The organism is Pseudomonas sp. BNK-44-b (genome assembly GCF_047456245.1).
Classification (GTDB): domain Bacteria; phylum Pseudomonadota; class Gammaproteobacteria; order Pseudomonadales; family Pseudomonadaceae; genus Aquipseudomonas; species Aquipseudomonas machongensis.
This window is the reverse complement of sequence record NZ_CP179908.1, coordinates 1,480,897-1,711,582: the sequence shown is the minus strand read 5'-3', so window position 1 is coordinate 1,711,582 and position 230,686 is coordinate 1,480,897. Positions and strand designations below refer to the sequence as shown.

The window sequence follows — 230,686 nt, the reverse complement described above, 5'->3', positions numbered from 1 at the left end:
GGTAATGAATTTCACTAGGTGGAAAACTGACCAAAGGCTCAGATAGCCCATGGCGCAGCCCCAAAGTGCCTCGTGCAGCGTCGTGAAAACTCCAAAAGAGTTGAGCACGAGACCGATCCATAGCATGGGTATCACTAGCGCATCCGGCAGCATATGGTGCTCACTGTCGATCAAGCTCAAAGCCAGAAGAGACCAAGTGAACAGCAGGGCAGAGAATGCCTGCATGGTTGGCCCAAAATGCACCGTCACCACGAACGACAAGACAGCGCAGCCGATTTGCGCGGCCCAGGTTCCACGTACCGTAGATCCGGTCGTTTGAAGCTTGCAAGGCTCATCGAGATCCAACCCGAGTAATTCCCGAGCATCCCGCTGGCATTGTTGCTCGAGGATTGCAGGCAGCCAGCAGGCAACCCAAGTACTCAGGCGACCGGCCAGAATACCCAAAACGATGGAGCCAAGCCCTAGGGTGATATCACGCCCCATCCAATCACTCATCGGTGGAATCCTCGCGACGACGTGGGTCAAGCAGGGCTTGGAGCGAAGTAAGAGCGGAGTTCGCTGTCTGCATCGCGGTCGCTGTCGGTGCCGGCTTCTGGGCAGGGGGCTGGGCAGCGCGGGCAACCGTCCGTGCCGGTGGAGGCGTTTGCGGCGGAGTTGTATCGGGCGCTGAAGGGCTCCACTCGGCGTTGAAGTCGCCCCGGATGGCCTTGCCAGCAAGGGTAGTCAGGTATGCAAGCGGCTTGGCTACCCCCATCAGCCATTCTTCCCATCGAGCTTCCCCATGAGCTTTTCACTTGCCACTGGCTGGTCAACTGCAAAGGGATCAATTGTGATCTCGTTCCGCTGGCTCAGGTCAAGCAGCAAAACCTCCGCCTTGATGTACCGAAAGCCCTCTCTGGAAACCCGCTCTACCCCCTCCTGCACAGCCTTTGTCAGCAAACTTGTCCCATCCATGGTATACGGCAATATCATCAGAATTCGATCAGGTAACTAAGGATCAACCGATTTTCATCCGCTGCGTCGGCAAAGTTTGAGCGCATGCTTGCATTGCGCCAACGTAGGGATAAATTTCTCAAGGCTCCTGACTGCACCACATATGTGATATCTGTGGTGCGTTCCCATTCCTCACCCTCCCCACCGCGCGCCTTGAGCGCCCTGCCCTTGGCTGTGGCAATGCGCTGCGGATCAACCTGGTTACCCTTCACATAACGCACGTTGAATGTCAGCCCAGGGATGCCGAGGGCGGCAAAGTTGTAGTCATATCGCAACATCCAGGCTCGCTCGTTGGCCAGGGCGAAGGTGCTGACCTGCTGTTCGCTGAACAGATAGGTATCAGTACCGCCCACATAGGCGTAGGCGGTGGCGCCGCTGACCTTCTGGTAGCCGCCGCTGAAGGTGTGGCCGTGCAGGCTGTAGCCGAAGTTGGTGCTCAAGGTGCGGTTGTCAACCTTCCCCAGCAACGCCCCGCCCTGTTCCTTGGCGTTGAACCAGCGCCACTCGGTGAACGCCTCACCCGGCCCCAGGGCGATGCGGTACTTGAAACCAGCAAAATTGCGGCGGAACAGGTCTTCGAGTTCACTGCTGTGCAGGCTCAAGGTCAGGTTCTTCAAGGGTTGGTAATCGGCCCCGGCGTAATACAACCGGTCACTGCTCACTGTCGCCGTATAGGCGCCTTGTTGCGCCATCGCCGCCAGGTCTTCGAAATCGGTGGAATCGCGCAGCTTGGTCGCATCCACCTGCAACAGGGTGAAGGTGAAATCATCCAGATCCTTGCTGACCAATTGCGCCCCGTTAAACCACTGGGGGAATAGACGACTGTAGTTCGATGCTAGCAGCGGCAGTTGCGGGCTTAGCCCACCGACCAGCAGTTCGGTCTGCGACCGCTTCGCCTTGAACGTGGCAATTGCCTTCCCGTAGTTGTCCGCTGCACGCGTGTCGCTGCCACGCGGCAAAAGGCCGGTGCCACTCCGGTCGGGCGAAGAGTCGAGCTTGATACCCAGCATACCGGCTGCATCCAGGCCAAAGCCGACAACTCCATCGGAATAACCAGATTGCCACTTGAGCATGAAGCCCTGGGCCCACTCGGCGCGTCGCGACTGGCTGGCAGTATCACCATGGAAATCGCGGTCGAAGTAGAGGTTGCGCAGCTCCAGGCTGCCCTTGCCGTCGTCGACAAAGCCTGCCTGAGCCTCTTGGCACGCACAGCCAAGCGCCGCGAGCATCAGCGATGCCCGCCAGGAGGAGGATACATTCATAGTTACGCCTTGTTGTTCTTGTTGGAAAGCGCTGTTGTTCAAGCCTTGGGATTTCTGACGCAGCGCATCACGACCAGGCAAGCGATCAAGATCAGCGGTGCAATCGACAGCATGCCCATGAAGCTGCTGCCGGTAAGGTCATTGATTTTACCAACCATCACCGGCGCGACGATGCCGCTCAGTTGGCCGACCGAGTTTATCGCCGCAGTGCCCGTTGCGATGGCCAGCCCTGAGAAAGTCGATTGGGGAATTGTCCAGAAGATCGGGATGGCGATGAATGTGCCAGCGGTGGCCAGCACCAGCGCAGCCATAATGGCCACCGACGAGTCGGAGTACAGGCAAGCCAGCAGATAACCGCAAGCAGCGGCCAGAAGGCAGTACACCAAGTAGCGCTTGCGCTCACCCGTACGGTCGGATCGGCGGGTCAACCACACCATGCCAATGCAGGCCACTGCATACGGCAATGCCGACAGCACGCCGACCCACAGCATGTCCTGCACGCCGGACGACTTGATCAGATGTGGCATCCAGAAGTTCAGGCCGTAGGAAGCAGTTTTCACCACATAGTAAATGAACGCCATGATCGCCACTTCGCGGGTCAGCAGCACCTGCCAGATCGACCCCAGCATTGGTTTCTGCACGCGCCTGTCCTGAGCCAAGTTCTCCGACAGCAGGTCTTTCTCCTGTCGGCTAAGCCATCTGGCCGACTCGATGTCGCGGTCAAGCTTCCTTAGCACCAGTAGCCCCAGAAGCACGCATGGCAAACCCGACATCAGAAACAGCCAGTGCCAGCCCGCCAGACCCAAGACACCATCCATGGTTCCCAGCAGGAAGCCCGCAGCCGGCCCGCCCACCGCCCCAGCCAAGGGCACGGCAAGGAACCACAGGCCGTTCATTTTGGCCAAGTGTTTCTTAGGGAACCAGCAGGCCAAGTAGAACAGGATCGCCGGGCCGAAACCGGCCTCCATCACACCGATCAGGAAGCGTAGGAAATACAGGGTGTACTGGGTGTAGGCAAATACCAGCGCCGCCGTGGCCAGGCCCCAAGACACCATGATCCGGCAGATCCAGGCTGGCGCCCCGTAGCGTTTGAGGCCCAGGCTGCTCGGCACTTCGAACAGCACGTAGCCGATGAAGAACATGCTCGCGGCCAGTCCGTAGGCGGCGTCGCTCAGGCCCAGTTCAGCCTGCATCTGGGTCTTGGCGAAACTGATGTTGATGCGGTCGAAGTAGGAGAACAAAAAGCAGATGATGGCCAGCGGCATGATGCGCCAGGCCACGCGGCGGTACAGCAGCAGTTCATCGATGTGGCTGTCGGCGCGCTCGCGCGCCACTTCGCCGGTCAAGGCAACCATGGTGGATCTCCATTCTTGTAATTATTGGAGAGCGACGGCGCCCGTTGTAGGCGCCGCGTACAACGTGTCAGCCAATGCGCACGAGCTTGCCCTTGAACGCCTGGCCCTTGCGCACGTACTCGGCAGCATTGGCGTGCAGGCCGGCGATCGCTTCAGGGCTCAGTTCACGTACCACCTTGGCCGGCGCGCCGAGGATCAGCGAATTGTCGGGGAACACCTTGCCTTCGGTGACGATGGCGCCGGCGCCGACCAGGCAGTTGCGGCCGATCACCGCGCCATTGAGCACCACCGCCTGGATCCCGACCAGCGCGCCATCGCCGATGCTGCAACCGTGCAGCATGGCCTGATGGCCGATGCTGACGTTACGCCCCACGGTCAGGGCAAAACCCGGGTCGGCATGCAGCACCGCGCCTTCCTGCACATTGCTGTGCTGGCCGATGCGGATCGGCGCGTTGTCACCGCGCAGCACTGCTTGCGGCCATACGCTCACGCCCTGCTCCAGGGTGACATCGCCGATGACCGTGGCTTCCTCGGCGATGAAGCTTTCCGGGTGAAGGGTCGGGGTCAGTGTGTCGTATCGATAGATGGCCATTCAGCGCACTCCCTGGGCCGGGTGGTCGGTTTTCAGCACCCCCGCCGCACACAGCTCGGCGATGCGTTCATCGCTATAGCCCAGCTCGCGCATGACCTTGTGCGTGTGTTCGCCAATCCGCGGAATCGGCCGGCGCGGCTGCAGGCGCTGGCCGTCCAGCGACAGCGGCAGCAAGGGCATCGGCGTGCTGCTGCCATCTTCCAGCAGCTGGTCAGCCAGGCCACCGCTCTGGATCAGGTGCGGGTCGTCGAACAGTTCTTCTGGGCGGCGGATCGGCGCGAACGGAATACTGTTCGCCTCCAGTTCCGTAGCCAATTGCTGGGCATCGAGATTGGCGAACACCTCGGCCAGATGTGCCAGCAGCCGCGGCCGCTGCAATACCCGGTCATTGTTGGTTGCCAAGGTCGGGTCGTCGAGCAAAGCGGTCTGGCCCAGCAATTGGCACAGTGCCTGCCACTGGCCTTCACCTGTGGCAGCGACGAACATCTGCTCGCCGCCCGCGAAGGTGAACACATCGTAGATCGCCCAGGCACTGATCCGGTTGGGCATCGGCGCCGCGGCCTGGCCGGTCACCACGTACTGCTGCATGTGCTGGGCCGCGAGCAACACGCAGTTTTCATACAGTGCGCTCTGTACCTCGCGGCCGACACCCGTGGTGTTGCGCTCATTGAGCGCGGCCAGCACGCCAATGGCGCCGAACATGCCGCCCATAATGTCGTTCACCGAACTGCCGGCGCGCAGGGGGCGGCCCACCGGCCCGGTCATGTAGGCCAGGCCGGCCATCATCTGCACCACTTCGTCCAGGGCCAGGCGGTTGTCGTACGGGCCACTGAGGAAGCCCTTGTGCGAGGCATAGATCAACCGGGGGTTACGCTGGCGCAGCGTGGCGCAGTCGAAGCCCAGTGTGTGCATGCGCCCGGGTTTAAAGTTCTCGATGAATACGTCGGCGCTGTCGATAAGGGTCAGCACCGCCTCGCGGCCCTCGCGCGTGTCGAGGTCGACGGCAATGCATTGCTTGTTGCGGTTGAAGGTGCGGAAGAACCCCGCCCCTGCCCCGAGCAAACGGCGAGTACCGTCCCCGCGCGTGGGTTCGATCTTGATCACTTCGGCACCCAGGTCACCAAGGATCATGCCGCAGGTGGGGCCCATGACCATGTGCGAAATCTCGACGACACGAATGCCGTCCAAAGGGAGTCTGGACATCAGGCGATTCCTGGGTAGTTGAGCGGCAGGCCGGCGCTGGCGATGGCGCCGTAGAGGGGTTCATCCGGCAATGCCTCACGCAGCAGCTGGCGCGAGGCGATCAGCGCTGGCAGGTCGATGCCGGTGTCGAAGCCCATGCTTTGCAGCATGAACACCAGGTCTTCGGTCACCGTGTTGCCCGATGCTCCCGGGGCAAACGGGCAGCCGCCAAGGCCGGCAAGTGAGGCATCGAGCTCGCGGATGCCCTGCTGCACCGCCACCAGGCTGTTGGCCAAGGCCAGGCCACGTGTGTCGTGGAAGTGCGCAGCACGCAGGCGCTCGCCAGCAATGGCGCGCACGGCCTGGATCACCGTCGCCACTTGGCCGGGGTTGGCATAGCCGGTGGTGTCGCCCAGCGAAACCAGGTCGCAGCCCGCCTCGATCACCTGGCGGGTCAGTTCGCACAGGTCGCCCAGGGGCACCTCACCCTGGCGGGTGCAGCCAAACGCCACCGACATGCCGGCGATCATCTGCACCTCATGGCGCCCCAGTTCATTGCGCAGCTGGCACATGCGCCCCAGCTCCTCGACCATCTCCCGTGGCGTGCGGCGCACGTTGGCCAGGCTGTGGGCGGTGCTGACCGAAACCGGCGCGACGATCCGCTGGGCGCCGGACTCCAGCGCATCCTGCGCACCGCGCAGGTTGGGCGCCAGCACCGTCACCAACAGATCCGGATAAGTCAAGGCGTGGGCCACCACCTGTCTGGCATCGGCCATCTGCGGCAGCAGCCGGGCCGGCACGAACGAGGCGACTTCCATATGGCGCACGCCAGCGGCATAGGCGCTGTCGATCCAGCGCAACTTGGCGGCAGTCGGCATCACCGTGTGCAGGCTTTGCAGGCCATCGCGCATGCCGACTTCATTGATGGTTATTGTTGTCATCGCGGTCTCTCTGTCTGGAGCGTGGGGCCAGACTAAGAGCAGCACGGCAGGCAGAAAAGACGTGTTTCACGGGCTGATCCATCGTCAGCCGCGATGGATCAATCCCGTGTTTGCCAGGCCGGTGCGCGCTGCAGCAAATGATCGAGCAGGCGACGCGCAGACAGGCTCAAGGCATGCCGGTCACGCATGCAGATGACGAACTCGCCCAGCGCCCAGTCATCGGTCAACGGGATCACCCGCAGGTCGAACAGCGGCGCATAACGCGCCACCGCCTCCTGCGGGAACACGGCCAGGCCCAGGCCGAACTGCACCAGACGATAGGCCGCGTCGAACGACGATACGTACGAGCGAAAGCGCAGTTGCTTGCCCGCCGCCTCGGCGCTGTTACGCATGAAGGTATTGAGCGTGGCGAAGGCCGACAGGCCCAGGTGCTCGTAATCCAGCGTCTCTTCGAAGGCGATGCTGGCACACCCGGCCAGTGGGTGATCGGCGCCAACTACCACGGCCAGATGATCCTGCCGGTACGGCACGAACTCCAACTCGCCAACGGCCATCGACTTACGGCAGATGCCCAAGTCTGCATTGCCCTCCGCTACCCCGCGCACCACATCCGGACTGAAGCGTTCTTCAATATCCGCCTGAATCAACGGATTGGCGAGCATGAAGGCCGACAATTCCTCCGGGAGGAACTCCATGATCGACGAGACATTGGCTAGCACACGCACATGCCCGCGTGCGCCGTCCGCGTATTCACTCAGTTCGCTTTGCAGAGATTCGATGGCGCGGGTCAGTCCTCGTGCATGGCGCAAAAGTGCGACACCCGCCGGGGTAGGTTCGACGCCACGCTTACTGCGTTTGAGCAGAGTGATGCCGAAGCGCGCCTCAATGTCCGAGATTCTCTTGCTGACAGCGGAGGGCGCCATGTATGCACGCTCGCTGGCTCGGGCGATAGTGCCCTCCTCGCAGATGATTACGAACAGGTGCAACGATAAGTGATCGAGGTGCTGCATCAAGTTTCCCAGTACTAAAGACGACGAGCATGGCTGCCGCAGCAGCCGAACCAGGGTCGTTACATTCCTTCCTTACCTTAGCTTGACTCTGCCGGCTGAATCTCCAAGAAGCCAGTGCACACCGTCTGATTCTCCAGCGTCAACGTCCTGGGCTTCCGAAGCTCAAATTGTATGAGCCGATAATGCTTCAAACATCCATTGCTTAAACTGAGAAACTGCATGGGGCTGCCTAGGTCGGCGTGGATGCACTAGGTAGTGACCAACGTAGCGAACGCTATTGCTGACGTGGCGAAGCGGACTGACCAAGCGACCGCTAGCTAACTCCTGCTCGGCTACCAGATCAGACTCAAGTACTACCCCCAGCCCTCCTGCCGCAGCAGCTATGCACATAGAACTCCTGTCAAACGCCAAGCCATAGCTACTTGGCGCCTGCATGCCGTTAGCTGCAAACCAGCCTTTCCACTGGATAGACTGACCATCGCTTTGGATCAGGAACTGAGAATACAAGTCCTGGGGGGTACGAAGGTGCTTGGCTACCTCCGGGCTGCACAGCGGTGTTAGTTCCTCAATGCACAACGGCATCTTTTCGTGAGGCGACGATTTCGGTTCGCCGTAGACGATATCCAGGTCGAAATCATCGTTATCAAACAGCGCATAGTCGGTGCTCGCCGAGATGCGCAGATCAATGCCTGGATGGTCTTCAAGAAAACTCGCCAACCGCGGCACCAACCACTGGCTGGCGAATGTGGGCGCCGTATGCAGACGCAGAGGCACCGCGGGCTCGTTGGTCGCAATCGCAAGGCCTCGACTCATTTCTTCGAACCCCCTCTGAATGTGTTCCAGCAGCATGGCGCCTTCTGACGTCAGAGACGTGTTGCGGGTGTTTCTCAGGAAGAGAGTTAATCCTGTGGCCGCTTCCAATTTGCGAATCGCATGGCTGACCGCGCTCGGGGAGAGATCAAGCTCCTTTGCCGCTTCGACAAAAGAGCAGGTGCGACCCGCAGCTTCAAAAACCCGAAGACCCGGAAGGGGTACTCGTTTCAAAAATTTCATTGATGAATCCTGTTCATTACCAGGCGAATTTAAACCTTTTGTCGCGCGCTTATTTTTACATGAACATCAGGATATTACTCAATTCGGATGCTGACTGATGAAGAGGCTGCGTCAGTAATCCCGGATCGCTGGTCACCAATGGAGAACAATATGACCGAGATTCACCACCCGCACTTGGCCCGGATGTCGGAACACGCTTGGCGTATTCGACGTTTCGCCTTGCGTATGGGAGAGGTTCAAGGCCAGGGCTATGTGGGCCAGGCATTGGGCTGGGCCGATGTGCTTGCTGTTGCCTACTGCCACGCCATGAATATTCGAGCTGATGACCCTGAATGGGAAGGCCGTGACCGCTTCCTACTGTCACATGGGCATTACGCCATTGCGCTATACGCCGCCCTTTTGGAGGCAGGAGTTCTTCCAGAAGAAGAGCTGGAAACCTACGGCTCCGATGATAGCCGACTGCCGATGTCCGGGATGGCGACCTATACGCCCGGCATGGAGATCTCGGGTGGCTCACTCGGTCAAGGTTTAGCGATCGCGGTAGGCCAAGCCCTTGGTCTGCGCATGAAGGGCAACGATGCCTTCGTCTACAACTCGATGTCCGACGGAGAACTGGATGAGGGGGCGGTGTGGGAGGCAGCCATGTCGGCCTCGCATCATCAGTTGGGCAACCTGATCAACCTGGTAGACATCAATCGCCAGCAGGCCGATGGCCCTTCCCATGAAATTCTCCAGTTCGAACCGCTGGTCGATAAATGGGCAGCGTTTGGCTGGCATGTACAGCGTGTAGACGGCAACGATCTGCAAGCGGTGATCGAGGCATTCGACATCGCTCGCGGTTTTACGGGGGCCAAACCTCGCGTGATCCTGTTCGACACCCTGATGGGTAAGGGTGTGCCATTCCTGGAGCAGCGGGACAAAAACCACTTCATCCGGGTCGAGCCCGAGGAGTGGCAGCAAGCACTCACAGACCTCGACGAGATTTACGCTACCAGGAGCCCAAAATGACCGCCGCCACTCCTACAAAGCCAAAACTCACCACTTCGTCCATGATCGCCTCTATCGCAAGCGAGGGGCAGCGCACCACCTCGGCGCCGTTTGGCCACGCTCTGGTCAAGGCAGCCCAGAAGAATCCGCGTATTGTCGGCATGACGGCGGATCTGGCCAAGTACACCGACCTGCACATTTTCGCCCAGCGCTATCCAGAGCGTTTCCTGCAGATGGGTATGGCTGAGCAGTTGCTCATGGCTGCTGCCGGCGGCATGGCCAAGGAAGGCTTCGTGCCTTTCGCCACCACCTACGCAGTATTTGCCACCCGACGCGCTTATGACTTCATTCATCAAGTCATCGCTGAGGAAAACCTGAACGTCAAAATCTGCGCAGCGCTGCCCGGCTTGACTACTGGGTACGGGCCGAGCCATCAGGCCACAGAGGATCTGGCGATGATGCGCGCGATTCCGCAGATGATGGTTATCGATCCTTGCGACGCACTGGAAACCGAGCAGTGCGTGGCCGCGATCGCTGAGCACGACGGCCCTGTCTATATGCGCCTGCCTCGTGGGCGGGTACCGCTGATTCTCGACGAGTACGATTACCGTTTCGAGCTCGGTAAAGCCCAGCTCCTACGAGAGGGCAACGATGTGCTGGTCATATCCTCCGGCCTTATGACAATGCGTGCTCTGGAAGTCGCAGACGAATTGGCCAAGCACAAAGTGGACACCGCCGTTTTGCACGTTCCGACAATTAAGCCGCTCGATGTCCAGACCATCCTGGAGCAATGCCGGCGCGAAGGCCGCCTGGTAGTCATTGCGGAAAACCACACTCAAATCGGCGGCCTGGGTGAGGCCATCGCCATGGCCTTGTTGCAGGCCCGGGTACAGCCTGAAATACGACACGTTGCGCTGCCCGATCAGTTCCTGGATGCAGGCGCCCTGCCGACATTGCACGACCGCTACGGCATCTCCAAAGACGTCATGGTCGCCAACATTCAGCGCTGGCTAGGCTGACCATTCCCTGACCATACGGTGGTGCCCGCTCACGTTGAACGCCCTTCTGCCTGGGCTCGTTGAGCGGGTTCTTGCCGTACAGCCCGTTACTCCTCTGGATCGTCCCAATAAGTACAAAGGTGATGGCGATGCAAAAAGGCACCAGTCTGCTGAAGAAAAAACGTGTATGGATCTATGCGTTTCTCTTCACTCTGACCTTGATCAACTACGTCGACCGGGTCTCGCTCTCAGTCGCATCCAAAGTCCTCAAGGAAGAATTCGATATCTCGCCAGTTGCGATGGGATACCTCTTCTCATCGTTCGTGTGGCTCTATTTTCTCGCGCTCATCCCCATGGGCTATCTGGTGGGCCGCTTCGGCCCCAAGAAGGTTAATGGTTATGGGATCGGTGTTTGGTCGGTTGCAACGGCCTGCACTGCATTGTCGACTGGTTTCATCTCGTTGCTCAGCTGCAGGCTTATCATGGGCATGGGGGAAGCTACCACCTACCCCGCCGGTGCGCGGGTCATTCGCGAATGGATGCCGCTTAAAGAGCGCGGTATGGCCACAGCGGTCTTCCACAGCGGCAGCCTGGTTGGGCCGGCCATTGGTGCCATTGGTTTCGGCTGGCTGATCAGTACATTCGGCTGGCGCATCGCATTTGTCGTGGCCGGTGCATTGGGCTTCGTCTGGCTGGCTGCCTGGTTGAAATGGTACAGCCATCCCGCTAAAGCGCCGTGGCTGGGGGATGCCGAACGCGCAGAAATTGCCGCTGGCAGCATCTCCTCCAGTACAGACCCTGCCCGGACTGTTTCCCTTGGTCTGAAAGGCCTCGCTCGCTCAAGCAGCATGTGGGCCATCGCCCTGTCCCATGGATGTGCGGTCTATGCCACCTACTTCTTCCTGACCTGGTTGCCGAGCTATCTGCAAGCCGAGAAAGGTCTGACGGTGATGTCGAGCGGTATCTACACCGCGATTCCGTATCTGGGCGCTGCAGTGCTTGCCATCGTCATTGGTCGCTTGAGTGACAAAGTGATGCGCCCAGGGGCCGCAGAATCGGGACAGAGGCGCATGGTCGTTGCCAGCGTTCTGCTGGCGTCTTCGGTCATCTTCCTGGTTCCTGCAATCGACAATACCTGGGCAATTCTTTTCGTAATCACGCTTTCGCTAGCCACTTGTGCCTCAGCGATTTCCCTGAACCTCTCGCTGGTCAACGATCTGGTGCGCTCGGAAGACGACGTCGGCACTGCAGCTGGCTTTATCACTGCAGTCGGCAATCTGTTCGGTCTGCTCGCTCCGATCGTGACTGGCTACGTGGTGGCCGGCTCTGGCAGCTTCGCCTTGGCCTTCGTCGTCGTCGGCGCATTACTTGTGATCGGCTCAGTCCTCTCGATGTTCTGCACGCGTCGGCCCATCGGCTTTGCAGCCTCCGGCAAACAGGCCATGGCCTGAATCAATAGCAAATGAAGGAAGTAGTAGCGTCATGAATCAACGTAGTAGTGAATCCCGCAGCAGCGGCCGGGCCTTGGCTGGTCACAGCGGGAAATGGCGGCTGGCGACCGTCGTGTTAGCCCTGGCGCTGGGGGCATTTGGCATGGCCCTTTTTGGCGGAGGCGTATGGCTGATGGCTTTGGGCGGTAGCTGGTATTACGCCCTCACTGGGGCGGGATGCGTAGCAACCACTGTCCTGCTGTGCAGGCAACGATTTGCAGCAGTGTACCTGTTCGCCGTGATCTGGGGCCTGACGCTGATTTGGGCTTTATGGGAAGTCGGACTCAACTGGTGGGGGCTTGTACCACGTCTCGTGGCAATCACCGTCATCCTGTTGTTGATCCTTGCCGTGTCGCCGTCACTGCGTCGCGCCCCCCGCTCTGCTGCGTAAAGAGGTTTGTCATGTTCCTATCAGTCAAATGCAGAAGCGCACTGGCGCTCGCCGTTTCTTGCGCGCTTCAGGTGCAGTTCGCTCAAGCTCAGCAGATGCCGCAGGTCGGCAGCGATTGGCCATTCTATGGCGGCGATCACAACGCTCAGCGCTTCAGCCCACTCAAGCAGATTACCCCGGAAAACGTCGGGCATCTGGAGCGCGCATTTGTGTATCACACACGGGATTTGCCGAATCCTGGCAGTCGATACTCGCCTGAAACAACCCCGGTCAAGGTCGGCAGCGACCTGCTGATGTGCTCTGCCAAAAACATCCTTATTTCGATCAACGCTGCAACCGGCAAGGAAAACTGGCGTCACGACCCTGGAGTACCTGATCAGGCCATTCCTCACGCAGCAGCATGCCGCGGCGTGGCGGTGTACACCGCACCAGAGATCCCTGAGTCCGCACAATGCCGCAGCCGTGTGGTAGAAGCGACACTCGATGCGAGGCTGGTAGCTGTAGATCTGCGCACAGGCGAGCCATGCAAAGACTTTGGACAGAACGGTACTGTGGATCTTTGGGAAGGTCTGGGGAAAAAAGTCCCCGGCTGGTATGCGGTTACAGCCCCTCCTACCATCGTCAATGGCGTGGTGGTCACAGGAGCACAAATTCGCGACGGTCAGGATGAGGATGCTCCTTCTGGGGTGATCCGCGGCTACGACGCAATCACCGGGAAAATGGCCTGGGCTTGGGATCTGGGTAACCCTGAAAACGTTCATGGCCCAGCCGAAGGCAGCACCTACACCCGTGGCACCCCGAATATGTGGACGGCTGCAGTGGGCGATGAGCAGCTTGGCTACGTCTACCTACCGATCAGCAACTCCTCGATTGATTACTACGGTTCCAACCGTAGCGAGGCAGAAAACAAGTATTCGACCTCACTGGTGGCCGTCGACGTGAAGACGGGCAAGGACGTATGGCACTTCCAGACTATCCGCCACGATGTGTGGGATTACGATCTGGGCAGCCAGCCGACACTTCTTGATTTCCCTGGCAAAGACGGAAAACCAGTGGCTGCCGTACTGCTGCCAACGAAGCAGGGTGACATCTACATCCTGGATCGCGCAACTGGCGAGCCTCTGGTTCCGATTGGTGAAGTCAAAGCGCCAAAAGGCGGCTCTGTTGAACCCCAGTTCCTGGCTGATACCCAGCCTACCTCCGAGTGGCACACCCTGCGTAAGGCCCCGAAAACCGAAGCGGACATGTGGGGTTTTTCACCACTTGATCAATTGATGTGCCGCATCCAGTTCCGCCAAGCCAACTATGAAGGCTACCTAACGCCACCATCGGTGGATCGTCCCTGGATTCAATACCCAGGCTACAACGGTGGCTCCGATTGGGGCTCGGTCGCGATCGACCCAGTACGACGACTGCTAATCGCCAATTACAACGACATTCCTAACCTGAACCAGCTCATACCGCGTGAGCAGGCAGACAAGATGGGGCTCAAACCTATCTATGCGCCAAAGGTTGATGAAACCTCGTTGAACAAGGCTGGCAGCAAATCAGGTAAGGGCGAAGGCGGGGCATCGACCTATCCGCAGGTCAACGCTCCCTACGCGATCAGTGTGAATGCGGGATGGCGTAACTGGGGCACCGGCGTGCCGTGCTCGGCACCTCCGTATGGCGGAATTCGAGCAATCAGCTTGGATACCGGCAAGACCGTGTGGGACGAGCCGCTGGGAACCGCGCGTCGCAACGGGCCTTTCGGCATCCCGTCGCATCTGCCACTGAATATCGGCTTGCCGAACAATGGCGGAACGGTGGTCACCGCTGGTGGACTCACCTTCGTCGGCGCGGCGACTGACAACTTGTTCCGTGCCATTGACACGGCTACCGGTGAGGTGCTGTGGGAAGACACATTGACGGCGGGCGCCCAAGCCAACCCGATCTCGTACGAGGTTGATGGTGAGCAGTATGTGCTCGTCTCAGCGTCTGGCCACGCCTTCATGGAAACCGGCACCAGCGACGAAATCATCGCATACAAGCTGCGTAAGTAATGCCTTGACGGGGCCCACTTGGGCCCCGTCTTGACACTGATTCACAGAGGAGTTTGATCATGGATTTGGGCTTGCAAGGTAAACGCGTACTGGTTAGCGGAGCTTCGAGGGGTATCGGGCGGGCAATTGCCAAGTTGTTTCTCGATGAGGGCGCCAAGGTAGCCTTCTGTGCTCGGGGTACCGCAGGCGTCCAAACGACGCAACAAGCACTGGGTCATGACGCCATCGGTACCGCCGTTGATGTTACTCAGCCCGACCAGGTGCAGGCCTGGGTCACGGATGCAGCGCAGCGTCTTGGAGGAATCGATATCGTCGTGCCGAACGTGAGCGCTTTGGCTGGCGGAGATGACTTGCAGACCTGGCGGCGAGCCTTCGACACCGATTTACTGGGAAGTGCGACGATGGTCAAAGCCGCATTGCCCGCCCTGCGTGAATCGCAAGCCGCATCGGTTGTCCTAATTTCCAGCGTATCGGGCCGAGAAGTCGATATGTTCGCCGAGCCATACGGCGTATTGAAAGCAGCCTTGCTGCACTACGGTAAAACGCTTTCTGCACGCCATGCGCGCGAAGGTATTCGGGTGAACTCAGTCTCCCCAGGAAACGTATATTTTCCTGAGGGCGTATGGGGTGACATAGAGCGCGACCAGCCCGAGATCTTCGCGAAATGCTTGGCTGAAAACCCGTTGGGCCGCATGGCTACACCCGAGGAAGTAGCCAAAGCAGTCGTATTCCTGGCCAGCCCTGCTGCAAGCTTTACCACCGGCACAAACTTACTCGTGGATGGCGGACTGACACGCTCAGTACAGTTCTGAGCATCCAGGCCTAACAGTAGTAATCTGGATAAAAATTGAATGATGAAACTCTATATCTACGAACATTGCCCGTTCTGCACGCGTGCTCGGATGATCGTTGGACTCAAGAGTCTCCCGGTGATGCTTCAGGTCATCATGGAGGGCGATGCCGAAACGCCCCTGCGCCTCATTGGAAAAAAGGCTGTGCCGATCCTGCAAAAGGAAGACGGCAGCCATATGGGGGAAAGCCTAGATATCGTGCGATATCTCGATGGCATCGGCCCGACAGTACTGGTGGCGCCGCAAGACCCAACTTTGGATGCGTGGATCAAAGAAGTCTGGCCCACGGCACTCAAGTTATTCATACCACGCTTCGTCCAGGCAGACTTCGCAGAAATCAACACGCCAATGGCAAGAGAGGCGTACCGGCTGCGGGAGGAGCAAGCCTTCGGGGATCTGGAGGCTTTGCGTGGAGCCACATCCAAGCTGGTGGCGGAACTGAAACCTCTGATCAACGACCTTGTTCCGCTGGTAAAGGACAGAACAACAATCGGCATCAACGATGTAACGCTTTGGCCCGTATTGCGTTCGCTCTCCATCGTTCGAACCGTTGAATTCCCAGATCAAGTGCTCCAATACATGCGTCGTTTGAGTGATGCATGTAGCGTTCCCCTACTCTTCAACCAAGCTGCTTGACCAATAAATAGATGGCGATTTTAGAGCCCAGCGTCAGCTCCCAGAATGGCGTGGGAAACAATTCCTTCCTAGGACGTCCTGAAGATCAGCGAGCTTTCACGACACCCGTTCGTGAGCTCATCGTGGATACAAGCACGCGGACTGTCAGATTCAAGGATCTTCACTTTCCGCTCAAGGCTACGTCTTGCCGGCTTTTGACATTGCTTCTTCGCCATCAAGGAAACGTCGTGAGCCGAACGACGATCTATGAGGAAATTTGGGGATACCAGTTCAATCCCGGCACCAAGATCATAGAAGTGCAGATTTGTTATCTGAGAAAGGTGCTTAAATCTCTCCAGGCGCCGTTCGAAATCAGGACACTACGCGGTAGAGGGTTAACCATTCGGGCAGTTGATGGGGGATCTTGATTGGCTAGGCATGAACGTCCCTTGAATCGGAGACGCGATCCCTGGGCGGTCAATCAGGCTCGCCTGCCACAAGGCTTAGGTGCATAAAGGAAAATGCGGTACATCGAAGAGTCACCAAAGCCGGTTAGCAAATCTGGTCATCCTGGAAGCGGCCTGAATCGGCCTGCATGAAAATTCCATGTGAGCCTTCTAGGTCGTTATATTGACCGAATCGGTCAATGAAATCTATAGTTACAGGCCAAACTCCCCCGTGCGAGGCGATCATGCCAGTCGAACTGCATCACATACTGCTGGTTTTCATGGTCTACATCCTTGGCGCAGCGAGCCCCGGGCCAAGCAATATGCGGATCATGGCTGTCGCCATGCAGGACGGACGCAGATCAGCCCTTTGCCTTGCTGCTGGTGTCGTCAGTGGATCGCTTTTTTGGGGGAGTCTGGCAGCAACAGGCATATCTGCGGTACTGACGGAGTACGCTCAGGCATTGGTAATCCTGAAGATCATGGGTGGGGCCTACTTGCTCTACCTGGGCTTCAAAGCAGCTCGTTCAGCGTTGAAAACGGATAAGCAGCTTGCCAATAGTGCAGGCCTGCCCTCGCGAGCTTCTGGATTCAAGCTTTATCAGCGAGGTCTGTTGATGCACTTGACGAACCCCAAAGCCCTCTTGGGCTGGATGGCAACCATGAGCCTTGGTCTCGGCGCACAAGCGTCTCAGTCGACAGTGGCAATCATCCTGGCAGGTTGCGCAGTTCTAAGCGTTACCATCTTCTGCGGCTACGCAATCATATTTTCGACCGATCCAATGATTCGCGCCTACCAGCGTGCTCGTCGCGCCATTGAGGGCTCACTGGCCATAATCTTTGGAGCAGCGGGCTTCAAATTGCTGATGACCCGCTTCTAACTCAACGTTCTTTGCATTACCACAGCTTATGGCCCCTTAACGTAGTAATAAAACTTTAGTTCAAGTATCTACTCTACCCACCGATCTGCGTAAAAAAGGGCTACACACAGACATGTGTAGCCCTCGCAGTTAATTTTCCAAACTCAACGCCGCCCTAAATTTCTTTTATTGTACTGCCCCCACGCAACAGAGCAGATCAGCAACGTGTTCCAAAGGCTTAAAAATTTTATCTTCATGGTGCTACCTACTATGGGTTCAAGATAGTGCCCTGATCAGCACTGATTGAGCGAGATCAGGCTAGGCAATCCAGATCCTTAAGAAAAGCTATAATTCTTAACCTAGGTTAAGCCTTTCTAATCCGGACACTGAGCATGAACCTTGTGCATCCACAGGTCGCGGCATTCATCGCTGTCTTGGAAGAGACAAGCTTCGAAAAGGCAGCGACCCGCCTATCGGTTACGCCTTCAGCAATATCACAGCGCATCAAGGCTCTAGAGGATCGCCTCGATCAGGTACTCATCGTTCGAGAATTTCCCTGCCGCCCAACGCCCGCCGGTGAACGCCTGCTGAGCCGGGTGCGTCCCATGCAGATCCTTGAAGCCGAGGCCTTGGCAGATTTCTTACCAAGTTTCAGTAGCTCGCCTTTCGCAACCTCAATCTCTATAGCCGTGAACGATGACTCCCTATCCACCTGGCTCATCTCAGCCTTGGCTAACCTCCACCAAGAGCATGGATACCTTTTTGTCATACAACGAGATGATCAAAGCCACACACTCGAATCCTTGAAAAGCGGAGCTACAATGGGTGCCATTTCCTCAGAAGCCCAAGCCCTACAAGGCTGCCAAGTGCATTACTTGGGATGCATGAGGTATCACGCAATAGCCTCCCCGAAATTCGTTCAGGACTACTTTTCTGAAGGTCTGGATGCCAAGGGGCTCAGACAAGCTCCTGTCCTTTCCTACAACCGCAAGGACACACTCCAGTCATCGTTCATACGAGGCGTTACCTCGCACGATGTAAGCCCTCCAGTTCACTACCTACCTACTACCACGGGCTTCATTGAGGCGGCAGAGCGCCACCTTGGTTGGTGTGTCGTCGCTGAAGGTTTGTTTGAAGCATCCCGGAACGCAGGAAGGGTCGTAGAGATAGCACCAGGCAAGCATGTTGAAGTGCCTATGTATTGGCAGCATGTGGCAGTGCGCTCAGAAACCCTTCTTGCAGTTACCAAGGCTATTAAAGCAGCAGCTGCAACCAGCTTACACTTGTAATTAGGGTATCCGTAAATAACTCCATCGCGCTCCATACGTGCAATACACTGACGGACTGCGTTGCGCAAAAGGTTACTTTGATACCTAGCTCCGCATTGGCAATTTTGGCGTTGGCGGTGAGCTCAGCCAGGATCCGCTCACCCTGTGGGTCGAGCTAGCGTTTTTTCATGCAGTATCCCTACATGTCCCGAATAAAGCTGGAAAGGCCATTGATATCTCCTTTGCTCAGCACAAGATGATCCACAGACAAACTGGACGTCGCAGTCACTTCACCTTTCCACATGCCCAGCTCCGCCAAAAGCTGCGAAGACTTGCTGGGAGCAAGCTGCGCCAGGGTTACCATTGGGCTCGCAATGCTCCGACGATGCAGCCGTGCTGCGAGGGCGCCCGTTGCAGTCTGCGGATCGACAGCTGTTCCCGCCTCTTTGTACAAGGTAACCATCTCCGCTTTGACTTGCTCATCAGCAACAGCATGCGAGTCAAACAACATACGCGCCTGCAGCCACTGCTTGTTCCCAATGCTCAGTTTACCGGAGTCCTCGAAAGCAGCCATTAGGCGCTGCACGGTACTGCCGTCATGATCATAGAGTTCCCAGATAAAGCGCTCGAGGTTTGAAAAGAGTGAAAAGTCCATTGAGGGGGACAGCGAATGGCTGACCTCTCGGGTTGAGTAGCTGTTTTGATTGATGAAGCGATGCAGAGAGTCATTGGTGTTGGTTGACACAATGACCTGATTGATTGCCAGCCCCATTTTTTGGGCAATGAAGCAAGCATAGATCTCGGCGAAGCTCGCACCCGGTATGCTGAAACCAACAGGGCGCACTCCTCCACCAAGCTGCAAAGCACTGTGGAAAAAGAAGACGATCTGAGCTAAGACTCCCACCCAATTCGTAGAGTTGAAACTGATTGGAAGGACATCTTTCACCGGCCAGGCTCTGAGCACTTTGGAAACCAGTGTCTGGCAATCATCGAAGCTACCGCTAACCTCGATCAACTGAACATGATTTGAGCTCGATCCCATCAAACCGGCCAACCGATCAGCAGGCACACCGTCCTGGGGATAGAGGGCCAACACCTTTACATTGGGCACATCTTTGAAGGCTTCGACAGCTGCAAGCCCCGTATCGCCATTGGTTGCCCCAATAACGACTGCTTGGCTGGGCGGTGTCAGAAAATATGTAACAAGCCGAGATTGGAGTTGGGCTGCGAAATCCTTGGAAGCCTGCGTAGGCCCATGGTGCAGCTGCAGAACCCATTCATTTGGGCCAATCTGCTGAAGAGGAGCTACCGCTCGGTGGTCAAAGCATTGGTAGCAGTCCTTCAGTATCGTCCTCAAGGCAGAGCTTTCAATTTCACCGCTCACAAATGGGGAAATTACACGAAACGCGAGCTCATCAAAGGGAAGCCATGACCAGCTGGCAATGGCTTCACTATCGAAGTGTGGGAGGCTCTCCGGCACGTAGAGCCCTCCATCAGATGCCATGCCTGAGAGAACAACGCTACGAAAATTGGCAGGCTCAGCAGAACCACGAGTGCTTACGTAGTCCATATTTACTCCAAATAATAATCAAGCGACCATTCTGTGCTGCAAGAGAATTTCTCAAGCAGCCCTAATACCACCTTATGCATGAAGAATTCGCAGCTGAATAGAACAAATCGCATTACATGGCAAAACACCAACAACCACATTTTGCTCGCGAACCATGCAAATCGAAAAGCATGCTCGTTTGGGAATGCACAAAAGGCCGCTCAATGGCGGCCTTTCGTAATTAATCAAGATCATGCTGCCGACGAAAACTTCATAAGCAACAAACCACCTATAATCATAATGGCAGCTAGAATCCTGAGCGAGCCTGCCGGCTCGCCAAGAAATGCAATACCTACCGCAAACGCGCCAACAGCGCCAATCCCTGTCCAGATAGTATAGGCCGTACCTAATGGCAAACTCTTCATCGAATAGGAAAGCAAAACAAAGCTTGCAACAACTGTAATGATAGTTACAACTGAAGCTCCGATCCTTGTGAAGCCTTCTGATTGCTTCATCGAAAAGGCCCAAACAACCTCGAGAATCCCTGCAATTATCAAACTAACCCAAGCCATCGACGGCTCCATTAAGAAGCCGGGTCGTCCCGGCAAGATTAACCCAAATTCAAGGGGTCGTCCCCTGGGCAACAGAACTCTGAAGCTAACTCAAGCTTCGATGAGCTCACTAGTAATTACAGCGCCCGGCATCATTTTCGACAAGCCGGTGATAAGATCATCTGCTGCTGCATTCAGTGCCTCAATTGGCATTTCAGGCAAACTTTCGAGAATAAACCACATCTGCTTCGCCTCGGCATCCAGACGGGTTCGGACACCTTGACGCCAGTTCCAACGACGGCAGGTGACACCCCGATCATCGCGCCAAATGACCTCACCAGCATCAGGTGGTTCATTCGCAGGCTCGCCACTTTTCATCGTGTCAAACTCTTCACTGCCATCAGCGAACGTCAAGCGGGGCATGCCAACGTAGGCGGCAAAATTCTCGCCACCCACTGGAATGGCATATTGAATGCTGATGGCATTGTAAAGGTCGACAACCGGATCAATTGTTGGAAGCTTCCCATCTTTTTTGACCCGCTTCAGGAGCGCCTCGGCAGAGCACGGGGTACGCTGCGGCTTCACACCAAACTTACGGAACGCGTCCCCCCAAGCAGCGAGGTGAGCATCAGCCCAATGTGCAGTGCCTGCCTCAACAACCTGATACGCACGCTCCATCGCTTCAGCGGCTATACCAGGATTGACGATAGGAGCCGCTTCTACGACAACGCTGACGGCTCGAAAGCCTGGAGTGAGCTCAGCAATCCTTGGGTCAATTGACGGATGTACTGAAAGCATCAGAGAATCTCCTAAACTGACCAATTTAGAGCATTTTACTGACCGATGACCAAAAAAGTCAATATATCGACCGACCCGGAATTCCATGTCCAACAGGTCAGCGAGGCAGTGGCCAAGCGGCTTAGGGAGGTACGCAAGCAGCAGAAAATCTCTCTTGATGAGCTTGCCCGTCGCTCTGGCGTCAGCAAGGGAATGGTAGTAGAGATTGAAAACTGCAAAGCGAATCCAAGTATCGGCATCCTGTGCAAGATCTCCGCAGCCCTTGGGTTGTCCGTCGCTGACGTCGTGAATGTGGCGAGCACCCCCACTGCCCGCCTAATTGACGCGCAGGAGATTCCGACGCTCTGGAATGGGCCCGAAGGTGGCACAGCTCGCTTACTCGCAGGCACAAGCGGGCCTAACATGATTGAGCTGTGGAAGTGGGAAATCAAACCTGGTGAGTTTTTCGAGTCCAGTGGCCATCCCACAGGCACCTTCGAGCTGTTTCATGTTGAACAAGGTACGTTGACCCTGGAGATCAGCGAGACAACGCTCATCATTGAACAGGGGTGTTCAGCAGTTGCGAAAACAGACGTCCCCCACCGGTACATCAACAATGGAAAAAAGACAGTCATTTTCGCCATGACCGTAGCCGAGCTTCATCAGTAAGGTTCCTTAGGTAAAAAAAAGCCTCCCGGATAGGGAGGCAAAGAGGGTTACCTACGAAGATCAGGGATTCGGGAGGTTGCATGAGGTCTCCCGAATGAATTTCAGTTACTAAAGGTCTCGTCTAGGGCCGCCGAAATGTCCTTGATCAGGTCGTCAGCATCTTCGAGACCAATCGAAAGACGCAGGTGACCATACTCAAGGAACTCTTTTGGATAGTGCTCAGAGCCACCGCGGGCCTCAGGGCCCACGTGAACGATGAGCGATTCATCGTGACCGATGGAAACGGCTGAAGTAATAACCCTCAGTTTCGCAACAAAGCGGTTCTGCTTGTCAGAGTTGCCTTTCACAGCAAACGCCATGACACCGCCAAACCCTTTGCCTTCGAACTGACGACGGGCCAGCTCGTGCTGAGGATGGGACGGTAGGCCCGGGTAGTAAACGTAGGCAATGCGTTCATCGGAATCCAGGAACGCAGCCACCTTCTCAGCCGTCGCGAGATGCTGACGGATGCGCAGGGGCAAGGTTACTGAACCACGCATTATCAGCCAGGCATTGAATGGAGAAATGACAGCACCCAGGTCAACCAAGGCGTCATGCTTGATCTTCCCGATCAATTCTTTGCTGCCAATCACAACACCACCCATGGCGTCACCATGACCATTGATGTACTTGGTAAGGGAGTGAACGACCAGATCAGCCCCTTTGCTCAAGGCGCGGAAGAACGGCGGCGGTGTGAAGGTTGCGTCGACCGACAGAAGAGCACCATGCGCTTTGGCAATTTCTGCCAAGCCTTCGATATCAGCGACCTTAGTGGTCGGGTTCCCGATGGACTCAGTATGGATCAGCTTGGTGTTAGGCTTCATTGCCTTACGCACTGCGTCCAAATCCCCCATGTTGACGAAGGTCGCTTGAATGCCATAGCGCTCAGGAAGCAGCTCTGCGAACAGACGCCACACCGCTTCGTAGGTCACGTCGCCGACGACAATGTGGTCTCCACTTTTCAGAAAAGTGAAAAACACCGAGTGCAGTGCAGCAACGCCAGTCGCAAATGCGGCTGCAGCCTCACCTCCCTCAATAGCTGCTAGTTTCTTCTCCAGGCACACTTGGTTGTGGCCCGCGTTACGGGTGTAGACCAACCCATCTGGGCTCGACCAGTCCATGTCTTCCGGGTCATCAGGAAGACGATAAGAGTTTGCCATGACCAGCGGGGTGCGCACGGCGCCGGTGGTGACGTCCATAACGTTGCCACCATGAACTGCCTGGCTGCTAACGCCCAACGTGGCCAAGTTTTCTTTATCAGGACGCATCTTAATACCCTCTTGCTTATTGAGCTTCTTTTAATGTGGGCTTAACAGCCAACTCTTCGTTTGCTTCAGCAGCTGTGGTTAAAACCAACTCCTGATTTTCATCAAACTTCAATTTTCCGTTTGCGATTCCGTAAACTCGACCTCGAACCACATACCAACCAATCACAAGAACCGCTGCGTAGAAGGGGATAGACGCAGCGGAGTACGTACCTACTGGGTAGTCGCAAGCAATCAGAATGAAGACCAAAACGAAGAATGCCAGCGTTGCGTAACCGCTATAAGGCGCGAACAACATCCTGAATTTAGGCCGCTCAATAAGGCCTTGCTGGGATAGCTTGAAGAGTTTGAGCTGGCAGAGAATAATCACTCCCCAAGCACCAAGCATCAAAATGGCCGTCAACGACATGGCAATTTCAAAAGCTTGACCGGGCAGAAATGCATTCATTGCAACGCCAACCAGGGAAGCAATTGTCGTGAACATAATCCCTGCAAACGGCACCCCATTGCTGTTCATTTTCACAAGGAATGGCGGCGCGGATCCTGTTACAGCAAGGGAGCGGAGAATACGTCCGGTGGTGTAAATCCCGGCATTGAGGGATGAAATGGCAGCAGTGAACAACACCATGTTCATGATTGCATCAGCACCGCGCACCCCAATGGCACCGAAGAAGGTCACCAATGGACTCACTCCTGGGATATAAGAGGAGCTCGGCATAAGTAGCGAAAGCAGCAATATAGTGCCAACATAGAAAACAACAATACGGAAGACAACTGCTCGAATGGCTTTAGGCATGACCTTTTCAACATCTTTGGCCTCCCCTGCGGCTGTGCCAACAAGTTCAATACTACCGTAAGCGAATACCACACCCTGTATCAAAATTACAGCCGGCATCACACCATAAGGGAACCACCCCCCATGATCAGAAATCAACTGGAACCCAGGAACATGGCCGTCGATGGGTGTACCAAAGATAACCATGTACACACCCACGCAGAGGAATGTAACCAGGGCTGCTACTTTAAAAAAGGCAAACCAGAATTCCAGCTCGCCAAAAATTTTTACAGATACCAGGTTAATACCAGTAATAATCGCTAGCACACCCAGTGCGGAGGCCCATTGTGGGACGTCTCCGAGGAATGGAACATACGCCTTGAAGAAATTCAGGTAAAGCGCGGTCGCAGTGAGTTCAGCAATCGCAACCGTTACCCAGTTTGTCCAATACATCCAACCCGCTGCATAAGCCAGTTTTTCACCATAGAACTCTCGGGCATAAGACACAAATGACCCGGTGGACGGCCTGTGGAGAACCAACTCACCGAGAGCGCGAATGATGAACCACGCAAAGACACCGCACACAGCAAATGCAAAAACAAGTGACGGGCCGGCCTCAGAAAGTCGAGCACCTGCACCCAAGAACAAACCGCTGCCAACCGCCCCGCCAATCGCAATCATCTGTATTTGACGAGCTCGCAACGTCTTTTTGTAACCGACGTCCTCCGCACCAACATACTTAACCCTGCTTGCACGCTCAGTAGCTGGGCCAGCAGTTACACTCTCTTTAAAGCTCATACGCCAACACCTTGTTATTGTATTACGGCAAGGTGCAAGACATACACACCTTACATACGCAGCATATTCACATCGAAAAACTATCACCTCGCACACTCCAACCCAGGTAGGCCAGGATGGGGCGAGTAGAAAGTTTATAAACGCACAGATAGTTAGTGAGAACCGCCAATAAAAGCTTGAACTTCTATCTCCACATCCACACCCAGTACCAGTTCAGAAACGACTGTCGAGCGCGCAGGCAGATTTGTGCCGAAGAATTCTTTGTAGACTTCATTCAAGCCATCAAAATGACTCAGATCTGATAGCCATACTGTTGCTTTGACGACTTGGTCAAAACTGGCCCCAGTAGCGGCCAAGGTTTCACCAATGCGCAGGCAGACTGCTTTGGTCTGAGCCCTGATGTCACCCTTGATGATTTCACCGGATGCGCTAACGGGAATCTGCCCTGAAAGGAATAGAAAACCACCCGCCTTCACAGCTCTGGAAAGAGGGAGTGGTGCCTGGCTAGGGTATCGTTGAATAAGGTTGCTCATTATCGCTCCCCTGATCTTAAATAAAGGGGCACGGATGCCCCTCCTTTACTACCTGACGAAAACCGGCCCCTGAATTGGCTTCAGACGTTATTCACTGGGCCCGTTCAAGCAAATGACCTTAGGCTGGGTCATATCTTCGTAGGCGAAGCGCACACCCTCACGCCCCATGCTGCCGTACTTGAAGCCACCGAATGGCATCGCATCGAAACGGTAGTCAGACGAGTCGTTGATCATCACACCACCCGCCTCAAGCAGCTTTGCTGCCTTCATAGCGGTGTTCAGATTGCTGGTGAAGATGCCAGCGTGCAGGCTGTACTCTGGCTCATTGGCAAGCGCCAGCGCATCTTCAAGCGTGCTGACCTCCTGCAAGATGACGATGGGGCTGAACACCTCTTCCTGCCAGACCTTGCACTCAAAGCTCACGTCTTCCAGGACGGTTGGATAGAACAGAGTGCCCTCCCGCTTGTTACCAAGCAGAACTTTGGCACCCTTGCTGACAGCTTCCTGTACGGAGTCTTGTGCACGTTTGGCCGCTGCCTCAGAGATCATCGGGCCGACGTCCGTCGCCTCGTCTGCCTGATTACCCACTACCAAAGCGCGGGACTGCTCGACGAACTTCTCCTTGAAGATCTGGTAGATCTTGCTGTCGATCAGGATGCGTTGGGTACCGATGCAATTCTGCCCTGCTGCCCAGTACGCGCCAGAAACGCACGACTCAACGGTCGACTCAAGCTCGCAGTCGGCCATGACGATTACTGGCGCATTACCGCCAAGATCCATTGCCATCTTCTTGAGCCCTGCAGTCTTGGTAATCTGCTCGCCTGTAGCAAAGCCACCTGTGAAGGAGATCATCCGCACAGCGCGGTGAGCAACCAACGCCTTACCCAGCTCAGCATCACCGGTAGCCACCGAAACAACTTCAGTAGGCAACCCAGCCTTGTTCAGGTAGGTCACCAGCTTGACGGCGGACAGCGGAGCGAGCTCGGAAGGCTTCAGCACCACCGAGTTGCCGCCGGCGATAGCCGGGCCCAGCTTATGAGCAACCAGGTTCAGCGGGTCGTTATAGGGGGTGATAGCCAAGATCACGCCCAAAGGCTCGCGAGTGAACCACCCTTGGCGAGATTCAGAACCAACATAGGAGTCGAATGGAATCACCTCGCCTGCGTTACGCTTGGCCTCTTCAGCCGAAAGCTTGAGCGTGTTTACACAACGAAGGACTTCCTTGCGTGCTTGGCGAATTGTTTTACCAGACTCCGCTGAAATGAGTTTCGCGAAATCATCCTTGTCCTTCTCCACCAGTGCAGCTGTGTGCTCCAGAATACGAGAACGCTCAGCACGAGAAAGGTTGCGAGCGGTCACAGCACCGTGCTTGGCAGTTTCGATCACCAAGTGAGCAGAAGTTGCGGGAACCTTGGCCACCTCACCAATCACAGAACCATCAAACGGGTCGAATACTGTGATCTCTTCGTAATCTGTGGACAGAGCCAGACTCAAGCTGTTCATATTCAGATCGCCTGTTTGGTTTTGTTCTTGTGGATGCTGATGATGTCGGACAGCAGTGCGTAGGCAGTTTCAATACGGCCAGCACCAGCACCTACAACAGTGACCGGGCCCAGGAGGTTGGTTTCAAAGCTGACAGCATTCGTTGCGCCACTTACCCCGGCCAATGCATCAGAGTTCGGAAGAAGTTGCGGGCTAACCGAAGCAGTCACAGTACCAGCCGGGGTGCGCTGTGCACTGCCAATGAGCTTCCAGCGCGAGTTATTTTGAGCGGCATTCTGAATATCTTGTGCAGTGATGTTCGAGATGCCTTCACAGCACACATCGTTCGGAGTCAGCTTCGCACCCAGCAGTTCATTTGCCAGGATCACTACCTTCAGACGTACATCATGACCTTCAACGTCAGCAGTTGGATCTGCTTCGGCATAGCCCAGCTCCTGAGCCTCCGACAATGCGTCACCGAAGTTGAGACCGGCTTGCATGCTGCTGAGAATGAAATTGGAAGTTCCGTTCAGAATGCCCTTGAAACCAGTGATTTCCGAACCGGCCAATGTTTCTTGCGCCAGACGGATCACCGGAGTACCGCTCATCACGGCACCTTCAAACTCAAAGGCTGCACCATTCGTCGCAGCCAGCTTCTTCAGCGCAGCCGAGTGGAGAGCCACTGGGCCTTTGTTTGTAGTCACAACGCTAATGCCCTTTTCCAGAGCCCAGCGACAGAACGTGGTTGCTGGCTCACCATCAACCGGATTGGTGAAGGTGGCCTCAGCAACAATATCTGCACCGGAAAAACGAATGACCGTCTCGTTGGCCGGCTCGGCGCTACCATTCTCCAGGGCTGCGAAGGCACCTTTGGCTGCAGGCACAGCTACCAATTTCTTAGGATCCAGGCCGTCCTTACCGATCACCGAACCCAAGAAAATGTCGCTAACGCCAACGATTTTCAGCGTAAAGCCAAGCTCGGCAGCCCACAGTTCATTCTTCTCGGCAACCAGTTGGGCCAGAGCGCGGTTAACACCGCCGAAACCCAGCAAAGCAATTTTGTATTCAGTCACAGCAACGGCCTCATTTTGTTGTTTACCACTGGAGGAAATCGTAAGCTGCAACCCTGCTTAACCGAATATGCCAAACAGACAGATCTTGCTAGCAAAATGCTCGTATAGTATGTCGCTTTGCTTGTGCACTATTTTGTATGAGACAGCACAAAAGAAGTCACCGTATTCACAACCCCAGGCAGACTGGAAATATCAGTCCAGACCTTATTAATTCTATCCGGAGAACTCGCCTCAACGGTCAGAACGATATCAAGATCACCACTCATAACATTGCAAGCGATCACCTCAGGAATCGCAGCGACAGAGCGCACTACGTCTGCACCCCTCATGCGATCCTGCCTGTACACAAAAACCAGTGCTCGTATCGGTGGATGGTCTGAAGACGCAGCCCCCTTCACAATCGTATATCCTTTGATATACCCGTCTCGCTCCAAGCGCTCAATCCTGAGCCGAACAGCGTTTCTAGAAAGATTAACTTTCAGCGCAATATCGTTGTGAGCTAAACGCGAATTCCTGGTTAGTTCTTCGATGATCCTTTCATCGACTTTGTCCAAAGTGCGTTTCATCGCTACCTCCGGATCGCGTAAAGCAATCACTCACACATAAAATTATTACTTAGCTGCCCTGGCCAAGCCTCTTAAGCTCAGCCGAGCCAAACCCGGCATCAGGGCCAGGGCTCATCCGTTGGCCCACCAAGGTGGGGGAGCCAAGATCTCGGCTATCAGCTCTGGTCAGCAGGCACGCTCACAGCTTCGTGCCATCGACCGAAAAAGTCAATATACTGACCGTCGCCACACCAACCGCCCTTTGCCAGGAAGGCAAAGCCAACCCAGTCCCACATGGGCGAAGGAGAAAAAATGACTGCCAAAGACGTTTTTCACTCGATGTTTCAGTACAAAGCTTGGTCTGAAGCCGAGCTATTCAAAATCCTCACAGAGTCTCCAAGCACGTTCACTGCGCCGCATCTGACAGAAGCTTTATGGCATCTCGCTCACATCAACATCGTGGACAACCTGTTTAAGGGGAGGCTGCTGGGTGACCCCATGCCCTGCAGCTCAACCACTACAAGCGAACCGCAACATTTGTATGACCTATCGTTAAAATTTTCTAAAATGAACAACTGGTTTGTTAACTACACCAAATCTGTGACGGAGGCAGAGCTTGAAGAAAGGCTGAACTTTTTGTTTGCAGATGGGAAGCCAGGAGATATGAAAAAGTCAGAAATGTTGAGCCATGTCTTCTCGCATGGACTGCTGCATCGTGGGATGGTCAGCGGCCTACTACCGTTTGCAGCAAGTGAAGGCTGGCAGGATCACTTCACGACGTTCTTGAAACAGTAAATATAATTCAGCCTTAATTTTATAAGGCTTGCGGCGTTTCATTTCCCAGATCAAATAGCGATAGGGCGACCGTGAAGAAGCAAAACCCTTCAAGCAGGGACTAGACATGTACTTACCGACATATTTCAGCGAGCATCAAAAGGAAGCGTTACACACCATAATAATGGATAATCCATTTGGTACGTTGGTAACCCATGGGCCAGCTGGACTCGATGCCAATCATCTTCCTTTCGAGCTTGAACCAAACATTGGTGCATTGGGGGTGCTCAGTGCCCATGCTTCAAAAGACAACCCCCTACTCAACGAAGTAAAGCATTTGGATGAGGTACTGGTGGTATTCCAGGCAGGCAATGCTTACATTTCACCTACCTGGCTACCGAGCAAAAAAGACACCGAGCGACAAGTGCCAACCTGGAACTACAAGGTCGTCCATGCAAAGGGACGCATCAAGCTTATCCACGATGAGGCCCACGTCCGCAAACTGGTTGCCAAGCTGACCAAGCGTCATGAGGCCTCAATGGAAAGGCCTTGGAAAATGTCTGACGCCCCTAAAGAATATATCAGCGAACTCCTTGATAGAATTTTTCTAATTGAGATTGAAATAACTGATCTTGTCGGGAAGTTCAAATTAAGTCAGGATGATGGGGCGAAAGACATGGTCGGTGCGGGCACGGCCCTCAAGGAGCTTGGAGAGCATAACGTCGGAGATGCCATGCTCGAAGCAGCCAAGAATCTCTAGCCCAATGGATTGTGGGATGGGCTGAACCTAAACCGCTGCGTTCAAGGCGCTTGTAAAGCGCAGCCCCGGATCATTGAAAGAATCAGTGAGCCGGGGCAGTGGCTCGGGGATTTCACCGATAGCAGCCTGATGCTTCTTAGCCGATCGTCCGAGACGGACGTATGCAAAGGTCATCATATTGACTTTTTCGGTCACCGGCACATACAGTAACTCAAGCTCGAATTTTCCCCGGCTTGGCAGTAGAGGTTTAGCTTTTTGACATTGCACATGGTTGAGGCTCAGCAACCGCAAGTGCCGTACTGGACTGCCACTCAGTCAGCGCAATCGATACCAACGCCATTGTCCAGAACAATGGATATTCCCAACCGCCTCCGGTGTTGCTGAATAACCAGCCATTGCCCGAATGCGCCCAGGTTGCGCCTAGTAAGATAGGAACTGCAGCAGTTGCTGCAATATGGGGTTTTAGTCTCAAGATAAGCATGCCCCCCGTGACAATCTCCACCAAGAGCGTTACCCAAGCCAAGAACCCGGGAAGTCCGATAGACTCGAAAAATGCGACCGTCCCTGCCATCGTGAATACAAACACCTTGAGATAAAGCGAGTGCGTGATTAGTGCGACACCTGCAGTGAGTCGAAGAAATAAGCGACCGAAGTACGCAGGGTTAAAATTAGTCATGTCAGCTCCTTCATCTATGCAGTGCCGTTTGCCCTGCTTACGACTAATTCTGGTGGCTACTTGAATTCCAAACAATCTGCTTTTTCACCAAACAGGACTGCAAGAATGCACAACTGGGACTGGGATGATCTACGGTTAATCCTCGCAGTAGCTGAACATGCATCGTTTGCAGCAGCAGCCAGGCACCTCAATGTAAATCACACCACCGTCCTACGGCGAGTGAATACATTTGAGCAGGCACACGGGTTACGAATTTTCAATCGGCTTGCCACAGGGTATACGCTGACTGAAGCCGGTGAGGAACTGCTGCGGACTGCTGAAATAATGAGAGGAGCCGTAAGCGACCTATCGCTTCGACTTGAAGGAAAAGACCTCAAGCTGGAGGGGACACTTCGAATTACCACCTGCGATACGATTATGGGCTCGATCCTTCCTCAGATTCTTGAGAAATTCAGCAAGCAAAATGAGAAAATCGTAGTTGAATTGTCAACTGGGCCTTTTGTCACTGACTTGGCGCAGCGACATGCAGATGTGGCTATCCGGACTGGAGATAACCCCACCGAGTCCCTTATTGGCAGGCACCTCTCCGATGTCCGATTCGCCCTGTACGCATCCATTGAAATGGCTGGGTTGCTAGAGTGTGTCGACCCCTTGACCTTCACCAAGTGGATCTCACCTGACCTGACTTTCAGCCAGATGGCTGTCACGAAATGGATTCAATCAACAATCCCAGCCAGTTCAATCATCTTCAAGGCTGACTCGTTGATCTCGTTGCGCCAGGCCGCGCTAGCGGGGATGGGAATTGCCCCTCTACCCCGCTATCTGGGAGATAACACGCCAGGCCTTGTCAGGCTCAAATCGGATGCGCTGGATCCGTTCACAACTGGCCTCTGGATCCTTACACATCGCGACCTGCGGCATACCGCAAGAGTTCGCGAGTTCATATCGTTCGTGAGCGACGAACTGAGGCAGCGCAGCTTTTAAGTCTCTCATGCCAGCAGTGCGTCACGGGCGGGCCATTCACATCCGGGCGTCACGTCCGGAATGAAGCAACCAGACCCCTGAGCCGCTCGATCTGCGACTGCAGGTTCTCGCAGGCACTCAAGGTTGACCGGAGGTTTTTCACGTTTTCTGTGTTCAGGCTATTGATCTGCGCGATATCAACGTTGAGAGACTCAATGACAGAGGACTGCTCCTCGGTGGCGGTCGCCACAGATTGATTCATGCCATCGATATCGCCGACATGGTGATTGATAACGTGAAGGCACGCCCCCGCCTCATTCGCTACCGCCATGCCTTGCTCACTCAGATGACCACTCACCTCCATCCGATTGACGGCTTCTTGGGCGCCTGCCTGTAGCTCATCGATCATCACATGAATTTCTTGAGTTGAAGCCTGCGTTCGATATGCGAGGCTACGAACCTCATCTGCGACAACGGCAAATCCCCGACCAGCCTCTCCTGCTCGGGCTGCCTCGATCGCAGCATTGAGAGCAAGCAAATTGGTTTGCTCCGAAATACCCTTGATGACCTCCAGAATGCGTCCAATGCTGACCGTTTTATCGTTCAACGATTCAATGCTGCCCGACGCCAGCCGAAGATTGTCAGAGAGATCACTCATCTTGGAGATGGTACCTGCAACCACCTTTCCTCCCTCATGAGACTGACTCCGAGCTTTTGCTGCCTGTACCGAGGCATCGCCGGCATTGCGGGCGATCTCTTGAGCAGCCGCACCAAGTTCATGAATCGCTGCCGCTACGCTATCCGTTCGCTGCGCCTGCTCGCCAGACATCGACAGGGAGCCCGCAGATGACGTGGTGACACGCTTCACCTCAGTAAACACCAACTCAGTTGCGGTGGAAACATCACGAATCGAATTGTGTATCCGCTCTACAAACACGTTGAAATCCTGGCCCAGCATACCGAACTCGTCTTGGGATTTAACCTCAAGGCGCTTTGTTAGGTCTCCCTCCCCCCTGGCAACGTCCTTCATTGCAACACTCATGCGTCGTAGAGGGTGCATAAGCCAGTAAATCATGACGCCCAGGAGCAGTATTGTCGCAGCGACGGTGATCGATGTAGCTATGACCGCCGCAAATCTGAAGCCAGCCAGCTCTTGGAACGCTTTGTCCTTGTCAAGCGCCAAGCCAACGTACCACTTGACTGCAGGAAGCCCATTGATCGCCGCAAACATGACCAACTCGCGCTTGCCTGCCTGCTGCACCTCATGGAGCTCACTGCCAAACCCATCCTTGCCGCCGGCGTAGACCGAAGTGAAATCCTTCATCAAAAGGTCACGATTAGGGTGGACTAATATTTTGCCATCCGAATCAACCAGGAATGCGTAGCCCATGCTTTTGAGTTCTACCGAACTTAGCATCTTCTCAACGGTATCAAGCGGCAAATCACCCGCCACAACGCCTTGCACGCTGTCTTTATCAATGACTGGCGCCGCAACAGTAAGCATCAGCTTGCCGTTGGTATCATCTCGATAGGGCTCTGTTAGCACGGTGCGCTTTTGCGCTTCTGCTGCCTTGTACCAAGGTCGCGTACGGGCATCATAACCAGACGGCATTTCATCTTGAGGACGAATAAAAAACTCCCCCTCCGCATTACCAAAGTAGGTGAATGAAAACACTGACTTCAGAACTGATTGATCAAGCACAGAAATCAATTTCTCTGGGACTGAAGAGCCCGCGAGCAACTCCTTCAAGCTATCAAGCAACAGCAATCGCCCAGACATCCATTGTGAAATACCATTAGCAGTGGAGTTACTCACACCCGAGAGCTTAGTTTCAATCCCCCGGTACAGTGCATCACGCTGTAGCATGTCGTTGTAAGCGGCGAAGCTAGCAAAAGAAGCTGCAACCACTAGCGCAGCAGAGATTATGATCTTATGTGAAAACATCAATTTCATTGACGATCGTCCTATCGCCGAAATAAAAAGGCCAAACATTGGCTATTATTTGAGACCGTTCGACAGGAACTGCTGGAGGCGCTCACTACGAGGATTGGTTAAGATGTCCGCTCCACCCTGCTCTTCCACCAGCCCTTGGTGTAAAAACAGGATCTGGCTAGAGACTTGTTTTGCGAAGGCCATTTCGTGTGTCACCATCAACATGGTTCGCCCCTCTTCCGCCAGCGCCTGCAACACCTTCAGCACTTCACCAACAAGCTCAGGATCCAAAGCCGATGTTGGTTCATCAAAGAGTAAGATCTCAGGCTCCATCGCTAACGCCCGGGCAATAGCAACACGTTGTTGCTGCCCACCAGACAAAAAGCTTGGGTACTGTGATGCAACCCTAGAGGGAAGGCCGACCTTATCCAAATATTGACGTGCTGCCTGCTCTGCATCAGCTTTCTTAACACCTAGGACACGCTGAGGTGCCAAGGTAATGTTGTCCAGCACACTCAAATGGCTCCACAGATTGAAGTGCTGAAATACCATGGCCAAACGGGTGCGCAGCCGCTGTAGATCTGCGGCATCAGCCACTCGCAACCCGTGTCTATCTTTAACCATCCTGATCACTTGCCCGTCGAGCGTCATAGCGCCGTCAGTAGGCGTCTCCAGGAAATTGATACAACGCAAGAAGGTACTTTTGCCAGACCCACTGGCACCTATTAGGCTGATCACATCCCCTTTATGGGCTTTTAGCGATACACCTCTCAGAACTTGGTGATCACCATAGCTTTTGTGAAGATTTTCAACGGTCAGCTTGTACCCTAACTCAAGGCCTTTGCCCATGTGCTGGTTCTGCTCAATGCTATTGGTTATTATTAGACTGGTCATCAGCGGCATTCCTAAAGTCAATGAGCGGGCCCAAGAAAGGACAGCCAGCGGCGCTCAGCTAAGCGAAATAATCCTACAAGTGCAAACGAGAGAACCAAATAGATCAAGGCTCCAATCCCAAAAGAATGGAACGTCAAGAACGTTTCTGAGTTCGCGTCACGTGCAACTTTCAAGATATCCGGGATGGTGGCAGTGAAGGCTACCGAGGTCGAGTGCAACATCAATATCACTTCATTACTGTAGTACGGGAGAGCCCGCCTCAGCGCAGAAGGCACTACTACGAATGCGTTTAACCTCAAGCCATTCAGCCCATAGGCCTTAGCTGCCTCAAGCTCGCCATACGGAATATTTCTGATTGCGCCCGCAAAAATCTCGGTTGTATACGCGCACGTATTCAGCGCAAAGGCCAGGATCGTACAGTTCATCGCATCTCTGAAGAATTCGTCCAGCAAAGGCTGTGAGCGCACGGCAGCGATGCTGTAGATCCCCGTGTAGCAAATCAGTAGCTGAATGTACAGCGGCGTCCCCCTGAACAAGTAGGTATAAAATTGGACAGGCCAACGTATATAAGCTCGCTCTGAAACCCTCGCAATGGCTAGGGGAATCGCCCCAAAAAAACCTATGAAGATTGAGGCGGTCAGCAGCCACAGCGTCATGGCCAGCCCCGTCATTTCCGTCCCATCCGTGTACAGGAAAGCCTTCCAATACTCCTGCAGTAATTCAATCATTGCAGAGCCTCGCGAGAGCCAGCGGAATATTTACGTGCAAGCCTGCGCAATACGAAGTTTGATAGCGTCGTAATGAGTAAGTAAACGAGGGCCGCCAACACTAGAAAGTAAAATAGCTGAAAAGTGCTTTTACCGGCGTCCTGGGCGGCCTTTACCAGATCTGCAAGACCTATGATTGAGACCAACGCTGTTGCCTTGAGCAAAACAAGCCAGTTATTGCCAATACCAGGAAGCGCAAAACGCATCATCTGGGGGAAGGTAATAAGGAAAAAACGTTGGGATCTGCTGAGACCATAAGCCACTGCCGCTTCCCGCTGCCCCTTAGGGACGGAAAGCATGGCTCCTCGGAATGTTTCCGTGAAATAGGCGCCGTAGATGAACCCGAGAGTTATCACGCCGGCCGCAAATGGGTCAATTTCGATGTAATTCCAGTCCAAATACTGCGTCAGGCTGGTTAACCACGTCTGCAGGCTGTAGAAAATGAGCAGCATCAGCACAAGGTCTGGTACCCCACGAATCAGCGTGGTGTATATCTGAGCAGGTAACCGAGCTATAGCTGAGGAGGAAAGCTTAGCGCTAGCGCCAATTAGGCCTAATATGACGCTCACTGCCAAGGACAGCAAGGACAGCTTGATGGTCATCCAGGTGCCCTTCAGCAGCAGCGGCCCAAAGCCCTGCATGCTAAGCCCTGGCAGACCAACAGCTTCAAAAAAGTTATCAATCATGATCGGACGACTCTTGATGAAATAACGCGCCTATGCGGGATAGGCGCATACCATTACTTACCGCTGTAAAGGTTCAGATCACCAAAATACTTCGTTTGGAGCTTGGCGTAGGTTCCGTTTTCGTGGATTGCCTTGATGGCGCTGTTCAGCTGCGCCTTGAGTTCATCATTGCCTTTGACAACTGCGATGGCCGTTTTGGAGGGAAGCAACTCGCTTTCGACTTGCTCGCTCATCTCATAATCAGCACCTTGAGGAGAGCTTAGAAATCCTGCTTTGGCCTGGAGTGTGTCCTGGATAGAAGCATCGAGCCGGCCCGACACAAGATCGTAGTAGACTTGGCTCTGGTTTTGATACGACTGAACATTAACACCCGCCTTCTTCAAAACCGCCTTAGCGTAGCCTTCCTGAATGCTGCCTTGGAAAAAGCCAACACGCTTGCCTTTGAGTGAATTCACATCCGCACTGAGCCCAGAGCCCTTTTTATAGACATACGATGTTGGGCCGGAGAATAGCTCATTTGTGAAATCGACTGCTTTTTCACGTACAGGCGTCACCGTCATAGAGGACAGAACTCCATCGAACTTATTGGCTCGAAGCCCAGGAATCAGCCCATCAAAATCACTTTCGACCCATTTGCACTTAGCCTTGAGCTCAGCGCAAATCGCATTTCCCAGGTCAATATCAAACCCGACAAGGTCGCCATCTGGAGCCTTGGACTCGAAGGGAGCGTAATTGGCATCTACGCCAAATCGAATCTCTTTATACTCTTTTGCCTGCGCCAGGCTGATGCAAAAGGGAAGCGTAGCCAAAACAAAAAGCTTACGGAGTGACATCATTTGGAAATCCCTAGATATTGTAATTAATTTAAGGGCCAGCAATTTCAACGGCCTATGCTCGTCAAAACCACACTTATCCATGAGCGCTGCACGCCTAAGCGCCTCCGTGCATGGCTGCTGTCATCTTGCTCATGATGTCATGCTACGCCATAAGTTGATCGGCACAAGATGGCATTAAGCTCGTACTGGCAAGCATTTTGCTCGGCATAGATAGCAATATGCTCGTAGCTTTCTCTACTTTTTAAAACCTAGGGACAGAGTTAGAGCCGTGTAGAGCTAAGAGGATCGCCTGCGAGACGCAGAGGATTGCTCTTAAGTGTCCAAATACCAAGATTCCTCATCTAGCAGAACGCATCACCCACCATCAAATTGACGCCAGATGTAACAGTGTACGGTGTTACTCCGTGTTCATTGACGTCGGAGAGTGGGCGCTCGTAGGCGCCCCATCCCATCAAACAACGGTAGGCTTTATGGCCTTTTCGATACGCTGACGTCCTGCGTGAGTAAGCTTATTTACTCCAGCTTCCTTGGCAACCGCGTAAACCAGTCCTTCTCCAACATGCCCGTGTTTAGTCATTTCATCCACCAAGGCGCGTAGTTCAGACAAGCAGATGTCAGCGAGTGGCCGCGTTGAATCGTCATCACCTGGTCTCCGGAAGACGACGTTCGCCTCCGAGTCTAAATGTAAGGGCCAGAAGAAGGTTCCGGACTGCTCCTCTTCATGGGAACGGAATCGTGCGCGGGCAATTTGATCGACACGATCGCGAATGCGTGAGCCCGTTCTGACCCAGCCATGAGCACGGGCGATACGCCGTGCTAGCACCGAATCAAGCACTGGCCCCTCCTCTGACACCACATGGGCGATCATCCGTTCCAGAGTAGACGTATAGTTCGCTTCGAAGAATCGATCTGGGTCAACACCTTCCACAGCCTCAGTCGGGTCTGCTTCCTTGTAAACCAGATGCTCCACCGGCACATGAGGAATCACAATTTCTTCTACTTGAGCCGCGGCAGCTCTGGCGTATTTCAACTCAGGCAATGCGCCGGACGGATCATTGGCTTCAGCAACAGGGGTGGAAGCGACCACAGCGACCTGATCCACCACTTCGATCACTTCTGCCATCGCGGCATCGATTTTCAAGCGCTCCGCCTCATGCGCAGCATCGATGACGGCTTGCTTGGCTCTCGACTTAGCGAGGAGCTCCGTCAATTGCTGATGAACCTTTTCCGCAGTCCCTACAGCATCAACCCACCAGTCTGTCGACCAGATTCGCACGATCTCCCAGCCCAGACCACGTAGTACAAACTCTCGCAACTTGTCGCGATCACGGGCAGTTGCACTGCGGTGGTAAGTAGCGCCATCGCATTCCACGCCGGCAAGGAACCGCCCAGGTGCATCAGGATGAACGACTCCTAGGTCGACTCGGAACGACGACACGCCAATCTGGGTGTGAACCTGCCAACCCTTCTTGGCCAAGGCAGCTGCGACCGCCTCTTCGAATGGGCTGTCGAATCCGCCCACACTGCCGAAGTTAGCTTCTGCCAAGGCCCGCGGCCCACGCTCAGCAAACTCGAGGAAGTGCTTCAGATCACGCACTCCAACAGCTTGCGTACGGGCGAGGTCAATGTGCTCTGGGCGCAGCGTCGAGAACAATACCAATTCCTGGCGAGCACGAGTAATGGCGACGTTGAGGCGACGTTCACCACCAGGACGGTTCATCGGCCCGAAGTTCATCGACATCACGCCGGCAGCGTCTTTCCCATAGGTGGTCGAGAAGTAGATGATGTCGCGCTCGTCTCCCTGGACACTTTCCAGGTTCTTCACGAACACAGGCTCAAGCTCAGATTCAGCAAAGTAGGAGTCAAGCGACGGATCTTTCCGACATGCCTCATCCAGCATGTCCATGATGAGCTTCTGCTGCTCACCATTGAACGTGACGACACCCACGGTTCGACGACTCTCTCGGAAGACAGGCGACTGAAGGCGAGCAACGAGGTCAGCGACCAGCGCTCTTGCTTCAATAAGGTTGGTACGTGAACCACCCTTGTCGTAGACACCTGCTACTGGGCACAAACGCACTGCCTTGTCAGCTGTGAACGGTGATGGGAAGGTCACCAGCTTCGAGCCATAGTAGCGCTGGTTTGAGAAGGCGATCAGACTCTCGTGGCGACTGCGATAATGCCAGTTCAGGTTACGCATCGGCAGGTTCGCGCTGATGCATTCATCCAGGATGCTCTCGAGATCGGCTTCGACATCCTCATCATCAGCTGTGGACTCGGCGCGGTCAAAGAACGAGGTCGGCGGGAGCTGTTTCGGGTCGCCCACCATTACAACCTGCTTTCCTCGTGCCATTGCACCAATCGCATCCCAAACCGGAATCTGAGAAGCCTCATCGAAGATGACCAGGTCGAACGGAGTCGAAGCCGGCGGCAAGTATTGGGCGATCGAAAGCGGGCTCATTAACAAGCAAGGTGTCAGCTTGGTGAGCGCTTCCGGTGCCCGAGTCATCAACTCACGCAATGGAATATGCTTGGTTTTCTTGCCCATCTCATGACGCAGCAAGCCCCACTCAGAAGAGCGGCTCACGCTGTCCTGACTTGGCAGGTCAGCACACAGCCGAGCACGGAGCCAGTCCTTCGTCAGCTCGGTGAACTTGTCATCCAGCGCTCGGAAATCGCGAATACGCTGTTCGTGCTCAACACTGACAAACGTCCGGATCACTTCCTCATTATCGACAGTGGTATTCAGCCACCAGCGAGCGTAATTCACCTCGAAGACGCGGCGGACTTTTCCGGAGGTGATTGCTCCGCTTTCCATAGCTTGGACAATTGGGGCGAGGCCAACGGCGAAAGCCTCATCGCGCACCTTTCTCCAAGCACACCATGCCTTGAGTCGCGCCTCGGAAGAAACGACGGTCTCGCAATTTTTCTTGAGGTCATTCAACGAAAGATGTGCGGTCTCATCAGCACCGGCCTCGGTGAAGTGACCGATCGAAGTCAGATGCGATGAACGCTCCTGCAACAACGCAAGCTTTTCACGAAGGGCCACGCCTGCGAGAGCTATCGCACCTTCAGGCTCTAGCAAGGCGTTGCCATCTCCCAAGAGCGTTTGGAGGGGAGCCTTGTAAGCTGCGATGTGCTCCGGATTCAGCGCGAGCTTCGCAATAGCCGTTGCTACCTGCCCTTGGAACACCACAGCCTGACGTGCAACTTCAAGCTTGGTCTTCAGGTCACTCCAGACCGGTACCAGCTCTCGCAGGTCAGCCAGGTCGGACAGATCACGTTCAACCGCTGCCCGCTGCTTTAACAGGTCGAAGTCACCTTTAAGCAACGCTCCACAGCGGCCCTCCTGCACTTCTGGGTGATCATCAACAAGGCGACCACGCTCTTCGATATCTCGACGCTCAGCCTGGAAACGCAGCGCTGCAGTAAGGAGTTCAATGTTTGTGTCCTTGCCGCACCAAAGCTGCTGAGTGGTCGGGCCAAGGTCGGACAAGGCGGCCATATCGCTATTAAGGCGCGTCAGCGTGCGAAGTCGTCGCAGCTCTTCCTTCAAGGCGTCACCCAGCTGGCCTTGCTCGACCAACTGGAGCCCATCATCAATCCAGTCCGAGTCTGCTTGCTGGAGCCGAATGGCCTCTTGAAGCTTGATCGACGTTGAAAGCTGCTCAGCCACAGACTTTGAACCTTGCCAAACGGCAACGCACTCGTGTCCGGGCTCAAGCTCATCAATAGCACGGCGCACGGCGCGGATTTCTGCCCAGATGGCCAAATCTTTACCGTGATCGGCCTCGCCTGCAGTGGTTTGAGTCGGGGCTAGCAAACCTGCGATACGACGCTTACCGAACCAGGACTTTGGCCAGAACGATTCCTCGGCCTCTTTCCACTCACGCAGCAACAGATCGATGTCGAGCGATTCGATGGTATCGCCATAGGTCGCACTGAGCTGCTGCTTGAGCTCTTCTATTTGGCCAAGCAGTGCCACCGCCTGAGCAAGGACATCGGTGACACTCGCCGGCCAGGCTGGGCTGAGTTCACCGAAGGTGATGCGACGTTGCTGTAGCAACTCGATACCCTGCTTCGCTTCCGCCACAACGCGTGAAGGCCAGAGCGGCGAAAGCTTGCCGTTGAGTTCTCGGTGTTGTTCAACCCACGCACAGCCATCGCTCAGTCGTTGGGATATGGAGCGGGCATCAGGCCGCAACGCGAAGCGCCAATCCTGCCCTGCTGCCGCGGGCAGTGCCTGGGAAAGGACTGACAACCCCTCCAGTGCTGTCGCGGTGTATTCCGAAGTCGGGAACCCAACCAACTCAACGAACCGATCAGCCGCCCGCTGCACATCCAGCACAGCAGGCAATACATCGCGAGCTGCCTGTACCAGCTGTTGCTGCCAATGGGGTGACCATTCCGCCTGGCCTATAGCGGACAACGCATTGCCCACTAAATGGCCGTATCCCACAGCCTGCGCGTTCACTTCGAGGCGATCGGCCAACTCACGAAGCTCTAGTATGGCTTTCTGGTCATGCGTGTTAGGTGAAGCCCAACCGACAGGAGCAACAGCTTCATCGCCACCCGAAGTGACCGTGCCAATCGCATCGTAGATGGTGTAACCGTTGCGATGGCGCCGGTGCAGTCGCTCGACGTAAATGTTCAGGCTGTCGCGCAGCGTTGCGAGGCGCTGAGCCTCAACTTCCCATGCAGCGGAATCAACCTGCCCTTTCGCCTCCCAAGCGGACTGCAGCTGGGCCAGCACATCAGTTTTCCGAGCCTTGCTTGAGTGCAACTCGAGGCAGAACTCACCCAAGCCAATCTCACGGAGGCGACGATACACGACATCCAGCGCGGCGATTTTTTCCGAGACGAACAGCACGCGACGCCCTTGGGCAATCGACTGAGCGATCATGTTGGAAATCGTCTGGCTCTTGCCGGTACCGGGTGGGCCAATCAATACGAAGTCTTTGCCCTTAGCGGCCGCCATCACTGCAGCCAACTGAGATGAGTCAGATGGCAGGGGGCAGAAAACATCGGTCGGGCCGTAATCACGATCCAGCGATTGCGCCTCTGGGAACGGTGTATCCGAAATGAACGAGTCGCGTGGGGTATCCAGGAGGTGCTGAACGACAGGGCTCTGCCGCAGGTGCTCAGCGTTCTCGGCCAGATCCTTCCACATGAGGTATTTGGCAAACGAAAACATCGACAGCACGACGTCTTCGCTCAACTCCCACCCTGGGATGTCCTTGATGGCATGTCCGACCTTGTTCCAAATGCCGGCGATATCAAGACCAGAATCGTCCCGAGGCAACTCGTGCTCCAGGGAACCCAAGCCCAACTCGAAGTCCTGCCGAAGCATTTCAATAAGGGTTGGGTTGAAGCGCGGCTCATCATCGTGGAGCACCATGGTGAATCCGGAGCGAGCGCTCTTGCGCTCCAGCGTAACCGGAACCAAAACCAATGGCGCCTTGTACTTCTGCCCTGCCCTGTCCTCACGAGTCCAACTCAGGAAGCCGATGGCCAGGAAGAGCGTATTGGAGCCGCCTTCTTGCAGCGCTGTGCGAGCACCTCGGTACAGTTCGGTGAGTCGAACATCCATCTCGTTGGATGTCAGCGCAACGAACACCTCTCTGCGCTTAAGCGCATCCTCGGCATGCCGGCGACGAACATCCTCACGCTTGCGTTGCTCATACAGAGCGCGCTCCCTCGGATCAGCACCATCCATGAGGTCTGGACGGGTGAGCAGCTTCAGCGACTGACCACTGGCCAGTACATCCTCAAGAGCACCCGGGTCTGGAGACTCGAGCTTCAAAGCCCGCTTGCCCGTCTTGAAGTTGAGAAGGTTGTTTCGAAGCGACAGATCCAGCAGTTTGCGCTGCCAGCGGCCTAGACGATCAGCAGGATCGAGTTTGGAAAGATCTTCGACGACCACCTCATGCACTTCATCTGGCATGTCCAGGCCGTCTTCAACCAGCAGCGGTGCGGCCTCGTCCGGGTCTTCCAGAGCAACTCGTGGTATCTGAGCCTCGGAGCTCGCCAGGGGCTTGATGCGCTGCAGACGTGCGCGACGTATGTCTAGCAGCATCTCGAAGTCGCTGTCTGAGTCTTCAGCTATCTGCTTCGCTCCGCGCTCGACGGCATAGGAGAAAGACGGAGCAAGGTTCTGAGTAACAAGGGTGGTCTCGAAAAGAACCAGCTCGCGCAGCTTCACCCGTTTGCGCACCGCGGTCACATCATCAACCAGCGCCGTTGTAAACTCTTCCGGCTTCATCCACAGACCCACGAAGGCATGCCCCCGGGTAAAGACGATCACAGGGTTCAGCCCAATTTGCTCAAGAGCTGCACAGAAAAGCAGAGTGAGATCCATACAGGTCGCCAAACCAGTGTCGGCGATTTGGCTGGGACTGCGCACCTTTTGGCCAGTCTGCTCAAAGCTCGCCGGTGGCAACGCGTAATCAAGCTTCATTCGTGCCACGGCGCCCCAGACTGCTGACGCCAGCTGCCAGACACGCTTCGCACCACCCTCGTAGCCATCGAGCGCCGAAGACTTCTCACTGAGGCGCAGCAATTCAGCCGTCTGCTTCAACAATCGTTCAACTGCCGGATCATTGGGTTGAACGAAAGCGGCAGTCATATCTGGGATATGACGAAGCCCACCCCACTGGTTACGCGGCAAAAGGTCTACAACCTGCTCTAGGCGAGCAACTTCCTTCCGACCACTCTCGGACGCCTTGTCATCAGCCTCAAGTGCAAAGGTAAAAGTGGAAAGCTCGGCCTCTGTGAGGCGACTGAGCAAGGGGCCATCCAAGACCAGATCAAGCCCCGGAATAACTCGAAAGCTGTCAGGTGCGACTTCGTCGATTCGCCAGACCTTGGACTTGAACACCTCAGGCTCTGAGGTCAATGTCAGGGTCACATCGACGAAGCGGTCGTCGGTCTCGTTCGCGATGCGAAGCTCGCGAATCACGGGAATGGCGTTCTGGAAGTCGGCAAGGTTCAGCTTCGCCACCAACGTGGCCAGAATCTTGACTTCTTTAGGCGGGATTTCTTCTTGAGCAGCGAGGGGCTGAACGATGTCGTCCATGCGCAACCTTCCTTGTCGTTATGCCCAAGGGAGTGCCGGAATAGGCCGGCCAAGGAGCCCCTCTTGAGCTGATGGCGGGATGATAGCGCTTCCAGCTTCAGGCGTAATGATCCTTTGGTCGTTGTAAAGCGCTCGAATCCATCCAACAGCCAGGATAGGCAGGTGGGCTAGGACGAGAAAACCTGGGGGATGTCGATCAGCCAGGTTACCGCAGATCCCCTAGCCGTGACCGACTCCAGCGAGAACAGGGAAAAAGTGTGACGCCCATCACACTTTGAAAATAAGTCGCCGTTTTGGTCTGTCAATTTTTTTTGCGAGACGGAGTTCTATATTTGAGACCCAAAGAAAAGCGAGATCTGCGCCGCTGCATTTCTTCCGTCTCTTCCGCGATCTTGGCGATATGCTTTTCGGTACAGTTTTGCTTCTGATCTCGTGATGCAACGATGGTACTGATGCAGATAGGCCCCTTGGGGCTCAGGGGAATCGCTTCATTGGCCGCAGGCCGCTGCTTTTCATTTTGCGTTCAATGCCAAGGCGCGCAGCGCTCGATGGATCAATCCGTTCACAATGGACTGAAATTTCCGGTCGGTGACAGACAACAGGATATGAGCCTGGCGATGATTCGCTTAGAGGTGCCATGAACACCGCATCCCGCCCAATGGATCGCATCAAACGCCGATTTCGAAAGCCAGGAGATCCTCAGTAATAGGTTCCGGCGCCAACCCACTCAGCACCAGTCGATGCTGTATGCCCCTGCAGATGTGCGTCCATAGACGCGATCGCAGCTCGATATGCCAGCCATGGTCGTAGTACCTGACATCCCGCCGAGACTTTTCATTGAGGGCTACGACTAGGAAAGAGTAGCCATCCTGGCCTACCCATTCGGCAGTGATCCGAACAGGCTCGTCTTTGCCAGGTTTGCGCTCATATTCGTCGAGCAACCCGCTCAGAACGTGGACGAACTCTTCACCGCAGCCAGCCGAGGCGCGGCTCCAGACTTCAAGAGTGATGGTGCTATCCATTCGCAGCGCTCAACTGCCCGTGGAGCCAAGATGGCCCTTCTGGGAAAACGGGTAGCAATATACTCGAAAATCACCTGATCCCTAGTCGCTATTTCGCAGCCATTATATGCAGGCTTAACTCGTACAACGATCACCACTGGCCATGAGAGCTCGATTTGATGGACATTCTTAAGCGCTTCCAGCATGTGTGGGGTGAAAATCCCACTCACCTGCTGGACAAGTACAAATACCAACCCGAGCTTACAAAGAGACTTGATGACCTTGATGCCAAGGAGCTTACCAAGCAGACCTTACTGGAGATCGTTTTGTGGAAGGTCAACCGATACCCCCAACTACCTCCTGACCTGGATGGACGAGCTACGAACGCTGGGTGATCTTCAGCCGCGGCAACATCGACAGGCAGATGCGCTACTGCGAAAGCTGCTGTCCTCTCCGGGCATTCGGTTGCCAATGGCTTCGACCATCATGCGCTTCCTAAACCCAGAGGTATTCCAGATCATTGATGATCGAGTCTTCAGAGTCTTGATGCCAGGGCAGCGACGCTACCCAGACAAACCCGCCAGCGGCGGCAGCCTTGTCAGCTACCTAAACAATTCGGTGGAGACGTACTTCTGCTACCTCGAGGCCATGCACGAAATTACCTCAGAGAAGCTGCCTTTCCACTTGGCAGATCGAATTCTCTATCAGCTCGACATTGAGCTTGGGAATCGGATCGGTGACTGACAAGCGCGCGAAGCTGCCTGTGGGACGCCTCGCGCCGATCTGCTCAAGGACATGTTTTTCTGGCGGGCTTAGACTCTGAACCCGTGGGATGCGAGCTGAGACCTCAGGGAACTGTCCTTGAGAACCTTGGGAAAACTCACGATCAATTTCCACATAACATAAATGAAGCCGATTGGGACAATGACCCCGAAGAAGCCGCCGAACAGCAATGCGACCAGGCTCAACGGGATGAACAGCAACCCCAGGAAAGCGCCCATGACGCGCATCTTTTTGATCCAGGTGGTAAAGCCGTCTGCCTCATACAATTTCTCTCCCGCTGCCGTTTTGATTGCGTACAAAATGAAGCCCAGCTTCCCAAGCTTTACGAAGTGGAACTCACCTTCCACACCCGGCTTGAGATATGACGCGATGTAGTGACCAGTCCCAACCTTTTTAACCATCCGCACAGCACCCCCTGGCTCCTTGAGACGCAGATAGTCGTACTCGCTCCCTTCCGGAAGATTTCGGTGAGGGCCAACCACTTCCATTACACCCTTCAGAACACTCGCATCCGACATTTCAACCTCTCCATACGTCCACGCGCCAAAACGCAGCGTGCTTACCCATTCGTCCATTCGGACTGCGATGTGCGGCGGGGCATCCCCACGCCGCGGTATTTTCCTTGGCCATGCGTGTCAGGCAGGCCTTACCAACTGAGATGTCAGAATGACATCTCTCTATCGGCACTATATTGCATAGAGCGGGAGCCATCAACGTGGCTTCATCCTCGTTTTTAGCGAGGATGGTCAATGTCACTCATGCCGGCACTAGCCGCCTTGGTGCGCGTGATCAGACATGCCAAGGGGCTGACGCAAGAGCAGATGTCCGGCTCAGTCGAAGCGCGTCATTTGCACAATATTGAAAATGCCCGCTCCAGCATCACGATCGATCGCCTTGAAGCAGTGGCTGCAAAGCTGGAGGTCGATCCCGCCACGCTCATTGTCCTAGCATCCGCGCTTAGTAAAGGGATGAGCGATGAGAAACTGCTGGAAGTGATCCAACAGGAATGCCAAAGCCTCAACAACCTCGGCGCACTCGAGCGCATTGCTGATCACTACCAAGAGGGCAAGGTCACCCGGGTGCGACCAGGGAAACAGATCGATCCGGAAAAGTTGGCAGCTATTCGGCATGCCAAGGCCGCGGGAGAATCACAAGCTTCGGTCAGCGCGCGCCTTGGGGTACCTAAATCAACGGTAGGTCGGCTGTGGCACTACCCAGAGGACTAAACAGCCTCAGCCCTGAGTCCTCCAGATCAGCCTAGACTTCGATGGTGAGGTCAGCTGAGAAGCCTGTACGTTCTCCTGGATAACCACGCGGGTTCGACACTAGCCGGCACCCCGAAACAACTGTGTCTACCGCGTGATGGGTGTGACCAAAAATCCATACGTCAGCTTGGGCCACAAGGTCGTGCCACTGGTTGAAATACGCTGCGCCTAAATGACCTTCATGTCCCTCGCCAGCAACATCCTGGATTGGGCAGTGATGAGTGATCACGATCGTCTGTCCCTCAAAGGGTTTGGCGAGTTCACTGACGAGAAACTCACTAGCGGCGATGTTCCGACCTATGAGGTCAACGGGCCGAAGCTTTCTGTAATTCTCCCCTACCCTGATCCTCCTGAAGTCGCTCATGAGCTCGACGCAGTCTCTCATGGCAGCTTTGTAGTCGCCCGTGGACGTGTAGTCTGTCCACGCCGTCGTAACCAAGAACCGCGTGCTATCGATGATGACGGTTTGGTTGTCGAGCACGCTCACATGATCTGCAGCCACGTCACGCATCTTGGCGAACGTACGATCGATGTGCCCCTTATAGAACTCGTGATTTCCGCACACGTAGATCACTGGGCAGTCGAAGGTTTCGTTAGCCCAGGTTACCCCTTTACCACGCACCGATATGTCGCCAGCAAGGACAACCAAATCCGCATCGACCTGGGGCGGTTCAAAATCTTTGAACTCAATGTGCAAATCTGAGTAGATCAAAATTTTCATCAGCTCAATTGTGCTCCGAGCGGAGTTTTAGAAATCGCTCGTTCATGGCTTCAGGGAAAACATGACATCTGAGCATCACGCCCTGCCGTGCTCCGGCACGCTGCATTGTTGAGGGCAGCGGCAGCAGGTTGACTTACGAAGCTGCACCTAGCCTGGCCGGCCAGCACAACCCAAAAACTGTCAGCCGTTCAGGCATACGACTGTTGCGCATAGCCAGTACCGGGTCGTTGCCAGACGAGATCGCACCACGGCGCACCTGATGATCAATGGGCCTGGCTATCAAAGCCCCCAGGTCACGTCAGGCGAGAACGACTGACGCCCTTTCCCAACGCGCTCGCCAGTTCATCGAGTGCATAACGCAAACGTTGATCCTCCTTTACGTCGCCAGAACCGGGCTGCAATTGACGAGCGTGCCTGATGAGCATTTGGAGATGCTGCACACTGAGCTCCAGCTCAATCAGCATGCGATTTTCAAATGAAAACTCCCCAACTCGATCGAAGGAAACAGGTACTACACGAGTATCAGTGAATTCCCCATCTCTCGGAGAGCCTAAGAGGTATCCATAACAAATATTGTCTTTAACTAATACAACCATCAGTAGCTTATTAAGCTCGCGACGCCTCCTCATAATCCAATCTTCAACGAGTCGGGGATAGCCGGTCGTGTTAGCAATATAACCATCCAACTCTGCCATTGACTTAGGCCATACGACTTCCGACCAATCCGTATCAACGGCAACGGGGACTAGCAAGCAATACCCTTCCCTTAAGCTAGCAATGGCCTTATCGCAGTGGAAGGTAATGGGCAACGGGTCGATTTCGTAATACGGCACGAAATATAGCGTACCAATCATTAACTTACCGCCAGAAAAATTGGCTGCCATTCTAAATTCCGTTGCCCCATCAAACTGGGGAAGATCAACCGGGGCAGAAGAAAATTCTGAGGTTTCTGTCACCTGTCGACACTTTAGGCAAAATCGCCCCCACTCGGTATATATTTCATTCATGTCGCCCCTCCGAGAATGATGAGCGCATTGAATTCAATGCACAGCCTTTAGTGAATGAGAATTTTGCCCTGATCGCTGCACTCAACTAGCTTCCATTGCGCAAAGCGCGTTTAGGGCCGGGTTTACATATGGCTTAGGGCGTTGAGCTAACCACACCCCGGCAAGACTCGTCTAACAGACATATCCATGCTCGATGCGCTCGAGCACACCCCTGACTCTTCGATATCCCGCCTCATCGCATACGCACTCCAATGCTGTGGCGCCACTGAAAATTGTCCTAGGCTGCGACAACCAGATGTTGGCCTTCGCTTTGCTGCCAAACACCTGCTCGGCCTGACGTCGAATCAGCTCCTCAAAATTCGTTTCCGTTTTCATAGTTCCTTCGCCTTATGATCATGTCTATCGGGCGAATGGCACATTGGCTATGTTCATGCATTTTCCAAGGCTTGTAGTGCAGGAAGGCTCACATGTTTTCTTGTCCCTGGCCCGGCTAAGATGTAACTCGTGTGCATGCTTTCAAAAGTGCAACCATCTAGTACACGCTGGAAGCTAGAGCGGATTGCACCTACTCGGGAGCCTCGAACTCTACTGTCGTACACCACAGTATTGGCAAAAACCACCGTTGGCTGTAGGCCCATAGCATTGAGATCATCTTCAACATCGCTAGGCACCATGATGTCGAGTAGGAGCCAATCCCGGACAACATAAAATGGTCGGCCCTGATTATTTGTCCATGCCGTATCCACAATCACGTCATCTGGCTGGCCATCCCCTTCCAAGGGAAAGCTGTATCCGGATAAAAAGTCTGCTACCAACGCTGCTTCCACTGTACCTACCTGTTTCGTCTTAGCGCGCTACATCTTGCATCGCTTCGTTGCGGGATATGCCGGCCTTAGTGAAGGGCGCCCTCGAACTGAGGGCTTCCACCTTCCAGCGCCCAGTCGCAAACGACATAGACGCTTCCATTTCTCGTCTCATATAGATGGTACGCACCATGCTCTAGGCGCCGTCCCAATGGAGACGTTCGGATTGTCGAACCATCTCGGAACCGGCCGCGGCTCTCGCGATACACAATGCCCACCAGACAATTGATTGAATGGTCGTACAAAGCGCAGCAGAGGAATCCTGTGATAGCGATGCCAAAATTTATGGCCATCGCCCGCTCCACAGTGGCAGGCACTGAACCTGGTGGTGTTTCCGTGGGGGACTGTTGGCTAGCCAACAGCTCAGGATCGCTGGACATCTCAAGGCACCCGGTGAAATGGCTGAAATTCAATATGCAGGTCGCTGTAAAGACGGAGTTCCAGATTCACCTCGTTGACATAAAGGCGGCACGTCGCCTAGCAGTCGTCGTACCGTGCTGAGTCATTAACGCTGATCAGCTGCGCCTTAAACCTGCTCAGCTAGTGGATCGATTTAAGGGTAAATTGAAGCAGTCCCCTATCAATCAATCTTTTCAGAAAAATAGGATGTCCTCAGGAGCAACAACCCTGGCTGGAACGGGCCTGTCGAGCCGTTCAATAACACACACTATATACGGTGTAATTGATCTCAGCAACATGGCCAGATCCTTCTCTTTTCGGGAGGCGATTCGATGTCGCTGAAGCCGGCCTTCGCCGCAATGCTTCGATCCGTCCGAGACGCACAGTCCCGGACGCAGGAAAACGTGGCCACCTCCACATCCCGCACCTACCTGGGTCTCCTGGAAAACGGCAGCTCCAACGTAAGCTTGGACAAGCTCAATGAGCTCGCCGACAGCCTTGGCCTATCGCCGCTGACGCTAATTGCCCTCACCCTTTCCGCTCACGACGGATGCTGCGCAACTGAAACCCTGCAACGGGCTCACAATGAGATTCATGAACTGGGTGAAGCCGTGAAGCTTGAGGCGATGCGGGCTCATCTGGTGGAAGGAAAGCTTGTAAAACGCAAACCGCACCGGCCAGCAGATGCGGACAAGCTAGTGCGAGTGCAGGCGTGCAAAGCCAAAGGCATGACTCAATCTGCAACGGCCCGGGAGCTTGGGCTGAGCAAGGGCACGGTTCACTTGCTCTGGCACTGAGTGTTCTCTTTCAGATCCTTTGCGACGTTGCGATACTTGATCCAATAGAATCTGAGACTGATTGATGATCAAAGCAGTGATGAATGCAGTTCTGCTGAAACGCGCCATGAACTACTTGTCGGTGTGGCTCTGGCCGACAAGGTCAGCGCGCTGCGGGTAGACGGTAAGCGCACAGCCCCCAGAAACTTCGGTCGATGGGTGAAGTGCACCAGGCCGGTGGATTGCTGAGCTGGTGCGCTCCAAGCCGTCCAGAGAGCACCGCTTCACTATGTCATGCTCGTCCCGAGCCAGTGTAGAGACTATCAGATGCACTGAACCAGCTTGAGCCGAAGCACCGGCATTCTTATGCATCGATAGGTAAAGAAGACGCCGAAGATCCTACGCTCATACTAAGCAGCGCCTCTTAAAGGCTGTTGCTAATCTACCCGACAAAAAGTTTACTGATGGAGAAATCCTGGCCAGGCTTAAATTGAATCGTTCCGCTGTACTCAGAGGCACTTACTCTGCGACCACTTTTAAATGCCAAAAATGCACAATCGATCTTGATTTTCTGCTTCGGCAAACGGCACGGCACGCCAAATAGCAACAGCACCTTTCCTGTCCGCTCAACGAACATGAAGTCGGTGGCTTTGTCGCTGGGGAAGTTCTTCATCGTCCGAAAGCTTTCGGGGTCAGTTGTAGTGAATCCTAGACTGCCTGGCATCGCCGAAACATCCAAAGCGGCAACGCCATTTAGGATGGCCTGAGCCTCTAGGATCTCTCCTACCGGACTCATGTCATCGATCTTGTCAAAGCTCCAGCGGATCGATGGCATGAAAGCCATGGAAAGCTGACGAATTGCAGAAGCGATTTTAAGGAAACGGTAGGTCTCTCGAATGTGCTCTACGTGACTCTGCGATCCACAACTGGCCTCCCAGCACTCCTGGCCATTCACCTCTACCACCAAGCGCAGCTCAGGCGAACGCATAAGCCTCTGATAGATCTTTAGCAATTTTGGAAGATATGGCAGAGCACTCACTGGCAGCCCCTCCCAGCTGCTTACATCAATTCCTAAGGTTATGGCGCTTGATCGATCTGCGCCTGTGAGACTGATGGGCACGGACAGCTTCAGGCAGCCACCCATCCCTGCGCCATCGAACGTAGCGCTCTTTGTTCCATGAACGAGCTGGCCTTGCACCTCAACCAAGACCTCAGTGATGTCCAAATCCGGATGTTTCACGACTAGCTGAACACTCGCGGGAATACTGCCGGGAGTGACCACTACTTTACCGCCTTCAGTCGCCAATAACCTTTCAAGCAGCGGTGAGCCTTCAACCCTGGCATGCTTCACATCAAATTCGAATGGTCGCCCGTGCTCGATGAGTGAAAGCAGGCCAGCCCTGTAGCTGGGGTGTCTGTCGGTTTCGAACTGCCAACGGGTATTTACCGTCTCACGTGGCATGAGCTCAAAGCTCGTTACACCATGCTGCCAGGAAGGAATGACCTCGAACCTTGAGTCTAGGGCTTCAAGAGAGCGCTTTTGAGCGTAAATAGCCTCCGACACCGAGGTCGCCAAAGATTTCTGATTCTGAGCGGCGAGAGCCTGCTGGAGCATCTCCTTCACATCATCGATGGCTGGCCGTCGCCCCTGTTCCTTTCTCGCTTTCGCCTCCGCGATGGTTTTCCACTCGCGGAGCAACTCTTTCGGAAAACTCAGAGGGTCGCCGTCGATCTTAGGGCTGCACCCACTGCATACCCAGATGCCATTATCAAAGCTGCGCCGCTCCTCTGAGGTCATATGCTCGTCGTAGCGCGGGCCTCCTGGCGCCGCTGCGCAGATGTGTGCAGCGTGGCCAATATGAAATGACTTGTCAGCACCCTTCGGCCCGTAGGTGGGAGTGCGGCAGTCCGGGTTGGAACACACTCCTGCCACACGCTCTCTGAGCACTCGCTTTACGCGCTCCGGAAAGTCGTCACGACGACTCAGTTTCTGAGATTGCAGTGGTTTATCAATGGTCAAGGAATCAACTCGGTAGGCTAGGTTGAGCGGATTCTATGGCACTAAAGCCCATAGATAAAAGATTTGGCCGGTCTGGCCTGCACCTCCTTGAGACGTTGAATCAGCGCCGCTGAAAAATCTGGGCTCACTCTTGGATGAGTCCCAAGCAGGAATAGATATCGTTGACCTTCATTCCTCCCGCAATGAACAGAATGAATACCATCGCAAGCAGAAATACCTTCAGATGCCATACGACAGCGAGCCAACGCCACATCGACACGCCTTTGGGCAGATAGTACTTAACAATCGCTCTATAAGGGCCTCCCACTGAAAACAACCAGAGCACACTGATGATTAGTGCCCCTATTGCGAAAGGTTCCGGATGTTCAAACTGCAAAGATGTATAGCCTAGAGACAAAAGCAAAATCGCTGCCGTGCCATTCGCTTGAGAAAAATACTCAGCGGCAATTGCATCTTCTGGACTTGAGTGAATCACTGAATTTCCTTGAATTGTTTAATACCTATTTGATCTTTCAAAATTGACCACAGCCCTCAACAAACCGATAAGCGAGAGTTTACAGGTGCTTCAGCGCAAGCAAGCGTAGGCGTTCCCGCCGCATGTAGGTATTGAAGAAGTAAGCACTATCAAATTCCATACGCCTTTGAACAATAACTTTCGAACCGCTTGAGGCCCTGTCAATCTCGACAACTACTAAATCAATTGAGTCCTTACCAGATACGCCCTCACCAAGCCGATGATTGTTGAAGTAAAAGCGCAAGTCGCTGCCTGAGACACCTTTTTTGCGATACACCGTTTGATAACCCTTAACCTCAAACCCCACTGACTTCTTATTGATGTGCTCCGCAAGGGTGCTATCCACCTTACAGCCGTACATATCTTGAGCCTCCGTCATGTAGGCAAATCCGAACGGCAGGTTGTAAAGCGTGATCGCCTTGTACTGGTAGCCCTGATTACCGCCGAAATCTTCAAGCATCGATTCGATGATGCTGTCAATCAACGTAATGCCAGTCGCTCGCTCAATCTCTTTAACCACAAGGTGAATGTGATTGAGCAAAGCGTCACGGATTTCCTCATTGCGTTCTTTACTGGTTCGTCGAGCCTTGCTATCGAAACGATCGGGGTTGTGGAACGGACACTCTTCATAGGCTGCCTGGTTGTGATTAGCCAGGCCAGCGACCGAGTAGCCTGCATGCTTTGCATACAAAACTTCGGCGTTGGTTGTAGGTACAAGGCGGTTGACCAACAGCGTAGGGTTGCGGCATGCAGGGCATAGCGCGAACGACTTAACCTCATCCCCGTTGCGAATGACGTAGGGTGCTTCTCTGCTGGTCTTTTTGTTGTAGCTCACCTGGGTCAGAGGAATTGGGAGCCCTGGATTTGCGAGTGTGCTGAATACGTTCAATGCTTTTTCCTTTCGTCTATCGTTGCCGTTGGAATGCCAATGGGCTTCATTGAGGGATCACAATGCATCGACTAGCCGGATGTCTATGCATCTCCCCTAGCAACGCCGCTTCACAGTGCTCAGCAGTCATGAAAAAACCTTCAAAATCCCTTTCTAGAGCCTTCAGTCCACACAGGCCTGGCGGAAATAATGGCAATTTGCCCACCTGGAATGCAAGAATTATTGGCGCCTGATTTTTGACTTCACTTTTTTGCTACGGGCAGCTAGGAGGCCGGAAAATCATGAGCGACACGGGGTATCGGTACTCGATCGATGACTGCAAATTCGATGAGAAGACCAAGAAGCGAGTCAGCGAGTACCGCAAGTTTCGCGATGCCTGCCTGGAGCGAATCTACGGCGACAGCGGCACGTCGATCGCTAATCAGGTGCATGACTTGGCATGGCACACCGCTGTGTTCAGAACGCTCAACGAAGCGCGCCGGCTTGAGCCCGATCGCGGAGTAAACGGGCCGATGTGGGAGCTCATCGTCGCGGGCTACGCGAACATCATGACACTCGGCATCCGCAAGCTGGTAGACCGCGATCCCCAGACAGACTCGGTCTGGAATCTCATCAAACGCGTAGAGAAACGTCCTGAGCTACTCACTCGCGAGCTGTTCATCTGCTACGACGCGCTACCATACGATTTTGAGGTCGTTCGGGATCGGTTGAAGGCTTAGGAAGAGGTGCCTTCGGGAACGATTCGGTGGTTGAGCAATTTCGGCCCCGACGCCTGGTCAACCTCCAAACGGATGCACGAGGTCTTCGACACACTATGTGGAAACCCGCAGAAGCAAAAGCGTGGCGACACGATCGAGCTAGCACTCTTCGAGGCGCTAAGAGAGGCTCTGAAAAGCCCTTGCATTACGCGTGTCCAAACGCTGGCTAGCAAGTCCATGGCCCACGCTGAGCGGCTCAGCGAAAGCTCAGGTGCCATCCCCAACGTCACGTATGAAGATGTCGATGAAGCGCTGAAGATCATCATCTCCGTGACCAACTGGATCGCTACAAACGTGTTCTACGACAACGCCTTCGGCACGATCGTGGCAACCACAACCTTCGACCCCCTGGAGCACCTCGACTCGCCTTGGGTAACATCCAAGCACCTACCGAATCTCCGACAACACTGGCGAGAGATTTCGAAAACCATGGACAGCTGGGCAGATGCTGATCCGTTTGTTTCGCGCACCTGAAACCTCAGCGCAGTTTGAGCTGCGCTGAGGTGAGTCGAGGGCCTAGAACGGTATGTCTAGGTCATCTTCAGGTGTGCCAGGTGGAAGCAGGCCTGGTTGGGCAGGCGGCTGCGTGACTGGCCGGGGCTTGGTGTGTTTCGGGGGAGTTGTTGGTGGCAGTAAATTCAGATTAACGGGATTGACCGAACTCACGGCCAGAGGAAGCGGTACCACGAATCCGGGCTCCGGCATGGGTTCATTCTCACTGTCCCCCTCGGGCTCGGAGACTATCGCTGCAGGAGCTATCTGGTCGTCAGCCGCTATGGCGCGCCCCTCGTGGGGCACCACTTCTGCCTCAACTGCCTCGTCTACTGCGCCGGCAGCATCCGCCTTAAGCGGTGCAAGGTCTTCAAAATCGTCGCCCATCATCATCTTGTAGTGAGCCAAGTGATCGGATTCCCTGAAAATTTTGAAGAATATCTTCATGTAGCTGGCTGCCGTCCTTTCGCCGATAGCAAGATACAGATCGTCTGGAGAATAATGGGAACCGTCGTTGACCCAACTAATCAGGGACTGGCATTGAAGCCTTTCCTGGCCCTCAAATTTATTCAGCAAATCATAATAATCAATGCCACCCAAAATCTTAAAATAGTTTTCTAAAATACGACGCATTGTGTTTTGCAGCGTCAATGTAGGCAATGGATCTTTTCTGAGTTCGCTCCAAAGAAGCTGGTAGGACGTTTTGATTGGGTTCTCGTGATGACGCTCAACTTTTGAGAAACGATCAGGCTTGCGAACGACCCAAAAGCTCTCGTAGGGCATGGCTTTTTCTTTGTCGCGCCGCTGATTGAAAGTGATTTCTTTATGGAAATGAACATTATGCGTAAGGACGAACACTTGCTTGATCGCGCCATTTTTCTGTACATCAGTGAACAATTGCTTGATCAAGCTACCGACAATGAACAACACATCACTATCTAAGCTGGACACCGGATCGTCAATCACCACGATTCGCTGAGCCGTAATACCAGTGGTGGTAATGCTCCCACGAAGAAGATGGAAGAAATAGAGGAAGGTAACAAAGGTCTTCTCACCCTCACTCAAGGTTTTATAAGCGCTCGTACCATCTGGCCTGAGCAGCTTGTAAGAGTTTTCCCCAGGCGCAACCGCCAATGAGAAACTATGAAATCCAAAATCAGTGAGCAGTTTGTTAATCTCTATAACCGTGGGCTGCACGCTGGTCAACTGGGATTCGATTGAGTCAATTTCCACATTTGCTTGCGAAATATCGCTCTTCGCCTTTTCCAGCGTTCCGGTCAAGCCTTCAATCGCTTTGTCGAGCCTACTGGAATCAGCCGCATATTCTGAAAGCGTCTTTTTAAGCTCCACCTCCAGCAGGTACTTCCAGACTTCTGACGTCAGCTTGGTCTGTTCCGAAGTGAAACTTGTGACAAGCCGATTATGCTCAACGACTTTGGCGTTGGCTGCTGAGATAAGGTCATCAATTTTCTGATGAAGCTCTGCAACGGACTCAAGGACTATCTCACTGCTAGGCGAGGCCACCTTTGCGGCTATCCGCTCTTTATTTACCTGCAGAAGAGCGCCAAGCGCCTTAAACTCAAGACCAAGCATTTCTTTGTCTACATGTTGGTATTCAACATCAAAAAATCTTTCAGCACGTAGAGAAATTTCATCAGCCCTTGAAAAATAAGCATCACGATAAGCGCTCAGGGCGCGCATATCCGCTTCAAAGGTTTCATCAAAGTATTCGATCAATTTATTTTCAAAATCATGGGAGATGCTTTGCTGGCAAAATGGACAATGATCACTACTATGCTCAAGGTACTTGATACCTTGACGCACCCAATCACTATTACCTAGCCGATCTATAAGCGCTGCAACGTCAACATCCCCTTTACCAATTATTTTCTTTGTGAGCACTTGATTTGTTTCAAGAGAGATCAGGAGCGATAAATCAAAAGTCGGCACAATGACAAGCGCGCTTGGAGCTTGACCATACAGCACACTAGCTCTTGTTTTTAGATCATCCAATTCAGCAATAGCAGACCTGTTACTGGCACTTTCTTGAAGCACTCTCGCTTTGAAACCATCCTTGCTATTCCGGACGCCTTTAAAAGCCCCGCCGAATAACTCGTCGTGCTTCGTCTTTTGTTCCCAGCAACGCGTAACCAGTCTTGCCTCCAAAGCGCTGCGCTCTGCGTTTTTACCGCCTTCACCGTCCTCCCCATTTAGATTAACTAAAGTCCTGTCGCGGAGCTGCTCAAATCGCTTACGGTCGGCCTGAAGCTCCTCTAGCCGATCCAGGTGTTCTTTTTCAGCTTTGCCCAGCGTGAAGACACCTTTTAAATTCTGAGCTTCGCTGTAGTTATCCGCGATGAAGTCGCTGTTATAAACCATCGCCTGGATAGGAGTGGCATTCTTCCAATTCACCCTAGAGTCGGATGAGATAGTCGGATCTGCAATGAGACGGCTTATGGTTGTTTTACCCGCACCGTTGGCTCCGTAAATGACGTTAACCGCTTTAAGGTCAGTGAGATGCTCAAAGGTATCAGGGCTGTAAGTTGCTATTTTTTTGAGGCTTATAGACTCGATCATCTGTCTCGCGTCCATGAGAAGCAGCGATGCGTGTGCCGCTGCTTGGCTTGTGGAAAGGGTTGGCTCAATCGCGTGCGCCACATCTGGCTTCTGGCGGGCAGGTAGGGGTCGGATGCTGGCGATTGGCCTCAACAAGCGTAGGTGGTTTGGTAGGGCTTGCTAGGTGAACGGATGAGTGGGTGGACAGGGAGGTTGGTTTGCGGCGGAGCTGTGAGCCTGGGGAGCCAGAGAAAAATGTAAGTCATGAGCAGAGTACAGGCCCTTGGGTTTGCACGTTCTGATTTGTGCCAACCTCATCGCCTTCGAATTTCCGCTCATTGCACCATCGACTGCGCTGCCTTATACATGCGCTTTCGCCCATGATCGGGCATCAGTCCAGACTAGGATTTTCATGACCCTCGCGCGCTGCAAGGCTGCCCTCCTTCACCTTATCGACGACCAAGAAAACCGCGTTATTGCCCTTTCGGGAAAGTGGGGAACCGGTAAAACAGAGCTCTGGAAGCAGGTTCGCGGACAAACGGTGGACGCCAAAGCCAAAGACGCTGTATTGGTCTCTCTCTTCGGCGTCAGCACCCAATCAACTGGGGTGGCTCCAGCATTTCGCAGGAGCTTGAGCAGCTCGAATACACGGGTGTTGCTCGTCGGCTGCTGTTGATGCGCGGAGGTGATGAACCAGGTTATCCGGGTGGAAAGCCATTGGACGATTCAGCGCATCCTCTCCCCAGTCTGGCAAAACTGCTCTCGACCTCAAAAAGCATGAAAGTAAAGTACAAAAGGTTCGATGAACTGAGCCATGGCCCGGTGCTTCAAGCTTCACTGCTATACACCTTGTCGTCGCTGTACTCACAGCAGTGACTGCATGAACGATTGGGGGCTGGTATCTCTGAATGCCGGCCCGCAACCTACCCGCCAATTCAACGCTAGCAGCCATTCCGAACCGCGCGCAGCGTTGAACGTGGGCGCACGCTCTGCAAGCCTGCTTGGAATTTCAACCGTAGGTATCCAGCTGAAGGACACGATCTGCACAAGCCTGGTCTTGAAGCCCGGTCAAAATGACGCCCCGCCCAGACTCAAACCCGTTGTACAGATCCAGTCGAGTTCAGTCCTCGTTTTCATCAAAAAGCACGTACAATAGCCGTAGATTAAAGCTCACTGAATCAACGGCTGCAGAGCACTGCTACCGCCCTCCCCTTTAGGCACGCTGACCATTCGCAGCAAGCCGTCATGGAAGCCCGCCTATGCCAAAGATGAAACGAAGCGACCTCCACTACGACTACAAGTGGACAGTCACCGAAAATGACTCCCCCAAGCTGATCAACAAAGATGCGCGTCACCTTAGCCGAAATGAAGGCTATGAAATGCTTCACTACCTGAACAACCTGACCGGCAAAGACGGTGCCGATCTGCCGTTGCGCAGCAGACAGATCGTAGAATGGATGCTAAAGGAGCATTTCCACTCAACAGCCGCCGGTCACAGCACTGTCACCAACTGGGTGACCGCCAACTGGGCGCGACTCCTTCCCTTTTACCCATGGAAGGATGCACCCTGACTCAATGGGTTCCGGTAGTATTCGGCGGTGCTCGGCCCGCCTCCCTTGCCAGCACGTCGCAAAAAAAAGCCCCTGGGTCTAGACCCAAGGGCGTTCGAGGAAGCCGACTTAGCGGTTCGGTGGAACGATCAGTAAAAATTGACGCGAAGCGCCACGGACTCAACAGGCTCATCCTTCAGCAGCTTCCGCGCTCTCTCACTCATTTTGCGGGAAATTTCATCCCCTGAGCGATTGAGCTCGCGCAGCTCCTTCAGGACGCTATCCTTCAGTACCATTTTGACCATCCCGCGTCGGCTCATCGCCGGCCTCCTCCTGATTCTCAGACATTGCATCTACTTCGTACATCAACAGTAGCATTCTTCCCAAATGATAGCAAATTGGGTTCATGAGGTGGATAAACATATCCGCACGCTCATGGCTGTACAACAAGCTCTCATTGTTCTTTTGAATATTAAGAACCGCATTGAGCCGATCATTGATCATGACAGGGATACTAATCAGCGAACTAACCCCCTCAAGATTCTTATAGTATTCTGCAACATCATTAAGGTAGCGCTGATTCGTTTCCGGATTATCTTCCCTCTCACGATCAATCCAATTTTTTATCGACTCACTAATGTTTTCTATATATGCAGGCTGGCCAGTAGCGGCAGCCAGAGGCGCTCCGGGAAGATTGGGATGATGGAAGGTTCGATCAAACTTATCCTTCACCGTATAAGGCAGGATAATGGGCTCAAGCTCATGATCAGCAGACACACCGGATTTGGTGATGCCCGAAGAAGACACTGACAGCTCAGTATCAACAATCGCCAGTGCGCCCGTACACCGCTCCCATGCCACCGTGCTATTTTGACGATGCAGGAAAAACGGCGATGACACTACCCAGCCATCCCAACTTTGCTCCTCATCACCATCATTAGCTGCGGGCCGCTGTGAACGAGTATCCAGCAAGAAGGGGATTGGTGGCCCTTCTACCAGACGATAGAGAGGGCGCTCCGGATCACGTTCTCCAGGTACTGTCTTGAGCCGGTCATCAGTCTGCTTGGCGGGCTCACCCGCTCCTGCCGACCTCAAACCGTCTTCTGCCTTGGCCTGAGGGGTGGCCGCATCCTTAGCAGGATTGGGCTGCTCCCAAAGCTGCTCAGGGATCACCACATGCATCAAGTTGGCTTTGTAAACAACATGATCTCGGATGCGAGACACCCCGTCCCACAGCCGGGTCAGGATCACCACAGCAGATAGGATACTTCTGATTCGATCCCGCACCTGCTCAGAGGTAAGCATGTTGTGCTTAGCCTCATGCTTGGACTTCATCCTCAACTCACCTGCACCGCGCAATGCCATGATGTACTCATAGACAAAGTCCTTGGGCGGCATGCTGGTGAGGCGATCCTCCATCATATTTTGCTGAGACTGCAGGTAGCTTTCTTTCTCGGCGGTCTGGTCAGCCAGCCCACGCTCACGCAACCACAAGACCAGGATGGCGACCAAGGAGAACACGAAGGCCACCAGTGTCGTCCAGAAGCCCTTTTTGATCGAAGCATCGAGAAACTCCGACATCTGCTCCAGGATCGTCCCGGCACCGACCGAAAAAACCGCTGCGCCGATTACAGAGCAGGTCACAAACACTGCCGAGCCCGTAGCAGACGCGCAGCTCTTTGACATTGCCCTACGTATGGCCGTGCGACGAGGCACTGTGACAGTTGCGTCAGGAGGTGGTGGCGGACGAGTATCCATATCGTAGAAGCAAATCCTGTGCTGCGAGCAAATCGCTGATGACCAGAGGAGAAGATGCGGTGCGGCATTATGTTATCACCACGATGATGGCGAAGCTGCACCCATCAGTCCCGAGTTCTCGATCCAATAGCACTATTACTCGACATGACCGGTGACGTTGACAGCACCACCGCGGTCTGGATGCGAAAGCAATTACGGCAATGCTCCGCTCCGGTAATGAGGTGAGCCAGGTGACGACATTCTGATGTCATTTCACCATAGACTGGGCTATTGGCACTGTCATGCGCCAGAGTAAAAACCCCGTCTGCGGGCTCGCCACCCGAAAAAATCGACCGTGTGGTACCGAACCCGCGCTGTCATTTCTGCCTGATGGCTCTTCATATTCGATAGCCAAATGATGGCTACCCACTCAGCTCCAAAACGCTTAATGAGATAAAGTGCCTGTTCGCAAAGTACATCACGGAAGAGCGCTCAGCATGCCGAAAACTCGTCAACGAAAGCCCCCTGCAACGGCAGACTTCAACGGCTGGTCTTTCAAGTGGGAAAAGCCGCTGGGAAAAGGAGGCAACGGCATCGTTTATCTGGCGACCAAAGACGGTCAGCAAGGTGCTTTGAAACTGCTGAAATCCACGCAGTTCCCGGATCGGGTGACACGCTTTAGGGATGAGGTTTCAGGGCTTCGCGATTGCGCCGACATTCCAGGTGTTATCCCTGTTCTGGATGCCGAAACTGACCCAGTGGGCGCACAGCGACCTTGGCTCGTAATGGCGCTGGCCACCCCGGTTCAAAAGAAGCTGGGAGATAGTCCAACCCTTGAAGTGGTCGTAAAAGCGATCCTGGAGATCGCTAGGGTGTTGGAGGCTATGCATGAGCGTGGATACACCCACCGCGACATCAAACCGGACAACCTGTTCTTTCACAATGACCGCTGGACAGTAGGCGATTTTGGGCTGGTCAGCTTTGCTGGCAAAGAAGCTGAAACGGCTCCGCATGAGCGTATCGGGCCCGTTTTCTACATCGCCCCGGAGATGCTCAACACTGCAGCACATGCCGATGGATCCAAAGCAGACGTGTTTTCCTTGGCAAAAACGCTATGGGTACTGGCAACGGGTCAGAATTTCCCACTGCCTGGCGTCTATGACCTAAGCCATGAGGCGTTCCGAATTGGGACTTACCTTCCCGGGGCTGTCGGGAGCAGCCAGCTCGATAAATTGATCGCGAGCGCTACGGCCCTCACTCCAGAACACCGACCCACTATGTCCCAGGTATGCACCGAGCTACGTGCCTGGCTTAGCCCCAAAGAGGAGCTACCATTGGCCATTCAGTTCAACACGCGCGAATTTGACTCGCTCATTGAAAATAGCCGAAACGCCTACGATGCCCAGCGAGCAACCAAAGCCCGCAACGATGAGCACCTGAAAACTGCCGCGCTGCGAATCCAGCAAAAGCTGTCAGGCTTTATCGAAGAGGTTACGCTCGCCTTCCGCAACGCCAACCTTGAAACGGCGTTGGTGAACTGGAATGACAACACTAAACAGATCACGCTACATGCAGTGGTTCCTGATTCACGCCCTGCCCTCATGACTCTGCAGTTGTCAGAGTTCAGCTTGAAGGCCAGCAATATCCGGTTTTCGGCCATAGTCCGTACAGAATGGAGAGAATCTCGCACCTACGCCCTTTGCTGGAAGCGAGAATTGGAGTTTCTGGAGGGCGGGAGCGAAGAGGATCTGGTACTCGATGATTTGCAACGCGAGATGAACGATGTCCTTGAGGACGCCGTGCCGCGCTTTCTAGCGGTGACCTATGCCCCATTGTCGAATTGTGACTCGCACTTAATCACAGTAAGCGACGCATCTGGGTCTCCGATCGACGGAGCTCAAGTCTGCGTCATCGGCGTGGATGGCGCTGCTCATAAGCATCGGACAGACGAAAATGGGCGCGTGGTGAGCCCTGCCGTCCCGCCTGGATCAATAGCTTACGTAGCCCATCCCAATTATCACGGCACGGTCATTCACCGATTGAGTGCCGAAAATGCTGTTCAGCTTGAAAAATCCGCGCAAGGAGGCTCCTTTATTCATACCGAAACAGGACATCCATGGACTCAACTGAAAGCTCGGATACAGATCAATCACAATGACCAGGGGCACATGTCCATGTACGCGACGGGCGCTGTGATGGATTTCGGTGTCAGCCAGCCAGCCGTCATTTCTCTTGGGAAGCGCACGCACATTAAAGATCCGACAGGACACTGTGTGCACTTCTACCCTCAGGCAGCCAGGGGCGACGTATTCCTGGTGCAGGTTGAGAATCTAGCGCCACCCAGGCCTGCCCCTGATACGTCGGCACGGTTGTTCTAAGGGCGCATACAGGTTGGCCAGGAAGTCGTGAATCTGAAGGCGCACTCATGGCTGTACGGTGCGGCCCGCCCTTCTCAACTTCCCTCGTATACCTTCACTTTCTGTAAACAGATCCAGCACTAGCTTCCAGAGAAAGGTTTTTCATGACACTCGCGCTTTGCAAGACCGCCCTGGTCGACCTCATCAAGGATCAAGAGAATCGCGTCATCGCCCTCTCGGGCAAATGGGGAACCGGAAAAACACACTTGTGGCAGCGTGTCCGCGAGGAAACGGATGATGCGCAGGCGAAAGTCGCCGTGTCGGCTTCGCTCTTCGGCGTCAGTACGATCATGGAGCTGAAGCTCAAGATCGCCCAAGGTATCGCACCATCGCTCGGAAAAACCAATACGGAAGGCCTGATGACGTGGTTGGGCGGTATCACAAAGGTGCTGAAAGGAGTTCATTCGAGCTTTTCTGCGCTTGAAGAGGTCGCGTTGTTGGCGATGCCATACTTTGTGAAAGACCGATTCATCATCATCGACGACATTGAGCGCAAACACACAAAGCTGTCCATCGATGAAATCCTGGGATTCATTGATGAGTGCGTACAGAACCACGGCTGCCGCATTCTTTTGATCCTCAACAGTGACAAGCTGAAGGATCAGGAAATTTGGGGGCAAATCCGGGAGAAGGTTGTCGATCAGGAGATTAAGCTGGAGACCTCTCCGTCCGAGGCCTTCGACATCGCACAAAAGCTGACACCCTGCCCGTGGCCTCAGCAAATGAAGCTGTCACTTGAGCCCTTTCAGATCACGAACATCCGAATCATTCGCAAGGTCATCCGCGCTGCTAACCAATTGCTAGGCAGCGACCCTACACTCTCAACGTTGATTCTCAAGCGCGCTCTACCCTCGATCAGCCTGTTAGGCGCTATTCATTATGAAGCGGTCGAGGATGCACCCAGCTCCGATTTCATCCGAAACTATGATGGATCGAAGTCGGCAACGCTCATTGCCATTAGAAAAAAGCAAACGGAACCGCTCACCAAGGAGCAGAAAGACCATGATCGCTGGCACCAGGTGATGAACCGAGCTGGCATCGCCAGCACCGACGAGCTGGAGATGCTGATCATGGCCTTCTTTGACTCAGGAGTGCTGGATGCCCCGAAAATCCAGAACTTCGTGCGAGAGTATCTGCAGCGGGGTGAACACATTGAAGCTCGCAAAAAGGCGATCACGTTCATTGATCATTTGGAATGGCATCCGCAGCTCTCAGAAGAGAATCTGGTAGAGGAACTAAGGGCCCTACTCCCAAGCGCAGGGGCGCTTCACATGGGAATGCTATCGAGGCTGGTACCTATGATCGATCAGTTAACGGATGACAAAAGGCTAGGTTTGGCTTTCGTTGAGGCCTGGAGAGCTGAGTTTCGAGCACAGCATCCAGAGGGAATCAGCGAAGATTGGCTTCAGTTGAATGGTCGCCCCCTGGAGGATCTACATTCTCTGATCCGAAACGAGATTGACTCCGCGCGCACCAGGTACGAAAAGCCCAGCACCTCTCTGGAAGTCTTCGAAAAGATAATGAAGGGGAAAGCGTTGGGTACACGCGATGAGCAGTGCTTGAGGTCGGTCTCCGCCCAAGAGTTTGAAGCAGTACTCAGAGCAGCCAATGGCCCTGACCTGCAGCAGCTTCTTTATAAGGGAATGGAGATCGTGAACGGATATGGGGCCCCCCTTGAGCATTACGCAGGCGCCTCCCAAAATTTCCTACAGGCTTGCCATGACATCATTCATCAGCAGCCTGGTTCACGGCTGGCCAAAATCATCGATCGAGAGCTCAAGGTTGCAGGCCTAGATGCGCAGTCTAGGACGAATGTCGAGCCCGAGTATTGAGTAGATTTCGACCCGACTTCGTGTCGTGACTGACCTGTTTAGAAAAAATCCGAAGTCAAAACATGCTGGATTGGGCAGCTTGTTGGATGACGATGCCCAAGGTTTTCATAGGTTCCGAGGGATCCAGGGTCGCACTGAGGGTTGGAATTTCAGGCTTAGCAGGATCACCCTAAGCACTGCTATGCGTCTTTTCTATCAGTTCGGGCGGATGCCAAGTGTGCAGCTGGGATTCTGATAGGACTCTCGGGGTCAGAGGTATGCATTAGTGTGCATCCGAGAGCAGTTGACTCACATGCATGCTTGGACAAGGGACGCTTGCGCCAAGGGAGGAAGGGTAAAAAATAGACACAAAAAAAGGGCTCAGATCTCTCTAGCCCTTGATTCGCTTGTGTTTGGCGGGGAACCAGGGATTCGAACCCTGGGAACGCTCTCACGTTCGCCGGTTTTCAAGACCGGTGCATTCAACCACTCTGCCAATTCCCCGATGCAATTCTGAGGGTATCCTGAAGTGTGCATCTGGGGACTACCTGAGATAAGAACTCTAGGATAGTTGCCCATCGACGGTTTTCAAGACCGTTGCCTTAAACCACTCGGCCACGCTTCCAGCTTGTTTTGCGGCGGCAATCATACCGTAATGAAACACGCTGTCAAACTCTCTTTGTCGCCCGTTGCAGAGGCTCTGTTATGATCTTTGCATCTGAACGTTTCAAACCCACAGGAGTGTCGCCATGCGCGAACAGGATTACGCCGTACAACACGGCCAGCAGGTCGAGCAGCAGGAGGTCAGCAAGGTCCTGCGCAACACGTACAGCCTGCTGGCGCTCACGCTTGCCTTCAGCGGCGTGATGGCTTTCGTCGCTCAACAGATGCGCGTCGGCTACCCGAACATCTTCGTGGTGCTGATCGGCTTCTACGGGCTGTTCTTCCTCACCGCCAAGCTGCGTGACTCGGTCTGGGGCCTGGTTTCTACCTTCGCCCTCACCGGCTTCATGGGCTTCATCCTCGGCCCGATCCTCAACCGCTACCTCGGCATGGCCGGTGGCGCTGAAGTGGTCAGCTCGGCCTTCGCCATGACCGCACTGGTATTCGGTGGCCTGTCGGCCTACGTGCTGATCACCCGCCGCGACATGAGCTTCCTCAGCGGCTTCATCACCGCGGGCTTCTTCGTGTTGCTGGGCGCCGTGGTCGCGAGCTTCTTCTTCCAGATCAGCGGCCTGCAACTGGCGATCAGCGCTGGCTTCGTGCTGTTCTCGTCGGTCTGCATCCTGTTCCAGACCAGCGCCATCATCCACGGCGGCGAGCGCAACTACATCATGGCGACCATCAGCCTGTATGTCTCGATCTACAACCTGTTCGTCAGCCTGCTGCAACTGTTCGGCATCATGGGTCGTGACGACTGATCGCTAGCGATTGGACGATTCAGGAAAGCCCGCTTCGGCGGGCTTTTTTGTGGGCGGATGCTTTTGGGGTTGCCCCCCCACCTCCACAAAGAAACAATGAGCAGCCCAGCCAAGACGTACCTCTACCCCTTCGCCGTCGGGCCCCGTAGAATGCGCTCCTTTTTTCTTCGGGGCGGTTTCCCATGAGTTCACTCGAACACGAGCCGGGCGCGACGGCGCCTGCCAACGAACTGGTCCTTGGCCTCGAGGACAAGCCGCGGCCACTGATCGGCCTGCTGGCGGCACTGCAGCACTTGTTGGCGATCATCGTGCCGATCGTCACGCCTGGCCTGCTGATCTGCCAGGCGCTGGGTGTTTCGCCGCGGGACACCAACCTGATCGTGTCGATGTCGTTGGTGATCTCGGGCATCGCCACCTTCGTCCAGTGCAAGCGCTTCGGGCCATTCGGCGCGGGATTGCTGATCGTCCAGGGCACCAGCTTCAACTTCGTCGGGCCGCTGATTGCCGGTGGTGCGCTGATGGTCAAGCAGGGCACGCCGGTCGAAGGCGTGATGGCGGCGATCTTCGGGGTCGTGATCGCCGGCTCGTTCGTGGAGATGGGCGTTTCGCGCATCCTGCCATTCATCAAGCGACTGATCACCCCGCTGGTGACAGGCATCGTGGTGCTGATGATCGGCCTCACCCTGATCAAGGTTGGCCTGATCAGCATGGGCGGTGGCTTCGCGGCCATGGGCAACGGCACCTTCGCCAATGGCGAGAACCTGCTGCTGTCGGGCGTGGTGCTGGCGATCATCGTGGTCCTCAACCGGATTCCGGTGGTGTGGATGCGCAGTTGCGCCATCGTCATCGCGCTGGCGGTGGGCTATGCGCTGGCAGGCTACCTGGGGCGCCTGGACTTCACTGGCATGCACGAGGCCGCGCTGTTCCAGGTGCCGGTCCCGCTGCACTTCGGCCTGGGCTTCTCCTGGGCGCTGTTCATTCCGATGCTGGTGATCTACCTGGTGACCTCGCTGGAAGCCATCGGCGATGTGACAGCCACCAGCAAAGTGTCGCGCCAGCCGGTCGAGGGGCCAGTGTGGATGCAACGGATCAAGGGCGGGGTGCTGGTCAATGGTGCCAACTCGCTGCTGGCGGGCCTGTTCAACACCTTCCCCAGCTCGATCTTTGCGCAGAACAATGGGGTGATCCAGCTGACGGGCATCGCCAGCCGTCATATCGGTGTCTGGATCGCGCTCATGCTGGTACTGCTGGGGCTTTTCCCGAGCGTAGCCGGGGTGATCCAGGCCGTGCCGGAGCCTGTACTGGGTGGCGCTGCGATGGTGATGTTCGGTGCGGTGGCGGCATCAGGAATCAATATCCTGGCCAGCACCCGCCTGGACCGTCGGGCGCTGCTGATCATCGCCGTGTCGCTGGCCCTGGGGCTGGGCGTGGCGCAGGTGCCGGAGTTCCTGGCGCACATGCCGGCGGCGCTGCGTAACGTACTGGAGTCGGGCGTTGCCACCGGCGGCATCTGCGCCCTGGTGCTGAACTGGTTCCTGCCAGAGAGCCAGGAACGCGCCTGACCAACGTTGCAGGCAGACAAAAGCCCGCGCCTACAGGTGCGGGCTTTTTGCTTTATCATGACGGCATTTCTTTGCACGAGCCTTCCATGAAATTCGCCATCGCGGTGTTTTCTCCGGCCCATGCGCCCTCCTCGCGCCGCGCGCTGCGCTTCGCCGAGGCGGCCCTGGCCGGCGGACACGAGATTACCCGACTGTTCTTCTATCAGGACGGGGTGCACAGCGCCTCGGCCAACGTCGTCGCGCCGCAGGATGAACAGGATGTGGCGGCGCAATGGCGCAGCTTCGTCAGCGACCATCAGCTCGATGCCGTGGTCTGCATCGCCGCAGCATTGCGCCGGGGCGTGCTCGACGAGGCCGAAGCCAACCGTTACCAGCGCCCTGCCGTGAACCTGCCCAAACCCTGGGAACTGTCCGGCCTTGGGCAACTGCACGAAGCTGCGCAAACAGCAGACCGCCTGGTCTGCTTCGGAGGCGATTGAAATGGCCAGATCCTTGTTGATCATCAGCCGTCAGGCGCCTTGGAATGGGCCATCCGCCCGCGAAGCGCTGGATATCGCGCTTGCCGGTGGCGCCTTCGACCTGCCGCTGGGCATGCTGTTTCTCGACGACGGTGTCTTTCAGCTCGCCAACGACCAGCAACCGGTGCTGCTGCAGCAGAAGAACCTTGCCGCCAACCTGCAGGCGCTCCCGATGTTCGGGGTCGAGGAACTGTTCGCCTGCGCGCATAGCCTCCAGCAACGCGGGCTGGACAGCAGCACGCTGGAACTGCCGGTGCAGGTTCTCGACGATGCAGCGCTGCGCGCACTGATCGCCCGTTTCGACCAGGTGGTGACCCTCTGATGACGACCCTGCATGTAATCAGCCATTCGCCCTTCGGCGACGACCGTCTGGCCAGTTGCCTGCGTTTGCTGGATACCCAGGACGCGCTGCTGCTGTGCGGCGATGCAACCTACGCCCTCAAGCCTGGCAGCGAACCTTACCGGGTGTTGCAGGCTGCTGGCCTGGAGCAACGCCTGTTCGCCCTCGAAGAAGACCTACAGGCCCGCGCAATCCCCAGCGAGTTGGCAAAGGCCGTGGACTATCCCGCCTTCGTCGAGCTCTCGCTGCACTACGACAAGGTCAACACCTGGCTATGAGCAACCTGACTGTCGGCGATCGCTCGATCGCCCTGGACAAGGACGGCTTCCTGGTCGACTTGCAGGACTGGTCCCACGAGGTCGCCCAAGCCCTGGCCGCCCGTGAAGCGATCGCCTTGACCCCGGACCACTGGGAAGTCCTCGAACTGCTGCGTCAGTTCTACGACGAATATCAACTTTCGCCAGCGACTCGTCCGCTGATCAAGTACACCGCCCTGAAGCTGGGCCCGGACAAGGGCAACAGCCCGCACCTGAATCGTCTGTTCAACGGCACCCCCGCCAAACTGGCCGCCAAGCTGGCGGGCCTGCCCAAGCCGACCAACTGCATATGACCGAGCCAATGACCGACAGCCCAAGCCCCCTGACCCTGGAAACCCCGGCCGAACACCCCTTCGCCGAATTCGTGCGCATTCTTGGCAAGGGCAAGCGAGGGGCACGGGGCTTGACCCGCGAGGAAGCGCGCGCGGCGATGACACTGCTGCTCGAAGGGAAAGTCGAAGACACCCAACTGGGCGCCTTCCTGATGCTGCTGCGGCACAAGGAGGAAAGTGCCGAGGAGCTGGCTGGTTTCACCGAAGCCCTGCGCAGCCACCTGCAAGCACCATCGATCGCCGTGGATATCGACTGGCCAAGCTATGCCGGCAAGAAGCGCCACCTGCCCTGGTACCTGCTGGCCGCCAAGTGCCTGGCTGGCAACGGCGTGCGCATTCTCATGCATGGCGGCGGCGCCCACACGGCCGGGCGCCTGTACACCGAACAGTTGCTCACCCTGTTGGATATCCCCCTCTGCCGTGACTGGCAAGCGGTCGCCAGCAGCCTGGATCAGCAGCAACTGGCCTTCTTCCCGTTTCAGGACTGGGCGCCGCAGTTGCAGCGGATGATCGACCTGCGCAACACCTTGGGCCTGCGCTCGCCGATCCACTCCCTGGCCCGCATGCTCAACCCGCTCGGCGCCCGCTGCGGCCTGCAAAGCATCTTCCACCCCGGCTACCAGGCCGTGCACCGCGAAGCCAGCCGCCTGCTCGGCGATCACGCCCTGGTGATCAAAGGTGATGGCGGCGAGATCGAGGTGAACCCCGATGTCGTCAGTCACTTGTACGGCACTACCGGCAGCGAGGCCTGGGACGAAGAATGGCCCGCGCTGAGCGCACAACGCCACGTCAAGCCGGCAACGCTTGAGCCTGAGCATCTGTTGGCGGTATGGCGCGGCGCGGCGCAGGACAGCTATGGCGAGCTGGCAGTAGTCGCGACCATGGCCCTGGCACTGCGCGGTCTGGGCCAGGATCGCGAACTGGCGTTCTGCACCGCGCGCACGTTCTGGTCAAACCGAAACATCTAATCACTCGATCAATGACTGGCGATATTTGCGCTATTTATTCGAACGGTATGCCCTAGACTGAGCTCCAACGACAAACGACTTGGTAATTGGAGCTCCACATGGGCCTTTTGATCGACGGCCGCTGGCATGACCAGTGGTACCAGAACAGCAAGGATGGCGCCTTCCGCCGCGAAAACGCCCAGCGCCGAAATGCGCTACCTGCGGCCGAAGCAGGCCGTTACCACCTGTATGTTTCGCTGGCCTGCCCATGGGCGCACCGCACCCTGATCGTCCGCGCACTCAAGGGCCTGGAGCCACTGATCGACGTATCTGTGGTGAGCTGGCTGATGGGCGAGCATGGTTGGACCTTCGACACCGCACAAGGCTCGACGGGCGATCATCTCGACGCCCTCCAGTACCTGCATCAACGCTATACCTTGGATGATCCGCACTACACTGGCCGGGTGACGGTACCGGTGCTGTGGGACAAGCAAGAGAAGCGCATCGTCAACAACGAATCAGCGGAAATCATCCGCATCTTCAACAGCGCGTTCGATGAGTTGACCGGCAACCGTCTGGACCTCTATCCCGAACCACTGCGCGCGACTATCGATGCGCTCAACGAACGCATTTACCCGGCGGTGAACAACGGCGTTTATCGCGCAGGCTTCGCCACCACCCAGGAGGCGTACGAGGCAGCGTTCGATGAGGTGTTCAATGAGCTGGATCACCTGGAGGCACTGCTCGACACCCAGCGCTACCTGGCCGGCGAATACCTGACCGAGGCGGATGTAAGGCTGTTCACCACGTTGGTACGCTTCGATGCGGTGTACCACGGGCACTTCAAGTGCAACCTGCGACGACTGGCGGACTACCCGAACCTCTCCAACTGGCTGCGCGAGCTTTATCAGTGGCCGGGGGTGGCGCAGACGGTGAATATGGAGCATATCCAGAAGCACTACTACATGAGCCACAAGACCATCAACCCGAACGGCATCGTGCCCAAGGGGCCCTTGCAGGACTTCACGCTGCCCCATGACCGTGAGCGGTTGGCGGGCATGGGAATATGGCAGGGTTGACGTCGCTGGGGCTGCTTCGCAGCCCATTCGCGGGCAAGCCCGCTCCCACAGGTTTAAAGCGGCGCCGTACCTGTGGGAGCGGGCTTGCCCGCGAATGGATCACAAAGTGGTGCCAGTGATCAGCTGTTCTGCGCCCCTTCGAACCAGGCCAGCTTGTCACGCAACTGTACCACTTCCCCAACGATCACCAGGGTCGGCGCATGCACTTCATGCCGGGCGACCAGGTCCGGCAGGTCTGCCAGGGTCCCGGTGAACACGCGCTGATTGCGGGTAGTGCCCTGCTGCACCAGCGCTGCCGGCGTGCTTGCCGCACGACCATGACGGATCAACTCGGCGCAGATGGTCGGCAAGCCAACCAGGCCCATGTAGAACACCAGGGTCTGGGCTGGCGCCACCAGGTCATTCCAGGGCAGGTTGCTGGTGCCGTCCTTGAGGTGACCCGTGACGAAGCGCACCGACTGGGCGTAGTCGCGGTGAGTCAGCGGAATACCGCCGTAGGCCGAACAGCCGCTGGCCGCCGTGATACCCGGCACCACCTGGAAGGGGATGCCCTCATCGGCCAGTTCCTCGATCTCCTCGCCGCCACGGCCGAAGATGAACGGATCGCCGCCCTTCAGGCGCAACACACGCTTCCCTTGGCGGGCCAGATCGACCAACAGGCGGTTGATCTGGTCCTGGGGCACGGCATGGTCAGCGCGACGCTTGCCGACATAGATGCGCTCGGCATCGCGCCGGCACATCTCGATGATGGCCGGAGCCACCAGACGGTCGTAAAGCACCACGTCAGCCTGCTGCATCAGGCGCAAGGCACGGAAGGTCAACAGATCAGGATCACCAGGGCCGGCACCGACCAGATAGACCTCACCGCCCTGCTGCACTGGCACGCCATCGACCATGGCCTGCAACAGGCGCTCGGCTTCGGCGCCCTGCCCGGCCAACTGGCGCTCGGCGATCGGCCCCTGGAACACTGTCTCCCAGAAGCCGCGCCGCTGGTTGACGTCCGGGTACAGCGACTTGACCTTGTCACGAAAACGCGCGGCCAGGCCAGCCAGCTCGCCATAGGTGGACGGAATCCAGGCCTCGAGCTTGGCCCGGATCAAGCGTGCCAGCACGGGCGCATCGCCGCCACTGGATACCGCCACCACCAAGGGCGAGCGATCGACGATGGCAGGGAAGATCACCGTGCACAGGGCCGGTGCATCCACCACGTTGACCGGCAGGCTGCGCGCTTGTGCGTCTTCCGACACCTGCGCGTTGAGCGCCGGGTCATCGGTGGCAGCGATCACCAGACGGCACCCCTCCAGGTCAGCGACCTGATAGCCACGCACCAGCACCTCTCCGCTGCCTTCCCTGGCCAGTGCGGCCAACTGGCCGTCGACTTCCGGCGCGACCACCCGTAGCACACCCCCGGCATCCGCCAGCAGGCGCGCCTTGCGCAGGGCGATCTCACCGCCGCCGACGACCAGAACCCGGCCGCCCTGCAGCTTATGGAACAGCGGCAGGTACTTCATTTAGCGGATAACCTCGACGCCGCCCATGTAAGGCTTGAGCACCTCAGGTACGCGAATCGAACCATCGGCCTGCTGGTAGTTCTCCAGCACCGCAACCAGCGTACGGCCCACGGCCAGGCCCGAGCCGTTGAGCGTGTGCACCAGCTCCGGCTTGCCGGTTTCCGGATTGCGCCAGCGCGCCTGCATGCGGCGGGCCTGGAAGTCGCCGCAGTTGGAGCAGGAGCTGATTTCGCGGAACTTGCCCTGGCTCGGCACCCACACTTCCAGGTCGTAGGTCTTCACTGCGCCGAAGCCCATGTCGCCGGTGCACAGGGCCAGCACGCGGTATGGGAGTTCCAGCAACTGCAGCACGCGCTCGGCGTTGGCGGTCAGGCCTTCCAGGGCTTCCATCGACTTGGACGGCTCCACCACCTGGACCATCTCGACCTTGTCGAACTGGTGCTGGCGGATCATGCCGCGAGTGTCACGGCCCGATGCGCCGGCTTCGCTGCGGAAGCACGGGGTGTGGGCGACCAGTTTCAGCGGCAGTTGCTTGGCGTCGAGGATCTCGCCCGCCACCAGGTTGGTCAGCGACACTTCGGCGGTCGGGATCAGGTAGAAGTCGGCCTCGCCTTCGCGGGTGATCTTGAACAGGTCTTCCTCGAACTTCGGCAACTGACCGGTGCCCTGCAGGGCCGGGGCCTGTACCAGGTACGGGGTGTAGTGCTCCTCGTAGCCGTGCTCGCCGGTGTGCAGGTTGATCATGAACTGCGCCAGCGCGCGATGCAGGCGGGCGATCGGCCCACGCAGCACGGCAAAGCGCGCGCCGGACAGCTTGGCCGCGGCCTCGAAGTCCAGGCCACCGCTGACTTCACCCAGGGCAACGTGGTCCTTGATCTCGAAGTCGAAGGCCTGCGGCGTGCCCCAGCGGCGCACTTCGACATTATCTTCTTCGCTGGCGCCGACCGGCACGCTGGCATCCGGCAGGTTGGGGATGGTCAGCAGGATACCGTCGAGCTCGGCCTGGATCTCGTCCAGCTCCGTCTTGCCGGCCGCCAGCTCGTTGGCCATGCGCTCGACGTCCGCCATCAGCGGGGCGATGTCTTCGCCCTTGGCCTTGGCCTGGCCGATGGACTTGGAACGGGCATTACGCTCGGCCTGCAGCTGCTCGGTGCGGGTCTGCACCGACTTGCGGCGCTCTTCCAGTGATTCGATGCGCGCGACATCCAGGCTGAAGCCACGGGAGGCCAGGCGTTCCGCCACTTCCTGAAGTTGGCCGCGTAACAGTTTGGAATCGAGCATATCGTTCTCTCGTTGTGTTTAGGTGTTGGTTCAGATTCGGGTCAGGGCCAGGCCAGCCCAGGTGGCGAGCAGCCCGCCCAGCACGCTGGCGGCGGCATAGCCGAAGGCCAGGGGCGCCTGTCCGCTTTCGAGCAGGCGCACGGTATCCAGTGAAAAGGATGAAAAGGTGGTCAACCCGCCGACGAAGCCGACGATCAGCCCCGCACGTACCTCGATCGGCACGCCGGGCTTGTTGAGAAACAGGCCGTACAGCACACCAATGATCAGGCAGCCCACCAGATTGACCGCAAGCGTAGCGAGATAGAAGTGCCGTGGCCAGTGGGCATTGACCCAGTTGCCCGCCGCAAAGCGAAGCAAGGTGCCAGCAATACCTGCGGCGCTCACCGAAGCAATCAGGGCAATCACGTTTTTCTCCGTTGACGGGGGCTGTTGCGGTCCAGTTCGGCAAGGTGGCGCAGTTTCTCGCCAATCTTCAATTCCAGGCCACGTGGCACTGGCTGGTAATAGGGGCGTGGCTCGAGCTCGTCGGGGAAGTAATCTTCGCCAGCTGCGTAGGCATCCGGCTCGTCGTGGGCGTAGCGGTACTCATCGCCATAGCCCAGTTGCTTCATCAGCTTGGTCGGTGCGTTGCGCAAGTGCAGTGGCACTTCGAGCGAGCCATGCTCGGCAGCCTCGCGCAAGGCGGTCTTGAAGCCCATGTAGACGGCGTTGCTCTTGGGTGCGCAGGCAAGGTAGGTGATGGCCTGGGCCACCGCCAGCTCGCCCTCGGGGCTGCCCAGGCGCTCCTGGACATCCCAGGCTGCCAGGCACAGGCTCAGTGCACGGGGGTCGGCGTTACCGATGTCCTCGCTGGCCATGCGCACCACGCGACGGGCGATGTACAAGGGATCGCAACCGCCATCGAGCATGCGCGCGAACCAGTACAGCGCACCGTCAGGATTGGAGCCGCGCACCGACTTGTGCAGCGCTGATATCTGGTCATAGAACGCCTCGCCACCCTTGTCGAAGCGGCGGCGGCTGTCGCCAAGCAGGCTTTGCAGCATCTGCACGTCGATTTCGCTGCCATCCTCGGCAAGGTCGGAAGCGTTCTCGAGGAAGTTGAGCATGCGTCGACCATCACCATCGGCGGCAGCCATGAGCATTTTGAACGCCTCATCGCCGACCCGCAGGTTGCGCTTGCCCAGCCCACGTTCTTCGGTCAGCGCACGGTTGACCAACTTGCGCAGGGCCGCTTCGTCCAGGCTTTTGAGCACATAGACCCGGGCCCGCGACAGCAAGGCGTTGTTCAGTTCGAACGAAGGGTTTTCGGTGGTGGCGCCGATGAACAGCAAGGTGCCGTCTTCGACGTAGGGTAGAAAGGCATCCTGCTGGGACTTGTTGAAGCGGTGCACTTCATCGACGAACAGGATGGTACGCCGACCATACTGGCCGGCCTGCTGCTTGGCCACCTCGACGGCCTGGCGGATTTCCTTGACCCCCGCCAGCACCGCCGAGACCGTCTCGAAATGTGCATCGCAAAACTGCGCAAGCAGCCGGGCCAGCGTCGTTTTGCCAACCCCCGGCGGCCCCCAGAAGATCATCGAGTGCAGCGCACCCTGCTCCAGCGCTTCACGCAGCGGCTTGCCGCGCGCCAGCAGGTGCTCCTGGCCCACGTACTCGTCCAGGTTGGACGGACGCAGGCGAGCAGCCAGGGGCTGGGCAACGGGTTCGCTTCGAAACAGGTCCATGATGCCTCGCGTTACTCCTGGATGACGTCGGCGCCTTCCGGGATCTTGAACTGGAACGTGCTCGCCGGGACAGCCTGGTTGGCCTTGACCCCGTTGAACAGGATGTTGGTGCGCTGACCGACGCTGTCGATCAGTTGCATGTCATTGATCAGCCCTTTGCGGAACGAGATGCGCAGGGAGTCGAACAGCGTGTCCTTGGTCTTGGGCTTGAGGGTGAAGTCCATGACCTCGCCCTGCTCCTTCGACGCGATGTCGAAGCTCTGGCTGATTTTGGAGACATCGCCGGACAGCAGCAGCGCCGGGGTCTGGCTCAAACGCACGTCAAGCTTCTTGACCGTGGCCTGTTCCAGGTCCGGGTCCCACAGGGTGACTTTTTGCCCATCGGACACCACCACCTGCTCCTGCGGAGCATCGGTGTGCCAGTAGAACAGCCCCGGACGCTTGACCGTCATCTTGCCGGTCGTTTCCTGCAAGCTGGTGCCGCTGGCATCCAGGGTCAGCTGGGAGAAGTTGGCCTCGATGGTCTGGGACTTTTCCAGCAATTGGGTCAGGCGCTGTACGTCTTGCTCACCGGCATGAGCCGTAACCGAGCCCAGGGTCAGGGCAGAAACCAACAGCATGCGAATCGCGCGCATGGGAATCCTCATTGAGCAGTGAATAGGCCGAACGCCGTCGTTGGCGCCCGGCAAAGTGATCATCAATCGCGCGGGCCACCCGGGGCAATCACTTCCCGCGAGCCGTTGCTGTTCATCGGGGTGACTACGCCGGCCATCTCCATCGCCTCGATCATCCGCGCGGCACGGTTGTAGCCGATCTTGAGCTTGCGCTGTACCGCGGAGATCGACGCCCGGCGGCTCTCGAGTACGAACTGCACCGCTTCGTCGTACAGGGCGTCGGTTTCCGCATCGTCACCATCGCCACCACCGCCGCCACCTTCGAAGCCGCTGCCGGCCTCTTCGACACCGTTGAGGATGTCGTCGTTGTAGTCCGGTGCGCCACGCAGCTTCCACGCCTCGACCACGCGATGCACTTCATCGTCGGACACGAAGGCACCATGAACACGGATCGGTAGACTGGTACCCGGCGGCATGTAGAGCATGTCACCATGACCGAGCAGCTGCTCGGCACCGCCCTGGTCGATGATGGTCCGCGAGTCGATCTTGCTCGACACCTGGAACGCCATGCGGGTCGGGATGTTGGCCTTGATCAGGCCGGTGATGACATCGACCGACGGACGCTGGGTGGCGAGGATCAGGTGGATACCGGCCGCCCGCGCCTTCTGGGCGATCCGCGCGATCAGCTCTTCGACCTTCTTGCCGACGATCATCATCATGTCGGCGAATTCATCGACAACCACCACGATGGTCGGCAGGGTCTTGAGCGTCGGCGGCTCGTCTTCCATGCTCTCGCGACGGTACAGCGGATCGTGGATGACCTCACCCGCTTCCTGGGCGTCCTTGATCTTGCGGTTGAAGCCCGCCAGGTTACGCACGCCCATGGCAGCCATCAGCTTGTAGCGGCGCTCCATCTCGGCGACGCTCCAGCGCAGGGCGTTGGCGGCGTCCTTCATGTCGGTGACCACCGGGCACAGCAGGTGCGGAATGCCTTCGTAGATCGACAGTTCGAGCATCTTCGGGTCGATCATGATCAGCCGCGCATCTTCAGGGCCGGACTTGAACAGGATCGAAAGGATCATCGCGTTCACACCCACCGATTTACCGGAACCGGTGGTACCGGCCACCAGCAGGTGCGGCATCTTGGCAAGGTCGGTGATCACTGGCTTGCCGCCGATGTCATGACCCAGCGCGAGGGTGACCGGCGACTTCTGCTCGTCGTACTGCGGGGTCGACAGCACTTCGGAGAAGCGCACCATCTGACGGTTCTCGTTGGGGATTTCGATACCCACGGTAGTCTTGCCGGGGATCACCTCGACCACCCGCACGCTGGTCACTGCCAGCGAACGCGCCAGGTCCTTCGCCAGGTTGGCGATGCGGCTGACCTTGACACCTGCAGCCGGCTGGATTTCGTAACGGGTAATCACCGGGCCCGGATGGATGGAGTCCACCGACACCTCGACACCGAACTCCTTCAGCTTGATTTCCAGCAGGTGACCGACGCCAGCCAGCGACTCGGGCGAATACTCGATCTTCTTCTGCTCGGCCGGGTCGAGAATGGAGATCGACGGCAGCGTGCCTTCGACGGCGCTGTCGACGAACAACGGCGCCTGCTTCTCCTTCATCACCCGCTTGCTCGGTTCGGGGGCTTTGGGCGGCGGCGCGGGGATGTTGATCACCGGGGCCGGCTGTTGCTCGCGCTGGGCCACGTGCTTGGTGAGTGCCTCGTCGCGCTCGATGATGCGCTCGCGGGCCTTGATCTGCTCGCGTTTGTCCGCGACCACAGGAGCAACCACCTCATCGACCTGGTCATCTACCTCGCGCAGTTGCGCCACCAGGCGCTTGCGCTCGTTGCGCGCCTCCCACCAGCGAGTGGCTGCGCCCTGCACCAGTTCGAACAGATCGAGGGTGATCTTGCCGGTGACATCCATCACCTTGAACCAGGACAGATCGGTGAACACGGTCAGGCCGAACAGGAACAGGGCGATGAACATCAGCGTGCTGCCCTGCACGTTCAGCAGGTTGCGCGCCAGGTCACCCAGGCTTTCACCCAGGGCACCGCCTGCGGAGAACGGCATGCTCGCAGTGGGGTGGAAATGGATATGCGCCAGCGCCGCGCCCGACAGCACCAGGAACACCAGGCCGATCAAGCGCCAGGAGAATAGCCAGCCGCTCCATTGCCAGGGCTGATGGCGCTCGCGGAAGATCTGCCAGGTCTTGATTGCCAGCAGCAACGGGAAAATGTAGGCGAAATAGCCGAGCACCATGAACAGGATGTCGGCGAAGAAGGCTCCGGCGCGCCCGGCAGCATTCTGCACCTGGTCGACGTTGCTGGTGTGGCTGAAGCTCGGATCGGACGTGTCGTAGGTCAGCAGCGCCATCCACAGGTACAGGCACAGGGCACCGACGGCGATCAGCGCGCCTTCCTTGAGGCGATAATGCAACTGCTGGCGCCACAATGGCACGGGCAAAGGGGTCGGGGTTGCGGTGGATTTCTTCAAAACGCGTCTATTCCTGCGCTCGCTGCGCGTTAAATAGTGATCGAGCCGATGACTGGCCGACGAACCACTACTTTTATCATTACTGCCCGCCTGCCGCCATGGCGGCACGCCGCATGGCGCATGAACGGAGGGCCGATTTCCATGGGTGCAATTTGAGCATGCATTTTGTTCTGTGACAAAGGCTTATGCTGTATTTTTGCACAGGTATGACAGCAAATGTCCGGGTTGGTGCCGGATGGCTCATTAATGCGTAGGAAAGCGCCGTATACGCTGTGCCAAAACCACCAATGGCGGGCAGGAACCAATCCCATTCGCTGGCAGCCCCTCGGGCAGCACAAGGCCAGACGTTGACCACGTTTCTTTCAGCCGCCATGCTGCCCTCTCCCCTCCCCTACCGCCGAAAGACCATGCTCACCTGGCTGACCCGCGACTCGCTGACCTTCCCGCCCCTGGAAAAAGCCCTGAACGAGCCCAACGGCCTGCTCGCCGCCGGTGGCGACCTGACGCCGGAGCGCCTGATCCAGGCCTATCGTCATGGCTGCTTTCCCTGGTACCAGGACGGCCAACCCATCCTCTGGTGGTCACCGGACCCGCGCACCGTACTCTTCCCGGACGAGTTGCACGTTTCGCGCTCACTGGCCAAGCTCCTGCGCCAGGGTCGCTACCAGGTCAGCTTCGACAGCGACTTCGAACGGGTCATCGCCGCTTGCGCCGCACCGCGCGACTACGCCGACGGCACCTGGATCACCGACAGCATGCAGGCCGCGTACTGTGAACTGCATCGACGCGGCATCGCCCATTCGGTGGAGGTCCGCCAGGATGGCGAGCTGGTCGGCGGCCTGTATGGCTTGGCCATGGGCCAGCTGTTCTTCGGAGAGTCCATGTTCAGCCGTGCCGACAACGCTTCGAAGGTGGGCTTCGCGACCCTGGTCGAGCACCTGCGCCAGGCCGGCTTTGCCCTGATCGACTGCCAGATGCCGACCAATCATTTGCACAGCCTCGGTGCTCGCGCCATCAGCCGCGCCGAGTTCGCCCGTTATCTCGCGCGCCACCTCGACCAGCCCAGCAAGGCAACCTGGGTTCGCTAGGCGAGTTCCCATTGCTGGCATACACTTAAGACAACGTCTTGCCGAGGGGTCGATCATGACAGAGTTGGCGCGGTTGAAGTTCTATGCCACTCAACCTCACTCCTGCAGCTATCTGCCGGAGGAGCAGGCGACCACGCTGTTCCTGGACCCCAGCCAGCCGATGGACGTCCATGTGTACGCCGACCTCTCTGAAATGGGTTTTCGTCGCAGCGGCGATCATCTCTATCGCCCGCACTGCCAGAATTGCAATGCCTGCGTGCCGGCACGCATCCCCGCGGCACGCTTCATCCCCAACCGCCAGCAGCGGCGCATCCTCAAACGCAACGCTGACGTCACCGTCACCGCTGCGCGCCCAGCCTTCAAGGAAGAGTACTTCGACCTGTATCGACGCTACATCGAACAGCGCCATTCGGACGGCGACATGTATCCGCCCAGCCGCGACCAGTTCTCCACCTTCCTGGTACGCGACCTGCCATTCTGCTGGTTCTACGAGTTCCGCCTCGAAGGCCGCCTGCTGGCGATCGCCGTGTGCGACCTGCTGCCCAACGGCCTTTCGGCGGTCTACACCTTCTACGAGCCCGATGAAGAACGTCGCAGCCTGGGGCGCTTTGCCATTCTCTGGCAGATCACCGAAGCGCTGCGGCAGAATCTCGAGGCTGTCTACCTGGGTTACTGGATCAAGAACTGCAAGAAGATGAACTACAAGACCCAGTATCGCCCCATCGAACTGCTGATCAACCAGCGCTGGGTCAGCCTCAACTGAAAGCATTGGCTTGAAACACAGTTTTCGGGCATAATCCACGCCACTTTTTTTGCCCGGTGCAGTCGTGCGTCGGGCCATCACTGGATACCGAGGGCTTTACTGCATGTCGAAAGAAGACAGCTTCGAAATGGAAGGCACTGTCGTCGACACCCTGCCCAACACCATGTTCCGCGTGGAGTTGGAAAACGGGCACGTCGTTACCGCGCACATCTCCGGCAAGATGCGCAAGAACTACATCCGTATTCTCACTGGCGACAAGGTCCGCGTCGAACTGACGCCATACGACCTGAGCAAGGGCCGCATCACCTACCGCGCCCGCTAAGCTCCAGCCATGAAAAAGCCCGGCCTATGTGCCGGGCTTTTTTGTATCTGCTTGAATGTAGACCGGCCGTGCCTGTGATCGCGACCCAAGCCGCTCCCACAGGCACAGCGCGACACCGCTGTTACGCAACCTCGGCCGTGGTCTCGAAATCGAAGACCAGCTCACCGTCACGCAACTCGACATGCACCACGCCACCGTGCTCGGACAGCTCGCCGAACAGGATCTCCTCGGCCAGCGGCCGCTTGATCTTGTCCTGGATGAGCCGTGCCATCGGCCGTGCGCCCATCTGTACGTCGTAGCCCTTGACTGCCAGCCAGCCGCGCGCCTCGTCGCTGACCTCCAGCAACACGCGCTTGTCTTCCAGCTGGGCCTGCAGTTCGATGAGGAACTTGTCGACGATACTCTTGATCGTCTCGTGACTCAGGCGGCCGAACTGGATGATGGTGTCCAGGCGGTTGCGGAACTCCGGCGTGAAGCTCTTGCGGATGACTTCCATGGCATCGGACGTGTGATCCTGCTGGGTGAAGCCGATCGAGGCACGCGCCGCGGTTTCGGCACCCGCGTTGGTGGTCATGATCAGGATCACGTTGCGGAAGTCGGCCTTGCGCCCGTTGTTATCGGTCAGCGTCCCGTGGTCCATCACCTGCAGCAGCAGGTTGAAGACTTCAGGATGGGCCTTCTCGATCTCATCGAGCAGCAGGACACAGTGCGGTTGCTTGGTGATCGCCTCGGTCAGCAGACCGCCCTGGTCGAAACCGACATAGCCGGGCGGCGCACCGATCAGGCGCGACACGGTATGCCGCTCCATGTACTCGGACATGTCGAAGCGCACCAGCTCCACCCCAAGCGCCTTGGCCAGCTGACGTGCAGCCTCGGTCTTGCCGACACCGGTCGGGCCTGAGAACAGGAACGAACCGACCGGCTTGTCCGGCGCCTTCAGGCCTGCACGCGACAGCTTGATGGCGGTGGACAGCGAGTCGATCGCCGCATCCTGACCGAACACGGTCAGCTTGAGGTCACGCTCCAGGTTACGCAGCAGCTCCTTGTCGGAACTGGTGACGTGCTTCGGCGGAATCCGCGCGATCTTGGCGACGATGTCCTCGACCTGCGGCACCTCGATGCGCTTGACCCGGCTGGCTTCCGGCTGCAGGCGCTGGTATGCACCCGCTTCATCGATCACGTCGATGGCCTTGTCCGGCATGTGGCGGTCATTGATGTAGCGAGCAGCCAGTTCTGCAGCCGCGCGCAGCGCCTCATCGCTGTACTCGATGTTGTGGTGGCTTTCGAAACGCCCCTTCAGGCCACGCAGGATACCAACGGTATCTTCCACTGACGGCTCGCTGACATCGACCTTCTGGAAACGCCGCGCCAGGGCACGGTCCTTCTCGAAGATGCCACGGAATTCCTGGAAGGTAGTCGAACCGATGCAGCGGATATCGCCGGAGGACAGCAACGGCTTGAGCAGGTTGGACGCATCCATGACCCCACCGGATGCCGCACCGGCACCAATGATGGTGTGAATCTCGTCGATGAACAGGATTGCCTGCGGACGCTTGCGCAGCTCACCCAGCAGCGCCTTGAAGCGCTTCTCAAAATCGCCGCGGTATTTGGTGCCGGCCAGCAGTGCACCCAGGTCGAGCGAGTAGACCACGCTCTGCGCCAACAGGTCCGGCACCTGGCCATCGACGATGCGCTTGGCCAGGCCTTCGGCGATGGCAGTCTTGCCGACGCCCGCCTCCCCGACCAGCAGCGGGTTGTTCTTGCGGCGGCGGGCCAGGATCTGCGCGACGCGCTCGACCTCCTGCTCACGCCCCACCAGCGGATCGATACGACCGGCACGCGCCAGCTCATTGAGGTTGCTGGCATAGGCGTCCAGCGGGTTGCTGGACGAGGACGCCTCGCCTCCCTCCTCATCCTGCATTTCCTGATCGCTGTCAGCATGCGGACCGTGCCCCGGCACCTTGGAGATGCCATGGGCGATGTAGTTGACCACATCGATGCGCGCCACGCTCTGCTGCTTGAGCAGGAACACGGCCTGGCTTTCCTGTTCGCTGAAGATCGCTACCAGCACATTGGCACCGGTCACTTCACGCTTGCCGGAGCTTTGCACGTGGAAAACGGCGCGCTGCAGCACACGCTGGAAACCAAGCGTAGGCTGGGTTTCGCGGTCCTCGTCGTGGACGGGAATCAGTGGCGTGGTCGAATCGATGAACTCCTGCAGGTCATGCTTGAGCTTGTCGAGATTGGCGCCACAGGCGCGCAGAACGGTCGCGGCGGCCTCATTGTCAAGGAGTGCCAGCAACAGGTGTTCGACGGTCATGAATTCATGACGCTTCGAACGGGCCTCCTTGAAGGCCAGATTGAGGGTGACTTCGAGCTCGCGGTTTAACATAGCTTCACCTCATACCCAAGTGGTCGGCGATTAACCGTCCTTCTCGATTTCACAGAGTAGCGGATGCTGGCTTTCTCTTGCGTATTGATTGACCTGCATGGCCTTGGTCTCGGCGATGTCGCGGGTAAACAATCCGCACACTGCCCGCCCCTCGGTATGGACGGTCAGCATGATCTTGGTCGCCAGCTCGCGGTTCAGACTGAAGAACGTCTCGAGCACTTCGACGACGAAATCCATCGGCGTGTAGTCATCATTGAACAAAACCACCTTGTACATCGGTGGCGCCTGCAGGATCGGCTTGGCTTCCTGCACTGCCAGACCTGCACCGTCGTCCTCATCGGACTTCGGATGATCCTGATTGAATGTTAGTCGAATCTGCCTGAGTGCATGCATGGAAAGAATTTCATCATATCGACAGGTTAGGGTAATGGATTGACCGCGCAGTCACCGCAGGAGCGGCCGCCGCATGACCTTGACTATCGGCAAAACGGTGTTACAACCAATAAGAACCCACCGTGGTCTATAAAGATCCGCGCAGTCAACCAGATTTTTCGCACGGTTCGTATGCGGATGAAGTGGATGATACTCCAGTGATGGAGTCCTTTGCAGAGGGACATAGGGATGGCAAGCGGTAAAGTCAAGTGGTTCAACAATGCCAAGGGCTATGGGTTCATCAACGAAGAGGGCAAGACAGACGACCTGTTCGCCCACTATTCGGCGATCCAGATGGACGGCTACAAGACATTGAAGGCCGGCCAGACAGTCTCCTTCGACATCGTCCAAGGCCCCAAGGGACTGCACGCGGTCAATATCTCCAGCCCCAGCACCACGGTAGGCACCTCGCAGGCGAACACGGCTGCCGAGGCCTGACTCCAACTCCTGTCCTATACGAAAAAACCGGCCGCCTCTTTAATATGAAGAGACGGCCGGTTTTTTTGTTACCTCACATGTGCTTGATCATCTCATCGCCGAAGCCCGAGCTGCTCACCAGCCTGGCGCCGTCCATCAGGCGCTCGAAGTCGTAGGTCACGGTCTTGGCGGCAATCGCGCCGTTGGTACCTTTGATGATCAGGTCGGCCGCTTCGGTCCAGCCCATGTGCCGCAACATCATTTCGGCAGACAGGATCACCGACCCCGGATTGACCTTGTCCTGCCCGGCATACTTGGGCGCAGTGCCATGGGTCGCCTCGAACATGGCCACGGTATCGGAAAGGTTGGCACCCGGCGCAATACCGATACCGCCCACCTCCGCCGCCAGCGCGTCGGACAGGTAGTCACCATTGAGGTTGAGCGTGGCAATCACGTCATACTCGGCCGGACGCAGCAGGATCTGCTGGAGCATGGCGTCGGCAATGGCGTCCTTGACGATGACTTCGCGGCCCGATTTCGGATTGCGAAACTTCATCCACGGGCCGCCATCGAGCAGCTCGGCGCCGAATTCGTCTTTCGCCACTTCGTAACCCCAATCCTTGAAAGCACCCTCGGTGAATTTCATGATGTTGCCCTTGTGCACCAGGGTCAGCGACTCGCGATCGTTGTCCACCACGTACTGCAGAGCCTTGCGCACCAGGCGCTTGGTGCCCTCGCGCGAGACCGGCTTGACCCCGATGCCGCAGTCCTGGTCGAACCGGATCTTTGTGACGCCCATTTCCTCCTTCAGGAACTTGATCACCTTGTTCGCCTCGGGCGAGCCAGCCTTCCACTCGATACCGGCGTAGATATCCTCGGAGTTCTCGCGGAAGATCACCATGTCGACATCACCAGGCTTCTTCACCGGGCTGGGCACGCCCTGGAACCACAATACCGGGCGCAGGCAGACGTACAGGTCCAGCTGCTGGCGCAGGGCGACGTTCAGCGAGCGGATACCGCCCCCCACCGGCGTGGTGAGCGGGCCCTTGATCGACACCACGTAGTCGCGCACCGCATCGAGGGTCTCCTGGGGCAGCCAGGTATCCTGGTCATAGACCTGCGTGGCCTTCTCGCCGGCGTACACCTCCATCCAGGCAATCTTGCGCTTGCCGCCATAGGCCTTCTGCACGGCGGCATCCACCACCTTGATCATGACCGGAGAGACATCGACACCAATGCCATCGCCCTCGATGTAGGGGATGATCGGGTTGTCGGGAACGTTGAGCGAATGGTCTGCATTGACGGTGATCTTGGCGCCATCCGTCGGAACCTTGATTTTCTGGTATCCCATGCTTGCACTACTCCGCTGTCGGGTGTGGTTGGACATCATGCGATCCAATGAGCCTAAACCACATCCGCCGACCTGCAAGCCGGACAGCCCCGGCGCCCTGCGGCATCACGCCACATTGCCCGTACATCTTTGGTCTTATAAAGGCGTCGATATCACTTCGCCTTGCTGATTAGGCCAAAGGGTTTGATATACTCCGGCCCTGACCGCAGGGTCATCGGGGCGAACCCTTGGAAAATGCGGCTCGCCCTCGGCCAGGAAAGGCCAGAAAGCCTGGGCTGTTACCGCATCCCAGCATTTGACGCTCGACTGATGCATCCACCATCACCGCTCGCAGCCTCTCGACCATCCGCTCATGGCGTCGCCAGGGCGAAGCGCCTACCCTGCGCACCTCGAGACTCGAGTACGCTCAGCACATAGAGAGTTAACCCGCATGCCCACCCGTTCCAAGATCATCTACACCTTCACCGACGAAGCCCCCGCCCTCGCCACCTACTCGCTGCTGCCGATCATCGAAGCCTTCACCGCTTCGGCTGACATCGCCGTCGAAACCCGCGACATTTCCCTGGCTGGCCGTATCCTCGCGGCGTTCCCGGAACAACTGGGCGCAGAGAAGCAGGTAGGCGATCACCTGGCGGAACTGGGCCAGCTGGCCACCACCCCTGAAGCCAACATCATCAAGCTGCCGAACATCTCCGCTTCGGTTCCACAGCTGAAGGCGGCGATCAAGGAACTTCAGGCCAAGGGCTTCAACATCCCCGACTACGCCGACGAGCCGGCCAGCGCCGAAGAGAAAGAGTCCCGCGCGCGCTACGACCGCATCAAGGGCAGCGCCGTGAACCCGGTACTGCGCGAAGGCAACTCCGACCGTCGTGCACCGCTGTCGGTCAAGAACTACGCCCGCAAGCACCCGCACAAGATGGGTGCCTGGGCCGCCGACTCCAAGTCGCACGTTGCCCACATGACCCAGGGCGACTTCTACGGCAGCGAGAAAGCCGCGCTGATCGAGGCTGACGACAGCCTGCGCATCGAACTGGTCGGCAAGGACGGTTCCACCACCGTCCTGAAAGAGAAAACCGCCGTCAAGGCCGCCGAAGTCATCGACTGCGCCACCCTGAGCCGCAAGGCCCTGAAAGCCTTCATCGCCGAGCAGATCGCCGATGCCAAGGCTTCTGGCGTACTGCTCTCGGTGCACCTGAAAGCCACCATGATGAAGGTCTCCGACCCGATCATGTTCGGCGTCATCGTCGAGGAGTTCTACGGCGAAGTCCTGGCCAAGCACGCGGCCGCCCTGGCTGAAGTAGGCTTCAACGCCAACAACGGCATCGGCGACCTGTACGCCCGCATCAAGGACCTGCCAGCCGACAAGCAGGCCGAGATCGAAGCCGACATCCAGGCCCTGTACACCGTTCGCCCGGCCCTGGCCATGGTCAACTCCGACAAGGGCATCACCAACCTGCACGTACCGAGCGACGTCATCGTCGACGCTTCGATGCCAGCGATGATCCGCGACTCGGGCAAGATGTGGAACGCCGCAGGCGAGCTGCAAGACGCCAAGGCGATCATTCCGGACCGCTGCTACGCCGGCATCTACCAGGCCACCATCGAAGACTGCAAGAAAAACGGCGCCTTCGATCCGACCACCATGGGCAGCGTACCGAACGTTGGCCTGATGGCGCAGAAAGCCGAAGAGTACGGTTCCCACGACAAGACCTTCCAGATCAAGACCGACGGCGTCGTGCGCGTGGTCGATGGCAAGGGCAACGTCGTTCTGGAGCAGAACGTCGAAGCCGGCGACATCTTCCGCATGTGCCAGACCAAGGACGCACCGATCCAGGATTGGGTGAAACTGGCTGTCAACCGCGCCCGCCTGAGCAACACCCCGGCGGTGTTCTGGCTGGACCCGGCTCGTGCCCACGACGGCGTGATGATCGAGAAGGTACAGAAGTACCTGAAGGATCACGACACCACTGGCCTGGACATCCGCGTCCTGGCACCGGTCGACGCCATCAAGTTCTCCCTGGCTCGCATCCGCGAAGGCAAGGACACCATCTCGGTGACCGGCAACGTGCTGCGCGACTACCTGACCGACCTGTTCCCGATCATGGAACTGGGCACCAGCGCCAAGATGCTGTCGATCGTGCCGCTGATGAACGGTGGCGGCCTGTTCGAGACCGGCGCCGGCGGTTCGGCACCCAAGCACGTGCAGCAGCTGGTCGAAGAGAACTTCCTGCGTTGGGATTCGCTGGGTGAATTCCTGGCCCTGGCTGCCTCCCTTGAGCATCTGGGCAACACCTACGACAACCCGCGTGCCAAAGTGCTGGCCAATACCCTGGACCAGGCCACCGGCAAGTTCCTCGACACCAACAAGTCGCCTTCGCGCAAGGTCGGCGGTATCGACAACCGCGGCAGCCACTTCTACCTGACCCTGTACTGGGCCCAGGCCCTGGCTGCCCAGAGCGACGACGCTGCCCTGCAGGCACGCTTCGCCCCACTGGCCAAGACCCTGACCGAGAACGAAGCGACCATCGTCGCCGAGCTCAACGCCGTCCAGGGCAAGCCGGCCGACATCGGTGGCTACTACGCGCCTGATGCCGAGCTGACCGCCAAGGTGATGCGTCCAAGCCAGACCCTGAACAGCGCCATCGCCGCCCTGTAAGGTTCGCTTGAAGTAACAGCACAGACCCCGGCCACGCACCGGGGTTTGTGCTTTCTGGATAAAAGATGTCTAGCGGCCTACGCGAACCCGCTCCTACAGGGTCCGTACCAGCCCTTATGGAGCTGTTCATGACCTGGCAACCTCACATCACCGTCGCCACCATCGTCGAACACGAGGGCAAATTCCTCTTCGTCGAAGAGTTCAAGGCTGGCAAGCACGTCTACAACCAACCCGCCGGCCACCTGGAAGCCAACGAAACTTTGCCCCAGGCCGCCCTGCGTGAAACCCTCGAGGAAACCGCCTGGGAGGTCGAATTGACCGGCGTGGTCGGCATCTACCTCTACACCGCGCCGAGCAACGGCGTGACCTACCAGCGCATCTGCTTCGCCGCCCGTCCGCTGCGCCACCACCCCGAGCGCGCCCTGGACAGCGACATCGTCCGCGCCGTGTGGCTGACCCGCGAACAGTTGCTCGCAGAACCGGAGCGCTGGCGCAGCGAGTTGGTGCCACGCTGCCTCGACGACTACCTCGCAGGCCCGCTGCACAGCCTCTCGCTGCTGCGCGACTGACGCGGATGCGCCGTCCTGATAGAATCGGAATTTTTCCCCCTGATACACATCGGTAGCCATGACCAGCCCTACACCCAAAGACCCCTCCAGGACCCGCGTCATCGTCGGCATGTCCGGCGGCGTGGACTCTTCCGTCTCCGCCCTTCTGCTCATGGAGCAGGGCTACCAGGTGGAAGGTCTGTTCATGAAAAACTGGGAGGAGGATGACGGCACCGAGTACTGCACCGCCCGCGAAGACCTCGCCGACGCCCAGGCCGTGTGCGATCGCATCGGCATCAAGCTGCACACCGCCAACTTCGCCGCCGAATACTGGGACAACGTGTTCGAGCACTTCCTCGAAGAGTACAAGGCCGGCCGCACACCCAACCCAGACATCCTCTGCAACCGCGAAATCAAGTTCAAGGCCTTCCTTGACTACGCCCTGTCGCTGGGTGCCGACCTGATTGCCACCGGCCACTACGTGCGCCGGCGCGATATTGGCGAGCTGACCGAACTGCTCAAGGGCCTGGACCCGAACAAGGACCAGAGCTACTTCCTGCATGCCGTGGGCGGCGCGGAAATCGCCCGCACCCTGTTCCCCGTTGGCGAGCTGGAAAAGCCCGAAGTACGTGCCATCGCCGAGAAACACGGCCTGGCCACGGCGAAGAAAAAAGACTCCACCGGCATCTGCTTCATCGGCGAGCGTCGCTTCAGCGACTTCCTCAAGCAGTACCTGCCCGCACAGCCTGGCGAGATCCAGACCACCGACGGCGAAGTGATCGGCCAGCACCATGGCCTGATGTACCACACCATCGGCCAGCGCCAGGGCCTGGGCATTGGTGGCCTGAAAGACGCCGGCGACGAGCCCTGGTACGTGCTGGAAAAAGACCTGGCGCGCAATGTGCTGGTGGTGGGCCAGGGCAACGAACACCCGTGGCTGTTCTCCCGCGCCCTGCTCGCCTCGGACATCTTCTGGGTCAACCCGCTCGACCTGAGCAGCCCACGTCGACTCACCGCCAAGGTGCGCTACCGCCAGAGCGACCAGCACTGCACCCTGGAACGCACCGCGAACGGCTACCGCGCGGTGTTCGACGAACCGCAACGCGCCGTGACGCCGGGTCAATCGGTGGTGTTCTATGACGGCGAGGTATGCCTGGGCGGCGGCGTGATCGAGAGCGCCGAGCCTTGGAGCCCACGCGCATGAGCAATCTGCAGGAGCAACTGATCGCCCTTGGCGGCGTGTTCCAGGCCGCAGTGCTGGTCGATCGCATCGCCCGCACCGGGCAGGCCAGCGAAGCCAATATCGGCTGCATGCTCGGCAGCCTGCTGGTACGCGACCCGAACAGCACCCTGGAAGTGTTCGGCGGCGACGACCTGAACCTGCGTGACGGCTACCGCGCACTGGTCGGCGCCCTGGAGCGCGACCCCAGCAGCTTGCAACGCGAGCCGCTGCGCTACGCCCTTTCGATGCTGGGCCTTGAGCGTCAACTGGCCAAGCGTGGCGACCTGCTCGACACCATCGGCAATCGCCTGCCGCAGATCCAGTCGCAAGCCGATCATTTCGGCCTGGTTCACGAAAACGTCATCGCTTCCAGCGGAGCCTTGTACCAGGACACCCTGAGCACCCTGCGTCAGCGCATCCAGGTGCACGGCGACATGCGCTTCCTGCAGCAGGCCAGCAACGCCTCGAAGATCCGCGCCCTGCTGCTGGCGGGCATCCGCGCCGCACGCCTGTGGCGCCAGCTGGGCGGGCATCGCTGGCAGTTGGTGTTCAGCCGACGCAAGTTGCTCAATGAACTGTACGACATGATGCGCGCGCCTTCCTGACCTGTGGGAGCGGGTTCACCCGCGAATGCGATGCCGGACTTACCGCCGCATTCGCGGGCAAGCCCGCTCCCACAGGAACCGCGACACGCGTTTCGACGGCCGACCTTTGGTCAGCCACCCGACCCAGGCGCAATTTTCATGTATGATATGCGCCCTTCCAAAAGCCTGACTGTCCGAGAACACCCCATGCAGCTCTCTTCGCTCACTGCGGTTTCCCCTGTAGACGGCCGTTACGCCGGCAAAACCCAGGCCTTGCGCCCCATCTTCAGCGAATTCGGCCTGATCCGTTTCCGCGCCCTGGTCGAAGTACGCTGGCTGCAGCGTCTGGCCGCCCACCCGCAGATCGGCGAAGTGCCGGCGTTCTCCGCCGAAGCCAACGCTCTGCTGGACAGCCTGGCGACCGACTTCAAGCTCGAGCACGCCGAGCGTGTGAAAGAAATCGAGCGCACCACCAACCACGACGTCAAGGCGATCGAATACCTCCTCAAGGAGCAGGCCGCCAAGCTGCCTGAACTGGCCAAGGTCAGCGAGTTCATCCACTTCGCCTGCACCAGCGAAGACATCAACAACCTGTCCCACGCCCTGATGCTGCGCGCCGGTCGTGACGAGGTGCTGCTGCCGCTGATGCGCCAGATCGCCGAGGCCATCCGCGCCCTGGCCCACCAGCACGCCGACGTGCCGATGCTGTCGCGCACCCACGGCCAGCCGGCCTCGCCGACCACCCTGGGCAAAGAGCTGGCCAACGTCGTCTACCGCCTGGAGCGTCAGATCGCCCAGGTCGCCGCCGTGCCGCTGCTGGGCAAGATCAACGGCGCCGTGGGCAACTACAACGCCCACCTGTCGGCCTACTCGCAGATCGACTGGGAGCAGAACGCCCGCGCCTTCATCGAAGACGAACTGGGTCTGCAGTTCAACCCGTACACCACCCAGATCGAGCCGCACGACTACATCGCCGAGCTGTTCGATGCCATCGCTCGCTTCAACACCATCCTCATCGACTTCGACCGCGACGTCTGGGGCTACATCTCGCTGGGCTACTTCAAGCAGAAGACCGTCGCCGGCGAAATCGGCTCCTCGACCATGCCGCACAAGGTCAACCCGATCGACTTCGAAAACTCCGAAGGCAACCTCGGTATCGCCAACGCGCTGTTCCAGCACCTGGCCAGCAAGCTGCCGATCTCGCGCTGGCAGCGCGACCTGACCGACTCCACCGTGCTGCGCAACCTGGGCGTGGGCTTTGCCCATAGCGTCATCGCCTATGAAGCCAGCCTGAAGGGCATCGGCAAGCTGGAGGTCAACGAAGCGCGCATCGCCGCCGACCTCGACGCTTGCTGGGAAGTACTGGCCGAGCCGATCCAGACCGTCATGCGCCGCTTCAACATCGAGAACCCCTACGAGAAGCTCAAGGAGCTGACCCGTGGCAAGGGCATCACCCCTGAAGCGCTGCTGACCTTCATCGACGGCCTGGACATGCCGGCCGACGCCAAGGCCGAACTCAAGCTGCTCACCCCGGCCACCTACATCGGCAACGCAGCCGCCCAGGCCAAACGCATCTGACCTGCGCCCTGCGTACAACGCCCGGCTCAGCCGGGCGTTTTTATTCCCGGACGAAAATTACGTTTTTTCAATAGGTTGAACATGAATCCTGATACTCCACTGCAGCTGCTTGGCCGCCTCACCGCTCGTGAATTCCTGCGCGACTACTGGCAGAAGAAGCCCCTGCTGGTGCGCCAGGCCTTCACCGACTTCGAAAGCCCGATCGATCCGGACGAGCTGGCCGGCCTGGCCCTTGAGGAAGAGGTCGAATCGCGCCTGGTGCTGGAGCACGGCGAACGCCCATGGGAGCTGCGCCGCGGCCCGTTCGAGGAAGACACCTTCGCCACCCTGCCCGAGCGTGACTGGACTCTGCTGGTCCAAGCCGTGGACCAGTTCGTTCCGGAAGTGGCCGAGCTGCTGGAGAACTTCCGCTTCCTGCCCAGCTGGCGTATCGACGATGTGATGATCAGCTTTGCCGCCCCCGGTGGCAGCGTCGGTCCGCACTTCGACAACTACGACGTATTCCTGCTGCAGGGCCACGGCAAGCGCAACTGGAAAATCGGCCAGATGTGCAACAGCGACAGCCCGCTGATCGAGCACGCCGACCTGCGCATCCTCGCCGATTTCGAGCAGAGCGACGAATGGACCCTTGAGCCGGGCGACATGCTCTACCTGCCGCCGCGCCTGGCCCACTACGGTGTGGCCGTGGACGACTGCCTGACCTACTCGGTCGGTTTCCGCGCCCCAAGCGCTGCCGAAGTGCTGACCCACTTCACCGACTTCCTCAGCCAGTTCCTGCCTGACGAAGAGCGCTACAGCGACGCCGACGCCCAACCTGTCAGCGACCCACACCAGATCCAGCACGACGCCCTCGACCGCCTCAAGGCCCTGCTGGCCGAGCACATGGGTGACGAGCGCCTGCTGCTGACCTGGTTCGGCCAGTTCATGACCGAGCCGCGCTACCCCGAGCAGGTGGCAGGCGAGGCGCTGAGCGAAGAAGAACTGATCAATTATCTCGAACAGGGCGCGATCCTGGTGCGCAACCCGAGCGCACGCCTGGCCTGGTCGGAAGTCGACGACAACCTGCTGCTGTTCGCCAGCGGCCAGAGCCGCCTGCTGTCCGGTCATCTGCGCGCTCTTTTGCAACTGATTTGTTCAGCCGACGCCCTGCACAGCGAAAACCTTGTAGAGTGGCTCGAGGACGAAGAAGGCCTCACGCTTGTCTGCCAGTTGGTTCAACAAGGAAGCCTGGGATTTGCCAATGAATAAGATCCGCGTTCGCCTCGCCGACTGGCATAAAGACAACGCCGATATCCATCGTATCCGCAGCGCGGTATTCGTCGCCGAGCAGCACGTGCCGCCAGAGCTGGAGTTCGATGCCGAAGATCCGACCGCGGTCCATTTCCTGGCCATGGAAGGTGACTACCCGATCGGCACCGCGCGCCTGTTGCCAGACGGCACCATCGGTCGAGTATCGGTGCTCAAGGACTGGCGTGGTCTGAAAGTCGGTGACGCGTTGATGAATGCGGTCATCATCGAAGCGCAGAACCGTGACCTCAAGCAGCAGATGCTCAGCGCCCAGGTACATGCCACACCCTTCTATGAGCGCCTGGGTTTCAAGGTGGTCAGCGAAGAGTTCCTCGAGGCCGGCATCCCGCACGTGGACATGGTCCGCGATTCACGCGAGATCGCCTGATCGGAAGGGGCCGGCGCTGCCGGCCCCTCCGTTGCTCAGGCAATCACGATCTGCCCATCGCCAAGCCCCTGCCCCGCAATCCCCACCAACGTCACGCTATCGCGCCCGAACGACAGCACCAGGTCATCCCCCACCCGACTCAGGTGGTCACGCCAATCCGGCGCTGCCGTCCCGCCTTCAACGCCCATGAACACCAACCGGTCCTGCCCGGTGAAGTCCAGCACCCGGTCCTGCCCGAAGTGCCCGCTGAACAGAAAGGTGTCTCGTCCACCGCCGCCACTGAGCACATCATTCCCGGCACCGCCCACCAGCACATCGTCGCCTACCCCACCCACCAGACGATCATCGCCACCCAGGCCGAACAGCCACTGGCCCTGGTTGCCGGCCACCAACTGATCATTGCCTTGTCCGCCGCTGACCGACAGGGCGTAGGGATCCAGCTTGCCGCTGCTGAGCAGCCCATTGACGGTCACTGCGTGACTGACATCCTTGCTGAAGAACACCAGGCTGCTTTCCTTGCTCACCAGCGACTCGACATTGCGCACCTGGCTGATCCCACCCTCGCCATCACGCACATACAGCGTGCCCTCGCCATCCCGGGCTATCGAGAAGCGCGCCAGCGCATCCCCCAGATGCAGGGTGTCATGTCCGGCGCCGCCGTCTATCAGGTTGAAACCGCCGTCGTCGCGGAAGGTGTCATTGCCTGCGCCGCCATACAGGTAGTCGTTGCCGCGCCCGCCCCGGATCAGGTCGTCCTGGGCCGAACCGACAATGAAGGTACTGCCAGAGTGCGGCTCGGCGTTGCGATTGAGGTCCTGTACCCAGGTCGAGCCACGGGTGGCGTCGGACAGGTTGCTGACCACCACGGTCGAGTCCCGGCTGGTCCAGGGGTAGAACGGCGAATCCACTACCCGACCCAGGCCATCGGCGTAGGCTGCCGGCAGGTGCGAGAGCCAGGTGGCGATATTGCCGATGGAAAACGGCAGCAGGTTCCAAGCGTCGGAGGCGTAGTGGTCATTGAAATTGACGATGTTGTCAGTGGTCGAAGGCTTGGCGGCATCGTGCACGCCCAGGGTCGCCCAGGTCAGCGCCGTGCCGTCGAGCACACGGAACACAGGATCGTTCTCGTAACCGATATTGAGTACCTTGTCGGGGTCGGCAGCCTGCGTGGGCGAGGCGAAGGCAACATAGCGGGCATCCTGGTAGAAGCCGCCCCAGCGCGAAGCACTGAGGTCGGCCAGGCTGTTGACCGCCAGCCCGCCAAGGCTGTGGCCGCTGACGGTGATATCGGCACCTGACAAGCCGTGGGCCCTGGCGAACGTCGCGACATCGCCCAGCAGGCGGTCGAAGGCATTGCCGGCGTAGTTGCGTGCGTAGTCGGCTGGCCCCAGCGCTGCCAGCAGGTCGTTGATGGCATCGCCGAGGGTGTCGCCAAGCAGATTCTCCCGCGGGCCGCTGGTGCCACGAAAGGCGATACCGAGGCCGATGAGCTGGCCATCGCCGGCATAACGGCCGAGCACCTCGACCTGCGCCGAGGTGTAGCCCGGTGCCTCGCCATGGAAGGTGCCACGCGCATCGGTCTTGCCCTGGTAACCCAACTGTGCGGCGCTGATCGGCGTCCAGCCAGCCGCCTTGACCTGCGCCAGGGCCTTGGCCTCGGAGTCGGGATTCCAGGGGATGCCGGGAATCACGCCCTGGCTGTCGGTGCCGCCGATCAGGGCCTTGACCAGGGTTGCCGGCAACCCGAGGCCGAAGCCGTGCTTCTGGTAGCCAGCAGAGAAACCGTCGTCGATACCATGATAGGCATAGATCGCCAGGGCCATGGCATCCTTGTAGAGCGCGTAGGAGGCAGCACCGTCGAGCTGACGGTAATCGAACAAAGGCATGATCCGACTTCCTTGTTGTGATTGGAGTGAAGGCCCACAAGCGACATCGTCCATTGACACATCTGGCAGGCGAACGACAACGCTGGCACGGTACCGGCCGGTCATCCAAGCCCGATGCCGGGGCATTCATGCCAAACCTGCGGACATATTTCCTGGCAATAACCTGTACATGCATACAGATAAATCTTGCCTGCACGCGCTGTCTTGCGCATCCTAGTCGCCATCAACCTCGATGAAGCGTTCACGGCCATGCGCCTTTTTCTCTGTGAAAAGCCCTCTCAGGCAAAAGACATCGCCAAGGTACTGGGTGCCAACCGCAAGGCCGACGGCTGCTGGCAAGGCACCGATGTCTGCGTCACCTGGTGCATCGGCCACCTGCTCGAAACCGCACCGCCCGACAGTTATGACGCACGCTACAAACGCTGGTCGCTCGATGATCTGCCGATCATTCCGGAAAAATGGAAAATGCTGGTCAAACCCAAGACCGCCAGCCAGTTCAAGGCGGTCAAGCGTCTGCTCGGCGAGGCCCGGGAGCTGGTGATCGCCACCGACGCCGACCGTGAAGGCGAGATGATCGCTCGCGAACTGGTCGAACATTGCCGCTACCGCGGGCCGATCCAGCGGCTGTGGCTCTCCGCACTCGATGACGCCTCGATCCGCAAGGCGCTGGCCCGCCTGCTCCCCGGCAGCGAAACCTTCAGCCTCTATCACTCGGCCCTTGGTCGCTCGCGGGCCGACTGGTTGATCGGCATGAACATGAGCCGCCTGTTCACCCTGCTTGGTCGCCAGTCTGGTTATCAAGGCGTGCTACCGGTAGGGAGGGTACAGACACCGACACTGCGCCTGGTGGTCGACCGCGACCGCAGCATCGCCGACTTCGTACCAGTTCCCTACTGGGCGATCGAGGTGCAGCTAGCGCATTCGGACCAGGTCTTCAATGCCCAATGGCGTGCACCACAAGACACCTGCGACGACCAGGGCCGCTGCCTGAACCAGGCACTCGCCCAGCAGGCCGCCAGCCAGATGCAGGCCGCAGGTAGCGCGCGGGTGCTCAAGGTACAGACCGAGCGTGTGCGCGAGGCCGCACCCTTGCCTTTCGACCTCGGCACATTGCAGGAACTTTGCTCCAAGAAGTTCGGCCTCGGTGCCCAGGAAACCCTCGACATCGCCCAGGCGCTCTACGAAACCCACAAGCTGATCACCTATCCGCGCAGCGACTGTGGTTACCTGCCGCTTAGCCAGCACGCTGAGGCGCCCGCCGTGCTCGCCGCCCTGCAACGCGCCGACACGGGCCTCGCCCCCTTGCAGGCGCATCTGGAGCCACACCGCCGCTCCCGCGCCTGGAACGACGCCAAGGTCAGCGCCCACCACGGCATCATCCCCACCGCCGCCGCCAGCGATCCTGCGCGCCTGCCACCCAAGTACAAAGCGGTCTATACCCTGATCCGGGCGCGCTACCTGGCGCAGTTCCTGCCCAATCACGAGTACGACCGCACCCAGGCCGAACTGGACTGTGCCGGGCACGCCTTGCGTGCAGTGGGCAAGCAGATCGTCGAACCCGGCTGGCGCCGCGCCCTGCCCGAGGCACTGACTCCAACCAAGGGACGCGAAGCACCACCCGCGCAAGTCTTGCCGCAACTGCGCGAAGGCGACGACTGCAGGGTCCAGGACCTGCAGCTGAAAGACCTGTGGACCCAGCCGCCGAAGCCGTTCACCGAGGGCGATCTGATCAAGGCGATGAAGAACGTCGCCAAGCTGGTGGACGACCCGCAGCTCAAGCAGAAGCTCAAGGAAACCACCGGCATCGGCACCGAAGCGACCCGGGCCAGCATCATCCAGGGCCTGCTCGACCGCGGCTACCTGGTCAAGAACGGCAAGGCGCTGTCCGCCACCCCCGCGGCCTTCAGCCTGATCGACGCCGTGCCACGGGCCATCGCCGACCCCGGCACCACTGCGATCTGGGAACAGGCGCTGGACATGGTACAGAGCGGCGAAATGAGCCTGGAAGAGTTCGTCACCCGACAGTCGGCCTGGATGGGCAAGCTGGTGCAACGCTGCGCGGGGATGCGCCTGACCATCAGCGGCCCGCCCCTCGCTGCCGGTGGCAAGGGTGCACCCTGGAAGAAAAAACGCCGCAGCAGCGGTAAAGGCAAAACCGCCGGCAGCAAAGCAGCGCCCCGTGCAAGCACATCCACACGACGCCCTTCGGGCAAATCTACCTGACGATCGGCAGTGGCGGCAGGACGATCACATCCTGAGGTGTGTCGCCGCCTCATCAACGCTCGTCTTGTACAGCAGACAACCCCTGAGCCCCATCACCCGCTCCGCGCAGGCCCCTATGCAAGCATTACTGCAAGAAATCCTCGACCAGGTCCGCCCGCTGCTCAGCCAGGGCCAGGTCGCCCAGTACATCCCCGCCCTCGCCCAGGTCGACCCGCAACAACTCGGGATCGCCGTACAGAGCCTGGACGGCCAGCTGCATTGCGCCGGCGATGCCCATACGCCCTTCTCGATCCAGAGCATCTCCAAGGTTTTCAGCCTGGTCCAGGCGATCAACCACAGTGGCGAGGATATCTGGACGCGCCTGGGCTATGAGCCCTCCGGGCAGGCGTTCAACTCGCTGGTTCAGCTGGAGGTGGAGAAAGGTCGCCCACGCAATCCTTTCATCAATGCGGGCGCGCTGGTGATCTGCGACATCAATCAGTCGCGCTATGCTACCCCGCCCTTGTCGATGCGCGACTTCGTCCGCCGCCTGGCAGCCAACCCACGCATCGTCAGTGACCCGGTCGTAGCCGACTCCGAGTACCAGCACCGCGCCCGCAACGCCGCCATGGCCTACCTGATGCAGGCGTTCGGCAACTTCCACAACGATGTCGATGCGGTGCTGCGCAGCTACTTCCATCATTGTGCGCTATCGATGAATTGCGTCGATGTCGCACGTGGCTTTGCCTTCCTGGCCAACAGCGGCTACTGCCCACACAGCGGCGAGCACGTGCTCAGCCCGCGCCAGGCGCAACAGGTGAATGCGATCATGGCCACCAGTGGGCTGTACGACGAGGCAGGTAACTTCGCCTATCGCGTAGGCCTGCCGGGCAAAAGCGGTGTGGGCGGCGGCATTGTCGCGGTAGTGCCGGGGCGCTACAGCATCTGCGTGTGGTCGCCTGCACTGAACGCCTCAGGTAACTCGCTGGCGGGGCTGCGGGCACTGGAGCTGCTCAGCGAGCGGATCACCGGCTCGGTGTTTTCCGCGGTGCTGTAGGCCTGACGCTTCAATCGCAGCGCACCTTGAAAAACAAACCCCACCAGGGCGGTCCCTGGTGGGGTTTGTTTTACTACAACTACCCGTAGCCGGGCTGACCTGATGTCAGAAGAAGTTGTAGGTGTAGCTCACGATCAGACGGTTTTCGTCCTGGTCACGCTGGCCCGATACGTCGGTACGCAGCGCAGCGTTACGCCACTGCAGGCCCAGGCCCTTGAAGGTGCCTTCCTGAACGACGTAGGCCAGGCTGAAGTCACGCTCCCACTCCGAACGGTCCGAGCCCGCCGAGTTGACGTTGGTGCCCTTCAGGTAGATGGCGTTGGCGGTCAGGCCTGGTACGCCGAGAGCGGCGAAGTCGTAGGCGTACTGCGCCAGCCAGGTGCGCTCGCCGGCACGCAGGAACTTGCCGATCTGCACGTCGGTGATCAGGTAGGCACTTGCACCGTCGCCCTGGTTCAGGAACGGGAAGTCGCTGGTGCCGTTGACACGCTGGTAACCGGCGCTCAGTGCGTGGCTGCCCAGCGAGTAGGTGAACTTGGCGCTCCAGGTGCGGTTGTCCACTTCACCGTTGTTCTGGTAGCCCGATGCGCGATAGCCAGCCAAGCGGCCTTCGGTGCTGGCGTTCTTGCCGTCGGAATCGCTGTAGAAGTAACGCAGGTCGGACTTCAACGAACCCACTGGCAGCGCCAGGTTGTGGGTCAGGCCCAGGAAGTGCTGTTTGTAGAAGTCGTCCAGGTTGCCGTAGTAGTACTGCAGCAGCAGGTCCTTGCTCAGCTTGTAGTCGGCACCGGCGTAATAGAAGGCGTTGCTGCGACGGTTGGAGGTGGCGGTGGCCGGGTTGCCGTTGGAGCCGGCAATGGTCAGCGACTCCATGTTGGTGCTGTTACGGCCCTTGGCATGCTCGAGCTTGCCGCCGATCAGGGTCAGGTTGTCGATCTCGTTGGAGGTGATCTGGCCACCCTCAAACGTTTGCGGCAACAGACGACCGTCGTTGTAGGTGACTACTGGCAGCTTGGGCTGCAGTACACCGAGCTTGGCTTCGGTCTTGGAGATCTTGACCTTGCCGGTTACGCCCAGGCTGCTGAAGTCGTCAACGGCGCGGCCATCGGAATCGGTCGGGAACACAGTACCGCCCTTGGCGGTGCTGGTCGGGTTGTAGTGGGTACCCTTGCCCGAATCCAGACGGAAGCCGGTCAGGCCGATGGCGTCTACACCAAAGCCAACGGTGCCCTGGGTGTAGCCGGAAGTGAAGTTGAAGATGAAGCCTTGGCCCCACTCTTCCTGCTTCGACGGGTTGGCAGTGCCATTGCGGTTGTCGGAATTGATGTAGAAGTTGCGCGCAGTGACCGAAGCCTTGCTGTCTTCCACGAAACCTGCCGCCTGCGCCCCCAGCGACAGGCTGGCCAGTGCAACGGCCACTGGCAGTGTGCATTTGTACATGTGTGCTCCTTTCTAGCTTTTCTTATAGGCCTCTCGCTGAACGCGAGGGCCGAGTTTCGATACGTTTGAACGTCACGCGTTATTACTTTAACAACAATCGGAAAAGATTTTTATTCGATTGTGCTATAGGAACCGAATGCTAGCAAAAAACCACTATCGGCAGGGAGAAAGGTTTCAGTTCCATGACCTCAGGCAGGGCTTTTACAGATACGCTTGGACGCTACAGCACACCGCTGTTTCGGCTGCTTAGCAAAAAGGATGATGACATGCTGCGAATATTGGGTAAGGCGAGTTCCATCAACGTGCGCAAGGTGCTGTGGACCTGCGCCGAAATCGACCTTCCATTCCACCGCGAAGACTGGGGTTCAGGTTTCCAGCCCACCCAAACCGCTGAATTCCTGGCCCTGAATCCGAATGCCATGGTCCCGGTAATCCAGGACGGCGGCCTTACGCTGTGGGAGTCCAATACCATCATCCGCTATCTCGCCAACCGCTATGGGCAAGCGGCAGGGATATACCCGGCCGACGCAGTGGCCAGAGCGCTTGTCGATCAATGGATCGACTGGCAGGCCAGCGATCTCAATCGCTCCTGGAGCTACGCCTTCATGGCGCTGGTCAGGCAGTCAGCTGCGCATCAGGATGAACAGGCGCTCAATGCCAGCCTCGGCGAATGGTCGCGACATATGCAGATCCTCGACCAACAGTTGGCAAAGACTGGCGCCTATGTTGCCGGCAAGGCGTTCTCCCTGGCAGACATTCCAATCGGGTTGTCGGTAAACCGCTGGTTCGAGACACCGTTCGAGCACCCGCACCTGCCTGCAGTGGCTGACTACTACGCGCGCCTGAGCGAGCGGGAAGGCTATCGACTGCACGGCAGAAACGGAACGCCCTGAGCGAGCAATAAAATTATTTTGCATATTAGAATATGCAAAAAATGAATTTCCATCATTTACGGCTGGCCGTTAGATTCTAAGAAGAAGCCCGGCCAGCTCGTTTTCTTCTAAACCGCTCAACGCCAGGCAACCTTGTCCCAGCAAAGGAACCCAGCAATGAGCGTCGAAATCCTCGGCATGATCACCGCCTCGCCCGGCTCGGAGGTCGACCAGCCCACGGGAGATGCGGTCGATCCGGACTACGTGCGTCGCTTCGCCCAAGCCCATGAGGCGGCCGGTTTCGACCGCATCCTGGTCGGCTATTTCTCCAACGGGCCGGAAGGCGCAGTGGTCAGTTCGTTCGCCGTCGCTGCCACCGAACGCCTGGGTATCCTGCTCGCGTACCGCCCAGGGGTGATCAGCCCGCCCCTGGCAGCGCGCCAACTGGCGACCCTCGACCAGTTCAGCAAGGGCCGTCTGGCGCTGAACGTGGTCAGCGGTGGCAATGATCAGGACCTGCAGCGCGATGGCGATTTTCTCGACCACGATCACCGCTATGCGCGCACCGGCGAATACCTCGATGCCCTGAAGGCAATCTGGACCGCCGAACAACCGGTGGACTTCGCCGGCGACTTCTACCGTTTCAACGCCGCCTCGCCCGCCGTAAGGACCGTGCAGCGCCCGCATATCCCGATCTACTTCAGTGGTTCATCGGATGCCGCGGTGCGGGTCGCAGCGCAACATGCCGACACCTACATGCTCTGGGGCGAACCCCTGGCCGCCGTCGCCGAGCATATCGCCAAGGTCCGCCAGGCCGCCGCTGTGCAACAGCGCGCCCCGCGCTTCTCGGTGTCGTTCCGCCCCATCGTCGCCGATACCGAGGAGGCCGCCTGGCAGCGCGCCGCCGAGATCCTCGAGCAGGTCCGCGATGCACGCCAGAAACTCGGTTTGCCGCTGCACGACCACCAGCCCGAGAACGTCGGGTCGCAGCGCCTGCTGGCCGCTGCGCAACAGGGCGAAGTGCTCGATCAACGCCTGTGGATGGGCGTTGCCCGTCTGACTGGTGCGCGCTGGAACTCCACCGCGCTGGTCGGCACCCCCGAGCAGGTCGCCCAGGCGTTGGGCGAGTACTACAAGCTCGGCGTGTCGACTTTCCTGATCCGCGGCTTCGACCCATTGAACGACACCATCGAATACGGCAAGACCCTGATCCCCGCCATCCATCACCAGATCGAACGCCTGGATACGCGCCAGGCCAGCTGAGGAAACCCCATGAAACTGTCCCACCTGATCCGAGTCACCCTCGCCGGCCTGTTCCTTGGCACCCCGCTGACGCAGGCCATCGCCGCCGAGCAGGTCACCCTGCGCATCGGCGACCAGAACTACTACAACGTGCGCGCATCGCTGGAAGCCTCCGGGGCCCTCAAGGATGCACCCTACAAGGTCGAGTTCAAGCACTTCCAGTCGGCCGCACCGGTGGCCGAAGGGCTGGAGGCCGGTGGCCTGGACATCGGCTTTCTCGGTGACTCGGGCTTTCTGTTCCTGGCTGCCAAAGGGGCGCCCGTCAAGCTGATCGGCGTCTCACGGCAGAACCTCGACACCATCGCCCTGCTGGTGCCCAAGGACTCCCCCGCCAAGACCATTGCCGACCTCAAGGGCAAGAAGGTCGCCTACTGGCCCGGCGCCTGGAGCCAGCAGTTGACCTTGCGCGCACTGGACAAGGCCGGCCTGCCGCATGACTACGTCGAGTTCGTCAAACTGATGCCAATCGATGCCGCCGCCGCGCTGCCGCAGGGCAGCATCGATGCCTTCCCGGTATGGGAACCCTACATCTCGCAACAGATCGTGTTCTCCGGCGCGCGCAAGCTGGTCACCGCCCAGGGCCTGATGCCTGGCCTGAGCAGCATCGCGGCGCGCAACGATTCGATCGACACCAAGCACGCCGCCATCGAGGACTTCCTGGGCCGCCTGCAAAAAGCCCGGGCCTGGGTCGGTGAGCACAAGGAAGCCTATGCCGACCTCTGGGCCAAGAAAGCCAACCTCGACCAAAGTGTCTCGCGTCACTGGATTGGTCAGGCCGACATGAGCGTGGGCCCGGTCGATGCGCAGGCGGCGAAGGACTACCAGGATACTGCCGACTTCCTTGTGCAGACCGGCACGCTGCCCAAGCCCCTGGACACCCGCGCGATCATCGACACGTCGTTCGACGGCGCGTTCAGCCAGTAAGCTGCCGGGCGCATGAAGGATCAAGCCGCCAGCCGCACCGCATTGCGCCCGCCAGCCTTGGCCAGGTACAAGGCGGCGTCGGCCTTGGCGATCAGCCGTGCCGGGGTGTCATCCTCCCCCGGCACACCGCACCAGAGCCCGACGCTGAAGCACAGCTCGATCTCCAGCCCGGCGAAGCGCGCCGGGTTCCTCGCCATGGCTTCGCGCAGACCGTTCAACGCCGCCAGGGCGCCCTCGCCCTCAGTTCGCGGCAACAACAGCAGAAATTCCTCGCCGCCGTAGCGCCCCAGGCTGTCGCCTTCGCGCAGCCGCTGCTGTAATTGACGCACGCAGTGGCACAGCACTTCGTCCCCCGCCAGATGGCCGTGCACATCGTTGATACGCTTGAAATGGTCGATATCGATCATCGCCACGGCCAAGCTGTACTGCGCCACGCGCGCCTGCTCCAGCTCGAACTCGAAACGTTCGAGGATGGCGCGCCGGTTACCCGTGCCGGTCAGCACATCGTGTCCGGCCAGGTGCTGCAAGCGCGATTCGCTGCGCTCCTTGGCCATCAACACCAGGCCAATGGAATACATCATCACCGTGGCCGTGCCGATCGCTACGGACACCGTCTGCTTGAGATTGCTGGCGTCGTAGCGCATCTCCTGCGCCGTGCCCGCCAGCACGGCGACCACCCGCATGCCCAGCCCCACCAGGCTGATGGCAGCACCGATCACCAGCAGCAGGTGTGCCCGGCCCTTGTGCAGGGTCCGTTGACGGGCCCAGTAGAGAATCAACACGCATTGCAACATCAGCACCAGGGCCGCCAGCAGCATGCGCGGCTCCACCGTCTCGAGCAGCGAGATCAAGCCCAGCAGCATCAACAGCGGAATGGCGAAGATCGGCCGCCACGGCACGGGGCGCTCGCGCACCCGGAACAGGCTCGCCGAATAAAACGCCAACGCCAATGACAGCAGGCTGTTGGCCAAGACATAGCTCACCCACAGAGGCGCATGGCCGAACAACGTGTAACAGACATAGGCCAAGGCATGGGCCAACAGTCCACAGCCGGTCAGCAGCAGGTTGTCGCCTCGATTGAACTGCCCGACCAGCAACAGACAGAAAGCCAGGATCGTCGCCACCAGCGCGACCGCAGCGAACAGCGTAGGAGTATGGGCGATCATCATGATTCACCGTGTGGCAGATGGCCGTCTTGATCGCGGCCTGCCTGACAGTCTAGGAGCCGTGCAGGCCCGCGACCATGACCCAACGGGACAGAACAGCAGCCCGCAGACACGCCGCCAATCCCTGGCGCGGTAATATTTTGTGCCACTTTGAAACCAAATGAATCCTCACCGGTCTCAGCAGTTGTCCCGTAAACCGTTGCGGATCAAGGATTTCCATCGCCATGCCACGCCTTGCCAGTTTTTCGCTGATCGCCGCTGTCGTGCTGCTCGCCGGTTGCCACAGCCATCGTCACCATGATGAAGATGGCTGGCGTGACGGCGACCGCGATCGTCACCGTCATCATCACCGCGATGATCGCGATGACGACGATCGCCGCTACCGTGACCGTTATTACCGCTGAAGCGTCTCTCCAATCCCTGTCCGCCGCACGCCTGCGGCATCCAATCCTGATGATTCCTTCGAGGTTCATGAAATCATGCGTCTGACTCTGCCTTCCCTCGCCCTGGGCCTGCTGCTGTGCCAGGGAGCGTTCGCCGGTGACGGCACCGCAGCCATTGGTGGCGGCCTGGGTGGCGCCTTGGGCAACGTCGTCGGCAAGCAGATCGGCGGCAGCACGGGCGCCGCCATCGGCGCAGGCCTGGGTGGCGCAGCCGGCAGCGCCGTTGGCGCACGCAAGGGCAACCGCACCGAAGCGGCCATCGGCGGTGGCCTGGGTTCGGCCGGCGGCTCGCTGGTGGGCGCCAAACTTGGCGGCAGCAATGGCTCGACCATCGGCGCAGGGCTTGGCGGCGCGGCTGGTGGTGCGATCGGCAACCACCTGGGCGACAAGAACAAGAAGCACCGTCGCCACTGATTGACGCACTCGCCTGCAGGAGCAACTGCCCTGCAAGCGGCGGTTCGCCGCTGCGACTTGTCCTGCGAACACGGGCATAGCCCGTGCCAGGCAGCGCGGTGTCTTTTTCGCGGGTAAACCCGCTCCCACAGGGGTTGGGCTGGCCTCTAGATTGTGGACAAGACGCTCAGCCGTCTTTCAGCCCAGACGGTGCCACTCGCGCTTGTCCCGGCTCAGCAATTCATTGCCGGCCTCGGGCCCATCCTCCCCCGCCTCGTACTCGTGCACTTCGCCACCACTGGCCCAGGCGTCGAGGAAAGGCTGTACCGCACGCCAACCATTCTCGATATTGTCGGCCCGCTGGAACAACGTCTGGTCTCCGGTCAGGCAGTCGTAGATCAAGGTTTCGTAACCGGTCGCCGGGGTCATCTTGAAGAAGTCCTTGTAGGCAAAACCCAGCTCGACGTTCTCCATCACCAGTTCAGGCCCGGGGCGTTTGGCCTGTAGATCGAACCACATGCCTTCATTGGGCTGAATCTGAATCTTCAGGTAGTTGGGCTTGGGCCGCTCCAGCTCCGACTCGCGAAACTGCGCGTAAGGTGCAGGCTTGAAGCAGATGGCGATTTCGGTGTCGCGCACGCTCATGCGCTTGCCGGTGCGCAGGTAGAACGGCACGCCCGCCCAGCGCCAGTTGTCGATCATCACCTTCAGCGCGACGTAGGTTTCGGTGCTGCTGTGCGCGTCGACATTGGGCTCCTGGCGATAACCGGCCAGCCGCTTGCGACCCTGCTTGCCCGCCACGTACTGCCCCCGCACCGAGTTCTTCAGCGCCATTTTCTGCGACCATGGGCGGATGGCACCGATCACCTTGGCTTTCTCGCCCCTCACAGCGTCAGCGCCGAAGGCCGCCGGTGGCTCCATGGCGACCATCGCCAGCAACTGGAACAGATGGTTGGGCACCATGTCACGCAAGGCACCGGTATTGTCGTAGAACGCGCCACGCGTCTCGACCCCGACGGTCTCGGCGGCGGTGATCTGCACGTGATCGATGTAGTGGTTGTTCCAGAACGATTCGAACAGACCATTGGAGAAGCGGCTGACCAGAATGTTCTGCACCGTTTCCTTGCCCAGGTAATGGTCGATGCGATAGATCTGCCGCTCGCTCATCACCTTGAGCAGGCAAGCGTTGAGCGCCTCGGCGCTGGCAAGATCGGTACCGAATGGCTTTTCCACCACCACCCGGCGAAAGCCGCCCGCAGACTCGTCGAGCAGGCCGGCCTCGCCCAGGCGCTGGGCCACCTCGGGAAAGAAACGCGGCGAAGTGGCCAGGTAGAAGATGGCGTTGCCATGGCGGGTCTTGGCGATGCGCTTGCCGATCTCCGAATAGGTCGCAGGGTCCAGGAAGTCGCCGGTCTGGTAGTCCAGACGCTTGGCCAGGCGCGACCACAGCCCTTCGTCCAGGCACTTGCCTGCGCCCTCGCCGCCCTTGTCGCGCTCGATCATGAAGTCGTGCAGGCGCTCGGCGAACTGCTCGGCGCTGGCCTGGTTATGGTCGACTCCGACAATACGCAGGTTGCGGTCCAGCAAACCGTCACGGCTGAGGTTGTACAGCGCCGGCATCAGCAGACGCTTGACCAGGTCGCCATTGGCGCCGAACAGGAACAGCGTGCAAGGCGGCGCGGCGGGAATCGTCTGTTTGCTCATGAACCCTTCTTCTCGACATGGCCACCGAAGCCCAGGCGCATGGCAGACAACACCTTGTCGCCGAAGGTGCCTTGCTGCTGGCGTGAGCGGAAACGGGCAAACAACGCGCTGGACAACACCGGCACCGGTACCGCCTGCTCGACTGCAGCATCGATGGTCCAGCGCCCTTCACCACTGTCGGACACCGAACCGCTGAACTGGGCCAGTTGCGGATCGGCGACCAGCGCATCGGCGGTGAGGTCGAGCAGCCAGGAGGTCACCACACTGCCACGCCGCCAGACTTCGGCGATCTCCGCCACATTCAGGTCGAAACGCTGGTCCTCGGGCAACTCGGTGCCGCCCTTGCTGCGCAGCAGGTCGAAACCTTCGGCATAAGCCTGCATCAAGCCGTACTCGATACCGTTGTGCACCATCTTCACATAGTGCCCGGCACCGGGCGGGCCGGCGTGAATGTAGCCATGCTCGGCACGCCCATGCTCACCCGTGCGGCCCTGGGTGCGCGCAATGTCACCCACGCCCGGCGCCAGCGCCTTGAACAGCGGCTCCAGCCGTTCGAACACGTCCTTTTCGCCGCCGATCATCATGCAATAGCCCCGCTCCAGGCCCCAGACCCCACCGGACGTGCCTACGTCCAGGTAGTGCAGGCCACGCGTTGACAGCTGGGCGGCGCGGCGCATGTCATCCTTGTAGAAGGTGTTGCCGCCATCGATGATCGCATCGCCTGGCTCGAGCAGCTCGGCGAGCTCGGTGATGGTCTGCTCGGTAGGCTCGCCCGCCGGCAGCATGACCCACACCGCCCGTGGCGCCTTGAGTTTCTGTACCAGCGCGCCGAGGTCATGGGCGCCCAGGGCGCCCTCGCTGCTCAAAGCGCTGACGGCATCACGGTTGCGATCGTGTACCACGGTCTGGTGGCCTGCGCGCATCAGCCGTCTTGCGATATTGCCGCCCATGCGGCCCAGCCCGACGATTCCCAGTTGCATGTGCCGATGCTCCCCTTGCGAAAATGGATGACGAACGCGATTCAGGTGTTCAGGTTAGTCCAGCGTACCGCACGAGGGTTCACCGACGAACGGCGTGACCACCATAAACAAAAAAGTTCCCAAGGACAGGGAAAGAATTCAGAATGCGCGCCGCACGAAGCGTCTACGCTTGTTATTGTCACCAGCCAAACTGCGAGGTGTTCTCTTGGGTACCTACATGCCTGCCACTCCCCCCCAGACCCTCTATGTCACTGTGCGACGCGACGAATTGCGCCAACTGAAGGACGAGCGCGATCAACTGCGCCAGCAGGTAGCCGAGCTGAACCTGTTGCTCGAACAGGCCCGCCTGGGCAGCAAGGCTGCCGGCCTCTGACCTTTTCGCCGCGCCGCGCTCTGCGTGCGCGGCGCCCTACCGCCCCCTCATAGCGAAAAATGCCTTCAATGGCAGCCGCCTCTCTATAAGGTCTGTCTCAGGCCACCTGGATCGCGAGCTCCCCCCAAAGCCGGCAAACGCGCCGTTTCCGCAGCTCCAGTGCGCCAACGTTTGCGCGGATCAACGGTCATGCAAATTGTGACCAGCGGGTCATCCTTCCTACCTTTCGTCCCCTACACTGCGGATTCGGCCCGTGTTTTGCTCCGCAACCAGTGACGCAATCAAGTCGAACTTTCCAAAACACGGGTAGGTCAGGAAGTAAGTAGGCCACGCAAAGGGACTTCCTCACGCGTCAGCCCGCCCACCCCACACTTTCCAGGCGCCTGTTCGGCCGGAATGCCGCTCGCGCTGTGCCTGCGCGCACGACCATGGGGCAAGGAATGCACTACGAAGATGCTGAAAGCCAAAGCGAGAACAGATACGAGATAAACGTAACGGGTGCCACCACCCGCATGAACAAGGGACGGAGAGAAGTATGATCAGTGCCGCTGTCGAGCCTCACGCAGAATCATTCAACCTGGAAAATCGCGAGCCTGTTGCACCTGGCTTCGCCACGGCAGGCAAGGCACCCGCTACCACGCGCCGCAATAATCCGCACAAGCGCAAGGTGCTGTTCGTCACCTCCGAAATCGCCGACCTGGTCAAGACCGGCGGCCTGGGCGATGTCTCCGCAGCCCTGCCCAGGGCGCTGTCACACCTGCACGATGTGCGGGTCTTGATTCCGGGTTATCCGCAGGTGGTCGACAGCGACAACCCCATTCACATCGTCGGCGAAATCGGTGGCCATGCTGCGCTTCCGCCATGCAAGATCGGGCGCATGGACCTGCCGGATGGCCTGGTCATCTACGTGCTGATCTGCCCCGAGTTGTACGAGCGCGAAGGCACCCCATACGGTGCCAACAATGGCCGTGACTGGCCCGACAACCATATCCGTTTCGCCCGCCTGGGCCTGGCCGCCGCAGAGATCGCCGCAGGCGACGCAATGGCGCACTGGCGCCCCGATCTGGTGCACGCCCATGACTGGCCAGCCGGTCTGGCACCTGCCTACATGCACTGGCGCGGTCTGAATACGCCGACCTTGTTCACCATCCACAACCTCGCGTACCAGGGTGTCTACAGCCGAGGCTGCAGCCCGGAGCTGGCCATTCCCGACCATGCCATGCAGCAGGAAGGCATGGAATTCTACGGCAAGCTGTCATTCCTCAAGGCCGGGCTTGCCTACTCGAGCCACATCACCACGGTCAGTGCCACCTACGCCCGGGAGATCACCACGCCCGAGTTCGGCTGCGGCCTCGACGGTTTTCTTGCAAGCAAGGCCCAGCAAGGCCTGCTGGGCGGCATCCCCAATGGCATCGACGAGAGCTGGGATTCGGCCACCGACTCGCACCTGGTGCACAACTTCAGCATCAACGACTGGGAAGGCAAGGCACGCAATGCCGAGCAGGTCCGCGAGCTGTTCGGCCTGGAGCCGTCCGAAGGGCCCCTGTTCGCCGTGGTCTCGCGCCTGGTCTATCAGAAAGGCCTGGACCTGACGCTGAGCGTGGCCGACGACATCGTCCGTCAGGGCGGGCAAATCGCGATCATCGGCCGTGGCGAGCCGGAGGAAGAACAGGCCATGCGCGATCTGGCCCTGCGCCATCCGGGCCGCATCGGCGTGCGCATCGGCTTCAATGAAACCGATGCGCGGCGCATGTTCGCCGGCAGCGATTTTCTGCTGATGCCCTCGCGCTACGAGCCGTGCGGCTTGAGCCAGATGTACGCACAGCGTTTCGGCTCACTGCCGGTGGCGCGCAACACCGGCGGTCTGGCCGACACCATCGAAGATGGCGTCACGGGTTTCCTGTTCAACGAATCGAGCCCCGAGAGCTACCGCGAAGCCCTGAACCGCGCCTTCTACGTACACGGCAAGAAAGATCTGCTCAACGCCATGCGGTGCCTGTCGATGACTCAACCTTTCAACTGGTGCCAGGCGGTCGAACCCTACGCGCGCCTTTATGAGGAATTGGTCTGCCAGGCACATGGCCGCCACTACTGAACGAGGGCTACGAAGATGCACAGGCATGGCGCACAGCAACTGGACGCCACGTCGACGCGCTTCGCCCTCTGGGCGCCGGATGCGCGCAACGTGAGCGTGGAAATCGAGCGGCAGCCGTCTGTCGAGCTGCTGCCCGAGGAAAATGGCTGGTTTATCGGCATCGCCCCCTGCCAGGCGGGTGATCGCTACCATTTTAGGATCGACGGCCACATGCAGGTGGCAGACCCGGCGTCGCGCTACCAGCCTGACGGCGTGCACGGCCCCAGTGAAGTCGTCGATCCCCAGCGTTACGACTGGAAGCACCCCTGGCGAGGCCGCCCATGGCACGAGGCGGTGATCCAGGAACTGCACGTGGGCCTGCTAGGTGGCTACGTCGGCGTTTCCCAGCACCTGCCACGCCTGGCGGAACTGGGCATCACCGCCATCGAGCTGATGCCGATCAACCAGTTCCCGGGCGAGCGTAACTGGGGCTACGACGGTGCCCTGCCCTTCGCCCCACACAATGTCTACGGAAGCCCGGAGCAATTGTGCGCACTCATCGACCAGGCCCATGGCCACGGGCTGATGGTGATGCTCGATGTGGTCTACAACCACTTTGGCCCTGACGGCAATTACCTGCCGCAGTACGCCAGCCGGTTCTTCCGCGCAGACCGTCAGACGCCCTGGGGCGCCGCCATCGACTTTCGCCGTGCAGAAGTGCGCGAGTTCTTCATCCAGAACGCCCTGATGTGGCTGTGCGACTACCGCTTCGATGGCCTGCGCCTGGACGCCGTGCACGCCATCGACCAACCGGACTTTCTCGTCGAACTGGCCCGCCGCGTACGCGCCGCTGTCGAGCCGGGCCGCGAAGTGTGGCTGGTGCTGGAGAACGAACACAACCAAGCGGCGCTGCTTGAGCAAGGCTTCGACGCGCAGTGGAACGATGACGGCCACAACGCCCTGCACGTGCTGCTCACGGGCGAGACCGAAGGCTACTACGCCGACTACAAGCACCGTCCGATCGAACAACTGGCCCGCTGCCTGAGCGAAGGCTTCGTATTTCAGGGCGAGCCCAACCGCCATGGCACATCCCGTGGCGAGCCCAGCGCTCACCTGCCACCGAGTGCCTTCGTACTGTTCTTGCAGAACCACGACCAGATCGGCAACCGCGCCCTGGGCGAGCGTCTCGGTCGGCTGTGTCCGCCCCAGGCGTTGCGGGCCGCCACCGGCCTGCTGCTGTTGGCGCCAATGATCCCGCTACTGTTCATGGGTGACGAAGAAGGCAGTTGCCAGCCGTTCCTGTTCTTCACCGATTTCCACGATGAACTGGCCGATGCCGTGCGCGAAGGTCGGCGCGGCGAGTTCGCTCACTTCGCAGCCTTCGCCGACCCCGAGAAGCGCGCGCACATACCTGACCCCAACGCCCTGCAGACCTTCGAAGCCTCACGCCCGGTCAACACACACGTGCTCGCTGGCTGGCACGGCCTTTATCACCAACTGCTGCACATCCGCCATCGCGAGATCGTCCCGCGCCTGGTGGGCAGCCGCGCACTGGGCGTCAAAGTGCTCGGCGACAAAGCCCTCAGCGCCCGCTGGCGACTGGGCGACGGCTGCGAGTTGCGCATTGATTTGAACCTTGGCGCATCTGTGCAGCCCATTACTTTGCCAGGCATGGATACACGCCTGTTCGACAGCAGTGACAACGCCCATCCGGACTCCACCCTGGCCGCGTACAGCTGCGTGGTCAGCCTGCTTCCCTCTCGCCTGGAGACGCCATGAGCGAAATGCCCCTGCACCGTCTCGCCGCCCGCGCGGGCCTTTCCCGCGACTGGATAGACGCCAACGATCGTCCCCAGCAGGTCTCTGACGAGGCTCTGCGCCGGGTTCTGCAAGGGCTTGGCCATCCGGCCGAGGATGACGCTGCCATCGCGCGCAGCCTGGCCGCCCTGGAGCAGCTCGACAACAGCGAGCACCTGCCGCCACTGCTCACTGCCGACCTCGGCCAGCCGCTGGCCCTGACACGCTGGTTCAGCCCAAACAGCCAGGTACGTTGCACCCAGGAAGACGGCAGCGTGCACGCGCTGACCCTCGACCCACTGGCACAGCTGCCCGGCGAACTGCCTATCGGCTACCACCGCATGGAAATCGATGACCGACAGTTCACCGTCGCCGTCGCGCCGCCGCGTTGCCACAGCCTGCAGGACATAAGCGAGCAATCCCCGCCACGTCGCTGGGGCCTGGCCGTGCAACTCTACAGCCTGCGCCGCCCCGGCGACGGTGGCTATGGCGACTGCCTGGCCCTGGAGCAACTGGCGCGCAGTGCGGCAGAACGAGGCGCCGATGCGCTGGCGATCAGCCCGACCCATGCGTTGTCGATGTACGACCAACAGCACTTCAGCCCCTACTCACCGTCCAGCCGCCTGTTGCTCAACACGCTCTACGCCAGCCCCTCGGTACTGCTCGGCGAGCGCGAGGTGCGCATGGCGGCCGAGGCTGCGGGCCTGACCCAGAGCCTCGAAGACCTGGAGCAGACGTCGCTGGTCGACTGGCCGCGCGCGGCCGATGTGCGGCACAAGCTGCTCAAGGCGCTGTATGCAGATTTCAGCCAGAGCCAACATCCCCTGCGCCCGGACTTCGACAGCTTTCGCCAGTCCGCTGGCCAAGCCCTGGAGCACCATTGCCATTTCGAAGTGCTGCAGGCCGAAGCCGTGGAGCAAGGCCTGGGGGCCGACTGGCGCGCCTGGCCAGACGCCTGGCGCAGCCCCGAAGAGCCGGAAGTGCAGGCCATGGCGGCGGCCTATCCGGCGCGGGTGGAGTTTCATGCCTTCTGCCAATGGCTCACCGAGCGCAGCCTGCAACGCGCCCAGGAGGCCGCGCGCAGCAACGGCATGGGCATCGGCTTGATCGCTGACCTGGCGGTGGGTGCCGACGGCGCCGGCAGCCAGGCCTGGAGCCGCCAGGACGAACTGCTGGCCGAACTCAAGGTCGGCGCGCCGCCCGACATCCTCAACCGCTCCGGCCAGGACTGGGGCATCTGCGCCTTCTCGCCCGAGGGCCTCAAGCGCAACGGCTACCGTGCCTTCATCGAAATGCTGCGGGCCAACCTCGCCCACGCCGGCGGCCTGCGCATCGATCACGTGATGGGGCTGCGCCGCCTGTGGCTGATCCCGCGCGGTGCCAAGCCGAGCGAAGGCGCGTACCTGAACTACCCCGTCGAAGACCTGCTGCGCCTGCTGGCACTCGAGTCGGCACGTCATCAGGCCGTGATCCTCGGCGAAGACCTCGGCACCGTACCGTCCGGGCTGCGTGAGCAACTGGCAGACAAGGGCGTGCTGGGCATGCGCGTGCTGCCGTTCGAGCAGACCTCGCCCGGCCACTTCAAGCCGATCCTCGACTGGCCCGATACCGCCCTGGCCACCACTGGCACCCACGACCTCGCCCCGCTGGCCGGGTGGCTGCGAGCACGGGACATCGACTGGAACCACCGCCTGCAACTGATCGACGCCGCCACCGAACTGCACTGGCGGCATGAGCGTGAGCAGGAGATTCACGGCCTGCGCCGCAGCCTGGAAGCGAACTATGGCCCTTTGAAGGATAACGACGCCTTGATCGACACCGCCATCCGTTATGTCGGCCACACCCGCGCACCGCTCGTGCTGGTCCCGCTCGAAGACCTGCTCGGCAGCGACGAACAACCCAACCTGCCCGGCACCACCGACGGCCACCCCAACTGGCGCCGACGCTTCGCCCTGCCGGTTGCCGAACTGCTCGACGACGAAGATGCCGCACGCCGCCTGGAACTGCTGGCGCAGGCGCGCGAACAAGCCTGGGAGCGCGACCGATGAAACCCTTGACCGCCACCCAGCGCCTGCAATTTCACAGCGACTTCACCCTCGACGATGCCGTGCCACTGGTGCCCTACTTCGCCCGGTTGGGCATCAGCCACCTGTACGCGTCGCCCATACTCAAAGCCCGCGCCGGTTCCCGGCACGGCTACGACGTGGTCGATCCGACTCAGGTCAATCCCGAGCTGGGCGGCGAAGCGGCGCTGCAGCGGCTGGTGGCCGCGCTGCGCCAGCACGGCATGGGGCTGATCCTCGACACCGTGTCCAATCACATGGCCGTGGGCGGTGCCGACAACCCCTGGTGGCAGAGCCTGCTGGCCTGGGGACGGCGCAGCCCCTACGCCGAATTCTTCGATATCCAGTGGCACTCCAGCGACCCGCTGCTGGCCGGCCAGTTGCTGCTGCCGTTCCTGGGCAACGACTACGGTATCGCCCTGCAGAATGGCGAGATTCCGCTGACCTTCGACGCTGAGCAAGGGTTGCTGCAGATCGAGCACTACGAGCACCGTTTCCCGATCTGTCCGCTGGATTACGGACGGATTCTCGACCACAGCGAGGATCCTTCATTGCACGCGCTGGCCACGCGTTTCAGCGCCCTGAGCAACTGCACCGACCCACTTTCCGAGGTCCTGCCGTTGCACGCGGAACTGGCCCGCCTGGTACGCACCGGCGCCCACCTTGAACAGGCCCTGGCCGCCTTCGACAGCCGCAGCGAGCCTGGTTTCAAGCGCCTGCATCTGCTGCTCGAACGCCAGACCTACCGCCTGGCCAGTTGGCGCACCGCTGCCGACGACATCAACTGGCGGCGCTTTTTCGATATCAACGAGCTGGGCGGCCTGCGCGTGGAACGGGCCACGGTGTTCGAAGCGACCCACGCCAAGCTGTTCGAGCTGATCGCTCGCGGCCTGGTCGATGGCCTGCGCATCGACCATATCGACGGCCTGGCCGACCCTCGCCGCTACTGCCGCAACCTGCGTCGCCGTGTCGATCACTTGCTGGCCCTGCGTCCGCCAGAAGCGGCACTCGAACATTTCCCGATCTACGTGGAAAAGATCCTCGGTACCGACGAGCACCTGCACCAGGATTGGCTCACCGACGGCACCACCGGCTACGAGTTCATGAACCAGGTCTCGCTGCTGCAACACGACCCGGCCGGCGAAGTACCGTTGACCGAGCTCTGGCACAACGTCAGCGAACGCCCGGCGTTCGACGAGGAAGTGCGCATCGCAAGACGCCTGGTGCTCAATGCGAGCCTGGCCGGTGACTGCGAGTCGGTGGCCCAGGCGCTGTTGCAGGTCGCCCGCGACGACCTGATGACCCGCGACCTCACCCTCGGCGCAATCCGCCGTGCCCTGCAGGCGCTGGTCGAGCACTATTCGGTGTACCGCACCTACATCAATGCCTGTGGCCGCCCTGAGCAGGATGAGGCGTTCTTCCAGCGCGCCCTGGAAGGCGCCCGGCAGTCGCTCAGCGAAGCCGACTGGCCACTGCTCCAACACCTCGAACGCTGGCTCGGCGGACAGCCCTGGCGCCAGTTGCCTGTCGGGCGCGCGCGCAAGCACCTGCGCCACGCGTGCGTACGCTTCCAGCAACTGACCGCACCCAGCGCCGCCAAGGCGGTCGAGGACACGGCGTTCTACCGCAGCGCACGCCTGCTCTCGCGCAACGACGTGGGCTTCGAGGCCGAGCGGTTCAGCACCACACCTGCGCAGTTCCACAACGAAGCGCAGCGCCGCCTGCGCGACTTCCCGGATAACCTGCTGGCCACTGCCACCCACGACCACAAGCGCGGCGAAGACTGTCGCGCGCGCCTGGCGGTGCTCAGTGAACACAGCCAGTGGCTCGCCAGCCGCGTCGAGCACTGGCGCGAACTGGCCGAGCCGCTGCGTGAAACCCTCGAAGACGGCCTGGCACCGAGCCCCGGCGACGAGTTGCTGCTGTTCCAGACCCTGCTCGCCAGTTGGCCGCTGGAGCTGAGCCGTGATGACCCGCAGGGCCTGGAGCACTTTGCCGAACGTGTGCGCCAGTGGCAGCAGAAAGCCCTGCGCGAAGCTAAACTGCGCAGCAGCTGGGCCGCCCCCAACGAGCGCTACGAACAGGTCTGCGCCCGCTACCTCGATGGCCTCCTGCTCGACAGCGAAAACCAGCAACTGCGTCACTCGCTCGCCGACGCCGTGGCCCGCATCGCCTGCCCGGGCGCCCTCAACGGCCTGGTCCAGTGCCTGCTGCGCATGACCACACCCGGTGTGCCCGACCTGTACCAGGGCAACGAATACTGGGACTTGAGCCTGGTCGACCCGGACAACCGCCGCCCAGTGGACTACCCGGCAAGACGTGCCAGCCTGGACAACAGCCTGCCCGAGGCCGAACTGCTCGAACACTGGCGCGACGGGCGCATCAAGCAGGCCTTGATCGCCCGCGTGCTGGACCTGCGCCGAGCGCATCCCGAGCTGTTCCTGCGCGGTGCCTACCTTCCGCTCAACGCCCAGGGTCGCCACGCCGACAAGGTGCTGGCCTTCGCCCGACTCGGTGAGGGCGAGCGTGCCATCGTCATCGTGCCGCGGCTGGCCAGCGCCTTGCTGGGCGCAGCCCCGATACCCCTTATCCCGGCACAGAACTGGGACGATACCCGGCTTGTTTTGCCGTTTGCCTTGTCGCCTGCCACTTGCAAGGGACTTTTCGCACACACCGCTGTCAGCACTTCTAGGGAGCTGATGCTGAGCGATGTGCTGTCGGATTTTCCGCTCAACCTGTTGATTGAACATGCATGAATTTCAGGAGCGTCGAAATGAGTGTCGATGAAAAACGGATCCGCGAATTCGCCTACCAGATCTGGGAGTCGGAGGGTAAACCGGTAGGCGAGGAAGAGCGCCACTGGGAGATGGCCCGCAAGCTGGCCGAAGCCGAGGCCCTGGCGCCCAAGGCTGCGCCACGCAAGAAGGCCGCAGCCAAGCCCAAGGCACCTGCCGAACCCAAGGCTGCCGCGCTGCCGGCGGGCAAGCCTGTGACCGAGAAGAAACCACGGGCGCCGCGCAAGCCCGCCGCCGGCTGATACCCGCCTGCGGTTCAACCCAAGACCTGTGGAGCAGCTGCCTTGTTCAAAAGCCAAAGGCCAGCCCCTCCCTTTGAGAACAGCTGTCCTGTAAAAAATCCAAAGGCAAGCCTGTCCCTGTGGGAGCGGGCTTGCCCGCGAACACGGGCGTAGCCCGTGCCAGGCAGCGCGGTGTTTTTTTCGCGGGCAAGTCGCAGCGGCGAACCGCCGCTCCCGCAGCCGAATTCAATTCACCTGGCCAGACGAGGACTGTCATGACCCCACGCACCCCGAAGAAAACCCGTTCCGTCGCGCCAACCCGGATTCGCGAGGGCCTGCCCTTCCCGCTCGGTGCAACCTGGGACGGGCTGGGCGTGAATTTCGCGCTGTTCTCCGCCAACGCTACCAAGGTCGAGCTGTGCATCTTCGATGCGACCGGCGAAAACGAGCTCGAGCGCATCGAGCTGCCCGAATACACCGACGAGATCTACCACGGTTACCTGCCCGACGCGCATCCAGGGCTGGTCTATGGTTATCGCGTGCACGGCCCCTACGAGCCGCAGAACGGTCACCGTTTCAATGCCAACAAGCTGCTGATCGACCCCTACGCCAAGCAACTGGTGGGCGAGCTGAAATGGTCCGAGGCGCTGTTCGGCTACACCCTGGGGCACCCCGACGACGACCTGTCGTTCGATGAACGCGACAGCGCCCCCTTCGTGCCCAAGTGCAAGGTGGTCGACCCGGCCTTTACCTGGGGTCGCGACCAGCGGGTGCAGATTCCCTGGGAGCAGACCGTCATCTACGAAGCCCACGCCCGTGGCATCAGCATGCGCCACCCAGCTGTCCCCGAGCATCTGCGCGGCACCTTCGCAGGGCTTGCCAACGACGAGCTGCTGGGGCACATCAAGGATCTGGGCGTTTCCAGCATCGAGCTGCTGCCCATCCACGCCTTCGTCAACGACCAGCACCTGCTGGACAAGGGCCTGAACAACTACTGGGGCTACAACACCCTGGCCTTCTTCGCCCCCCATCCCAAATACCTGGCCAGTGGCAAGATCGCCGAGTTCAAGGAGATGGTCGCGCACGTCCACGAGAAGGGTCTGGAAGTGATCCTCGATGTGGTCTACAACCACACCGCCGAGGGCAACGAGCGTGGGCCGACCCTGTCGATGCGCGGCATCGACAACGCCTCTTACTACCGCCTGATGCCCGACGACAAGCGCTTCTACATCAACGATTCGGGCACCGGCAACACCCTGGACCTGAGCCACCCGTGCGTGCTGCAACTGGTCACCGACTCCCTGCGCTACTGGGCGGGCGAGATGCATGTGGACGGCTTCCGCTTCGACCTGGCGACCATCCTGGGTCGCTACCACGACGGTTACAGCGAGCGTCACAGCTTCCTCGTCGCCTGCCGCCAGGACCCGCTGCTGCGCAGCGTCAAGCTGATCGCCGAGCCGTGGGACTGCGGCCCCGGCGGCTACCAGGTGGGCAACTTCGCCCCCGGCTGGGCGGAATGGAACGACCGTTTCCGCGACACGGCACGGGCGTTCTGGAAAGGTGACGAAGGCCAACTCGCCGATTTCGCTGCCCGTCTGACAGGCTCAGGCGACATGTTCAACAATCGCGGTCGACGTCCCTACGCCTCGGTCAACTTCATCACCGCCCATGACGGCTTCACCCTGCGCGACCTGGTCTCGTACAACGAAAAGCACAACGAGGACAACGACGAGAACAACCAGGACGGCACCAGCAACAACCTATCCTGGAACTGCGGCGTCGAAGGCCCGACCGACGACCCCGAGATCAAGGCCCTGCGCCTGCGCCAGATGCGCAATTTCTTCGCCACCCTGCTGCTGTCGCAGGGTACGCCGATGATCGTCGCCGGTGACGAGTTCAGCCGCACCCAGCATGGCAACAACAACGCGTACTGCCAGGACAGCGAGATCGGCTGGGTCAATTGGGACCTGGACGACGAAGGCCAGGCGCTGCTGAAGTTCGTCAAGCGCCTTACCCAGCTCAGGTTGCAATACCCGGTGCTGCGCCGCTCAAGCTTCCTGGTCGGCGACTACAACGAAGCGATCGGGGTCAAGGACGTTACCTGGCTCGCCCCTGACGGCAGCGAAATGAGCGTCGAGCAGTGGGAGGACCCCCACGGCCGTTGCCTGGGCATGCTCATCGACGGCCGTGCGCAGGTCAGCGGCATCGCCCGGCCAGGGTCGGAAGCAACGGTGTTGCTGATCGTCAACGCGCACCACGACGTGGTGCCGTTCAAGCTGCCGAGCGTACCGGAGGGCGAGCATTGGAGCTGCCTGATCGATACCGATCGGCCGCAGTTGCGCAAGGCGCAGCACCTGGCGTTCGACAGCCTGTTCGAGGTGCAGGGCCGCTCGATGCTGTTGATGGTGCTGCAGCGCGACGAGGAATGATCAGCCGGCGATACCCGCCCTCGCCCGCGTGGCAATTGCCGATGGACTGCCCGGCAGCCCATCGGCACGTTGCTCGAGTCACATCGACGGCCCGGGGCCAGCGGCTCAATGCAAGGTACTGCGTGCCTTGAGCCGCGCCCGCTCGATGACCTCCTGCCAGGTATCGTTTTCGTCCTCCGAAACCGTGAACCAGGGGTATACCTGCACGCGCTGCTCGTAGTTCGCCCACTCGCCGTCGACATCCTCGCCATTGGCGCGCACGATCCTGCATTCGCGGCCCAACGCATCGTAGAAATGCGTGTCGGCATAGATCCCTTCACGCGCACTGTCGTCGCTGACCCAGCGCCAGTCGTCGAGGTAGAACGGCAACCACTTTCGAACCGCCTGCCCCTTGTTGTCGAACTCGGTCTTGCCGGTAACCGCCCAGCGCACCTCGGTGTGGGCCAACACGGCGTGCCCGTCCTGATCCTGGGCAAGCCCTCCTTCCTCGGTGCGCACGAACGCCTCGCCGCCCGGATTGAGGATGGCGACCTGCAACAACTGCGAGCCGCCTGTCAGCGACACCTGCACGCGCACCTGTTGCTCGGGGTCGTTGTCATAACGGTCGGGCTGGATCTGGATCACATGGGGTGGCGTACGTCCGGCCATGAACAGGTCGCCAGAGACCTCAATGCCATCCCGACGCAAACGCTGCACATCCCGCTGCCAGGCCAATGCACCGCAACGGCGGGTGCCCGCCACACGACCATCGGCCTGCAGCGCCAATGGCATCCAGCTGTCGACCACGTTGGTGAATGCCATGGCCACCGGCACCCCCTTGCTCTCGTTCAGAGCCACGGCTTGCTCGACCGTGCGAGGGGGCGTGAAGGCAGCATCGGGGGAGAAGCCGCTCATGACAGCTTCATCGCTGCCCGCCGGGGTTTCGGTGCCATAGAAGCGGGTATGCATCACCCGTCCCAATGCATCGAGGCTGCTGGTGTGGGTGTTGTCATTGGCGTCCTTGATCTGCGCTGGCTGCATGAAGCGCCAGTCATACACCTCGACAGTGGAGGTCAGACCGGCAGCATCGGTCACCCGGCACACGGCAATGTCATGGGCGGTGTACTGCAGTTGGCGGGGCCCAATAACCGTACTTTCCTGGACGGTGTCGGGCGTCCAGAAATGCTCGGCGCCGCGATACCCTGAAATGCCGTGATGGCCGCAGTACGCCTCTTCGACTGGCGGCGCCCACGGGATCGACGGCGCGCCTGCGCCGGAGGGATCGTGCGGCTCGGCCAGCTCTTCGGCGTCCTCCGCTCGGCTCATGGCGACATAGCCGCCACGCTTGAGCAGCTCGGGCAGAGATTCGGCCTGCACCCGGGTGTCCAGCAAGTGCTGGACGTCTTCCAACCATGCCTGGAGCTGAAGAGGCTGGGATGAATCAGTGCCACGCCTGGCAAGGTTGGCCAGCACGACTCGCCAGAACACGCTGTCAGCAGCGGTCACGGCCAGTCCGTCCGCCACTGCGGCATGCAGTTGCTGCAGATCCGCGCTGCCTTGCGCCTGTTCGGCGAACCATGCAACCACCGCTGGCAGAGCCGCATCGGCCACACGGCTCTGCTTGCGCAACGCCGCCTGCAAGCCCTCCGGCAACGCCGCAGCGTCGGCCTGGTACAGCCGCTCGCGCAAGGCATCCACCGAGATCACTGTCTTGAGCGCCGCGCGCAGAAGCCCGAGCGCCTGCGCGTCATGGGGCGAGCACTGCAGATAAGCCATCAGCAGCGGGTACGAGGTCGCAACCGCCGTCACTTCCGGCAAGCGCTCGCGCACCCGGCGCAACACTGCCGGGTCGGCATTCGGGTTGGCCAGCGCCTGCTCCACCAGATTGCCCAAGGTCTGCTCGAAGGTCGGACGCAGGACGTCCAGTGAAGCCTTGTCGAGCATCGCCGTGCGGGTATAGGCCAGCAGTGCCTGACGCGAAGGGACCTTCGCGGCGCCTGTACCATCGGCTTGTCGCCAGACCGCCTTCTCGTAGCCGACCAGCGTCGTCCTCTGCGGATCGGCCACCAGCAGCTCCTCCACTGCCAGGTTCTCCACGCTGAAACCGTCTTTGGGCACGTCGCTGGCCGTCAGCTTGATCACATCCCGACGCGTGCCATCGGCCAGACCGATGACAAAGTCATCGCCACGAAGCAGGTTGTGCACGCGAGCGCGGGTCAGGTTGATCCAACAGTCGTACTGCTGCTCATCGCAACTTGCCTCGATCAAGCCCGCCGGCAAGCTGTCGGGATAGATCTGACGCTCCCCCTCCTCCTTGACCAGGTCCGCCTCGCTCAACTGACGCGGATAGTTGACGGCTGCACTTTGCAGCACGTTGCCATACAGGTCCTGCGCGAGAACAAGCGTCTGGGCGACCACCGGGTCCTCCGGTACCCGCTCGCAACTGAATGCCAGATGCTGGATCGGCGTCACCAGCGCACTCGGTCGCTGTGGATCGGCACTGGCCATGGCCCGGATCTGCAGACGCGAGCGCTCGAGCCTGTAGGGGTTTCCTGCACGCGGATGGCCATCTTCTCCATACACCTCGATGCGCATGACCTGGCCACGGACCGCGCGGTACAGCCAGGCGCGCAGCGCACCCGTCACCTCGAGCGCCTCCTCTGCGTCGTCGCGCCACTGGGTGAAACGTGGTGGAGCCTGAGGGAATCGGGCATCCATGTCGACAAAAGCACCGTCAGCCGCCGCATCGAGCGCCTCCACCCCGGTATAGAACCAGGTGCAGGTACGCGAGGGCGGCGACAGATGGGCCGCCATCGACCGGGCCACTTCATGGGTGTCGGTCTGGATCAGGCGCCTGAACCCGGCAAATTCACGCTCGCGGCTATCCCACACGCCGCCGAGATAGGTGGTCTCGCGGCCCATGCACACGCCGGTGATTTCATTGAGCGTCGTGACCCGGCTCACGGTATGGACCGGGAACGGCAAGTAGCTGACCGGGGTCTGGCCGCCGGCCAGCTGTTCGGCCTTTTCATCGAGCCAGGCCTGGGCCGAGCTGCGGTACTGTAACTCGGTGCGGTTGCCGATGTTGTCGACGATGGTCGACAGCAACCACGGCCGGTGATCGTTGAAGCGGTACAGCCAACTGCGGCGTGTTTTCTCAGGGCCATGATCCGGCGCCGTCACCAGCAAGTCGGCAGTACCCTGACCACGGATGTCGGCCACCTGCAGCTGGGTTTCACTGTCCAGCGTCACCCCCGGCGGCATCTCGATCGCAGGCCCCTCGACGAAACGGTTGCCGCACTGGCTGATGAACACACGGATACGGGCAGGTTCCAGGTAAAGGATATCGGTGGTGCCTGTACCGTCGGTATCGGCGAGAAACACCCGCGAGGCGTTGAAATCGTCCACCTTGAAACCCGGGATACTGATGGCGTCGTCGAACCGGCCATAGCCCAGGGACGGCCAGAGCGTCACGCCGTCGCCAGTGATGCGCAGCAGGTGCGACTGACCACTGCCGGCAGGATCGGCGAAGGCGACCAGTTGACGGTCGGCCTTATCCAGTAAGGGTAGCGCTTCGAGCCCTGCGTACTGTGCGGTAACCGCAGCCAGCCAGCCGTCGGCGCCTGCGCTCGGGTATAGTCGCACGCTCCGTGGACCGAGGGCGTGCAACATGACCACATCGGAGCGGCCATCGCCGGTGAGATCAGTCATCTGCGCAGCCGGATGACCATACTCGCTGGGCAAGCTCAACAGGGGTTTCCACGCCCCCCAGATACCGTCGGGCGCCAGCGTGAAACTGCCACGCATTCCCTCCTCGGTGATCAACCACTCGGGGCGTCCGTCGCCATCCAGGTCGGTCAGGCTGCCAGTGCTATCGGCCGGACGCTTGGGCAAGGGCCACGGCGCCCCCCAGGTGATCGCATCCTGCTCCGCGCCTGGGGTCTTGCCCGGCCGCATCGGCGGCCGGTAATGCCAGGCGTCCTGATCTCGGTACAACAGGCCTGGCACGCCTTCGCCCAGCAAGTCGGCCATCTGCCATGCAGGGGCCCAGAATCCGTCGAGCGCTGGCACCGCTTCCCAACCGGGCGTAGCCCTGCCCGGCCGGGTCAGCTCGAACTCCATCGGCGGCAAGCGACAGTCGGATACGCTCGACAGTTGTTGCGCCGACACCAGAATGCTGCTGGCCGGGCTACTGTCGTACTGCAGGTGTAGCCGTGCCACCAGCTCTGGCGTGTCGTCGGCCTCGCCGTTCATGCGTGCGGTGCGGTGCCAGAGCAGCACATCGCGGCACAGCCGGCGGATGCGCACGTTGAACCCATAGCGCCAGAACGAATGGCAGTCGTCACGCACCGGCCAGTCCTGCTCCGGCGCAAGCCCAGGCACGCGCTCGGGATCGGCGCCGCGCTCGCCATAGTCGAATTGGGTGAAGGTGAGAAAGTCCGTCTCGTCGAAGCCGTCTTGTGGAATCAGCAGCGCCTGCGAAGGCGTGGCGTTCATGGCGTAGACAGCATCGGCATAGAGGTTGACGACGTGTGGGTGGGCCTTGAGCTCCTGGTCGCTGCAGCCCTTTTCGTCTTCGGCGCGATAACGGTACACCAGATGCTCGCCACGGGCCGAAACCCGCTCTTCCAGGTACCAGCCCGCCACACGTTCAGGGGCTGCGGGATCGTGCAGACGAGCAGAGGCCGACCAGCCGAACAACGAAAGGCTGCCATCGGGCTGCCAGTGCAGCCAGAAACCAGGGTCAGCCACAGCGCCTTTGACCACCCAGTGCTCAAGACGCTGCGAGGGCGCACCGCTGCGCAGGCACCAAGGGGTAACGCTGTAGCGCTCACCGTCAGAGGTCTCGGCGAACGGCAAGCCTGTGCGGTCATGGGGTGCACCCGCCTTGAGGACTTCCTCCCCGGACGGACCGACCATTCGGTCGTTGCCGTCGTATTTAGGGAAACCGAAGCGGGTCATGCAGAAAATCGCCGGCAAATCGCAATCCCAGCCGGCGCCAAAGGCGCTGTTGCCGCCGCCGGAGGAGTAGTGCAATGCCAGTGCCGCCGACAGCGCACGACCCGCCGGCGATGGCAGGGGCATTTGCCAACCAGCCGCACCATCCGGGCCACCCGCCGAAAGCATGCCGCCACCGACCGAGACCGTGCCACCGCCCTTGGGGAGGGCTGGGGGGGTGTAGAAGAAGGCGTCTCCCTCTCCCGTCGCGGGAGCGGGGGCCTGGCCCGAAGCAGCAGTCTGCTTTTCGTGTGAATACCCATCCAATGAGTCGGGCATGAACCCCTCCTGTGACCCGTTCCAATCTACCTGTGTATGACGCGCAGCATTGATCCGCGCAGTCACTTCAGATCACCCGACCGCTCTTGATCAAACGGCGAGCTGTTTGGCAATACATACAAAGCATCTCGTAACGAGGGTTACGGTACGGCTCCGAACGCTCGTCATTTATCAAAAGACCAGGAGGGCTTTTGCAAAGCCCTCTTCAAACGCACCGCTAGCCCGGCCAGCCATAGGGAATGGAAACCGGGCACGGGAAGTCGTCTCCGTCAACTCTCAGTATCGAGACCGTCCTCGAAAGAGGGCCCAGGTTCCACACCAGACCGTAATAGCCTCTCAACTCCCTAGGTTTATTGAATGGTGGATCTGGCACGAACCCTGGATCTGGCTTGTTACTCGACAAGGATAATAAATAAACCTTATCCGCAATTGGACTACCCTGAACGGGGACCGCGACAAGTACCATATCCGAGTCGGAGCTCGACAATCTAAGGAGTAACTCGTTAGCACCGGTGCTGGACAGCATCATATTCGGCACGAGCGTTATCGACGTATCGAAGCCGTCGACATGAACTGTCAAGTTGAAATAACCACTGGCCTCGCGACCTCGCGTATTCCAACGCACCCCCGCCTGTGGAAGTATTACTTTTGAGCCGAACGCGGGTACTGACCCCATGTCGTCTTCTTTCAGCGTCTGCGAATTGAATTCCATCCAGGCCGAGAGGCGGGCAGCCACTAACGGGCTTCCCGGCTTGGCCTTCAATGTGAATGCCAGATACTCCTCGCGGTAGAATACCGCGGGATCAGGCGGAAAATGGGATGTATGGATCACCTCTGCTTCATCTGCCAAGTTGCTGGATAACAGTACACATGTCGGCAGTTCCCGAACGGTCGAAAAACCCGCGACATGAAAAACCAAGGCGAATTGTCCACTGAGGTCGGCCCCCGTCACCTCCCACTCCAGCCCATCGGAAGACATCACTCTTGGCGCACCAAAATCGGGAGAGGCCGATACATCCCCTTCCTTCACACTGCCTGCGCAGAGTGTCATCCATACCTCTTGCTTCAGGTCTGCCAGAGGGCTACCAGGCTTCGGCACGAGCGCAACGGTCTGGCCCACCGAACGCCGAAACACCAACAGATCGTCGACAACGCGCCCTTCTACCTTCACCTCCACTTCATCGCTCAGGTCTTGCGACAAAGCAATGCCCGAGGTCACCTTCAGTGGTGCTGGAAACGCGGCTGTATGAAGGGTCAACCCGAATGTGCCAGAAACGTTGGCGGTCAACTTCCAGCTCAGGCCTGCAATGGATATCGGTCGTCTGTCGTTGTAAGTCGGAAGCGTAATCAACTGCGCCTGGGGCAAACTTCCGTCGACGTACTCGATCCATGCTTCGCTCAGGAATTCTCGCTCTAGCGGACTGCCCATTTTCGGCGCGATACTCAACGTGTGCTCTGCTCTGGATTGAATAACCAGCGGCTCGACCAGAGGCCCCCCATCTATCACCACGTCGAACTCATCCTCCATGCGCAGCGACAGCAGCAAGCAATTGCCCGTCACCAGGGGCTTCGAGAAACCCGCCACATGAATGGCCAACCCGAACACACCACTTGCCTGTTTGCCCAGCATCTCCCATTGCAGCTCACCGTCCGTGAACCCCTGCTCGGCCTCGTAGTCCGGATAGGCCTCCATCTGCTCCGGCGCCAGGTCATCTTCCACAAACGTCAGCTTGGCCTTCAAACCGCTTTCAGCCAACGGGCTCCCGGTTTTTGGCTTGACCCCGACGTAGGACGGCACCATGCGCCGGAATATCCAGGTCGATTCGTCAGTGCCACGCTCATCGTCATAGATCAGCTCGGCTTCGTCCGCCAAAGCCCGGGACATCAGCAAGCAAGTGTCGACGACCATCGGTTTGTCAAAGCCCTGCACGTGAACCTGCACGCCAAAGGTGCCACTCACCTGCGCACCGGTCAGTGTCCAGCTCAACCCGTCTTCCAATATCGCCCGCCGTTCACCGTAATTGGGCGCGGCAACGACACTGGTCGGTTTCAGGCTGCCGTCGGTGAAGGTCAGCCAGGCTTCTGATTTCATCTTCGCCAGCGGGCTGCCGGGCTTCAGGTTGATCTTCAGCGTCTGCGCCTCCTCCCGCCAGAACAGCGCCAGGTTTGCCGGCACAGCGTCTGCAAGGGTCAGCTCGATCTCGTCCTCGAGGTTGGGCGATAGACGCAGGCCTTTGAGGGACAGGGGCAAAGTCAGCGTCGGCGTGATGACTTCGAGCGTGAAATGATCCCGCTCTACACCAGGCATGATGGTCCAACTGACACCAGCAGCCGTCATTTCCTGCGGCTCGCTCGGGCTGAAGGTGATGTCCAGCTGTGGTGTGCCGCCTGGCCAACCCAAGGCGACCTGATCGCCTATGAAAAAGTTGTCCGCAGACTTGGGCTTCAAGGTCAACGTATGCTCGCCGACACTGCCCAGCACCAGATTGACGTCATCGAAATCAGTGATTTGCCTGTCGTCGAACAACACATCGAACTGGGCCGACCACGGTGAGCGGGAGTACACAGGGATAGCTTGCAGCTTGTCGCTTTCTGCGCCGAGGCCATCAGTGCACCGGGCGCTGAGCTCTGCGGTGTAGAAGTCGACACCCTCCTCTTGCTCAGGGATGAATTCAAGTGTCGACTTGCCCTGCTCATCCGTCGGGACAGTCTTGTAGAGCACATCGTCGAGGTACCAATCCACATGTTGACCAACGATCGTTCGCGCTGATGCGACAAGGTTGCCCAGCGTTGCGGTCAACCGGGTGCGGCTACCCCACTCCAGCACCGGCACCACGCCATCCCAGGCCACCTCACTCACTTCATAGCGAAAATCCCCCAACTGCGCCTGGAGCTCATGCTTTTCGGCCCGCCAGTAACTACCCAGGCCCAGCGGTAGCGCGTCGGACAACACCTCCTTGGCCGCACTCGCATCCAAGCTCCAGGTACTGGTGCCGGCCTCCGGTTGCGGATAGCGGCTTTCCTCGTCACTGTCGTCGATATTCAGCGACGGATTCGTTGTCAGCCCGTACGCCGTGGGTGGCGTATCGGCATTCCCCGGCCACAGCACGCTCAGCTTCTGCCCCTGCCAGGCATCGCTGACCTGCAGGCTGTACGTGGCGCCATGGCACAGTTTGAACGGTGGCTGGGTTTGCGGAGCCAGCGATGACTGATCAGGTCCAGGCGACAGCAACACCTTCCCTTCGAAGGGTGCCAGGTGCACTTCGGAAATGATGTTGCGCAGGCTGAGTTCCGTCGCCCTCGTGCCGGCGGGGGTTTCGAACGCCACACGAATTCTCGATATACCCGCAGGTATATCGATGGGCTTGGGCGTCAACGTATGCCAGGTAGGTTCGGCTTCGGGCCTGGGATCTTGTTCGTCGGCCTGCTCGGTGGTCTCCGGGTTCTTGAGCGCTTGCTCATGAATAATCTGGCCTTGCGAAGCGCCCGAGAGTGCGTAGACCCTGAGCCAGCAACTGTCGGTGAAGTACAGGACGTTGTACTGGCAGCCCAAGGCATATCCCTGTGCAACCCCCTCGAGCAAACTGAAGTCCTGGTAGAGCCGACCCTTCTGGAAAAGCGAAAGGTACGTGCCGTCCCTGGCATCGTTTTCACGAAGCTCATAGCTGTCTTTCTCTTCGTAGCTCCACACACCTTCGAGGCCAGCGCTTTCCATTGGCCTCTGGATGAAAGGATCCTGAAGAAAGTCATGCCCTTTGGTAAGGCTTTGCGCACGCGTCGAAATCGACCGGATACCCTGCTCCTCATCACTATTGCTCATGATCTTTCGCCCATTGGACGGCACGTGCAAAATTCCCGGCCGCGGCTTCCGGCAACAACGCCTCGACTTGTTGCTCGAACAGTGCACCGCCATACCGTGCGAGGTAGCGCACCTCCATGACGATATCGCTCAGCCCTTGGAGCAGTTCGGTTTGCCGTGCAACTCGCGGGAACTTCAGGTTCCAGTCGGAGACGGCGCCAGTGCCTTCGAACGGCAAGTAACGGTCATCGCTCTCGGGGGGCGTGACCAACCCGATGTCCTGCGTGGCTGACGACAGGCAGACCTGTTGGCTGGGTCGCAAACTTCGCATGACGTAGCGCCCATCCCCTTCACCCTGGTCCAGTTGCGGCGACAGGTACTTCACCCCTTCGATATCGGCCTTGATCAACAACCGGCTCTGCGTCTGGGTCAGGGTGGCGCGGATGTTCTGGTAAGGCCCCAGCAAGGCAGGCAGCGACAGCGCCACACTGTGCAGGCGCCGCAGGTAATGCCCGGGGTAATCCTGGTTGAACAGCGTTTCGCCAAGGCTGAAATCCAGTTCGCCGTTCTCGGCCAGCGCCTCGAGCAGCGCCGGCCAGTCACCAAGCGCAGCCCCATTCTTGTCGAAGACCAGGCCCTCTTCGATCAGTGCACGCAGCGACACGGTCTTGCGCAGTTCCAGATGACGTTCGTTGCGCAACAAAGCTTCGGCCTCCAGGCGATGCAGGTCCAGCCGCAGTTCGCCTGCGGCATTGAGGCCATGCCGATCGGCCTGCCAGACCGAGGTACGGACGATGCGTTTGTCATAGTTACCCGTCTCGTACTGCCAGCAGGCTTCGGCACTGTTGCACAAGCCCACCGCGACATCGAACAACGTCGCATGCCAGGCGGTCACCTGCGAACGCAGCCAGCGATAGAGCGGTACGTTGGTCGATTTGCTCTGGTAGAAGGCGTACATCTGCTGGGCCTGCTCCAACACCTTGCGGCTGTGATCGAGCGAGTTCCTCGCGGCCTGGGTTGCGCAGGCCTGGGCCTTGCCCTGCTCGGCGATCACATCGATGTCCTTGCGTGCCAAGGTTGCCTGCAGCTCCCAATCCTGTCGGCGACGCTTGTAGACCGACGTCTCGCGCATGATGTCACCGGAGATCTGCAACGCACTCCCTGCCATGAACGAAAGCTGAGCACCGCTCATGATAGGGGCGGTCACATCTCCCGTGTCCTGCGCCATGCCGAAGATTTTGGGCGCCATCTGTGTCGCGTAGTAGGCGCTCATCGCGCTGGTACCAAAGGCATTGATTGACCCGCCTGAGTTATGGACAACCATTGTCTCGATTTCCAGAGCAGAGATGTCCTCTTCGACCAGCTTGGTGTAGTGGGCTTGCCGAGCCTCGGCACAGAGCGCCTGCTTGAGCAATACCCCTTCCTGCTGTTGCTGCTGCTCGAGCAACTGTTCCTGGATGGCAATGGTGTATCCGGCGATCTCGGCGGCGTGTTGGTATTGCAATGCTTCAAGCCCGGTGCGCTCCTCCTGCTCCATGAAGACACGCAATTGCTCGGCGAACTGGGTCAGAGTCGCCACCACCTCATGAGCCTTGGCGATCAGGGTACGGAAACGATACGGCGGCACCACCGTGCGCTGGCCCATCAGGTGCGACAGGTTGGTACCGCCCCCCATGCGTGCCATCAGCAAATCGAACGGGTTCGCAGGTGGTGCATACAGTGGCAGCACCATGGGGCGTCCATCGAGGGTCAGGAAGTGCCGCAAGTTGTAGAAGCGCTCCGCCAGCAATTGCCAGATGTCCAGCAACTGCTGATTGACGGGCAAACGGAAAGCCGGATGTGCCGCCACCCCAGCCCAGAAGAAGGTGGACAGCTGCTTGGGCAGATTGGCGGGGACGATGTCCTGGCCACTAGCGGCCAACGGCATGTCGGCCGGCCCGACAGCGAGCACGTCGCGAACCGTTTTGGGTTGCCAGGTATTGATCGCCCGCGCATCCGGCACCTCTCCCATGAGGTCCGCGGCCATGCGGTACAACAGCCAGGCGTGGGCCAGGCCGTCACGGGTCTGGTAGCGATAGTGCTGGTCGGCTTCGCCGATCAGCATGTTCACGTACTGCACGAACACCGCCTTGCGATAATGGGACGGCGCGCGCAGCGCGATGACATGAGGCTCGATCAATTCGTGTTCGAGCCCTGCCGCCTCGGTGTCGTCCTGAAGCAACCAGGCGCAGTTCCAGTAGTCAGGGCCCGGGCTCGCCCTGGGCGGCTGCTTCTGGTACGGGTTGAAAATCAGCCCCAGCCAGCGCCGGGCATCAGCGAAGCGCGCCTCCTCCTGAAGACGTGATGCGATCAGGTGAGGGACATGGAAGAACAGCTCACGCAAGTAGCTGCCATAGGCATCGAACATGTGCAGCAACGGGTCCGCCGCACTGGGATGCCAACCCTGATACACCGTGCCGGCCAGCTCCTTGCGGTATGCCGGCTCCTGCCGGTGCTGCGCATCCCAGGCGAACACAGCCTCGGGCGAGGCTTCGGCGCGATTGATCAGATCGGTAACATGCTGGGAGTTCAGCCGCACGGCCAAGGGGGCGTTCTTGCCACCAATGGCATCGAAGACGAGGAAGTCGCTACCGTCGGACTGTTGGTGAATATACGGAATCGTTGTATCGGCCAGACTCGAGATGGCGCCCCAGGTCACCGTGAAGGTGGCGGTTGCTTCACCCGCGGCGGTAACTTCGAAGGTTGCCGAGCCCGTCGCAGCAACGTTCTCCAGACGGCTCCAGGGGCTGACGGCATGCTTATTGAGAACCCAGAGCCCCGACCAACAGGTTGTCGATTCTTCGCCTTGCTTATGTACGAGTTTCACTTCCGGCAAACGGACGTTCTCGCTGACAAGAACGGCTCGGTTGTCCATCACCTCCAGCGCCACGTCCGCCATGTCGTCGACAATGACCGTGAAACCCATGCCTTCGCGGATGTACTCCTTGGTAAATGGACGCGAAAACTCCGGCAAATCGACCGGTACCTCAGCATTGAAAAGGGTGGCGAAAAAGCTGCTGGAAAAGTCGGACCGTTTCAATGCAGCCACGGTTTTTCCATGATGCTGGAGTGTAACGGACTCGAAGTTCGGAGCCCCAACCGTAACGACAGTGTAAGAAAGATGAGTTTTACCTTGTGATTCATAGGCGTGTAGTTGGAAATGCACGAGAACGCCGTTGTAAACAAAAGCAAAGCGGTCAATCGACAAGATCACGACCTGAGTAACCGTGCGCAACTCGCTGGAGCGCGCACGTACGCGTAGCGAACGCCCCGACAGGCCCTGCTCGAACTCAGCATCGAGTGCAATGTAAGGATTGCCACTCCCCTTGATGCTTTTCACCTCAGCATCAACCGCTGCAATACGCTGCGAAAAGGGCAAGCGGCCCGCGCTGCCTGTGAATCGCCGAGACAGGGCTTCGCTGGCGTCAGCGTCGATAGCGCGCTCGGTCCGACGTTTCAAGACATCCCGTTGAAGGACGAACTTCTCCGCCCAGGCTTCATCGTTCGAGGTCTGGTGAACAGAAACGAACAGTTGATCGTCATCGCCGTTCACGCGCCCCGCCGCAACCGCCATCACTCTGAATTGCTCCACCTCAGACGGTATCTGCGACGGGGTGTCAGGGCCGGTAACTTCGACGTCGTACTGCCACAGTTGCTCCGGCGTAGTCCACTGGTTATCGAGACCAAGATGAATGATATCCAGGGTCAGTGCATACGAACGTTTGTCGGTTGCCTCACCCTTTTCACCGAGGACCTTTGTCGGTGCGGTGAAGTACCACCAGACCACATGCAACCGACCACCGAACAACACCGGGCACATCTGCAACACTGTCGTGCCCGGCGGAATGCTCACCGGTTTCCATTCCGTCCACGCATCGGGCTGGATATACGTGGAGGCCTCGTCCAGACGGACCTGGACCTTGCGCCAGTAATAAGCGCAAGGCGTCGCATTGTCCTTGCCCAGCAAGTAGTAATCAGCGTTGGCGTAGGCATACCCCGGGAACCGCCCCTCATCGCGGTGCCCATCGCGATAGTCGATGTAGCCGGCCTGGACCCGGATGTTGTTCAGGAACTCATAACGTTTCAGGTAGTTCAGCAGCGCCTTCTGGACACCCGCATCATCGATCCGACCCTGCGCCAGGTCGTTCTCCAGGTTCTTGAACAGCTCCGTCTTGTCCAGGCGCAAGTCAGCACGGATATAGTTTTCCGGGTAGTCTTCCATCATCTGGTAGGCCGCCCATAACGAGTAGGTCGACATGGCCTGCTGCCAGAAAAGGGTCAACTCGGGGGCGAAATCCTTGCCGTAGCCCTGTTCGATATTGTTGAGGATCGCATTGACGTAGGTCTGGACACACGCGATTGCCTCGGCCAACGCGGACGTGGTGACCTCGGCGCTGACCTGGGTGTCGGTCATCAGGTAACGGTCAAGGTGATCGGCCGTCATCATGCCCAGGCTACCGGCTTGCAGCTTGTCCGGCAGTACGTGGTGAATGGCATAAGCACTCAGCGCGTCGCGCCATTGTTCCGCGAGTCGGTGGCTCAATTCAGTCTTCATGTGGGCCTCGCTGCAAAAGCTCGAAAGTCGATGGCGCTGCAGTCATTTCCGTATTCCCTTGATCACGACATCGGTCAGGTTCGACGGATAAGCGGTGTCATAGGAGAACCCGAACTTCAGCCCTACATCCGTCTTCAGCGCCACGGGCCGACTGGTGATGGTCCAGGTCACGCCGTCGTTGCCCAGTTCGTTGTCGGCACCTGGCGCAGGCGAGATCACCAAGCCCAACGAAGCTGCCGAGTTGCGACCACTGACGTGAAGAGACATCGGCTGGCCGATCAGCGAATGGCCGGCAGCTACGCGATAGGTCAAGGTGTACTTCGTTTCCCCTTCGGAAGGCGGCGTAATGACGATCTCCCCCTCCAACGGTTTGCCGTCGAATTCGATCATCAACCCGAGGGGCTCGAGGAAGGTCACCTGATCGAAGGCATGGGACTGCTCCTTGCCCCAGCTTGCGGTTACCGTACGCTGGCCAGTCGTGGTGCTTTTGAGATCGAAGCGGGCAATACCATCGCTGCCTGTCAAGCTGACAGCGGGCTCGGCCACACGAGTGCCACCTTCACTGACGCTCCAGGTGATGGGGTAGCGCGCCACGGGGATGCCATCGGTGGTGGCGATATGAATTTCATACTCCACCGTGCTGATGCCATCGGCCAACGGCCAGCTCCCGATCTTCCTGTGCTGCCGTATCGTCGCATCGGCAAGCACGTCGAACTCGAGATCCTTGCTGTGATAGGCCTCTGCGGTTTCGCCGGCGGTACTGAGGGTCACGGTCACCTTCACCCGCCCAGCCGTACCGACCTGCAGTACGGCTGTACCCAGCCCGGCTGCATCAGAGGTTTGGTCGGCACTGACCAGTTCGCCCCCTTCACACGACCAGGACATCGCCTGACCAGCGACCGGCTCACCATCGAGCCCCAGGACTCTGGCCTGAACCGTGATCGGCTCGTCCACCACCAACGCAGATTGCAGTACGAGCGAATTGACGTAGGGCCTGTCGGCGAAGCCAACCTGCACCACTGTGACGTCATCGGGCTTGCCGGCGTACCAGGCACGGATCACGCCCGAGCCTGGCTCCCGGCTTCTCAGCGCAATCCGGCTGTAGCCAGTGTGATCAGTCAGGGTTTCACCTGTGTTGTCCACAAAGTAGCCGATGGTGGTAGACCAATTGACCAGACGATCCACCCCATCATTGTCATAACGGTCTACGAGCAGGGCAGCCAAGCGATAAATGCCTTGTCCGCCTGCGAGTTCCAGAGGCGTCGTGTTACCCGGTCGCCCTTCGATTCTGAGCACTCGCACCGTCTCTTCGTCACAGTCGATCACCACCGGCGGCGCGAACGCCTTGCCATCGAGCAGGTAGCTGGCCTGCACATGGGCACTGCCCATCTTCGTACCTGCCTGCAGTCGCACCTTGGCCACGCCCTCTTCGTCGGTGTAGCTGGAATGGGACTGCAAAATCCCGAGATCGGTGGACCAGGTGATGCGAATATCTGAAACCGGCTCGTTGTTCATATCGAGCAGTTTCAAGGCCACCGTGGTTTCCTGATCAGGCGCGCGTGCGATAAGGCGTGTTTCACTCACGGTGCAGCGCGAGGCCAGGCTCTGACGCAGCTCTGCCTCGTTCCCGCGCTCCGCGCTGTCGCTCTCAAGGCTGCTGAGCATCTCTTGTGCGGCATCGCGATAGTCCTGCGTGCCCGAATAGGCGGTCAGCCTGCTGAGTTTCATCAGTGATTCAGCACTCAGCCCCGTGGTGTCGCTCAGCAGCTTGGTGTCGACCACGATGCGCAACTGAGCCAGATCGCGAACGATGCCATCCGGCGAGACCCGGGCCGCCACGTCCAGCACCTCACGGATCCCCCAGTCCAGCCAGGCCGCGATACGCTGGGCAGCCGCGTCCCTGAGCAGGCGCTGTTCATTTGCGCTCAGATCCTTCAATTCCTCGATTGCCGAGAAATAGCCCAGCAGTTGTGCTTCCGATTGCTTGGCCAGACGCAGGCCACGGGCGTAGCGTTCAAGGTGGTAGAGCGTGTGCAAGGACAAGTCGAAGGCGTCGATGCCGAACCGTGCGCGATGCGCGCGTATCAGCAGGCTGGAGAACAACGTGGGCGTCAACTCGAAACGTGTCGCGATTTGTGCGCAGCGCTGCATCCGCTGCACCAGCCCCAGCATGGCCTTCATGGCATTGGACTGGGATTGCTGCGGGTCGAAGGCCACCGCGCTCTCCAGCAGTTGGTGCACTGTGCCCTCGGCCCAGTAGACCATCGGGATCGCCATGTCGGCATTGACCCTCAGAAGCTGTGAAAGACTCTGCTGAACGACGCCCCACTGCTGCGAACGAATGCGCAGGACCACGCCGAGAATAATGCCGGTCAGGCGCTCCTTTTCAGCGCTGTCCATATCGACCAACGGGCTTTGGCCGGCGCTGGCCAACTGATCGACCGCCGTCTCGATTTCCCGCTCGGCAAATTGCTCGTACTGCTCAGGGTCGAAGTCCTGTTCAGGGTCGCCAGTGTCCGCCAACAGGCCGTTCTCATCGACGACCTGCCCCAAGGCTTTGAGCCACTCACCTGCGGGCAGGGTCAGAACACCGGCATCCAGCAACGCCTGCTCGAAGGCCTGGAAAGGTAGCAACTGAGTCTTGAGTTCGCCGAACAGTGCAGAGATTTCCTGGGGCACCACATCGGGCGTCTCGACCGGCAGCAACTGCTGCACCAGCCAGCTGATCGGCAGGTCCTGCTCCTGACACCAGAGCACGCAGTGGCTGATGGCATGGATGACGCTAAGGGTGTCGGTCTGGGCAAAGCTGCGGTACATGGCATTCTGCGGTGCTCCCCCCAGTTGCAAGGCATAAAGCCCCTCGGGGCTCAGGGTTTCCAACAGTGCCAGCAGCTCGATGGTGGTGATCGAAAGCAGACGGGCCAGCATCGTCACACGATAGAAGGCACTGACCACGCGCACAGAGCGCTGCAATTTGTCGCCCCCTTGCCCCTGCATCACCAGACGCGACAGGTAACGGAACGTCTGCACGTTGATGCCCAGCCCGCGGCATAACTGGTCGACGGTACGTTTGCTCGCGACATCGTCTCCCGAGAGGCTGAAGTCGCTGCCGTCGAGCACCAGACGCGAAGTAGGGTCGCTGTTGAATACCCGGTCGAAATGGCTCGCAGTCGCGCCAATGCCGTGAACGGCCATATCCGAGAGCAGAACGGAAAAGTCTTCAGCGCTGCAGGCAAAGCGCTCTCGCAAGAACTGGAACACACCCAAGGCCCGATGGGTGTTGACCGTCATCCATAGCGGCGAGTCATCGGACTTGATGCGCCTGACTTCGGCGACAGCGCGCTTTTCCGCATCGATTGCCGCACACACCACCTGGTCGGCCTGGGCATAGGTCAGCTTCAACGCGGTAGCCACGCGCACCAGGCGTTGGATGCGGTCAAAACGCATGTCGGACAAGTTTTCGAAGGTGTGCCGCTGTGGGTCCTGCGCATCGCTGACAACCCCCACCGGCGCGGCCCCGCCGCTGTTGATGAAGCGCGCGACGAACAGGGCCGGCGATACCTCCTCGGCCAGCACATTGCGGGTCACGTTGTCCGAACGCGTGGGGGCATAGGCCGCCAGACCGAACAACGACTCCATCTCGTCCTGACTGATCTGCAGCACCTGACAGAAGCTCACCACCTTATGCAGGTGCATGGCATTCGGCACTCCGAAGTTGTCCTCGTAGAACGCCTTGTACCGCTCTCCGGGCTCATCGGCCTGTGTCTTCGGCCCAGGACTCTGCGCATTGCCGCCCTGCGACGCCGCGGTGCCGAAGTAGGGAGCCTCGATCAGCAGGGCACGCAGCACCGGGCCAAGCGTAGCTTCCTGCTGCAGCGCGGCATCGGACCAGGGTGAATGCGCACCGGCCTGGATGAAGTAAGGACTGTCGATATCCGACAGGCGTGCCACATCGCCCATCAGCAGCGAGTTATGCGACAGCACCGTGTGGATCTGCTCCCAATACGCTTCATAGGGGAACTGTTTGATGGGATAGCGAACCTTGAGCAGCTTGTCTTCAGTCGCTGTGCGGTCACTGTCCGCTTGCTGGCGATGCTCTTCGATCAGCTGTTCCAGGACATGGACGATCACCTCGACCTGCGGCAGTTCACGGTTCATGAACGCCTCATCGATCAGGCGCTCGAACAGATCAGGGCGCCGCGTTTTCAGCGTCAGGATCATATCGGCATCGCCCTGGGCCTCGACGTGCTCCTGAATGAACGTCAGTAGATCGATGAGGTAGGCCACTGGCGAGGTGGTGGCATCCACGGCTTGCGGATGTGCGTTATTGCCCCAACTGGGCAAGAACTGATTTTCGAAGGTGGGGCCTCTGGACAAGTCCAGAGGGCCTCTCAGCTCATCCGAGGGGCGGCGCGCCGAGGCACTCAGGCGCTTTTCCCGGAAAGCACGCATCATCGCCGCTGCTGCAACATTCAGACGCCCCTTGAGTCGCCGGGCTTCGTCGCTGTGCAAGCCCGGATAATGCGCCATCAGCGCATCGGTCGTCTTGCACTGCAGGTCGATGATCGAGTCTTGTTCCAGGGTCGCTGGGGCGATTTTGACTTTGATTCCCGGCTCGGTGTCCAGCAGTCTCTCAAGCAGACCAACTTGTTTGCGGCTCTGGCGTTTAGCCATGGCGTCCCCCGGGCGGTGCTTAGCGTGAGCGAACGAAGCAGGCCTGTGTATACGTTGGCCCTTTCGTTGATGTCACTGGATGCTAGATACAAATACGCCCGCACGAAACTGACAGAAATAACAGGTAGCCAGCCGGGAAAAGAACCGCCGATACAGCAAAAACCTCGGCTAGCAATGTTTCGGCATAACCCAACCCAGGCAAAGAACCCACATTGCTAAACGAACAATAATCACGTTTTAATTCAGCACGTTATCTGTCACAACACAATTTTCTCATCCCGCCAACATTTTCTTGACGCAATGCGCCCGCTCTCCTTAGCTGAACATAACGCCCACTGCGAAAACTTCGCGCCGAGCTTTCTGGCCCGCGTCTTTACGCGCGCCAGCAGACTTCCGCGTGCTGGTTTGTGTCGCCCCCTGTTTCTTGTCGTACAGCTCGTGACAACAGGCCAGGCCTTGGCTGTTACCCACAAGAAACAGGAGATCCGCCATGAAACGAGCATCGAACCCTTTGCGTTTCGACCGGCTGTTCTGCGCGGTTTCCACGTCGCTGCTTCTGGCAACCCCGGTGGAAACCTTTGCGCTTGGTCTTGACGAAGACACCCCTTTCGCCAACCTGATGCAGCCACCGGCGGTACCGCTGCTGTCGCTCAATCCGGTGAGCGCCAGTGGTCTGGGGATGGGCACGCTGCAGGCGTTCTCCGAGCGCATGAGCGCGCGCCACGGGAACGTGCCGATGGATCTGGTCGCCAGCCAATGGGCGCAATTCTTCCCCGGCGCTGCGCAACCGGCCTCCGCGCCACCGGCCCGACTGGAGGCGCCCAGCCAGCAACTGATGATCGGCCCGGACCTGTTCGTACGCGAGACCGCCAGCGGCAACGTGCACCGCGCCGGGGTGTTCGTCGGCCACAACACTCTGCAGAGCAGCTTCAACGGCATGCGTCCGCTGCTCGGTGACAAGCAGCGCAACGCGGTCAACCTCAGCGGCGAGAGCCTGGGCGTTTACTGGAGCATGACCCACGACCAGGGCTGGCATGTGGATGCGGTGGCCATGGGCACGCGCATCGACGTCAACGGCCGCAGCCAGAGCGGCCAGCGCCTGGACGACAGCGGCCATGCGATGACCTTCTCGGTCGAGGGTGGTTTCCCCATCGGCCTGGGCAACCACTGGGTGATCGAGCCGCAGGCGCAGTTGATCAACCAGCAGTTCTTCCCCGGTAACCAGGCCCAGGCCGAGACCCTGCAGGCATTCGACAGCCAGCCGAGCTGGAGTGGCCGGGTGGGCGCGAAACTGTCGGGGCGCTACGAAGTGCGCGGCATGCCGATCGAACCCTACGTGCGGACCAACGTCTGGTACGACTTCAACGACAGCGACGCGGTGAAACTGGATCAGGTCGACAAGATCTCCAGCTCGCGCAGTGCAGCGACCGTGGAACTGGGCCTGGGCTTGGTGGCGCGGGTCACGCCGACGGTGGCGCTGTTCGTCAGTGCCGACTACAGCAGTGATGTGGATGACAATGACCTCAATGGGCTGATCGGAAGCCTTGGGGTACGGATGCGCTGGTGATCAACCAGTACGGCGCATCCCCCTCCAGGAGGATGCGCCGCGACATCAGGCGGGCTTCATGACCAGAACCCCTAAAGGCGGCAGGTTCAAAGCCAGCGACAGCGGCTGCCCATGGCTTGCCACCGCCTCGCCGGCCACCGCCCCGAGATTGCCGACATTGCTCCCGGCATACAGCTCTGCGTCGCTGTTGAGCAACTCGACCCAGCGCTCGCCGAACGGCACACCGATGCGATAGCCCTCACGCGGCACCGGGGTGAAGTTGGCCACCACCAGCAGCGGCTCGCCGGCACTGCTCCAGCGCAGCCAGGCATAGACGCTGTTAGCGGCATCGTCGCCGATCAGCCACTGGAAGCCCTGGGGCTGGCAATCCTGCTCGTGCAGGGCCGGCAGTTCGCGGTAGAGCCGGTTCAGATCGCCCACCAGCTTCTGAACGCCCTGGTGCTCGGAATACTGCAACAGGTACCAATCCAGTTGCTGGTCGTGGTTCCACTCGCGCCACTGGCCGAACTCGCAGCCCATGAACAGCAGTTTCTTGCCCGGGTGCATCCACATGAACGTCAGGTAGGCGCGCAGGTTGGCGAATTTCTGCCAGCGATCGCCGGGCATCTTGTCGATCAGCGAATGCTTGCCGTGTACCACTTCATCGTGGGAGATGGGCAGGATGAAATGCTCGGAGTAGGCGTAGATCAGGCCGAAGCTCATCTCGTTGTGGTGATGGGCGCGGTGCACGGGATCGTTCTGGATGTAGTGCAAGGTGTCGTGCATCCAGCCCATGTTCCACTTGTAGGCGAAGCCCAGGCCGCCCTGCTGCGTGGGTTGGCTGACACCTGGCCAGGCAGTGGACTCTTCGGCAATGATCAGCGCACCGGGCGCCTCGTGCAGCGCGATGTCGTTGAGCTGACGAATGAAGTCGATCGCCTCGAGGTTCTCACGCCCCCCATAGCGATTGGGCACCCACTCGCCGGCCTTGCGCGAGTAGTCGCGGTACAGCATCGAGGCCACGGCATCGACGCGCAGGCCGTCGATGTGGAAGTGCTTGAGCCAGTGCAACGCCGAGGCGAGCATGAAGCCTCGCACCTCGTTGCGCCCGAGGTTGTAGATCAGCGTGTTCCAGTCCTGGTGAAACCCTTCGAGCGGGTTGTCGTACTCGTACAGTGCGGTGCCGTCGAAGCGCGCCAGGCCGTGCTCGTCGGTGGGGAAATGCGCTGGCACCCAGTCGAGGATCACGCCGATGCCGCCCTGGTGGCAGGCATCGATGAAGGCAGCAAAATCTTCCGCACTGCCGTAGCGGGAGGTGGGTGCGAACAGCGACAGCGGCTGGTAGCCCCAGGAGCCACCGAAGGGATGCTCCATGATCGGCAGCAGCTCGATATGGGTGAAACCCAGTTCTTGCACATAGGGCACCAGGCGCTCGGCCAGCTCGCGCCAGTTGTAGAAGCGCGCGACCTCACCGGCTTCGTCCAGCTCGCAGCGCCAGGAGCCAGCGTGCAGTTCGTAAATGGACAACGGTGCGCTATAGGCATGGCGTTGGGCACGTTGCTCCATCCACTGCTGGTCGCGCCAGTCGTGGCTGAGCGCACCTGCGACCTTCGAGGCCGTGCTGGGCGGCAGTTCGGTGGCGCGGGCCAGCGGGTCGGCCTTCAGCGGCAGTACGCCGTGCGCCCCCAGCACTTCGAACTTGTAGGTTTCGCCCACGCCCAGGCGCGGGATGAACAGCTCCCACACCCCGGCATCGTGGCGCAGGCGCATGGGATGGCGACGGCCGTCCCAGTTGTTGAAGTCGCCCACTACCGAGACGCGCCGGGCGTTGGGCGCCCAGACCGAGAAGCACACGCCGTCGATGCCGTCGACCTGGATGGGCTGGGCACCGAAGCGCCCGGACAGGTCACGATGATTGCCCTCGGCGAACAGGTACAGGTCCATGTCGCCAAGCTGCGGGCCGAAGCTGTAGGGATCCTCGGTGATCTGCTCACCTCCGGCCCAGCCGATCTGCAGCAGGTAGGGCTGGCGCTCGTCCAGGTACGCGCTGAACAGGCCCGGCAGGCTGCCCTGCTCCATCTCGGCGAGAATGCGCCCGTCGTGACGCGCCAACACCCGGGCGTTCAAGGCGCCTGGCAGGAAGGCGCGGATGACTTCGTCGCCCGCCCCGTCGACGTGCGGGCCAAGCACCGCGAACGGATCTGCGTGCGCGGCGCTGGCCAGGGCGTCGAGATCGCGTTGGCGAAGGCCGCCGTTGCTACGCATTGATGCATTCATCTCACTGCCCCTTTCCATATTCCATATATTTTTCAAAGTAACGCAGTGCCGGGCACGGGCTGCGCCCATGATCGCGGGACGAGCCCGCTCCCACCCCTGCACAACAGTACCTGTTGGAGCGGGCTCGTCCCGCGATCACCGGCGCAGCCGGTGCCAGGCAACACTGCCTTCCCTACAGGGTTCATGCTTCGCCCCAAGTACTGATCAACCCATGCAGACCATGCAAAGGCACGGCCAGCCAGCCGGGTCGGTTATCGGCTTCATAAGTGATTTCGTAGGCCGCCTTCTCCAGGCAGAACAGCTCCAGCGCCGCACGCTCGCCCTCGGCGTGCTGCCAGGCATGGGCAATGGCGGCGGTGGCCAGGCCGTAGGCTTCGACGAAGGCATGACGCGACTGATGCAGGTACTGCCGGGCAACCCGTTGACGAGCCTGGCGCGCAGCGTCGGAGAGGTCTACCGCCGAGGCGCTGCGCAAGATCATCGCTGCAGCATAGTCGAACGAGCGCAGCACGCCGCTGACATCCTTGTACGGGCTGTGCTTGGCCCGGCGCTCGTCCAACGGCCGTGCTGGCTCGCCTTCGAAATCGATCAGGTAGGCATCGCCTTGCACCACCAGTACCTGACCCAGATGCAGGTCGCCATGCACGCGCATCAGCAGGCCGCCCTGGGCCTGGCGTGCGAGCATCTCGATGTGCTGGGCAAGGCCCTCGCGTTGCTGTTGCAGGTCATCGACCAACGCCTGGCTTTCGCTGTCCAGTTGCTCACGATGCTGGGCCAGCAGCTCGAGGGCGCGGCTGAGCTCGGCATTGATCTGCAGGCCCCAGCGCTCACTGTCCTGGGTGTCGCTGGGGCGCGGTGCAAAGGCTTGATCGGCGGTAGGCGCGGCCAGCAAAAGGTGCATCTCTCCCAGTCGCTGCCCCAACAAGGTGGCGAAACCCGAGAGTTCCGACAAGGCATCGGTGTGCGCCTCGGCACTGCCCTGCGTGGGCTCCATCTCGTCGCGGATCGCTCGCTCCAGGGTGTTCTGGGTCCATGACCAGGCATCGCCCTGGTTACTCAGGTAACCCTGGGCAATCATCAGCAGGTGGGATTGCGCCTGCTCATCCACACGACTGACCCAGGCCAGCAGCGGCGAGATATTGGCAAAGCCGGCCGCGGTGAGGTAGGCGCTCATTTCCAGCTCCGGGTGAATGCCGGGATTGACCCGTCGGATCAGTTTGAGCACCACGCGCTCACCGATCACCACCGAACTGTTGGACTGCTCGGCACTGAGGTAGCGCACCTCACTGTCCTCACCCAGCGCCAGGCCAGCGAGCTGCTCGGTACACTCGAAGCGCAGCTCGCCGGCGCTCGAGGGCAGGCGGGTGTCATCCTGACAGGCGCGCAACACGGCCCGCACGAACGACTCCTGCACGAAGGCATCGGTGATCAGCCCGACCTGTCGACCTCGGCGCACCCGCGACAACGCCAGCTGCTGGGGCAAGGCGCTGTGGATCTGCTCTTCAGGCAGCAGCCCGAACGGCAGTTGGTAATGGCTGGTCACACCGTCACTGAGCACCTCAAGCTCGCTGAGCAACACCGGGGTGGACGGCGTGCCGAAACGCACGCCATAGCGAATGCGCACCGCGTCTATCGGCCCTTCCTTGCCGGCGAACCAGCGCCGCTTGGGCAGGTACTGCGGCAGGATCGACGCCTGCAAGGTGTCTGCCGACGGGGCTTCGAGCAACTCCTCCAGACGCTTGCGCAGCACCAACGTGGTCAGTTCCGGCAAGCCTTCGGCAGGCTGGATGTGCCAGCTGGGCATGCGGTCGTGGGAGGCCAGCAGGAACCAGTAGAAGGCATACGGTGGCAGGGTCAGCAGGAACGGCAACTGGCCGATGGGCGGGAATGCGCTGCCTCCGAGCATTTCCACCGGCACCCGCTCGGCATATTGCGAGAGGTCCAGTTCGGCGGCCTGCGCCGCGCGCGAGACGTTGGCCACGCACAGGATGGTCTCGCTGTTGCCGTCGGCATCGGTGTACTCGCGCACGTAGGCGAGGATGCGCCGGTTGCTCGGGGTCAGCATCTTCAAGGTGCCGCGACCGAAGGCCTTCTGCTGCTTGCGCACCGCGAGCAGGCGCCGGTTCCAGTTGAGCAGCGAGTGCGGATCGTGGCTCTGGGCCTCGACATTCACCGTCTGGTAGCCATACAGCGGGTCCATGATCGGCGGCAGCACCAGGCGCTGCGGGTCGGCCTTGGAGAAGCCGCCGTTGCGGTCTGGCGACCATTGCATGGGTGTGCGCACCCCATCACGGTCACCGAGGTAGATGTTGTCGCCCATGCCCAGCTCGTCGCCGTAGTACAGCGTCGGAGTGCCGGGCATCGACAGCAGGAGGCTGGTCAGCAGTTCGATGCGCCTGCGGTCGCGCTGCAACAGCGGCGCCAGGCGCCGGCGGATACCCAGGTTGATGCGCGCGCGGCGGTCCTCGGCGTAGTAGTTCCACAGATAGTCGCGCTCGCGATCGGTGACCATCTCCAGGGTGAGCTCATCGTGGTTGCGCAGGAAGATCGCCCACTGGCAGTTGGCGGGAATCTCCGGGGTCTGGCGCAGGATGTCGGTGATCGGAAAGCGGTCCTCCATGGCCAGGGCCATGTACATGCGCGGCATCAACGGGAAATGGAAAGCCATGTGGCATTCGTCGCCATCGCCTTCGCCGAAGTACGGGCGGGTGTCTTCCGGCCACTGATTGGCCTCGGCCAGGAGCATGCGATCAGGGTAGTTGGCGTCGATCTCGGCGCGGATCGCCTTGAGCACGTCATGGGTCTCCGGCAGGTTCTCGTTATTGGTGCCGTCGCGTTCGATCAGGTACGGAATCGCGTCCAGACGCAGACCGTCGACACCCATGTCGAGCCAGAAGCGCATGACCCCGATCACCGCCTTCATCACCTGCGGGTTGTCGAAGTTCAGGTCCGGCTGGTGCGAGTAGAAGCGATGCCAGAAGTACTGGCCGGCGACCGGGTCCCAGGTCCAGTTGGACTTCTCGGTGTCGAGGAAGATGATCCGCGTGCCGTCGTACTTCTGGTCGTCGTCCGACCACACGTAGAAGTCCCGGGCCTTGCTGCCGCGCTTGGCGTGGCGGGCTCGCTGGAACCAGGGGTGCTGGTCGGAGGTGTGGTTGATGACCAGCTCGGTGATCACCCGCAGCCCGCGCTTGTGCGCCTCGGCGATGAAGCGCCGGGCGTCGGCCATGCTGCCATAGTCGGGGTGCACAGCCTTGTATTCGCCGATGTCATAGCCGTCGTCACGGCGCGGCGAGGGGTAGAACGGCAGCAGCCAGAGCGTGTTGACACCCAGCTCGGCGATATAGTCGAGCTTGCTGATCAGGCCGGCGAAATCCCCGATACCGTCGTTGTTGGAATCGAAAAACGACTTGATGTGCAACTGGTAGATCACCGCATCCTTGTACCACAGCGGGTCGTCGATGAAGGCTGCCGGGCGGGAACGCTTGGCCATGTGCGACTCCTTTCAATTCTGGGTTCGGCACGCCCCTGTGCAGGAGCGGCCTTGTGAGTGGCGGCAGGCTTGTCGGGTCACGCCCGCAAAAGCCCACCCCGGCAAAGGGATCAGCCGAGCTTGCTGATTCGCCAGATGCCGAACGGCTGGTGCCAAGGCTCGATGCGCATCCACTGGGTCTTGCCATGCCAGGTCCAGCGGTGCCCGGTCATCAGGTCTTCACCTTGCGTATCGGCGCTGTCATCGAGCCCCAGCTCCCACAGCGGCAGTTCGAAATGCGCTTCCTGGGCGTTGTACGGATCGAGGCTGATGGCGATCAGGATGAAGTTGTCGCGCTCGGGCGTGCGCTTGGCGAAATACAGGATCTGGTCGTTCCAACAGTTGAAGAAGGCCACGCCCAGGTGCGTCTGCAAGGCGCGGTTCTGTCGGCGGATGCGGTTGAGCTGGGCGATCTCGGCGACGATGTTGCCGGGCGCGGTGAAGTCGCGCGGGCGGATCTCGTACTTCTCCGAATCCAGGTACTCCTCCTTGCCCGGCAACGGCGTGCCCTCGCACAGCTCGAACCCCGAGTACATGCCCCACAGGCCCGAGCCCATGGTCGCCAGCGCCGCACGGATGAGAAAACCGGCGCGGCCGCTGGTCTGCAGGAAAAAGGGGTTGATGTCGGGGGTGTTGACGAAAAAGTTCGGCCGGTAGCACAGGCTCCACGGCGGCTGGTTGAGCTGTTCGAAGTACTCGCGCAACTCCTGCTTGGTATTGCGCCAGGTGAAATAGGTGTAGCTCTGCGCGTACCCGACCTTGCCCAGGCGCGCCATCATCGCCGGCCGGGTAAAGGCCTCGGCCAGGAAGATCACATCAGGGTACTGGCTGCGCACATTGGCGATCAGCCATTGCCAGAAAGGCAGCGGCTTGGTGTGCGGGTTGTCGACACGGAAGGTGCGTACGCCCTCCTCGACCCAACCAACCACCACATCGCGCAGTGCCAGCCACAACGAGGGGACGGCCTCGGGCGCATAGAAATCGACGTTGACGATGTCCTGGTATTTTTTCGGCGGGTTCTCGGCGTAGCGAATGGTGCCATCCGGGCGCCAGCTGAACCAGCCCGGGTGTTCGGTAAGCCAGGGGTGGTCCTGGGAACACTGGATGGCGAAGTCGAGGGCGATTTCCAAGCCGTGCTCGGCGGCGGCGGCGACCAGCCGACGGAAGTCTTCGCGGGTGCCCAGTTGCGGGTGGATGGCGTCGTGACCGCCGTCTGGGCTGCCGATGGCGTAGGGGCTGCCCGGATCGTCGGGGCCCGCCTGCAAGGCATTGTTGCGCCCCTTGCGGTGCCGCTTGCCGATGGGATGGATGGGCGGGAAGTACAACACGTCGAAGCCCATGTCGCGGATCATCGGCAGGCGCTGGTGCACATCGTCGAACGTGCCGTGGCGCGCCGGATCGTCAGTGACAGAGCGCGGGAACAGTTCGTACCAGCTGGCGAACAGGGCGCGCTCGCGGTCCACGTCCAGCGGCAGCTCGGGACTGCGGGTCAGGTAACTGCGGTGTTCGGCCTGGCTCATCAGGCTGGCGCTTTCGGGGCTCAGCAGCAACGCCACCTGATCGTCCGGTGCCAGCGTCGGCAAGCGCTGTTGCAACTGCTCGAGCTGCTCGCGCAACGGCCCTTCGCTGCGCTCGATGCCCTTACCCAGCAGCAGCCTGCCCTCCTCCAGCTCCAGCTTGACCTCGACACCGGCGTGATACTTCTTCTCGAGGTCGTGACAGTACGTGGCGTAGGGATCGATCCAGGCTTCGATGCCGAACAGGTGCAAGCCCAGCTCCACTGGGGTGAACTCGGCAACCCACAGGTCGTTGCCTGCCGAGGTCATCGGCACGCCATGCCAGTGCCGGCTGTGAGCCTGGCGCCAGTGCAAGACCACCGCCAGGCGGTCATGACCGTCGCTGTAGACCTTGCTGGTGACCTGCACCGCCTGTCCGCTTACCGCCTTGACCGCGAAAGTGCCGCCGTCGAGCACGGGCGTGGTGTCCTCGATCACGATGCGTGGCGCCAGCAAGGCCTGGGACAGGCTGATGGCCTGGTCGGGATGATCGTTGGCCTTGGGCACTTGCTCGAAAGGCGCTTTTGCGACGGGCTCATTACCGGACATCGAACCTTGCTCCCCTAAGCTGGTGGCGGTAAGGGTTCAGAGCCGTGGGTACGCGGTGGGTTCAAAAAAATTGAGCGAATGGCTGCAGCAATCGGTCGAAGCCTGCAGAACCTCTTCATCCACCGCGCGAGGTCAGGCCATGAACATTCCCATCCCACCGGAGACGCCCGATCCGAACATCGATGACCCGGCCCTGCCGCCGCCGGTGCCCGAGGAAGATCCGGACGAACTGCCGATCAAACCGACCGTGCCACCGACGGTAGGTGACCCGCCGAGCCAGGAGCCGCCGGTGAAGGCCTGAGCATAGACCAGGCCAGGTCACACAGGTGCACAATGATTCCGCCATATCGCTGGCCTGCCCGGCAGGCGGGCACTGCTGTATTCGACCAACAGCCGGGGCCGTTCAGTGCCCCTTGGCGGCGCAAGCCGCTGTCACAACACAGTTCAGGCAAACCACGGCGTGGCCACTTTGAGCGCATGCCTGGCCCTGCATGAGCCTGCGAAACATCGACCTACCTAGTATTTCTGTCAGGTGTGCCCTGCGGCGGACGCGTGTAGTTTGCCGCAGTGGGCCTGGCGCAGATTTACAGCCGCGTCAGCGCAACAGCATCTGCCGAGGACTGTCCGCGATGAATGACGCCACCAACCCTGCCAACCGCCCAGACGCCGCCAACTACATGAAGCTGTTCCCGGAAGACCGCACACGCTGCGCGCCCGGGGCGTTGATGAGCAACGACAGCAGGCTGGCCTACCTGGTGCACCTCAAGGAACTGATTCAAGCGTTCGAAGTACGCGCGGATGTCAACGCACCGATCACCCTGCTGACACGGCGCCCTGACCTGCTGACGTTGAAGCTCGACGACAGAAACGCCCGGCGTACCCTGCCCAAGATCAGGATTACGCTTGAACTGCTGGAAAACCGTGCTCAGCAAGCCCTGGCAAAGAATCAGACGCTACAAGCAGCGGTTGCGCAAGGCTCCGGCCAAGCCAGTGTGCCCTTCCATCGTGCCTGGGAGTCGGTAAAAGCGACACTGGCGGCCAAACAGGTACAGTTGTGGGACCTGCTGAGTGCTACCAGCCTCTGTTATCCACTGTTCACATTCGACCATCTGCCCTCGGCCACCCAGCGGACTGCCACCACACTGGCCAGCGGTTTCTCGCCGCAACTGCGGACCCTGCTGCTCGACGCTACGCCCAGCGAGCTGATGCTCAGTGCAACCGCGTACGATACGACGCGAAAGCTGGCCAAGGCGCTGGCACTGAGCCGTCGTGAACTGCGCCAGTTGCTGGCTGTAGAGGCTGTCGGCAAGGGCGGTACGGCGGTGACCCGCAGCCCCCACGTGCCCACAGCCGCCAAGCCATCCAGCCAGGTATATGGCGCCGTGTTCATCAATAACGGTGCAACGCCGTTGTATCTGCTCGAATCGGCGCCCGCGCAGCCTGCGACAAAAAAAATCGTGCGCATCGAAGGCCTCACCGATGCCCACCTGGACCGCCTCCAACGCATACTGCGCCTGCAGCGGGCCCTGGGCCTGAGCGCAGCCCAGACTGACACGCTGGTCATGGCTGCGCTGCGTGCCGAAGGCCAGACCGGCAACTATCAATTGACGGACAAGACCCTGCGCGCACTCGGGCTGTTCCGTCATCTGCAGCAAAAATACAACGTCAGTGCCGAGCAGTATGCTGCGTTGATCGATGCACTCTCACCCTATGCCACCGGGCGGCAGGCTTCGTTCTACGACCAACTGTTCGCCGCCGGGCATGATGAAGACGGCCAACCTGCACAACCCTCCCTGAAACTGGACGACAAGGCGTTCGATCCTGCGTCCACCACAGGTGCCGACGGCCTGACAGTCAAGCAACTGGCGCTTGGCCTGAAGGTGGATGACACCTTGCTGCGGGGCATTTTGGATCGGGTGGTCAAAGCACAGAATCTGCAAAAACCGACACGCTCGCTGGCCGTGGTCTCGGCCTGCTACCGGATCGTTGCCCTGGCCCGGGTGTTCGGCACGTCGACCCTGCAGAGCCTGTCCCTGATCGACGTACTGATGAATCAGGACCCTGTCTACTGCCAACAATTGGCCGGCCAGCCAAGCCTTGCAGGCGAGCCCGGCAAAGCCGACATCATCGATGTGATCGCCGGTGTGCTGCAGGCTGCGGAGTGGCTGCAGCACCAGGGCATGGACGCCTTGCAACTGGCCTACCTGCTCAATCCCCGGGCGCCTGGCTTCCACCCGGCGTGGGGAAATGCGTTCAACCCTCAAGGCAGCCAGAACGCCGATGCCCTTCACCTGCAGCTGAAAACGGCACTGGGGCTCGAATCACCAAACCTTGTTGCGCCCCTGCTGCGCTGGGCCGGGGTCGACGCCGAGCTGTTGAGCACCCGGATAGCGGCCATCGCTGCGCAGTGTACTGCAGAGTCAACGACACCAAAGGCGTGCTTCACCGAAAGTGACCTCACGCAGTGGTCAACCCTGCAACGCTACGCCGACGTGACAAAACTGTTCAAACTCAGCGCACACTTGCTGGATCAGCTGACGCTTACCCCAGAGAGGTTCAACCTCAAGGATCCGAAATCGGACAAGTGCCGGCCGCTGGACCTGAGCACCCTCTATCAACTCGGCCGTTACAAGGCAGTACTGGCCAGGCTAGCACTGGGCATGGGTGAACAGGACCTGCTGGTTCACCTGCAAAGGTTCGAGGCGCACGACGAAGCGTCATCTGCAGACAACACGGCAAAAGAACATTGGGCCGCCCTGGAACAGCTGCTCGGCCGCACCAGCGGTTCTCTCTGTGGTTTGATCGACATTGCGCCGCCCGACACCTTGACGGGCATCGATCGCCTGCTGCGCACCCTCGAGCTGGCAGACAAACACCAGCTGGCACTGGACACCTTGTTGCAACTGAGCAAGCTGCCCAGCACCGACAGCTACGCCCCCTTCCAGCAGGCCGCCGTGGCCCTGCGCAAAGGCTGCAGCGCCAAGCAGCGCAAGGTGGTCGATGAACAGCACAGCGTTGCCTGGCGCGACGCCCTGATGCAGTGGATGATCGCCAAATGGGCGCCGACCGACCCGGCACACAGCTGGATCACCAGCACGCAGACCCTGGCCGACTACCTGCTGATCGACCTGCAGGTGTCTCACGAACCCCTGACCACCCGCACGCTGTCGGCCACCGCCAGCCTGCAACGCTACCTGCACCAGATCCACTCACGCCTGGAAAACGGCTACCGCAGCACCGCGATCAGCGACGCCGAGCGCGACGAATGGGAAAACTTCAGCAGCAGCTACGAGCGCTGGAGGCTGCGCCAGGATGCGCACAACGAGCCCCAGAACTTCATCGACCCCACCCGCCGCCAGCGCAAGACCAGCGCCTTCAAAGACCTGGAGACTCAGCTGGCGCAGGGCAAATGCCAGCCCGAAGACATCCATATGGCCATGCTTGGCTATCTGAGTACTTTCGAAACCCTGAGCAATATCCAGCCGATCTCCGTGTATGCCGACGGCACCTCGCCACTGACCGATACCTACCATTTCATCGGCAAGACCAACGTCGAGCCGACCGAGTTCTACTGGCGCACCCTGGACATGTCGCAGCGTGATCAACAGGGCGTGCCGAGCATGTTGGCGTGGGGCGAGTGGGAGAAGATCAGCCTGGCGGTCAGCGCAACGATCGCGCTGACCCCACTGCCGCCGAAGACGGACGACAACCGTACCCATATCGAGCTGATCCGCCCGGTGATCGTTGCCGGTCGTCGTTATGTGGTGTGGGTCGAGCGTGATACCACCGGGATTCCCATGGGGCCCGACAGCAAGCCCAGCGAGTACTTTGCCTTGCGGGTGTTATTCGCCTTCCAGCAGACCGATGGCAACTGGAGCCCGCCCAATGAGTTCATGACGCTGGACGGGCATGACGAGCAAGGCGTGTTCAAGAGCAGCGAAGTACTGGCGACCAACACAGCAGGGACTGCTGCAAACACCAACGTGTATTTGAAGACCAGGACGTTCATGCCGGGGTTGATGGTCATGGTCAACATCCATGGGGATCGGTTGCACGACCCCTGGTTGACCACCGTGGTGTTCGATAGCTCACTGCCAGCGGAGGAAGGAAAAGAGCCGACACGCAACGTTGATTATTTCATCAGCACCAAGGACCTGCTGTTGCTCGAGGACAAAGCGCTCGATCTCGGTAACGTGACGGACCGCCCCATCGAGACAAACATGGTGAAGCTGTGGTTGAGCTTCTTCCGAGACCCGCGGACGGTACAACATCCCTATGTGGGGGCGGTTACCCAGCTGAAGACGGTCGAGGAAGATTCCACAGCGTTCAGCTGGAGCGACCTGGCTTCTAAAGATGAAGTAAAAGATCGCTACGAAATCAGTACGCTCGGGCAGGCCTCTATTGAGGCATCATTGTCTGACGCTTTGGATTGCATTTCAGTCGATGTCACGCTGGACAGCGCATTGAGGTTGAGAAAAGACAACCTAAACCTTTCAGCAACGTTTGAATCAGACTGCGGTTTCAGAATGCTATCTCTGAAAATGCATTATGGTCCTGCAGACTCATTCGACGCCGACAACATCCTTAGCTCCTTCATAACTGTAGAAAACAGCCACGAAATAAGCCAACTAAAAAAAGCAGACGATAAAGAAACTCAAATAAAAAACAAACTAAATGAAATAGAAAAAGAATGGGATTACGCAGAACACTACTCAAAACCAGAGGCATACGCCGAAAAACTCAAAGAGTTCGAAAAAAAAAACGAAAAACCTGAAAGATCAATTAAACTCAGCAAAAGCACAAAAACACCACTGCATAGAGAAAAACTTTAAATCCATCATATTCACAAGCGAAACAACATATGGGCATTTACTAGAAGAGCTTTCAGACAAGATCTCACAAGAAGAGATTTCACAAAACGAGATTTCAATAACCTCCTACATAAAACTAACCGCACAATTCAGCACCCCTGAAAACTCATACTGTTATAAAAAATTAACCTCCAACACCAAAGGCTTTTTAGTACCGAAAAGCTGGAGACTGTCAAACTGGGAAGATGCCTCTGAGATACTGAAAATTCATTCCAAAAAAAACGGTCCCATTTATTCAAAAGAAACATGGGAGCAGCCGCTGCCAGAATTCTCCGAGCTTATCGAAGCGACCCCAGATTACGCCGGACTCACTGTAAGCCTGAACATTAAACCAACAGGAAGCTCAAACCCCAGCTGGACACTGTCATCCCGTGAGCTGGCACGACTTGACGAACAATACCTGCAGACATTCAAAACTTTACCCACCGACAACGCTGACGCATTCAGTAAAATTAAGAATTTCCTGCTCAAAGTACGCTACCTACCTGCAGATCAGTATTCCAAACTGGTTGGCATCACCAACATCGAGCAACCACGCCAGCCCATCGCACTGCACACCGCCATTGACAACGCCAAAGCACTGGACAAGGCAGACGCGATCAACACGCTCATCGCCGAAGAGCTCGATGAATTAAAAAAAATCGCGCCCGACCTGGCTGACGAATCGCTGCAGGCGATATTACGCCTTAGATACTTCCATCCGGCGGCCTGCCGCAAAATCCTTTTTTACCTTGATCCCAAGCACGAAATGGCATTCGAGGACACGTTGATCGCCAACGGCAAAGGTGCTGTCAATTTTGCCCTCCCCATCAACAAGGACATTCGTGACTATACTGTCTCGCTAGACTTCTATGACGAACAAGTCAGTACAACCGCCCCCATCGCAACGGCTACCTGCGCCTATACCCTGGAAGAGAAAGACGACGACGCGATCCCCAGTGTGCAGATCTGCCGCAATGAAGCACAGGCGCTGTACCTGGACTTCAAGGAGGTCAATGACAAAGCCGAAGACCAGACCAGTGCCCCCCCTTTCCGTACCCTGCGGCTGAACACCCTGTTTGGCAAGCAACTGGTGGCACTGGCTACTCAATCGGTCGAACAATCGCTGTCATGGACGGCCCAACACTTGCCGGAACCGCCCCTGGAACCTGCAAGTTCAGGCACCATCGTCGACCTGCGCAGCGCCAACGGCTTGTACTTCTGGGAGCTGTTCTTCCACGTGCCGTTCCTGGTCACCTGGCTGCAACGCCAGAACCGCGAATACAGCCAAGCCTGGCGCTGGTGCACACGGTTCCTGTTCGACCCCTACCGCACCTGGGTGCCCGAGGGGAACCACCCGCCGCTGTTCTGGCTGACAAGACCTCTGCTGGCCCGTGCAGCCTTCACCGCCAGCGCCCAGACCAACGACCCGGACCTGCTGGCCTACGCCGAACCCGAGCGCTACCGCAAGGCGCTGCACCTGTTCGTGGTGGAAAACTGGCAACGCCAGGGTGATGACCAATACCGCATGCTGACGCTGGATTCGCTGGTCGAGGCCGCGTTGTGCTATGACAAGGCGCTGCGCCTGATCGGCGTGCTCCCCGAAGACCTGTCCAGCGCACCGGCCCAGCCACCGACGCTAGCGGAGGCCAGTTCCACGGCCTTTACCCCGCCGCTGAACAACAAGCTCGTCACGCTGCGCAACCTGCTGCGTGACCGTCTGTTCAACCTGCGCCACGGCCTGACCCTCGATGGCAAGCCCGCTGCGATCATGCTCGACCCCGACACACTCGACCAGATCGCACTGGGCAACAGCGTTGTCGCCCAGGACCGGGGCGAGGCCACGCCGGTTGCGCCCATCGTGCCCCCCTGCCGTTACGAGGAGGCGCGCAAATGCGCCGGAGAAGCGGTGCAGCAACTGATCGCCTTGGGGCAAACCTTGCTGGGCTTCTACAACACCGAAGCCGCCCAGCAACTGGAACTGCTCGGCAAACGCAACCTGATCAGGCTGCTGGACTTCCCTTGTCAGCTGCAGGAGCAAGCGCTGGAACTGGCCAAGCGCGAGCGTGACACCGTGTTGCGCTCCAGAGCCATGATTGAACAACGTCAGGAGTATTACCAGCGGCTGGTGGACGAAGGCGTGATCGAGCTGGAAACGGCTGTGCTTGCACTGGCAACGTCTTCTGTCGCCACCCGCCTGCCATCGGTTCCCAGCTACGCCATGGCAGCGGGCGCCGCAATGGCACCGACCATTTTCGGTATGGCGGTGGGTGGTTTCAGCCCGCAGGAAGCATTTGAGTCGGCGGCCAATGCTTGGGAGGCTGTGGCCGAGACACTCGAAACCATGAGCAATACGATCGACAAGCAAGCGGAATACATTCTGCGTCGCCAGCAATGGCAGCATGAAGCCGACCAGGCCACACATGAACTCGGCATCATCGATGCTCAACTGCGCGAGCGAGACATACAGATCAAGGCCGCCGGCATCGCCGTGCACGAGGCCCGTGCAACCCGCCAGGCGCACCAGGCCGAATACGAGGTCATGCAATCGGTATTCGCCAGCCACACCACTTATCTGTGGTTGATCGGTCGGCTGTCGGAGATCTACAGCACCGCGTACGACGCAACCACTTCCCTTTGCCTGATGGCCGAAAACTGCCTGCGGTACGAACTCGGCGATTTCACCAGTCGCTGGATCAGGACGGACGGCTGGCTCGACAACTGGCGTGGGATGCTTGCGGGCGAAGCGCTTGAGCGCGACCTGATGCAAATGGATGTGGCGGCGATTCGCGACAACCACAGGCCGCTGGATATCCGCAAGGATTTCTCCCTGCTGGAACTCACCGGCTGGACCGCCAGCCAATTGCACGAGCAACTGGACAAGGATGAAATCCTGTTCGAGCTGCCGGCACGAGTGTTCGACATCGATTTCCCAGGCCATTACCTGCGCCGCCTGGAACGCATCACGCTGGCCTTCGAAATCCCAGGGTCAGGTTCTTCGAAACCTATCTCGGCCATGCTCTACCAGACCTCGAACAAGGTGCTTCTGGAAGCGGACATCGAAGGCGCCCGCCACCTGTATTCGGCCAGCCAAGGCAGCCCCAAGCATGTGCTTCGCGACCTCCGGCCGAACCAGAGCATTGCCCTGTGGTCGGTCAAGGAAGTGTCGCGTAACTTCGATCTGCAGCCGTCGGTACCCGACAAGGCCCGCTATCAACCCTTCGAAGGCACCGGGCTGATCTCGAGCTGGCGGCTGGCGTTCCCAGGCGGCGCCAGGAACAACCCTGAGTTTTACAGGGACAATGAGTGCAGGCTCAAAGACATCACCATCACCGTCAGCTACAGCGCGGTTGATGGTCCTACGGCATTTCGCGACGAAGTCAAGCAGCTGCTGCAGGCCGAAAGTACAACCGGCTCTGCTGATGGGGGCGACAGCGCAGCAGGCGAATCACCAAGCGGCAACGGCAGCAGTCAGCCAGCAAGTTCAGGTAACGCTGACAATGCCATCGTCACTGCACGAGAAGCGGAACAGGCCGCCAATGCGGCACTGGCAACCGCCCAGGCGCAGGCTGACAATCCGGCTCTGAAGGCGCCCGAGGCGGCCAAGCAGCTCAAGCAAGTGACTGAAGCGATCGCCAAAGCCGAGAAAGCTGCCGAAGCGGCCAGCACCGCCCGCAAGAACACCGAAGCCGCTGCAAAGAAAGGCCAGGTGGACAGCGCGCAAGCCAGCGCAGATGAGGCGCAGAAAAACGCCAAGTCGGCCCGGGAGGCCGCCGAGTCGGCTCAGAATGCCTGCAAGGATGCACAGGACGCGGCCAAGGCTCGCGAGGCGGCTGCGCGTGAAGCTGCTGAAAAGGCTGCTCAAGAAGCCGCCGACAAGCTCAAGGCTGAGATCGCCACAGCGGTTGCCTCTGCCAAGGCCGCAGCCGAGGCCGCCGAGGCCTCACAGAAGTCGGCGCAAGCCGACTATCAAGCCACGTCCATGAACATCCCCGAGGCAAGCGCAGAAAAAAAAGAGGCGACGGGTGCAATGGGCAAACTGCAAGCAGCCGTGGACGAGGCAAAAAAGGCGTATCAGGACGCCGAGGCAGCGGCCAGCGAAGGCGAGCTTGCAACCGCACAAGCCAAAGCCCGTTCAGCTCAGGAGGCTGCAAAACGCGCAGACTCCCATGCCAAAACCATTGCCGCCATACGCAAGAAGACCGACACCTTCCAAACGCTCGCTCAACTGCAAGCAGCGGCCAAAGACCTCGTGGGCAAGCAGGTCCAGTACGCCTACAAAACAGGAGAAACGTGCACCGCGAAAGTGGTGTCTTGGGCGGAAGACCACGTCAAGTTCGAAGGTTGGGGAGGTGGGCCCGCGACAAAAATGATGTTCTCGTCCATTGCTTATCTGAAAGCCAATTGAGGCCATATGAACGTTCTGGGACGAAGCTCAGCCAGGGGATTTCAGCGCACTTAGCCGAGCTATCAAGGGTTTTCGCGACCGTTAGCGCTGCATGACACAGGAGTGCGCCCATGCCTGACCAATGACCCCTGAAACTCAATACACATTGACGCATGACTCAACCCAAGGATAAATGAACATGGCTACCGAACAGGAACTGAAAAAACTGCTTGCCGAAAAATTCGACAAGAAAGAGGCCGATATCAGCGGCGCAACAAAAGTTTCCGACATCGTCAGCAGTACCTCAAAACTGGTTCGATACCTCAATGACGATTTAGGAACCGACCTGGCAGAAAGCGATATCCAAGACGCCGAAACCTTCGACGATTTGTTCAAGGCTGTTAAGTGACATGTCCTATCCGCCTGGCCTTCTCAGGCCAGGCGGCGCTTCAGTGCGGCGCAAGTTCCGCGATGCTGATCTCGCGCATCCGGAATTTCTGCACCTTGCCGGTCACCGTCATCGGAAACTCGTCGACGAAGCGGAAATGCCGCGGCACCTTGAAGTGCGCAATGTGCGCCTTGCACCAGGCCTGCAAGTCCTCGACCGTGGCGCTGTGCCCGGGGTGCAGCTTGATCCAGGCAACGATTTCCTCGCCGTAGCGGCTGCACGGAATCCCGATCACCTGAGCATCGGCTACCGCCGGGTGGGTATAGAAGAACTCCTCGAGCTCGCGCGGATAGATGTTTTCGCCCCCGCGGATGATCATGTCCTTGTTGCGTCCGACGATACGCACATAGCCCTGCTCGTCCATCACCGCCAAGTCGCCCGTGCGCATCCAGCGCGCCGGATCGATCGCCTGGTGAGTGGCTTCAGGGTTATTCCAGTAGCCAAGCATCACGCTGTAGCCGCGGGTGCACAATTCGCCGATCTCGCCCCGCGGGACGATCACACCCTGCGCATCCACCAGCTTGGTCTCCAACTGCGGCTGGGTGCGTCCAACCGTCGTCACGCGTAGCTCCAGCTCGTCGCCAGGGCCGGTCTGCAGCGACACCGGGCTGGTCTCGGTCATGCCGTAGGCGATCTGCACTTCACCCATGTGCATCTGCTCGATCACCCGGCGCATCACCTCGATCGGGCAGGTAGCGCCGGCCATGATGCCGCTGCGCAGGGTCGAGAGGTCCAGGATACTGCGCGACGGGTGGTCGAGCATGGCGATGAACATGGTCGGCACGCCATAGAGGATGCTGGCACGCTCTTCGGCCACAGCCTGGAGCGTCAACTCGGGGTCGAAGGCATCGTTGGGGTAGATCATGGTGCTGCCGTGGGTGATGCAGCCCAGATTGGCCATGACCATGCCAAAGCAGTGGTACAGCGGCACCGGGATTACCATGCGGTCCCGTTCGCTCAGGCCCAGGCTTTCGCCGACCATGAAGCCGTTGTTGAGGATGTTGTAGTGGCTGAGCGTGGCGCCTTTCGGCGCGCCAGTGGTGCCGGAGGTGTACTGGATGTTCACCGCCTGGTCGAACTGCAAGCCCTGCTGCCTCGCCTGCAGCGTCTGGGGATCGACCTGCCCTCCCCGCTCGGCCAGCGCATCCCAGGGCAGAAAACCGCCGGGCGGGGTGGACGACAGGCTGATGACGCCACGCAGGTCCGGCAGGCGCTCACTCGCCAGCGGCTGCGCACCCAGCTCGGGCACCAGTTCCTGGACCATCGCGTGATAGTCGGACGACTTGAAAGCATCGGCGCACACCAGCCAACTGCAGCCGGACTGACGCAGCACGTACTCCAGCTCGCTCACCCGGTACGCAGGGTTGATGTTGACCAGGATCGCGCCGACCTTCGCCGTGGCGATCTGCAGGATGCACCATTGCGCGCAGTTCGGCGCCCAGATACCGACTCGATCGCCACTGGCCACGCCCAGGGCAATCAGCGCCCGGGCGTGCACCTCGACCTGCTCGGCCAGCGCCCGCCAGCTGTAGCGCAGGCCTTGGTGGCGCACCACCAGGGCCTCGCGCTCGGGCCAGCGGGTGACGGTGGCATCGAACGCCTGGCCGATGGTCTGGGTCAGCAGGGGCCGGTCCTGGCGGCCGCGGGTGTAGCTTGGTTGACTCATGGGTGTCCCTTCTTGTGGTTGTTCTGGGCATGACTGAAGCAAGCGAAGGGTACTTTGGCGCACATTTACGTTTACGTAAAGGTGATGATCCAATTGACAGCCCGAAAAGGCAGGTTTACGTTAACGTCAACCACGAGCAACGACCCTGTGGGAGCGGGCTTGCCCGCGATGAGGCCGGACCAGACAACATCGCTGGCCGTTCTGACGGGCATCGCGGGCAAGCCCGCTCCCACAGGGTCGGTGCAATACCTCGAATTTCAAGAACAACAAGGTGCCCCCATGCATTACCCCAGCCTGAACTTCGCCTTGGGCGAGACCATCGACATGCTCCGCGACCAGGTGCGCACCTTCGCTGCCGCCGAACTCGCCCCGCGCGCGGCGCAGATCGACCACGACAACCTGTTCCCCGCCGACATGTGGCGCAAGTTCGGCGACATGGGCCTGCTGGGCATCACTGTTTCCGAGGAGTACGGCGGCGCGGGCCTGGGCTACCTGGCCCATGTGGTGTCGATGGAAGAGATCAGCCGTGCCTCGGCCTCGGTGGCACTCTCCTACGGCGCCCATTCCAACCTCTGCGTCAACCAGATCAACCGCAACGGCACCCATGAGCAGAAGCTCAAGTACCTGCCCAAGCTGATCAGCGGCGAGCACATCGGCGCCCTGGCCATGAGCGAGCCCAATGCCGGCTCCGACGTGGTGTCGATGAAACTGCGCGCCGAGAAACGCGGCGACCGCTACGTACTCAACGGCAGCAAGACCTGGATCACCAACGGCCCCGACGCCAACACCTACGTGATCTACGCCAAGACCGACCTGGACAAGGGCCCGCACGGCATCAGCGCATTCATCGTCGAACGTGACTGGAAGGGCTTCTCGCGCAGCAACAAGTTCGACAAGCTGGGCATGCGTGGCTCCAACACCTGCGAGCTGTTCTTCGATGGCGTGGAAGTGCCGGAAGAAAACATCCTCGGCCAGCTCAACGGCGGTGTGCGCGTGCTGATGAGCGGCCTGGACTACGAGCGCGTGGTGCTCTCGGGCGGACCGACCGGCATCATGCAGAGCTGCATGGACCTCGTGGTGCCCTACATCCACGATCGCAAGCAGTTCGGCCAGAGCATCGGCGAGTTCCAGCTGATCCAGGGCAAGATCGCCGACATGTACACCCAGCTCAACGCCAGCCGCGCCTACCTCTATGCCGTAGCCCAGGCCTGCGACCGTGGCGAGACCACGCGCAAGGACGCCGCCGGGGTGATCCTCTACACCGCCGAGCGCGCCACGCAGATGGCCCTGGAAGCGATCCAGATCCTCGGCGGCAACGGCTACATCAACGAGTTCCCGGCCGGGCGCCTGCTGCGCGATGCCAAGCTCTACGAGATCGGTGCCGGTACCAGCGAAATCCGCCGGATGCTGATCGGCCGCGAATTGTTCAACGAAACCCGCTGAGCACAAGGAACTGGCGTCCATGGCTACCTTGCACACCCAGATCAACCCGCGCTCGGCGGAGTTCGCCAGCAACAGCGCGGCCATGCTCGAACAGGTCGGTGCCCTACGCTCCCTGCTGGCCCAGGTCAGCCAGGGCGGCGGGCCCAAGGCCCAGCAGCGCCACACTTCGCGTGGCAAGTTGCTGCCGCGCGAGCGCATCGACCGCCTGCTCGACCCGGGCTCGGCGTTTCTCGAGATCGGCCAGCTCGCCGCCCATGAGGTGTATGGCGAAGACGTACCGGCAGCAGGCGTCATCGCCGGCATCGGTCGCGTCGAAGGGGTCGAGTGCATGATCGTGGCCAACGACGCCACGGTCAAAGGCGGCTCCTACTACCCGCTGACCGTGAAGAAACACCTGCGCGCGCAGACCATCGCCCTGCAGAACCGCCTGCCGTGCATCTACCTGGTCGACTCCGGCGGCGCCAACCTGCCGCGCCAGGACGAGGTGTTCCCCGACCGCGAGCACTTCGGGCGGATCTTCTTCAACCAGGCCAACATGAGCGCTCTGGGGATCCCGCAGATCGCCGTGGTGATGGGCTCGTGCACCGCAGGTGGCGCCTATGTGCCGGCCATGGCCGACGAGGCGATCATGGTGCGCCAGCAGGCGACCATCTTCCTCGCCGGCCCGCCGCTGGTGAAGGCCGCCACCGGCGAGGTGGTGAGCGCCGAAGAGCTGGGCGGCGCCGACGTGCATTGCCGCACCAGCGGTGTGGCCGACCACTACGCCGACAACGATGAACACGCCCTGGCCATCGCCCGGCGCAGCGTCGCCAACCTCAACTGGCACAAGCTGGGCAAGCTGCAATGCCAGGCGCCGGTTGCTCCGTTGTATGGCGCAGAAGAGCTGTATGGCGTGGTCCCGGCTGACGCCAAGCAACCGTTCGACGTGCGCGAGGTGATCGCGCGGCTGGTCGACGGTTCGGTGTTCGATGAATTCAAGGCCCTGTTCGGCACCACCCTGGTGTGCGGTTTCGCTCACCTGCACGGCTATCCGGTGGCGATCCTGGCCAACAACGGCATCCTCTTCGCCGAAGCCGCGCAAAAAGGCGCACATTTCATCGAACTGGCCTGCCAGCGCGGCATCCCGCTGTTGTTCCTGCAGAACATCACAGGGTTCATGGTCGGCAAGAAATACGAGGAAGGCGGCATCGCCAAGCACGGCGCCAAGCTGGTGACCGCGGTGGCCTGCGCCCAGGTGCCGAAGTTCACGGTGATCATCGGCGGCAGCTTCGGTGCTGGCAACTACGGCATGTGCGGGCGCGCCTACGATCCGCGCTTCTTGTGGATGTGGCCCAACGCGCGGATCGGCGTGATGGGCGCCGAACAGGCCGCCGGCGTGCTGGCCCAGGTCAAGCGCGAACAGAGTGAACGCAGTGGCGAAGTGTTCAGCGCCGATGACGAGAAGAAGCTCAAGCAGCCGATCCTCGACCAGTACGAGCGCCAGGGCCACCCCTACTACTCCAGCGCCCGGCTGTGGGATGACGGCGTCATCGACCCGGCGCAAACCCGTGAAGTGCTGGGCCTTGCCTTGTCCGCCGCGCTGAACGCCCCGATCGAACAGAGCCGCTTCGGCATTTTCCGGATGTGACCCATGAGCGATTTTGCCACCCTCGAAGTGATAAAGGATCCTCGCGGCTTCGCCACCCTGTGGCTGAGCCGGGAAGACAAGAACAACGCCTTCAACGCCCGGATGATTCGCGAACTGATCGTTGCCATCGACCAACTGGGCGAAGATGCCAGCCTGCGCTTCGTGCTGCTGCGTGGCCGTGGCCGGCACTTCAGCGCCGGAGCAGACCTGGCCTGGATGCAGCAGTCGGCGCAGCTGGATTTCAATACCAACCTGGACGACGCCCATGAACTGGGCGAGTTGATGTATGCGTTGCATCGCCTGAAGACGCCGACCCTGGCAGTGGTCCAGGGCGCCGCATTCGGTGGAGCGCTGGGCCTGATCAGTTGCTGCGACATGGCCATCGGCACCGAGGACGCACAGTTGTGTCTTTCGGAGGTACGCATCGGCCTGGCACCGGCGGTGATCAGTCCGTTCGTGGTCAAGGCCATCGGTGAGCGTGCCGCCCGCCGCTATGCCCTGACCGCCGAGCGCTTCAGCGGTGCGCGCGCCCGCGAACTGGGCCTGCTGGCCGAGGTGTACCCCGCCAGCGAACTGGACAGCCAGGTCCAGGCCTGGATCGACAACCTGCTGCTCAACAGCCCGCAGGCCCTGCGTGCCACCAAGGACCTGCTGCGCGAGGTAGACGATGGCGAGCTGAGCCCTGCCCTGCGCCGTTACACCGAGAACGCCATCGCCCGCATTCGCGTCAGCCCCGAAGGCCAGGAGGGCCTGAGCGCCTTCCTGGAAAAACGCCGCCCCGCCTGGCAGCCTGTCGACAAGGAACCTCGCCCATGAGCCACCCCACGCTGACCACCCTGCTGGTCGCCAACCGCGGCGAGATCGCCTGCCGGGTGATGCGTACCGCCAAGGCCATGGGCCTGACCACCGTCGCGGTGCACAGCGCCACCGACCGTGACGCCCGGCACAGCCGCGAGGCCGATATCCGCGTCGACCTGGGCGGCACCAAGGCCGCCGACAGCTACCTGGTGATCGACAAGCTCATCGCTGCAGCCAAGGCCAGTGGTGCACAGGCGATTCATCCCGGCTACGGTTTTCTTTCCGAGAACGCAGGCTTTGCCCGTGCCATCGAGCAGGCCGGGCTGATCTTCCTCGGCCCACCGGCCAGCGCCATCGATGCCATGGGCAGCAAGTCGGCGGCCAAGGCCTTGATGGAAGCTGCCGGGGTGCCGCTGGTGCCCGGCTACCACGGTGACGCCCAGGACCTGGAGACCTTCCGTGCCGCTGCCGAGCGCATTGGTTATCCGGTGCTGCTCAAGGCCAGTGCCGGCGGGGGCGGCAAGGGCATGAAGGTGGTCGAGCAAGAGAGCGAGCTGGCCGACGCTCTGGCCTCGGCACAGCGCGAGGCGCAGTCGTCGTTCGGTGATGCACGGATGTTGGTGGAAAAGTACGTGCTCAAACCTCGGCACGTGGAAATCCAGGTGTTCGCCGACCAACACGGCCACTGCCTGTATCTCAACGAGCGTGACTGCTCTATCCAGCGTCGCCATCAGAAGGTTGTCGAAGAGGCACCGGCTCCAGGCTTGTCGGCGCAACTGCGCCAAGCCATGGGCGAGGCTGCGGTGCGCGCAGCCCAGGCCATCGGTTATGTCGGTGCGGGCACGGTGGAGTTCCTGCTCGATGCCCGCGGCGAGTTCTTCTTCATGGAAATGAACACCCGCCTGCAGGTCGAACACCCGGTCACCGAGGCGATCACCGGGCTGGACCTGGTGGCCTGGCAAATCCGTGTAGCGTGCGGCGAGGCATTGCCGATCACCCAGGATCAGGTGCCGCTGGTCGGCCATGCCATCGAGGTGCGGCTGTATGCAGAGGATCCGGCCAATGACTTCCTGCCGGCCACCGGCACCCTGGCGCTGTACCGCGAATCGGCGCCAGGCGAAGGGCGTCGGGTCGACAGCGGGGTCAGCGAGGGCGATGTGATCTCGCCGTACTACGACCCGATGCTGGGCAAGCTGATCGCCTGGGGGCAGGATCGCGAACAGGCGCGTTTGCGCCTGCTGGCCATGCTCGACGAGTTCGCCATCGGCGGCTTGAAAACCAATATCGCCTTCCTGCGGCGCATCCTCGCCCATCCGGCCTTCGCCGCCGCCGAGCTGGACACCGGCTTCATTGGTCGTCATCACGAGGTGCTGCTGCCCGCCACAGGCGAGCGCCCGGCGATGTTCTGGCAAGCCGCTGCCGAAGCCTGGCTGCAGAGCGGCTCACCACAGCGGCGCGCAGACGACGGTGACTCGCCCTGGGCCCACAACAATGGCTTGCGCCTGGGCCTGCCAGCTCGCAGCAGCCTGCATCTTTCATGCGACGGTCAGGACCAGGCCGTGGCGCTGCAGAACAGCGCGCCCTCGGCATTCCAACTGCTCGGCGAGCACTTGGTGCAGGATCAGGATGGCCTGCGTCGGCGCTACCTGGCCATTCGTCGCGAAGGGGTGCTGTACCTGCAATGGGCGGGCGAACTGCACGCGGTCACGGCGTTCGATCCGATTGCCGCCGCCGAGGCCAGCCATAGCCATCAGGGCGGTCTGGGCGCGCCCATGAACGGCAGCATCGTGCGCGTGCTGGTCGAAGCGGGCCAGGCGGTGGAAGCCGGAACAGCGCTGGTAGTGCTGGAGGCGATGAAGATGGAGCACAGTATTCGTGCACCGCAGGCGGGGACAGTGAAGGCGCTGTTCTGCCAGGAGGGCGATATGGTCAGCGAAGGGACGGTGCTGGTGGAACTGGAGGAGCGCTGAGGGCCCAACAAGAGCAGCTGTCTTGTTCAAAATCCAAAGGCCAGCCCAATCCACTGTGGGAGCAACTGTCTTGCTCAAAATCTAAAGATCAGCCCAATCCCCTGTGGGAGCGGGCTTGTCCCGCGAACACGGGCGTAGCCCGTGCCAGGCAGCGCGGTGTCTTTTTCGCGGGTAAACCCGTTCCCACAGGAGACTGGCCGATTTTGAACCTTTGTAGGCCGTGTGCCGCCCCTGCAGGAACACCGGGCGGGGTCAATGCCGCCCGTGCGACCTCACCACCACGCCCAGCACTTCGAAATCCTCGCCGCACAGCAGCTTCGGGTAGGTCGGGTTCAACGGTTTGAGGTACCGCTGCCCGCCATCCTCGACCAGTTGCCGGAACATCGCCGAGGTGCCCTTCTGTCTGGCGATCACCAGCTTGCCTGGCGCCGCCGACACGCCCGGATCCACCAGCACCAGCATCTGCTCGGGCACGCTGGGGCCGGTCGCTGCGCTCATCAGGTCGCCTTCGACCGGCAACCAGAAGGCTTTGCCCAGCGCCGCATAGTCGGTCTGCTCATAGACAATGCAACCCTCGGGCCACGGCCCGTCCAGCTCGGTCCAGGCCAGCACGGGGTAGCGGAAGCACATGATGTACTGCTGCAGGTCGTCGTCATCCCCGCCTGCCTCGGCCGCATAGGTGCCATTGCGTTCGGCCAGTTGGTCAATGCGTACCATGCGCAGCGAAACATGCAGGTGCGCCATGCCCAGGGCCTGCAGGACCTGGTTCATCATGCCCACCTTCGGCTGGCGAGTGCCGCGCAGCCAATGGCCAACACCGCCCTGGGTCACCCCAACGCGTTCGGCGAGTTGCTCCTGCGAAAGCCCCAGCTCTCGCATCCTTTGCTTGACCAGCGCGATCCATTTTTCCATCGCCCGCACGATACGGACTGCCCATCAGCGCTCAATACACATATTGTATTATTAATCTGATAGTCATGAGTACTTTTCGTATTAGTATTCGAGTGTACTGATTTCCCTATCACGCACAACAGGTAACAGGATGAAACCGATGACACATCCAGAAAAGGATTTGGACGGCGAAGCCGCGCGTCGCGCGCTCGACTACTACCTCAACCCAACACCACCGCACACCAGCATCGACAGCGTGCCGTGGCGGCTGCGCGACGAGGTCTCCCCCGAGCAGGCCAACGCGCACGCTTTGGCCTTGTTGCGCTGCGCAGCCGCCACGGCACAGCAAACCGGTAGCCACCAACAGGGCACGACCCGAGAGGTGCTGTTCGCACTGATGCATATGGTGAACATGGCCCGCGCGATGCTGGAGCAACGGCAAGCGCCACAGGGGCTATGAGAGACGGGAGTACGTGATGGCCGGGTAATGAACATTGCCCGGTTGCCGGACAGAGGAAGCGCACAGGAAATTATTTTTCTGAAGGACAGAAAAATCATTTGACTTGCAAATGATAACGATTATTATTGCACTCAGCAGGTCGCGAGACCCGCTGGATAACCTGGAGCCCTCAGGTCGGGCGCTCAGATTATCTCCTCATCAGGCTAATCACGGTTTTTGACCCGGTTTTTTTGCCGGGTCATTTTTTTTGGCTCTTCAGGCTAATGAAGAAGGGTTACCGCATTGAATGGCCGCGATGATAGCAAAGGTGTGTCAATTCGTGAATGCGTGTTGCAGCGTTTTGCGCAAACAGCACTTGAGAATCAATCTCGTTAAGATTAAGCTGCCTGCGCATCAGGGAGGATGCCCCCTCTCCCCCTCTTCTCGCGCAAGGAGCCGTCCATGACCCGTCTGCTGCTGCCCCTCGAGCATGGCCCGCAAGTCGTCCATACGCCTACCGAAGACGCGCTGCTGCATGGCCTCAAGCGCTTGCCGCGCCGGGTTCAGCAGGTGTTTCTGTTCAGCCGCCTCGACCAGCTCGGCATCGCTGACATTGCTGCCCGTCTCGACCTGCCCCTGCTGACCGTCGAACGCCATCTCTTCCAGGCCCTGCAAAGCGCATTACCGCGTGGCGAACCGCTGGCCAGCATTGCCGGGCAATGGTACGTACGCCTGCAAAGCCCGGAAGCGACCACCTGCGAACGCATCGACTTCCGTCGCTGGCTGGACGCCGCACCAGAGCATCTGCAGGCCTTCGAGCAGACCGAATGGTGCTGGCGCAGCCTGCTGGCTCCAGCCCGCCACTTGGGCCAGGATGGCGGATATCGCAATGGCCGCGCAGCACTCTCGATGGGTGGGTGTTCGATCGCCGTCGGCCTGGGCGTTGCCGCATTGATCGCCTTCGGCCTGCTCGGCTGATACGCCAGCGCTGCGCGCGAGGGCTTGTTGCGTGAGGGGCCAGCACAGACACCCCACCTGTCGTTGAGCTACAGTAGCGTCACAACAAAGCCACAGGAGTCTGGCAATGACCGTGACGCTGTCCCCACTGCAGATCGACTGCGATTTCGATTCCGGCAATATCCAGGTACTGGATGCCAGTGACCCGCGCCTGGTGCGCCTGGCCATCCGTCCCGACACCAATAGCAGCCACTTCCAGTGGTTCCATTTCAAGGTGAGCGGCCTGACGCTGGGGCAGACCCACCGCTTCAGCCTCGACAACGCCCATGAGTCCTCCTACAAGAACGCTTGGGACGGCTACCACGCCGTGGCGTCGTACGACCAGCAGAACTGGTTCCGCGTCCCCAGCAGCTTCGACGGCAAAGCCCTGGCGTTCGATTTCACGGCCGAGCAGCCAGAGGCCTGGTTCGCCTACTTCGAGCCCTATCCGCGCGCACGCCACAACCAGTTGATCGAGCGCGCGCTGAAGATTCCCGGCGTCGAGTTGCTGGCCAGTGGACGTAGCGTCCAGGGCCGCGACATTCCTCTGCTGCGCGCCAGCAAAGGCGCAGGCGCAAAGCGCAAGCTGTGGCTGATCGCCCAGCAGCACCCCGGCGAGCACATGGCCGAGTGGTTCATGGAAGGCGTGATCGACCGTCTCGAAGGCAACGACGCGACGCTCCAGCGCCTGCTTGCCGAAGCTGACCTGTACCTGATTCCCAACATGAACCCTGATGGCGCCTTTCTCGGCCACCTGCGCACCAACTTCAAGGGCAAGGACCTCAACCGCGCCTGGCAGGATGCGAGCGTCGAGCTGAGCCCAGAAGTGTTCTTCGCCCAGAGCCAGATGAAACTGCACGGCGTCGATGCCTTCATCGATGTGCACGGCGACGAGGAAATACCCCATGTGTTCACCGCAGCCTGCGAAGGCAACCCCGGCTACACACCGCGCATCGCCAGGCTGGAGGAGCAGTTTCGCAGCACCCTGTGCAGCGTGACCAAGGACTTCCAGACCGTCCATGGCTACACCCGCGACCAGCCTGGCCAAGCGAACATGACGCTGGCCTGCAATGCGGTCGGGCAGACCTACGACTGCCTGTCGCTGACCTTGGAAATGCCGTTCAAGGACCACGACGACAATCCCGATGCCCGCCGCGGCTGGTCTGGCGCACGCTCCAAGGCACTGGCAGGTGCCGTGCTGGAAACGCTGGAAAGGATGGTCAAGGACCTGCGCTGATCACCTGCACCGCGCAGGCCCGCCCGCCGGGCACCTCAGAACTGCACATCGAGAATCACGCTGTCTGTGTAGGTCGCCGCAGGCGGCGTCGCCTGGTCGGTGTAGACCTTGGCGTTGTAGTTGAACACCTGGCTGCCGGTACCTGTGCCGGCGCCAGGGTTGACGTTGGCGTCGCTGCTCGCGCGCCGGGCCGCGCCCACCGATCCCCAGCGCACGGTGCCGGCACTCTTGAAGATGTCATAGGCCAGGTAGTTGTTCGCCGTGGACTTCATCCGCCGACGGCCGGCTGACACATTCTGCCCATCGTCCAGACCGACCGTATAGTTGCTGCCCTTGGTACAGGCGATGTTGATGCTCTGGTTCACCGTCGCGAACCCGGCCACCACCGGCGCACTGGCGAAACTGATGTTGGGGGTGGTGATCTGGCAGTCGTTGCTGACGGTCAGTGTCACTGTCAGGGTCTGCGTGCCGCTGCCGATGTCCCGTCCCAGGCAGATATTGCCCAGACCGATGCCTGAGCAATAGTTCCAGTCCCAGAAGATCGACAGGGTCTCGGTGTAGACGCCTGCCGCAACGTTGGCACCGACCACGGTACGCAGGTACAGCGGCACCGACTTGGGCGAGGTCCCGTTGAGCAGCCCCAGGGCGTCGATGATGCCGTTGGGCGCGAAATCGAAACGGGTGCCGCGGCTGATCGGAAAGTTGGTGGTGTTGTTGGCGTAGATCGTATAGGGGATGACGTCGCCAGTTGGCCCGACCATGCCCGCGCTGGTGGAGGTGATGGTGGCGTAGAAATGGTCGCTGCTGGTCAACAGCGACAACAGCGAGCCGGTGCACGACAGCCCGGCATTGGTGGTCGAAGCCGGTTGCACCGTGGTGCGCACCAGCGTCGAATTGATCGTGCCGAAGGAGGCAGGCACCGTGGCCCCCAACGAACAGGCCGACCACGCCTGAGCGCAAACGGCACACAGGCCCACCCCCAGCACAACCCTGCCCAGGGCGTTCATCGGCACACCAGTGGGCCGATCAGCGGAATCGGCCCCTCCCCTTCGGGCAAGTCGAATTCGACCTGGCACTGCCCGCCATCGGCAACGTCCACCTGCAAGCGATTGTGCGCCGAGAGGTTCTCCAGGTAGACCAGGCCATCCCAACCCACCACGGCCTCGCTGCCGCTCTGGGCATCCCTGACCCGACTGCCCAGCTTGAGCTCTTGCTGGTTGGCATCGACCAGCACGATGCTCGCTGCCAGCACCCGCTTGAGCGGGAACTCCAACAGATAGCCACTGCCCCGACGCACCGCAACGCGTTGCTCGACCGTCGATGCCAGCACATCGGCGGGCAGCTCCATGGGGTCGATCTCGTACTTGCCGCGGTAGTAACCGCTGCTGTAAGGCACCAACAGACGACCATTGCGGTCAGTGCGACCGACCACCTGGTTTTCGTAGCGCACCGGCACATCGGCGTAGCCACTGGTGCTGACCACCACGAAAGCATCATCGATACGGTTGGCGGCGAACATGCCCGAGTCCATCAGCACCAGCGAGCCGCTGGCGTCGGCCCAGCGCGTCATCTCGTCGCTGCTGCCGTAGACCCCCGCCTGCAACTGCACGGATTGCAGGCGCCAGGTGACATCGGCCTGCCGATAGGCGCCGCGATCACCACCATTGGCATAGCCCAGGTTGTACCCCACTCCGCCACCCACCGGCACTGCGCGGCTGTAGTTGACCCGCTGCAGGTCCTGCCCGTCCTTGCTGCGCTCGGCGCTGAAGGCCAGGGTGCCATGGGTGTCGAACGGGACCACCAGCTGTGCCTGCACCGCCCATTGGCTGTCACCGACATCGCGATTGGCCGACAGGTACAGGCTGCTGTTGCGCCACAACGGCTTGCTCCAGCTCAGGTTGATCAGCCGCGTGCGCGAGCCGTCCCCTGCGCGCACGTCGAAATAGCCAGCACCGACGCTGCCGTAGCGATCCAGGTTCAGGCTTACGGTCGCCTGCTCGCTACGCGTGCTCAGGCGGGTGTAGGGGTTGTCGACCAACGTCAGGTCGGCGTAGTCGCCATGCCGCTCGATCCGCTGGTAGTTGAAGCCGATACGTCGGCTGTTGTACTGGTAACCCAAGGCCACCTGCTGCCCGGTGTCGCCCTCGAAACGACTCTGCGCCACGGCGGCGTTGAGCACACCGAAGGTTCCCAGGCGCAGGTTGCCCCCCAGGCCACCGAGCATCATCGACTCGGCCGTTTCGGCATGGGTCTCGAGGGTGAAGTAATCGGACACGCCATGGCGCAGGCTCGCCGAGGCAACCGCCGGCCCGTAGCCGAAATCCTTCACGGCATAGTCGCGACGAAGGCTGCCGGCAGCCACCGAAAAGTCCGACAGCCCCTCGGCCAGCAAGCTGCTGGTCACGTAGAACGGCAAGGTCGTCGAGACCTGGCGCCCGAGCGCATCGGTGGTCACCACCACGGCTTCGCCAGCACCGTTGATGAACGGCACGTTGGTGAGGGTGTAGGGCCCAGGTTGCAGATCGGTGGTGCTGGTCTTGTAGCCATTGATGAACAGGTCCAGCGAAGTGGGTACCGCCGCCTCACCCGCAAAGGCCGGCAGCGGATAGGTGACCAGATCCGGGCGGGCGGCGAAGTCGCGGGACACCTGCAAGCCGCCGACCCGCACCGAGCTGCTCCAGGGCAAGGCGCTGGTGACCAGATCGCCTGCCTCGTAGGTCAACAGGCGCTGCTCGTCGGTGAAACGCCAGGTAGTGTCGTAGCGCAGGAAACCTTCGCGGCTCTGATTGTTGGGCGCGCCGTTGAACGATTCACGCCACTGCCCGGTGGTGGAGAAGGTGCCCCAACTGTCGAACACCCGCAGCTCGTTCCAGGCGGCAAGATAGGTGCCAGCATCATCGGTGTCGTTCAGGTACAGATCGTAGTTGAGCAAGGCACCGAAACTGCTGCGCGCATCGCTGGCCGGGTACAGGTTGCGCCCGCCGAACTGCTGGTCGGGCAGCCAGGCCGGCGGCACCTGCAGCAGCAGGCGCTGGTTTTGGCTGTCGTAGTCCACATGCAGGCCGGCGATACCCTCCAGCGCCACCTCGCCTTGAGGATCGCCCGGCACCAGGATGCCCGCCGCACGCAGCGCATCGCTGGCCACATACAGTCGCCCAGCGCGCTGCTGCACCGGCACCAGCTCAGCCTTGGGCACCTGGTTCACCAACAGATCCAGGTACAGGGTGGCATCGGCAATCGCCGTGCTCTCTGCCGGGGGTGGCGGCAGATCGCCCGCCACGCCAAACACCGGCCCGAGCATCGCCAGACCCAGCCACCACCGGCGCGCCGCTCGCCGCCAGCCACTCACACACGGTTTCCAACCATCGGCGGGTCCTCCCTGGCCCCTCCACTACCCGCATTTGCAGGTCACTGCCCTTGGCTGATGGCCTGAGCCACCTCCTGGCCATTGACCCGTCCCTTCAGCACGCTGCTTGCGCCCAGTGCGGCCGGTGCCGGCCAGCGCATACTGGCCCCCGGCAGCACATAACCCAGCAAACCCTCGACCAGCGGTTTCTGCTGGCCCCCTTGCTGCAGCACCACATCGGTGAGGCGCGCATGCACCGGCCCGGTGTTGCGCAGCTCGACATACGGCTTGCCCTGTACCGTCACTGCACGCCAGCTCAATTGAGGCTTGCCGACACCTTCGGCGCTACGCTTGCCCTCGGGGTCGGGCTTGCCCCACAGGCCTTCGCCATACACGAACAGCGGGACCGAATAGCGCATCTGCAGGCGAATGGCTGCCTTCGGCCCTTCGGTATTGCTATCGGGCGGAGTTGGCGAGGGGATCTCGTCGATGATGATCCGGTAGGCTTGCTCCTGGCCCACCGGCGACGTGCCCGTGCGGGTCAGTCGGATCAGTTGCTTCTGACCTGGCGGAATATTGGCCACAGGGGGGCTGCCGATGATCTCGCGCTGCGCCTGGAACTGCTCCTGATAATCGCCCTGACGCCAGGCGAACACCCGCACTTGCAGGCTGGCCGGCGCGCTACCGCGGTTCTCCAGCCATAGCGCGCCGGCCTTCTGGTCAGCCTCGAGCACCGGATCGATCGGCCAGATCAGCACCGACGTCGCTGCTGCCACCGGCAGGCTGGCCAGCAGCAATGCCCCGATGATGATGTTCCGCGCCGTGTTCGCCCCTGCCCCCATGCCGCTCTCCTCTGTCTTGTCGATAGCCGTGCCTGAACGTGCGGATCACCGTCACCAGGTCACTGTCACTTGCACTACATCGGTGTAGGTCCCCGCCGGCACATTGCCGGGCAACTGGATGCGGCCATACACCGGCAACTTGATCGCCGTCGGATCGCTATAGCTCACCGGCACGCTGGTACCGATGGTCAGGGCCTGGCTCAACGCCGCATCGCGAAACAGCTGGTAGGCCACCAACTGCGTGCCGCCACTGCGCTTGAGATTGCGCGTGCCGCTGGCACTGTTCTGCCCGCCATCGAGGCTCATGCCAAGGGTCACGCCCGGCGTACATTGAAAGGTCACCGTGGTGCCGCCCAGCGCGGTGCTCAGGGTGGCGGTGGACAGCGCCGACTGGGTGCCGAAATCGAGTACGCCGTAGGCGCTCACGCCGCCGACCACCAGGCAACCTGCAGTGATCTGCGCACTGACCTGGAAGGTACTGGTGGTCGCTGCCGTCGAGGGCGACGTCCACACCAGCCACAGGCCCGCCAGCAGTGCGTGGGGCCAACCGCGCATGGGTCAGAAGGTCAACTCGACCGCGACCGTGTCGGTGTACACCCCGGCCGGCAGGCCCGCCTTGCCGCGCGCCTGGCCGTACAGGTTGACGGTCTGGGCGACACCCGTGCTGGTCGGCAGGGTGATGGTGCCGTCGATGGCCAGCAGTTGCGTACGACCGGTATCGGTGTAGAAGTCGTACGGCACGAAGTTGCCAGCGCCATCGGCCAACGCGCGCGTCCCGCCGCTGGATGCTCCGTCGTGGGCACCGGCCCGCACACGTATCGCCGGCACGGTGCCAGCCGAGCAGAGAATGCTCATGGCCCCGCCACCGCCACCGAGCACCTGGCCATTGGCAGTGGTGAACAGAGCATCCTGGGTGCCGAAGTTCAGGCTACCGAAATTGAGCCCGGAGGTGCCGGCGCTGCCATTGACCTGGCAGGCCGAGATCAACGTCAGGGTCGAGTTGATCGTCCCGGTCACGGTGGCCGCCTGGGCCTGGGCCGCCAGGGCAAGACCCAGGGCGGTGAGGATGCAGCGGATCGATGTGCTTGCCATGGGAATCTCCTTGCGTGTTACCAGTCCAGGGTTACTCGAAGGGTGTCGCGGTACAGCCCGGCCGGCAGCGCGCGCGGCTGCGCGACCACCACACCGTAGATCGGGACGGGCACCTGCTCGGTGCCTTGGATGGTGAAAGTACGGGCCTGGCCGATGCCATAGCGGCTGTTGCCACCAGGGTCGACGGCCAGTTGATAAGGGATCAGCTCACGGCCATTGCTCAGTTGGCGTACGCCGCCACCGCCATTGAGGCCTTCGTCGATGCGCACGCTGAACGCACGCACCTGAGGCGTGCAACTGATCTGCAGGCTGCCCTGCCCGCCCGCCTCGTCGACACGGGTGCGCAACGGCCCGTCCCAGGTCGGCCCCTGTGCGCCGAAGTCCATCAGTCCGGGATTGCCAAGGGTGGCCGGTTGCTGGTCGCTGCTGATCTGGCAGGCGCTGCTGATCACCAGCCGTGCCTGGATGAACCCGGTGGTGCTGCCATGCGCCGAGGTGCCGGGCAGCAACAAAGGCCCGAGGGTCAGCAGCAGCAATGAGGTACGGTTCATGTCGGCGCGTCCTTGTGCATGTGGATCCGCTCCCTACCAGGTGACCGTGACTTTGAGCAGGTCGGTATACAGACCGGCTTTCGGTACCCAGGCCAGACGGTCGATGCGGGCATACAGCGGGAGTTCCACCGAGCCGCTGTCCGGCACCCGCGCCGATTGTGCGACGTCTACGGCCAGTGGCTCACGCCAGGCAGCGTCGCGATAGAGACGATAAGGGATTGGGCGCAGTTGCCGATCATTGCCGCCCAGATAACGCACCTCGCCCACCCCGCCATGCTGGCCGCCATCGACCCTGACCTGATACGGCGTATCGGGATTGCATTCCAGGCGTGGCGGGCGTTGGGCAAGCAGTACGCCGCTCAGTGGCGCATCAGGGCCGTCCAGGCGCGCGGCGCTGCCCAGGTCGATTCGACCCAGGGCCTGCGCACCCGCGTCGCGCGGTTGGTTCACCAGCATGCAGCCTCGCTGCACCTGGACCCGCACTTCGACGAGAAAATCCGCCGCTACGGCACTACCACTCAACAACAGGCCCAACAGCGAGGCCAGCAAGCGCTCCGTCACCGAACATCCCTTCCAGTGTTCCCTGTGCTGTTTTGAGCGTAGCAGTAGGATTGGATCCTGCTAGCGCGTGGGAAATTTCTCAACTCCTCAGCCCTCGGCCAAGCCTCGCCCCAGGGCTTGAGGTGGGGAACTTATACAAATTTCAACCTCACGTAGAACCTCCCCGAGCAATAGCCCTCAAATGGCCATAACCCCGGCGAAAACGCTGACTTTCTGATACCTTGCACAGTGCACGACCTGTGCCAGACGCCTATGGCCACCGCTTGTGGCCACGACGGGAGAGTTTTTCTTGACCACCGCCCAGAACGCCTTCGATCAAGCCGTGGAACGCTGCGCCCAGGAGCCGATCCAGGTTCCAGGCAGCATCCGGCCCCACGGCTTTCTGCTGGTACTCGACGAACAGGACCTGCGTATCCTGCAGGCCAGCGAGAACGCCCAGCGCTGGCTTGGCATCCCCACCCCGGCGCTGATCGGCTGCACCCTGCCCGAGCTGATGGATCAGGGTTTCGATGCCCGTCGCAAGTTCGCGCGCCTGCCCGAAGACGAAATCTTTCCCTTCCACATCGGCGACGTGAAACTGCGTGAAGGTGCGCCCTGTACCGATAATCTGCGCCTGCTGGCCCACCGCCACGACCAGGTACTGATTGCCGAGTTCGAGCCCTGTCGCCCGGCCGCCGCCCTGGGTGAGCACGACGACTACTATCCGCTGGTGCGCGCCTTCGTCAGCAGCCTGCACCAAGCCACGAGCATCGAGGAACTGCTCCAGCAGTCGGTGGTGCAGATCAAGCGCATCACCGGTTTCGGTCGGGTCAAGGCCTACCGCTTCGATGCCGAGGGCAACGGCCAAGTGCTGGCCGAAGAGGCCGATCCCGGCTATCCGAGCTACCTGGGCCTGTGCTTCCCGGCCTCGGACATTCCGCGCCAGGCTCGCGAACTGTACAAGATCAACCGTATCCGCCTGATCGAGGATGCCAACTACCAGGCCTCGCCCTTGATTCCCAGCCACAACCCTCGCACCGGCAAGCCTCTGGACATGAGCTTCGCGGCCCTGCGCAGCGTCTCGCCCGTGCACCTGCAGTACATGCGCAACATGGGCACGCTGGCGTCGATGTCGGTGTCGATCATGGTCGATGGCAAGCTCTGGGGGCTGGTGTCCTGCCATCACCAACAGCCGCGCGCCCTGGATTTCCGCACCCGCGCCGCCTGCGAACTGCTGGGCAGTGTACTGTCGCTGCAGATCGAGGCCCACGAGGCACACTGCGCGACCCGCACCCTGCTCGACTTGCGCCAACGTATCGTGCACATGCTTTCGGCCATGGCCGACTACGACAGCGTCAGCGACGGGCTGCTCAGCCTGCCCGATGTGCTGCTGGATTTCGTCGGCGCCAGCGGTGCCGCAATCATCAGCGCCGAACGTTGCGACCTGATCGGCCACGCGCCGCCCGAAGCGCTGGTCAATGAACTGGTGCAATGGCTGTCCAGACGCGGTGACGATGGCGTGTTCAGCAGCGACAACCTGGGCCGCGACATTCCCGAGCTGCCCGCCCTGGCCGAACACGCTGGCGGCGTGCTGGCGGTGGCCATCTCCCAGATTCATTCGCACTATTTGCTGTGGTTCCGCCCCGAGCAGGTGCGCACGGTCAACTGGGCCGGCCAACCGCTCAAGGAGGTCAGCGCCCAGGGCAACCTCAGCCCACGGCACAGCTTCGACAGCTGGCAGGAAGAGGTCAGCGGCTTCTGCGCCGCCTGGGACCCGTTGGTCATCGATGGCGTGGCTGAACTGCGCACCGCTGTGCTGGGCATCGTGCTGCGCAAGGCCGAGGAACTGGCGCAACTGAGCGGTGAACTGCAGCGCTCGAACAAAGAGCTCGAGGCCTTCTCCTACAGCGTCTCCCACGATCTGCGCGCCCCACTGCGGCACATTGCCGGCTACTCCGAACTGCTCAGCGAAGTCGAGGGCGAAGGTCTGTCCGAACGCGGCCAGCGTTTCCTCAAGCACATCGGCGAGGCCGCGCATTTCGCCGGCACACTGGTGGACAACCTGCTCAATTTCTCGCAGATGGGCCGCTCGGCCCTGCGTCTTTCGGATGTCGACCTCAATGCGCTGGTCGACAACATCCGCCTGGAATTCGCCCCGGATTACAGCGGCCGCGAGATTGTCTGGGAGATCGCGCGCCTGCCCAAGGTGATCGCCGATCCTGCCTTCATCAATCTGGTGCTGCAGAACCTGATCGCCAACGCGATCAAATACACCCGCGGGCGCGAGCCTGCACGCATCGAGATCGGTGCACACGAGCACGCAGACCGAATCGAGATCTTCGTGCGCGACAACGGCGTGGGCTTCGACATGACCTACGCCAGCAAGCTCTTCGGCGTCTTCCAGCGTCTGCACCGTATGGAAGACTTCGAAGGCACCGGCATCGGACTTGCCAGCGTGCGCCGCATCATCGAGCGGCACGATGGTGAAGTCTGGGCCGAGGGGGAGGTCGACAAGGGTGCCACCTTCCATTTTTCCCTGCCTGTCATCCGTTAACACCTGAGGTAACCGTACTCATCATGCTCAAACCGATCCTGCTGGTCGAAGACAACCCCCGGGACCTGGAGCTGACGCTCCTGGCCCTGGAACGCAGCCAGTTGGCCAACGAAGTCATTGTCCTGCGCGATGGCGCCGATGCCCTCGACTACCTGCTGCGGCGTAACGCCTACGCGACACGCGACGACGGCAATCCGGCGGTGCTGCTGCTCGACCTCAAATTGCCAAAAGTCGACGGCCTGGAAGTGCTCAAGGAGGTGCGCGCCACGCCAGAACTGCGCAGCATTCCCACCGTCATGCTGACCTCCTCGCGTGAAGAACCCGACTTGCTGCGCGCCTATGAGCTGGGTGTCAACGCGTACGTGGTCAAGCCGGTGGAGTTCAAGGAGTTCGTCGCCGCCATTTCCGAGCTCGGGGTGTTCTGGGCCGTGCTCAACGAACCACCGCCCGGCTCGCTGCGCCTGAACCGGCGTGGCAGCAACTGAAGGCGCCGACGATGCAAGCCACTTCGCTGAAACTGCTGATGGTCGAAGACAGTTCGATGGATGCCGAGCTGAGCCTGTTGCGCCTGGAGCGCAGTGGTTTTCAGGTCCAGTCGCACCTGGTGTTCGACCATGCCGGGGTGGAGCACGCGCTGCTTGAGGGCAGCTACGACCTGATTCTCTGCGACTGCGTCCTGCCCGGTTCCTCCGGCACCGATGTGCTGGCCATCGCCCAGCGCCTGGCACCGGACGTGCCCTTCATCTTCCTGTCCGGCATCTACGGTGAAGAGCACGCGGTGGAGATGATCCGCCTGGGCGCCACCGACTATGTACTGAAGAAAAACCTGCCGCTGCTGCCCAAGGCCGTGCGCCGAGCCCTGACCGAGGTGCAGGAGCGCCAGCGGCGGCGCCGTGCCGAGGAAGCGCTGGCCGATGTCGAGGCACGTGCGCGCATTGCCATCGACGCCGCCGGCATGGGCACCTGGGACTACCGCCCGCAGGAAGACCTGCTGCTGTGGGACAACCGTTGCAAGGCCCTGTTCGGTCTGCCAGCCGACGCGGAGATGAGTCTGGAGGTGTTCTACGCCGGCATTCACCCCGAAGATCGGCCCCATGTCAGCCAAGCCGTGGAACTGGCGATGCAGCCAGACAGCGACGGCCACTACCGCGCCGAATTCCGCATCGCCGCTCCCGGCAACCTGGAACCGCACTGGCTGCTGTCCACCGGGCAGGCACAGTTTGTCGATGGCCGCTGCGTGCGTTTTTCCGGTGTGCTGCAGGACATCCACCAGCAACGCCTGGCCACCCAGGCGCTCAAGCAGCTCAATGAAATGCTCGGCGAACGGGTCGAGCGCCGCACCCGCGAGCGCGACCGTGCCTGGGAGCTGTCGCAGGACCTGCTCGCGGTGCTGAACAAGGACCTGACGCCAGTGGCACTGAACCCGGCATGGGAGGCGGTACTGGGCATCAGCCGCGAACGCCTGAGCCAGACGTCGCTGCTGCACCTGTTGCCCGAAGCCGAGCAGGAGGCCTTTCTCGAAGAGCTGGCCGCCCTCGCCCATGGCCGCACCAGCGCCCGTTTCATCGGCCGTATCCAGCATGCCGGCGGGCAGCAGCGCTGGCTGTCCTGGGTGGTGGTGCCGGAAGACACGCTGTTGTACGTGGTCGCCCGTGACATCAGCAGCGAGCGCGAATCGGCGCTGGGGTTGGCCGAGGCCAACCGCCGACTGCGTGACCAGATCATCGAGCGCGAACGCATCGAAGCGGCCCTGCAGCAGATGCAACGCCTGGAAGCGGTGGGCCAACTCACTGCGGGCGTGGCCCATGACTTCAATAACCTGTTGACCGTGATCCTCACCGGCACCAGCTTCGTCGAGCGCGACCTCGACAAAGGCGACCTGGCCAAGGCGCGCAGTCGCCTGAAGCATGTGCGCGAAGCCGGCGAGCGCGGGGCCAAGCTTACCTCGCAGTTACTGGCCTTCTCGCGCCGCCAGCGCCTGGAACCCGTGCCGCTGCACCTCAACCACACCCTGGCCGGCCTCGAGGAACTGCTGCGGCGCACCCTGGGCGGCAATATCTCGGTGCGCCTGGATCTGGACAGCAGCCTGTGGCAGGCCCTGACCGACCCGACCCAGACCGAGATGATCATCCTCAACCTGGCGATCAACGCCCGCGACGCCATGCCAACCGGCGGCCAGTTGACCCTCTCGACCCGCAACATACGCATCGAGGCCCTCGCCCAGCGCCCGGAAGACCCCGAGCCTGGCGAGTACGTGATGCTGTCGATCCGCGACACCGGTTGCGGCATGAGCGAAGAGGTGGTGGCCAGGGTCTTCGAACCGTTCTTCACCACCAAGGATATCGGCAAGGGCTCGGGCCTGGGCCTGGCTCAGGTGTTCGGCTTCGCCAAGCAGTCAGGGGGCGGCGTACACATCGACACAGCGCCCGGGCTCGGTACGAAGGTCAGTGTCTACCTGCCGGCGGTCAAGCACGTCGATCTTGAGGAGCCGCAGACGCTCGCAGTGCCGCAAGGTACATCGCTCAACGGTCACGACCGAGTGGTGCTGCTGGTGGATGACGATCACCTGGTCCGCGACATGATCGGTGACGTGCTGCGCCTGCATGGCTACCAGGTACGCCAGGCCCACAGTGGCGAGCAGGCCTTGGCCTTGCTCGACGAACGCATCGATCTGCTGCTCACCGACTTCGCCATGCCCGAGTTCAACGGCGCCCAGTTGGCCCATGCTGCACGCGAGCGCTACCCTCGCCTGCCCGTGGTGTTTCTCACTGGCTACGCCGAACTGGAAGGGCTGGAGTTGCCCGGCAGCCTGGTCATGCAGAAGCCCGTGCAAGCCGAAGACCTGACCCGGGCACTGAACGATTTGCTGGGGGGAGCGGAATAAGCCAGGATGGCGCGCCATGCGCGCGCCACCTGACGAGCAGACACAAAAAATCGCCAGGCTGACTTGCAGGCTGGACGCTTGAGAATGCTTGGAAATAATGGCAGGGGCGGCTGGATTCGAACCAACGCATGGCAGGATCAAAACCTGCTGCCTTACCGCTTGGCGACGCCCCTGTATCGAATTCGCTGACAGCTACGTGTGTTGCTGTGCTGGAATGGGCCGCACTTTACCAACATTCTTTACGGCTGGGAACCCCCGAGTTGAAAAAAATTGCCGGAAAACAGCAAGTTAGTGTCTTCTACTCTAAGGTGATCCAACCACACCCGTTGCCTTGGGCGCCACTCGTCCTTGAAAGGGTTGGCACAGGCAACCGTCTGTCGGTTTTTTTCCGCCTCGCTTCAACGCATGCGCCTTTACCCATTCCAAGCAAGTAACCACCGCTTGCGCATCACAAGGAGGGCGCCATGCCAGTTTCACACGACCTGTATCAGGACCTGCACTACCCACGCGAAATCGTTCAACAGCGACGTCAGCAGGACAAGACACTGGATCGCCTGCTGGACGACTACGTGGACCTCGACAACCAGGTGCTGGCTGCCGAGTCGATTTCAGCGGGCAACTTTGTGGACGAAGACCTGCGCCACCTCAAGGAAAAGCGCCTGGCCGTCAAGTTCATGATCGAACGGCAGCTGGAGCGCAAGGCCTGATCGGCGACCTATCGCGCCATGCGATCACTGTGGCGCACATTCTCGACTGGTCAAACGACGCAGGCTCGCGCAAGCTGCGTCTGCCCTCGTCATTCGGAGCCGTCGCCTTGTCCGCCTGGATTCAAAACCCCCTGCGCCACCTCGGCCAGCGCCTGCGTACCTGCCCCCCAATCGACACTACGCTGCTGACGCACTTCCAGGGCAAGGCCCGCGAATGCGGCTATACCCTGAGCGAAGGCCAACACCGGGTGATCGAGGCCATGGCCACGCAACTGGCCGCCCTCGAACAGGGCCAGGCACGCAGCCTGTACCTGCATGGCTCGGTCGGCCGAGGCAAGAGCTGGCTGCTCGACGGGTTCTTCCAGACCGTGCCGACCACAGCGAAACGCCGCCTGCACTTTCATGATTTCTTCGCCCGCCTGCACGAAGGCATGCACCGCCACCGCGCCCTGGACGATGCGCTGGGGGCCACCTTGGATGCGTTGCTCGGCGATTGCCAGGTGCTGTGCTTCGACGAATTCCACGTCCACGACATTGGCGATGCAATGCTGCTCACCCGCTTGTTCGGTGCACTGTTCGAGCGGGGTGTGTTCTTGCTGGTAACGTCCAACTACGCCCCGGAAGGGCTGCTGCCCAACCCGCTGTATCACGAGCGCTTCCTGCCGGTGATACGCCTGATCAACAGCCGCATGCAGGTGCTGGAGGTTGGCGGCGACACCGACTTTCGCAGCCTGCCGGCCAACCGCGAGCAACAGCGCTTCACCCAGGGCCACTATGTCTGGCCAGCCGATGCCACGCAGCGCCAGATCCTTGCCGTGCCCGCCGCACAGGCACTCACGCTGGAGGTGAATCGCCGTCCGCTGCGCGCGCTGCACAGCCATGAACGACAGGTGATGTTCGCCTTCGACGACTTGTGCGAACAGCCCACCGCGGTCATCGACTACCTGGCCCTGGCCGAACGTTTCGACCACTGGATCATCGATGGCCTGGATGATCTGTCAACCTGTTCACTGGCGGCGCAGCAGCGCTTCGTCAACCTGATCGATGTGCTGTACGACCAGGACAAATCGCTGCTGGTGCTGGGCAAGCGCAGCCTGGAGCAAAGCCTGGGCGGGGCGATCAACGACCTGATGCGCACCCGCAGCCGGCTGGGGCAACTTCAGCAGATGGGGCCTGCGGCCTGATGGGCCGCGCCTGCCGGTGACACCGCGGCCTTATCCCGCCCGCGGCAGGTCCGCCAGCACACCCTCTATCTCAGGCAGTACCGCCGGGTCATCCAGCGTGGACGGCGCCACGTAGTCCACGCCATCGGCAATCTTGCGCAGCACCGCACGCAGGATCTTGCCCGAGCGTGTCTTGGGCAGGCGCTTGACCAGACGCACTCGATTGAAACAAGCCAGCGCCCCGATCTGCTCGCGCACCTTGGCCACCAGTTCGGCCTGCAACTGTTGTTCGGCAATGCCCTGCCCGTCCTTGAGCACCACCAGCGCCAGCGGTACCTGGCCCTTGATCTCGTCGTGCACGCCGATCACCGCGCACTCGGCCACCGCGGGATGCTGCGCCACCAGGTCCTCCATCTCGCCGGTGGACAGCCGATGCCCGGAGACGTTGATCACATCATCGGTGCGCCCCATGATGTAGACGAAGCCATCATCGTCCAGGTATCCGCCGTCACCGGTGTGGTAATAGCCCGGATAGCTGTGCAGGTAGGCTTGCAGGTAGCGTGGGTGGTCGCCCCAGAGCGTCTGGCTGCAACCTGGCGGCAACGGCAAGGCGATCACGATGGCGCCCTGCTGGTTCGGTCCCAAGGGGCGCCCCTCATCGTCCAGCACCTGGACGTGATAGCCCGGCACCGCGCGATTGCTCGATCCCGGGCGCGCAGCGCTGCCCTCGAGCCCCACGCACGGCGCGGTAACCGGCCAGCCGGTCTCGGTCTGCCACCAATGATCGTGCACAGGTTTGCCACTGACCCGCTCCAGCCACTGGTGCGTGCTGGAGTCGAGTTTCTCGCCGGCAAGGAACAACTGACGCAGCGAACCCAGGTCATGACGGCGGATCAGTTCGCCGTCCGGATCTTCCTTGCGGATCGCACGCATGGCGGTCGGTGCGCAGAACAGTGCATTGACCTTATACTGCTCGACCACCCGCCAGTACGCCGAGGCATCCGGGGTGCGAATCGGCTTGCCTTCGTAGAACACCGTGGTGCAGCCGCTCATCAGCGGCCCGTAGACGATCAGCGAATGGCCGACCACCCAGCCCACGTCGGAAATCCCCCACCACACATCGCCCGCCTGCATACCGTAGACGTGACGCATGGCGTAGCACAGCGCGACCGCATTGCCGCCATTCTCACGCACGATGCCCTTGGGTTTTCCGGTGGTGCCGGAGGTGTACATGATGTACAGCGGGTCGCCTGCGTCGAGCTCGACCGGCGCCACCGGCTCGGCATCGGCCACCGCCGCCTGCCAGTCCAGGTCGCGCCCAGGCTGCAGCTGCGCGCGGGCCTGGGGACGTTGCAGCACCAGCACATGCCCAGGCTGGTGCCGGGCCAGTTGCAGGGCGCGATCGACCAACGGCTTGTATTCGATCACCCTGTCGAACTCCAGGCCACAGGACGCGGTGAGCAGCAGGGTCGGACGCGCATCGTCGATACGCAGGGCCAATTCGTTGGCGGCAAAACCGCCGAACACCACCGAGTGCACCGCGCCGATCCGCGCGCAGGCCAGCATGGCCATGGCTGCCTGCGGCACCATGGGCATGTAGATGATCACGCCATCACCCTTGCCCACGCCAAGCGCGCGCAGCAGACCGGCAAGGCGCGCGACCTCGTCGCGCAGTTGAAGGTAGGTGAAGGTCAGCGCAGCGCCCGTCACAGGCGAGTCGTAGATCAGCGCCAACTGCTCACCGCGGCCTTGCTCGATCTGATGGTCCAGGGCCAGGTAACTGCTGTTCAGGCGCCCGTCAGCAAACCAGCGGTGAGTGCCGTCCGGGTTGTCCTGCAGGGTGAGGGTGGGTTTGCGGTGCCAGGCGAGCTGCTCGGCCTGGGCTTGCCAGAAGCTGGCGGGATCGGTGATGGAATGCGCGTAGCTGTGCTGATAGGTCATTGGTTCGCAACCCGGTACTTGTTGTTATTGAAGGGCGAGCCTTGAGTATGGACCGGCATTGCGCCCCTGCCATCGGACTTAAGTCTCAACCCTTGTGCAGATTTGCAATGGCCTGGCGCAGCTCTAGAATGGCGCCCTTTCCAAGCCATAGGCACGCACCATGCACAGCCTCGAAGACCTCAAAGCCGGCCGACTCCAAGGCATCACCCGCCTTGACCTGTGCGAAGGCCTGACCTGTTTCCCGCCAGAGATCTTCACGCTCGCAGACACACTTGAGGTGCTGAACCTGACCGGCAACGCCCTCTGCGCATTGCCCGACGACCTGCACCGACTGACCCGGCTGAAAGTGCTGTTCTGCTCGGAAAACCGCTTCACCCACCTGCCCCACGGCATCGGCCGCTGCACGCGCCTGGAAACCGTGGGCTTCAAGAGCAACCGCATCAGCCAGGTCGATGCGCAGGCGCTGCCAGCCAGCCTGCGCTCGCTGGTACTGACCGACAACCTGCTCGAAACCCTGCCGCAACAGATTGGCGAGTGCACCCACCTGCAGAAGCTGATGCTCGCAGGCAACCGCCTGACCGACCTGCCCGAGAGCCTCGCCCGTTGCGAACGCCTGGAACTGCTGCGCGTCGCCAGCAATCGCCTGACGGCCCTGCCCGACTGGCTGCTGCACATGCCGCGCCTGGCATGGCTGGCCTATGCCGACAACCCGCTGCCCCAGGCGCTGCGGGCGCCCACGGTAGAGACCGCCGCCCAGCCTATCGACTGGGCGGATCTCACACTGGGCGAAGAGCTCGGCCGTGGTGCCTCGGGTGTGATTCACCTGGCGCATTGGCGCGCACAGCAGGCACCGGTAGCGGTCAAGCTGTACAAGGGCGAGATCACCAGCGATGGCTCGCCCCTGGCAGAGATGAGCGCCTGCCTGGCAGCGGGCGACCACCCGCAACTGGTGCGGCTGCTCGGGCGCATCGACAACCATCCCCAGCGTCGCCCTGCGCTGGTGATGCAACTGATCGATCCGAGCTGGTTCAACCTTGCAGGCCCACCGAGCCTGGACAGTTGCACCCGCGATCGCTACCCCGCAGAGCGCCACTTCAGCCTGGACGCTGTGCAGCACCTGCTGGCGGGTGTCGCTTCGGTGGCCGCGCACCTGCATGCACGGGGCCTGAACCATGGCGACCTGTATGCCCACAATATCCTCTGCGCAGCAGCCGGTGACTGCCTGCTCGGGGACTTCGGCGCGGCATCGTTCCACTCGCCGGCTGCAGGCGCGGCTGGCGAGGCCATCGAGCGCCTGGAGGTGCGCGCCTTCGGTATTCTCATCGACGAACTGCTGGACTGCTGCGAAGAAGACGACACCCGGCTACGCGCCCTGGCCGCGCACTGCCAGCAAGCGGATGTGCTGCGACGCCCAGCGTTCGCCAAGGTAATCGAGGCGCTGCGCAGCCATTGAGAGCACGGGGCCTTGGATCATTTACCTGCCCCAATCCGGTGCAAAGCCCCTAGAATGACGCACTGACCCACAGCCGAGCACCCAATGGACATCGATCAGGCCCGTACCTTTCTGGAAATCGTGCGCTGCGGCAGCCTGGTGGCCGCAGCCGAGCGCCTGTTCGTCTCACAGACTGCCATTTCGGCCCGAGTGCAGCGCCTGGAGCAACAACTCGGCTGTCAACTGTTCGTGCGCAGCCGCAACGGCGCCAGCTTGACCGGCGACGGCGAGGCCTTCGTCACCTACGCCAACCAACTGGTACACACCTGGGAAGCGGCACGCCGTGACCTGCCGCTGCCACAGGGCTGCCAGAAGGTCCTGCACCTGGGGGGCGAGGTGAGCCTGGGCAATCCGCTGATGCTCGATTGGGTCAGCGCACTGCATGGGGCCCTGCCCGATCATGCGATCCGCAGCGAAGTGAGCGACGGCGAAGCGTTGCTGCGCAAAGTGGAAATGGGCTTGCTGGATGCGGCGCTGGTCTATCAACCGACCTATGTCCCGGGGTTGCAAGTCGAACAGTTGATGGAAGAAAAGCTGATCCGCATCCGCCGCGTCGACCTGCCCGAGCCTTACATCTATGTCGACTGGGGCGAAGCCTTCCGACGCCAGCACGATGCGGCCCTGCCCCACTGCGCGCGGCCGGCGCTGAGCTTCAACCTCGGCCCCCTGGCGCTGCAGTTCATCCTCGACCAGGGCGGCAGCGGCTATTTCCGTACCCGTGTGGTGCAGGCCTATCTGGATAGCGGCGTGCTGGAGCGCGTGCCACAGGCGCCGGAGTTCACCTACCCGACGTTCCTGGTCTATGCCCGTGAACGTGACAGCGAGGCGCTGCAACAGGCGCTCGCGCTGCTGCGCCGTCAGGTGGCCGACGGCGCCAGCGACTGGTCACAACGCTGGGACCCGCTGGTCTGAGCGCTGCGTTGCAGCGTTGAGCAAATGACGTTTCAGGCCGGCGATAAGGTCGGTCTGGGTGATCACTCCAACCAGTCGCCCGTCGTCCAGCACCGGCAAGCAGTGCAATCCGTGCTCGCTGAGCAGCGGCAGGAGGCGCTCCAAGGGATACTCGCTACCCACGCTGACCACTTGGCGGCTCATGACCTGCGCCATGCGTGTCGACGGGCGACGGAACAGGCCTCGCCAACTGAAGCGCCCCCGGGCCATCGCCGGGCCAACCAGGTCGCTGAGGCTGACGATACCGACCAAACGCCCGTGCTCCAGCACCGGAAGCGTCTTCAGGTGATGGCCGGCGAGCATCTTCCAGGCCTGTTCCAGGGTCGTGTCCGGCGAGGCGAACTGTACGTCGCGGGACATCACCGCGGCCGCCGTGATCCCGCCCAGGCTGCGCTGCAGGGCGTGCTGCTCGGTGGCCAGGATGATACGTTCGAGTTCATCGCGGGTGACATCGACAAACTCCCCCAGCTCCTCCAGCGCCAGATCCAGGTCTTCTGCGCTGATGCCGACGCGTGCACCGGGCAGTGGGTCATGGGTGTGATGCGGGTCTTTGCGCGGTACGGCGCCCTTGGGATAACGCACCCCGGTCAGGCGGTTGTAGAGCACCGCCACGGCCACCAGAATCAATGCGTTGAGCAGCACTGGCTCGAGCAAATGGTCGCCCATCGCCACCAGCCCTGGGTCAGCCAGCACCACGCTGGCCGCCACACCGCCGCCCGGAGGGTGCAGGCAACGCAACCCGCACATCAGCAGCAGCGAGCCACCCAGGGCCGCTGCGGCCACCCAGAGCTCGCTGCCCAGGCCCTGGCGCATCGCCAATCCGAGGATCCCGGCCAGGGCATAGCTGCCGAGCACCGGCCAGGGCTGCGCCAGCGGGCCGGAATGCACGGCGAACACCAGTACCGCCGAGGCGGCCAACGGGCCAAGCAGGTGCAAGGCGACGGAGGGGCCGTACGCCATGCTGCACAGCCATCCGGCGAGGAACAGACCCAGCAGCGCGCCGACAGCGGCACGCAGCCACTCCCGCGGAGGAATATTCAAAGGCGCCGGTAACAGGCGCAGCAGACGGTTTTCAGAACGCGAGGCAGGCATCGAATCAAGCGCAATCGTATTGGAACAGTAAAAAGAAAGCCCAGCCGAGAGGGTCTGGGCCCTGCATTACCAAGGCAATGACAATGGACTCCGTCCGTGGAGAGATGGAAACCGGAGGGTTTCTTGGCGGGGATTGTGCCGAACGCACCGTTTTGGGGCCAATTCAAAAAACTGCGCCTGGACTGCAATTTTTTTGCTGGATCGGCCCTTGATCGATCACTCAAGGGACTAGAGGCGTGTCAGCGCCCCTTGCGTGGCAACTCGATGCTGACGCGCAGCCCTCCCAGCGGGCTCTCGAGCAAGGTGATCCGCCCTTCCCAGGCCTCGACGATGTCCCGCACGATGCCCAGCCCCAGGCCATGCCCGTCCACCTGCTCGTCGAGCCGCGAACCGCGCTCCAGCACCTGCTCCCGTGCCTCACCGGGAATTCCAGGCCCGTCGTCGTCGACCCAGAGCCGGTAACCCTCGGCAGTTGCCTCGATACCCAGGCGTACCTCGCTGTCAGCCCATTTGCAGGCGTTGTCCAGCAGGTTGCCCAGCAGCTCCAGCAGGTCCTCGCGGTCCCAGGGCAGCAACAACCCCGGTGGTACATCACGCGCCAGCAGCAGCCCCTCGCCATGGATCATGCCCAGCGTGGAGAGCAGGCCAGGCAGCTCCGCATCGCAGTCGAACTGCGCGCCTGGCAAGGCATCGCCCGCCAGGCGTGCGCGGTTCAGTTCACGGGCCAGGCGCTGCTGAATCTGCTCCAGTTGTTCGCGCAGTTGCGCCTGCACTTCAGGCAGATCGCGCAGGCGCTCGCTCGACGCCAGGCTCAGCAGCACCGCCAGAGGGGTCTTCAGGGCATGGCCGAGGTTACCCAGCGCGTTGCGTGAGCGACGCAGACTGTCTTCGGTGTGCGCCAGCAGGTGGTTGACCTGGTCCACCAGCGGTTGCAGTTCGCTGGGCACCTGGGCATCGAGTTGGGAGCGCTGCCCCTGTTGCAATTGGGCGATCTGCTGACGGGCGCGCTCAAGCGGACGCAACGAGCGGGTCACAGTGATGCGCTGCAGGACCAGGATCAACAGCAGCGCCAGCACACCCATGCCCAGGCCGATCTGCTGCAAGCGCCTGAACCCCTCGCGTACGGGTGAATAATCCTGAGCGACGCTGATCGAAATATCCTGACCCAGGCGCCGGTAATCTCCGCGATAGGCCAACAGTTGCTGGCCTTCCGGGCCTAGCTCATGGCCATCCTCCAGCCCCGGGCGCGCGAGCTTGGGCATGTCCAGGTCCCATAGCGAACGAGAGCGCCAGGTGCCCTGCTCGAAATCGATGCGAAAGTAATACCCTGAAAACGGCCTTTGATAGGCCGCCGAGATACGCCGCTCGTCCAGTTGCAGGCCGTTGGGGCCACGGACCAGTGCCACCAGCAGGTTCTCGCTCTCCTTGCGCAGCCCGGCTTCGAGATAGCGCTGCAACCCGGCCTCGAACAACCACAGGGTCACCTGCGCCACCGCCACGCCGACCACCACCAGCACGGCCACCAGGCCGAGGCTCAGGCGTGCCTGGATCGACTTCACCCGTTGCTGCTCCCGGCGTAGACATAGCCCTGGCCGCGACGGGTCTCGATCACGCTGCGGCCCAGCTTGCGCCGCAGGTGATTGACGTGCACCTCGAGCACGTTGGAGTCACGCTCGGTTTCCCCGTCGTAGAGATGCTCGGCCAAGTGGCTCTTGGACAGGACCTGCTGTGGGTGCAGCATGAAATAGCGCAGCAGGCGAAACTCGGCGGCGGTCAGTTGCACATCCACCCCCTCGCGCACGACGCACTGACGCCCTTCGTCCAGGTGCAGGCCCGCCGCCTCCAGGCGCGGCTGGTTGGCCAGGCCACGGGCACGGCGCAGCAGGGCCTGGATGCGCAGTTGCAGTTCTTCGGGGTGGAAGGGTTTGGTGAGGTAGTCGTCGGCCCCGGCCTTCAGCCCTTCGATGCGTTCGGCCCAGGAACCGCGAGCGGTGAGAATGAGCACGGGGATGGCCAGCGCAGCGGCACGCCACTGCGTCAGTACCTCCAACCCCGGCAGACCGGGCAGGCCGAGGTCGAGGATGATCAGGTCATAGGGCTCACTCTGCCCCTGGTAGACCGCGTCACGACCGTCGGCCAGCCAGTCCACGGCATAGCCCTGGCGTTGCAGGCTGGCGATCAATTCGTCGGCCAGAGGCACATTGTCCTCGACAAGCAACAGGCGCATTCAGTCGTCTTCCTCGTCCTTGATCAAAACGCCGGTACGGGCGTCGTACTTGATTTCACGCACCACACCGGCCGGGGTCAGCAGTTCGACCTCGTACTCGTAACGGCCGTGCTTCTCTTCCAGCTCGGCCTCCAGCAAACGCGCCCCGGGGTAGCGCCCCAGGGCTGCGTCGAGCAATTGCTCAAGCGGGAGGATGATGCCCTGCTGTCGCAGTTCCAGGGCTTCGTCCTGGTCCAGGTCGCGGGCGGTCGCCGGCGAGCAGGCGACCCATAATGCCAGTGCCAGACAGGGCACCGCTCGCGGCAGGGTGTTCATCAGTTGTCTCGTTCGTCCTTCAGCACTTCACCAGTCTTGGCGTCCAGGGCCACGTCCCATTCGACGTTCTGCGCATCGCGCAGTTCGACCTTGTAGACATAGCGGCCGTATTCATCTTCGAGCTCGGAATCGGTCACGGTCGAGCCGGGATGCTTGGCCACGGCGGCGGCCTTGAGCTCATCCAGAGACTTGATGGTCTTGGCATTGACCAGTTTGACCACTTCGTCGGGCTGCACGTCCTTGGCGAAGGCGGCAGTGGCACCGAAGGTCAGGGCAGCGGCGGTGAACAGGGCAGTCAACGTTTTCATAGGGTCTCTCCATCGAGGTGCGTATGTTGTCTACGGGGTTAAGATTAACCACCGGTCCTTAACTCAACCTGAAAACAGCTGGCGACATGATAGCGCCGTTCGCAGCCTCCGAGCGCCCGTCGAACCCCATTTGCCTATAATGCGTCCTTGCCCTTCAAGAGACAGCCATGAGCGCCATCCATATCAAGTATCCCGCCCTGACCTTCAAGGCCGGCCGACGCGCCCTGGCGCAGATCCGCGAGCGCGGCCTGCGGGCTGTCGATGTTGGGGTGCTGCCGGGGGCGGCCGGCGGCCCCAAGCCGCTGGGTATACAGGGCCTGGACCTGGCATTGTTCGGCCAGTTGCTGCCGTCGGCACCGCGGCAGCGCTCGCTGATCGGCGCCTCGATCGGCTCCTGGCGCTTTGCCAGCGCCTGCCTGGACGACCCCGTGGCCGGCCTGCGGCGCCTGGGCGAGCTGTATACCGAGCAGGATTTCGCCAAGGGGGTGACGCCCGCGCAGATCAGCCAGAGCTGCCAGCGCATGCTCGACGATCTGCTACAGGGCCGTGACGGCCAGATCCTGGCCAATCCGAACTATCGCCTGAATATCCTGGTGGTGAAGAGCCATGGCCAGCTTGCCCATGATCACCCCGCGCGGCTGGGCATGGGCCTGTCCTCGGTGATTGCCAGCAACCTGCTCGGGCGTTCGCGCCTGGCCCGTCACTTCGAACGCATCATCCTGCATGACGGCCGTAGCGCACCACCACTGGACGCATTGACCGACTTTCCCTCGCGCTGCCTGCCCCTGGACCTGGGCAACCTGCGACAGGCGCTGCTCGCGTCGGGCTCGATCCCGATGGTGATGGAGGGCGTGCGCGATATTCCCGGCGCTGGCAACGGCACCTACCGTGACGGCGGCCTGCTGGACTACCACCTCGACCTGCCCTATCGAGGCGACGACCTGGTGCTCTATCCGCACTTCACCGACAAGGTCGTGCCCGGCTGGTTCGACAAGGCCCTGCCCTGGCGTCGCGGCGATGCCACACGCCTGCACAATGTGCTGCTGATGACGCCATCGCCGCAGTACCTGGCCGCCCTGCCCTATGGCAAGCTGCCGGACCGCAACGACTTCAAGCGTTTCATGGGGGATGCGCCGACTCGCAAGCGCTATTGGTACAAGGCCATCGCCGAAAGCCAGCGCCTGGGCGACGAGCTGCTGGAACTGGTCGCCACCGGGCGGCTGCATGAACGGTTGCAAGCCTTGTAGCAAGCATGCTGGTAGACTGCGCGCATTCTTGATTCACACAGAGTTCTGCCAGCGTGGAAATTTTCAAAGAGTTCACCTTCGAGTCCGCTCACCGCCTGCCCCACGTCCCCGAAGGACACAAATGCGGTCGCCTGCACGGCCATTCGTTCAAGGTCGCCCTGCACCTGACTGGCCCGCTCGACCCGCACACCGGCTGGATCCGCGACTTCGCCGAGGTCAAGGCGATCTTCAAACCGATCTACGATCGCCTCGACCACAACTACCTGAACGACATTCCCGGCCTGGAAAACCCGACCAGCGAAGTGATCGCCAAGTGGATCTGGGAACAGGTCAAGCCGCTACTGCCGGAACTATCGAAAGTGCGTATCCACGAGACCTGCACCAGTGGTTGCGAATACACCGGCGACTGACCACTCGGCCGTCAGGGCTGTGGGTTGGGATGAGGCGGAACGCCAGACTGACTGACAATCAGCGTAAAGCCGCCGCGCTTGCCGATCTGGTCATTGAGGTAGGCGATATTCTCCACCTGACGCCTGACCTGGCGTCCCTTCGGGCTGTAGAGCGTCAGGTTCGGCAACACATCGTTGTCACGCAATGCTGCGGGGTTCAGGCCCGGAATATGCCACAGGGGCGTTCGCTGTGCAGATGTAAGGGTGTATAGCGGAGTGGTCAACTGAATCGGTGGGTCAATAGGCAGCTCGAACGAAGCCCCGATAGGGTCGTTGATCTGGACCCTGGCCGGCTCGTCCACGTTCACGCCCGCTGGCGAGTCGGCGCTATAGAACCCCAGGTAGCCGTTGCGACTGGTGTCGAGCCAGTAGTCGAGCTCGGGCCAGGCATGCGCGTTGCGCCCTTCGTAGGCGGGACGGATCTCGTACACATAGCCGTCGGCATGGCGGTAGACACCGAACCAGAAGCAGTCACTCACATAGCGTTTGTGTGCGTCCTTGCCGAACAAGCCTTCGAGCAGAAACGACTGGATCATCTCCTCGCCGTAGTCCCAACTGGTGATCAACCAGCCATCGTCTCCATTCCAGTCATCGAACTCGACCCAGAACGGCCGGAACATGTCACTGTCCTCTTTCCATTGGCCGACGGTAACAGGGCGATCATGAAGCTGCCATTGGCAACGCGCGTTGAAACTCAGCAGGGGTTGAAACTCGAGACTGGACATACGGCGCTCCTTGAAGTGAGGGAGCGTCAACGCTAAATAGTGCGAGCGCGGCGCAGCAGCCTGAAGCCTTACCCCAGCGACTGCTGCAGGAAAGCAGGCGCGATGTAGCGCTGGTAATGGGCCTCGGAAAGCAGGAAGAACTCCCGGTCGATGGCATCGCGCAACTGCGGCAGCTCCCATTCGCGGAACTCCGGCAGCAGGGCCATGCCGTAGGCTTCCAGGTCACGGATCATGCGGGCACCGCGGGCGATCAACTGGTAGGCCCAGCAGTATTCGGACTGGTGTGCAAGAAAGCGGATCGAGCGCTGTTCGAGCTGCTCGCGCAAACGGTCTTTGTCGAACACTTCAAGCTTGGCCATCATCACCTGCACCAGCAACTGCTCCAGGCGCAGCCAGACGGCACGCTTCTGCTCCTCGTCATAACCGTTCCAATTGATCACTTCATGGTGAAAGCGCTTGCAGCCACGGCAGACGGTGTCTCCGTAGACAGTTGAGCAAAGGCCGACGCAAGGGGTCTTGATGGACTGGTTGGACATGGAAAAACAACGGCTTGGCGGTGGAACACGGCGTCATGTTAGCCCTTTGTCTAACCGGGGTCACTCGTTAAAGTCATCGTCGGCAACTTACCTTCCGTGTTTTTTTGCCGTAGAATCATCCCGCCTTTTCAAGGCAACAATGTCCGTTGGAAGCTGTTTTCAAAGCGTCACGAGCACAGTTCATCCGGTAGAACGGTGTTGGCCCAGGCCATGCTCCCCGCATGGCCCGCGCCAACCCCTCATCAACGCTCCGTTCTACAGGCGTAAAACTTTGAAAGCAGCTTCTGTAAGGATTCTCTGCGACCCTGGCTGGACGGCTCAAAAAGCCGTGATCCGCGCATGGGTGCAGGGAATGCTGGATGAGCGTCCCGGACTCCCTTTAGGGACCACTGATGAGGGTAATAACTGTGCTTGAAGCCTACCGCAAACACATCGAAGAGCGTGCCGCCCTGGGTATCGTGCCCCAGCCGCTGAACGCCGAACAAACTGCAGGCCTGGTCGAGCTGCTGAAAAACCCGCCGGCCGGCGAAGAAGCCTTCCTCGTAGACCTGATCACCAATCGCGTTCCGCCAGGAGTCGACGAAGCTGCCTACGTCAAGGCCGCGTTCCTCTCCGCTGTCGCCAAGGGCGAAGCCAAGTCGCCACTGATCGACCGCAAGCACGCCACCGAGCTGCTGGGCACCATGCAGGGTGGCTACAACATCGAGACGCTGGTCGCGCTGCTGGACGACGCCGAACTGGGCGCCGTCGCGGGCGAACAGCTCAAGCACACCCTGCTGATGTTCGACGCCTTCCACGACGTGGCCGAAAAAGCCAAGGCCGGCAACGTGCACGCCAAGGCCGTCCTGGAGTCCTGGGCTGCCGGCGAGTGGTTCACCTCGCGCCCAGCCATCGCCGACAAGTACACCCTGACCGTATTCAAGGTGCCAGGCGAAACCAACACCGATGACCTGTCCCCTGCCCCGGACGCCTGGTCGCGCCCTGACATCCCACTGCACGCCCTGGCCATGCTGAAGATGGCCCGCGACGGCATCGAGCCTTCGCAGCCAGGTTCGGTCGGCCCACTGGCCCAGATCGAAGCAGTCAAGGCCAAGGGCTTCCCGGTTGCCTACGTCGGCGACGTGGTCGGTACCGGCTCCTCGCGTAAATCCGCCACCAACTCGGTGCTGTGGTTCTTCGGCGACGACATCCCGTACGTGCCGAACAAGCGCGCCGGTGGTTTCTGCTTCGGCACCAAGATCGCCCCGATCTTCTACAACACCATGGAAGACGCCGGCGCCCTGCCGATCGAATTCGACTGCACCAACCTGGCCATGGGCGATGTCATCGACGTCTACCCGTTCAAAGGTGAAGTCAAGCGTCACGACAGCGGCGAGCTGGTCACCACCTTCGAACTGAAAACCGAAGTGCTGCTGGACGAAGTCCGCGCTGGCGGCCGTATCCCGCTGATCGTCGGCCGTGGACTGACCGAAAAAGCCCGTGCCGAACTGGGCCTGGGTGCTTCGGACCTGTTCAAGAAGCCAGAACAGCCTGCCGACACCGGCAAGGGCTTCACCCTGGCACAGAAGATGGTCGGTCGCGCCTGCGGCCTGCCGGAAGGCCAAGGCGTACGCCCGGGTGCCTACTGCGAACCGAAGATGACCACCGTCGGCTCCCAGGACACCACCGGCCCGATGACCCGTGACGAGCTGAAGGACCTGGCATGCCTGGGCTTCTCCGCCGACCTGGTCATGCAGTCGTTCTGCCACACCGCCGCCTACCCGAAACCGATCGACGTCAACACCCACCACACCCTGCCGGATTTCATCCGCACCCGTGGCGGCGTGTCCCTGCGTCCAGGCGACGGCATCATCCACAGCTGGCTGAACCGCATGCTGCTGCCTGACACCGTCGGCACCGGTGGCGACTCGCACACCCGCTTCCCGATCGGCATCTCGTTCCCGGCCGGTTCCGGCCTGGTCGCCTTCGCCGCTGCCACCGGCGTCATGCCGCTGGACATGCCGGAGTCGGTGCTGGTGCGCTTCAAGGGCAAGCTGCAACCGGGCATCACCCTGCGTGACCTGGTCCACGCCATCCCTTATTACGCCATCCAGAAGGGCCTGCTGACCGTCGAGAAGAAAGGCAAGAAGAACGCCTTCTCCGGCCGCATCCTGGAAATCGAAGGCCTGGACGAGCTGACCGTCGAGCAGGCGTTCGAGCTGTCCGACGCCTCCGCCGAGCGCTCGGCTGCCGGTTGCACCATCAAGCTGCCGGAAAAGGCCATCGCCGAGTACCTGCAGTCGAACATCACCCTGCTGCGCTGGATGATCAGCGAAGGCTACGGCGACGCTCGCACCATGGAGCGCCGTGCACAGGCGATGGAAGCCTGGCTGGCCAACCCTGAGCTGCTGTCGGCCGACGCCGATGCTGAATACGCCGAGATCATCGAAATCGACCTGGCCGACGTCAAGGAGCCTGTGCTCTGTGCGCCGAACGACCCGGACGACGCCCGCCTGCTGTCGCAGGTACAAGGCGAGAAGATCGACGAAGTGTTCATCGGTTCGTGCATGACCAACATCGGTCACTTCCGCGCTGCCGGCAAGCTGCTGGACAAGGTCAAGGGCGGTATCCCGACCCGTCTGTGGCTGGCGCCGCCCACCAAGATGGACGCCCACCAGCTGACCGAGGAAGGCTACTACGGCATCTACGGCAAGGCTGGCGCGCGCATGGAAATGCCAGGCTGCTCGCTGTGCATGGGTAACCAGGCACGTGTGCAGACCGGTTCGACCGTGGTCTCCACCTCGACCCGTAACTTCCCGAACCGTCTGGGCGATGCCACCAACGTCTACCTGGCGTCGGCGGAGCTGGCTGCAGTCGCGTCGATCCTCGGCAAGCTGCCGACCGTCGAAGAGTACCTGCAGTACGCCAAGGATATTGACAGCATGGCTGCCGACGTCTACCGCTACCTGAGCTTCGATCAGATCGCCGAGTTCCGTGAAGCGGCGGCCAACGCCAAGATCCCGGTGGTTCAGGCGTAAGCTGAGCAGTCGGTTGTAAATGAAAAGCCCCGGTAGAAATACCGGGGCTTTTTCAATTCCGGACGGATCCCAGTAGGAGCGCAGGTCCCTGTGGGAGCGGGCTTGCCCGCGAAAGGAACACCGCGATGCATGGCACCGGCTACGCCGGTGATCGCGGGGCAAGTCGCAGCGGCGAACCGCCGCTCCCACCGGGATTGGGCAGGCCTCAGATTTTTGAGCAAGACAGTTGCTCCTACACGCAGGTGAGGCGCAGGCTGGAGGCCTAGAAGGCGTCGCCAGGCACCCTCACCCACCCTTCCATCAAGACCCGCGCACTGCGGCTCATGATGGCCTTGGTCACCGTCCACTCACCCTCCGCCTTCCGCGCCTCGGCGCCCACCCGCAACGTCCCGGACGGGTGACCGAAACGCACCGCGCTACGCTCTCCTCCACCGGCCGCCAGGTTCACCAGAGTGCCGGGAATCGCCGCCGCCGTGCCAATGGCCACCGCCGCCGTCCCCATCATCGCGTGATGCAACTTGCCCATGGATAGCGCCCGCACCACCAGATCGATATCGCTCGCCGCCACAGCCTTGCCGCTGGAAGCGGTATACGACGTAGCAGGCGCGACGAAAGCGACCTTCGGCGTGTGCTGGCGGCCGGCGGCCTGGTCGATGTGTTCGATCAGGCCCATACGCACAGCGCCATGGGCGCGGATGGTCTCGAAACGCGCCAGCGCGGCGGCATCGCCATTGATCGCATCCTGAAGCTCGGTTCCGGTGTAACCGATGTCGGCGGCATTGACGAAGATGGTCGGGATACCCGCATTGATCAGGGTCGCCTTGAACGTGCCGACACCTGGCACCTCGAGGTCGTCAACCAGGTTGCCGGTAGGGAACATCGCCCCGCCGCCCTCGCCGTCTTCATCGGCTGCAGGGTCGAGGAACTCCAGTTGCACTTCGGCCGCCGGGAAGGTCACGCCATCGAGCTCGAAGTCGCCGGTTTCCTGCACCTCACCCTCGGTGATCGGTACATGAGCAATGATGGTCTTGCCGATATTGGCCTGCCAGATGCGCACGGTCGCCATGCCGTTGCGCGGGATGCGTGCCGGGTCCACCAGGCCACTGGCGATGGCGAACGAACCTACGGCCGCCGAGAGGTTGCCGCAGTTGCCACTCCAGTCGACGAACGCCTTGTCGATGGCGACCTGGCCGAACAGGTAGTCGACATCGTGATCGGCCTTGCTGCTTGGCGAAAGAATCACGGTCTTGCTGGTGCTGGAGGTCGCACCGCCCATGCCGTCGATCTGCTTGGCGTAGGGGTCGGGACTGCCGATCACTCGCAACAGCAAGGCATCGCGCGCAGGGCCTGGCACCTGGGCGCGCTCGGGAAGGTCTTGCAGGCGGAAGAACACGCCCTTGCTGGTGCCACCACGGATGTAGGTGGCGGGGATTTTCACTTGCGCTACAGATGCCATGAGCACTCATCCTTCAAGGCCCCACACCCCCCCTGTGGGAGCGGGCTTGCCCCGCGATGGCGTCAGAACAGACAGCGATATTGCTCCTGCTGACGCAATCGCGGGACTAGCCCGCTCCTACAGAGTAAAGGCAGGGTTCAGGTCATTAGGCCGTCGCTTCGAGGAAGTCCTGGGCAAAGCGCTGCAGCACCCCGCCCGCCTCGTAGATCGACACTTCTTCAGCGGTGTCCAGACGGCAGGTCACCGGCACTTCGACACGCTCGCCATCGCGGCGGGTCACCACCAGCGTCAGGGTTGCGCGCGGCGTGCGCGCACCGACCACATCGTAGGTCTCGCTGCCGTCCAGGCCCAGGGTCACGCGCGTTGTGCCCGGCTGGAACTCCAGCGGCAACACACCCATGCCGATCAGGTTGGTGCGATGGATGCGCTCGAAGCCTTCGGCGACAATCGCCTCGACGCCCGCCAGACGCACGCCCTTGGCCGCCCAGTCCCGCGACGAGCCCTGGCCGTAGTCAGCACCGGCGACAATGATCAGCGGCTGCTTGCGCGCCATGTAGGTCTCGATCGCCTCCCACATGCGCGTCACCTTGCCCTCCGGCTCGATACGCGCCAGCGAGCCCTGCTTCACGCTGCCGTCTTCCTTGCGCACCATCTCGTTGAAGAGCTTGGGGTTGGCGAAGGTTGCGCGCTGCGCGGTAAGGTGGTCGCCGCGGTGGGTGGCGTAGGAGTTGAAGTCCTCCTCCGGCAGGCCCATCTTGGCCAGGTACTCGCCCGCCGCGCTGTCGAGCATGATGGCGTTCGACGGCGACAGGTGGTCGGTGGTGATGTTGTCGGGCAGCACCGCCAGCGGACGCATGCCGCGCAGGGTGCGCTCACCGGCCAGGGCGCCTTCCCAGTAAGGGGGACGACGAATATAGGTGCTCATCGGGCGCCATTCGTACAACGGCGCAACCTTCGGCCCCTTGTCTTCCTCGATGGTGAACATCGGGATATACACTTGGCGGAACTGCTCGGGCTTGACCGAAGCACGCACCACGGCATCGATCTCTTCGTCGCTTGGCCAGATATCCTTCAGGCGGATTTCCTTGCCGTCGACCACGCCCAGCACATCCTTCTCGATATCGAAGCGGATGGTGCCGGCGATGGCATAGGCCACCACCAGCGGCGGCGACGCCAGGAACGCCTGCTTGGCGTAGGGATGGATACGCCCGTCGAAGTTGCGGTTGCCCGAGAGCACTGCCGTGGCATAGAGATCACGGTCAATGATCTCCTGCTGGATCACCGGGTCCAGTGCGCCGGACATGCCGTTGCAGGTGGTGCAGGCGAAGGCGACGATACCAAAGCCCAACTGCTCGAGCTCCTGTTCCAGGCCGGCCTCTTTCAGATACAGCTGTACCGCCTTGGAGCCCGGCGCCAGCGAGGACTTGACCCAGGGTTTGCGCACCAGGCCGAGCCGGTTGGCGTTGCGCGCCAGCAGGCCGGCGGCGATGACGTTGCGCGGGTTGCTGGTGTTGGTGCAACTGGTGATGGCGGCGATGATCACCGCACCATCGGGCATCTGCCCCGGCACTTCTTCCCAAGCCCCGGCAATGCCCTTTGCCGCCAGGTCGCTGGTAGCCACGCGGGCGTGCGGGTTGGACGGGCCGGCCATGTTGCGCACCACACTCGACAGGTCGAAGGTCAGCGTGCGCTCGTATTCGGCCTTGGCCAGGCTGTCGGCCCACAAGCCGGCGACCTTGGCGTAGGTCTCGACCAGTTGCACCTGCTGGTCGTCACGACCGGTCAGGCGCAGGTAGTCGATAGTCTGCTGGTCGATGGCGAACATCGCCGCAGTGGCGCCGTATTCAGGCGCCATGTTGGAAATGGTGGCACGGTCGCCCAGGGTCAGCGCCCGGGCACCCTCGCCATGGAATTCGAGGTAGGCACCAACCACTTTCTGCTTGCGCAGGAACTCGGTCAGAGCCAGTACCAGGTCGGTAGCGGTGATGTTCGGTGCCAGTCGACCGGTCAGCTCGACGCCGACGATTTCCGGCAGGCGCATCCACGAAGCGCGACCGAGCATGACGTTCTCGGCCTCAAGGCCACCCACGCCGATGGCGATCACGCCCAGGGCGTCCACATGCGGCGTGTGACTGTCGGTGCCGACGCAAGTGTCCGGGTACGCCACGCCGTGATCGCTGTGGATCACTGGCGACATCTTCTCCAGGTTGATCTGGTGCATGATGCCGTTGCCCGGCTGGATCACGTCGACGTTCTTGAACGCCTGCTTGGTCCAGTTGATGAAGTGGAAACGGTCTTCGTTGCGACGGTCTTCGATGGCGCGGTTCTTCTCGAATGCTTGCGGATCGAAACCGCCGCACTCCACGGCCAGCGAGTGGTCGACGATCAATTGCACCGGCACCACTGGATTGACCTGCGCTGGATCGCCACCCTTGTCGGCGATGGCATCGCGCAGGCCCGCCAGGTCGACCAGGGCGGTCTGGCCGAGAATGTCGTGGCACACCACGCGCGCCGGGAACCAAGGGAAGTCGAGGTCGCGCTTGCGCTCGATCAATTGTCCGAGCGAGGCGTCCAGGGTGGCCGGATCGCAGCGGCGTACCAGGTTTTCGGCGAGCACGCGGGAGGTATAGGGAAGGCCGTCGTAGGCGCCGGGCTTGATCGCCTCGACCGCCGCGCGGGTGTCGAAGTAGTCCAGGGCGGTGCCTGGCAGGTTCTTGCGGTATGCGGTGTTCATCATGGAATCAGGCTCGTTCACAGAATTCGGAAGGTTTCACCGCCCCTGTGGGAGCGGGCTTGCCCGCGAATGCGTCAGCAGGTGCGCAGCGGTTGCCCGAACGGACGCATTCGCGGGCAAGCCCGCTCCCACAGGGAAACGGGTTGCCTCTCTATATCTACTCAGCGCTTGTCGATCGGCACGAACTGGCGCTGCTCGACGCCGGTGTACTCGGCGCTCGGACGAATGATGCGGTTGTTGGCGCGCTGCTCGAACACGTGCGCCGCCCAGCCGGTCAGGCGCGAGCAGACGAAGATCGGGGTGAACAGCTTGGTCGGGATGCCCATGAAGTGGTACGCCGAGGCATGGTAGAAATCGGCGTTGGGGAACAAGCGCTTCTGCTCCCACATGGTCTTGTCGATGGCCTCGGATACCGGGTACAGGACCTTGTCGCCCACCTCGTCGGCCAACTGCTTCGACCAGCCCTTGATCACCTCGTTGCGCGGGTCGGACTCTTTGTAGATGGCGTGGCCGAAGCCCATGATCTTGTCCTTGCGCTCGAGCATGCGCAGCAGCTCGGCGGTCGCCTCCTGCGGACTCTGGAAGCGCTCGATCAGCTCCATCGCCGCCTCGTTGGCACCACCGTGCAACGGGCCGCGCAGCGAGCCGATGGCGGCCGTGACGCAGGAGTACAGGTCCGACAGGGTCGAGGCACAGACCCGTGCAGTGAAGGTCGAGGCGTTGAATTCGTGCTCGGCGTAAAGGATCAGCGAGACGTTCATCACCTTCACGTGCAGCTCGCTCGGCTTCTTGCCGTGCAGCAGGTGCAGGAAGTGGCCACCGAGGGTGTCCTCGTCGCTGCTGCAGTCGATGCGCACGCCGTGGTGGGTGAAGCGGTACCAGTAGCACATCACCGCCGGGAACAGTGCCAGCAGGCGATCGGTCTTGTCGCGCTGGGCCTCGAAGGTCAGCTCCGGCTCCAGGGTTCCGAGCACTGAGCAGCCTGTGCGCATCACGTCCATCGGATGGGCGTCGCGCGGGATGCGCTCGAGCACTTCCTTGAGCGCTTGCGGCAGGTCGCGCAGGCCCTTGAGCTTGTGTTTGTAGTCATCCAGCTCGGCCTGGTTTGGCAGCTCACCATAGAGCAGCAGGTAGGCGACTTCCTCGAACTCGGCACCAGCGGCCAGGTCGCGCACGTCGTAGCCACGATAGGTCAGGCCGGCACCGGCCTGGCCCACGGTCGACAGCGCGGTCTGCCCGGCCACCTGGCCACGCAGGCCGGCACCACTGAGTACTTTTGCTTCGGCCATGGTGTTTCTCCTTTCTTGAATTTGTTATGAAGTCTTTCTGGCTAATCTGCAGCGATCGCACCGGCCCCATCGCGGGACAAGCCCGCTCCCACAGAGGAGTGCCTGACCCTTGTGGGAGCGGGCTTGCCCCGCGATGGGGCCGATACCGCCGGCATGGCTTACCCTTTCTTCTGCGCAAACAGCGCATCGAGGCTCTGCTCGAACGCGTGATAACCAATGGCATCGTAGAGCTCCATGCGGGTCTGCATGGTGTCGATCACATTCTTCTGCGTACCGTCGCGGCGCAGGGCGGCGTAGACGTTCTCGGCAGCCTTGTTCATGGCGCGAAACGCCGACAGTGGGTACAGCACCAGCGATACATCGACCGACGCCAGCTCGTCGGTGGTGTACAGCGGCGTGGCACCGAACTCGGTGATATTGGCCAGGATCGGCGCCTTCACCCGGTCGGCGAAGGTCTTGTACATCTGCAGCTCGGTGATGGCTTCGGGGAAGATCATGTCGGCGCCGGCCTCGATGCACGCCTCGGCACGGTCCAATGCCGCATTCAAGCCTTCCACTGCCAGGGCGTCGGTACGCGCCATGATCACGAAGCTGTCGTCAGTGCGCGCATCCACCGCTGCCTTGATCCGGTCGACCATCTCCTGCTGCGAGACGATCTCCTTGTTCGGCCGATGACCACAGCGCTTGGCGCCGACCTGGTCCTCGATGTGAATGGCCGCGGCGCCGAACTTGCACATCGAGCGCACCGTGCGGGCGACGTTGAACGCCGAGGCACCAAAGCCGGTGTCGACATCCACCAGCAGCGGCAGGTCGCACACATCGGTGATCCGGCGAACATCGGTCAGCACGTCGTCCAGCCCGCTGATGCCCAGGTCCGGCAGCCCCAGGGAGCCGGCAGCGACCCCGCCACCGGACAGGTAGATGGCCTTGAACCCGGCGCGCTTGGCCAGCAGCGCATGGTTGGCGTTGATGGCTCCGACTACCTGCAGCGGATGCTCGGCGGCTACGGCGTCGCGAAAACGCTGACCGGGGGTGCTCTTCACAGTCATGACTCACCTCGTGGGCTGTTGTTGTGGGCGTCCTGGTAGTGACGCTCGATATTGCGCTTGGACGCACCGATATGGCGGCGCATCAGGAGTTCGGCCAGCTCGCCGTCACGGTCGGCGATGGCATCGAGTATGCGGTGGTGTTCGGCGAAAGCCTGGCGCGGACGGTTGGGGGTGGCCGAGAACTGGATGCGGTACATGCGCACCAGCTGGTACAGCTCGCCGCACAGCATCTTGACCAGGGTCTGGTTGCCGCTGCCCTGGATGATCCGATAGTGGAAGTCGAAATCGCCTTCCTGTTGGTAGTAGCCAAGCCCGGCCTGGAATGCCGCATCGCGCTCGTGGGTATCGAGCACTTGGCGCAGTTCGTCGATCTGGGCCACGCTCATGCGTTCAGCGGCGAGCCTGCAGGCCATGCCTTCGAGCGATTCGCGGATTTCGTACAGCTCGATCAGCTCGGCATGGTTGAGCGATACCACCCGTGCACCGACATGCGGCACACGCACCAGCAGGCGCTGGCCCTCCAGTCGATGAATGGCCTCGCGCAGCGGACCGCGGCTGATGCCGTAGGTGCGGGCCAGCTCCGGCTCGGAAATCTTGCTGCCCGGGGCGATATCCCCCTTCACGATGGCCGCCTGGATGCGCCGAAAGACATTCTCTGAAAGCGTTTCGGAATCATCTGCAACCGGTGCGAGGGCCTGGGGGGCTTCCAGCATGATTGTCGACACCTTGTAAGTTGATAGCGCCAAAACTAGCCAAATAAAGGTGCGCAGTCAAAGACAAAAACAACATTGTCGACAATTGTCTAATAACGAACTTACCCCACGCTGCCGCGGTCAGATCGCAGCGCGCTGGCGTCAAGACGTCGGCGTGATAGAATGCCGCGCTTCCCAAGGATTACGGATAGTGTGCCTGTCATCATTTCATGCTGTTGACAGATGAACGAGGCGCTTGCGCCCTGCCCCGAACACAGACAGCACCGCGCCAGGACTATGAGACCCACGTTTTATTCACTGTTGTTCAGCCTCGCCTTGCTGCCGGCGCTTGGCCATGCGGCCGAAAAGACCGTGTACGGCCTGAACGAGTACGCCCGCCTGGGCGATCTTGACCTTGAAGTGGCCGCCAAGCTCGACACCGGCGCCAAGACCGCCTCGCTCAGCGCGCGCGACATCAAGCGCTTCAAGCGCGACGGCGAAAGCTGGGTGCGTTTCTACCTGGCCATCGACGCCGCCCACAAGCACCCCATCGAACGCCCACTGGCCCGCGTGAGCAAGATCAAGCGGCGCGCCGGTGACTACAATCCGGACGAAGGCAAGGCCTACACCGCCCGCCCGGTGATCGAACTGAACATCTGCATGGGCCAGGCCCTGCGCACCATCGAAGTCAATCTTACCGACCGCAGCGCCTTCCAGTTCCCGCTGCTGATCGGCTCCGAGGCACTCAAGCACTTCGACGCGCTGGTCGACCCCAGCCTCAAATACGCGGCCGGCAAACCTGCCTGTGCCACCGAAGCTCCCAAAGTAGAGTAATTCCGATGCGCTCTCTTACCCTGCACCTGAAAGTCCTGATCACCGTCCTGGTGCTGCTGGGCGTGACGGTCACCTGCTACCAGATCTTCATCCTGGGCATCCCGGTAACCGAAGACGAGACCGACGACCTGTGGAACATCGACGCCAAGGTCGAGTTCGTTGCCAGTCCCAAGGACCCGGTAAAGATCCAGATGTTCGTGCCGCCGCTGAACCGCGACTACGTGAGCCTCAACGAGAGCTTCATCTCCAACAACTACGGGGTCAGCGTCAATCGCACCGATGGCAATCGCAAGGTCACCTGGTCGGCTCGCCGCGCCAGCGGCAATCAGACCCTCTACTACCGCCTGGTCCTGACCAAGCGCTACAGCACCGAAAAAGCCAAGATCAAGGGCCCGACCTTCCGTGACAGCCTGGCGGTCGAAGGCCCCGAGAAGATTGCCGCCGAAGCGCTGATGGCACCGATCCGCCAGCACTCTGCCGACGTCGAGACCTTCGTCAGCGAGACCATCAAGCGCGTCAACAACCCCAACGATGACAACGCCAAGCTGCTGCTGGCCGGCGACAACTCCCCCATGAAGAAAGCCCAGGTCATCGACCTGCTGCTGTCGATCGCCCACGTGCCGATGGAAAAGGTCCACACCATCCGCCTGGTTGCCGACACCCCGCAAAGCCCTGAACTGTGGCTGCGCAGCTTCAACGGCAACGCCTGGCTGTACTTCAACCCGGAAACCGGCGAGCAGGGCCTGCCCAATGACCGCCTGCTGTGGTGGACCGGCGATGAAAACCTGATCACCGTCGATGGCGGCAAGAAGGCCACCGTCACCTTCAGCATGAACAACAGCGAGATGAACGCCATCCGCCTGGCCAAGCTGACCGACGAGAACACCGACGCCGACTTCCTCGAGTACTCCCTGTACGGCCTGCCGCTGCAAACCCAGCAGACCTTCATGATCATGGTGATGATCCCGATCGGCGTGCTGGTCATCCTCGTACTGCGTAACCTGATCGGCATTCAGACCCTCGGCACCTTCACTCCGGTGCTGATTGCCCTGGCCTTCCGCGAAACGCAGTTGGGCTTCGGCATCGTGCTGTTCACGGTGATCACCGCCCTGGGCCTTTCGCTGCGCTCCTACCTTGAACACCTGAAGCTGCAGATGCTGCCGCGCCTGTCGGTGGTGCTGACCTTCGTCGTGGTGCTGATCGCCGCGATCAGCCTGTTCAGCCACAAGCTGGGCCTGGAGCGCGGGCTGTCGGTGGCACTGTTCCCGATGGTGATCCTGACCATGACCATCGAGCGCCTGTCGATCACCTGGGAGGAACGTGGCGGCGGCCATGCAATGAAAGTCGCCGTCGGCACCCTGTTCGCAGCCTCCTTGGCGCACCTGCTGATGACCGTGCCGGAAGCCGTGTACTTCGTCTTCACCTTCCCGGCCGTGCTGCTGATCCTGGTGGGCTTCATGCTGGCGATGGGTCGCTACCGCGGCTACCGCCTGACCGAGCTCGTTCGCTTCAAGGCATTCCTGAAGAAGGCTGACGCCTGATGTTCGGACTGATCAAGACGTGGAAAGCCCTGGAGGCCCGGGGCATCATGGGTATCAACCGGCGCAACGCGGACTATGTCCTGAAGTACAACAAGCGCCACCTGTACCCGATCGTCGACGACAAGATCATCACCAAGGAGCGCGCACTGGCGGCCGGCATCCATGTGCCGGAGATGTACGGCATCATCGAAACCGAAAAAGAGATCGAGAAGCTCGACGAGATCATCGGCGGGCGCAGCGACTTCGTCATCAAGCCGGCGCAGGGCGCTGGCGGCGATGGCATCCTGGTGGTCGCCGACCGCTTCGAGGACCGTTACCGCACGGTCTCGGGCAAGATCATCAGCCATGAGGAAATCGAGCACCAGATCTCGAGCATCCTCACCGGGCTGTATTCGCTGGGTGGGCACCGCGACCGCGCCCTGATCGAGTACCGCGTCACCCCGGACCAGATCTTCAAGAGCATCAGCTACGAAGGTGTACCCGACATCCGCATCATCGTGCTGATGGGCTACCCGGTGATGGCCATGCTGCGCCTGCCGACCCGCCAGTCCGGCGGCAAGGCCAACCTGCACCAGGGCGCGATCGGGGTCGGCGTGGACCTCGCCACCGGCGTCACCCTGCGCGGCACCTGGCTGAACCGGATCATCAGCAAACACCCGGACACCACCAACGCAGTGGATGGCGTGCAGTTGCCGAACTGGGACGGTTTCATGAAGCTGGCTGCCAGCTGCTACGAGCTGTGCGGGCTGGGCTACATCGGCGTGGACATGGTGCTGGACCAGGACAAGGGCCCGCTGATCCTGGAGCTCAACGCCCGCCCCGGGCTGAACATCCAGATCGCCAACGACTGCGGCCTGACCCAGCGTACCCACGCCGTCGAGGCGCATATCGAGGCGCTGGCCAAGGACGGTATCAGCGAAGATGCCGAGACCCGCGTGCGAGTGGCTCAGGGGCTGTTCGGGCATGTCGTCCAGCAGTGATGCCAGCACAGGCCGTCCCAGCAGGGGCGGCCTGCTCCAACTGGTGCTAGGCACTTTTCCTACAGCGGCCTACAATCCCCGTCCTTGATTTTCATCGCCGTCCATTCCGATGCCGACCTGTACGCTGCACCCCCTGCCCTACCAACCCGACCCTGCGCACTACTTCAGCCGCTTGCGCCTGGCCCCCGGCGCCATCCTGCTCGACAGCGCCCGCCCGGTCGCCGAGCGCGGGCGCTTCGACCTGTTCAGTGCCTGGCCACTGCAACAACTGCAAGCGCAGGACGGCGAAAGCGGTGAACACTATCTGCAGCGGCTGCGCCAGGCCCTGGCAGGACTCGGCGAGGCTACATTGCCCGACGATAGCGAACTGCCGTTCGCCGGCGGACTGATGGGCTACCTGAGCTATGACTTCGGCAGGCGCCTGGAGCATCTACCGCAGCAGGCGACAGACGACCTCGGCCTGCCCGATGCGCAACTGGGCCTGTACGCCTGGGCCGCCATCACCGACCACCAACTGCGCACCAGCCAATTGGTGTTCCATCCCGCCCTGGCCGACAGCGAACGCCAGCGCCTGATCCGCCTGTTCGAGGAGGATGACGCGCCACTCAGCGGAACCTTCAAGCTGCTGTCTCCAATGCAGGGCGATCTTCGTGCCGAGCAGTACCACGCAGCCTTCGATCAGGTACAACGCTATATCCACGCCGGCGACTGCTACCAGATCAACCTCACGCAGCGCTTTCGCGCCCCCTGCCAGGGCGATCCGTGGCACGCCTACCAGGCGCTGCGCAGCGCCTGCCCGACGCCCTTCTCGGGCTTCCAGCAACTGAGCCCCGACAGCGCACTGCTGAGCTTTTCGCCGGAGCGCTTCATCCGCGTCAGCCAGGGCGACGTCGAGACCCGCCCGATCAAGGGCACCCGACCACGCTCGGCAGACCCGGAGCAAGACCTGCGCAACGCCCGCGAGCTGCAAGCCAGCACCAAGGACCGCTCGGAGAACCTGATGATCGTTGACCTGTTGCGCAACGACATCGGCCGTACCTGCGAGATCGGCTCGGTGAAGGTGCCGGAGCTGTTCAGCCTCGAGAGCTACCCCAACGTCCACCACCTGGTCAGCAGCGTCACCGGGCGCCTGGCCGCCGACAAGGATGCACTGGACCTGATCGCCGGCAGTTTTCCCGGCGGCTCGATCACCGGGGCTCCGAAGATCCGTGCCATGCAGATCATCGATGAACTGGAGCCGACACGCCGGGCCCTGTACTGCGGCTCGCTGCTATACCTCGACGTGCGCGGCGAGATGGACAGCTCGATCGCCATCCGCAGCCTGCTGGTCAAGGAGGGTCAGGTCAGTTGCTGGGGCGGTGGCGCGGTGGTGGCTGATTCGGCGTGGGAGGCCGAGTACGAGGAGTCGATCGCCAAAGTGCGGGTGCTGATGGAGACCTTGCAGGGGCTATAGCCGATGATCCGCCCGCAAAGCGGGCGTCACCTATTCGAGCCCGTCTACCCCGCCATTTTTTGTTACCATCGACCCATTACGAGCGCACAGCGCCATACACACGATGGAAACCGCCTGATGAGCCAACCCTTCGACGTCGCCGCCCTGGCCGCGACCTATGCCAGCAAGTCCCCGCAGGACATTCTCAAGCTCGCCTTCGAACACTTCGGCGACGACCTGTGGATCTCCTTCAGCGGTGCCGAGGACGTGGTGCTGGTCGACATGGCCTGGAAGCTGAACAAGCAAGTGAAGGTGTTCAGCCTCGACACCGGTCGCCTGCACCCGGAAACCTACCGCTTCATCGACCAGGTTCGCGAGCAGTACAACCTGCCGATCGAGATCCTCAGCCCGGACCGCGCCAAGCTCGACCCATTCGTCAAGGAAAAGGGCCTGTTCAGCTTCTACAAGGATGGCCATGGCGAATGCTGTGGCATCCGCAAGATCGAGCCGCTGCGTCGCAAGCTGGCCACCGTCAGCGCCTGGGCAACCGGCCAGCGCCGCGATCAGAGCCCTGGCACCCGCAGCCAGGTTGCAGCACTGGAGATCGATTCGGCATTCTCGACGCCCGAACGCACCCTGTACAAGTTCAACCCTCTGGCACAGATGAGCAGCGCGGAAGTCTGGGGTTATATCCGCATGCTCGAGCTGCCTTACAACAGCCTGCATGAGCGCGGCTTCATCAGCATCGGCTGCGAACCTTGCACGCGCCCGGTGCTGCCGAACCAGCACGAGCGCGAGGGGCGCTGGTGGTGGGAGGAGTCGACGCAGAAGGAATGCGGCTTGCACGCGGGCAACCTGATCAGCAAGGCCTGAAAACAAACGGGGCAAGCTCGCGCCTACACAAAATCTGTAGGAGCGGGCTCGCCCCGCGACGGGGCCGCAACGCGGCCCCTGCTTCATGCCAATTCAGTGCACGGGTAACTCAACCCCTTCAAACAGCTCTTCGAGCTCCTGCTTGTTGTGGCACTGGATGGCCTTGGCCATCACTTCGCGGGTCAGGTGCGGTGCGAACTTTTCAATGAAATCGCACATGAAGCCACGCAGGAAGGTGCCACGGCGGAAGCCGATCTTGGTGATGCTGGCTTCGAACAGCTCGCTCGCATCCAGGCACACCAGGTCGCTGTCGAGCTTCGGATCAACCGCCATCTTCGCGACGATACCCACGCCCAGACCGAGGCGCACGTACGTCTTGATCACGTCGGCGTCTGCGGCGGTGAACACCACCTTCGGCGTCAGGCCGCGATGGTTGAACGCTTCGTCGAGCTTGGAGCGGCCCGTGAAACCGAACACATAGGTGACGATCGGGTACTCGGCCACCGCTTCGAGGGTCAGCTTCGGCAGCTTGGTCAGCGGATGCCCCTGGGGCACCACCACGCAACGATTCCATTTGTAGCACGGCATCATGATCAGATCGCCGAACAGCTCCAGCGCCTCGGTAGCGATGGCGAAATCGACAGTGCCGTCAGCGGCCATCTCGGCGATCTGCATCGGCGAGCCCTGGTGCATGTGCAGGGATACTTCGGGGTACTGCTTGATGAAGTTGCTGATCACCGGAGGCAGGGCATAGCGGGCCTGGGTATGGGTGGTCGCGATGGACAGCGTGCCCTTCTTCTCGTTGGAGAACTCCTGGGCGATCTGCTTGATGCTTTCGACCTTGCGCAGGATCTCGCCAGCGGTGGTGATGATGCGCTCGCCCGCCGGGGTGACGCGGGTCAGGTGCTTGCCGCTGCGGGCGAAGACTTCTACGCCCAGTTCGTCCTCGAGGAGACGGATCTGCTTGCTGATCCCGGGCTGAGACGTGTACAGGCTCTGCGCAGTCGCGGAGACGTTGAGGTCGTGGTGCGCTACTTCCCAGATATAGCGCAGTTGTTGAAGCTTCATAGATTCCCCTCGAATCAGCGGTAGGTCACCGGCTGCTGGCAGCAACGATTTATAACTATATTAGTGGTAAGAGAAATAAATCTAGAACTATTTTGTTACACCCCAAGGAAAAGACCTACCGCCAGCCTCAGACTTTCCTACGCCCCAAATGCTGTGCCAACGGCACCATGTATACCGGCACCGGGGACAGTTGCAGCAGCCGCACCGCTGTGCGACCAATCGGTACATCGACACCCGCGCCCTCGGCGTGACTGCCGAAGATCAACAGGTCGACCGCCAGGCGCTGGGCCTGCTCCAGAATCACTTGCGCCGGATCGCCCTGGCGCACTCGCACGGCCTTGATCACTGCCAGATCGGCCGCCTCGCCCAATTCCTCACGAAAATTTTCCAGCACCTGCTGCTCGATGTTGGCCATCACCGTATTGACCCCTTGGGAGTGAAGGCGGTCGAGGGTCTGCTCATCGAGATAGCTTTGCAGCAACGACTCGGCGAACTGGCCCATGGGTTCGACGGCGTGGATCACGTACAACTCTGCGTTGAAGGTCCGCGCCAAGGCCAGGGCGTGTTGCATGACGAAGGGCGCATACACGCCGAGATCGGTGGCGTACAGCATGGAACGGATCATTCGGCCTCCTCCACTGCCGCGGGGGCAGAGCAAGCTACAGCTTAGCAGTGCCGTGGAGAGCCGCTTCGCCGTCCGGCGCAGCGGCCAGCCATAGGCTTCAGCCCGCGCAGTTGCGCCGGTCGATGAACGCCAGCGCCTGGTACAGCGCCTCCATCTTCGGCAAGTGGCAACCGGCCTCGCGAGCACGGGCCAGGGGCTCGCCGTAGATCACCTGCAACTCCAGCGGCCGCTGCTGAGCGTGATCGTGGTACATGCTCGGCCAGTAGTCAGGCATCTGCTCGGTGACCCGGAACAGGTGCTCGGCATAGCCCTCCGGCAGGATATGCCCGCAGGCCCGTGCGCCCTCGACCACTTCGGCCATCAGCCCGCGAACCAGCGCGCGGCTGTCGGGATCAGTCATCAGAGGCGTCGTGCTGGCCTGCAGCAACACTGACAGGCCGTTGTACGGCACATTCCACACCAGCTTCTGCCAGCGCGCTTGAGCGAGGTTGTCCATTGGCTGCGAGTCGACGCCCGCCGCGCGGAACAATTCGGCGCCCTCGGCGACGATGGCTGCGCCGCGGTCATCGCTGGGACCGCTGTGGTAACCCAGGTTGACCGCGCCAAGCGCCTGGTGGCGGATCACCCCGGGCGCTTCGCGGTTCACACAGATAAAGCACAGCCCCCCGAGCAGGTGCATGTCATCGCGCAACGCGCCACGCAACTGCTCCTCGACGCCCAGGCCATTCTGCAGCAACACCACCCTGGCACCGGGCGCAGCCGCCTGGACGATCAGCGGTGCCAACTCGGCGTTACTGGTGGCCTTGGTGCCGATCAGCAACCAGTCGCACGGCGGCATGTCGCTGGCCGAGGCATAAGCCTGGACGTCCATCTGCAACTCCCCGTGCACAGCGCTGCGCAGCGTAAGCCCGTGCTCATGCACCACGCCATATTCGCTGCGCAGCAGAAAGTGCACGTCAAAACCGGCACGCGCCAGCATCAGCCCATAGAAGCCACCGATGGCACCGCTACCGATGATGCCGATGCGTTTGTTACGAGGATCCATACCGCTCTCCTGTCGAAGCGATGACTGTCTGTCCGATTTTTACAGCGAATCAGCCGGTTTGCGATCCTTCACTATACTCAGGCGATAAAGGTCAAATAATCGACACGGAGTCGACGATGTGTGGATTTCTGCCTCACCCTGACGGGATTCCGCTCGAGCTGAATCTTCGCCCGTCTCCCAGCCTGTTCCGTCGGCACCTGCATACCCTGGGGCTTGGCGGCATCGCTTGCAACCACCCGCGTGCCTACCGTCGCGGCACTGCGGTGGAAGTGGTCATTCCCTCACTGGGTGCACAAGCGCGTTATGCCGGTTATGTTGCTTGGTGCCAGCAGCTGGATGCAGGCTACCGCGTGGGCATCGCCTTCACCGACGACCAGGCCCTGTTCGGCGCGCGCATGGGTGAGCAGGTTTGCCATATTCATCATTATTGCCAAGTGCACCAGCAACATGACCTGCACGGCGAACAGGCGCAGGTGCTGGCGCAGCAGTGGATCGCCCAGCATGGCGCAGAATTTTCCGAAGCAGCGCTGGTGGGCGAACACTCCCTGATGTCGCCCCCCTCGGCGAGCCCCCTGCGCGATCCTTGTATCGCGATCGGCCTGCAAGGCAGCTCGCGCACGGCCAGGGCACCTTTTCAGCGCTGACGGCCCCCTGCCCATTGTCGCGCCCGATGTAACGCGCTAAGGTTCGGCTCCCCGCTGCGAACAATCTGCTGCTGGGCCGCACGGGGTTTGCTGGCGGCCGGCACCCGTGACCTGACGAGTAACACGATGGCTGATTTACCGATCGATGACCTCAACGTTGCCTCCAACGAGACCCTGATCACCCCCGATCAGCTGAAGAAAGAGATTCCCCTCAGCGCCAAGGCCCTGCAGACCGTGACTGCCGGCCGTGAAGTGGTGCGCAACATCCTCGACGGCAAGGACCATCGCCTGTTCGTCGTGATCGGCCCCTGCTCGATCCACGACATCAAGGCCGCCCACGAGTACGCCGATCGCCTCAAGGTACTGGCCGAAGAAGTCTCCGATACCCTCTATCTGGTCATGCGTGTGTATTTCGAGAAGCCTCGTACCACCGTCGGCTGGAAAGGCTTGATCAACGATCCGTACCTGGATGACTCGTTCAAGATCCAGGACGGCCTGCACATTGGTCGCCAATTGCTGCTGGATCTGGCCGAGAAGGGTCTGCCGACCGCGACCGAAGCCCTCGACCCGATCTCCCCGCAATACCTGCAGGACCTGATCAGCTGGTCGGCCATCGGTGCCCGTACCACCGAATCGCAAACCCACCGTGAAATGGCCTCGGGCCTGTCTTCGGCAGTCGGCTTCAAGAACGGCACCGACGGCGGCCTGACCGTGGCGATCAACGCCCTGCAGTCGGTGTCCAAGCCCCACCGCTTCCTGGGCATCAACCAGGAAGGCGGCGTGTCGATCGTCACCACCAAAGGCAACGCCTACGGCCACGTGGTGCTGCGTGGCGGCAACGGCAAACCCAACTACGATTCGGTCAGCGTTGCCCTGTGCGAACAGGATCTGGCCAAGGCCAAGATCAAGGCCAACATCATGGTCGACTGCAGCCACGCCAACTCCAACAAGGACCCGGCGCTGCAACCGCTGGTGATGGAGAACGTGGCCAACCAGATTCTGGAAGGCAACCAGTCGATCATCGGCCTGATGGTCGAAAGCCATCTGAACTGGGGCTGCCAGGCCATCCCGAAAAACCTGGAAGACCTGCAATACGGTGTTTCGGTGACCGACGCCTGCATCGACTGGGCGGCCACCGAGAAGAGCCTGCGCAGCATGCACGCCAAGCTCAAGGATGTGCTGCCCAAGCGCCAGCGCGGCTGATACGCACCAACGAAAACGCCGGGCAGATGCCCGGCGTTTTTGTTGGTGCGGTGTCGATTCAGGCCTTGGTCGAATGGCGCTGCTGGCGTTCCATGTAACGCTCGACATAAGAGCATGATGGAATGACGGTGTAGCCCATCTGCTCGGCGTACTCAAGGGCCTTTTCAGTCAGGGCCGCGGCGATACCGCGACCGCGCAGGGCGTTGGGGACGAAGGTGCGATAGATATCCAGCGTCTGCTTGCCCAGGTCCATGTACGTCAGGTAGGCACGATGACCGTCCACATTGGTCTCGAACTGATGACCGGCCTGGTCATGGTGGATGGTCAGCGCTTCACTCATCACTACTCCTCGCAGGTCTTTTGGCAGACCTTTGCCTTGACCGATGGTTTATCCGGCGGAGGAACCTCAACGCCACTCATGCCCCTTGGACCCTGGTCCATCAGCAATCGTTCGACGCCCGGGACACCCAAATAGTAGGCGTGCAACGCGGGATTGCTCAAGGTGCACAGGGCTAAAAATTCCATGAAAGCGGGTTGGGCCGCCGGTGCCGGTCGACACCAAACAGCCTGCCGGATGTTCTACGGGTTAAGACGTTTGAGGACCGTGAAAGTCACCCTTAGTTCAACAAAAAGTTTCCTTGGTACAACCGCTTGCGTCCGATTTGCATGGCCTTCCCACTTTCTTTACAAACCCCGTCACACGCGGCCCCTGGCAACATTTTTTTTGCAGTTCTTGCGCTCTGTCAGTTTACTTACTACAAGTAATGGGTACTATGTACGCCGGCCAGTTTCTCTTTTCCGAGAGATGGCTATTTAATAGAAAGTCCTTGAAGGGGAACACGATGAACAACGTTCTGAAATTCTCTGCTCTGGCTCTGGCCGCAGTTCTGGCTACCGGTTGCAGCAGCGTATCCAAAGAAACCGAAGCTCGTCTGACTGCGACTGAAGACGCAGCAGCTCGCGCTCAAGCCCGTGCTGACGAAGCCTACCGTAAGGCTGACGACGCTCTGGCAGCCGCTCAGAAGGCTCAGCAGACCGCTGACGAAGCCAACGAGCGCGCTCTGCGTATGCTGGACAAAGCCAGCCGCAAGTAATAATCCTCACGGATTGTTATGGAGCCGGCCCACTTGTGGGTCGGCTTTTTTATTGCCCGAAGAACGCCCCTTCTCCACGCCACTCCCGTCACCCGAAAACAAAAAGGCCCGCACGATGGCAGGCCTTTCGGTTCACGCAGGCAAGGGCTTACTGTAGCTCTGGCGGGATGCTCGACACCATCGGTGCGGCACCCTGGCCATTCACCGGGACGGCGATTTCGACCGGCATGCCATCCTCGGCGGCCACCACGTCACGAACCATGTCCCAGTTCATGCGCAGGTTGTTGGCCAGGTCTTCACGCTTGAGCAGCGCATTGATGACGGCCGTATGTTTGTCGACCACCGACGGATTTCCGTGGTCGTCCAACGGCGTGTGAGCTTCGAGATAGACTTTGCCACCACTCACACCGAACTTGTAAGGCTCGTTGATGATCCGCACCGGGGTGCCCACCGGCACCATCTTGGAGAGTGCCACAACATTGTTGTTGAGCATGCGGAAGCAGCCATGGCTGGTGCGCATGCCGATGCCGAACTTCTTGTTCGAGCCGTGGATCAGGTAGCCCGGCAGGCCCAGGGTGAACTTGAACGGACCCAGCGGGTTATCCGGGCCAGCCGGCACGACGGCAGGCAGGATATCGCCGTCAGCGGCATGTTCGGCGCGAATCGAGGCCGGCGGCGTCCAGGTCGGGTTTGGTGTCTTGGCGGTGATCTTGGTGATCGCGATCGGCGAACCCCAGCCTTCACGACCGATCCCCAACGGGAAGGTGTGCACCACGTTCTCGCCTTTCGGATAGTAGTACAGGCGGTACTCGGCCAGGTTGATGACGATCCCCTCGCGTGGCCCGGGTGGCAGGACGTAACGGGTCGGCAGGATGATTTCGGTACCGGCGCCAGGCAACCAGGGATCGACGCCCGGGTTCGCGGCGATCATCTCCAGGTAACCCAGGTCGTTGGCGGTGCCGATGTCGGCGAAGGTGTCTTCGTACTTGGCCTTGATCGTCCGGACCTGGCCGACGACGTCTTCGCCGGGCGGTGGCAATGGCAGCTCCAGCGCGACGGCAGGGCCGGTCAGCAGCAAGGCGGCCAGGGACAGGCAACGGGTGACGGCGGGAAAGCGCGGCAACATCCGGTAAATCCTTCGAAAGAGGGTTCAAGACATTCGATTGTACACCCGCCCGGATTCAAGCGGGAGGCATCGGCAGGCGTTGCAAGGGTTACAAATGATGAAAGGTGAGCTGAGAGCTCCGGCCACACCGGACGCGTACCCCGCCGCTGGGCATCGAGAATGGCCCGGCATAGCGGGCACAGGCGTTCGTCGCGATAGACCGCGCGCTCGACCGACGACCAGCGCGGCTGCGCCGGCAGCAGGCCGCCACACAAAGTGCGGTCGACCGGAGCGCCCAGTTCGAGCTGGCGGGCGGCGAGATGGACACGGACTTCCTGGCAGGCGAACAGGTCGAGCTGCTCGTCGGGCTCGATCAATTGGTAGGCATACAGGGACCAGGCGGGGCGTGGCATCGGGGGCACTCGAAACGGGGGGCGCAACATTAGCCGAAAGCGGCCCCCGATAAAAGCGTCAGAGCAAGGGTTTTATCGTCGGCCAGGCATTATCGAGCAAGCGCTGCTGGGCGCCCTGGGCCGGATGGATGCCGTCGGCCTGCATCATCTCCGCCACCCCACCTATGCCCTCCAGAAAGAACGGCACCAAGGCCACCTTCTTTTCCTTCGCCAACTGCTCATAGACCCGGGCGAACGCGGTGGTGTAGCGCACGCCATAATTCGGTGGCAAGCGCATGCCGAGCAACACCACCTTGGCGCCGGCCTCACGGGAGCGATCAATCATCGAGGCAAGATTTTGTTGCAATTGTTGTGGCGGTTGCCCACGCAGCCCGTCGTTCCCGCCCAACTCCAGCACCACCAGATCAGGCTTGTGCGCTGCAAGCAGCGCCGGCAGCCGCGCCTGGCCACCTGCGCTGGTGTCGCCACTGATCGAGGCATTGACCACACGGTCGGTGAAACCCTCGTCCTTCAGGCGTTGCTCCAGGAGCGCGACCCATCCCTGGCGGGTATCCAGGCCAAAACCGGCACTGATACTATCGCCGACAACCAGCAACGTTCCCGCCGCCGCGCCCTGGGCCAGGCAACACAGGGCCAGACCGGCACTCAACCACCACATTCGCATCGGATTCTCCATGGGCCCCAGCATTCTCGTTGCGCAGAACCTTAGCAAAGTGGTCCCCAGCGCGGAAGGCGACCTCACCATCCTCCACCCGCTTTCTCTCGACCTCGACCAGGGCGACAGCCTGGCCATCGTCGGTGCATCCGGCTCGGGCAAGTCGACCCTGCTCGGCCTGCTCGCAGGCCTTGACCGCCCCAGTGATGGCAGTGTCGTGCTCGCCGGCCACGACCTTGGCCCCCTGGACGAAGACCAGCGCGCACGGGTGCGTGCCGAACACGTCGGTTTCGTGTTCCAGTCGTTCCAGTTGCTCGACAGCCTCAATGCCCTGGAAAACGTCATGCTGCCCCTGGAGCTGGACGGCCGCCGCGACGCCCGCGAACAGGCCCGCACCCTGCTCGAACGGGTCGGCCTGGGCCAGCGCCTGAGCCACACCCCACGCCAGCTGTCCGGCGGCGAGCAGCAACGGGTGGCGATCGCCCGTGCGTTCGCGGCGCACCCGGCAGTACTGTTCGCCGACGAGCCCACCGGCAATCTCGACAGCCATACCGGCGAGCGCATCAGCGACCTGCTGTTCGAGCTCAACAAGGAACGCGGCACCACCTTGGTGCTGGTGACCCATGACGAGCGGCTGGCCAAGCGCTGCCGTCGCCTGATCCGCCTGGACGCCGGACGCCTGGTGGCGCCCCTGGAGCCATGATGACCCGCCTGCCGTTCATGCGCCTGTGCGCCCTGGCCCTGCGCCAACTGCTGCGTGACGCCCGCGCCAGTGAAGTGCGAGTACTGTTCTTCGCGCTCCTGGTGGCCGTCGCCGCCAGCACCGCCATTGGTTACTTCGGCGCCCGCCTCAACGGTGCCATGCAATTGCGGGCCAGCGAATTCCTCGCTGCTGACCTTGTGCTGCAAGGGTCGTCCGCCGCCCAGGCGGCGCAGATCGATGCCGGTACTTCGCGTGGCCTGACCCACGCCCGCGTGGTGGAGTTCACCAGCGTGGTGGCCGCCGATGCCGGTATCCAGTTGTCGAGCATCAAGGCCATCGACCCGGCCTATCCACTGCGTGGCCAACTGCGCAGCGCCGCCACGCCCTATGGCAGCGAGACGCCCGGCGGCGGGCCGGCGGCCGGCGAAGCCTGGGTCGAGGCGCGCCTGTTGGCGGCACTGGGGCTCTCGCTGGGCGACAGCATCGACGTCGGCATGAAGACCCTGCGCATGACCCGCGTGCTGACCTACGAACCGGATCGCGCCGGCAACTTCTACAGCCTCACCCCACGCGTGCTGATGAACATCGCTGACCTGGACGCCACCGGCGTGATCCAGCCAGGAAGCCGGGTCACCTATCGCGACCTGTGGCGCGGCGAGCCGGACACCCTGGTGCAATATCGCCAGGCGGTGGAGAAGGATCTTGCCGCCAACCAGCGGCTGCTCGACACCCGGGATGGCAACCGCCAGATCGGCGGCGCCCTGGGTCGCGCCGAACGCTACCTGAACATGGCCAGCCTGGTCGCGGTGCTGCTGGCCGGTGTGGCCGTGGCGCTGTCGGCCAGTCGCTATGCCGCCCGCCGCCTGGACGCCAGCGCCCTGCTGCGCTGCCTGGGGCTGTCACGACACCAGGCGCTGGGCCTGTACTCGCTGCAACTGGCGATGCTGGGGCTGGTGGCGGCGCTCGCCGGCGCCCTGCTTGGCTGGCTCGCGCAACTGGGTCTGTTCGCCCTCCTGCAGGGGCTGCTGCCCAGTACCGTTCCGCCGGGCGGCATCGCCCCGGCACTGGCTGGCATCGGCACCGGCCTGGTGGCGCTGGCCGGCTTCGCCCTGCCTCCGCTCGCCGCTCTGGGCCGGGTACCGCCCTTGCGCGTGCTGCGCCGTGACCTGCTGCCGGTACCGCCCAGCAGTTGGCTGGTCTATGGCGCCGCATTGTTCGCCCTTGGCCTGATCATGTGGCGCCTGAGCCTGGACCTGCTGCTGACCTTCGCCCTGCTCGGCGGCGGCCTGATCGCCGCGCTGCTGCTTGGTGGCCTGCTACTGCTGGGCCTGCGCAGCCTACGCCGGTTGCTGGTCGGCTCGCCGCTGCCCTGGCGCCTGGGGCTGGGTCAGTTGCTGCGCCATCCGCTGGCAGCCGCCGGCCAGGCGTTGGCCTTCGGCTTGATCCTGCTGGCCATGGCCCTGGTCGCGCTACTGCGCGCCGAGCTGCTGGACAACTGGCAGGCGCAACTACCCAAGGATGCCCCCAACCACTTCGCGCTGAACATCCTGCCAGACGAGCGCGAACCCTTTGCCCAGCGCCTGCGCGAGGTCAATGCCACCTCGGCGCCGCTGTACCCGGTGATCCCCGGGCGCCTCACCCACATCAACGATCAGCCGGTACAGCAGCTGGTGAGCAAGGAATCTACGGGCGATCGTGCCGTGCAGCGCGACCTGAGCCTGACCTGGGCCGCCGAACTGCCCCAGGGCAATGCCTTGAGCCAAGGCGATTGGTGGCAGACGCCCCCGGCGACCGACGGGCCACCCGCGGTATCGGTAGAAGCCGAGCTGGCCGCAAGCCTCAAGCTCAAACTGGGTGACCTGCTGACCTTCGACATCGGCGGCGAGCACCGCCAGGCACGGGTCAGCAGCCTGCGTACGGTGCACTGGGACAGCTTCCAGCCGAACTTCTACATGATCTTCCAGCCCGGCACCTTGCAAGGTTTGCCCGCCACCTACCTGACCAGCTTCTACCTCGCGCCCGGGCACGATACCGACGTGGTCGCCCTGTCGCGGGCGTTTCCGGCGGTGACCATCCTCCAGGTCGATGCGTTGCTGGGGCAACTGCGCAGCATCCTCGCCCAGGTCACCTTGGCGGTGGAGTACGTACTGCTGTTCGTGCTCGCGGCGGGCCTTGCGGTGTTGTTCGCCGGCCTGCAGGCCACCCTGGACGAGCGTATCCGCCAAGGCGCGCTACTGCGCGCCCTGGGCGCCGGCCGTGCGCTACTGGTCAAGGCCCGGCGCATCGAGTTCGGCCTGCTTGGCGCCGCCAGCGGCCTGCTCGCTGCCCTGGGCTGCGAACTGATCACCTGGGCCCTGTACCGCTACGCCTTCGACCTGCACTGGGCGCCGCATCCCTGGCTGCTGGTACTGCCCGTGCTGGGCGCGGTCCTGGTCGGCGGGGCCGGTGTCTTCGGCACCCGGCGGGCACTCAATGCAACGCCACTGAGCGTTCTGCGCGAGACCTGAGCCGACGGCGCATGCTCGCCGTGCCTGTAAGCACGGTGAGCAGCACCATCGGCGCGCCCACCAGCCATGCCAACTGGCTCACATCCAAATGCGGCCAGTGGCTGGCAAGAAAGCCATACGCCGCACCGCTGACCATCTGCAGGAAGAAGAACTGACCGGTGGACAGCCCGATATCCCGCTGCACACAACGCAGCAGCCCTGCCTGGGTCGCCGGAATCACCATGCCAGTGCTCAACAGGATTGCCATCATCGGAACCACGAACGCTCCCGCCACCGGCCCTGCCAGGTGAACGGCCAACCACAGGCCAACCCAGCCGACAGTACCAACAGCGGCCCCGACGGCCAGGATCAGCGCCAGATCATGCTGGCGACTCAGGCGCCGGGCCAGAAAGCTGCCGGTGACATAACCCAGTGCACAGATGGCGATCAGCGCGCCGTATTCGAATGCGCTGAACCCCAGGACAACCTGGAAGGCGTAGGACGATGAAGACAGGAAGCCGAAGTAGCTCATCCAAACCAGGCTAATGCAGGCTGCATGAAAAACGAACGCAGCGTTGCCCAGGTTGCGTCCGTACACCCGCAGCACCAGGCCCGGAGTAACGCCCTGGCCTGTCCCCGGCAGGCTCGGCACCAGGCGCCAGAACACCAGCAGTACCAGCAGGTTGAATACCCCCACCAGCCCCAGAATCCCGCGCCAGCCAAACTGCGGTAGCAAAGCGCCACCCAGCAACGGCGCCAGGCACGGGGTGATGGCGATGGCCGAAGCCAGCGTGGTGAGAATGCCCATGCGCTCGCGCTCGGTGAACACCTCGCGCACCACCATACGGGTGGTCACCGTGCCGACGCAGCCGCCCAATGCTTGCAGCAGGCGGCCGATCATGAAGGGCAGGAAGGACGTGGCGCTGGCCGCAAGCCCGGTACCGCACGCTGCCAGCAGCAGCCCGCCCAGTTGTACTGCCCGCGGGCCGTAGCGATCACACAGCAGCCCGGCCAGCACCATCGACAGCGCATAGCCGACCATGTACATCACCAGTGTGCTCTGCACCTGGCCAAGGCCAACCTGCAACTGCTCGGCCAGTTGCGCCGAGGCCGGCACCATGATGCCCAGCCCGACCTGCGGCACTACCACTGCGGCCAGCAAGGCCACTGACAATCCGGGCCGGTTCATGGCTGCACCCGCGAAGCAAAAGACAATCGGACGGGCGAACGCAGCCCCACCGCAATACGCATGATTCGATGTTCCTTGAATGAAGGTCGGGGACGCCTGCAGGCACGACGCAAAGGCTCTGCGTCACGCGATTGAGGTTAGGGGCGGCGCTGCATAAGATGAAGGCCCATTAGGCCTTCCCGAATATGGACCACTATGGCCAGAGGCAAACAAGCCATTGCCCTAGACCTCGCCCTGCCGTTCGAACTGTCTGCCGGTAGCGCTACCGGCAAGCACCGGCTGCTGCATGGCTTTCTCCAGGAGCTGGTGGTCAGCGGCCATCTGCCACCTGGCACCCTGCTGCCCTCTACACGCACGTTGGCAAAGCGCTGGGGCGTGGCGCGTGGCACGCTGGAGGCGGTGTTCGAGCAGCTCAAGCTGGAAGGCTTCATCGAGCGGCGCCAGGGCGCAGGGTCGCAGGTCACCCTGCAACTGCCCGATACCCTGATCGCATCCGGCAATCCGGCCGGCCAGGCGTCGCTATCGCGGCCGATGCCCGACCCGCAGTCGGTGCAGGCGCAGGTGCAAGCGCGGGTCCCCTTCGTCGCCCGCCTGCCCGACCCGAACTTGCTGGAGCAGCATCTTTTCCCGGCACGCCTGGACGGCGCCGGTCTGCTTGAAAGCCTCCCTGCGCAGGGTGACCCACGCCTGCGCCAGGCCATCGCAGCGCACTTGAAGCTCTATCGGGGTATCGACTGCGAGGCGGATGACATCCTGGTCACCCACGGCATTCGTCACACCCTCGACCTGTTCAGCCGCGTACTGCCCAAGCACCGAGCGCTCGCCGTTGAGGACCCAGGCTATGCCTGGGCCAGGCGGATTTTCGAGCGTTCGGGGCACAGGCTGTTCAGCACGCCGCTCGACGAACAGGGCCTGCGCGTCGATGCCCTTGCCGACCATGAAACACTCGGGGCGGTACAGGTTACGCCCGCCCATCAAGCGCCACTGGGCATCTGCATGAGCGTCGAACGCCGCCAGGCCCTGCTCGACTGGGCGCAGGCACGGGATGCGATAATCATCGAGGACGATTACGACAGCGAGTACAACTATGCGAGTGCACCGCTGCCGGCGATCAAGGCGATCGACCACCACGACCGAGTGCTGTTCTGCGGCAGTTTCAACAAGACCTTGTTCAGCAACCTGCGCCTGGGCTTTGCCGTGGTTCCCCGGCGCCTGCACGCCGAAATGCTGGACACGCTGACGATCTCCGGGCAGGCGCCTGGCGCCCTCGGCCAGCGGGCGCTGGAGCAGATGCTCGGCAACGGCCAGTATGCACGCCACCTGCGCATTGCCCGGCAGACCTACCAGCAGCGCCGCGACCTGCTCATCGACAGGCTGCGCCTGGCACACTGAGGTGCGGATTGCAGGCGAGCAGTCAGGGCTGCATTTCATCCTCTGGTTGCCTGAAGGCTGCAACGAACAGCAATTTTGCCAACAGGCCCACGAGCAGGGCCTGATGCTTCAGCCGCTCGGACTGTTCACCCGTGAACATGCCTGGCCGGCGGGCGTACTGGTGGGCTACGCCTCGTTGAGCGAGGCGCAGATTGCGGTGGCGGGGGACACATTGGGGCGGCTGTACCTGAATGCGCTCACTGGGCGCCGTAGTGGATGCGATTGATGTACCAGGTCGTTTCGCCCGTGGGCGTTTGCACCAGCACCTCATCGCCCTCTTCTTTTTTCAGCAGCGCACGGGCCATGGGCGAGTCGATGGAAATGTAGTCGTTACGGCCGTAGATCTCGTCGTAACCGACGATGCGAAACGTCAGGGTTTCGCCGTCGTCGTTCTCGATCTCGACCCAGGCACCGAAGAACACCTTGCCTTCCTGCTCCGGGGAATAGGCGACGACTTTCACATCCTCGAGGCGCTTGCGCAGGTAGCGGACTCGCCGATCGATCTCGCGCAGCAATTTCTTGTTGTACTGGTAATCGGCATTTTCGCTGCGATCCCCCAGCGACGCAGCCCAGGTCACCTTCTGGGTGATCTCGGGGCGGTAGACGCGCCACAGGTGATCCAGCTCCTTCTTGAGGGCTTCATGACCTTCGGTGGTGATGATGTTGGTACTCAAACCGCTTGCTCTCCTCGGCACAGCCACAGCAGGCGCCTTGGGCCTGCCGGGTTACCGAGCTTAACCAAAAACAGGCGCCGCCACACCTCGCTCAGCGGCGGGTGATCAGGCCCTGGCGTGCAATGCGGGTCAACTGGCCGATGATCTCGCCGGCATCCTCGCCGATCGGGGCTTGGATCACAGCGAGGTCAAAGCGGTCGTTGGCGTAATGGGCAAGGTTGCAAGCCGCCTCGGCGAACTGGATGAGGAAGGCACGGGCCTGGCCCTTGCGGCGCGAAAAGCCGTCGAGATTACGCAGAAGTGTGGGTTGATGCTGGCCACCGAGCAGGATGCGCGGTGTGCGGGATGCCTGGTCAGCAGGCAGTGGGGTCAGGCAAACACTGGTACGTGGGCAACTCATGGTGGTATCTCTGCGCCTCGCGAATCCCGCTGGGCAGCGGTGGGAGGCGTCACCGAACCAGCGCTTTAGCGGTATTTCGGATTGCCCTGGGGCCTCTCCTGCGCCCCGCAAGTAGCTGTTTAAATCGGCGCAAGCGGTATCGTAGAGCGTCGAACGGCAAGCTGCAAGTGGGCGTTCACTTGCAGCTTGCCGCAGGCGGGTTGCAGCGAGATGTCAGCGGGCGATCAGGCGATCCAGCGACAGGCGCCCTGCCCCTTCGACCAGCACCGCCAGCGTGCCGCCCAACAGCGCCAGGGCGAACTCGTAGCCGTTGTTGGACATGAACAGGCCATTGCCGATGTGCACCGAGAAGATCGCGACCACCAGTGTCACGCTCAGCGCCAGCGCAGCCGGGCGGGCCAGCAGGCCGAGCAGCAGTGCCAGGCCGCCAAAGAACTCCGCGCTGCCCGAGAGCAGGGCCATTAGATAGCCAGGGGCCAGGCCAATGCTCTCCATCCATTGACCGGTGCCTTCCAGGCCATAGCCACCGAACAGGCCGAACAGCTTCTGTGAGCCATGCGCCATGAAGATGATGCCGACCAGGATGCGGATGATGCTGAGGCCGAAACCGGCGCGGGTGACGAACAGGGCGTTGAGGGAGGGATTCATTGGGTGAGCTTCCTTGAAATGTCAGGTTGGAATGGCCGCCATCTTAATCAAATTAGCGAATAAGAAAACCGCAAAAAACCCAACAAACAAATCGAAAAAGTCGATTTATCAGCGTTTCGCGACCCGCTCCAAGGCGCTGCGCTCCCGGTTGAATGCCAGGAAGTACTTGTTGACGCTGTTGACGAAGTTCACCGGCCCCATCCCCACCTGCTCCATGGCGATGCGCTCGGTCTGGAAAAACCACTGGTTACCGTTGAGGCCACGGCGACGGGCCTCGGCGCGCATTGCCTGGACGCGTTCCGGGCCGAGGTTGTAGGCGGCAAGAATGAAGGCCATGCGCTCACGCTCATTGAGCTGCGGGCTGGAGAAGAACTTGCGTCGGATCAGCGCGAGGTAGCGCGCGCTGGCCTGAACGTTGCCGTCGACCGTAGCCGTATTGCTCACGCCCACCCGTTGCGCGGCGGCCGGGGTGATCTGCATCAGCCCATGGGCGCCCCCTGTACCACGGGCCTTGGGATCGAATGTCGACTCCTTGAACGCCAGGGCCGCCAGGTTGAGCCAGTCGATCTGCTGCTCGGCGCCGTGCTTCTGCAACACCGCGCGCAGCGACTCCAGGCGCTGGCGGTCCTGGCGGGCCAGCGGATTGTGCACGCGGTACTGGCGTCGATAGATGCGCTCGAAGGCTGCATCCTGGTTGTCCGGCGCGCGGTAAACGGCAAGGAAGCGGTCCACGCTGGCCAGCAACTGCTCGGCATCCTTGCGCACATACCAGCGCATGGCCTGAGGTTGGCTCAGACGCAACTGGGTGTCCAGGCGCAGCTTGGGCATCACCCGCGCCCAGCGCTGGGCGATGGGGCGCTCCACTACAGTCAGGTGATAGATGCCGGCCTGGACCATCTCCAGTACATCTTCGACTGCCAGAGTCGGGTCGACCCACTCGATCTTCACCAGCGGGCGCTTGCGCAGGGCCAACTGCTGGTTGATCTGCTCGATCACCGCACCGGCAGCGCTGGCGGTGGTCAGGGCAATGGTGCGTCCGGACAGCTGCTCGACCCGGCTGAAGGCTCGCTCACCCTTGCGTCCGACCAGCAACAGCGGCACCTGGTCAAGCACCGGCGCACTGACTCCGACGCCCTGCACCAGCCCCGCATCGAGCAATTCGCCAGGCGCGGCAAGGTCGCCTTCACCGCGCTGCAGGGCACCTATCAGTTGTTCCTTGGCGCGCGGGACGATCTGCAGCGTGATTTCCTGACCGTCCGCGACCCGCGCATTGAGAAAATGCTCCAGCGCGCGCAGGCGATAGTACTCGATACCCACCGGTTCGCCCTTGACCTCGCCTGAGCTGTTGCGGCTCTGGTTGACCAGCACCCGCAACACCTTGCTCGCTCGAATCTGCGCAAGGTCGCGACTCTGGCTCGCCGGCACATGCTGCAACGGGCCGGTTTCGCGGGCGATGGCAGGCGCTGCGGCGATCAGCCCGAGCAACAGCAAGGTCGTCAGCAGGGTTCGCAGCATGAAGAAGGGTCCAGAAGTGGTTGGCGAAACCATGCGCCGAGCGGTGCGCATGACAAATGACGGCAAGAGACCATGGCAAACGTTTGAAGTTCTTGGTTTTTCTGCGAACTTGCAGATTTTGCTATGCTGGCCGCCCCGCGGCACGAGGTAGCACCATGCAACTGATCGATATCGGCGTCAACCTGACCAACACCAGCTTTCACGACCAGCAGGCGGCGATCGTCGAACGCGCCTTGGCCGCCGGCGTGGCGCAGATGGTTTTGACCGGCACCAGCCTTGCCGTCAGCGAAGAGGCCATGCTGCTATGCCAGCGCCTGGATGAGGCAGGCCAACACCTGTTCAGCACGGCCGGCGTCCACCCTCACGATGCCAGCCATTGGGAAGGCGCCAGCGAACGCACCCTGCGCGATCTGCTGGCTCAGCCGCGGGTGCTTGCCGTGGGTGAATGCGGGTTGGACTTCAACCGTGACTTCTCCCCCCGTCCACAGCAGGAAAAAGCCCTGGAAGCTCAACTGGCCCTGGCCGCCGAACTGCAGTTGCCGGTCTTCCTGCATGAACGCGATGCCAGCGAGCGGCTATTGGCAATCCTCAGGCACTACCGTGACCAGTTGCCAGCCGCCGTGGTGCATTGCTTCACTGGCGAGCGCCAGGCGCTGTTCGCCTACCTCGACCTGGACCTGCACATCGGCATCACCGGCTGGATCTGTGACGAGCGACGCGGGACGCACCTGCATCCACTGGTAGGCAATATTCCCGAAGGCCGACTGATGCTCGAAAGCGATGCGCCCTACCTGCTGCCGCGCACCCTGCGGCCGAAACCGAAGAGCGGACGCAACGAACCGGCCTTCCTGCCTGAAGTCCTGCGTGAAGTCGCCTTGCACCGGGGTGAAAGCCTTGAGCACTGCGCCCAGCACACCACGGCCACGGCCAAGGATTTCTTCAAGCTCCCTTGACGCATGTCATGAAGGCTTCGCGCGCGAACGGACACAATGATGGCACCTTGCCAATAATGTTTCCGCTCAACTCAGAGAAGACCTACCATGGGTGCCTGGCTTAGCAATATTTCCCTGAAGTACAAATTCTGGGCAGTCAATGCGGTGGCCTTCGTCACCACCTTGCTGCTGGTGCTCTACGCGGTCTACCTGGAGCAGCAGGCCCGCGCCGAATCGGCCCAGGCGCATGCCGTCGCCCAGGCCGAACTGCTGGCCACCTGGCCCGCTGCACAACCCTTCCCCCACCTGCCACAGATGATCACTTGGCAGGAAGGCCAGACCCCGAGCTTCAAAGGCGAGCCCGTCGAGGCACTGCGTGACGGCCAAGGCTGGGTCGCGTTGCCCGCCGCCTGGCTGTTTGGCGACGATCCGCTGCGCGGCGCCCAGGTGCTGCGCCAGGGCAACCAGCACATTGCCGTGCTGGCGCAATCGCCAAGCCTGCGCCAGGTATTCATCGACCGGTTCAGCAACTACGCGGTGTGCGTACTGATTCTCATGCTGGCGATGCTTTGCGCTTCGCAGCTGCTGATCCGCTTCCTGCTCAGCCAGCTCAACACCCTCAAGGATGTGATGCTGCACGTGGAAAAAACCGGCGACCTGTCGGCGCGCGTGCCGCTGGCCTGTGGCGACGAAGTGGGCCAGATGGCCGGAGCCTTCAATGCCATGCAGACGACCTACCACCGCGTAGTCAGCACGGTGGCCCACACTGCCGCGCAACTGGACTCAGGCGCCGCACGTCTGGCCACGAGCATGGACGAAGTACGCCACGGCATGATCGGCCAGCAGAGCGAGACCGACCAGGCCGCGACAGCGATCAACGAAATGTCCGCCACCGTGCATCACATCGCCCAGCACGCCGGCGCCACCCGTGACCTGTCGCAAAGCGCCGACAGCCTCGCCGGCAGCGGCCAGGAAGTGGTCAGTCGGGTACAGGATTCCATCGCCGGGCTGTCCAGTGGCGTGCAGCAGACTGCCGAGATGATTCGCCAACTGGCCGACGACAGCCAGAAGATCAATGGCGTGGTCAGCGTGATCCACAGCATCGCCGAACAGACCAACCTGCTGGCCCTCAACGCCGCCATCGAAGCCGCACGCGCCGGCGACCTGGGTCGCGGCTTCGCGGTGGTGGCCGACGAAGTACGCAACCTGGCCAAGCGCGTGCAGAACTCCACCAACGAGATCACCACCATGGTGTCCGCGCTTCAGGACGGCACCCGTGATGCCGTGGAGTACATGCAAGAGAGCTCCTACAAGGCCGACGACTGCGTCAAGCAGGCCCGCGAAGCCGGCGACGCACTGGCCGAAATCACCCGCGCGGTAGCGCAGATGCGCGAGAGCAACACACAGATCGCCGTGGCCGCCGAGCAGCAGAGCCAGGTCGCCGAGGAGATGAACCGGGCAGTGGTGAGCATCCGCGACGTCACCGAAGAAACCGTACAGCAGACCGTAGGATCGGCCACCACCAGCAATGCGTTGGCGACCCTCGCCGGCGAACTGAACAAAGCCATCGGCCAGCTCAAGCTATAGTCCCGATAAACAGCCTCGATTGGCCCCCTGCGGGGGGCCGCACTAAGCTTTGGACATGACCAAGGGGAATTGTCCATGAGCAAACGTCTGCCGAATCTGCCCGCCTGGCAATGGCGCGGCTACCACCATAATCACCGCCACCCGACCAACCTGGTGCTGCACCTGATTGCCGTACCGCTGTTCATCCTTGGTGCTCTGCTGGTGCTTTCAGGCCTGTTCTCGCTCGACATCACCCAGCTTGCGGTAGGCGTGATCGCGCTGATCGCAGGGCTTGCCATGCAGCGCCAGGGCCATCGCCTGGAGGCCGAGCAACCCGAGCCGTTCAGCGATCGCCAAGACGCCCTTAAACGTCTGTTGACCGAACAGTTCATCACCTTCCCACGTTTCGTCCTGAGCGGTGGCTGGTGGCGTGCCTGGCGCGAAAGACACAAGCATCGGCCCTGAACACGCGGCAAGGCTCAGGCAAACACCGTCACTGTCTGCCGGCTCAAGGCCAACAGGCGGCCATCCGCCGACCATAGGCGGGCTGCGGCATGCCCATAACCATCACGGGCGTGCTCGGTCTCTACACAATACTGGTACCAGTCGTGCGTGCTCAGCTGCGGCAATGGCTGGACGAACTCGATGGTCCAGGTCAGGGTGCTGCCTGCGGCAGGTTGCTTGAGATAAGGCATCAGGCTCGGCGGCCAGGCATCGACCAGCGCCAGCAGGTGCGACACTTCGAGCGGCGCTTCCGGCAGGTCGCGCAGACGCACCCAACCGCCCATCTGGCGCGATGCGTTGCCGCTGAAGGGTAGCCCCCCGATCGCCCAGCGCAGCGCCACCTTGCGCATGAATTCAGGCATGACGCCCTTGATGTAGGGCAACTCCGGTGCCGAATCCTCCAGAGCCTTGAACGGTGGCGCTGGCTCGGCCTGCACCTCCACCACCGACGGGCGTCCAGCACCGAAGTTGCCCTGCACCAGCGTCACCACTTGCCCATCCTGGATCGCACGCCCTAGCAGCGTGCTCACGGCCTTGCCCTCACGCAGCACCTCGGCCTCGAAGCGTATCGGCACATCCGGTGCCGCCGGGCCGACGAAACTGATGGCCAACGAGCGCACTGGCCGCCCATCGCTGATCTTCTGGCACATCGCCTCATAGACCAGCGCCGCCATCAACCCGCCAAACGAAGCGCGGCCCTGGGCCCAGTCTGGTGGGATACTGACCGACGCCGGGTGGCGGCGCACGGCCTCTAGCAGTTCATCGAAATTCATGGAAG

Annotated in this window: 180 protein-coding genes, 2 tRNA genes and 4 pseudogenes (1 of these 186 cut by a window edge); 91 read left to right on the top strand and 95 right to left on the bottom strand. The window is 60.7% G+C overall.

Annotated elements, in window-relative coordinates:
• The 8 genes from ACMGGG_RS07920 to ACMGGG_RS07885 form a co-directional block, all read right to left on the bottom strand.
• On the bottom strand, positions 1-495 hold the 5' portion of the coding sequence (locus ACMGGG_RS07920; RefSeq protein WP_414155194.1) for a prepilin peptidase. It extends 228 nt beyond the left edge of the window; 495 of the gene's 723 nt are visible here — the first part of the coding sequence; the start codon lies at positions 493-495; its stop codon lies beyond the left edge, outside the window.
• Positions 496-971: 476 nt separating this feature from the next.
• Positions 972-2,255 carry an OprD family porin gene (locus ACMGGG_RS07915; RefSeq protein WP_414155792.1) on the bottom strand — a complete coding sequence of 428 codons (1,284 nt, stop codon included), beginning with the start codon at positions 2,253-2,255 and terminating at the stop codon, positions 972-974.
• Positions 2,256-2,293: 38 nt separating this feature from the next.
• Positions 2,294-3,610 (bottom strand): MFS transporter, encoded by a 1,317-nt coding sequence (locus tag ACMGGG_RS07910; protein WP_414155193.1) that lies wholly within the window; start codon positions 3,608-3,610, stop codon positions 2,294-2,296.
• A 67-nt stretch (positions 3,611-3,677) separates the two neighbouring features.
• Positions 3,678-4,202: a gamma carbonic anhydrase family protein gene (locus ACMGGG_RS07905; protein ID WP_414155192.1), complete on the bottom strand. Its 525-nt coding sequence runs from the start codon at positions 4,200-4,202 to the stop codon at positions 3,678-3,680.
• Positions 4,203-5,405, bottom strand: a complete 1,203-nt coding sequence (locus ACMGGG_RS07900) for a CaiB/BaiF CoA transferase family protein (protein ID WP_414155191.1) — start codon at positions 5,403-5,405, stop codon at positions 4,203-4,205.
• A complete protein-coding gene (locus ACMGGG_RS07895; protein WP_414155190.1) occupies positions 5,405-6,325 on the bottom strand; it encodes a hydroxymethylglutaryl-CoA lyase in 921 nt (306 codons plus the stop codon). Before ACMGGG_RS07895 ends, ACMGGG_RS07900 begins: the two co-directional genes overlap by 1 nt.
• 98 nt (positions 6,326-6,423) lie before the next feature.
• The gene (locus ACMGGG_RS07890) at positions 6,424-7,335 is read right to left on the bottom strand and encodes a LysR family transcriptional regulator (protein ID WP_414155189.1); all 912 of its coding nucleotides are present in this window, start codon (positions 7,333-7,335) and stop codon (positions 6,424-6,426) included.
• 162 nt (positions 7,336-7,497) lie between these two features.
• A complete protein-coding gene (locus ACMGGG_RS07885) occupies positions 7,498-8,388 on the bottom strand; it encodes a LysR substrate-binding domain-containing protein (protein WP_414155188.1) in 891 nt (296 codons plus the stop codon).
• Positions 8,389-8,538: 150 nt separating this feature from the next.
• On the opposite strand from ACMGGG_RS07885, the gene ACMGGG_RS07880 reads away from it, so the two are divergent.
• The 10 genes from ACMGGG_RS07880 to ACMGGG_RS07835 all read left to right on the top strand — a co-directional run bounded on the left by ACMGGG_RS07880 (position 8,539) and on the right by ACMGGG_RS07835 (position 18,357).
• Positions 8,539-9,396, top strand: coding sequence for a transketolase (locus tag ACMGGG_RS07880; RefSeq protein WP_414155187.1), 858 nt, complete (start codon positions 8,539-8,541; stop codon positions 9,394-9,396).
• Positions 9,393-10,394 (top strand): transketolase family protein, encoded by a 1,002-nt coding sequence (locus ACMGGG_RS07875; RefSeq protein ID WP_414155186.1) that lies wholly within the window; start codon positions 9,393-9,395, stop codon positions 10,392-10,394. Before ACMGGG_RS07880 ends, ACMGGG_RS07875 begins: the two co-directional genes overlap by 4 nt.
• Positions 10,395-10,522: 128 nt before the next feature.
• On the top strand, positions 10,523-11,824 hold the full coding sequence (locus ACMGGG_RS07870) for an MFS transporter (protein WP_414155185.1): 1,302 nt from the start codon (positions 10,523-10,525) through the stop codon (positions 11,822-11,824).
• Between the two features lie 31 nt (positions 11,825-11,855).
• Positions 11,856-12,254, top strand: coding sequence for a glucose dehydrogenase (locus tag ACMGGG_RS07865; protein ID WP_414155184.1), 399 nt, complete (start codon positions 11,856-11,858; stop codon positions 12,252-12,254).
• A gap of 11 nt (positions 12,255-12,265) precedes the next feature.
• On the top strand, positions 12,266-14,296 hold the full coding sequence (locus ACMGGG_RS07860; RefSeq protein WP_414155183.1) for a pyrroloquinoline quinone-dependent dehydrogenase: 2,031 nt from the start codon (positions 12,266-12,268) through the stop codon (positions 14,294-14,296).
• 59 nt (positions 14,297-14,355) lie between these two features.
• Positions 14,356-15,108 (top strand): SDR family NAD(P)-dependent oxidoreductase, encoded by a 753-nt coding sequence (locus tag ACMGGG_RS07855; RefSeq protein WP_274081386.1) that lies wholly within the window; start codon positions 14,356-14,358, stop codon positions 15,106-15,108.
• Between the two features lie 39 nt (positions 15,109-15,147).
• Positions 15,148-15,783 (top strand): glutaredoxin 2, encoded by a 636-nt coding sequence (grxB, locus tag ACMGGG_RS07850; protein WP_414155182.1) that lies wholly within the window; start codon positions 15,148-15,150, stop codon positions 15,781-15,783.
• An 11-nt stretch (positions 15,784-15,794) separates the two neighbouring features.
• Positions 15,795-16,190 carry a winged helix-turn-helix domain-containing protein gene (locus ACMGGG_RS07845; protein ID WP_414155181.1) on the top strand — a complete coding sequence of 132 codons (396 nt, stop codon included), beginning with the start codon at positions 15,795-15,797 and terminating at the stop codon, positions 16,188-16,190.
• Between the two features lie 263 nt (positions 16,191-16,453).
• The gene (locus tag ACMGGG_RS07840) at positions 16,454-17,089 is read left to right on the top strand and encodes a LysE family translocator (RefSeq protein WP_414155180.1); all 636 of its coding nucleotides are present in this window, start codon (positions 16,454-16,456) and stop codon (positions 17,087-17,089) included.
• A 371-nt stretch (positions 17,090-17,460) separates the two neighbouring features.
• Complete coding sequence (locus tag ACMGGG_RS07835; protein WP_414155179.1) at positions 17,461-18,357, top strand: LysR family transcriptional regulator ArgP; 897 nt, start codon at positions 17,461-17,463, stop codon at positions 18,355-18,357.
• 5 nt (positions 18,358-18,362) lie between these two features.
• Here the strand turns inward: ACMGGG_RS07835 and ACMGGG_RS07830 are convergent.
• From ACMGGG_RS07830 to ACMGGG_RS07815, 4 genes and pseudogenes are all read right to left on the bottom strand, one after another.
• Positions 18,363-18,490, bottom strand: a pseudogene (locus ACMGGG_RS07830) (winged helix-turn-helix transcriptional regulator); the annotation flags it as partial.
• Positions 18,491-18,535: 45 nt separating this feature from the next.
• Entirely contained in the window at positions 18,536-19,906 is a 1,371-nt protein-coding gene (locus ACMGGG_RS07825) for a pyridoxal-phosphate dependent enzyme (RefSeq protein ID WP_414155178.1), read from the bottom strand.
• Positions 19,907-20,136: 230 nt separating this feature from the next.
• Entirely contained in the window at positions 20,137-20,457 is a 321-nt protein-coding gene (locus tag ACMGGG_RS07820; RefSeq protein ID WP_170029845.1) for a DMT family transporter, read from the bottom strand.
• Positions 20,458-20,547: 90 nt separating this feature from the next.
• Positions 20,548-21,234: a B3/4 domain-containing protein gene (locus tag ACMGGG_RS07815; protein ID WP_414155177.1), complete on the bottom strand. Its 687-nt coding sequence runs from the start codon at positions 21,232-21,234 to the stop codon at positions 20,548-20,550.
• A gap of 45 nt (positions 21,235-21,279) precedes the next feature.
• Here ACMGGG_RS07815 and ACMGGG_RS07810 point away from each other — a divergent pair, with 45 nt between their 5' ends.
• Entirely contained in the window at positions 21,280-21,882 is a 603-nt protein-coding gene (locus ACMGGG_RS07810) for a helix-turn-helix domain-containing protein (protein WP_414155176.1), read from the top strand.
• Positions 21,883-21,983: 101 nt separating this feature from the next.
• On the opposite strand, the gene ACMGGG_RS07805 is transcribed toward ACMGGG_RS07810, so the two are convergent.
• The 6 genes from ACMGGG_RS07805 to ACMGGG_RS07780 form a co-directional block, all read right to left on the bottom strand.
• Entirely contained in the window at positions 21,984-23,189 is a 1,206-nt protein-coding gene (locus ACMGGG_RS07805; protein WP_170029842.1) for a trans-sulfuration enzyme family protein, read from the bottom strand.
• A 16-nt stretch (positions 23,190-23,205) separates the two neighbouring features.
• Positions 23,206-24,759, bottom strand: a complete 1,554-nt coding sequence (locus tag ACMGGG_RS07800; RefSeq protein WP_170029841.1) for an amino acid permease — start codon at positions 24,757-24,759, stop codon at positions 23,206-23,208.
• A gap of 152 nt (positions 24,760-24,911) precedes the next feature.
• Positions 24,912-25,292: a RidA family protein gene (locus ACMGGG_RS07795; RefSeq protein WP_170029840.1), complete on the bottom strand. Its 381-nt coding sequence runs from the start codon at positions 25,290-25,292 to the stop codon at positions 24,912-24,914.
• Between the two features lie 87 nt (positions 25,293-25,379).
• Positions 25,380-26,795: an aldehyde dehydrogenase family protein gene (locus ACMGGG_RS07790; RefSeq protein WP_414155175.1), complete on the bottom strand. Its 1,416-nt coding sequence runs from the start codon at positions 26,793-26,795 to the stop codon at positions 25,380-25,382.
• 2 nt (positions 26,796-26,797) lie between these two features.
• Entirely contained in the window at positions 26,798-27,847 is a 1,050-nt protein-coding gene (locus tag ACMGGG_RS07785) for a homoserine dehydrogenase (RefSeq protein WP_280044312.1), read from the bottom strand.
• A gap of 128 nt (positions 27,848-27,975) precedes the next feature.
• On the bottom strand, positions 27,976-28,413 hold the full coding sequence (locus ACMGGG_RS07780) for an Lrp/AsnC family transcriptional regulator (protein WP_180689740.1): 438 nt from the start codon (positions 28,411-28,413) through the stop codon (positions 27,976-27,978).
• Between the two features lie 291 nt (positions 28,414-28,704).
• Here ACMGGG_RS07780 and ACMGGG_RS07775 point away from each other — a divergent pair, with 291 nt between their 5' ends.
• Entirely contained in the window at positions 28,705-29,187 is a 483-nt protein-coding gene (locus ACMGGG_RS07775) for a DinB family protein (RefSeq protein WP_414155174.1), read from the top strand.
• A 106-nt stretch (positions 29,188-29,293) separates the two neighbouring features.
• Positions 29,294-29,926 carry an FMN-binding negative transcriptional regulator gene (locus tag ACMGGG_RS07770; protein WP_414155173.1) on the top strand — a complete coding sequence of 211 codons (633 nt, stop codon included), beginning with the start codon at positions 29,294-29,296 and terminating at the stop codon, positions 29,924-29,926.
• A 247-nt stretch (positions 29,927-30,173) separates the two neighbouring features.
• Here the strand turns inward: ACMGGG_RS07770 and ACMGGG_RS07765 are convergent, their stop codons facing one another.
• Positions 30,174-30,602 carry a DoxX family protein gene (locus tag ACMGGG_RS07765; protein ID WP_414155172.1) on the bottom strand — a complete coding sequence of 143 codons (429 nt, stop codon included), beginning with the start codon at positions 30,600-30,602 and terminating at the stop codon, positions 30,174-30,176.
• Between the two features lie 105 nt (positions 30,603-30,707).
• Here ACMGGG_RS07765 and ACMGGG_RS07760 point away from each other — a divergent pair, with 105 nt between their 5' ends.
• Positions 30,708-31,586 (top strand): LysR family transcriptional regulator, encoded by an 879-nt coding sequence (locus ACMGGG_RS07760; protein WP_414155171.1) that lies wholly within the window; start codon positions 30,708-30,710, stop codon positions 31,584-31,586.
• A 49-nt stretch (positions 31,587-31,635) separates the two neighbouring features.
• Here ACMGGG_RS07760 and ACMGGG_RS07755 read toward each other — a convergent pair whose 3' ends face one another.
• The 8 genes and pseudogenes from ACMGGG_RS07755 to ACMGGG_RS07720 form a co-directional block, all read right to left on the bottom strand.
• Positions 31,636-32,394: a methyl-accepting chemotaxis protein gene (locus ACMGGG_RS07755; protein ID WP_414155791.1), complete on the bottom strand. Its 759-nt coding sequence runs from the start codon at positions 32,392-32,394 to the stop codon at positions 31,636-31,638.
• Between the two features lie 99 nt (positions 32,395-32,493).
• A pseudogene (locus tag ACMGGG_RS07750) lies at positions 32,494-33,432 on the bottom strand (cache domain-containing protein); the annotation flags it as partial.
• A 132-nt stretch (positions 33,433-33,564) separates the two neighbouring features.
• Positions 33,565-34,347, bottom strand: coding sequence for an ABC transporter ATP-binding protein (locus tag ACMGGG_RS07745; RefSeq protein ID WP_032636322.1), 783 nt, complete (start codon positions 34,345-34,347; stop codon positions 33,565-33,567).
• Positions 34,348-34,409: 62 nt separating this feature from the next.
• A complete protein-coding gene (locus ACMGGG_RS07740) occupies positions 34,410-35,120 on the bottom strand; it encodes an ABC transporter permease (RefSeq protein ID WP_414155170.1) in 711 nt (236 codons plus the stop codon).
• Positions 35,117-35,845 carry an ABC transporter permease gene (locus ACMGGG_RS07735; RefSeq protein WP_414155169.1) on the bottom strand — a complete coding sequence of 243 codons (729 nt, stop codon included), beginning with the start codon at positions 35,843-35,845 and terminating at the stop codon, positions 35,117-35,119. Before ACMGGG_RS07735 ends, ACMGGG_RS07740 begins: the two co-directional genes overlap by 4 nt.
• 53 nt (positions 35,846-35,898) lie before the next feature.
• On the bottom strand, positions 35,899-36,678 hold the full coding sequence (locus ACMGGG_RS07730; RefSeq protein WP_414155790.1) for a transporter substrate-binding domain-containing protein: 780 nt from the start codon (positions 36,676-36,678) through the stop codon (positions 35,899-35,901).
• 454 nt (positions 36,679-37,132) lie between these two features.
• Positions 37,133-43,756, bottom strand: coding sequence for a DUF3320 domain-containing protein (locus tag ACMGGG_RS07725; protein ID WP_414155168.1), 6,624 nt, complete (start codon positions 43,754-43,756; stop codon positions 37,133-37,135).
• A gap of 668 nt (positions 43,757-44,424) precedes the next feature.
• Entirely contained in the window at positions 44,425-44,778 is a 354-nt protein-coding gene (locus ACMGGG_RS07720) for a hypothetical protein (protein ID WP_414155167.1), read from the bottom strand.
• A 255-nt stretch (positions 44,779-45,033) separates the two neighbouring features.
• Here ACMGGG_RS07720 and ACMGGG_RS07715 point away from each other — a divergent pair, with 255 nt between their 5' ends.
• The gene (locus ACMGGG_RS07715; RefSeq protein WP_414155166.1) at positions 45,034-45,501 is read left to right on the top strand and encodes a hypothetical protein; all 468 of its coding nucleotides are present in this window, start codon (positions 45,034-45,036) and stop codon (positions 45,499-45,501) included.
• Positions 45,502-45,569: 68 nt separating this feature from the next.
• Here the strand turns inward: ACMGGG_RS07715 and ACMGGG_RS07710 are convergent, their stop codons facing one another.
• Positions 45,570-46,115 carry a hypothetical protein gene (locus ACMGGG_RS07710; RefSeq protein WP_414155165.1) on the bottom strand — a complete coding sequence of 182 codons (546 nt, stop codon included), beginning with the start codon at positions 46,113-46,115 and terminating at the stop codon, positions 45,570-45,572.
• Positions 46,116-46,289: 174 nt separating this feature from the next.
• Here ACMGGG_RS07710 and ACMGGG_RS07705 point away from each other — a divergent pair, with 174 nt between their 5' ends.
• Positions 46,290-46,766 (top strand): XRE family transcriptional regulator, encoded by a 477-nt coding sequence (locus ACMGGG_RS07705; RefSeq protein ID WP_414155164.1) that lies wholly within the window; start codon positions 46,290-46,292, stop codon positions 46,764-46,766.
• Positions 46,767-46,797: 31 nt separating this feature from the next.
• Here ACMGGG_RS07705 and ACMGGG_RS07700 read toward each other — a convergent pair whose 3' ends face one another.
• From ACMGGG_RS07700 to ACMGGG_RS07685, 4 genes are all read right to left on the bottom strand, one after another.
• Complete coding sequence (locus tag ACMGGG_RS07700) at positions 46,798-47,526, bottom strand: metallophosphoesterase family protein (RefSeq protein WP_414155163.1); 729 nt, start codon at positions 47,524-47,526, stop codon at positions 46,798-46,800.
• A 293-nt stretch (positions 47,527-47,819) separates the two neighbouring features.
• Positions 47,820-48,533, bottom strand: a complete 714-nt coding sequence (locus tag ACMGGG_RS07695; protein WP_414155162.1) for a hypothetical protein — start codon at positions 48,531-48,533, stop codon at positions 47,820-47,822.
• 171 nt (positions 48,534-48,704) lie between these two features.
• Positions 48,705-48,908, bottom strand: a complete 204-nt coding sequence (locus tag ACMGGG_RS07690) for an MbcA/ParS/Xre antitoxin family protein (protein ID WP_414155161.1) — start codon at positions 48,906-48,908, stop codon at positions 48,705-48,707.
• Positions 48,909-48,961: 53 nt separating this feature from the next.
• A complete protein-coding gene (locus tag ACMGGG_RS07685; protein WP_414155160.1) occupies positions 48,962-49,360 on the bottom strand; it encodes a DUF6957 family protein in 399 nt (132 codons plus the stop codon).
• Positions 49,361-50,127: 767 nt separating this feature from the next.
• Between ACMGGG_RS07685 and ACMGGG_RS07680 the strand changes: the two genes are divergently transcribed.
• Positions 50,128-50,592, top strand: a complete 465-nt coding sequence (locus ACMGGG_RS07680) for a helix-turn-helix domain-containing protein (protein WP_409279896.1) — start codon at positions 50,128-50,130, stop codon at positions 50,590-50,592.
• Between the two features lie 421 nt (positions 50,593-51,013).
• Here ACMGGG_RS07680 and ACMGGG_RS07675 read toward each other — a convergent pair whose 3' ends face one another.
• The 3 genes from ACMGGG_RS07675 to ACMGGG_RS07665 form a co-directional block, all read right to left on the bottom strand.
• A complete protein-coding gene (locus ACMGGG_RS07675) occupies positions 51,014-52,591 on the bottom strand; it encodes a hypothetical protein (RefSeq protein ID WP_414155159.1) in 1,578 nt (525 codons plus the stop codon).
• 124 nt (positions 52,592-52,715) lie between these two features.
• The gene (locus ACMGGG_RS07670; protein ID WP_409279894.1) at positions 52,716-53,066 is read right to left on the bottom strand and encodes a hypothetical protein; all 351 of its coding nucleotides are present in this window, start codon (positions 53,064-53,066) and stop codon (positions 52,716-52,718) included.
• Between the two features lie 79 nt (positions 53,067-53,145).
• Positions 53,146-53,994 (bottom strand): hypothetical protein, encoded by an 849-nt coding sequence (locus ACMGGG_RS07665; protein WP_414155158.1) that lies wholly within the window; start codon positions 53,992-53,994, stop codon positions 53,146-53,148.
• A gap of 281 nt (positions 53,995-54,275) precedes the next feature.
• On the opposite strand from ACMGGG_RS07665, the gene ACMGGG_RS07660 reads away from it, so the two are divergent.
• Both ACMGGG_RS07660 and ACMGGG_RS07655 read left to right on the top strand, forming a co-directional pair.
• A complete protein-coding gene (locus ACMGGG_RS07660; RefSeq protein ID WP_414155157.1) occupies positions 54,276-54,713 on the top strand; it encodes a hypothetical protein in 438 nt (145 codons plus the stop codon).
• Between the two features lie 30 nt (positions 54,714-54,743).
• Entirely contained in the window at positions 54,744-55,226 is a 483-nt protein-coding gene (locus ACMGGG_RS07655; RefSeq protein ID WP_414155156.1) for a hypothetical protein, read from the top strand.
• 42 nt (positions 55,227-55,268) lie between these two features.
• Here ACMGGG_RS07655 and ACMGGG_RS07650 read toward each other — a convergent pair whose 3' ends face one another.
• Entirely contained in the window at positions 55,269-57,902 is a 2,634-nt protein-coding gene (locus ACMGGG_RS07650; protein ID WP_414155939.1) for an AAA family ATPase, read from the bottom strand.
• A 1,157-nt stretch (positions 57,903-59,059) separates the two neighbouring features.
• On the opposite strand from ACMGGG_RS07650, the gene ACMGGG_RS07645 reads away from it, so the two are divergent.
• Positions 59,060-59,371, top strand: a complete 312-nt coding sequence (locus ACMGGG_RS07645) for a hypothetical protein (RefSeq protein ID WP_409279889.1) — start codon at positions 59,060-59,062, stop codon at positions 59,369-59,371.
• Between the two features lie 258 nt (positions 59,372-59,629).
• Here ACMGGG_RS07645 and ACMGGG_RS07640 read toward each other — a convergent pair whose 3' ends face one another.
• A complete protein-coding gene (locus tag ACMGGG_RS07640) occupies positions 59,630-61,000 on the bottom strand; it encodes a hypothetical protein (RefSeq protein ID WP_414155154.1) in 1,371 nt (456 codons plus the stop codon).
• A 584-nt stretch (positions 61,001-61,584) separates the two neighbouring features.
• On the opposite strand from ACMGGG_RS07640, the gene ACMGGG_RS07635 reads away from it, so the two are divergent.
• The gene (locus ACMGGG_RS07635) at positions 61,585-63,465 is read left to right on the top strand and encodes a protein kinase domain-containing protein (protein WP_409279886.1); all 1,881 of its coding nucleotides are present in this window, start codon (positions 61,585-61,587) and stop codon (positions 63,463-63,465) included.
• A 143-nt stretch (positions 63,466-63,608) separates the two neighbouring features.
• On the top strand, positions 63,609-65,336 hold the full coding sequence (locus ACMGGG_RS07630; protein WP_414155153.1) for a P-loop NTPase fold protein: 1,728 nt from the start codon (positions 63,609-63,611) through the stop codon (positions 65,334-65,336).
• Positions 65,337-65,729: 393 nt separating this feature from the next.
• Here the strand turns inward: ACMGGG_RS07630 and ACMGGG_RS07625 are convergent.
• Positions 65,730-65,819 (bottom strand) — tRNA-Ser (locus tag ACMGGG_RS07625).
• 245 nt (positions 65,820-66,064) lie between these two features.
• Between ACMGGG_RS07625 and ACMGGG_RS07620 the strand changes: the two genes are divergently transcribed.
• The 8 genes from ACMGGG_RS07620 (at position 66,065) to ACMGGG_RS07585 (ending at position 71,831) form a co-directional block, all read left to right on the top strand.
• Complete coding sequence (locus ACMGGG_RS07620) at positions 66,065-66,736, top strand: Bax inhibitor-1/YccA family protein (protein ID WP_054892316.1); 672 nt, start codon at positions 66,065-66,067, stop codon at positions 66,734-66,736.
• Positions 66,737-66,918: 182 nt separating this feature from the next.
• Positions 66,919-68,298: a nucleobase:cation symporter-2 family protein gene (locus ACMGGG_RS07615; RefSeq protein ID WP_063544275.1), complete on the top strand. Its 1,380-nt coding sequence runs from the start codon at positions 66,919-66,921 to the stop codon at positions 68,296-68,298.
• Positions 68,299-68,384: 86 nt separating this feature from the next.
• Positions 68,385-68,777: a sulfurtransferase complex subunit TusD gene (gene tusD, locus ACMGGG_RS07610; protein ID WP_112897947.1), complete on the top strand. Its 393-nt coding sequence runs from the start codon at positions 68,385-68,387 to the stop codon at positions 68,775-68,777.
• Between the two features lies 1 nt (position 68,778).
• On the top strand, positions 68,779-69,138 hold the full coding sequence (tusC, locus tag ACMGGG_RS07605) for a sulfurtransferase complex subunit TusC (protein WP_063544273.1): 360 nt from the start codon (positions 68,779-68,781) through the stop codon (positions 69,136-69,138).
• Positions 69,138-69,434, top strand: coding sequence for a sulfurtransferase complex subunit TusB (gene tusB / locus ACMGGG_RS07600; protein ID WP_414155152.1), 297 nt, complete (start codon positions 69,138-69,140; stop codon positions 69,432-69,434). Before tusC ends, tusB begins: the two co-directional genes overlap by 1 nt.
• A complete protein-coding gene (locus tag ACMGGG_RS07595; RefSeq protein ID WP_054892321.1) occupies positions 69,431-69,766 on the top strand; it encodes a TusE/DsrC/DsvC family sulfur relay protein in 336 nt (111 codons plus the stop codon). The genes tusB and ACMGGG_RS07595 overlap by 4 nt, the downstream gene beginning before the upstream one ends.
• 8 nt (positions 69,767-69,774) lie before the next feature.
• A complete protein-coding gene (locus ACMGGG_RS07590) occupies positions 69,775-70,773 on the top strand; it encodes a glycosyl transferase family protein (protein ID WP_414155151.1) in 999 nt (332 codons plus the stop codon).
• A 98-nt stretch (positions 70,774-70,871) separates the two neighbouring features.
• Complete coding sequence (locus ACMGGG_RS07585; protein WP_414155150.1) at positions 70,872-71,831, top strand: glutathione S-transferase family protein; 960 nt, start codon at positions 70,872-70,874, stop codon at positions 71,829-71,831.
• A gap of 119 nt (positions 71,832-71,950) precedes the next feature.
• Here ACMGGG_RS07585 and cysG read toward each other — a convergent pair whose 3' ends face one another.
• The 6 genes from cysG to ftsK form a co-directional block, all read right to left on the bottom strand.
• Positions 71,951-73,342 (bottom strand): siroheme synthase CysG, encoded by a 1,392-nt coding sequence (gene cysG / locus ACMGGG_RS07580; RefSeq protein WP_112897944.1) that lies wholly within the window; start codon positions 73,340-73,342, stop codon positions 71,951-71,953.
• Positions 73,343-74,623, bottom strand: a complete 1,281-nt coding sequence (gene serS / locus ACMGGG_RS07575; RefSeq protein WP_054892325.1) for a serine--tRNA ligase — start codon at positions 74,621-74,623, stop codon at positions 73,343-73,345. It abuts the gene before it with no gap.
• 30 nt (positions 74,624-74,653) lie between these two features.
• The gene (gene crcB / locus ACMGGG_RS07570) at positions 74,654-75,028 is read right to left on the bottom strand and encodes a fluoride efflux transporter CrcB (protein ID WP_054892326.1); all 375 of its coding nucleotides are present in this window, start codon (positions 75,026-75,028) and stop codon (positions 74,654-74,656) included.
• Positions 75,025-76,350 carry a replication-associated recombination protein A gene (locus ACMGGG_RS07565; RefSeq protein ID WP_054892327.1) on the bottom strand — a complete coding sequence of 442 codons (1,326 nt, stop codon included), beginning with the start codon at positions 76,348-76,350 and terminating at the stop codon, positions 75,025-75,027. Before ACMGGG_RS07565 ends, crcB begins: the two co-directional genes overlap by 4 nt.
• 11 nt (positions 76,351-76,361) lie before the next feature.
• Complete coding sequence (gene lolA / locus ACMGGG_RS07560) at positions 76,362-76,985, bottom strand: outer membrane lipoprotein chaperone LolA (protein ID WP_054892328.1); 624 nt, start codon at positions 76,983-76,985, stop codon at positions 76,362-76,364.
• A gap of 62 nt (positions 76,986-77,047) precedes the next feature.
• Positions 77,048-79,465 (bottom strand): DNA translocase FtsK, encoded by a 2,418-nt coding sequence (ftsK, locus tag ACMGGG_RS07555; protein WP_323453984.1) that lies wholly within the window; start codon positions 79,463-79,465, stop codon positions 77,048-77,050.
• Positions 79,466-79,872: 407 nt separating this feature from the next.
• Between ftsK and aat the strand changes: the two genes are divergently transcribed.
• The 3 genes from aat to infA all read left to right on the top strand — a co-directional run bounded on the left by aat (position 79,873) and on the right by infA (position 81,638).
• A complete protein-coding gene (aat, locus tag ACMGGG_RS07550; protein ID WP_153773013.1) occupies positions 79,873-80,553 on the top strand; it encodes a leucyl/phenylalanyl-tRNA--protein transferase in 681 nt (226 codons plus the stop codon).
• A gap of 55 nt (positions 80,554-80,608) precedes the next feature.
• Complete coding sequence (locus ACMGGG_RS07545; protein ID WP_054892331.1) at positions 80,609-81,316, top strand: arginyltransferase; 708 nt, start codon at positions 80,609-80,611, stop codon at positions 81,314-81,316.
• Between the two features lie 103 nt (positions 81,317-81,419).
• The gene (gene infA / locus ACMGGG_RS07540; protein WP_002553999.1) at positions 81,420-81,638 is read left to right on the top strand and encodes a translation initiation factor IF-1; all 219 of its coding nucleotides are present in this window, start codon (positions 81,420-81,422) and stop codon (positions 81,636-81,638) included.
• Positions 81,639-81,759: 121 nt separating this feature from the next.
• Here the strand turns inward: infA and clpA are convergent, their stop codons facing one another.
• Together clpA and clpS are read right to left on the bottom strand one after the other, a co-directional pair.
• On the bottom strand, positions 81,760-84,030 hold the full coding sequence (gene clpA, locus ACMGGG_RS07535; protein WP_414155149.1) for an ATP-dependent Clp protease ATP-binding subunit ClpA: 2,271 nt from the start codon (positions 84,028-84,030) through the stop codon (positions 81,760-81,762).
• A gap of 30 nt (positions 84,031-84,060) precedes the next feature.
• A complete protein-coding gene (gene clpS, locus ACMGGG_RS07530; protein ID WP_054892333.1) occupies positions 84,061-84,423 on the bottom strand; it encodes an ATP-dependent Clp protease adapter ClpS in 363 nt (120 codons plus the stop codon).
• A gap of 228 nt (positions 84,424-84,651) precedes the next feature.
• Between clpS and cspD the strand changes: the two genes are divergently transcribed.
• On the top strand, positions 84,652-84,900 hold the full coding sequence (gene cspD, locus ACMGGG_RS07525) for a cold shock domain-containing protein CspD (RefSeq protein ID WP_063544259.1): 249 nt from the start codon (positions 84,652-84,654) through the stop codon (positions 84,898-84,900).
• A gap of 73 nt (positions 84,901-84,973) precedes the next feature.
• Here cspD and icd read toward each other — a convergent pair whose 3' ends face one another.
• Positions 84,974-86,230, bottom strand: a complete 1,257-nt coding sequence (icd, locus tag ACMGGG_RS07520; protein WP_054892335.1) for an NADP-dependent isocitrate dehydrogenase — start codon at positions 86,228-86,230, stop codon at positions 84,974-84,976.
• A 430-nt stretch (positions 86,231-86,660) separates the two neighbouring features.
• On the opposite strand from icd, the gene ACMGGG_RS07515 reads away from it, so the two are divergent.
• The 7 genes from ACMGGG_RS07515 to ACMGGG_RS07485 all read left to right on the top strand — a co-directional run bounded on the left by ACMGGG_RS07515 (position 86,661) and on the right by ACMGGG_RS07485 (position 94,493).
• Positions 86,661-88,886, top strand: a complete 2,226-nt coding sequence (locus ACMGGG_RS07515; RefSeq protein ID WP_414155148.1) for an NADP-dependent isocitrate dehydrogenase — start codon at positions 86,661-86,663, stop codon at positions 88,884-88,886.
• 128 nt (positions 88,887-89,014) lie between these two features.
• Positions 89,015-89,455, top strand: a complete 441-nt coding sequence (locus tag ACMGGG_RS07510; RefSeq protein WP_112897939.1) for an NUDIX hydrolase — start codon at positions 89,015-89,017, stop codon at positions 89,453-89,455.
• Between the two features lie 58 nt (positions 89,456-89,513).
• Positions 89,514-90,638, top strand: coding sequence for a tRNA 2-thiouridine(34) synthase MnmA (mnmA, locus tag ACMGGG_RS07505; RefSeq protein ID WP_112897938.1), 1,125 nt, complete (start codon positions 89,514-89,516; stop codon positions 90,636-90,638).
• Positions 90,635-91,261 (top strand): high frequency lysogenization protein HflD, encoded by a 627-nt coding sequence (hflD, locus tag ACMGGG_RS07500; RefSeq protein WP_054892339.1) that lies wholly within the window; start codon positions 90,635-90,637, stop codon positions 91,259-91,261. Before mnmA ends, hflD begins: the two co-directional genes overlap by 4 nt.
• A 186-nt stretch (positions 91,262-91,447) precedes the next feature.
• The gene (purB, locus tag ACMGGG_RS07495; RefSeq protein WP_054892340.1) at positions 91,448-92,818 is read left to right on the top strand and encodes an adenylosuccinate lyase; all 1,371 of its coding nucleotides are present in this window, start codon (positions 91,448-91,450) and stop codon (positions 92,816-92,818) included.
• An 81-nt stretch (positions 92,819-92,899) separates the two neighbouring features.
• Positions 92,900-94,066 carry a JmjC domain-containing protein gene (locus ACMGGG_RS07490; protein WP_414155147.1) on the top strand — a complete coding sequence of 389 codons (1,167 nt, stop codon included), beginning with the start codon at positions 92,900-92,902 and terminating at the stop codon, positions 94,064-94,066.
• Entirely contained in the window at positions 94,059-94,493 is a 435-nt protein-coding gene (locus ACMGGG_RS07485) for a GNAT family N-acetyltransferase (protein WP_054892342.1), read from the top strand. The genes ACMGGG_RS07490 and ACMGGG_RS07485 overlap by 8 nt, the downstream gene beginning before the upstream one ends.
• A gap of 35 nt (positions 94,494-94,528) precedes the next feature.
• Here ACMGGG_RS07485 and ACMGGG_RS07480 read toward each other — a convergent pair whose 3' ends face one another.
• The gene (locus ACMGGG_RS07480) at positions 94,529-96,379 is read right to left on the bottom strand and encodes a polyurethanase (protein ID WP_414155146.1); all 1,851 of its coding nucleotides are present in this window, start codon (positions 96,377-96,379) and stop codon (positions 94,529-94,531) included.
• Between the two features lie 249 nt (positions 96,380-96,628).
• Here ACMGGG_RS07480 and ACMGGG_RS07475 point away from each other — a divergent pair, with 249 nt between their 5' ends.
• Both ACMGGG_RS07475 and glsB read left to right on the top strand, forming a co-directional pair.
• A complete protein-coding gene (locus ACMGGG_RS07475) occupies positions 96,629-98,602 on the top strand; it encodes a DNA topoisomerase III (RefSeq protein ID WP_414155789.1) in 1,974 nt (657 codons plus the stop codon).
• Positions 98,603-98,717: 115 nt separating this feature from the next.
• The gene (gene glsB / locus ACMGGG_RS07470) at positions 98,718-99,638 is read left to right on the top strand and encodes a glutaminase B (protein WP_054892344.1); all 921 of its coding nucleotides are present in this window, start codon (positions 98,718-98,720) and stop codon (positions 99,636-99,638) included.
• 105 nt (positions 99,639-99,743) lie between these two features.
• On the opposite strand, the gene ACMGGG_RS07465 is transcribed toward glsB, so the two are convergent.
• A complete protein-coding gene (locus ACMGGG_RS07465; protein WP_063544244.1) occupies positions 99,744-101,078 on the bottom strand; it encodes an OprD family porin in 1,335 nt (444 codons plus the stop codon).
• Between the two features lie 266 nt (positions 101,079-101,344).
• Here ACMGGG_RS07465 and ACMGGG_RS07460 point away from each other — a divergent pair, with 266 nt between their 5' ends.
• The 3 genes from ACMGGG_RS07460 (at position 101,345) to ACMGGG_RS07450 (ending at position 104,176) form a co-directional block, all read left to right on the top strand.
• Entirely contained in the window at positions 101,345-101,971 is a 627-nt protein-coding gene (locus ACMGGG_RS07460; RefSeq protein ID WP_414155145.1) for a glutathione S-transferase family protein, read from the top strand.
• Between the two features lie 177 nt (positions 101,972-102,148).
• A complete protein-coding gene (locus tag ACMGGG_RS07455; protein ID WP_112899554.1) occupies positions 102,149-103,213 on the top strand; it encodes an LLM class flavin-dependent oxidoreductase in 1,065 nt (354 codons plus the stop codon).
• Between the two features lie 9 nt (positions 103,214-103,222).
• Positions 103,223-104,176 carry an ABC transporter substrate-binding protein gene (locus ACMGGG_RS07450; protein ID WP_414155144.1) on the top strand — a complete coding sequence of 318 codons (954 nt, stop codon included), beginning with the start codon at positions 103,223-103,225 and terminating at the stop codon, positions 104,174-104,176.
• A gap of 20 nt (positions 104,177-104,196) precedes the next feature.
• On the opposite strand, the gene ACMGGG_RS07445 is transcribed toward ACMGGG_RS07450, so the two are convergent.
• Positions 104,197-105,342 carry a GGDEF domain-containing protein gene (locus ACMGGG_RS07445; protein WP_414155788.1) on the bottom strand — a complete coding sequence of 382 codons (1,146 nt, stop codon included), beginning with the start codon at positions 105,340-105,342 and terminating at the stop codon, positions 104,197-104,199.
• A gap of 224 nt (positions 105,343-105,566) precedes the next feature.
• Here ACMGGG_RS07445 and ACMGGG_RS07440 point away from each other — a divergent pair, with 224 nt between their 5' ends.
• Positions 105,567-105,746, top strand: coding sequence for a hypothetical protein (locus ACMGGG_RS07440; RefSeq protein WP_112897932.1), 180 nt, complete (start codon positions 105,567-105,569; stop codon positions 105,744-105,746).
• Between the two features lie 75 nt (positions 105,747-105,821).
• Positions 105,822-106,199: a glycine zipper domain-containing protein gene (locus tag ACMGGG_RS07435; RefSeq protein WP_054892351.1), complete on the top strand. Its 378-nt coding sequence runs from the start codon at positions 105,822-105,824 to the stop codon at positions 106,197-106,199.
• Between the two features lie 177 nt (positions 106,200-106,376).
• On the opposite strand, the gene zwf is transcribed toward ACMGGG_RS07435, so the two are convergent.
• Together zwf and gnd are read right to left on the bottom strand one after the other, a co-directional pair.
• Positions 106,377-107,882 (bottom strand): glucose-6-phosphate dehydrogenase, encoded by a 1,506-nt coding sequence (gene zwf / locus ACMGGG_RS07430; protein ID WP_112897931.1) that lies wholly within the window; start codon positions 107,880-107,882, stop codon positions 106,377-106,379.
• Positions 107,879-108,907: a phosphogluconate dehydrogenase (NAD(+)-dependent, decarboxylating) gene (gnd, locus tag ACMGGG_RS07425; protein WP_414155787.1), complete on the bottom strand. Its 1,029-nt coding sequence runs from the start codon at positions 108,905-108,907 to the stop codon at positions 107,879-107,881. The genes zwf and gnd overlap by 4 nt, the downstream gene beginning before the upstream one ends.
• A 160-nt stretch (positions 108,908-109,067) precedes the next feature.
• Between gnd and ACMGGG_RS07420 the strand changes: the two genes are divergently transcribed.
• The 7 genes from ACMGGG_RS07420 (at position 109,068) to glgX (ending at position 120,614) form a co-directional block, all read left to right on the top strand.
• Positions 109,068-109,235, top strand: a complete 168-nt coding sequence (locus tag ACMGGG_RS07420; protein WP_226938273.1) for a DUF6026 family protein — start codon at positions 109,068-109,070, stop codon at positions 109,233-109,235.
• 535 nt (positions 109,236-109,770) lie between these two features.
• The gene (gene glgA, locus ACMGGG_RS07415) at positions 109,771-111,330 is read left to right on the top strand and encodes a glycogen synthase GlgA (protein WP_063544230.1); all 1,560 of its coding nucleotides are present in this window, start codon (positions 109,771-109,773) and stop codon (positions 111,328-111,330) included.
• Between the two features lie 15 nt (positions 111,331-111,345).
• Entirely contained in the window at positions 111,346-113,088 is a 1,743-nt protein-coding gene (treZ, locus tag ACMGGG_RS07410; RefSeq protein WP_414155143.1) for a malto-oligosyltrehalose trehalohydrolase, read from the top strand.
• The gene (gene malQ / locus ACMGGG_RS07405; RefSeq protein ID WP_414155142.1) at positions 113,085-115,154 is read left to right on the top strand and encodes a 4-alpha-glucanotransferase; all 2,070 of its coding nucleotides are present in this window, start codon (positions 113,085-113,087) and stop codon (positions 115,152-115,154) included. Before treZ ends, malQ begins: the two co-directional genes overlap by 4 nt.
• Positions 115,151-117,925, top strand: a complete 2,775-nt coding sequence (locus ACMGGG_RS07400; protein ID WP_414155141.1) for a malto-oligosyltrehalose synthase — start codon at positions 115,151-115,153, stop codon at positions 117,923-117,925. The genes malQ and ACMGGG_RS07400 overlap by 4 nt, the downstream gene beginning before the upstream one ends.
• A gap of 17 nt (positions 117,926-117,942) precedes the next feature.
• Positions 117,943-118,206 carry a DUF2934 domain-containing protein gene (locus ACMGGG_RS07395; protein WP_151924021.1) on the top strand — a complete coding sequence of 88 codons (264 nt, stop codon included), beginning with the start codon at positions 117,943-117,945 and terminating at the stop codon, positions 118,204-118,206.
• Positions 118,207-118,460: 254 nt separating this feature from the next.
• On the top strand, positions 118,461-120,614 hold the full coding sequence (gene glgX, locus ACMGGG_RS07390; protein WP_054892359.1) for a glycogen debranching protein GlgX: 2,154 nt from the start codon (positions 118,461-118,463) through the stop codon (positions 120,612-120,614).
• A gap of 105 nt (positions 120,615-120,719) precedes the next feature.
• On the opposite strand, the gene ACMGGG_RS07385 is transcribed toward glgX, so the two are convergent.
• From ACMGGG_RS07385 to ACMGGG_RS07370, 4 genes are all read right to left on the bottom strand, one after another.
• Positions 120,720-125,870 carry a SpvB/TcaC N-terminal domain-containing protein gene (locus ACMGGG_RS07385; protein WP_414155140.1) on the bottom strand — a complete coding sequence of 1,717 codons (5,151 nt, stop codon included), beginning with the start codon at positions 125,868-125,870 and terminating at the stop codon, positions 120,720-120,722.
• A gap of 217 nt (positions 125,871-126,087) precedes the next feature.
• Positions 126,088-129,690, bottom strand: coding sequence for a hypothetical protein (locus ACMGGG_RS07380; RefSeq protein WP_414155139.1), 3,603 nt, complete (start codon positions 129,688-129,690; stop codon positions 126,088-126,090).
• On the bottom strand, positions 129,680-134,263 hold the full coding sequence (locus tag ACMGGG_RS07375; RefSeq protein WP_414160016.1) for a neuraminidase-like domain-containing protein: 4,584 nt from the start codon (positions 134,261-134,263) through the stop codon (positions 129,680-129,682). Before ACMGGG_RS07375 ends, ACMGGG_RS07380 begins: the two co-directional genes overlap by 11 nt.
• A 42-nt stretch (positions 134,264-134,305) precedes the next feature.
• The gene (locus tag ACMGGG_RS07370) at positions 134,306-138,937 is read right to left on the bottom strand and encodes an Ig-like domain-containing protein (RefSeq protein ID WP_414155137.1); all 4,632 of its coding nucleotides are present in this window, start codon (positions 138,935-138,937) and stop codon (positions 134,306-134,308) included.
• A gap of 490 nt (positions 138,938-139,427) precedes the next feature.
• On the opposite strand from ACMGGG_RS07370, the gene ACMGGG_RS07365 reads away from it, so the two are divergent.
• A complete protein-coding gene (locus ACMGGG_RS07365; RefSeq protein ID WP_414155136.1) occupies positions 139,428-140,504 on the top strand; it encodes an autotransporter domain-containing protein in 1,077 nt (358 codons plus the stop codon).
• Positions 140,505-140,549: 45 nt separating this feature from the next.
• Here the strand turns inward: ACMGGG_RS07365 and glgB are convergent, their stop codons facing one another.
• The 3 genes from glgB to ACMGGG_RS07350 all read right to left on the bottom strand — a co-directional run bounded on the left by glgB (position 140,550) and on the right by ACMGGG_RS07350 (position 148,397).
• Entirely contained in the window at positions 140,550-142,760 is a 2,211-nt protein-coding gene (glgB, locus tag ACMGGG_RS07360; RefSeq protein ID WP_414155135.1) for a 1,4-alpha-glucan branching protein GlgB, read from the bottom strand.
• Between the two features lie 181 nt (positions 142,761-142,941).
• Positions 142,942-146,253: a maltose alpha-D-glucosyltransferase gene (gene treS, locus ACMGGG_RS07355; protein WP_414155134.1), complete on the bottom strand. Its 3,312-nt coding sequence runs from the start codon at positions 146,251-146,253 to the stop codon at positions 142,942-142,944.
• A 110-nt stretch (positions 146,254-146,363) separates the two neighbouring features.
• Complete coding sequence (locus ACMGGG_RS07350; RefSeq protein ID WP_414155133.1) at positions 146,364-148,397, bottom strand: alpha-1,4-glucan--maltose-1-phosphate maltosyltransferase; 2,034 nt, start codon at positions 148,395-148,397, stop codon at positions 146,364-146,366.
• Between the two features lie 139 nt (positions 148,398-148,536).
• Between ACMGGG_RS07350 and ACMGGG_RS07345 the strand changes: the two genes are divergently transcribed.
• From ACMGGG_RS07345 to ACMGGG_RS07330, 4 genes are all read left to right on the top strand, one after another.
• A complete protein-coding gene (locus ACMGGG_RS07345; RefSeq protein ID WP_172964780.1) occupies positions 148,537-148,698 on the top strand; it encodes a hypothetical protein in 162 nt (53 codons plus the stop codon).
• Positions 148,699-149,026: 328 nt separating this feature from the next.
• Positions 149,027-153,229, top strand: coding sequence for a neuraminidase-like domain-containing protein (locus ACMGGG_RS07340; RefSeq protein WP_414155132.1), 4,203 nt, complete (start codon positions 149,027-149,029; stop codon positions 153,227-153,229).
• A 787-nt stretch (positions 153,230-154,016) separates the two neighbouring features.
• Positions 154,017-157,655 carry a hypothetical protein gene (locus tag ACMGGG_RS07335; RefSeq protein WP_414155934.1) on the top strand — a complete coding sequence of 1,213 codons (3,639 nt, stop codon included), beginning with the start codon at positions 154,017-154,019 and terminating at the stop codon, positions 157,653-157,655.
• Positions 157,656-157,833: 178 nt separating this feature from the next.
• Positions 157,834-158,043: a hypothetical protein gene (locus tag ACMGGG_RS07330; protein ID WP_414155130.1), complete on the top strand. Its 210-nt coding sequence runs from the start codon at positions 157,834-157,836 to the stop codon at positions 158,041-158,043.
• A 40-nt stretch (positions 158,044-158,083) separates the two neighbouring features.
• On the opposite strand, the gene ACMGGG_RS07325 is transcribed toward ACMGGG_RS07330, so the two are convergent.
• The gene (locus tag ACMGGG_RS07325) at positions 158,084-159,748 is read right to left on the bottom strand and encodes an AMP-binding protein (protein ID WP_414155129.1); all 1,665 of its coding nucleotides are present in this window, start codon (positions 159,746-159,748) and stop codon (positions 158,084-158,086) included.
• 279 nt (positions 159,749-160,027) lie between these two features.
• Here ACMGGG_RS07325 and ACMGGG_RS07320 point away from each other — a divergent pair, with 279 nt between their 5' ends.
• From ACMGGG_RS07320 to ACMGGG_RS07305, 4 genes are read left to right on the top strand one after another with little or no spacing between them, the layout of a single operon-like run.
• Positions 160,028-161,191: an isovaleryl-CoA dehydrogenase gene (locus tag ACMGGG_RS07320; RefSeq protein ID WP_063544195.1), complete on the top strand. Its 1,164-nt coding sequence runs from the start codon at positions 160,028-160,030 to the stop codon at positions 161,189-161,191.
• 19 nt (positions 161,192-161,210) lie between these two features.
• Positions 161,211-162,818 (top strand): carboxyl transferase domain-containing protein, encoded by a 1,608-nt coding sequence (locus ACMGGG_RS07315; protein ID WP_414155128.1) that lies wholly within the window; start codon positions 161,211-161,213, stop codon positions 162,816-162,818.
• A 3-nt stretch (positions 162,819-162,821) separates the two neighbouring features.
• Positions 162,822-163,634 carry a gamma-carboxygeranoyl-CoA hydratase gene (locus ACMGGG_RS07310; protein ID WP_414155127.1) on the top strand — a complete coding sequence of 271 codons (813 nt, stop codon included), beginning with the start codon at positions 162,822-162,824 and terminating at the stop codon, positions 163,632-163,634.
• Positions 163,631-165,586 (top strand): acetyl/propionyl/methylcrotonyl-CoA carboxylase subunit alpha, encoded by a 1,956-nt coding sequence (locus tag ACMGGG_RS07305; protein ID WP_414155126.1) that lies wholly within the window; start codon positions 163,631-163,633, stop codon positions 165,584-165,586. The genes ACMGGG_RS07310 and ACMGGG_RS07305 overlap by 4 nt, the downstream gene beginning before the upstream one ends.
• A 252-nt stretch (positions 165,587-165,838) precedes the next feature.
• Here ACMGGG_RS07305 and ACMGGG_RS07300 read toward each other — a convergent pair whose 3' ends face one another.
• Positions 165,839-166,498 (bottom strand): S24 family peptidase, encoded by a 660-nt coding sequence (locus tag ACMGGG_RS07300; RefSeq protein WP_063544187.1) that lies wholly within the window; start codon positions 166,496-166,498, stop codon positions 165,839-165,841.
• A gap of 130 nt (positions 166,499-166,628) precedes the next feature.
• Between ACMGGG_RS07300 and ACMGGG_RS07295 the strand changes: the two genes are divergently transcribed.
• The 3 genes from ACMGGG_RS07295 to ACMGGG_RS07285 all read left to right on the top strand — a co-directional run bounded on the left by ACMGGG_RS07295 (position 166,629) and on the right by ACMGGG_RS07285 (position 169,149).
• Positions 166,629-166,937 carry a DUF6124 family protein gene (locus ACMGGG_RS07295; protein WP_054894738.1) on the top strand — a complete coding sequence of 103 codons (309 nt, stop codon included), beginning with the start codon at positions 166,629-166,631 and terminating at the stop codon, positions 166,935-166,937.
• A 441-nt stretch (positions 166,938-167,378) separates the two neighbouring features.
• Positions 167,379-167,894, top strand: coding sequence for a DUF4880 domain-containing protein (locus tag ACMGGG_RS07290; RefSeq protein ID WP_414155125.1), 516 nt, complete (start codon positions 167,379-167,381; stop codon positions 167,892-167,894).
• A 106-nt stretch (positions 167,895-168,000) separates the two neighbouring features.
• Positions 168,001-169,149 (top strand): M14-type cytosolic carboxypeptidase, encoded by a 1,149-nt coding sequence (locus ACMGGG_RS07285; RefSeq protein WP_414155124.1) that lies wholly within the window; start codon positions 168,001-168,003, stop codon positions 169,147-169,149.
• 35 nt (positions 169,150-169,184) lie between these two features.
• Here ACMGGG_RS07285 and ACMGGG_RS07280 read toward each other — a convergent pair whose 3' ends face one another.
• The 7 genes from ACMGGG_RS07280 to ACMGGG_RS07250 form a co-directional block, all read right to left on the bottom strand.
• The gene (locus ACMGGG_RS07280; RefSeq protein ID WP_063544181.1) at positions 169,185-170,156 is read right to left on the bottom strand and encodes a spore coat protein U domain-containing protein; all 972 of its coding nucleotides are present in this window, start codon (positions 170,154-170,156) and stop codon (positions 169,185-169,187) included.
• The gene (locus tag ACMGGG_RS07275) at positions 170,153-172,450 is read right to left on the bottom strand and encodes a fimbria/pilus outer membrane usher protein (RefSeq protein WP_414155785.1); all 2,298 of its coding nucleotides are present in this window, start codon (positions 172,448-172,450) and stop codon (positions 170,153-170,155) included. The genes ACMGGG_RS07280 and ACMGGG_RS07275 overlap by 4 nt, the downstream gene beginning before the upstream one ends.
• A gap of 107 nt (positions 172,451-172,557) precedes the next feature.
• Entirely contained in the window at positions 172,558-173,337 is a 780-nt protein-coding gene (locus tag ACMGGG_RS07270; protein WP_054894733.1) for a molecular chaperone, read from the bottom strand.
• Between the two features lie 51 nt (positions 173,338-173,388).
• A complete protein-coding gene (locus ACMGGG_RS07265; protein WP_063544177.1) occupies positions 173,389-173,892 on the bottom strand; it encodes a spore coat U domain-containing protein in 504 nt (167 codons plus the stop codon).
• A 3-nt stretch (positions 173,893-173,895) separates the two neighbouring features.
• On the bottom strand, positions 173,896-174,429 hold the full coding sequence (locus ACMGGG_RS07260; protein WP_054894731.1) for a spore coat U domain-containing protein: 534 nt from the start codon (positions 174,427-174,429) through the stop codon (positions 173,896-173,898).
• 17 nt (positions 174,430-174,446) lie between these two features.
• Positions 174,447-174,980, bottom strand: coding sequence for a spore coat U domain-containing protein (locus tag ACMGGG_RS07255; protein WP_063544175.1), 534 nt, complete (start codon positions 174,978-174,980; stop codon positions 174,447-174,449).
• 33 nt (positions 174,981-175,013) lie between these two features.
• Positions 175,014-175,541, bottom strand: coding sequence for a spore coat U domain-containing protein (locus tag ACMGGG_RS07250; protein ID WP_054894729.1), 528 nt, complete (start codon positions 175,539-175,541; stop codon positions 175,014-175,016).
• 289 nt (positions 175,542-175,830) lie between these two features.
• On the opposite strand from ACMGGG_RS07250, the gene ACMGGG_RS07245 reads away from it, so the two are divergent.
• The 3 genes from ACMGGG_RS07245 to ACMGGG_RS07235 are packed head-to-tail and all read left to right on the top strand — an operon-like array spanning position 175,831 to position 180,958.
• Positions 175,831-178,074 carry an ATP-binding protein gene (locus ACMGGG_RS07245; RefSeq protein ID WP_414155123.1) on the top strand — a complete coding sequence of 748 codons (2,244 nt, stop codon included), beginning with the start codon at positions 175,831-175,833 and terminating at the stop codon, positions 178,072-178,074.
• A gap of 23 nt (positions 178,075-178,097) precedes the next feature.
• Positions 178,098-178,559, top strand: coding sequence for a response regulator (locus ACMGGG_RS07240; protein WP_054894727.1), 462 nt, complete (start codon positions 178,098-178,100; stop codon positions 178,557-178,559).
• A gap of 11 nt (positions 178,560-178,570) precedes the next feature.
• Positions 178,571-180,958: a response regulator gene (locus tag ACMGGG_RS07235; protein ID WP_112897907.1), complete on the top strand. Its 2,388-nt coding sequence runs from the start codon at positions 178,571-178,573 to the stop codon at positions 180,956-180,958.
• 98 nt (positions 180,959-181,056) lie between these two features.
• Here ACMGGG_RS07235 and ACMGGG_RS07230 read toward each other — a convergent pair.
• Positions 181,057-181,131: transfer RNA gene (locus tag ACMGGG_RS07230), tRNA-Gln, on the bottom strand.
• Positions 181,132-181,422: 291 nt separating this feature from the next.
• On the opposite strand from ACMGGG_RS07230, the gene ACMGGG_RS07225 reads away from it, so the two are divergent.
• Positions 181,423-181,665: a hypothetical protein gene (locus ACMGGG_RS07225; RefSeq protein WP_063544167.1), complete on the top strand. Its 243-nt coding sequence runs from the start codon at positions 181,423-181,425 to the stop codon at positions 181,663-181,665.
• Positions 181,666-181,772: 107 nt separating this feature from the next.
• Positions 181,773-182,849, top strand: a complete 1,077-nt coding sequence (gene zapE, locus ACMGGG_RS07220) for a cell division protein ZapE (RefSeq protein ID WP_414155122.1) — start codon at positions 181,773-181,775, stop codon at positions 182,847-182,849.
• A gap of 30 nt (positions 182,850-182,879) precedes the next feature.
• On the opposite strand, the gene ACMGGG_RS07215 is transcribed toward zapE, so the two are convergent.
• Complete coding sequence (locus ACMGGG_RS07215) at positions 182,880-184,769, bottom strand: propionyl-CoA synthetase (protein WP_063544165.1); 1,890 nt, start codon at positions 184,767-184,769, stop codon at positions 182,880-182,882.
• A 160-nt stretch (positions 184,770-184,929) separates the two neighbouring features.
• Here ACMGGG_RS07215 and ACMGGG_RS07210 point away from each other — a divergent pair, with 160 nt between their 5' ends.
• Together ACMGGG_RS07210 and ACMGGG_RS07205 are read left to right on the top strand one after the other, a co-directional pair.
• Positions 184,930-186,222, top strand: a complete 1,293-nt coding sequence (locus ACMGGG_RS07210; protein WP_414155121.1) for a protein kinase — start codon at positions 184,930-184,932, stop codon at positions 186,220-186,222.
• An 84-nt stretch (positions 186,223-186,306) separates the two neighbouring features.
• Positions 186,307-187,173 carry a LysR family transcriptional regulator gene (locus tag ACMGGG_RS07205; RefSeq protein ID WP_054894721.1) on the top strand — a complete coding sequence of 289 codons (867 nt, stop codon included), beginning with the start codon at positions 186,307-186,309 and terminating at the stop codon, positions 187,171-187,173.
• On the opposite strand, the gene ACMGGG_RS07200 is transcribed toward ACMGGG_RS07205, so the two are convergent.
• The 5 genes from ACMGGG_RS07200 to ACMGGG_RS07180 all read right to left on the bottom strand — a co-directional run bounded on the left by ACMGGG_RS07200 (position 187,147) and on the right by ACMGGG_RS07180 (position 191,154).
• Positions 187,147-188,304: an HPP family protein gene (locus tag ACMGGG_RS07200; protein ID WP_414155120.1), complete on the bottom strand. Its 1,158-nt coding sequence runs from the start codon at positions 188,302-188,304 to the stop codon at positions 187,147-187,149. The two genes, ACMGGG_RS07205 and ACMGGG_RS07200, sit on opposite strands and share 27 nt — an antisense overlap.
• A gap of 239 nt (positions 188,305-188,543) precedes the next feature.
• Entirely contained in the window at positions 188,544-189,863 is a 1,320-nt protein-coding gene (locus ACMGGG_RS07195) for a sensor histidine kinase (protein WP_054894719.1), read from the bottom strand.
• On the bottom strand, positions 189,860-190,531 hold the full coding sequence (locus tag ACMGGG_RS07190; protein WP_054894718.1) for a response regulator transcription factor: 672 nt from the start codon (positions 190,529-190,531) through the stop codon (positions 189,860-189,862). The genes ACMGGG_RS07195 and ACMGGG_RS07190 overlap by 4 nt, the downstream gene beginning before the upstream one ends.
• Positions 190,532-190,846 carry a PepSY domain-containing protein gene (locus ACMGGG_RS07185; protein WP_054894717.1) on the bottom strand — a complete coding sequence of 105 codons (315 nt, stop codon included), beginning with the start codon at positions 190,844-190,846 and terminating at the stop codon, positions 190,532-190,534. It abuts the gene before it with no gap.
• Positions 190,846-191,154, bottom strand: a complete 309-nt coding sequence (locus ACMGGG_RS07180; RefSeq protein ID WP_054894716.1) for a PepSY domain-containing protein — start codon at positions 191,152-191,154, stop codon at positions 190,846-190,848. The genes ACMGGG_RS07185 and ACMGGG_RS07180 overlap by 1 nt, the downstream gene beginning before the upstream one ends.
• 167 nt (positions 191,155-191,321) lie before the next feature.
• Here ACMGGG_RS07180 and ACMGGG_RS07175 point away from each other — a divergent pair, with 167 nt between their 5' ends.
• Both ACMGGG_RS07175 and queD read left to right on the top strand, forming a co-directional pair.
• The gene (locus ACMGGG_RS07175; protein ID WP_063544157.1) at positions 191,322-192,401 is read left to right on the top strand and encodes a patatin-like phospholipase family protein; all 1,080 of its coding nucleotides are present in this window, start codon (positions 191,322-191,324) and stop codon (positions 192,399-192,401) included.
• Positions 192,402-192,454: 53 nt separating this feature from the next.
• Positions 192,455-192,811: a 6-carboxytetrahydropterin synthase QueD gene (queD, locus tag ACMGGG_RS07170; RefSeq protein ID WP_028634508.1), complete on the top strand. Its 357-nt coding sequence runs from the start codon at positions 192,455-192,457 to the stop codon at positions 192,809-192,811.
• Between the two features lie 11 nt (positions 192,812-192,822).
• On the opposite strand, the gene ACMGGG_RS07165 is transcribed toward queD, so the two are convergent.
• Together ACMGGG_RS07165 and ACMGGG_RS07160 are read right to left on the bottom strand one after the other, a co-directional pair.
• Positions 192,823-193,575 (bottom strand): hypothetical protein, encoded by a 753-nt coding sequence (locus tag ACMGGG_RS07165; protein ID WP_414155119.1) that lies wholly within the window; start codon positions 193,573-193,575, stop codon positions 192,823-192,825.
• Positions 193,576-193,643: 68 nt separating this feature from the next.
• Positions 193,644-194,111: a DUF1289 domain-containing protein gene (locus tag ACMGGG_RS07160; protein WP_372821147.1), complete on the bottom strand. Its 468-nt coding sequence runs from the start codon at positions 194,109-194,111 to the stop codon at positions 193,644-193,646.
• 407 nt (positions 194,112-194,518) lie between these two features.
• On the opposite strand from ACMGGG_RS07160, the gene acnB reads away from it, so the two are divergent.
• Positions 194,519-197,128, top strand: coding sequence for a bifunctional aconitate hydratase 2/2-methylisocitrate dehydratase (acnB, locus tag ACMGGG_RS07155; RefSeq protein ID WP_063544151.1), 2,610 nt, complete (start codon positions 194,519-194,521; stop codon positions 197,126-197,128).
• Positions 197,129-197,390: 262 nt separating this feature from the next.
• Here the strand turns inward: acnB and prpF are convergent, their stop codons facing one another.
• The 5 genes from prpF to ACMGGG_RS07130 all read right to left on the bottom strand — a co-directional run bounded on the left by prpF (position 197,391) and on the right by ACMGGG_RS07130 (position 204,369).
• Complete coding sequence (gene prpF / locus ACMGGG_RS07150) at positions 197,391-198,584, bottom strand: 2-methylaconitate cis-trans isomerase PrpF (protein WP_054895455.1); 1,194 nt, start codon at positions 198,582-198,584, stop codon at positions 197,391-197,393.
• Positions 198,585-198,729: 145 nt separating this feature from the next.
• On the bottom strand, positions 198,730-201,318 hold the full coding sequence (gene acnD, locus ACMGGG_RS07145) for a Fe/S-dependent 2-methylisocitrate dehydratase AcnD (RefSeq protein WP_125931744.1): 2,589 nt from the start codon (positions 201,316-201,318) through the stop codon (positions 198,730-198,732).
• Positions 201,319-201,479: 161 nt separating this feature from the next.
• Positions 201,480-202,607, bottom strand: a complete 1,128-nt coding sequence (prpC, locus tag ACMGGG_RS07140) for a 2-methylcitrate synthase (protein WP_414155118.1) — start codon at positions 202,605-202,607, stop codon at positions 201,480-201,482.
• 158 nt (positions 202,608-202,765) lie between these two features.
• Complete coding sequence (prpB, locus tag ACMGGG_RS07135; protein WP_054895453.1) at positions 202,766-203,656, bottom strand: methylisocitrate lyase; 891 nt, start codon at positions 203,654-203,656, stop codon at positions 202,766-202,768.
• On the bottom strand, positions 203,653-204,369 hold the full coding sequence (locus ACMGGG_RS07130; protein WP_054895452.1) for a GntR family transcriptional regulator: 717 nt from the start codon (positions 204,367-204,369) through the stop codon (positions 203,653-203,655). The genes prpB and ACMGGG_RS07130 overlap by 4 nt, the downstream gene beginning before the upstream one ends.
• Positions 204,370-204,645: 276 nt before the next feature.
• Between ACMGGG_RS07130 and ACMGGG_RS07125 the strand changes: the two genes are divergently transcribed.
• The 5 genes from ACMGGG_RS07125 to ACMGGG_RS07105 all read left to right on the top strand — a co-directional run bounded on the left by ACMGGG_RS07125 (position 204,646) and on the right by ACMGGG_RS07105 (position 210,008).
• Positions 204,646-205,182: an ATP-dependent zinc protease gene (locus tag ACMGGG_RS07125; protein ID WP_054895451.1), complete on the top strand. Its 537-nt coding sequence runs from the start codon at positions 204,646-204,648 to the stop codon at positions 205,180-205,182.
• A 5-nt stretch (positions 205,183-205,187) separates the two neighbouring features.
• The gene (locus tag ACMGGG_RS07120) at positions 205,188-206,723 is read left to right on the top strand and encodes an inactive transglutaminase family protein (RefSeq protein ID WP_063544143.1); all 1,536 of its coding nucleotides are present in this window, start codon (positions 205,188-205,190) and stop codon (positions 206,721-206,723) included.
• Positions 206,723-207,703 carry an alpha-L-glutamate ligase-like protein gene (locus ACMGGG_RS07115; protein ID WP_054895449.1) on the top strand — a complete coding sequence of 327 codons (981 nt, stop codon included), beginning with the start codon at positions 206,723-206,725 and terminating at the stop codon, positions 207,701-207,703. Before ACMGGG_RS07120 ends, ACMGGG_RS07115 begins: the two co-directional genes overlap by 1 nt.
• 109 nt (positions 207,704-207,812) lie before the next feature.
• Entirely contained in the window at positions 207,813-209,156 is a 1,344-nt protein-coding gene (gene pabB, locus ACMGGG_RS07110; RefSeq protein ID WP_414155117.1) for an aminodeoxychorismate synthase component I, read from the top strand.
• Between the two features lie 117 nt (positions 209,157-209,273).
• The gene (locus ACMGGG_RS07105; protein WP_054895447.1) at positions 209,274-210,008 is read left to right on the top strand and encodes a phosphoadenylyl-sulfate reductase; all 735 of its coding nucleotides are present in this window, start codon (positions 209,274-209,276) and stop codon (positions 210,006-210,008) included.
• Positions 210,009-210,101: 93 nt separating this feature from the next.
• Here ACMGGG_RS07105 and cysB read toward each other — a convergent pair whose 3' ends face one another.
• The 3 genes from cysB to ACMGGG_RS07090 form a co-directional block, all read right to left on the bottom strand.
• Positions 210,102-211,076, bottom strand: coding sequence for an HTH-type transcriptional regulator CysB (gene cysB / locus ACMGGG_RS07100; RefSeq protein WP_054895446.1), 975 nt, complete (start codon positions 211,074-211,076; stop codon positions 210,102-210,104).
• Positions 211,077-211,203: 127 nt separating this feature from the next.
• On the bottom strand, positions 211,204-211,701 hold the full coding sequence (locus tag ACMGGG_RS07095; RefSeq protein WP_054895445.1) for a universal stress protein: 498 nt from the start codon (positions 211,699-211,701) through the stop codon (positions 211,204-211,206).
• Positions 211,702-211,798: 97 nt separating this feature from the next.
• Positions 211,799-212,746, bottom strand: a complete 948-nt coding sequence (locus ACMGGG_RS07090) for a putative 2-dehydropantoate 2-reductase (protein WP_063544137.1) — start codon at positions 212,744-212,746, stop codon at positions 211,799-211,801.
• Positions 212,747-212,862: 116 nt separating this feature from the next.
• Here ACMGGG_RS07090 and ACMGGG_RS07085 point away from each other — a divergent pair.
• A pseudogene (locus tag ACMGGG_RS07085) lies at positions 212,863-213,279 on the top strand (PilZ domain-containing protein); the annotation flags it as partial.
• 237 nt (positions 213,280-213,516) lie between these two features.
• A complete protein-coding gene (locus ACMGGG_RS07080) occupies positions 213,517-214,593 on the top strand; it encodes a 3-deoxy-7-phosphoheptulonate synthase (protein ID WP_054895443.1) in 1,077 nt (358 codons plus the stop codon).
• 58 nt (positions 214,594-214,651) lie between these two features.
• Here the strand turns inward: ACMGGG_RS07080 and ACMGGG_RS07075 are convergent, their stop codons facing one another.
• Entirely contained in the window at positions 214,652-214,933 is a 282-nt protein-coding gene (locus ACMGGG_RS07075) for a GNAT family N-acetyltransferase (RefSeq protein ID WP_054895442.1), read from the bottom strand.
• Between the two features lie 502 nt (positions 214,934-215,435).
• Between ACMGGG_RS07075 and oprI the strand changes: the two genes are divergently transcribed.
• Positions 215,436-215,687, top strand: coding sequence for an outer membrane lipoprotei OprI (oprI, locus tag ACMGGG_RS07070; RefSeq protein ID WP_003259780.1), 252 nt, complete (start codon positions 215,436-215,438; stop codon positions 215,685-215,687).
• Positions 215,688-215,835: 148 nt separating this feature from the next.
• Here the strand turns inward: oprI and ACMGGG_RS07065 are convergent, their stop codons facing one another.
• From ACMGGG_RS07065 to ACMGGG_RS07055, 3 genes and pseudogenes are all read right to left on the bottom strand, one after another.
• The gene (locus ACMGGG_RS07065) at positions 215,836-216,813 is read right to left on the bottom strand and encodes a L,D-transpeptidase family protein (RefSeq protein ID WP_054895441.1); all 978 of its coding nucleotides are present in this window, start codon (positions 216,811-216,813) and stop codon (positions 215,836-215,838) included.
• Between the two features lie 101 nt (positions 216,814-216,914).
• A pseudogene (locus ACMGGG_RS07060) lies at positions 216,915-217,205 on the bottom strand (hypothetical protein); the annotation flags it as partial.
• A 58-nt stretch (positions 217,206-217,263) separates the two neighbouring features.
• A complete protein-coding gene (locus tag ACMGGG_RS07055; protein WP_414155116.1) occupies positions 217,264-217,869 on the bottom strand; it encodes an arylesterase in 606 nt (201 codons plus the stop codon).
• Positions 217,870-217,879: 10 nt separating this feature from the next.
• On the opposite strand from ACMGGG_RS07055, the gene ACMGGG_RS07050 reads away from it, so the two are divergent.
• Together ACMGGG_RS07050 and ACMGGG_RS07045 are read left to right on the top strand one after the other, a co-directional pair.
• Positions 217,880-218,563, top strand: coding sequence for an ABC transporter ATP-binding protein (locus ACMGGG_RS07050; RefSeq protein ID WP_063544135.1), 684 nt, complete (start codon positions 217,880-217,882; stop codon positions 218,561-218,563).
• Positions 218,563-221,070, top strand: coding sequence for an ABC transporter permease (locus ACMGGG_RS07045; protein WP_414155784.1), 2,508 nt, complete (start codon positions 218,563-218,565; stop codon positions 221,068-221,070). The genes ACMGGG_RS07050 and ACMGGG_RS07045 overlap by 1 nt, the downstream gene beginning before the upstream one ends.
• On the opposite strand, the gene ACMGGG_RS07040 is transcribed toward ACMGGG_RS07045, so the two are convergent.
• The gene (locus tag ACMGGG_RS07040) at positions 221,033-222,238 is read right to left on the bottom strand and encodes an MFS transporter (protein ID WP_081255220.1); all 1,206 of its coding nucleotides are present in this window, start codon (positions 222,236-222,238) and stop codon (positions 221,033-221,035) included. The two genes, ACMGGG_RS07045 and ACMGGG_RS07040, sit on opposite strands and share 38 nt — an antisense overlap.
• 195 nt (positions 222,239-222,433) lie before the next feature.
• Here ACMGGG_RS07040 and ACMGGG_RS07035 point away from each other — a divergent pair, with 195 nt between their 5' ends.
• Positions 222,434-223,630, top strand: coding sequence for a PLP-dependent aminotransferase family protein (locus tag ACMGGG_RS07035; RefSeq protein WP_414155115.1), 1,197 nt, complete (start codon positions 222,434-222,436; stop codon positions 223,628-223,630).
• Positions 223,631-223,866: 236 nt separating this feature from the next.
• Here ACMGGG_RS07035 and greB read toward each other — a convergent pair whose 3' ends face one another.
• From greB to ACMGGG_RS07015, 4 genes are all read right to left on the bottom strand, one after another.
• On the bottom strand, positions 223,867-224,343 hold the full coding sequence (gene greB, locus ACMGGG_RS07030; protein WP_414155114.1) for a transcription elongation factor GreB: 477 nt from the start codon (positions 224,341-224,343) through the stop codon (positions 223,867-223,869).
• A 91-nt stretch (positions 224,344-224,434) separates the two neighbouring features.
• The gene (locus ACMGGG_RS07025) at positions 224,435-224,743 is read right to left on the bottom strand and encodes a hypothetical protein (protein ID WP_054892376.1); all 309 of its coding nucleotides are present in this window, start codon (positions 224,741-224,743) and stop codon (positions 224,435-224,437) included.
• 213 nt (positions 224,744-224,956) lie between these two features.
• Positions 224,957-225,391, bottom strand: coding sequence for a DoxX family protein (locus ACMGGG_RS07020; RefSeq protein WP_054892377.1), 435 nt, complete (start codon positions 225,389-225,391; stop codon positions 224,957-224,959).
• A 108-nt stretch (positions 225,392-225,499) separates the two neighbouring features.
• The gene (locus ACMGGG_RS07015) at positions 225,500-226,906 is read right to left on the bottom strand and encodes a transglycosylase SLT domain-containing protein (RefSeq protein WP_063544127.1); all 1,407 of its coding nucleotides are present in this window, start codon (positions 226,904-226,906) and stop codon (positions 225,500-225,502) included.
• A gap of 155 nt (positions 226,907-227,061) precedes the next feature.
• Between ACMGGG_RS07015 and ACMGGG_RS07010 the strand changes: the two genes are divergently transcribed.
• From ACMGGG_RS07010 to ACMGGG_RS07000, 3 genes are all read left to right on the top strand, one after another.
• On the top strand, positions 227,062-227,859 hold the full coding sequence (locus ACMGGG_RS07010; RefSeq protein WP_414155113.1) for a TatD family hydrolase: 798 nt from the start codon (positions 227,062-227,064) through the stop codon (positions 227,857-227,859).
• Positions 227,860-227,946: 87 nt separating this feature from the next.
• Complete coding sequence (locus ACMGGG_RS07005) at positions 227,947-229,425, top strand: methyl-accepting chemotaxis protein (protein ID WP_125930338.1); 1,479 nt, start codon at positions 227,947-227,949, stop codon at positions 229,423-229,425.
• A gap of 75 nt (positions 229,426-229,500) precedes the next feature.
• Complete coding sequence (locus ACMGGG_RS07000) at positions 229,501-229,869, top strand: Mpo1-like protein (RefSeq protein WP_125930339.1); 369 nt, start codon at positions 229,501-229,503, stop codon at positions 229,867-229,869.
• A gap of 14 nt (positions 229,870-229,883) precedes the next feature.
• On the opposite strand, the gene ACMGGG_RS06995 is transcribed toward ACMGGG_RS07000, so the two are convergent.
• Positions 229,884-230,681, bottom strand: coding sequence for an acyl-CoA thioesterase (locus ACMGGG_RS06995; RefSeq protein WP_414155112.1), 798 nt, complete (start codon positions 230,679-230,681; stop codon positions 229,884-229,886).
• Positions 230,682-230,686 lie beyond the last annotated feature (5 nt).

Coding starts and splice junctions, on each gene's coding strand:
- ACMGGG_RS07915 (WP_414155792.1), bottom strand. CDS start 2,255: ATGAATGTATCCTCCTCCTGGCGGGCATCGCTGATGCTCGCGGCGCTT.
- ACMGGG_RS07910 (WP_414155193.1), bottom strand. CDS start 3,610: ATGGTTGCCTTGACCGGCGAAGTGGCGCGCGAGCGCGCCGACAGCCAC.
- ACMGGG_RS07905 (WP_414155192.1), bottom strand. CDS start 4,202: ATGGCCATCTATCGATACGACACACTGACCCCGACCCTTCACCCGGAA.
- ACMGGG_RS07900 (WP_414155191.1), bottom strand. CDS start 5,405: ATGTCCAGACTCCCTTTGGACGGCATTCGTGTCGTCGAGATTTCGCAC.
- ACMGGG_RS07895 (WP_414155190.1), bottom strand. CDS start 6,325: ATGACAACAATAACCATCAATGAAGTCGGCATGCGCGATGGCCTGCAA.
- ACMGGG_RS07890 (WP_414155189.1), bottom strand. CDS start 7,335: ATGCAGCACCTCGATCACTTATCGTTGCACCTGTTCGTAATCATCTGC.
- ACMGGG_RS07885 (WP_414155188.1), bottom strand. CDS start 8,388: ATGAAATTTTTGAAACGAGTACCCCTTCCGGGTCTTCGGGTTTTTGAA.
- ACMGGG_RS07880 (WP_414155187.1), top strand. CDS start 8,539: ATGACCGAGATTCACCACCCGCACTTGGCCCGGATGTCGGAACACGCT.
- ACMGGG_RS07875 (WP_414155186.1), top strand. CDS start 9,393: ATGACCGCCGCCACTCCTACAAAGCCAAAACTCACCACTTCGTCCATG.
- ACMGGG_RS07870 (WP_414155185.1), top strand. CDS start 10,523: ATGCAAAAAGGCACCAGTCTGCTGAAGAAAAAACGTGTATGGATCTAT.
- ACMGGG_RS07865 (WP_414155184.1), top strand. CDS start 11,856: ATGAATCAACGTAGTAGTGAATCCCGCAGCAGCGGCCGGGCCTTGGCT.
- ACMGGG_RS07860 (WP_414155183.1), top strand. CDS start 12,266: ATGTTCCTATCAGTCAAATGCAGAAGCGCACTGGCGCTCGCCGTTTCT.
- ACMGGG_RS07855 (WP_274081386.1), top strand. CDS start 14,356: ATGGATTTGGGCTTGCAAGGTAAACGCGTACTGGTTAGCGGAGCTTCG.
- grxB (WP_414155182.1), top strand. CDS start 15,148: ATGATGAAACTCTATATCTACGAACATTGCCCGTTCTGCACGCGTGCT.
- ACMGGG_RS07845 (WP_414155181.1), top strand. CDS start 15,795: ATGGCGATTTTAGAGCCCAGCGTCAGCTCCCAGAATGGCGTGGGAAAC.
- ACMGGG_RS07840 (WP_414155180.1), top strand. CDS start 16,454: ATGCCAGTCGAACTGCATCACATACTGCTGGTTTTCATGGTCTACATC.
- ACMGGG_RS07835 (WP_414155179.1), top strand. CDS start 17,461: ATGAACCTTGTGCATCCACAGGTCGCGGCATTCATCGCTGTCTTGGAA.
- ACMGGG_RS07825 (WP_414155178.1), bottom strand. CDS start 19,906: ATGGACTACGTAAGCACTCGTGGTTCTGCTGAGCCTGCCAATTTTCGT.
- ACMGGG_RS07820 (WP_170029845.1), bottom strand. CDS start 20,457: ATGGCTTGGGTTAGTTTGATAATTGCAGGGATTCTCGAGGTTGTTTGG.
- ACMGGG_RS07815 (WP_414155177.1), bottom strand. CDS start 21,234: ATGCTTTCAGTACATCCGTCAATTGACCCAAGGATTGCTGAGCTCACT.
- ACMGGG_RS07810 (WP_414155176.1), top strand. CDS start 21,280: ATGACCAAAAAAGTCAATATATCGACCGACCCGGAATTCCATGTCCAA.
- ACMGGG_RS07805 (WP_170029842.1), bottom strand. CDS start 23,189: ATGCGTCCTGATAAAGAAAACTTGGCCACGTTGGGCGTTAGCAGCCAG.
- ACMGGG_RS07800 (WP_170029841.1), bottom strand. CDS start 24,759: ATGAGCTTTAAAGAGAGTGTAACTGCTGGCCCAGCTACTGAGCGTGCA.
- ACMGGG_RS07795 (WP_170029840.1), bottom strand. CDS start 25,292: ATGAGCAACCTTATTCAACGATACCCTAGCCAGGCACCACTCCCTCTT.
- ACMGGG_RS07790 (WP_414155175.1), bottom strand. CDS start 26,795: ATGAACAGCTTGAGTCTGGCTCTGTCCACAGATTACGAAGAGATCACA.
- ACMGGG_RS07780 (WP_180689740.1), bottom strand. CDS start 28,413: ATGAAACGCACTTTGGACAAAGTCGATGAAAGGATCATCGAAGAACTA.
- ACMGGG_RS07775 (WP_414155174.1), top strand. CDS start 28,705: ATGACTGCCAAAGACGTTTTTCACTCGATGTTTCAGTACAAAGCTTGG.
- ACMGGG_RS07770 (WP_414155173.1), top strand. CDS start 29,294: ATGTACTTACCGACATATTTCAGCGAGCATCAAAAGGAAGCGTTACAC.
- ACMGGG_RS07765 (WP_414155172.1), bottom strand. CDS start 30,602: ATGACTAATTTTAACCCTGCGTACTTCGGTCGCTTATTTCTTCGACTC.
- ACMGGG_RS07760 (WP_414155171.1), top strand. CDS start 30,708: ATGCACAACTGGGACTGGGATGATCTACGGTTAATCCTCGCAGTAGCT.
- ACMGGG_RS07755 (WP_414155791.1), bottom strand. CDS start 32,394: ATGTCTGGCGAGCAGGCGCAGCGAACGGATAGCGTAGCGGCAGCGATT.
- ACMGGG_RS07745 (WP_032636322.1), bottom strand. CDS start 34,347: ATGGGCAAAGGCCTTGAGTTAGGGTACAAGCTGACCGTTGAAAATCTT.
- ACMGGG_RS07740 (WP_414155170.1), bottom strand. CDS start 35,120: ATGATTGAATTACTGCAGGAGTATTGGAAGGCTTTCCTGTACACGGAT.
- ACMGGG_RS07735 (WP_414155169.1), bottom strand. CDS start 35,845: ATGATTGATAACTTTTTTGAAGCTGTTGGTCTGCCAGGGCTTAGCATG.
- ACMGGG_RS07730 (WP_414155790.1), bottom strand. CDS start 36,678: ATGTCACTCCGTAAGCTTTTTGTTTTGGCTACGCTTCCCTTTTGCATC.
- ACMGGG_RS07725 (WP_414155168.1), bottom strand. CDS start 43,756: ATGGACGACATCGTTCAGCCCCTCGCTGCTCAAGAAGAAATCCCGCCT.
- ACMGGG_RS07720 (WP_414155167.1), bottom strand. CDS start 44,778: ATGGATAGCACCATCACTCTTGAAGTCTGGAGCCGCGCCTCGGCTGGC.
- ACMGGG_RS07715 (WP_414155166.1), top strand. CDS start 45,034: ATGACCTTGATGCCAAGGAGCTTACCAAGCAGACCTTACTGGAGATCG.
- ACMGGG_RS07710 (WP_414155165.1), bottom strand. CDS start 46,115: ATGGACGAATGGGTAAGCACGCTGCGTTTTGGCGCGTGGACGTATGGA.
- ACMGGG_RS07705 (WP_414155164.1), top strand. CDS start 46,290: ATGTCACTCATGCCGGCACTAGCCGCCTTGGTGCGCGTGATCAGACAT.
- ACMGGG_RS07700 (WP_414155163.1), bottom strand. CDS start 47,526: ATGAAAATTTTGATCTACTCAGATTTGCACATTGAGTTCAAAGATTTT.
- ACMGGG_RS07695 (WP_414155162.1), bottom strand. CDS start 48,533: ATGAATGAAATATATACCGAGTGGGGGCGATTTTGCCTAAAGTGTCGA.
- ACMGGG_RS07690 (WP_414155161.1), bottom strand. CDS start 48,908: ATGAAAACGGAAACGAATTTTGAGGAGCTGATTCGACGTCAGGCCGAG.
- ACMGGG_RS07680 (WP_409279896.1), top strand. CDS start 50,128: ATGTCGCTGAAGCCGGCCTTCGCCGCAATGCTTCGATCCGTCCGAGAC.
- ACMGGG_RS07660 (WP_414155157.1), top strand. CDS start 54,276: ATGAGCGACACGGGGTATCGGTACTCGATCGATGACTGCAAATTCGAT.
- ACMGGG_RS07645 (WP_409279889.1), top strand. CDS start 59,060: ATGCCAAAGATGAAACGAAGCGACCTCCACTACGACTACAAGTGGACA.
- ACMGGG_RS07635 (WP_409279886.1), top strand. CDS start 61,585: ATGCCGAAAACTCGTCAACGAAAGCCCCCTGCAACGGCAGACTTCAAC.
- ACMGGG_RS07630 (WP_414155153.1), top strand. CDS start 63,609: ATGACACTCGCGCTTTGCAAGACCGCCCTGGTCGACCTCATCAAGGAT.
- ACMGGG_RS07620 (WP_054892316.1), top strand. CDS start 66,065: ATGCGCGAACAGGATTACGCCGTACAACACGGCCAGCAGGTCGAGCAG.
- ACMGGG_RS07615 (WP_063544275.1), top strand. CDS start 66,919: ATGAGTTCACTCGAACACGAGCCGGGCGCGACGGCGCCTGCCAACGAA.
- tusD (WP_112897947.1), top strand. CDS start 68,385: ATGAAATTCGCCATCGCGGTGTTTTCTCCGGCCCATGCGCCCTCCTCG.
- tusC (WP_063544273.1), top strand. CDS start 68,779: ATGGCCAGATCCTTGTTGATCATCAGCCGTCAGGCGCCTTGGAATGGG.
- tusB (WP_414155152.1), top strand. CDS start 69,138: ATGACGACCCTGCATGTAATCAGCCATTCGCCCTTCGGCGACGACCGT.
- ACMGGG_RS07595 (WP_054892321.1), top strand. CDS start 69,431: ATGAGCAACCTGACTGTCGGCGATCGCTCGATCGCCCTGGACAAGGAC.
- ACMGGG_RS07590 (WP_414155151.1), top strand. CDS start 69,775: ATGACCGACAGCCCAAGCCCCCTGACCCTGGAAACCCCGGCCGAACAC.
- ACMGGG_RS07585 (WP_414155150.1), top strand. CDS start 70,872: ATGGGCCTTTTGATCGACGGCCGCTGGCATGACCAGTGGTACCAGAAC.
- cysG (WP_112897944.1), bottom strand. CDS start 73,342: ATGAAGTACCTGCCGCTGTTCCATAAGCTGCAGGGCGGCCGGGTTCTG.
- serS (WP_054892325.1), bottom strand. CDS start 74,623: ATGCTCGATTCCAAACTGTTACGCGGCCAACTTCAGGAAGTGGCGGAA.
- ACMGGG_RS07565 (WP_054892327.1), bottom strand. CDS start 76,350: ATGGACCTGTTTCGAAGCGAACCCGTTGCCCAGCCCCTGGCTGCTCGC.
- lolA (WP_054892328.1), bottom strand. CDS start 76,985: ATGCGCGCGATTCGCATGCTGTTGGTTTCTGCCCTGACCCTGGGCTCG.
- aat (WP_153773013.1), top strand. CDS start 79,873: ATGCTCACCTGGCTGACCCGCGACTCGCTGACCTTCCCGCCCCTGGAA.
- ACMGGG_RS07545 (WP_054892331.1), top strand. CDS start 80,609: ATGACAGAGTTGGCGCGGTTGAAGTTCTATGCCACTCAACCTCACTCC.
- infA (WP_002553999.1), top strand. CDS start 81,420: ATGTCGAAAGAAGACAGCTTCGAAATGGAAGGCACTGTCGTCGACACC.
- clpA (WP_414155149.1), bottom strand. CDS start 84,030: ATGTTAAACCGCGAGCTCGAAGTCACCCTCAATCTGGCCTTCAAGGAG.
- clpS (WP_054892333.1), bottom strand. CDS start 84,423: ATGCATGCACTCAGGCAGATTCGACTAACATTCAATCAGGATCATCCG.
- cspD (WP_063544259.1), top strand. CDS start 84,652: ATGGCAAGCGGTAAAGTCAAGTGGTTCAACAATGCCAAGGGCTATGGG.
- icd (WP_054892335.1), bottom strand. CDS start 86,230: ATGGGATACCAGAAAATCAAGGTTCCGACGGATGGCGCCAAGATCACC.
- ACMGGG_RS07515 (WP_414155148.1), top strand. CDS start 86,661: ATGCCCACCCGTTCCAAGATCATCTACACCTTCACCGACGAAGCCCCC.
- ACMGGG_RS07510 (WP_112897939.1), top strand. CDS start 89,015: ATGACCTGGCAACCTCACATCACCGTCGCCACCATCGTCGAACACGAG.
- mnmA (WP_112897938.1), top strand. CDS start 89,514: ATGACCAGCCCTACACCCAAAGACCCCTCCAGGACCCGCGTCATCGTC.
- hflD (WP_054892339.1), top strand. CDS start 90,635: ATGAGCAATCTGCAGGAGCAACTGATCGCCCTTGGCGGCGTGTTCCAG.
- purB (WP_054892340.1), top strand. CDS start 91,448: ATGCAGCTCTCTTCGCTCACTGCGGTTTCCCCTGTAGACGGCCGTTAC.
- ACMGGG_RS07490 (WP_414155147.1), top strand. CDS start 92,900: ATGAATCCTGATACTCCACTGCAGCTGCTTGGCCGCCTCACCGCTCGT.
- ACMGGG_RS07485 (WP_054892342.1), top strand. CDS start 94,059: ATGAATAAGATCCGCGTTCGCCTCGCCGACTGGCATAAAGACAACGCC.
- ACMGGG_RS07480 (WP_414155146.1), bottom strand. CDS start 96,379: ATGCCTTTGTTCGATTACCGTCAGCTCGACGGTGCTGCCTCCTACGCG.
- ACMGGG_RS07475 (WP_414155789.1), top strand. CDS start 96,629: ATGCGCCTTTTTCTCTGTGAAAAGCCCTCTCAGGCAAAAGACATCGCC.
- glsB (WP_054892344.1), top strand. CDS start 98,718: ATGCAAGCATTACTGCAAGAAATCCTCGACCAGGTCCGCCCGCTGCTC.
- ACMGGG_RS07465 (WP_063544244.1), bottom strand. CDS start 101,078: ATGTACAAATGCACACTGCCAGTGGCCGTTGCACTGGCCAGCCTGTCG.
- ACMGGG_RS07460 (WP_414155145.1), top strand. CDS start 101,345: ATGCTGCGAATATTGGGTAAGGCGAGTTCCATCAACGTGCGCAAGGTG.
- ACMGGG_RS07455 (WP_112899554.1), top strand. CDS start 102,149: ATGATCACCGCCTCGCCCGGCTCGGAGGTCGACCAGCCCACGGGAGAT.
- ACMGGG_RS07450 (WP_414155144.1), top strand. CDS start 103,223: ATGAAACTGTCCCACCTGATCCGAGTCACCCTCGCCGGCCTGTTCCTT.
- ACMGGG_RS07445 (WP_414155788.1), bottom strand. CDS start 105,342: ATGATCGCCCATACTCCTACGCTGTTCGCTGCGGTCGCGCTGGTGGCG.
- ACMGGG_RS07440 (WP_112897932.1), top strand. CDS start 105,567: ATGCCACGCCTTGCCAGTTTTTCGCTGATCGCCGCTGTCGTGCTGCTC.
- ACMGGG_RS07435 (WP_054892351.1), top strand. CDS start 105,822: ATGCGTCTGACTCTGCCTTCCCTCGCCCTGGGCCTGCTGCTGTGCCAG.
- zwf (WP_112897931.1), bottom strand. CDS start 107,882: ATGAGCAAACAGACGATTCCCGCCGCGCCGCCTTGCACGCTGTTCCTG.
- glgA (WP_063544230.1), top strand. CDS start 109,771: ATGATCAGTGCCGCTGTCGAGCCTCACGCAGAATCATTCAACCTGGAA.
- treZ (WP_414155143.1), top strand. CDS start 111,346: ATGCACAGGCATGGCGCACAGCAACTGGACGCCACGTCGACGCGCTTC.
- malQ (WP_414155142.1), top strand. CDS start 113,085: ATGAGCGAAATGCCCCTGCACCGTCTCGCCGCCCGCGCGGGCCTTTCC.
- ACMGGG_RS07400 (WP_414155141.1), top strand. CDS start 115,151: ATGAAACCCTTGACCGCCACCCAGCGCCTGCAATTTCACAGCGACTTC.
- ACMGGG_RS07395 (WP_151924021.1), top strand. CDS start 117,943: ATGAGTGTCGATGAAAAACGGATCCGCGAATTCGCCTACCAGATCTGG.
- glgX (WP_054892359.1), top strand. CDS start 118,461: ATGACCCCACGCACCCCGAAGAAAACCCGTTCCGTCGCGCCAACCCGG.
- ACMGGG_RS07385 (WP_414155140.1), bottom strand. CDS start 125,870: ATGCCCGACTCATTGGATGGGTATTCACACGAAAAGCAGACTGCTGCT.
- ACMGGG_RS07380 (WP_414155139.1), bottom strand. CDS start 129,690: ATGAGCAATAGTGATGAGGAGCAGGGTATCCGGTCGATTTCGACGCGT.
- ACMGGG_RS07375 (WP_414160016.1), bottom strand. CDS start 134,263: ATGAAGACTGAATTGAGCCACCGACTCGCGGAACAATGGCGCGACGCG.
- ACMGGG_RS07370 (WP_414155137.1), bottom strand. CDS start 138,937: ATGGCTAAACGCCAGAGCCGCAAACAAGTTGGTCTGCTTGAGAGACTG.
- ACMGGG_RS07365 (WP_414155136.1), top strand. CDS start 139,428: ATGAAACGAGCATCGAACCCTTTGCGTTTCGACCGGCTGTTCTGCGCG.
- glgB (WP_414155135.1), bottom strand. CDS start 142,760: ATGAATGCATCAATGCGTAGCAACGGCGGCCTTCGCCAACGCGATCTC.
- treS (WP_414155134.1), bottom strand. CDS start 146,253: ATGGCCAAGCGTTCCCGCCCGGCAGCCTTCATCGACGACCCGCTGTGG.
- ACMGGG_RS07350 (WP_414155133.1), bottom strand. CDS start 148,397: ATGTCCGGTAATGAGCCCGTCGCAAAAGCGCCTTTCGAGCAAGTGCCC.
- ACMGGG_RS07345 (WP_172964780.1), top strand. CDS start 148,537: ATGAACATTCCCATCCCACCGGAGACGCCCGATCCGAACATCGATGAC.
- ACMGGG_RS07340 (WP_414155132.1), top strand. CDS start 149,027: ATGAATGACGCCACCAACCCTGCCAACCGCCCAGACGCCGCCAACTAC.
- ACMGGG_RS07335 (WP_414155934.1), top strand. CDS start 154,017: ATGGCATTCGAGGACACGTTGATCGCCAACGGCAAAGGTGCTGTCAAT.
- ACMGGG_RS07330 (WP_414155130.1), top strand. CDS start 157,834: ATGGCTACCGAACAGGAACTGAAAAAACTGCTTGCCGAAAAATTCGAC.
- ACMGGG_RS07325 (WP_414155129.1), bottom strand. CDS start 159,748: ATGAGTCAACCAAGCTACACCCGCGGCCGCCAGGACCGGCCCCTGCTG.
- ACMGGG_RS07320 (WP_063544195.1), top strand. CDS start 160,028: ATGCATTACCCCAGCCTGAACTTCGCCTTGGGCGAGACCATCGACATG.
- ACMGGG_RS07315 (WP_414155128.1), top strand. CDS start 161,211: ATGGCTACCTTGCACACCCAGATCAACCCGCGCTCGGCGGAGTTCGCC.
- ACMGGG_RS07310 (WP_414155127.1), top strand. CDS start 162,822: ATGAGCGATTTTGCCACCCTCGAAGTGATAAAGGATCCTCGCGGCTTC.
- ACMGGG_RS07305 (WP_414155126.1), top strand. CDS start 163,631: ATGAGCCACCCCACGCTGACCACCCTGCTGGTCGCCAACCGCGGCGAG.
- ACMGGG_RS07300 (WP_063544187.1), bottom strand. CDS start 166,498: ATGGAAAAATGGATCGCGCTGGTCAAGCAAAGGATGCGAGAGCTGGGG.
- ACMGGG_RS07295 (WP_054894738.1), top strand. CDS start 166,629: ATGAAACCGATGACACATCCAGAAAAGGATTTGGACGGCGAAGCCGCG.
- ACMGGG_RS07290 (WP_414155125.1), top strand. CDS start 167,379: ATGACCCGTCTGCTGCTGCCCCTCGAGCATGGCCCGCAAGTCGTCCAT.
- ACMGGG_RS07285 (WP_414155124.1), top strand. CDS start 168,001: ATGACCGTGACGCTGTCCCCACTGCAGATCGACTGCGATTTCGATTCC.
- ACMGGG_RS07280 (WP_063544181.1), bottom strand. CDS start 170,156: ATGAACGCCCTGGGCAGGGTTGTGCTGGGGGTGGGCCTGTGTGCCGTT.
- ACMGGG_RS07275 (WP_414155785.1), bottom strand. CDS start 172,450: ATGCTCGGGCCGGTGTTTGGCGTGGCGGGCGATCTGCCGCCACCCCCG.
- ACMGGG_RS07270 (WP_054894733.1), bottom strand. CDS start 173,337: ATGGGGGCAGGGGCGAACACGGCGCGGAACATCATCATCGGGGCATTG.
- ACMGGG_RS07265 (WP_063544177.1), bottom strand. CDS start 173,892: ATGCGCGGTTGGCCCCACGCACTGCTGGCGGGCCTGTGGCTGGTGTGG.
- ACMGGG_RS07260 (WP_054894731.1), bottom strand. CDS start 174,429: ATGGCAAGCACATCGATCCGCTGCATCCTCACCGCCCTGGGTCTTGCC.
- ACMGGG_RS07255 (WP_063544175.1), bottom strand. CDS start 174,980: ATGAACCGTACCTCATTGCTGCTGCTGACCCTCGGGCCTTTGTTGCTG.
- ACMGGG_RS07240 (WP_054894727.1), top strand. CDS start 178,098: ATGCTCAAACCGATCCTGCTGGTCGAAGACAACCCCCGGGACCTGGAG.
- ACMGGG_RS07235 (WP_112897907.1), top strand. CDS start 178,571: ATGCAAGCCACTTCGCTGAAACTGCTGATGGTCGAAGACAGTTCGATG.
- ACMGGG_RS07225 (WP_063544167.1), top strand. CDS start 181,423: ATGCCAGTTTCACACGACCTGTATCAGGACCTGCACTACCCACGCGAA.
- ACMGGG_RS07215 (WP_063544165.1), bottom strand. CDS start 184,769: ATGACCTATCAGCACAGCTACGCGCATTCCATCACCGATCCCGCCAGC.
- ACMGGG_RS07210 (WP_414155121.1), top strand. CDS start 184,930: ATGCACAGCCTCGAAGACCTCAAAGCCGGCCGACTCCAAGGCATCACC.
- ACMGGG_RS07205 (WP_054894721.1), top strand. CDS start 186,307: ATGGACATCGATCAGGCCCGTACCTTTCTGGAAATCGTGCGCTGCGGC.
- ACMGGG_RS07200 (WP_414155120.1), bottom strand. CDS start 188,304: ATGCCTGCCTCGCGTTCTGAAAACCGTCTGCTGCGCCTGTTACCGGCG.
- ACMGGG_RS07190 (WP_054894718.1), bottom strand. CDS start 190,531: ATGCGCCTGTTGCTTGTCGAGGACAATGTGCCTCTGGCCGACGAATTG.
- ACMGGG_RS07185 (WP_054894717.1), bottom strand. CDS start 190,846: ATGAACACCCTGCCGCGAGCGGTGCCCTGTCTGGCACTGGCATTATGG.
- ACMGGG_RS07180 (WP_054894716.1), bottom strand. CDS start 191,154: ATGAAAACGTTGACTGCCCTGTTCACCGCCGCTGCCCTGACCTTCGGT.
- ACMGGG_RS07175 (WP_063544157.1), top strand. CDS start 191,322: ATGAGCGCCATCCATATCAAGTATCCCGCCCTGACCTTCAAGGCCGGC.
- ACMGGG_RS07165 (WP_414155119.1), bottom strand. CDS start 193,575: ATGTCCAGTCTCGAGTTTCAACCCCTGCTGAGTTTCAACGCGCGTTGC.
- ACMGGG_RS07160 (WP_372821147.1), bottom strand. CDS start 194,111: ATGTCCAACCAGTCCATCAAGACCCCTTGCGTCGGCCTTTGCTCAACT.
- prpF (WP_054895455.1), bottom strand. CDS start 198,584: ATGGCATCTGTAGCGCAAGTGAAAATCCCCGCCACCTACATCCGTGGT.
- acnD (WP_125931744.1), bottom strand. CDS start 201,318: ATGAACACCGCATACCGCAAGAACCTGCCAGGCACCGCCCTGGACTAC.
- prpC (WP_414155118.1), bottom strand. CDS start 202,607: ATGGCCGAAGCAAAAGTACTCAGTGGTGCCGGCCTGCGTGGCCAGGTG.
- prpB (WP_054895453.1), bottom strand. CDS start 203,656: ATGACTGTGAAGAGCACCCCCGGTCAGCGTTTTCGCGACGCCGTAGCC.
- ACMGGG_RS07130 (WP_054895452.1), bottom strand. CDS start 204,369: ATGCTGGAAGCCCCCCAGGCCCTCGCACCGGTTGCAGATGATTCCGAA.
- ACMGGG_RS07125 (WP_054895451.1), top strand. CDS start 204,646: ATGAGACCCACGTTTTATTCACTGTTGTTCAGCCTCGCCTTGCTGCCG.
- ACMGGG_RS07120 (WP_063544143.1), top strand. CDS start 205,188: ATGCGCTCTCTTACCCTGCACCTGAAAGTCCTGATCACCGTCCTGGTG.
- ACMGGG_RS07115 (WP_054895449.1), top strand. CDS start 206,723: ATGTTCGGACTGATCAAGACGTGGAAAGCCCTGGAGGCCCGGGGCATC.
- pabB (WP_414155117.1), top strand. CDS start 207,813: ATGCCGACCTGTACGCTGCACCCCCTGCCCTACCAACCCGACCCTGCG.
- ACMGGG_RS07105 (WP_054895447.1), top strand. CDS start 209,274: ATGAGCCAACCCTTCGACGTCGCCGCCCTGGCCGCGACCTATGCCAGC.
- cysB (WP_054895446.1), bottom strand. CDS start 211,076: ATGAAGCTTCAACAACTGCGCTATATCTGGGAAGTAGCGCACCACGAC.
- ACMGGG_RS07095 (WP_054895445.1), bottom strand. CDS start 211,701: ATGATCCGTTCCATGCTGTACGCCACCGATCTCGGCGTGTATGCGCCC.
- ACMGGG_RS07090 (WP_063544137.1), bottom strand. CDS start 212,746: ATGGATCCTCGTAACAAACGCATCGGCATCATCGGTAGCGGTGCCATC.
- ACMGGG_RS07080 (WP_054895443.1), top strand. CDS start 213,517: ATGGCTGATTTACCGATCGATGACCTCAACGTTGCCTCCAACGAGACC.
- ACMGGG_RS07075 (WP_054895442.1), bottom strand. CDS start 214,933: ATGAGTGAAGCGCTGACCATCCACCATGACCAGGCCGGTCATCAGTTC.
- oprI (WP_003259780.1), top strand. CDS start 215,436: ATGAACAACGTTCTGAAATTCTCTGCTCTGGCTCTGGCCGCAGTTCTG.
- ACMGGG_RS07065 (WP_054895441.1), bottom strand. CDS start 216,813: ATGTTGCCGCGCTTTCCCGCCGTCACCCGTTGCCTGTCCCTGGCCGCC.
- ACMGGG_RS07055 (WP_414155116.1), bottom strand. CDS start 217,869: ATGCGAATGTGGTGGTTGAGTGCCGGTCTGGCCCTGTGTTGCCTGGCC.
- ACMGGG_RS07050 (WP_063544135.1), top strand. CDS start 217,880: ATGGGCCCCAGCATTCTCGTTGCGCAGAACCTTAGCAAAGTGGTCCCC.
- ACMGGG_RS07045 (WP_414155784.1), top strand. CDS start 218,563: ATGACCCGCCTGCCGTTCATGCGCCTGTGCGCCCTGGCCCTGCGCCAA.
- ACMGGG_RS07040 (WP_081255220.1), bottom strand. CDS start 222,238: ATGAACCGGCCCGGATTGTCAGTGGCCTTGCTGGCCGCAGTGGTAGTG.
- ACMGGG_RS07035 (WP_414155115.1), top strand. CDS start 222,434: ATGGCCAGAGGCAAACAAGCCATTGCCCTAGACCTCGCCCTGCCGTTC.
- ACMGGG_RS07025 (WP_054892376.1), bottom strand. CDS start 224,743: ATGAGTTGCCCACGTACCAGTGTTTGCCTGACCCCACTGCCTGCTGAC.
- ACMGGG_RS07020 (WP_054892377.1), bottom strand. CDS start 225,391: ATGAATCCCTCCCTCAACGCCCTGTTCGTCACCCGCGCCGGTTTCGGC.
- ACMGGG_RS07015 (WP_063544127.1), bottom strand. CDS start 226,906: ATGCTGCGAACCCTGCTGACGACCTTGCTGTTGCTCGGGCTGATCGCC.
- ACMGGG_RS07010 (WP_414155113.1), top strand. CDS start 227,062: ATGCAACTGATCGATATCGGCGTCAACCTGACCAACACCAGCTTTCAC.
- ACMGGG_RS07005 (WP_125930338.1), top strand. CDS start 227,947: ATGGGTGCCTGGCTTAGCAATATTTCCCTGAAGTACAAATTCTGGGCA.
- ACMGGG_RS07000 (WP_125930339.1), top strand. CDS start 229,501: ATGAGCAAACGTCTGCCGAATCTGCCCGCCTGGCAATGGCGCGGCTAC.
- ACMGGG_RS06995 (WP_414155112.1), bottom strand. CDS start 230,681: ATGAATTTCGATGAACTGCTAGAGGCCGTGCGCCGCCACCCGGCGTCG.